Below are 196,713 nucleotides of genomic sequence, written 5' to 3' on the forward strand. Positions count from 1 at the left end.
CGGATGCCGACTCCCTGCTGGTGAACCACTCCGACGCTGAGAAGGCGCTGGATCACGCAGCCTGCATCGGCTGTGGCGCCTGTGTTGCAGCTTGCCCGAACGGCGCAGCTCACCTGTTCACCGGCGCGAAGCTGGTGCACCTGACGCTGTCCCCGCTGGGACGTGAGGAGCGCGGCAAGCGCGCCCGCAAGATGGTTGATGAGGTCGAGGGGACTTTTGGTCCTTGCTCGCTGTACGGCGAGTGCGCTGACGTTTGCCCGGCGGGTATCCCGCTGACGGCTGTGGCAGCTATCACAAAGGAACGCACCCGTGCCGCTTTCCGCGGCAAGGATGACTAAGATCAACTCCAAGACAAGTATCAGAAAGTAGGAGAGAACCATGGCACTCAGTGAGAACCTGCACATGGAGCGTTACTACGTTGATGGCTACCAGCCGTCCAGCTTTGATGCGCCGCACTCTTCGCTGCAGCGCTCCCTCACTTGGATCGGCATGGGCTTCTGGCTGCTGTTGATGCCGGGTTTGGGTACCATCATGTTTGGTCTGGCTACCAACATGTCCGGCACTCAGGAAAACGGCATGACGTACCTGATTATCGGCGTGGTAATGTCCGTTGTTGCTGTTGTTGCTGCCTCTGCGTGCATCCGCGCAGGTCGCAAGAACTACCGCGACTACAAGAAACGTTCCGGTCGCATCATCTAGTTAGCGATTAGCTAAAGTTAGAGCCTGAGCCAAGGCTGAAGCCAGAGCTAAAGCGCCTCCATTTGCGCAGACCGCGCCACCGCTTCCGGTGGCGCGGTTTTGCTTTGTCTGGGAGGTGGGGGTGCCGGAGATTGCTTCTGAAAGGTGGGATGGGCGCAAAGTGTCGGAAAAGTTGCATTTCTTTTTGCTCAACTTTCTGCGGCTGAGGTTGAAAACCTCCTGACCAGTGCTTTTATGTTAGTGAAGGTAATCCCCAATAACATTTTGCATCTTTTCCGACATTTAGCTTCCTGGATAGCTTGTTGGACATAGTGCAACGCTTGCTCAGCCCACAGCCGAGCCCCAGCGAAACCCTCTTAGCACCCCTAGCAGTGCCATAATTGAATAATGACTGCTTCTGACACACCGCTGTCCCAGGCTCCGGCACCGCTGTCCCAGGTGCCCGGGCCCGACCCGGCCACCGAAGCCGCCCGCAGGGCGGAACTGCGCAAACATAAAGCCATCGCCACCGGGCTACTGGTCATCGCGACCCTCATCTATGTGGCTATGCGCTGGCTTGAATACCAGGGCAACCCAGGCGCCTGGATCGGCTACGTCCGCGCAGCTAGCGAAGCCGGCATGGTCGGCGCCCTCGCCGACTGGTTCGCCGTCACTGCCCTGTTCCGCCACCCGCTGCACATCCCCATCCCGCATACGGCCATCATCAAGCGGAAGAAAGACCAGGTCGGCCACGCACTCAGCGAATTCGTTGGAGAAAACTTCCTCAATGCCGCACTCATCAGCGACAAGCTCCGCAAGGCGCGCATCCCGGAGCGCGCCAGCGACTGGGTTGTCAACGACGGCGGCGCCAACCGCGTCTCGCAGGAAGTCGGCAAGATCATCGACCTCACAGTCAACGGCATTAACCCCCAAGAAGCAGAGCATGTCCTCCGCGCCCTGGTCATCGACAAGCTCAGCGAACCCACTTGGGGCCCGCCGCTGGGCCGCGGCCTGGAGCAACTCATCGAGGAAGGCCGCACCGAGCCTGCCGTCGACGCAATCGTCGTCTGGATGGATGACAAGGCCCGCACTTCCGAGGATTTCGTGGTCCGCCTCATCGACGAGCGCACCCCGGCCTGGGCACCTCGATTTGTCCGCGAACTCGTGGGCTCCCGCGTGTATCGGGAACTGGTGGAATTCACCGGCGACGTTCGTCGCGACCCCAACCACGATGCGCGCCGCCAGCTGCGTTCGTTCATCTACCAGCTTTCACAGGACCTCCAGCACGATGAGAAGATGATCGCCCGTGTGGAGGGCTTCAAGAACGACGTCATGACCTCCGGGCCTGTCACCGCGATGCCCGGCCGCTTGTGGGAATCCACCCGCGTAACACTCACCTCTTGGTCCCGCGACCCAGATTCACTGCTGCGCCGACAGATTGCGCAATGGGTGGAGGCGTATGGGCGTCGTATCCAAGAAGAGCCAGACCTGCGCGAAGAGCTTGAACGGCGCATCGTCGGGGCGGCCAGCTACCTTGCCGATAACTATGCGGGCGAGGTTACCGGCATCATCGGCGAGACGGTTGAGCGGTGGGACGCGCAGGAGGCTTCCGACAAGATCGAGCTGATGGTGGGCAAGGACCTGCAGTTCATCCGTGTGAATGGCACGATTGTGGGCGCGTTGGCTGGCCTGGCGATTTACTCCCTGACTGAGCTGATCTTTGCGTTAGGCTGAGTGGCATGCACATGGTTCTAACGGCGTTGTACTACGCATACTCGGGCATTAATCTGGCGCTGGCAGTTGCTATTTTCGTGCTGGCGGCCATCGGCCTGGCGCAGCTGGCTAGCACCCGCGACGATGCCTTTATGGTTATCGACCGCGAGAAGCAGAACTGGTTGATGCTGATGGGCGGTGCGGTGGCGCTGTCTATCCTGAGTTTCTTCATCGCAATCGAGCTGCTGTGGATCATCGCGGCGGTCATCGTCGGTATTTACTGGCAGGACGTGCGCCCCGCGATCCGCGACGTGCTGGATAATGCGGGTGGTTCCTGGTGACTTCTTTCGATCGTTCTAAGGTCTCCCGCGAGGCCGTCGCCGCCATCCTGGATGCCACGCTGCTGAAGCCCGAAGCTTCGCGCGATGACGTGGCGGCCCTGGTCCGCGAGGCCACGGAGTTGGGGTGCGGCGCGGTGTGCGTGTCGCCCTCTATGTTGCCTTTGGGCTCTGTGGTGCCTTCTGATTCTTTGGGTTCTGACGCCACGCTGCGCATCGCTACCGTAGCCGGGTTCCCGAGCGGCAAGCACGCCTCTTTGGTGAAGGCCACCGAGGCGCGTTATGCCGCGCAGTTGGGAGCTGACGAGATCGATGTGGTGATCGACGTGGCGGCGGCCCTGGCGAAGGATCAGAATGCGCTTCTGGCGGAGCTGATCACCGTGCGGGAGGCCGTGCCGCACCCGCTGGTGCTGAAGGTGATCGTGGAGTCCGCACTGCTGGACGAGGAGCAGCTGCGCACGGCCGTGCGCGCATGTGTGCAGGCGGGAGCCGACTACGTAAAAACCTCCACGGGCTTCCACCCGGCGGGTGGAGCGAGCGTGGAGGCTGTGAGCATCATGGCCGACGAGCTGCGCAAGCTGGGGAAGCTGGCGCCGTTCGGCATGGGGGAGGAAGAGCGCATCGCCGCGGGGCTGGTGGGGATCAAGGCCTCGGGTGGCATCCGCGATTGGGATGCGGCCCTGGCAATGATTGAGGCGGGAGCTACCCGCCTGGGGGTTTCCGCGGCAGCGAAGGTGCTGGGCGCCTAGAAGAATCTTGGGGAGCCTAGGGGGCGCTGTTAGGCGGCCATGTCGGAGGAACCGACCGGGCCGTCCTCCTTCCAGGGGCGGGTAAGGTCCGCGTCCTCGGTATTGCCCGAGCCACTGCCGCCGCCGGAACCACCGGATCCGCTGTCACTGTCAGAGCCACTGCCCGAGCCGCTGGTGGCGGAGCCCGTGTCCAGCTCGGCGAAATTCACGTCCGTGCCATGCATGTTTACTTCCAGCCCCTCGTCGGTGACGTTGATGGATTCGAACTCCATGCCGCCCTGGACATCAGCGGGGATGGAGTCCTCCAGCTGCGACTCCATCTCCTGAGTGAAGGACTCAGGAAGATCCATACCCAGCAGGGAGACGTTCTCCATCTCCATCTTCATCTTCCCGTCCTGGATAACTGGCTTGACCTCGAAGGTCGCCAGACCGCCAGTGAGTTCGAAGCTGAGGGTCTGCTTGTCCGGGTTGGGTCGCACGTCAGTGACTTGCAGGAACCCAGCCAGCGGGTTGTCCTCATCCCCACCGCCGTCGCTGGCGCTTTCGGAGGCCTGAGCCAGCAGCATCTCCTTGGTAATGACCGTCCGCAGGCGCAGATCGCCCACCACGGCGTCATCAGGATTGTCAGTATCCATCTTCATGTCCCGCAGCTCCAAGTGAACCGCGGGCTCGCCGGTGACCCTGGGCTTGGACTTATCCTGCCCCTCGTAGGTGATGTCCAGCGTGGAGGGGATATCGACTGTCATCTGTGGGATCTTGCCCTGCACAATTCCCAGCAGCACTGGGGAAGCGCCCAGGGAAATGTCCGGATCCACGGGTTCGGACACGCCGGATTCCTGCTGTTGCTCCCTAAACGCGCTCTGAATCTGGTCCTTCATGAACCAGCGGAGGCCAAACTCGGCGAGAAGCAGCAGCAAAACAATGACAAGCAAGAATCCGATAAGGACCTTCAGCCAAAGCTTGCTCTTCTTTGGCTGCTGCTGGTACATGTTCTGCGGTGGTTGACCGTACGCGCCTGCCTGGCCGTACGCGCCCTGCTGCCCCGGCTGACCGAACTGCAGCTGCTGGTTCGGCTGTCCCGGCTGCCCCTGTGGGCCGCCGTAGCCAGAGCCGTACTGGTTCGGGTTGTTGTTGCCGCTGGTGTTCCAGACAGCCGTCTGGTTTTCGTTGCCGTCGGCATTGGAGGACGGATTCTGTGAAGGGTTTTGTGGGTTAGTCACCCGTATCAGTGTTCCTTATCGTCGGGGCTGTGCCAACCCGTATCTTAGCCACAGCCCACTTTTGAGCCCATAGTTGAGCCAAGAGTTGGCAGCGAACAGATAGCTAACGCACAGGCTCGTAGACCATTGACCATGGCAAGGTAATTGAATTATCCGCCAAGCGGCGGCGCGGGTTGAGCCGCGCCGCGGGAGAGTGGGCGTCACCAAGAGAACCCAAGAACTCCTGCTTCGCCGAGCGCCACCGCACTCGTGGCCCAAAGACGGCCAGGGGTGCGGCGCGTTCCCAGCAGCGGTCGAGTCCCGTGAGGACGTCGTAGATGAGGTGGCCGGGGGTGTTGCGGTGAATCAGGATCTTCGGCAGGCGTTCGGCCAGGTCGGAGGGTCTTTCGATGTCCTGTGGGTCCCATGCGAGGGTCAGGGACTGCGGGCCGGCCTCATCCAGGAGTACCCAGCAGGAGCGGCGGCCGACCTCGTCGCAGGTGCCCTCGATGATCACGCCACCGGGGCGCAGGTTCGCACGCATCGTGTCCCACGCGGCCTGCACCTGGTCCACGTCGTACTGGCGCAGTACGTTAAAAGCGCGCACAATGTCCGCCTGCAACCCCGCTAACTCGAAGCCACCGAGTGCGAAGTGCACGCCCTCGCGGTCGGGGAGCACGCGGGAAGGCTCGATCTCCAGGCCGGTGACCTCCACCGAGGGAGCAATAGTCCGCAGCCACCGAGCCCACTCGCAGGTAGTGGTATGGGAAGCCCCGTAGCCGACGTCGACGGCCACGGGGTTGCGGTGCTCGTGCATTACGGCACTCCGCAGCTGGGCCTGTACCCGCGGCTGCGCCACCAGCCAGCGGTCGGACTTGCGCAGACGGTTGTAGCCAGTCGTTCCGCGGGTAGGGACGCCAACAGGCCCGTCCGTATTCCACGAACGGGCCTTGAGATTGTGGGCGTGGTCAGCCACGCGGGTCAACCGAGCCTTCCAGGTGAGTGAGTTTTTTCGTTAAAGGTCTTTAGGCGTTGTCGCTGATCCACTTCTGGATCAGGGCGGCCTCGCGGGTCAGGAACTCCTCCACCCACTCGGCAACCTTCGGCTCCAGGACGGCGCCCATCATCGGGATCTTCACGTCCACGGCGCAGTCGGCCTTCAGCTCGGTGGAGTCACCGGAGCCGGTCAGGGTGACATCTGCGGAGAAGGAAACCGGTGCGCCCTTGACCTCTGCGTTGACCTTACCAGTGGTGGTGCCGTCAGCCAGCGGGCCGAACTCGACGACGCGCTTGAGCTTCAGGTCCTGGGAAACCATGCCACGCACGGCCTCCGGCAGAGCGGACTTCGGTAGTAGTTCGAAGAGGACGGCCTCGATCGGCTCGGGGGTGAAAGAGTTCACCTCGCCCGGCTCGTCGCCAATGTTCTCGACCTCGTAGGCCCAGTAGTTTGCGGAGGAGAGTGCCTCGTAGACCTTTTCAATGGGGAAGTTAATCGTTGCAGTGTTCTCGCTGTGAGTAGTCATGCCAACAGACTACCTTTAGTGATGTGACTGATTCGACTAATAACGCACATTTCACGTCCGAAGAACGCGCGCACCACCTTCTGGAGCGCCTCAGCGGCACTGGTGCCGACCCAGTTTCCATCCCCGGCACCCGTGTGACCAGCCGTTCCTTCGCCGAAATGACCACCCTGCGCATAGGCGCCGCACCTGCCGGGGTTGTCGAATGCTCTTCAGCGGAGGCTGTTGCCCAGGTCGTTTCTTTTTTGGACGCCCACACGCAGCCACTGCTTGTCGTCGGCGGCGGATCGAACCTCGTGGTGGGCGAGGGGGATGCAGTATCCCAGTTGGTTGTGGTGCTGTTGAGCACGGGCAAAGATGACGTAGGCGATAGCGAAGACGTTGACGGTGACGCGACAGGCGAGACAGGGGTGACGATCGACCGTGAGACCGGCGTGGTGCGAGCCTTTGCGGGAGTTGAATGGGATCAGCTGGTGGCCGCGACGGTCGAGGCTGGGCTCGGCGGGCTGGAATGCCTAAGCGGGATTCCCGGCTCGGTGGGCGCTACGCCGGTGCAAAATGTCGGAGCGTACGGCGCGGAGGTTGCGCAGGTGTTGCGGCGCGTGCAGCTGTATGACCGTACGAGCGGGGAGCTCGAGTGGGTGGAACCTTCCGCCCTGGACCTGGGGTATCGCTACTCGAACCTGAAGTTCACCTCGCGGGCTGTGGTGACGGCCGTGGAGTTCCGGCTGACCACCGACGGGTTGAGCGTGCCGCTGCGCTTCGGGGAGCTGGCGCGGCGCTTAGGCGTGGATGCGGACGAGGCTGCTGCCGGGGAGATCCGACGGCCCGCTGCGGACGTGCGCCAGGCCGTACTGGAACTGCGCGCGGGCAAGGGCATGGTTCTGGATGCCGCGGATCACGATACGTGGTCGGCGGGCTCCTTCTTCACGAATCCGATCGTCACCGGCGAGGAGGCGCGCGACGCGGTGGTGGCCGCCGTGCGGGAGAAGTGCGGCGACGCCGAGGCGGAGTCGATGCCCCTGTATCCGGTAAAGGGTGGCAGTGCGAGTGCTGGCGCTGGAGGCGGCGCGGGTGCAGGCGAGCCGCAGTTCAAGTTTTCGGCGGCGTGGTTGATCGAGCGCGCCGGGTTTGCGAAGGGCTGGCACGTGCCAGGGAACGAGCGGGCTTCCCTGTCCACCAAGCACACTCTGGCCCTGACCAACCGCGGTTCCGCGACCAGTGCGGATGTGGTGGAATTGGCGCGCGCCGTGCGCGCCGGAGTGCTTGACGCCTTCGGAGTAGTGCTGGAGCCGGAGCCGATCTGGGTCGGCGTGAACATCGACTAGTTGAGACTATCTGAGACCAGCCGACTGGCTGAGGCTAGGCGACCGGCTCGAAATCGATCTTGTCGCGGACACCGCAGTCCGGGCAGAACCAATCATCCGGCACTTCGGACCACGAGGTGCCGGGGTCGAAACCTTCGGCGGGATCGCCTACGGCCTCATCGAATCGATAGTCACAGACAGGGCATTGGAAAACGGACATGGGGAGACTCCTTCGCTTGAGCTGAGGTGGTTGGGGCGGAGGCCAGAGGCGTCACTTAGAAGAAGTAGCCTTAGCCGCGCGGTTCTTGTCGGTGAACTTGCGCTGCTTCGGGCGGGGGATTTCGTACGTAGAGGGCTGGCCGGGGCCGCGCCACAAGCCGGCGATCCCGGGGATCAGGAAGAAAAGGCTGATCACCAGTGGCCATGGAACGACGTTGCTTAAAGCGGGAACGCCGAACAAGCCCAAGACCGCGAGGAGCAGGAAGAAAGCGCCAACTGCCGTTCCTGCGCCACTGAGCGCATAGTGGATCGTTGGATTGGGTGGGGTGATGGTGGGTGCGGTCGGAGTGGTCGTGCTCATCGCTGCCACCTCGCAGCCAGCTTTTCTTCCTTGCCAGGCAAAACATTCGCCTTGGAGACGTCGTAGTTGTAGTGCTTCATCAGGCGACCGTCCATGACCTTGAACCACAGCGGCGGAATCGAAGCCATGGCGATCATCGTCGCATAGCCGGCTGGCAGCTCCGGAGCCTTCACGTCCGAGCGCAGCGACTGGTAGCGGCGCGTCGGGTTCGCGTGGTGGTCCGAATGGCGCTGTAGCTGGTAGAGGAAAATATTGGTGGTCAGATTGTCGGAGTTCCAGGAGTGCTCCGGGGTGCAGCGCTCGTAGCGACCATCCGGCTGCTTCTGGCGCAGCAGGCCGTAGTGCTCGAGGTAATTCACGAACTCCAGCAGAGCAATGCCCAGCACGGCCTGGACCAGCATCCACGGCAGAATGTAGATGCCAAAGGCGATGAACAACCCACCCCAGACCAGCACGGTAACCAGCCATGCGTTCAATACCTCATTGCTGAGGTGGAACTGGGACTTGCCCTTGCGCTCCAGGCGCTTCTTCTCGATATTCCAGGCGCGTGGGATCTGGTGAGGGATGGACCGGACCAGGTAGGTGTACACGTTCTCGCCCATGCGGGAGCTCACGGGATCCTCTGGGGTGGCGACCTTCACGTGGTGGCCCTTGTTGTGCTCGATGTAGAAGTGCCCGTAGGCGGGGATGGCCAGGGTGATTTTGCCCATCCAGCGCTCGAAGCTGCCCTTCTTGTGGCCTAGTTCGTGGGCAGCAACGATACCGATGCCGGAGCTCATACCCATCGACCAGGCAAGGCCCAGGCGGTCAACCATCGACAGATCCGAGCTTGTCCACAGATAGCAGCAGGCAATGAGGCTGGCCAGCATGATGGGGAAGTAGAGGTACGTGACTACTCGGTAGTACTTGGTTTCCTCTAGCCAGGGGACGAACTCTTCCGGTACGTTCTCGCCATCGCGACCGAGGATCACGTCCGCCAGCGGGATCAGGATAAACACGGCAATGGGGCCGGCCCACCAGGTGATATGGATCAGCAGGTCGGGGCCGTTGATGGCCTTGAGCCAGGAGGCAACGCCCCACACGATCAGCGAAATGGCCGCCGGGAAGAGGCTGAACGTCCAGGCGTACTTCTTGGAGTCTTTCCAGCCGGGTGGGCGCTTGGCCTGGGGTGCGCCGGGGGAGGCGCTAGCGCCTCCGGCTGGGGTGCCCGCGCCCTTGGCTGTGTGCGCTGGGTTCTGCGTGGTTGTCATCGTCGACTCACCTGCATTCCTGTGTGTATTGATGGCGTTCGGTTTGTACTCGGTTGGTATTCAGGTGGTATTCAGGTGGTATCCAGTTGGTGTTTAGTTGGCGTACGAGTGCCGTACGGGTGGCGCGTGGATGACGAGGCATCCCGATTCGCGCATGTGATACAGGTTACAGTATTGTTTTCACAACAATATCAATTTGGGTAATTCTGGACCCTAAAGGTGGTTTATTGGGGTGCCAAGAAAGCCGAAACCCGAGCCCGGCGTATTCGCCGAACTCGGGAAGAGCTAGAAAAGGGGAAGCGCCGCCCGTGCTGCTGGCCCGGGTGTAAGCACCGTGAGCGCACCGGCCACGCTTAACGCGTCTACCGGGTGCGCCAGCCCTGCCTACAGCATTGTCATGATCAGGTCCTTAACCTCACGGCGGCGGATCTTGCCGATCAGATCAGCCGGCATCTCGTCGACGACGAAGTAGCGGCGCGGCACCTTGTAGCGGGTCAGGCCCTCGCGAGCCCACTCGCGGATGGCGTCCTGGTCGAAGTCGGCCTCGCTCACGCCGTCCTCCAGAACAACTGCGGCGACAACCTCCTCGGAGCCGTCTTCCTGCGGCAGGCCAACCACGCCGGCCTTCTGAATCTGCTCGTGCTCCTCCAGGAACTCCTCCACCTCGGCAGGGTAGACGTTGAACCCACCGGTGATGATCATTTCCTTGATGCGGGAGACGATCTTGATGAAGCCGTCCGGCTCCATCACAGCCATATCGCCAGTGCAGAACCAATCCTCGTGGAACGGCTGATCCTCATCCGGGATGTTGATATATCCGTGGAAGACCTGGCGGCCGCGGGCTAGCAGTTCGCCTGGCTCGCCGTCCGGCATGGTCTTACTGAAGTCGTTCGGGTCGGCCACGCGCATTTCCGTATCCGGGAACGGGATGCCGATGTAGCCCGCGCGGCGCTCCGGGGTGACAGGGTTGGCCACGAGGATCGGGCCCGACTCGGTCAGGCCATAGCCCTCCACGATCTTGCCGCCGGTCTTCTTCTCCCACTCCAGAGTGGTGTGCACCGGCAGTGGCGCCGCTCCGGACAGAGCGTTGGCGATTCCGCGCAGGTCCAGGTTGTGCTCATCCGCGGCAGCCAGGATCTTGTCGTACAGGGTAGGTACACCCGGCATGTAGGTGGGGGTCTCGCGCTTCAGCTGATCCACAATCAGCGGAATCTCCGGCTTCGGCAGTAGTAGCAGCTTGCCGCCGGTGGATACGGCCAGTGCGGCGGTCAGCGTCAGGCCGTAGATGTGGAACAGGGGGAGGGTAGCGAGGAACTTCTCCTGACCACGCTCGCCGATGCCGCTGATCCAGGACTGTCCCTGGATAACGTTGGACATGACGTTGCCGTGCGTCAGCTGCGCGCCCTTTGGCTTACCGGTCGTACCGGAAGTGAAGAGGATGAACGCAGGGGAGTCCTGTGTCGTCTCCGGGCAGTTTTCGATGTCCGATCCGTCGCCACCAAACTTGGCGCTCTGCAGCTGGGAGAACGGAATGGTGCCCGGTGCCTCGCCGTGCAGCTGGTCGCGCTTTTCCTTGATCGACTTGATCGGCAGCTTCAGAGCCAGACGCTTCACCAGCGGCATCGCGTCGATCATGTTCACGCTGACGATCTTCTCCAGCGGTGTGGTGCGTGAAAGCTCCTGGAACATCGGGGCGATCTTGTCCCAGACCACCGCAACCTTCGCGCCGTGGTCCTTGCAGGGGCCTTCCAGTTCGCGGGCGGTGTACAGCGGGTTGTGCTCTGCCACCACGGCGCCCAACTTGTGGACGGCGAAGATCGTAATTAGGTGCTGCGGGCAGTTCGGCAGCGTTACGGCCACGCGGTCGCCCGGGCGCACGCCCAGCTCGCGCAGGCCAGCGGCCACGCTCTTGACCTGCTTAAGGAAATCTCCGTAAGTCATCGTCTGGCCAAAGAAGTCCAGGATGTCGGCGCTCGAGTGTTCGGCGACAGTACGGTCGAGAAGCTTAGCCATGGTGTCGTCTTGGTACTCTAGGCTGTGCGGAGTCCACTCCGCGTAGTACTTCAGGTAAGGCTTGTCCTTCCAGGCCGTTCCCTCTGGGCGCTCGGTGTCAGTCATGTAGATCCCTTAGGTCTTTAGAAACAGTCTTCAAAACGTGATGCACGTTACTTTGGCACCCTATCTAACTTTCTCGTTTTCTTTGGTGGAATTAAGCAAATTTTTGTGGACGCCACCTACCCCCAGCCCCGCTCTAACCTGGCTAAGCTTGGGCGGTATGCGCGTCGCTATGATCTCCATGCACACCTCACCCCTCGAGCAACCCGGCACGGGGGATGCCGGCGGGATGAACGTGTACGTGAAAAACATTGCTGAGCAGCTGGAACGTAAGGGCGTCACCGTCGATGTATTTACCCGAGCGACCCGGCCTTTACAGGGCGAGGTAGTCAACGTCCGCCCGGGGTTAAGGGTGATCAACTGCGTGGCTGGGCCGTACGAGGGGCTGTCGAAGGAGGAGCTGTCCACGCAGCTGGCGGCGTTTACGGGCTCGATCCTGGCCTTTTGCCGCGAGGAGGGGGTGAGCTACGACCTGATCCACTCGCACTATTGGCTCTCTGGGCAGGTCGGGTGGCTGCTGCGCGACCTGTGGCAGGTCCCTTGGGTGCACACGGCGCACACGCTGGCGGCGGTGAAGAACAACTTCCTGGCCGATGGCGATTCGCGCGAGCCGGAATCGCGCCGCATCTGTGAACAGCAGATCGTGGACAATGCAGATCTCCTGATCGTAAACACGGACCAGGAGGTGCAGGATCTTATTGAGGGTTATGACGCCACCACGTGCGCGATCAGAGTTGTCCCACCGGGGGCAGACGTCGATCGCTTCACGCCTGGATCGGATCGTGCGACCGAGCGTTCCCGCCGCGAACTGGGCATTCCCTTCCGGACGAAGGTCATTGGTTTCGTCGGCCGGTTGCAGCGATTGAAGGGGCCGCAGGTGCTGCTGCGAGCAGTGGCGGAGCTTTTGGACCGGCACCCTCAGCAGCAGTTGGCCGTGGTGATCTGCGGTGGATCCTCCGGGGCGGGCGGCAACGAGCTGGAGCGACTGCAGCTGTTGGCCGAGGAGCTAGGGATTAGCCGCTGCGTGCGTTTCCTGGCACCGCGTCCACCCGAGGAGCTGGTGGGCGTGTACCGGGCGGCGGACATCGTGGCGGTGCCCAGTTACAACGAGTCCTTCGGGTTGGTGGCGCTGGAGGCACAGGCGTGTGGCACGCCTGTCGTGGCTACGCGCACCGGCGGCCTGCCGATCGCGGTGGAGGATGAGAAGTCCGGCCTGCTGGTGGACGGCCACGATGCGGGCGACTGGGCCGATGCGCTGGGCAAGCTGGTGTTGGACGACGATCTGCGCATCGCGATGGGGGAGTATGCCCCGAGCCACGCCGCTAGGTTCTCCTGGCAGGCATCTGCGGAAGCTTTGTACAAGCTGTACGAAGAGCTGCCGCCCGCCGGCCACCGTGGGGAGCGCCAGCCTGCCGGGTAGAACCGGGGAAAATCCAAGGTGACTGCGCCGGGGCAGGCGGAAATGTAGTTTGGGGTTATGGATCGCACACGGATTTGTGAACTTCTGGACGAAGCGGAAGTCGAGTACACCCTCCCCGAGGGGCCGGCCGGGCAAGACGGCAACGTCGTAGTCGTGCTGCCGGGCGAAAAGCGCCTGAAGACAAACTGCATCTTCATTCCACAGGACGGCATGTTCCGAGTGGAAGCCTTTGTCTGCCGCGCGGTGGAGGAAGGCCAGGAGGAGGTCTACAAGCTGCTGCTGCACGCCAACCGCCGCAGCTTTGGAGTGCACTACACGCTGGACCGGAACAACGACATCTACCTGGTGGGCCAGTTCTCGGATAACACCAGCAGCGAGGACATTCAGCGGATCCTGGGGCAGGTTCTGGAGCGGGCGGATGCGGACTTCAACCGCATCCTGGAGCGTGGCTTTGCCTCCTCCATTCGCCACGAGTGGGCATGGCGCCTGTCCCGTGGCGAACCTACCGTGAACCTCGCGGCCTTCGCACACCTCAAGCCCTCCGAGCAGGAGGTCCAGCTGCTGGCGCCGCCACCGGGTTCCAAGTTGGCGTCCGAAGCAAAGAGCCCGAGCACCCCCGACCTAGACGGCACCAGCGACGGTACGGAGCGCGGTGGTGCTGACGGCAGTGAGCAAGGCGAAGCGGAAGAAACAGAAACAGACCCGGAAGAATAAACAGAATAGGCGGTACCGCCAAATCCAGGGGCGCGCGGGCGCACATCATGGCAGAATTGGGAGTATGAGCGAGCAAAACAACTCCCACGGAAATCTGATCCTGCTGCGTCACGGCCAGAGTGAATGGAACGCCTCCAACCAGTTCACCGGCTGGGTAGACGTGCGACTGACCGAGAAGGGGCGCGAGGAGGCAGTTCGCGGCGGCGAGATGATCAAGGAAGCTGGCCTGGAGCCGACCATCCTGTACACCTCCCTGCTGCGCCGCGCCATCACCACCGCCAACATCGCCCTCGACGCGGCGGACCGCCACTGGATCCCCGTTGTGCGCGACTGGCGCCTGAACGAGCGCCACTACGGCGCGCTGCAGGGTCTGAACAAGGCAGAGACCAAGGACAAGTACGGCGAAGAGCAGTTCATGGCATGGCGCCGTTCCTACGACACCCCGCCGCCGGCCATCGACGCTGACAACGAGTACGCCCAGACCAACGACCCGCGCTATGCCGACCTGCCCGAGACCCCGGCCACCGAGTGCCTGCTGGACGTCGTAAAGCGTTTCATTCCGTACTACGAGGAAGAGATCGAGCCGCGCGTGAAGAACGGCGAGACCGTCCTGGTTGCCGCACACGGAAACTCCCTGCGTGCGCTGGTTAAGCACCTGGACAAGATCTCCGATGAGGACATCGCGGGCCTGAACATCCCGACCGGCATCCCGCTGGTCTACCGCGTCGACGCGGACGGCAAGGTTCTGAACCCGGGTGGCGACTACCTGGACCCGGAGGCAGCTGCCGCTGGTGCCGCAGCCGTCGCCGCACAGGGCCAGGCTAAGTAAGAGCCGGGCTAAGTTATAGCCTTGGGATTTCTAACCTCAGGGGTTGCCCTTGGGCTGCTCTTAGGGCTGATCGTCGGCGTGTGCCTGGGCGCGCTCGGCATGTGGGGTTACCGCAAGCGAGTGAAGGCTCAGCGCAACACCCACACCCAAAGGGAGCTCGAGGGCAATCGTGTTTCCACGGTGGCGCAGGTTCTGCACTACGCCATCCAGTCTTCGCCCGATGCGGTGGCGGTAGTGGACCGCAAACGCAACGTTGTGCTTTCCAACCCGCGCGCCCACGAGCTGGGGCTGGTCCATGAGCGGAGCCTGAACGCCGAAGCGTGGAAGATGGTGGAGCGGGTCTTCGCCGACCAGGAGCCACGCGAGCTGAACTTCCTGCCCCCACCGCGCCGCAGTAACCGACCTGTCATTGCCGTGGCCGGACAGGTCCAGCTGCTATCCCTCGTGGATGACCGCTTTGCGGTGGTGTACGCCACCGACGATTCCGAATCCGTGCGCATGGAATCCGCCCGCCGCGACTTCGTGGCCAACGTCTCCCACGAACTAAAAACCCCGGTGGGGGCGATCTCGCTGCTGGTAGAGACCCTCATGTCGGTGCGTGACGACGAAGAGGCTGTAGAGTACTTCGGTTCAAAGTTGATCGTCGAAGTGCGTCGCATGAACCAGATGATTACCGAGCTGATCAGCCTGTCGAAGCTGCAGGGTGCGGAATCGTTGCCAGACCTGGAGGTCTTGAGCATCGACAAGGTCATCGAGGACGCGATTGACCGCTGCCGCCTGGCAGCCGAAGCGCGCAACATCGACCTGGTTAAGGACGGGCGCTCCGGGGCGATGGTGAAGGGTGACAAGGGGCTGCTGGTTACCAGCGTGTCCAACCTTCTGACCAACGCCATCAACTATTCACCGGAGGGTTCGCCCGTTTCCATTTCCCGCGAAGCACAGGGTGATACCGTGACCATTCGCGTGACGGACCGGGGCATCGGCATTTCCCAGGACGACCAAAAGCGGGTGTTCGAGAGGTTCTTCCGCGTGGATAAAGCGCGCTCGCGAGACACGGGCGGCACTGGTCTGGGGTTGGCCATCGTGAAGCACGTGATGGCCAACCACGGCGGTAGCGTTTCCCTGTGGTCCCGGCTGGGGACGGGCTCGACGTTTACTTTGGAGCTCCCACGCTTCCAGGAAGGTAAGGCCAAGGAGCTGCCGAGCGGAGAGATTCCGGTCATTCCGGACGCGCGGCGCCTGGACGACGCGAAGGGCACGGGCGCGGATCCAACAACAGAGGACAAAGAATGACCTTCGGGTTATCTTTTGGTGATCCCTTAGTGAACTGGGTGTCTTGAGGGTTGTTACTCCCTAAAGCCTGCGGGCACGTTACGATAGTTACGGATAGTTTCTGTTGCTTTAAGATGTTCTTTTGAAAGGTTATTGAGCGGCTGTGACGAGCGTTTTGATTGTCGAAGACGAAGAGTCTTTGGCGGAACCTCTTGCGTTTCTGCTGAAAAAGGAAGGTTTCGAGGTCTTCATGGCCCCGGACGGTCCCACTGCGCTGGATACCTTCGCTGCGGAAAACATCGACATCATTCTATTGGACCTGATGCTGCCCGGCATGTCCGGCACCGAGGTGTGCCGCCAGCTGCGCCAAACCTCCAGCGTGCCGGTGATTATGGTGACGGCTCGCGACAGTGAGATCGATAAGGTCGTGGGCCTCGAGCTCGGCGCCGACGATTACGTGACCAAGCCCTACTTCGCCCGCGAGCTGATCGCCCGCATCCGCGCTGTTCTGCGCCGCGGCGGTGAGGTGGAGGTCGAGGCTCCCGCCGACGACGGCCTGGTGCTGCAGGAGGATCGCGTGATGATGGACGTGGAGCGCCACATCGTCACCGTCGACGGGCAGAAGGTTCCTATGCCGCTCAAGGAATTCGACCTACTCGAGTACCTCATGCGTAACAGCGGCCGCGTGTTGACCCGTGGCCAGCTGATCGACCGCGTATGGGGCGCCGATTACGTCGGCGATACCAAGACCCTGGACGTGCACATCAAGCGCCTGCGCTCCAAGATCGAGCGCAACCCCTCCCGCCCGGAGATCCTGGTGACCGTCCGCGGCCTGGGCTACAAGTTCGAGGCCTAACTCCGCCTAAATCCCGCGCCGCCGTGCTTCGGCCGTCGCCGGGTGAATCGACAGCAACGGAAAGCCGCTAGGCGATACCTGCGCCAGCTTTTCCCGCTCCTCGCAGTGCGCGGCTAGCACCTCGTAGGCCTCCTTGCCGATCAACTCCGTCAGCTCTTCGCGGCCGGTGCGCCACAATGCCTCGCCACCTGCGTGGCAGTTCGGGTCCGAGGAGCAGTACCAGTCAAAGTCCTCGCCGCCGTCGCCCCATCCGCGGCGGTTGTATTCGGTGACGGTCGTCCGCAGCATCTCCGCCCCGTCGGGCCGGGTTTCCCAGTTCTCGAGTCGCCGTAGTGGCACCTGCCAGCACACTTCGGGCTTCGCCGCGGTCAGCTCGACGTCGTTGCGCAGTGCCCAGGCGTGCAGCGCGCAGCCGCGGCCCGCGGGGAATCCCTCCCGGTTGGCGAAGATGCACGCCCCGTTGGTGGTTATGGTCTTCAACGCGGGCTCCATCTCGCCCTCGTCGTTTTCTAGCTCATCCCATTCGAGCCACGGCTCGATGCCGTCGCCGCTTTGTTCTTGTGGACGCCCCTTCGCCTCCCATTCATCCATCTCCGCGGGGCGGTTCTGCCACTCTTCCGCCGTGAGCTTCTCCGCGACATTCCGCAGGGTCGCGCGGTCGTCTTCGTCGGTGAGAAATGCACCGTGAGTGCAACAGCCGACGTCCGGATTCTCGGCGTCAATACCCAAACAGGCTTCGGTACCAAACCGACAACGGTACGTGGACAGCAACCACGTGAGATCCACCTGGATGATGTGCTCGGAATCGGCGGGGTCGATGAACTCCAGCCATTCGCGAGGGTGTTCAGCGGGCATTTCGTGACCGGCGCGGATAGATAGGTCAGCGGGTGTGCCCTCCGGATAGCCGGTGGCTAGCTCGTTGTTTGAGGTTCCCGATTCGATCTCCGCAGACGTTTCATTCACGCGTTCCACCGTAGACCCATTAGGCTGGGGTGCGTGCGATTAGGTGTGCTTGACGTAGGAAGCAATACGGTTCATCTGGTGGTCGTCGATGCACAGCGCGGCGGACCGCCGACTCCAATGAGCAATTGGAAGACTCCCATGCGCTTGGTGGAATACCTGGATAAGAAGGGTGCCATCAACGAAAAGGGACAGGGGAAGTTGCTCAATGGGGTGGCTCTGGCCAAGGAGATGTCGGAGCAGTTCCGCTGCGAAGGCATGCTTCCTTTTGCTACCTCTGCGCTCCGCTCGGCTGAGAACTCCGAGCAAGTGCTGGACAGGGTAGAGAATGAAACCGGTGTGCGCCTGCGGATCCTGTCGGGGGACGAGGAAGCGCGGCTGACATTCCTGGCAGTAAGGCGCTGGTACGGCTGGTCCGCTGGGCGCATCTGTGACCTGGATATTGGCGGCGGCTCCCTGGAGATGTCTATTGGCATGGACGAGGATCCGGATGTCGCCTGCAGCGTGAACCTGGGTGCGGGGCGCTTGACCCGCGAATGGTTCGATACCGACCCGCCTTCTAGGAAGAAGGTCGCGGAGCTGGGGGAGTTCATCGACGAAGAGTTGAATGATCCGGTGGAAAAGCTGCTGGATTCTGGCGACATTGACTTGGCGGTGGGCACTTCCAAGACCTTTAGGATGCTGGCGCGTCTGACGGGTGCGGCGCCTTCTTCCGCTGGCCCGCGGGTAAAGCGCACCTTGACTCAGGCTGGCCTGCGACAGCTGATCGCCTTTATTTCCCGCATGACTGCCGCCGATCGGGCGGAGTTGGAGGGGGTGAGTGCGGAGCGGTCGCACCAGGTCGTTGCCGGCGCGCTGGTGGCCGAGGCGGCGATGCGCAAGCTGGATATTGAGGTTTTGCACATGTGCCCGTGGGCGCTGCGCGAGGGTGTGATCTTCCGCCAGCTCGACCATAATCCGGATTTGACGTAAGTAACGCCAGTTGCTTCTGCCTATATGTAGGCGAGTAAAGTAGTGTGTTTGAAGACATATGTTTAAAGTGACGCTTGAGGGCAGTTGAGACTGCGTTGCAAGTGATCAAGTGATGGGATCAATGGATGAGTGAGAAGCTGACAGTCGCCGAACTTCTCGCCCGCAACGGGCGCGAAGCAGATCCTGCTGACACTGGTCGGCGTCGACGCCGTCACCGCAACTTGGAAAAGGGCGGCGTTTCCGTTGCCGAGCTGACGGGTTCCATTCCAGTAGTTCAGACCGAGGACGACGCAGCTTCGGATGAGTCCGCGGTCAAGGCTACAGATAAGGCCGCTCCGAAGGCTGCCGCCAAGGACACTGTGGCGGCACAGCCCGAGAAGCAGGAGAAAAAGGAGAAGAAGCTCCAGCCGGATCAGCGTTCCGTAAGCCGCACCCCGGAGCGCCCGGAGGAACAGACCGGCCAGCTTGCTGCTGCCAAGGATGTCGAGGACTCCAAGGATGTTAAGGACGTCAAGGGTGCTGACGCTGAAAAGCCGACCTTCGGCGAGGTCGCGCGCGGCCAGGTGGCTGAAAAGCCGGAAGCCAAGAAGGAGCCGTCGGTAAAGCCAGAGGCGGAGAAGGCTGAAGCCAAGAAGGCCGAGAAGGCTGAGGCCAAGAAGGCAACCAAGGAAGTCAAGCCGATAAAGCCTGCCGAAAAGCCTGGCAAGGCTGAAAAGGCAGCCAAGCCTGGCAGCGCTGAGAAGCCAGGCAAGGCCGGGGTCGCCGCGGCAGCGGCAGCGGGCGGAGCCGGGGCAGCCGGCGCCGCTGGGGTTGCTAAGTCGACTGAGGCGGACGCTGCTGACAAGGTGGGCGTCAAGTCGCGGTCGCAGACTACCAGTGACGAACAGGCACAGTTCGCGCAGCTCGAGGAATCCCTCGAGGACGGCGAAGTTGTCGAGTACGAAGACGACACGATCTCCTGGCCGATGATGATCCTGCAGGCAATCCTGGCGATTGCCGTGGGTGTGGGCGTGTTCTTCGGCTTTAGTTTGATCTGGGCCAAGGCTCCGGCGGTTCTGGCGCTGGTGCTGGCCATCGCCGTGACGCTGCTGTTGGTCGGACTGGTGCACGCGCTGCTGCGCCACCGCGACAAGCTGCTGATGATCCTTGCCGCCATCGTTGGTTTGGTGCTGACGATCGGGCCGCGACTAGTCCAGGGGCTGTAAAAGCCTCCTAAGACGTGGACGGGCGCTGGTTGGAGAGCCAGCGCCCTTTTGGTATTTACGGGGAACCAAAAGGGCGGGGTAGCAGGAAGCCGCCAATCCTGGCACGCTGGTTTATATGACTCAAATTGGAATTATTGGCGGAGGAAACATCGGCGAAGCCCTGCTCGCCGGAATTGTTGCGGACACTGAGGATGCCGCAGACGCAAAGAAGATCATCGTCGCGGATCCGTCGCAGGAGCGGCTGGACGAGCTCAAGGATAAGTACGGCATGGTTACCGCCCGCGAGGGGCGCGAGGCAGCCGAAGGTGCCGATATCCTGTTCATTTGCGTGAAGCCCAACATCGTCCCCATCGTGCTGGACGAAGTGGCCGAGGTGCTCGACAGTAACTCCCAGGACACGATCGTGGTTTCCCTGGCGGCAGGCGTGACTATCAACACCATGGAGTCCGCGCTGCCCGCGGGCGCCACCGTTGTGCGCACTATGCCGAACACCCCGATGCTGGTTGGCAAGGGTGCGATCGGTATCGCCGGTGGCCGCTTTGCCGAAGAGGATCAGCTAAAGACGGTGCAGGACATCATGTCCAAGGTCGGCGAGGCTGTCATTGTTAAGGAAAAGGAGCTGGACGCAGTCACGGCTGTTTCTGGTTCCGGTCCGGCATACATCTTCCTGGTTGTGGAAGCGATGATCGAGTCTGCTGTGCAGCTGGGGCTAGCCCGCCCGCTGGCGGAGAAGCTGGCTATCGCTAACGTGCAGGGTGCCGCCACCATGATGTCCCAAAACCTTGCAGAGGGCGGAGATACGCCTTCTGTGCTGCGCACCAAGGTCACCAGCCCTGGAGGTACCACTGCGGCGGCTCTGCGCGAACTGGAGGAGTCCGGTATCCGCGGAGCATTCTTCCGCGCCATGGAAGCCTGCAAGGACCGCTCTGAGGAGCTGGGGGCGCCGAAGCCGGGTGCGAACGCGGCCAACGGCGATAGTTAAGCGCCCCTGTGGGCAGTGTGTAGGCGTGGGCCCCGCCCAAATGGGGTTAATTTCTCCTTCTCTCCGAGCGATCTCAGTGATCTTTTTAGACACAACGGTTTAACACAGATCACGCCTGTTCAATCCGGTCACGCTCGGTAACAGGCGTGAGCTTATGGTGCCTCGAGTTGCGTAGGCCACAAGGAGCAATCTGCTCTCAATGGTCACCCTTGTTGCACATTATTCACACGTTTCACGTTATGATGGTTCGCGAGCGATCACGTGTGAAGTCCTGCAGGAGGGGAAGCCTGCAGCGCATGAGAGCGCAAAGAAAGTGATGATCTATGGCTAACACCGAAAATGGAACATTTCTGACCGTCGCAGAGGTCGCTGATCTGATGCGCGTGTCGAAGATGACTGTTTACCGTCTCATCCACTCGGAGGAGCTGCCTGCCGTGCAGGTCGGCCGCAACTTCCGCGTTCGTGGATCCGCTGTTGAGGCGTACCTCGGAGCTTCCGAGTACAACCCCGGCCAGACCGGTTAATCAGCGAGACGCAACAGTCCCCCATTTTCGGTGCTAGGTGGCTTTCGCCGCTTGCCCGGTGATGGGGGATTTTTGTTTCTCCAGGGTACTGGGGGCTAAACTGTGGAACATTCGTGTCTACGGGTGTGAAGCAACTCTTGCGCGGCAGCCCATTGTGGCAGCCCCTTGTAGCAGGCAGCGTGCATCCGAGGGCACATCTTCTCTACCGCCGTAAAAGGTCCGGCGGTGGGGGAGCAGACCTTTAACCCGAAGAGATAACTAACCGAGAGAAACGAGGCTTACCCCATGGGTTCTGTCATCAAGAAGCGCCGCAAGCGCATGTCCAAGAAGAAGCACCGCAAGATGCTGCGCCGGACCCGCGTTCAGCGTAGGAAGCTCGGTAAGTAGCCTTTCGCTGCCGCATATAGAAAAACCCACCGCAGGCGCCCTATGAAAGGGACGTGGCCACGGTGGGTTCTTGCGTTTCCGGCGAGCCCTAGCACCGCCTAGCGAACCCTAGCGCCGCTTCCGTGCCCACATGCTCGCGCCACCTGCTAACCCCAGCAGGCCAGCCCCCGCCGCCAGCCGTGCCCCGCCGATGCGCCGAAATGCGCGGCGCATCCGCCGGTAGTCGCGGATCTCCCAGCCGCGTTCAAGTGCCGCCTTGCGCAGTTTGGAATCCGGGTTGATCGCCACGGCAGTGCCGACGGTGGAAAGCATCGGCAGGTCGTTCACGGAATCCGAATACGCGGTGCAGCGCTGCAGATCCAGCCCTTCGTAGTTTGCCAGGGCGATCACGGCGTGCTTCTTTTCCTCACCGTGCAGCATGTGGCCGACCATCCGCCCGGTAAAACGGCCATCCTTCACTTCCGCCACGGTGCCGAGCGCGCCCGTGAACCCCAGCTCCTTGGCGATGATCTGCGCTAGCTGCACCGGCGAGGCAGTCACCAGCCACACCTGCTGACCCGCCTGAATGTGCATGTCGGCCAGTTCCTTGGTGTCCGGGAAGATGCGTTCCGCGATCGTCGCCGCCCAGATCTCTTGGGCCATTTCGGTAACCTCGGACTCCTTGCGCCCCTTCACCAGAGCCAACGCCTGCTCCCGACCGCTGGAAATGTCGTCCGCGCTTTCCTTGCCCAGCATCCGGAACTTCATCTGCACCCAGATAAAGCCCAGCAGCTGTTGGGCGGTAAAGAATCGCCGTTTCGCGAGGCCGCGGGCGAAGAGCAGGATCGAGGCGCCCTTGATCAGCGTATTATCCACGTCGAAGAAGGCGCCGACTCCGGCATCCTGCGGGATCGAGGGGTCGGGGTGGTCCAAGTGCCGCGGCTTTTCCGCCGATAGCCCCGCGCCCTCCAGGTTGGCCAGCCCGGTACGCAGCTGGTCGCCTTTGATCGCGTAGCTGTGCGCCAGCTGGTCCAGCTGGGCCTTGCTGAGCTCCCAGAGCGCTTGTGGGGTGCCGGTGCCGTACCCGACCTGCAGGTTCTGTGTCGTTGTGGTGGGGTGTTCGTGTTTTTTGGGTGGGGACGCCACCTTCTCCGCCGCTAGAAGCTCAGCATCGCTTGAGCGCTTCTCGCGGCGAGGTTTTCCGAAGCGTTCCTCCCGGAACTCGCGGAGGAAGGACTGCACAGTCAGGGACAGTGCGCGCAGGTAGCCCCGCCACTCGCTGCCAATATCGCGCCATTCCGCCAACAGGTCCGCGCGCTCACCCTCGTTCCGGCCAGAGGCCGGGGTGGGGCGATTCGACGGTTGTAGATCAGGCGCTTCATTCACACACATAAAGTTACCCCGAAAGCGCGACCAGGGCGCTGCCGAGAGGTATTAGTCCGGAGCTTTCCGACGGGTAGCATGGGTGCTCGTGAGCTCCGACAGTATCTCCCCAGATCAGCCCCCTGCCCAGGTGTCGGCGCAGCCGTCAGCCCAGCCTGCACGAGTGCAGCTGATCAGCCGCTCGACGTGCGGCTCCTGTGCCCGCGTACATCAGCAAATCCTGCCTATCGCACACCGCTTCGGCACGACGGTGGAAGTGATCGAGCTGGACCGTGGTGGCGTCACTAAAGAAAAAGAGGAATTGGCACAAGAGTTCGGCGACCGCGTGCCCGTAGTGCTCGTCGACGAAGAAGAGGTCGCGTGCTGGGAAATCGACGATGACGAACTGATCGCGGCGCTGGAGCAGGACTAGAGCACTGTATAGCCGCTATATAGCAGCCCCGTTAACTCGTTTTGGCAACGGGGTGGGTTAAGGGCTACCGTAGACACTCGTAACTACTTGGGGGTATAGCCCCGCGCGCGGCCGTTCCCCAAGTGATCCCCGCAGGAGGCATGAAGACGTATGAGTAGTAGCACCCGGACTGGTTCCGCGTCGGTGTTGCTGGTCGGACTGTCTTTTCGTTCGGCTCCGGTGACCATGCTGGAGCAGGCGACGGTCGCCGATGCGGATCTGCCGAAAATGCAGCTATCGCTGGTGGATAGCGACGTGATCTCCGAATCGCTGGTGCTTTCCACCTGCAACCGCATGGAGTTCTACACGGTCGCCAACGCCTTCCACTCCGGCCTGGACCATGTTGTGGACACGATCGCGCAGTTCTCCGGACTGGAGACCACCCAGCTGGAGCCGCACCTGTACGTGCACTACGCGGACTCCGCGGCCGAACACATGCTGAAGGTCGCCTCCGGGTTGGATTCTATGGTCATCGGCGAACAACAGATCATCGGCCAGCTGCGCAGTGCCTACCAGTCCGCCAACGAGACCGGCACGGTGGGGCGCACGCTCCACGACCTAACGCAGCGCGCACTGCGGACGGGCAAGCGCGTGCACTCCGAGACCGCCATCGATTCGGCGGGTGCCTCCATGGTGTCTTTCGCCGTGGATCAGGCGCTGCGCTACATCGAACCCGTGCGTGCTCTTTCTGCTGTTGTTGATGACGCCCCTTCGTCCCAACCCCTCGCCGGCCACCGCGCGCTGATTATCGGTGCGGGGGCTATGGCATCCCTGGCTTCCACCCACCTGGGCAGACTGGGTATCGACCACGTGACCGTGGCCAACCGCACGCTGTCGCGGGCGGAGAACCTGGTGAACCACGCACGTGAGGCCGGGGTGGATTCCTCCGCGGTGCCGCTGGACGGGGTGGCCGACTGCCTGAGCGCGGTGGACATCGTGGTTTCCGCAACGGGCGCGGTGGGCAACGTGGTCACTGAGCGGGACGTGCGCGCGGCCATGGGGGCGGCTGGCGCGAAGGTGCTGGTTGACCTTTCCATGCCTGCGGATATCGAGCGTTCCGTGGCGGACATCGACGGCGTGAAGCTGCTGAATATCGAGGAGCTCACGACGATGGCCGGCGACCGGGTGCAGGACGAAGACCCGGCACGCGCGATCGTGGCCGATGAGCTGCAGAGTTTTTTGGAGCAGCAGCGTGCGCAGTCCGTCGTTCCCACTGTCAAGGCCCTGCGACAGAAGGCCGGGGAGGTCATGGCCGAGGAGCTGATGACGCTGGAGCGCCTGACCCCCGACATGTCGGAGACCGACCGGGCGGCTGTGGTCAAGTCGATGAAGCGCGTGGTGGATAAGCTCCTGCACACCCCAACGGTGCAGGCCAAGAAGCTTTCCGCCGGCGGTCAGCAGGTCAGCTACCCAGATGCATTGGCTGCCTTGTTCAACCTTCCCAACGGGATGGTGGATTCGGTGACCCGGCCGGGGCAGGCCGACTCTAGCGCGGCGCAGACCGCGGGAACCTCTGCCCGTGCCGATCAAATTCCAAGCGTTGCCCGCATTAGCCAGGTAGCGAAGGAGGCTTAAGACTTTCCATGTCCGCAACATCTAATAGCGCTAACGCCGCCAGCACCGCAAGCGCCGCTAACCGAGCGGCCGATGACGGCCGCACGTTCCTGATCGGCACCCGTAGGTCTGCGCTGGCGACAACACAGACCAGCCACGTCCGCGCCGGAATGCAATCCGCTGGCTACGCGGCGGAACTGCACCTGGTGCAGACCCCTGGCGATGCCTCCCAGGCGGCGCAGATCCCAGTCGCGCAGATCGGCGTGGGTGTGTTTACTGAAACGCTGCGCAAGGCTCTGGAAGCCGGCGAGTGCGACGTGGCCGTGCACTCCTTCAAGGATCTGCCGACTGCCCCGGATCCGCGTTTCCGTACTGTCGTTCCGCGCCGGGTGGATCCGCGCGAGGTGCTGGTCAGCCGAAACAACCAGCCCTTGTTGGAGCTTCCGCAGGGCGCCAAGGTGGGCACGTCCGCACCGCGGCGCGTTTCCCAGATTCGCGCCGTGCGTCCGGATCTGGAGCTAATGCCCCTGCGCGGAAACATCGATACCCGCATGGGGCGGACGGAAAAGGACCTGGACGCAGTGGTTTTGGCTCGCGCGGGTCTAGAGCGCGTCGGCCAGCTGGAGCGAGCCGCCGAGTCGATCGACCCGTCCACGATCATGCCCGCGCCCGCGCAGGGTGCGTTGAGCGTGGAGGTCCGCGCGGATGACGAGGCCGCCTGGCAAGCCGTCCGCCATCTGGATCATCTGCCCAGCCACATGGCTGCCGTGGCCGAGCGGGCCGTACTTTCCACTCTGGAGGCCGGCTGCACTGCACCGGTTGCCGCGTACTCCCAGTGGGTGGAGCAGGAAGGCACAGACGGCACAGAAGGCTCTGAGCAACGCTACGTCCTGCGCGTATTCGGCGGCGTGTTCGCAATGGACGGCTCCCGCAAGCTGGTGCGCAGCGGCGAGGCCGCCTTCGACATTCCGGACCCGACTGCAGACGAGGGATTCCCTGCCGCCGTGGAACCCCGCTGGCGCGAGTGCATAGATGCGGCCAGAGCCATAGGCACCGACATAGGTAGAGCGTTACTCGAGGATGGTGCCGCCGAGTTAGTGGCTGAGGCCGAATAGCTTTTCTTTTCTGGACGCCCCCTGCGGCGCCCCACCCCTCAAACTTCACCGGCACCGTACACGTAGCCACCGGGCTACATGCGCACGGCTGCCCCAAGCAGATTTTTCAAGACACAATTACAAACCCGACAAGTTAGAAAGTTCCACTATGACCGATTCCGGAAATGACCAGGTAGGAGGCGCTGATTCCGCCGCAGTGGCGGCAGTCGCCGACCTGGCACCCACTGGATGCGGCCGGATCCTCTTCGTGGGCGCGGGCCCCGGAAACCCGGAGTTGCTGACCATCCGCGCGCGCGACATTCTGGAGACTACCGCCCATGCGTGGGTGGATCCGTCGGTATTGGAATCCGTGCAGAACATCATCGCCACCCGTCTGCCGGTGCCGCAGGAGAAGCTGGATGCTGCCGAGGCGGAGTGGGAGGCGAAGGTAAAAGCCGCCAAGGAGGCCGGTGCGCGCCGCCGCCCGCCACGCCCCGCCCCGCCGACTGCCGCGGAGATTGTACTGGCTGCCCCGGCGGCCACGGACCCTGAGATCGGTACAGAGGCCGGCAAGGAAACCGACACAGTTGACGACACAGATGCCGACGCAGAGACCTACGGCGAACCGGTACCGGATGCCGTCGCGCCGGACGTTTTAGCCGAGCAAATGGTGGCCTGCGCTAAGGCAGGCAACGACGTTGTCCGCCTCGTCGCCGGCAACCCGCTAAGCAACCCGGCGGTCATGCACGAGCTGCAACACGTTGCAGCAAGCCCAGTGGAGTTCCAGGTCATCCCCGGAATGACCGGTTCTGTGGCCGTTCCCGCCTTCACCGGTATTGGCCTTGGCCCGGACATCACCGAGGCCGATGTGCGTGGTGGCGCCGACTGGGATCAGCTGGCTGCCTCCGGGCTGCCGTTGATCCTTACCGCCGCCCCGGGAGACCTGGCAGCCATCGCGCAGGAGCTGAAGACGCGCGGCATCGCCGGGACCACTCCGGCGACCGTTACGCTGCACGGCACCACCCGCCGCCAGCGCAGCTACGATGCGACCCTGGATACGCTGAAGTCCATCACTACCCAGTCCGGCCCTGCCGCTAAGGATGGCGAGCTGCCAGCCGAGCTGATCGTCACGCTGGGTTCCCAGGTGGGCAACCGCTCCAAGTACTCCTGGTGGGAAAACCGCGCCCTGTACGGCTGGACCGTGCTGGTGCCACGCGCCAAGAACCAGGCCGGCCCGATGAGCGCCCGCCTGGCCTCGCACGGCGCTATCCCCGTGGAGGTGCCCACCATCTCCGTCGAGCCACCCCGCAGCCCCGTGCAGATGGAGCGTGCCATCAAGGGCTTGGTCGATGGCCGTTACCACTGGATCGTCTTTACCAGCGTCAACGCGGTGAAGGCCGTGTGGGAGAAGCTGCGCGAGTTCGGTCTCGACGCCCGCGCTCTGGCGGGCGTGCGCGTGGCCGCCGTGGGTCCGAAGACCTCCCAGGCAGTGAAGGATCTGGGAATCACCCCGGAGCTGCTGCCGAAGGACGACGCACGCAACGCCGCGGGTCTGGTGGACGTCTTCCCGCCACACGACCCGGACTTGGATTTGGTCGACCGTGTGCTGCTGCCGCGCGCCGACATCGCCACCGACGTGCTGGTCGACGGCCTGATCGACCTCGGCTGGGACGTGGAGGACGTCGTGGCCTACCGTACCGTGCGCGCCGCCCCGCCCAGCCCGGAGATCCGCGACATGATCAAGACCGGCGGCTTCGATGCAGTGTGCTTCACTAGTTCTTCGACTGTGAAGAACCTGGTGGGCATCGCGGGTAAGCCACACGCGCGCACCATTATTGCCTGCATCGGGCCGATGGCCGCACAGACCGCTCGCGAGCATGGCCTACGCGTCGACGTCATGCCGGAGGCCGCTGGCGTGCCGGAGCTTGTGGACGCCCTCGCTGATCACGTGGCTGACCTGCGCGCTAAGGGACAACTTCCGCCTCCGCGGAAGCGGAGGCGACGTCGTAAAAAGACGAGCGAGAAGAAGGACACCGGGGCCTAACAAGCCCGTTCGGACGCGGGAGTAGCATCGTTGGCATGACTTCGAACTACACCCCGTTCCGCCGCCCCCGCCGACTCCGCACGACCCCGCAGATGCGCAACTTCACTGCGGAGACGGACCTGAACCCCAATCGGCTGGTGCTTCCGATGTTCATCGCCGATGGGCTGGACGCCCCACGGGACATCACCAGCCTGCCCGGCGTGCAGCAGCACACCGAGGATTCGCTGCTGCGCGCGGTGGAAGAAGCCGCGAACGCGGGAGTGGGATCCATCGACCTGTTCGGCGTGCCGCTGGACGAAGACAAGGATGCGACCGGCAGCCAGTCGGTAGCTGAGGACGGCATTCTCAACCGCGGTCTGCGCGCCGTCCGCGAGCGCTTTGGCGACGACATCCTAGTGATGGCCGATACGTGCCTGGATGAGTTCACCGACCACGGCCACTGTGGCGTGCTCTCCACCGACCGTTACGGCCACCAGATCGTGGACAATGACGCAACCCTGCCGCAGTACGCGGAGATGGCGGTTGCGCAGGCCGAGGCTGGCGCGCACATCGTGAGCCCCTCCGGAATGATGGATGGGCAGATCCGGCACATCCGCGAAGCACTGGACGCGGCCGGCCACCAGGACGTATCGATCATGGCCTACTCCGCGAAGTACGCCTCCGCTTTCTTCGGCCCCTTCCGCGAGGCCGTGGGCTCCTCCCTGCAGGGCGACCGCCGCACCTACCAGCAGGATCCCCGCAACCTGCGGGAATCCATCCTGGAAACCCAGCTGGACATCGACGAGGGGGCGGACATGGTGATGGTCAAGCCCGCCATGCCCTACCTGGACGTGCTGCGTGAAGTGGCGAACATGTCCCCAGTGCCCGTGGCGGCCTACCAGGTCTCCGGCGAGTACGCGATGATCTCCGCAGCTGCGCAGAACGGCTGGATCGACGAGGAAGCCGCGATCATGGAATCCATCTACGGCATCCGCCGCGCCGGGGCGGACATTATCCTGACCTACTGGGCAACCCGCGTGGCGCAGATGCTGCAGGGCTAGACGCTTCGCGTTTCATGTGCCCAAAGATGCTTAATCACCCGTAATCACAGTAGGCTAGATGGCTGTATGAACAGCACCGACAGCAGCGCACATATGAGCACACAGCAACACGACCCCCGCCTCCAGGGTGGTTCCCAGGGCGGCCCGCAGCAGGGCTCGCACGGCCAGCAGCCGGGGCCACAGCGGGGCCAGCAGAACCCGCAGGGGCAGCCGGGGCCGCACGGCCCGCAGGGGCCGTATGGTTCACCCGGCCCGCAGCAACCCCTCAAGCCGCCGAAACCTCCGAAGGTGGGACGCAAGGACGGCCTCGCTCCGAACCTCAAGGAAGCGCCGGAAGACGTGCGCTACGGAGTATGGGCCTGGCTGGCAGTAGCCGTGCTGCAGCTGCTGGCCAGCGTGGTGCAGTTCGTGGCCAACATCGTCGACCCACGTGCGCTGACCCAGAGCAGCCAGGGCATCCTCGATAGCCAAAGTGGCCTGTTCGCCAGCGTTTTGGCGGACCAGGATGCCTCCGAGATCGCCATGCAGGTAAACATCAGCTCGCTGATGTGGGGCATCATCGCCTCGGCGGCGTGCGCTTACCTGGCCTGGCGCGCAGGCCGCGGAGCCCCGTACTCCCGCCTGTTCCTGAACGTCGCCTCCGTGTTCATGATCTTCAACGCGGTGCTCATCACGTTCGCCAGCGGGCCGGACTTCATGCCCGTAGGCTTCGTGCTGCTCATCGGCATTCTGACCATCCTGTCCGGCGTATGCGCTGCACTGGGCCTGTGGTTTATGTCTCGCCCGGAGAACCACGACTGGCTGGGCATGCCCAGCGTTAAGGAAATGGAGAAGTACGCCAAGGAGATGGACGAGTACAAGGCGGAAGCGCGGCGTCAAAAAGAAGAGCTAAAAAAACAAAAGAACAGCGATAACAGCAACAATAACGACCATAAGGACCGCACTGACCACACCTGGGGAGGGCGCTGACCATGCCCGCCATGTTTCCCTCGATGGTTCCGAGCGGCCAGGACCCAAACCGCGATGTTAAGTACTGGCAGCCCGGCGACCCTACGCCGCGCCTGGTGATCATCAGCTTTGTCATGCTGGTGGTCCTGGGACTGCTGATGATCTTTTTCGGTGTGCTCTCCCTTACGGCCTCATGGGACCGCGAGCCGATGAACGCAGAGGAAGCCGAACAGATGGACTTCGTGCGTAACAACGTGCGCATCCTCGGTGGCATCAACGTCGTGGTGGGCGCGGTGCTGGTGTACTTCTCCCGCGGTGTGCGCGACGGTTACCGCAGCAAGCGCCGTTTGGTGCTGTGGTTCGGCGCGCTGGGCATCCTATTCATGCTGGCAGGATGGGTTTTCGGCTTCACAGGCCCCGGGCAGGCCATCCTGGCCTTGCTGTTGGCAGTTGCGCTGCTGATGGCCTATCGCCCTGCGGTTAACCCGTTTTTTGACGCCGGGCACCGGCTCGATGGACCACCCATCGAAGGTGACGGCACCCTGCCGGGCGATAGCCTGCGGAGTTAACAGGAATGGCTGAAAACGACTCAAGGATCGTCCCGACCAGCAGCAGAGCTGCTAGGCAAGCCTCCGTGGGGGTCGACGACGTCGACGAAGCGATCCTGCAGGCCCGCGAGGCGGCGGCGAAGGCCGGCTTCGACATGGACCGCACGCCGTCCACTGATGAAGAAGCCGACCGCGCCGCACGCGAACACTGGGGACTCGCCAGTTTCGCCTACCGCCTGGAAGGGCTGGAATCCGCGGTGGCCGCCACCACTGTGGAGGAGGAGCTCAACGACATTCCGGGTGTGCAGGCCGCGGTGGTGTACTCCACCGGCATGGCATGGATCTCCGCTGAAGATCACGTGCTACCTGCCCAGATCCAGGAGGTGCTGGAAAGGCACAACCTGGATAGCTGGCTGACGGATTCCTCCCTGCGCCGCCGGGCCTCGCGGCTGGAGATCGAGGAAACCCGTCGACGCATGCGGCGCCACGCCAGCGACCATCGGAGGGCATGGGCTGCGGCGGAAAGCCGCAAACGGCGCGACAGGAACAAGGTGGAGCTGGATAGGTTTCGCCGTCAGAACCCCTTCGACTCCACAGAGGGGCTGCACACCGCCCGGCAGCTGATTACCCGCATGCGACTGATCGTCGCCGTGGTGTTGGGACTGCCGGTGGTGGTTCTGCAGCTGGTGTCCGCCTGGCAGTTCGACTATTGGCAGTGGGGCTGCTTGGCGCTGGCCACCCCAGTAGTGACGTGGTGCGCCTGGCCTTTCCACCGGGCTTTTTTCGGTGGCTTAAGACGCGGCCAATCCGCCCTGGACGGTGCCAGTTCCGTGGCGATCCTTCTGGCCTACCTGTATTCGGCGTGCACCCTGATTTTCACTTCCGCCGGCAACGTGGGCTGGCAGAGCCACCAGGTGCTGTTCGCCGGAGTGTGGTCCGCGCAGGACATCGAGGGCGCAGTTTTCTTCGACGTCGCCTGCGGCGGCACTATCCTGTTGCTCTTCGGCAGGCTGCTATCCCGGCGCACGGCGCTGCGTTCGAAATCGATCCTTTCTGTGCTGACCGTGCCCGCCGCCAAGGAAGTAACGGTGGTGCGTAAGACTCGTAAGTCGAAGACGGAGAAGAAGGACATTCCGATCGCGGAGATCCGCACGGGCGACGACATCATCATTCAAACCGGAATGATGGTGCCCAGCGACGGCGAGATCATCAGCGGTAAATCCCTGGTGGACATGGGGCCGGTCGGTGGCATGCACCGCACCTTCGAAGTTTCTGTCGGCGACCGCATTTATGCTGGTGCTCGCAACCATGGCGGGACTTTGAAGATGCGTGTGCACGCTACGGGATCCTCTACGCGCTTGGCCGCGATGCACCGTTGGGTGCGCGGGTCGGCGCTGGACGAGACCCGCCTGACGCAACTGACGAACCGCACCGCCAGCCTGCTGGTGCCGTGGGCTTTCGTACTGGCGGCCGTGGACTTTATCGCCTGGCTGGCCATCACTAAGTCCGTCGATGCGGCGATGGCCACCGTCCTGTCCCTACTGGCAGTCGTTGCGCCCGTCGCCTTGGCACTGTCCGCGCCGCTGGCGCTGCGCTTGGGCCTGTGGCGCGCTGCCACCTCGGGCGCCCTGCTACGCGATACGAGCACCATCCACAAGCTCGCTGAGGTGGACGCCATCATCTTCAACCGCGTGGGCACCCTCACCGACGGGCCGATGCACGTCATCGACGTCACGCCTGTCAAGGGGGAGAATCCGGACCTGATCCTCCGTGTGGCCGGCGCTCTTTCCCTGGAATCGAACCACGCCGTCTCCCAAGCACTGGTGCGCGCCGACCGGGAGGCGCGCGATAGCGGTGCAGGCGGGGAGGGGATTCCCAACTGGCTGGACGTAGGCGAGGTGAAGATTACCAAGGACGGCACCTTCGAGGGCATGGTGGAACTGCCGATGGGGGGTGAGATGCGGCACGTCAGGGCGCGCCTGTGGCGCCCGCACGATTTGGGTGAGATTCGCGACCCACGCCTGGCCACGGCCGCTTTGAATGGCGGATCGCCCGTGATCGTCAGCTGGAAAGGCAAGGACCGCGGCGTCATCAACCTGGCCGATAGCTTCAAGGACGATGCCCCGGCCGCGATCGACCGGCTGGAGGACATGCAGCTGGAGACCTACATGCTCTCCCGCGACATCTATCCGGTGGCTCGTCGAACGGCGAACGCACTCGGCATTTCCACCGTGCTGGCCGGTATCGCGCCGAACCGTAAGGAGGCCACGGTGCGCGGCGTGCACGCCATGGGCGTGCGTGTGGCCATGGTGGGCGATAGTGATGTGTTGGGCGCACTGCGGGTCGCGGACGTGGGCATCCTCATGGCCTCTTCCAACCGCATAGACCCTACCGCGGCAGAGGTGGTGGATGTGGTGATGCAGCGCGAGGACGTTGCCGCGCTGCCGGATCTGGTGAATCTGGTCCGCCATGTCCGCAACACCACTGATTGGAACGTGTGGCTGTCCTGGACGTACAACGTAGTCGGCGCGACATTGGCGGTCGTCGGTGTGCTCAATCCCCTATTGGCTACGGTATTTATGCTGCTCAGTTCCACGTTGATCGAAAGCCGGAGCGCCCGCATCTTGCACCGTAACTATGCGCGCGGCACACTGCGCCAGACCCACTCGTGGCAGGGCTGGGTGGAGCGCCGGCGGGAGATCCGCGAGTTGCGCAAGCAGGAGAAGCAGCGCGCCGAGGCGATTTCCCTGGCCCGTGTGGAGGCCGCGGATGAGGAGTATGAGCAGTCCCAGCGTTAGCCGCGCTAGGCTGGTGGGGATTGCAAGCTAACCACTAGTGAAGTGGCAGGAAGGATCCTTTTCGTGTCTGTTAATGCCGACCCTCAGCACTCGAATAGCCCCCAGAGCCAGGCCAGCGAGAAAGCCTTCGATCGGGCTCGCACGCTGATCCCGGGCGGGGTGAACTCGCCGGTTCGCGCGTTCGGATCTGTGGGCGGCACCCCGCCGTTCATCACCTCCGCGCAGGGCTCAACGCTGCACGACGTCGACGGCAACTCCTACGTGGACCTGTTTTGCTCCTGGGGACCGATGATCCACGGGCATGCGCACCCGCAGATCGTGGAGGCAGTTCGGGAGGCTGCGGGCCGCGGTCTTTCCTTCGGCGCGCCGACCACGATGGAGGTTGACCTGGTGGAGGAGATCGTCCGCCGCACTTCCGTTGAGAAGGCCCGCCTGGTGAACTCCGGCACCGAGGCAACGATGTCCGCCATCCGCCTGGCCCGCGGCTACACGGGGCGTGACAAGATCCTGAAGTTCGAGGGCTGCTACCACGGTCACGTCGATTCGCTGCTGGTGGCGGCCGGTTCCGGTGTGGCTACGTTCGGCCTACCGGATTCCCCGGGCATCACCAAGGCCGCCGCGGGCGATACCGTCGTGGTGCCTTACCGTGACGTGCAGGCCGTGGAAGATGCGTTTGCCTCCCACGCGGGCGAAATCGCCGCAATCATCGTGGAGGGTGCCGCCGGCAACATGGGCACCGTTAACCCGCATGGCTTCAACGCGGAGCTGCAGCGCATTGCCCACGAAAATGGTGCCCTGCTGATTGTCGATGAGGTCATGACGGGCTTCCGCGTCAGCGAGTCCGGCTGGTATGGCAAGGATGGCGTGGCCGGCGACCTGACGACGTTCGGCAAGGTCGTCTCCGGTGGACTGCCTGCCGCTGCTTTCGGCGGCAAGGTGGAGATTATGGATCACCTCGCGCCGGTGGGGCCGGTCTATCAGGCCGGTACTCTGTCGGGCAATCCGGTTGCCGTCGCCTCGGGCTTGGCCTCTTTGAAGTTGGCTGACGCCGCCGCGTACCAGAAGCTCGATGCGAATGCCGACGCGCTGGCAGGCATCCTGTCCGAGGCGTTGACTAAGGCCTCCGTGGCCCACCACATCCAGCGAGCGGGCAGCATGGTGAGCGTGCGCTTCGCCGAGGGGGAGGGCGCGAACTTTGCGGATATGAAGGCCGCGGATACCTTCCGCTACCCGGCCTTCTTCCACGCTTTCTTGGACCACGGGGTTTTCGCTCCGCCGAGCGTCTTCGAGACCTGGTTCGTCTCCACGGCACTGACCGATGCCGACTTCGAGAAGATCGCGGCGGCTGCCACGCCGGCCGCGGAAGCTGCGGCAGTGGCCACCCCTGCTGCTTAAGTTTTACGCTGGGATCTAGTTCAAAGAATCTAAAACCCCAGTAAGAAGCACTTAAAGCAGGGTTTGCCTTACTTGGGTTGGGGTGGCGGGCACGCTAAGCTAGGTGACCATGGCAACGATCGTTCACCTTGTACGGCACGGAGAAGTGCACAACCCAGATCGCATTCTCTATGGCCGTTTGCCCGGCTATCACCTCTCTGAGCGGGGGCGGAACATGGCGCATGCCACCGCAGCCGACCTCGCTGACCACGACGTGGTGTACCTGGCGGCGTCCCCGCTGCAGCGGGCGCAGGAAACCGCCCGGCCGTTTTCCGAAAAGCTGGGCCTGGAGGTTTACACGGACGAGCGCATCATCGAGGCAGGTAACGATCTGCAGGGCCTGCATATCAAGGGCGTGCGCAGCGCGCTGTGGAACCCGAAGCGTTGGCCCATGCTGAAGAATCCCACCATCCCCAGCTGGGGCGAGCCCTACCAGGAGATCGCCGACCGGATGTGGGAGGCTGTCAACGCCGCGCGCGAGAAGGCCCGCGGGCACGAGGCCGTGCTGGTCACCCACCAGCTGCCGATCGTGATGATCCAGCGCGACGTGCAGGGCCTGCCCCTGGCACACAACCCGGCGGACCGCCAGTGCGAGTTGGCCTCCGTGACCTCGCTGGTATTCGACGGCGGACAGCTGACAGACATCTTCTATTCCGAGCCAGCGCAGGAGATTTAAGGTGCGTAAAAAGCTAACGGCAGTGCTTGCAGCAACTCTCCTTGCCAGCGGGGCAGCTCTTACTGCCTGCGGAGAGGAAAACACCGCAGGCAAGGACGCGGTGACCAGCGGCGGAACCTTCGAGTTCGTCGCTCCCGGCGGGCAAACCAGCATCCACTACGCACCAGAGGAGCGCAAGGAGGTCGCCGACTTCACTGGCACCAATCTGGACGGCGGCGATGACATCAACCTCTCGGACTTCGAGGGCCAGGTCGTGGTGCTGAACGCCTGGGGTCAGTGGTGCGGACCGTGCCGAAGCGAATCCGACGACCTGCAGCGCGTCCAGGAGAAGCTGGAGAAGCACGGCGGCGGCACCGTCCTGGGCATCAACGTGCGAGACAACGTCAAGGAAAAGCCGCAGGACTTCGTCAAGGACAACGGGATCACCTACCCGTCTATCTACGACCCGCCGTTCAAGACCGCCCTGGCACTGGGTGGCGTGCCGGCCTCCGTTATTCCCACCACCATCGTGTTAGATAAGCAGCACCGTCCGGCCCACATCTTCTTAAAGGAAATCACCGACAAGGAACTGTGGAAGCAGGTCGAGCCACTGCTGGACGAGGAAGCGTAGATGATCCTCGCGGAGTCCATCGGAGAGACCTTCGCGGATACAGCCGCCGCCGGTCCGCTACTGCTCGCGCTGCTGGTATCCGCTGCCGCGGGACTGGTTTCCTTCGCCTCCCCGTGCGTAATTCCGCTGGTACCGGGGTATATTTCCTACCTCGCTGGAGTTGTTGGCGCGGAGACCGAGTACACGGAGCAAGGCACGGTGGTCAAAGCCAGACGCGGCCGGGTAGCCACCGCAGCGCTGCTGTTCGTGCTGGGCTTCACGGTGGTGTTCGTGCTGGCCACAGTCACGGTCTTCGGGGTGATCAGCGCGCTGACGCTGAACCAGGACCTGCTGATGCGCATCGGCGGCGTGGTCACCATCGCTATGGGCGTGGTGTTCATGGGCTTCATTTCCCCTTTGCAACGCGATACGCGCCTCAGCCCGAAGCGCTGGACCACCATCGCCGGTGCGCCACTGCTGGGCGGAGTGTTCGCCCTGGGGTGGACACCCTGCCTGGGGCCCACGTTGGCCTCCATCATTTCGGTTTCCGCAGGCACCCAGGGGATGACGGCCGCCCGCGGTGTGATCTTGATCGTCGCTTATTGTCTGGGCCTCGGGCTACCATTCATTGTCGTGGCGCTGGGGTCCTCGAAGGCGCTGACGGGCGTCGGCTGGCTGCGCAAGCACTCCCGCACCATCCAGATGATCGGCGGCGCGTTTCTGGTCATCGTCGGCCTGTTACTGTTCACCGGGCAGTGGGCGGTGTTCGTGGACTATATCCGGGAGGCATTCATCTCGGATAAAACCCTGCCGATCTAAGGCCGATCTCAAGTCGTCGGCTTAAGGGAAAAGGCCGCGGCTGAGAAGTGGGCGTCAATAATAACGAGAGAGCGAAAGTACGAAAGAGCAACCATGCTGAAGAAGATCCTGAGTTTGCCGAAGAAGGGCTGGCAGTGGCTCACGAAAATGAAGACCGCCCTGGTGCTGCTTTTCCTGCTGGCGCTGGCTGCGATCCCGGGTGCGTTGCTGCCACAGCGGTCGCTCAACGAGGGCAAGGTTGCCGAATATATTGACGCCAACGGGAAGACCGCCGAGGTTTTCGACAAGCTGCAGCTTTTCGACGTCTTCGGGTCCACCTGGTTCGTGGCGATCTACGTACTGCTGTTTATTTCCCTGGTCGGCTGCATCCTGCCGCGCAGCATCGACCACTACAAGGCCCTGCGTTCCTCCCCGCCGCCGGCGCCGAAGCGCCTGGATCGCATGCCCTTCCACTACTCCGGCACTGTCGATGAATCGGTGGAGGACGTGCAGAAATCCCTGCACAAGGAGTTTAAGGGCTGGAACGTTAACGAGGTCGAAAAGGATAACGACCGCGCCGGGGCCTGGTCCATGTCCGCGGAGAAGGGCTACCTGCGCGAGGCCGCGAACCTGGTATTCCACTTGTCGCTGGTGGGCATCCTCATCGCGGTGGCGACGGGCAAGATGCTCTACTACGAAGGCCAGGTCATCGTAGTGGCCGGGACGGATAGCGAGCAGTCGCAGTTCTGCAACTCCGCGGTCTCCAACTTCGATTCCTTCCGCAACGGCCCGGTGTTCGACGGCACGGGGTTGACCCCCTTCTGTGTGAACGTCAAGGACTTCAAGGCCGACTACCTGCAAAACGGCCAGGCAGTGGACTTCGAATCCAACATCGACTACGCCGGCAAGGAAGATGCCTTCAGGTCGACGGATCAGTGGGAGCACGAAACGCTGAAGGTAAACCACCCGCTGCGTATCGAGGGCAACCGCGTGTACCTCCAGGGTCACGGCTACGCCCCGACGTTCACGATTAAGTGGCCGAACGGGGAGAAGCGCACCGAGACCGTGCAGTTCCGCCCGGACGATATGACGTACTTCCTGTCCTCCGGCGCGGTGCGCTGGGATCCGCCCGCGGGCATGTACCCGGATCTGCAGGAGCGCCGGCAGAACCAGATCTCCCTGCAGGGACTGTTCGCGCCATCGGCGGAGTGGACTGGGCCGAACGGCAAGATCCTTTCCTCCAACTTCCCGGCAATGCGCGACCCCGCGGTGGCCGTCGACATTTACCGCGGTGACACCGGCCTGGATGGTGGCCGCAGCCAAAACATCTTCGCGTTAGATTCGGAGGCCCTGCACTCCGGCCAGATGCAGATGCTGGATCGCGTGAACCTGGAGAAGGGCGAATCCGTCACCCTGGACGATGGCACGGAGATCACCTTCGATGGTGCCAAGGAGTTCGTGAACCTGCAGATCTCCAAGGATCCGACGACTACCTGGGTGCTTGTGTTTGCTGTGCTGATGCTGGCCTCGCTGGTCGCTTCCCTGGCCGTGAAACGTCGCCGCTTCTGGGTGCGCATCACCCCGGAGGGCGAGGGCACCCGCATCCAGATCGCCGGCCTTTCCCGCACGGACTCTGCCGGCTGGGGTCGCGAGTTCAACCGCCGCGCCGAGCGCGTGCTGGGACTGGAAGAAGAGGCTCTGGACGAGGAATACGATGTGGATTCCGACGACTGGGAGGACCACATTGACGACCACCTGGCGCCACGGGGTTGATTTACCCCGAACGGGTGATTGTGGAAGCGCGTGAACAGGCGCTAAGCTGATATTTTGTAGCGATTTAAGACTTTCTTTAGAAGGATTTTCGATGCAGATCGATCCGCAGCTATCCGAATTCTCCGACTTGGCTTTCCGCTCCGCGGAATCCCTATACCTGCTGGCGCTCGCCATTTCCCTGGTCTTCTACGGAATGGTTCGTGTGGGCGCAGATCGCCGCCGCCAGCGCGCCGAGGAGCTGGAGAAGCTGCAGGCGGAGCACTCCGCGCGCGCTGCCTCCACCACCAAGGTGACCGTAGGCGCAGGTGCTGCGGGCGATGCGGCCGACTCGGATGTTGCCGATGCCGGGGAGATCACGGGTGAAGACATCGAGCCCGACTTTGCCTCCTTCGAGGCGCAGCTGCCGGAGCGTCTGCGCTCCGAGAGCGTTTCTAAGACCCTGGATCGCGCCGACAAGCTCGGCGGCATCACCCAGTCCCTGGTCTGGTTGGCCATCGCAATCCACGCAGTGTTCGTGATTCTGCGTGGCCTGGCCACTAACCGGTTCCCGTGGGGCAACCTCTTCGAATACGTCGGCGTGGTCACCCTGTTTGCCATGGTCGTTGCTGCGCTCATGATCCGCCGCAAGGCAATGCGCGTCATGTGGCCGTGGGTCCTGACTCCGGTTGTCGGCCTGCTGTTCTACGCAGGCACCAAGCTGTACGCGGAGACCGCCCCGGTTGTGCCGGCGCTGCAGTCCTACTGGCTGGTCATTCACGTTTCGACTGTCGCAATCGGCGCGGGCATCGGCATGATGTCCGGCGTGGCTTCCTTGATGTACCTGCTCCGCCGTAAGTACCCGAAGGGTCAGGAGAAGGGCTGGTTGGGCACCATCGCCGCCCCGCTGCCGGAGGCCACCAAGCTGGATGCGCTGGCTTACCGCACCGCGGTCTGGGCATTGCCGATCTTCGGCCTGGGCATCATCTTCGGCGCCATCTGGGCGGATGCCGCTTGGGGCCGCTTCTGGGGTTGGGATCCGAAGGAGACCGTTTCCTTCATCACCTGGATCCTCTACGCCGCCTACCTGCACGCCCGCGCCACCCCGGGCTGGCGTGGGCGTAAGTCCGCATGGATCAACGTTTTCGCCTTTGCGACGATGGTCTTCAACCTTTTCTTCATCAACATGGTGGTTTCTGGCCTGCACTCCTACGCTGGCCTGAACTAGCCCGGCGCTAGATTCGCCGTTCTGCCTTAATCCAGGAAGGATCTCTCCGTGACCGAGCACAATGCCGCCCAGCACACCTTCATTTCGGACCTCACTGCCCCGAAGGACGCCGAAGGTGGTCGTGCTGTTCCACAGGTCAAGGTTGAAGCCAATGTCGATGGTGCCCGCGTGGTACGTATCTCCTTCCAGCCAGGCGACGTGTTTGCAGACCACAAGGCACCGAAGCCGATTCTGGTGATGGGGCAGCAGGGGCGCATCGAGTTCACCGTCTGGCCTGGTTCTGAAGCTGAAGGTACGCCTGAGATCGTGGAGCTAACCCCAGGTACCGCAATCCATGTACCTGCCCACCAGCTGCACGCTCTGCGTAGCCTCGGCGATGCTCCGGCAATAGCTACGCTGATCCTGCTAACAGGGGAGTAATGTGAGCAGTTTTTCCACCGTCCTCGTTACCGGCGGAGCTGGCTTTATTGGCGCGAACTTCGTTCATCGCACGCTGGAGACCAGGCCGGACGTCAAGGTTCTTATTTTTGACGCCCTCACGTATGCCGCGAACCCACTGAATCTGCGCACTGACGACGGCACCCCGCTGGAGGTTGCCTATCCGGGGCGGGCGGAGTTCATCGAAGGCGACGTGGCGGATGCCGTGGCGTTTCGGGAGGCCCTTGAGCGGGCTATTACGGTAACCGAAGCAGTAGGGGATGCGGGGAACAAAGGCGCTGCCGAGTCCCAGCAGTCTGCCGCCGACCGGGTGGCGATCGTGCACTTCGCGGCGGAGAGCCACAACGATAACTCCCTGGCCACGCCCGCGATCTTCGCCCGCAGCAACGTGGAGGGCACCCTGAACGTCGCTCAGGCCGCCGCGGACCTTGGGGTGCGCCTGCACCACATTTCCACAGACGAGGTCTTCGGTGACCTCGCCCTGGACGATCCGAACCGCTTCACGGTGGATACCCCATACAACCCCTCCTCGCCTTACTCTGCCTCCAAGGCGGCGGCGGATCACTTCGTCCGCGCATTTGTGCGTTCGCGGGGGTTGAAGGCCACTATCTCCAACTGCTCGAACAACTACGGCCCGCGCCAGCACCCGGAGAAGTTCATCCCCCGGCAGATCACTGGCCTGATCGAGGGGCACCGTCCTCGCCTATACGGCACGGGGGAGAACGTCCGCGATTGGATTCACGTGGATGATCACAACGACGCTGTCTGGGCGATCCTGGATTCTGGAAAGCTGGGGGAGACGTACCTCATCGGTGCGGAGGGGGAGCGCTCTAATCTACAGGTCGTGCGCGACCTACTGGAGCTTTTCGATCGCCCGGTGGATGACTTCGTGCACGTCACCGACCGCCCCGGGCATGATCGCCGCTATGCGATTGATCCCAGCAGTATTGCCGAGCTGGGGTGGCGGCCGCGCTTCACGGACTTCGCTTCCGGGCTTGCCGAGACGGCGGAGTGGTACCGCTGCAATGAGAAGTGGTGGGTTGAGTCCAGGGCGGCGTCCGAAAAGAAATACAGCGCCGCCGAACAAGAGATAACCGCAGAAGAGGTCGATCCCGCGTAGCCCTCACCCGCGCGGGGGGTGACCACCCTTTTAAGCAAGGCTTGACTAACTTAGTGGAGCCTATGTAAGGTTCGGCTAACCATATGTTGAGTTAGTTTGAATCTTTTAAGGGAAAATGGCAAAGAATCGCATCAAGCTGCTGGCCGCACTCGTGGCCGCAGGTATGTCCCTGGCCGCCTGTGGCTCCGCCGATGAGAGCACCTCGACCAACCAATCCAGCGGAGATTCGATCTCCATCGAGGACAACAACGGCGAACTGCAGGTTCCGAAGAACCCGAAGTCCGTGGTTGCACTGGATAACCGCAGCTTCGAGATCCTCGACGAGTGGGGAGTGGAGCTTTCTGCAGCGCCGAAGAAGCTGGTTCCGGCGACTGTCACCGACTACAAGGACAACGAGGAGATCAAGGACCTCGGCAACCACAAGGAGCCCGACTTCGAGGCTCTGGTGGCAGCCCAGCCGGACCTGGTGATCAGCGGCCAGCGCTTCAAGGACCGCGACGAGGAGATCAAGGAACTGGTTCCGGACGCGGCCGTCGTGGAGCTGGAGCCCCGCGAGGATAAGCCGATGGACGAGGAGCTGATCCGCCAGATCACCACCCTGGGTGAAATCTTCGACAAGAAGGACGAAGCCGACAAGATGGTGCAGGACTTCAACGATGCGAAGGATCGCGCGAAGAAGGCCTACGACAAGCTAGATGGCGACAAGAAGGTCATGGCCGTCAACGTCTCCGGCGGCGAAATCGGCTACGTTGCGCCGCACGTCGGCCGCGTATGGGGGCCTGTGTTCGACTGGCTGGGCATGGACCCGGCACTGGAGGTCGACAACGCCTCCAGCAACCACGAGGGCGATGACATCTCCGTCGAGGCCATTGCAGACGCCAAGCCGGACTGGATGCTGGTGATGGACCGTGACGGTGCCATCAACGCGGACAAGCCGGATTACTCCCCGGCAGCAGACGTGATCAAGCGCTCCGATGCTCTGAAGGGTGTGCCGGCGCTGAAGGAGGATCACGTGATCGTGTCACCGCAGGATACGTACATCAACGAGTCGATTACGACCTACACCGAGATCCTGAACTCCCTGGCAGACGCCTTCGAAGGGAAGTAATAGCGCGAATACTGCGCGCTGCGGTGCAGCACCGCACATAGCCGCGGTACAGCACCGCACGACGCTATAGAAAGTGAATTGACCAGCTGGAATGACTGCTCAGAGCACTACGTCACCCGAGGTTCGCAACGAACCTCGGGTTGCGCGTACCCGGGGAAATCTCGTCGACTGGAAGTTCCTGGTCGCCGCAGCGGTTGTAGGGGCGCTTCTCGTCGGCAGCCTGTTGATCGGCGAATACGACGTTTTCAATGCGCAAGATGGCATCGACATGTTCTCCATTACCCGCGTCCCGCGCACCATCGCATTGGTGTTGGCGGGCGCGGCGATGGCTATGTGCGGGCTGGTGATGCAGATGCTCACGCAGAACCGCTTTGTCTCACCGACCACCACCGGCACTACCGAGTGGGCAGGTCTGGGGCTGCTTTTCGTGATGGTCGTCTTCCCCGGTGCGTCCGTGATGGGGCGGATGGTCGGCGCCGTCGTGTTTTCCTTTGTCGGCGCGATGGTGTTCTTCTTCTTCCTGCAGCGGGTATCGCTGCGCTCCTCGCTGATCGTGCCGATCGTGGGCATCATGCTGGGTGCGGTCGTCTCTGCGGTTTCCACCTTTGTGGCTTTGCAGACGGACATGCTGCAGCAGCTGGGTGTGTGGTTCGCCGGTAGCTTCACCTCGGTCTACAAGGGCCAGTACGAGGTGCTGTGGGTAGTGCTGCTGGTCGTGGTAGGCGTGTTCCTGCTGGCTGACCGGCTGACCCTGGCTGGCCTGGGCGAGGACTTCGCCACGAGTGTGGGCATGAACTACCGCCGGATCGTGCTGGTCGGCACCATCATGGTCGCCATCGCCGTGGGCGTGGTGACGGTCGTGGTCGGCAACCTGCCTTTCCTGGGGCTGATCGTGCCGAACATCGTCTCGATGATCCGCGGTGATGACCTGCGCAGCAACCTGCCGTGGGTGTGCCTGGTGGGCATCGCAACCGTCGCGGCTTGTGACCTGCTGGCTCGCACGCTGATCTCGCCTTTCGAGATCCCCGTTTCCGTGGTGCTGGGCATCGTCGGCGCTGTGGTCTTTGTTGTGCTGATTGTGAGGAACCGCTAATGACGAATCAAACCCTCGAGCGGCTGGTCCCGCAGCGTTTGCTCTCGAGCACTCCCGGCCGCTCATCAGGCGGGTTCCCCGCGCAGTCGATGGCGGCGAAGTACTGGCTAGCCCTGGGGATCATCGTTGTCCTGGGCGTGGCATCTGCAGTGGGGTTGCTGGCCTATGGCAACCCGATGCCCTTCGGCACGCGCGGTTTCTGGCTGCTGGCGGAGCGCCGCATGAATGCGGTAATCGCCATCGCCATCGTCGCGGTTGCCCAGGCGGTAGCCACGGTGGCCTTCCAAACGGTAACGAATAACCGCATCATCACCCCGTCGATCATGGGGTTCGAGTCGCTGTACGTGGCCATCCACACTTCCACTGTGTTCTTCCTGGGCGGCAGCGGTCTGGTGGAGGCCCGCACCATGACGACCTACATTATCCAGCTGGTACTCATGGTCGGCTTCGCGCTGCTGCTGTATTCCTGGCTGCTCACCGGCAAGAACGCGAATATGCACGCAATGTTGCTGGTCGGCATTGTTATCGGGGCAGGTTTGGGGTCGGTGTCTACCTTCATGCAGCGTCTTTTGACGCCCAGCGACTTCGACCTACTGACCGCTCGTCTGTTCGGATCGGTGAATAACGCGGAGCCGGAGTACTTTCCGATTTCCATCGTGCTGGTTGCCGTGGCCGCGGGCGCGCTACTGCTGATGTCCCGCACTCTTAACGTGCTGGCCTTGGGGCCAGATGCCACAACGAACCTGGGTATTAACCACCGGGGCAAGGCGATCGTGGTGCTCATCCTGGTCGCGGTCCTCATGGCCGTCTCCACCGCGTTGGTTGGCCCGATGGCCTTCCTGGGGTTCTTGGTAGCCACGCTGGCCTATCAGTTCGCGGGCACCTCCGATCACCGCTATGTCTTCCCGATGGCCATCGCCACGGCCTTCCTAGTGCTGGCAGGCGCGTACTTCGTGATGAATCACATCTTCTACGCCCAGGGCGTGGTCTCGATCATCATTGAGCTGGTCGGCGGTACAGTGTTCCTCTACGTCATTCTTAGAAAGGGTCGACTGTGATCAAGCTGTCCGAAGTCGCTAAGAAATATAGTAAATATAGTGACGCCTCCGGTTCCGGAGCCAGCATCGGTCCGGCGAACCTGGAGATCCCCGCCGGGGGAGTGACCTCCCTGGTCGGCCCCAACGGCGCAGGCAAGTCCACCCTGCTCACCATGATGGGCAGGCTGCTGGATCTGGACGAGGGCACCATCGAGGTCGCGGGCTTTGACGTGAGCACCACGAAGTCCAAGGACCTGGCGAAGGTACTGTCCATCCTGCGACAGGAGAATCACTTCGTCACCCGCCTGACGGTCCGCCAACTGGTGGGCTTCGGCCGTTTCCCGTATTCCAAGGGCCGGCTGACGCGGAAGGATGAGGAGATCATCTCCACCTACATCGACTTCTTAAACCTCCGCGAGCTGGAGAATCGCTACCTGGATCAGCTGTCCGGCGGGCAGCGGCAGCGCGCCTACGTGGCAATGGTGCTGTGCCAGGAAACCGACTATGTGCTGCTGGATGAACCGCTGAACAACCTGGACATCGCCCACGCGGTGCAGATGATGAAGCACCTGCGCCGGGCAGCTTCGGAGTTCGGTCGCACTATCATTGTGGTGCTGCACGACATCAACTTCGCGGCGAAGTACTCGGACAACATCTGCGCCGTCAAGGATGGGAAGATCGTGCGCTTCGGCACCCCGGAGGAGCTCATGACCGACGAGATCCTGACCGACATCTTCGACACACCCGTGACCGTCGTCGACGGTCCCGATGGGCCAATGGCCTGCTACTTCTAGGCTCCCTGCATAACCTTGCCGTTGGTTGTCCGGCAGCGCCGCTAAAGTAGAAACTATGAGTGAAACCACCCCGCGCATCGACGAGCTACTGGCAACCGCTGAACCGGGCAGCATTGTGGATCTCCCCATCCCCGGCGCCTGGGCTTATGTGCCCAGGGTGCATGGCGACGAGCGCGGTAGTTTCCACGAAAACTTCAAGGCGGAGGCTTTCGGCGAGAAGCTGGGGTACCCCTTCGAGGTGGCCCAGGGGAACCTCTCGCGTTCCTCCTGCAACGTCGTGCGGGGCATCCACCTGGCGGACGTGCCGCCGGGGCAGGCGAAGTTCGTCAGCTGCCTATCCGGTGCCATCACGGACGTGCTGGTGGATGTGCGCGTGGGCTCGCCGATGTTTGGCCAACACATCACCGTGGAACTATCGGCGGAGAATAATTTCAGCGTCTACGTACCCTTGGGCGTGGGCCACGGATTCCGCGCACACACCGACCAGACGACCGTGAACTACCTGGTTACCGAGGCATACAACCCGGAGAGGGAATACGGTATCGACCCGTTTGATGCGGAACTGGCTGTAGTCTGGGGCGTCACTAAGGAACAAGCCGTACTATCGAACAAGGATGATTCGGCGCCGAGCTTGAGCGAGGTGCGCGACCGCCTGCCCGAATACCGCGAGGTGCGGGCATGGGAGGCACAGCTACGCGCCGACTGGGCCGAGGCGCTGCAGGCCGCCGACGAGTGGGAGCAAGCCGACTGATGAAGGGCATCATTTTGGCCGGGGGAACCGGCTCGCGGCTGTGGCCGATTACGCAGGGCATTTCCAAGCAACTGGTGCCCGTGTACGACAAGCCGATGATCTACTACCCGCTGACGACTCTGATGCTGGCGGGCATCCGCGACATCCTGGTGATCACCACGGGTGCGGACGCGCAACAGTTCCGCGGGCTGCTGGGCGACGGCTCGCAGTTCGGCGTGCAGATCAGCTACGCGGTGCAGGACCAGCCGAATGGCCTGGCGGAGGCCTTCATCGTGGGCGAGGACTTCATCGGCGACGACGCGGTGGCTCTGGTGTTGGGCGACAACATCTTCTACGGCACGGGGCTGGGCACCCAGCTACGGCGCTTCCACAACCCCGACGGCGGGGCGATCTTCGCCTACTGGGTAGCCGAACCCGAGGCATACGGAGTGGTGGAGTTCGACCGCGAAGGTACTGCCCTGAGCTTGGCGGAAAAGCCCGCAGAGCCGAAGTCCAACTATGCGGTTCCCGGACTGTACTTTTACTCCAACGACGTGGTGCGGATCGCCAAGTCGCTGGAACCCAGCGAGCGCGGCGAGCTGGAGATCACGGACATCAACCGCCGCTACCTGGCGGAGGGGCGCCTGCACGTAGAGGTGCTGCCGCGCGGTACCGCCTGGCTGGACACGGGAACGGTGGACGACCTGGCCGCTGCCGGGGATTTCGTCCGCGCCGTCGAGCAGCGGCAGGGCCTGAAGATCAGCTGCCCGGAGGAAGTCGCGTGGCGCCTGGGCTACATTGACGATGCGGAGCTGGGGGAGTCCGCACGCAAGCTGGGCAAGAGCGCCTACGGGCAGTACCTCAGCGGGCTGCTGAAGCGTGGGAAAGAGCGGTAGACAAGTGGCTATTTCGATCGAGAGCATCCCGGAGATGGTGGCGCGCACCTGGCGCGATCTGGAATGGACGGGTCAGCGCGTGCCGAAGCAGGGCATCGACCACGCAGTGGTGATTCTGGACGGACTGCGCTCAAAGGAATTTGAACTCAACGACATGCTTCCCGAGTCCGTCGTGGTGCGCGTGCCCTTCGAGAAGGAATACCGGGAACAGGCGATGCTGGAATCCTCGCTGATCGCGCAGCTCTTCCGCCGCACCAAGGTGCGGGTGCCGGGGACGGTGCGGCAGGCCTACGCGCGGGGGACATTCAACACCGCCGAGCCCGTGATGTTGACCATGCAGACCGAGCTGCTGGGCGAACCGCTGACCGCCGAGCTCTGGAAAAAGCTGTCTACCAGCCAACGCGCGTGGGTGGCCGAGCAACTGGGCAGCCTGCTGGCCACGATGCACGCCTTCGACCCGGACGTGCTGCCGATGAGCCGCGTGGATTCCTGGTGGACCGACGGAGAGGCGACCAGCGAGTTGAATAACGCCCCGCGCACCCTGCCGGGCAAGTTGAAGCTGATGAAGTCCCGCACGGAAACGATTCTGGCCACGCACCTGAGCGCTGAAGAGGCGGAGTTCGTGGAGCGCGTGTTTGCGCAGGTGGACGAGTTGCTTTCCCGGCCGGAGCAGCAGCGCGCCCTGACCCACGGGGAGCTGCACGAGGATCACATGTTGTGGAACGCCGAGGGCGGCGTGGGCGTGATCGACTTTTCCGACATGACCGTTGGCGACCCCGCCTTGGATTATGCACACTTCGCGGGCATCGCACCGGAGCTGCCGAAAATGGTTTACGAACAGGCGATTATCCAGCACGAGCAGCGCCGCCAAGCCCCCGTTGTACCGGGAGTTCCGCAGCCGATGCCGGGTCCGCTGTACCGCGCGCCGGATGGTGGACGGACCTCCGAGAGCGCCGAGGATACGGGTGTGCTGCGCCGCGCGGAGGTCTACAAGGACTGGGACAACATCTTCCTACTGATCGACCACTACCGCACGGGCCGTTCGCCGCGCGTGGAGCTGCTCTAGCTACTCTCCGTCTTTCGGAGCGTCCGAGCCGTCCGCGTTCTCTGGGCCATTCGGCCTCTGCTCGTCGCGGGTGTTCTCGCTACGCTTTTCGCCGCGCGCCTCGCGTTGCTGCTGCTCGCGGAGCTCCTGGCGGCGCTTCCGCTCGGCGTCTTCCGCGTCCTTGGCCTCCTGCGCACGCCGCTTCTTGAAGCGCTCTTTTTCGATGTTCCACAGGAAGTCCGGGTCGTCGTCCGGCCCCTTGTGGCTAAGCCCTTCTTGTTTATTATTGACGCCCCTGCGCCTCAACGGCGACCCATTCCCCCAGGTCTGTGGACCGAATGCCTTCCACAGCAGCACGATGGTGACGATGATCAAGATGAGCAAAACAAGGCGACCCATGGCCTCCAGCATAGAGGATTCACCCGCGCTAACTTCCAGCCGGTGATTACCGGTTATCCAGGGGGTGAACGTAGTGTTGGGGGCGTGGCTAAAGATGATGTGAAGGCAAAGGACACGGCGGGAGACAAGGGCTCTGCGGGCTCTAAGGGCTCGTCGGTCGACAAGGGCAAGGCTGTACGCGATATTGCGCTCTACGGCTTCTTACGCCTGGTTTTGTTCCTGGTGCTGACGTTCGTCATCCACATGGTCGTGGTGTTGTTGGGAATGGCGAACTACTTCCCGCTGCTGATCAGCATGACGTTGGCGCTGATCCTGGCTCTGCCGCTGTCGATGTTCATGTTCAAGGGCCTGCGGCTGCGGGTGACCCGGCAGGTGGCGGCGTGGGATGCCGATAGGCAGGCCCACAAGCAGGAGCTGCGTAACCAATTGCGCGAGCGCCTGGACGACTAAGACGATTAAACTCACTGCCATGTATGGCAGACCCCAAGACGTTGTGGTGTGGGTAAACCCGCGAAAGGGCTGCTCAGGCTAGGCCAGCAGGGCGGCGGCAAACTCCAGCACCGACCACAACAGCATTCCGCGGCCGAGCATGCCCAGCACGGGGATCAGCGCCCTGCCCTGCGCGCCGCCGGTCACCGGGCGGGCTGCCACCACGAACAGCGGAACCGCTAGCAGGGCGATAAGCCCCCACCAGTGGTCGATGCTGATGCCGATGGTGACGATCACGGCCAGGGAAACCAGCCCCACCCACAGGCGGCGGGTGTTCGCGTCCCCCAGGCGAACGGCCAGGGTGATCTTGCCGGTGGCGGCGTCAGTAGGAATGTCCCGCAGGTTGTTGGCTAGGTTCACGGCGCTGGAGAGGCTGCCGACGGCGACGGCCAGCAGCAGGCCGCGCCAGCTCACGCTGCCGGTTTGGGTGAATTCCGTTCCCAGCACCGCGACCAGGCCGAAGAACACGAACACCGCGACCTCCCCCAGCCCTCGGTAGCCGTAGGGGTTCTTGCCGCCGGTGTAGAACCATGCGCCGGCGATGCAGGCCGCGCCGACGAGGACCAGCCACCAGGCGCTCAGCAGGCTCAGCACTATGCCGGCGATCGCTCCCACGCCGAACGAGGCGAACGCCGCGTACTTAACCTTCTTCGGCTCCACGAGCCCACTGCCGGTCAGGCGCAGCGGGCCGGAGCGGTCGTCGTCCGTCCCCTTGATGCCATCTGAGTAGTCGTTGGCGTAGTTCACACCGACAATCATGGCCAGGGCTACAATCCCGGCCAGTACGGCTCGAAGTGGGTTCGCCCCGCCCGCCAGGGTGGCCGCCGCGGTGCCAGCCAGCACCGGGGCAACGGCGTTTGCCCAGGTGTGCGGGCGTGCTCCCTCCAGCCACTGGGCCGGGGTCGCGCCGGGGTACTGCCTGGGTGTGGAAGTCATGGTCCGCCTTTCTTGGGGCTCGCACTGGGGGCGGAACGCCCGTGTGTGGGGCGCCGCAAACTTCTTCAGTCTAGTCCTTAGGTGCTGAAGCCCAAGTCTGTAGGTGCCGGGGCGCGCAAGTGCCCGAGCGTTTACGAGTGCGGCTGCCCGTAGAGCTCGTTCAGCATCGCGGCGGCTTGCTGCCGGTCAGTCTTTCCTGGCCCGGTGGTCGGCATCTCGGGGATTGCCCAGGCGCGCCGGGGCAGAAGGCCTGGCCCCGCCTGCCCGCGCATTGCCTCGCGCACCAGGTCGGTCACTTCGCGAGGGTGCTCGGCCATTTCCTTACTTACCTCGCGCAGCACCACCAGCGCCCCGATCGACTCGCCGAACTCCGCGTACTTGGGATCCTCCACACCTGCCGCAAATGCCGCCTCGGCGCCTGGAACCTGCTGGCAGATGGCCTTTTCCACCTCCTCCGGAAGCACCTTGTAGCCGCCGGTGTTGATGGCCCCGTCGGCGCGCCCGAAAATCCGCAGCGTGCCGCCCGACTCTTCGCCGCCGCCTTCTAGAACGCCGCCGTCCACAACTCCGATGTCGGAAGTCACGAACTCACCTGCCACCGGAAACGCCTCCGCCGAATCGACGTTGCGATACCCGTCCGCCACCATTGGCCCGCTGATCCGCACGCGCCCGGCCCCGCGCTCGTCCGCGCCGTCGATCCGCACTCGCGCGCCCGGCAGGGGTTGGCCGTTGTACACCATCCCGCCCGCCGTCTCGCTGGAGCCGTAGGTCAGCGCGATCTGTGCTCCTTCCTCGGCCATCTTTTTTATGACGCCCTCACGCGCCGCTGCGCCACCCACCAGCACGCAGGCGTAGCGTTTCAGTGCGTTAACGGCGGCGGGGTCTTCAGCGATTCTTTCTAGCTGCGCGGGTACGAGGGAGGTGTAGAGGTCCACGCCCGGGTAGGTTTCCGCCAATGCTTCTGTGTCTGCGATGAAGCCGGTTGCAGTGAAGCGCGCGCCGGCGTGCGGGCGCTGAGCTTGCAGGTGCGCGGCGGCCAGGGGAGTGTAGCCCGCCCGCAGACTGCGTAGCATCACTTGCAGTCCTGCGATGTGATGGGCCGGAAGTGTGAGCAGCCACGCCCCCGGCTGCGCTTGATAATGGCGCTCAATGAAGGAGGCTGTGGCGTCCGCACTAGTGGCGAGCTGCTGCGACCCGAGCACCGCACCCTTCGGTGTTCCTGTGGAACCAGAGGTGCAGGCGATGAGTGTGCCGGGCGCCACCAGGTCTTTCTCCAAAAAACTCCCCGCGCGCATGCGTTCTGGCAGGTCGGGGCAAGTTTGTTCCCAATCTACGGGGAGGGGAAGGATGGAGGTTTCCCCCGCGAGCAGCCGCTCTAGAGCCTCCAGGGAGGCGGCGAAAAGCTCGGGCGAGGCCGCGCTGATGACGGTCGGTTGAAGGGGGACGAGGGAGGAGTTTCCGGTCATGCTGACCAATCTACAATCCGCCCCGGACAGTCTGATCCGGTCATCTCCGGTTCGGGTAGCGAGAGTCAGAGGCTAGCTGGCCTCTAGGCCAAACTCCTGGACTCGTTTCACGGTGGATTCCAGCTCCGCCGGGCCGGGAAGACGCTTGTGTACGGCGAGGAAGCTGGCCTGCACATCCTGGCGGGTGGCGGGAGTCTTTCCGGTGTCGATGAGGTAGGCGATGATATCGAGGTAAGAGGGGCTGCGGGTATCCAAAGCGTTCAAGAAGGGGGTAGGGAGGTCACGGTTGGCTTCGAGGTAGATGCGGTACTCCTCGGGGAGGGGGAACGCATCGGCGACATCGGGGGCATCGGTCGCATCGAGGGGTGCCGGATCAGGTGCCTCGGTGGTGTCGGTAGCCCAGAGCTTTGCTCGGAGCTGACTAAATGGGTTGAACATGATGCGCTCTCTCCTTCCTCAAAATCCGTGGGTTTTCAACATTAAAACATAGGGTAGTCAACAATTGTTGGAAAATGCAAGCATTTTTTCTACCCACCTTATTTGGGTTTAGAGAACTCAAAAACAAAACCCCGCAGGGGAGGGTTTCTGCCCTCCTGCGGGGTAGTTGTGCTGCTCAGTCGCTCAGTTTTAGAGCCCGGGTAACCTGTGGCTTTTAGTCGCCACCGCCACCATCTCCGCCGCCGTCTCCACCACTGGAGCCGCTGTCCGAGCCGGAATCTGAACCGGAGCTGGAGAAGCCGCCAAAGCTGTTGTTGGAGGGGCCACTGCTCTGGTTACTGTTCCACTGGGTAGTAGGAGCATCAGCGTCGCTGCCGTTCGTCATGCCCGCCGCACCGGCGCCACCGGCAACGCCAGCGCCGCCAGTACTGCCAGCGCTGTCCGTGCCACCGATGGTGTAGCCAGCGTAGCCGTCGTTTCCTCGATTGTTCCAGGGCGTATTGTTCTGGGGCTTATTGTTCTGAGGATTATTTCCCTGGTTGTTGCCCCAGAAGTTGGAACCCTGATAATTGGAGCTCTGGAAGTTAGAGCCCTGGTTGGCGGACCCATAGCTGCCGTACGGGCTCTGCCCAGCATTCGGAGCTGCGTTCGGGGCTCCAGCCGCTCCGGCAGGCGCGGCTGCGGGAGCATAACTACCGTTGGCTTCTTGCGCCGCCTTTTCCTCACGTTCCTTGCGGGCACGTACGGGCGTCATAAAAAGATAGTCCAAGCTAAAGCGACCCGAGCCGACCGCCGCCAGGGCGAGGCCCGCCGCCCCCAGAACCCCGACGAGCTCCCAGCCGCCATCGGCAACGAAGACACCCTTGCCCCAGTGCGCGAAGCCAAAAGCGAAGGCCATCTGGATAAACAGCAGCGGGCCGACAACCCGGACAAGCAGGCCGAGAATCAGCAGCACGCCCGCGGCGAGCTCAAAGTAGGTGGCGATCTGCGCGGAAGCGTTCGGCCACGGCACGCTCATGGACTCGAAGGATTGTGCCGTGCCGTCGATAGTCCAAGAATCGTACTTTTGCCAACCGTGGGCGATCAACACGATGCCCACGAGGACGCGGGAAATCGTGATGCAAACATCTTTAAAAATATTCATGTCGCTAACGCTACCAACTTAGAGGGGGCATGGCCGGGCTTGTGGCAGGTCAATCTGCTACAGATAGAGGCCAGAGCCACCATGAATCATTCCGAACCCCAGACCCTGATCGTGAGCGACTCGCAGGCGGATCGCCGCCTGGATAAGTACATCCGCTCGCAGGTCAAGGGCGTACCCGCCACGGTGCTGTTCCGCCTGATGCGCACCAAGCAGATCACCGTCAACGGCGCCAAGTGCAAACCCGACCAGCGCACCGTTGCCGGCGACAAGGTTCGCTTGCCCGCCCTGGAAGTCGCCGCGGAGAAACCGACGCCAACGGGGGATCGCAAGGCGGCGGAACAATTGGCCCGCAGGCTGTCCCGGCATATCGTTTTTGAGGACAGTGATCTGCTCGTGGTGAATAAGCCTGCCAACATCGCCGTGCACGTCGGCAGTGGGGTCAAGGCTGGGGTGATCGAGGCGCTGCGCGTGCTACGGCCGAAGGAAAAGGAAATAGAGCTGGCACACCGGCTTGATAAGGAAACCTCCGGGTTGCTGATAGTGGCCAAGAACTCGAAGATGCTGCGGCATCTTCAGGGGCTCCTGCGTACCGGCGGGGAGGACATCCAGCGCTACTACCTGGCGGTGGTTGCCGGTGAGATGAAAAGGGGCGGCAGGCAGCCGCGACGGATAGATGTGCCACTGCGCAAAACCGGGGCAGCCACGGTGGTGGACCGCCGCGCCGGGCAACGGGCGGAAACGAAGGTGTGGGTGAAGAAACCGTGGGGAACTGCGGGTACCCTCGTGGAGACACAGCTGCTGACAGGCCGGAAGCACCAGATCCGCGTGCACCTGCAGCACCTGGGCCATCCGATCATCGGGGACTCTCGCTACGGGAACCCCGACGCTAACCGGGCGGCCGCGGAAAAGGGGGTGCGGATGCTGATGCTGCACGCCTGCAGGCTGGTGGTGCCGCTGCCGGATGGCGAGGTGCTGGACGTGCACGCCCCGATGCCCCCGGCGTGGAACAAGCTGCGCGGCTAAGGGCACCACTGAGTGGGTCGGAATGGGCCCGAGCGGGCCTGGTCGGCGGGCCTAGTAGTAGTACGGGAAGTCGTCCCAGTTCGGCTCGCGCTTCTCTAAGAAGGCATCCTTTCCTTCCACCGCCTCGTCGGTCATGTAGGCCAGGCGCGTAGCCTCACCTGCGAAAACCTGCTGGCCCATCAACCCATCGTCGGTTAGGTTGAAGGCGAACTTCAGCATGCGCTGCGCTGTGGGGGACTTGGTGTTGATCTTGCGGCCCCATTCGATGGCGGTGTCCTCCAGATCCGCGTGGTCCACCACACGGTTGACGGCTCCCATCTGGTGCATCGTTTCAGCGTCGATGGCCTCGCCGAGGAAGAAGATCTCGCGGGCAAACTTCTGGCCCACCTGCTTGGCCAGGTAGGCGGAGCCATAGCCTGCGTCGAAGGAGCCGACGTCGGCGTCCGTCTGCTTGAACTTAGCGTGCTCGCGGGAGGCCAGGGTCAGGTCGCACACCACGTGCAGGCTGTGCCCGCCGCCAGCGGCCCAGCCGTTGACGAGGCAGATCACAACTTTCGGCATCGTGCGGATCAGGCGCTGCACCTCCAGGATGTGCAGGCGGCCGCCCTCCACCTTCGCGCGGGCCTCGTCCACCCCATCGGCGCCAGCGGCGGTAACGTCCGAATCGTGGCTGGTGGCGTACTGATAACCGGAACGGCCACGGATGCGCTGATCGCCGCCGGAGCAAAACGCCCAGCCGCCGTCCTTCGGGGACGGCCCGTTACCGGTCAGCAAGATCGTGCCAACGTCCGGGGTGCGGCGCGCGTGATCCAGCGCCCGGTACAGCTCGTCGACGGTGTGCGGGCGGAAGGCGTTGCGCACCTCGGGGCGGTCAAATGCGATGCGCACGATGCCGTTGGCGCGGCCTTCGCCAACATGGCGGTGGTAGGTGATGTCCGTGAAGTTGTTTACGCCCGGCGCATCTACCGGGCGCCACAGCTCGGGGTTGAAGGGGTTGTTGCTGGAATCAGTCATGCCCGCCATTCTATCGGCCGGCCGCTTTTGGCAAGGTAGGAAGCATGAACAGTTCCGCCGCATCTTCCCACCTGACTTTTCCGCTGCCGTCGCTCGCCGAGTTACTCGAGCGCGCCGACGTGGTTGCCCTGCCGATGCGGGTGCCCTTCCGTGGCGTGACTGTACGTGAGGCCCTTCTTATTGACGCCCCGTCCCAGTGGGCCGAGTTCGCACCTTTTCCGGAATACGAACCGGCCGAGGCCTCCCAGTGGCTGCGTTCGGCAATCCAGTATGGCTATGGAACTAGCGGTTCAGCCCCCGCCGATGAGTGGGTTGCCGTCAACGCGACCATCCCCGCCGTGGACGTAGACGACCAGCCGGGGATCATCGGCGAGCTCATGGCGCGTTACCCGGGCTGCACCACTGTGAAGGTCAAGGTCGCAGAGAAGAACGCCCTGGCCAACGACCCGGCCGCCAGCATGCGCCAGGATGTTCAGCGCGTCCGTGCAGTTCGGCAGTGGTATGCGGACCAGGGGGTTCGTGCCCCGAGGATCCGCATGGACGCCAACGGTGGCTGGACCGTCCAGCAAGCTCTGGAGGTCGTAGAAACCCTCGCCGCCGACGGTCCGCTGGATTATGTGGAGCAGCCCTGCCGCACCGTCGCCGAGCTGGCGGAGGTGCGCCAGAGCCTCATGCGGCGGGGATTGTTTGTGCGCGTTGCGGCCGACGAGGCCATTCGTAGGAGCGCGGATCCGATCACATCGGTCAAGGAGGTTACCGACGCGGGGGCGTGCGACGTGGCCGTGCTCAAGGTGCCGCCGCTTGGCGGTGTGGATCAGCTCCGGCGGGTGGCCAGCGAGGTCGCACAACGTGGAGTATCCATCACGGTGAGTTCGGCTCTGGATACCGCGGTTGGCCTCGGTGCGGGTTTGCAGGCAGCCGCGAGCCTGGTGCACATCGATGACGATGGCATGGTCGCCGAACCCAACGCCGCCGGGCTGGCCACCGGCACGCTCTTTGAACGCGACCTCGCAGAGCGCCGAATCGTCGATGGTCGCATGCACACCGGCGCTGTAACCCCAGATGCCGATCGGGTGGCGGAGTTCCGCCTCACCGGCGAGCGGCGTGATTGGTGGCTGGACCGCCTGCGTGCGGCTTATAGCTACCTAGCGGGCGGAAGGTAGATTGTGGAACTGTGACTAACGCTGATAGTTCTTCCCAGGATCCGGCTCAGGATCCGACTCAAGGCTCTGGCACACGCTCTGCCGCAGACTCTGCAGCACACTCCGCCGCGCTGACTAGCCCCATTGCAGTGCATGCGGGGTTGGTGCTGGTTGACCAGCTGATTCGCAGCGGTGTGCGCGAGGCAGTGCTGTGCCCCGGCTCGCGGAACTCGCCGCTGAACCTGGCGTTCGTGGAAGCTGAAAGGGTCGGGAGGGTGCGCCTGCACGTCCGCACCGACGAGCGTTCGGCGGCCTTTTTGGCGCTGGGGCTGGCGAAGGTATCGCGCCAGCCGGTGCCGGTCGTCATGACTTCCGGGACGGCCGTGGCCAACTGCCTGCCGGCCATGGTGGAGGCCACGCTTTCCGGCGTGCCGCTGGTTGTGCTCTCGGCGAACCGGCCGCTTTCCATGCTGGGCTCGGGGGCGAACCAGACCATCGACCAGGCGGAGATCTTCGGCACCCATTCCGTATGCACCCTGAACGCGGGCGAGCTGGCGCTGGAAGGCGCCGTTGCCGACGCTGGCACGGGTCAAGCCGCCAAGCGCACCGATGCCGCAGCGGAGCTCCGCGACCTGGTGCGCAAGCTAATTGCTGCAGCAACAGATCCCATCGACGGCGGTGGAGCCCACCTGGACGTGCCGCTGCGGGAACCGCTCGTGCCGCCGACGCTGGACGAGCTATCGCTGTGGGCGGGCGGAATCGCCGCCGCTGAAGACGCTGCTGAAGATGCGGCAACGACCGAGGGTGCGCACGACTCGCACGCGCCAGGTCAGCCCGCCCGTGGCTCCCGGAAGCTGCCCTATGGCCAGGTCGAGGTGGACCTGTCCCGCCGCACGCTCGTCATCGCGGGCTCCGTCAGCGACGTCGCCTGGGCGCGTTCGATCATGGACGAACTAGCGGACGTGCCAACCATCGCGGAACCCGTCGCCCCGGCACCCGACTTCCCCGTGCACAGCGCGGCCGTAGACATGTTCAGTACCCAGGTCGTCAGCGACGGCGCACACTCGGCGGTCACCACCCCGGAACAGATCGTGGTGATCGGTCGGCCAACCCTCCACCGTGGCGTCACAAAGCTTCTGGCCAACAAGGACATCAACGTCATCGCCCTCAGCGACACCCGTAACGTCACCGATGTTTTCAACAATGTTGATGAGGTCGGCAGCACCGTCCGACCGCGCGGCGAGCAGCCGGAAAGTTGGCTGCAGGTCGCCCGCGCCATCAGCGACATGGGCGTGAATCAGGTCCGCGACGGGTTGGCCGAGCGCGAACCGTTCACCGCGGTGCATGCTGTGGCCGTTGTTGCGGACGCCCTGCGCGACGGGGACCTTCTGGTACTAGGGGCGTCTACGGCGGTGCGGGATGCCTCCCGCGCCGGGCTGCCTTTCGACGGCGTGCAGGCGATCGCCAACCGTGGGGCGGCGGGGATCGACGGAACTATCTCCACCGCCGTGGGCGCGGCGATGGCGCACGCCCACGCCGACCCGACCGCGATCCGCGCGCCACGCACCATCGCCGTGATGGGGGATCTGACATTCGCTCACGACCTCGGCGGGCTGAACATCGGGCCGCTCGAACCGCGCCCCGACAACCTGCTGATCGTGCTGACCAACGATAGTGGCGGCGGGATCTTCGAAACCCTCGAGCCCGGTGCCGAGAACTTGCGCACCTTCGCCGACGGCACCGCTGCCTTCGAGCGGGTCTTCGGCACGCCACTGGACCTGGACTTCGCGGAGCTCTGCGCCGGGGTCGGAGTGGAACACAAGCTGGCTACCAGCGTGGAAGAGCTCGCCACAGCTATCGATGAGCACGCCGAAATCGGCGAAAGCGGGATCACGGTGCTGGAAGTAAAGGTGAGCAGGCGTGGGCGTCAAGAAATAGAAAAAAGAATTGCGGGCACACGATGAACCGCACAATAGATCGCGCGAGGAACGACACGCTCACCCCGAAACAAATTCGCACGGCGCGCAGACTGCGGCGCGCGAAGCAAGCCGTTATTGCCCTGGCAGGGCTAGTGATGCTGGTGTGCGGCGGGATGATCGTGACCTCTGCGATGGATGACTTTGCGATCTCGCGGGATAAAGCCGAAGCGACGGCGGAGGTGGTCTCGGTGCAGACGCTGCGGACCACCGTGCGCTTCCGCGACGCAGACGGCAACTTCCAGCAGCCCGAGGAGGGGCTAAAGTACCCTTCTGGCCTGGTGGAGGGGCAGAACGTTCGCGTCGAATACCAAGTCAGCGACCCCGAGAATGTAAAGGTGCAGGGGAGGGGATGGACGTTGGCTTTCCTGCCGGCATTATCGTCCATGGCTGTAGGGCTGGGCGTGTGTGCCATGCTGATGCTGCTGATCCGACGCTGGCAGAAGAAAAACAAACTTTGAGTAGCGAAAGTAACCTTCCGTTTGCCTAGACTTGTTAATGTTTTTACCCAGACGAAACGCGGGTGTGAACTACAAAAGGGAAGCTGAAGGGTATGCGAGTTGCAATTGTTGCCGAGAGCTTTCTGCCGAACGTAAACGGCGTGGTTAATTCCGTGCTTCGAGTGCTAGAGCACCTGCGTGCCAACGGGCATGAAGCGCTAGTAATCGCCCCGGGGGCAACGAATGGGCAGGAGGAAATTGCGACCCACGAGGGCTACCGCATCGCCCGCGTGCCCGCCGTAGACGTGCCGGGCATTAACTCCCTGCCGATCGGCGTGCCGATGCCGAGCGTGTACACGGAGCTGAAGAAGTTCCAGCCAGACGTGGTTCACTTGGCCAGCCCCTTCGTCCTCGGCGGCGCGGGCGCCGTGGCGGCGCGGGCACTGAAGCTGCCTTGCGTGGCAATCTTCCAGACCGACGTGGCGGGCTTCGCCAACAACTACAAAATGAAGTTCCTGTCCAAGATGGCTTGGCGCTGGGTGCGCGTCATGCACAACATGTGCGCCATGACGCTTGCCCCGAGCTCCGTGACGATGCGCGAGCTGGAAGAAAACCGGGTGCGGGGCGTGGCGCACTGGGGTCGCGGCGTGGATACGGGACGCTTCCACCCCTCCAAGCGTTCCGACGAGCTGCGCCGCGAATGGCTGCTAGAGGGCGAGAAGAAGCGCGGCAACGGTGGCGAGGCCGCCGACCTGGAGGGTCGCCGCACCATCGTCGGCTTCGTCGGCCGTCTGGCCGCCGAGAAGTCCGTGGAGCGTATGGCTGCCCTGAACGGCCGGGACGACGTGCAGCTGGTGATCGTCGGCGACGGCCCGGAGATGGATGACCTCAAGTCTCGGATGCCCACCGCAGTGTTCACCGGCGGGCTGTACGGTGAGGACCTGGCTCATGCCTTTGCCAGCCTGGACATCTTCGTGCATACCGGGCAGTACGAGACGTTCTGCCAGGCGATTCAGGAAGCCCAGGCTTCCCGCGTGGCGACCATCGGCCCGGCTGCCGGTGGCCCCATCGACCTGATCACGCCGGGTCACAACGGCTACCTGTTGAACGTCGAGAACTTCGAGACCGAGCTGGTCGAAGCGGTGGACACCATCCTGGCCGGGGACGTGGATACCTACCGCGACAACGCCTTTGAGGGCGTGCAGAACAAGAGCTGGTCCAACCTGTGCGACCAGCTGCTCGGCTACTACCGCCAGGCCATCGCGCAGGGTGGCAAGGCGGCCCCGCGTAAGGGTTCGCAGCGCGACTTCACGGGGGTGCGCGAAGTGCCCCGTCCCGCAGCTGAGGAGACCACCGCCCAGGCCACTGTTGAGACTTCGGCCGAGTCTGCCCCGCAGGTCAGCGCCGAGCCCGCCGCGAAGTAGGCGAAGCGCCCGCGCTAAGATGTGAGTCGTGTCTCGGGCAAGTTTGGAAAAGAAGCCGCATGAAGTCGCGTCGATGTTCGACGCGGTAGGCAAGAACTACGACCTCACCAACACGGTGTTGAGCTTCGGCCAGGATCGCTATTGGCGCATCCGCACCCGCAAGCGCCTCGACTTGAAGCCCGGCGACCTGGTGCTCGATCTCGCCGCAGGCACGGGCGTATCCACCGAAGAGTTCGCCCGCACGGGTGCCACCTGCATCGCCTGCGACTTCTCCTTCGGCATGCTCGCCGCCGGCTCCCACCGCAATGTGCCGATGGTGTGCGCGGACGGAACGAACCTGCCGTTCGCCGACGCGACTTTCGACGCGGTGACGATCAATTATGGTCTGCGCAACATCGTGGATTTCCGTGCCGGCCTGCGCGAAATGGCGCGAGTGACGAAGCCGGGCGGCAAGCTCGCCGTCGCGGAGTTCTCCACCCCCGTCATCCCGATCTTCAAGACGGTCTACAAGGAATACCTGATGCGCGCCCTGCCGAAGGTTGCGAAGGTAGTTAGCTCCAACGCGGATGCCTACGAGTACCTCGCCGAATCTATCCGCGCCTGGCCTGACCAGGAGGAACTCGCCGCGGAGATCCGCGACTGCGGTTGGCGAGAGGTCGGCTGGCAGAACCTCACCGGCGGAATCGTGGCGCTCCATAGCGCGATCCGCGACTAACTGGAACTTATCCGCGCACGGCCAGCAACGGCGGCTATTTCCGCGCCGCGAAGGGCTCGTCAATCGGTGCGAGGTTTACAACCCTTCCTGCACCCCGCCACAGCCTGGCCGCCACGTCGCGGTCGGCTGGACTCACGAGGTTCCCCATCAGGCGTGTCGCCACGCCCATCACGCGGTTCGCCAGCGGCCCACGCATGCCCAACGGCCCGAGCGCGCTCATCAGCCCCGGCATCGTCAAAACCACCGCCAGCCGTCGCGCCAGCCCGAACGCCTCGCCGTAGTGTTTCTGCAGCTGATCTGTCCATTCTGGCTCTATACCGGCGCCGTTGTGGCTCTTTATTTTGGACGCCCACTTCTCCGGCCCGCCCCACTGGTCAACCAACAACCGGACCAGCAACTCGGCGGATTCCAAGGCGTAGTCGATGCCTTCGCCGTTTAGCGGATTGACCAGGGCGGCGGTGTCTCCGATGGCGGCCCAGTTGGGGCCAGCCACGCGGCTGACGGCTCCGCCCATCGGCAGGAGGGCGGAGGTGATGGATTCCGGCTCTCCCTCGATTGACCATTCGCCGCTGACTTGACGCGCGTAGTCGCGCAGCAGTTTCTTGGTGTTCACTCTTGCGGGGCGCTTGGTGGTGGCCAGCACTCCGCAGCCGAGGTTCGCTTTGCCAATGCCTTCAGCCGGGCCGCGATCCGCCCCTTCGGCCGGATTGCCCAGGGGGAACACCCACCCGTAGCCCGGCTGGGCGGTTCCGGAAGCGTCGTTGAGTTCCAAGTGCGAGTGGATCCACGGCTCGTCGCCGAAGGGGGTGCTGATGTAACTGCGGGCCGCAATGCCATGGACCAGCCCCTTATCCCACTGCACGCCTAGTTTGCGGGCGATGCCGCTGCGCACGCCCTCGGCCAGGACGAAGAAACGCGCACGGATCTTCACGGGCGCGGATGAGCCCTGCACGTCCTCACCGGTGCGAGTGCCCGCGACCTCGCTGAGCTGTTGGGTTACTGGGTCCGAGGTGGCGTCATTAATCTTCGCCTGGATAAAACGAGTACCCGCAGCGATAGCGATTCCGGCTAGGGCGGCATCCAGGCGCGTGCGGGGGATGGCCGAGCCGCGTTGCGGGAAGTTTCCTGAAGGCCACGGCGCGGTGATGGAGCCGCCGAAGCCGTGCAGCTTGAGCCCTCGGATGTAGGGGGCGCCGTCGAGGAGGTGCAGCGCGCCCATCGATTCCAGGGAGGCGACGGCACGCGGAGTGAGGCCATCGCCGCAGGTCTTATCGCGGCCGATAGGGAGGGGGCTGGGCGCTGCGCCCGGCACAGCACCCGGCACGTTAGCCATGTCCACCATCACGACGTCCAGACCAGCGCGGGCGGCGTGGAAAGCGGCGGCAGAACCAGCCGGGCCTGCTCCGATGACGGCGAGATCACACTCGATGCCGTGGGAGTCAACGTTGGAAGTTTCAGAAGTGGGGGGATTCATCGACACCCATTGTTCCACGCGGGTGGGGAAGGGCTGGCGGGGAGGTCGAGGCGTAGATCGCATGTGCGTTAAACACCGCCACGTTAATCGACTAAAGTGTCGGTAGACATGTAAAAGACCGCATGTGAAACACCACATGCGCAGTTCAAGAGGAAAAGACGAGGCTGACCACGGACATGCCAAGTGCCACACCCCGTAAACCGGCGCTCCCTGACGTGGGGGACGCGCAACTAAACGAGGCCTTGGGCCAGTCGATGCAGCAGGTTGAACAGCTGCTGAAGGATCGGCTGTCGGTTGGCGAGTCCTTCCTCACCGACAAAATCAGCCATCTTTTTGAGGCGGGCGGCAAGCGCTTCCGCGTGATGTTTGCTCTGCTGGCGGCTCATTACGGTGAGAAGCCGACCGCGCAGGAAGTAAACGAGGCAGCTGCCGTGGTGGAACTGACCCACCTGGCAACTCTGTACCACGACGACGTGATGGACGAATCCGACCAGCGCCGCGGTGCGGAATCCGCGAACAAGCGCTGGAACAACTCCGTGGCCATCCTAGCGGGCGACTACCTATTCGCCGTCGCCAGCGACATCATGGCATCGCTGGGTACTCAGACGGTGCAGCACTTCGCGGAGACTTTCCGGGAGCTGGTGACTGGCCAGATGCGCGAAACCGTCGGCGCCCGCGAGGGAGAGGACGAGATCGAGCACTACCTGACCGTCATTCAGGAGAAGACGGGTGTGCTCATCGCTTCGGCGGGCTGGCTCGGCGCACTGCACAGTGGCGCTTCCGAGGAACACCGCGAGGCGCTGTTCCGCTTCGGCCGCAACGTCGGCCAGATCTTCCAGATCGTCGACGACATCATCGACATTTGGGCTGACCCGGAGGTTTCCGGTAAGCAGCCTGGCACGGACTTGCGCGAGGGCGTGTTCACCCTGCCGGTTCTTTATGCAATGCAGCAGGATGACGCCACAGGGGCGCGACTGCGCGAGATCCTCACCGGACCTGTCACAGAAGACGCCTTGGTGGACGAGGCGCTGGAGCTTATCCGTGGTTCCGAAGGCCGCGAGAAGTCCTTTGAGGTTGTGCGCCGTTACCGCCAGTACGGCGAAGAGGAGCTGGCCAAGCTGCCCGAGAATCAGGTGACTCAGGCACTGCGCCACCTGATGGGCTTTGCCTTGGAGCGCCTGGGGTAGCTGGCAGGGTGACTGCGCGGGCTGCTTGAGCTGGCGATTTGCATAAGTTGGGGCTACTCGTAGTAGAGTTACCAGCGCACCGAATGGTGCATGCCAGATTGCCCGAGCGGCCAAAGGGAGCGGACTGTAAATCCGCCGGCTCTGCCTTCGTTGGTTCGAATCCATCATCTGGCACAGCGCCGAATGGCACAAACAACAACCCGGTGGTTGCTTCCCTGTGTGGGAGCCGGCCACCGGGTTTTGCTATGCCCGGTGGACGGAGGGCTAGACGGGAACAGGGCGTGGATTCTGACCGACGCGGACGTTCTCCGCGGCCGTACCTTGACCTCGTACCCTTCGTTGAAGACTGACCTCCAGAATGCTGGGGCGAAGTGGGTTAATGAGGAGGTCCATGTGGATAACGGGTTGGTTTCTTCCCGTACCCCGGCCGATCTTGACGCGTTTAATACGAAGCTGGTCGAGGAGTTCGCCGAGGGACAGCACTAGAGAAGCCCAGCGCGGAGCCGGGTCCCAGATGGGGCTCGGCTCCTATCTCTTTAGATAAGTGATCTGCCTAAGGGTTAGATGCTTAAAATTGCGTCTGAACAGCAGATTTGTGATTATCATTGAAAACTGGTTATGCTACTTCAGGCTTTGATCAACGGGCCAAAGCGGATAACCCCGCTAGGTTCGATTGATTTAAGTTGTGCCCCCTTAGCTCAGTCGGCAGAGCGTTTCCATGGTAAGGAAAAGGTCGACGGTTCGATTCCGTCAGGGGGCTCTGTCATTTTATGCGCCCCGTCACGCGACGTTAGACACAGACCGTTGGCGGTCCGTAGCAAAGTGGCGACGATGGCGGTGTAGCTCAGCTGGTTAGAGCGCACGACTCATAATCGTGAGGTCGAGGGATCGAGTCCCTCCACCGCTACAAATTAAGACCAAGACCACCCGGTGATGTAAGTCGCCGGGTGGTTTTGCTTTTGCTGTCGCTACGTTCTGTGTCTCGCCTTAAACCGCCTGCCCTAAACCTGCGTGTCCCGACTCCGCAAGCCCCAGCACCCGCGCCCTATTTGGTCGCGCGGTCGTTATCCTGCTATTGTTTTTGAACGTTGCACTGAATGTGTGGCCTGGAAGCTACGAGCCCTGCAAATGGACACTGTGTTTCCTCGCTATCAGGATGTTGCTTCACCTATGTTGATCTGGTCGCGTACACTCGTGAACCAGAACTTCGATTAGGGGCGTGGCTCAATTGGCAGAGCAGCGGTCTCCAAAACCGCAGGTTGCAGGTTCAAGTCCTGTCGCCCCTGCACGATCTTCCTTGCAGGTACCTTTAAGGAGAACTTAGACGTGAGCGACGAGAGCAAAAAGACCGCAGCCGGTAAGTCCGGCAATGGCGGCAGCCTTCGTCCGTCCGGCAAGCGTCAGGTGGCCGGTCAGGCCACCACGTCCCGCGCGGTCGCGAACTCCAACTCCAAGGCTCCGGAAGTGGTAAAGACCCGCAAGAACCCCTTCAGCGCCATCGTGGATTACATCCGCGGCGTGATTGCTGAAATGGGCAAGGTTATCTGGCCCACGGGGCGCGAGATGGTGAACTACACCATCATCGTCTTGCTGTTCCTGATCTTCGTCTGCGCCCTTGTGGCCGGCACCGACTGGGCTGCCAGCTGGGGTCTACGTCAGATCATGCGCTAACTTGTGTTAAGCTAGCGAACATCAACTTATATACCGCCTTCGCCGCCCGGCGATAGGCGGATTTTTAATGATGGAGGGTGCTTCCATGACCGAAGAGAACCAGAACAACAACCAGAACAGCGATGCCGTCAGCGCAGAGAGTTTGGCTGCGGCCGCTCAAGAAGACGTACAGCAGGCTGTTGCTGAGGCACACCAGGACGCTGCGGGTGCTGAGGCTGAGGGCGTCACTAATGAGGACGCCGCAGCACCAACCACCGAAGGGGCCGAAGAAACGGCGAGCGCCGACGGCGCTGAGGCCTCCGAGGCTTCCGCAGCGGCCGAGGGGGGCGAGGGTACAGAAGGTGAGGCCGAGCAGTCCGCAGAGGACGCTGCGATGGCTGCCTACAAGGCTCGCCTGCGCCAGTTCATGCGTGCGCTGAAGAAGCTGCCGGGCGAGTGGTACATCATCCAGTGCTACTCCGGCTACGAGAACAAGGTGAAGACCAACCTGGAGATGCGCGCCCAGACCCTGGGTGTGGACGAGCAGATTCACGAGGTTGTCGTGCCCATCGAGGAGGTTGTGGAGCTGCGCGACGGCAAGCGCAAGCTGGTAAAGCGCAAGCTGCTGCCGGGTTACGTGCTGGTGCGTATGTCTCTGGATGACGCCTCCTGGTCCGTTGTCCGCGATACCCCTAGTGTGACCAGCTTCGTCGGCAACGAGGGCAAGCCCACCGCGGTGAAGATCCGCGAGGTTGCGAAGTTCCTGCTGCCGCCGGAGACCGCGAAGCCGCAGGAATCCGAAGACGGCGAAGAGGCAGCTACCGGCGTGGACGTATCCGCAACGGGTGTGGCCACCCCGCCGAAGCCGGCCAGCGAGCAGGTTGTGGTGGATTACGAGGAGGGCGAGTCCGTCACCATTCTGTCCGGCCCGTTCGCTTCCGTTTCTGCAACCATCAGCGAGATCGATACCGAGAACAACCGCCTGAAGGCCATGGTCTCCATCTTCGGCCGTGAGACCCCGGTTGAGCTGGAATTTGATCAGGTAGAGAAGCTGAACTAAAGTTATGCAGGTTGTCCGTGGGCTTATGTTCACGGCGCGACACGCAAATTTTTTCCATTTCCGGTGGCTGGTGAAATCCCGGCATCCGGTCGATGCGATTATCCGTGCTTACCCGTGCTGCGGGGTCGCGTTGATAACAGAAAGTAGGTTTAAAGATGGCAAAGAAGAAGGTCACTGGCCTTATTAAGCTGCAGATCCAGGCCGGTCAGGCTACCCCGGCACCGCCGGTTGGTCCGGCTCTGGGTGCGCACGGCGTGAACATTGTTGAGTTCACCAAGGCGTACAACGCTGCTACCGAGGCTCAGCGCGGCAACATCGTTCCGGTTGAGATCACCGTCTACGAAGACCGTTCCTTCGACTTCAAGCTGAAGACCCCGCCGGCAGCGAAGCTGCTGCTGAAGGCTGCGGGCATTCAGAAGGGCTCCGGCGTTCCGCACACCGACAAGGTCGGCTCCGTTACTTGGGATCAGTGCAAGGAGATTGCAACCACCAAGAAGGAAGACCTGAACGCCAACGACGTTGAGGCTGGCGCTGCCATCATCGCCGGTACTGCTCGCTCCATGGGCATCACCGTCAAGGACGCTCCGCAGAAGTAATTCCCTAACCGTGGTAAGGCTGCTTGCTTGGCCTGCACCACAACTCCAACGAAGCTAAAGATTGGATTCACTATGAGCAAGACCTCTAAGGCATACCGCGCGGCAGCGGAGAAGATCGACGCTGGCCGCCTGTACACCCCGATGGCAGCTGCTAAGGCTGTCAAGGAGACCTCCTCCAAGAACTTCGACGCTACCGTCGACGTTGCTATCCGCCTGGGCGTTGACCCGCGCAAGGCTGATCAGCTGGTCCGCGGCACCGTTTCCCTGCCGAACGGTACGGGTAAGGAAGTTCGCGTTGTCGTCTTCGCCGAGGGCCCGAACGCTACCGCCGCTGAAGAGGCTGGCGCTGACGTTGTTGGCACCGCCGAGCTGATCGAGAAGATCCAGGGCGGCTGGACCGACTTCGACGCTGCGATCGCTACCCCGGACCAGATGGCCAAGGTTGGTCGTGTGGCTCGCGTCCTGGGCCCCCGTGGCCTGATGCCGAACCCGAAGACCGGCACCGTCACCACCGACGTTGCTAAGGCTGTCTCCGAGATCAAGGGCGGTAAGATCACCTTCCGCGTGGACAAGGCTGCTAACCTGCACGCCATCCTGGGCAAGGCTTCCTTCACCGAGAAGCAGCTGGCTGAGAACTACGGCGCTCTGATCGACGAGCTGCTGCGTCTGAAGCCTTCCTCCTCCAAGGGCCGCTACTTCAAGAAGGTCACCATGTCCTCCACCAACGGCCCCGGCGTTCCGGTGGACAACACCATCGTGAAGGACTTCACTGAAGAGGCTTAAGCCTCGTTTTTCGCACCCTCGTTGCCTTCGGGCGGCGAGGGTGTTTTCTTTTGCCTGAGGATGGTTCAGGCGCCGGTGGGGTAGCGCGGGAGGGAGTTGCCACACCCGTTGTTTGAAAATGGTTACCACTTCACTATAGTCCTAAATGAAAACTAGACCCATTGTGTTTTAAAGGACTTAATCTGGTGCGCACATCACCCCTCGCGGCACTCTCAGTCGCTCTTCTCGCAGGCTTCGCAGCCTTCCTCGGTATTGGTAGCCTCGGCCCGCAGTCCCTACCTGAGGCAAAGGCCGATTCTGTCACTCTGAATCAAGGGCATATTGACGCCTTCCACGTCACCTCCTCAGGCAAAGGCAACCTCAAGCTCGATCTGACCGAGGATGCCACTGGTTCCCACGTGGCCCACGATCCGAACAACGTCACCTTGGAGGTCGGGGCGCACGCCTACGAGCCCCGCACCAAAGATGTGGCAGAGGTCGGGGTGCCGACCTACTTCCTGCCACAGACCCAAGAGCAGGACCGGATCTGGCCGGGCTGGGATACGCAAGGCGTCGCACCGCACTACCAGGGCGTAAAGATCAACTTCAATCGCGTGTGCGGCCCGGGCCGAGTGTTTATGTGGAGCCAGGCGTTCGGCGGCGGCGCCACCCCGCTGCTCTCCGACGGGGTAGAGGTCAAGTCCGGCAACAGCATCGACCAGGCGAACCCAAGCCACGTCCACGCCAATTGGGGCTTCGAGCGCCCAGGCCGCTACTCCATGCAGGTGCAGGCCACCGCTGACGGTGCTGAATCAGAAGTGAAGACCTACACCTGGATCGTCGGTAAGTCCGACCAGGATTCCAACGCCGACGAACCCGCCGAGGGGGCCACCCCGTGCGGAGGCGAGGACACAGACACTGGCGCCGGGGCATCGGACAACTCGAACAGCGGTGGTAACGCCAGCGGCGGCGCTACTGGCGGTGGTTCCGCTGGCGCCGGCACTGGGAACAAGGCCGGTTCTGCGGGCAAGGCTGGCGCCACGGGTAAGTCGAGCCCGGCAGGAAAATCCAGCTCTTCCAGCAGCACTGCCAGTTCCACCGGCTCCGCGGGAACACAAGGCTCGGCCACCTGCAAGAAGGGCGAACCTGCCCTCCGCCCGCAAATTAAGGACGACCGCCAGCAGCCACCGAAGTGGACCAGCCCCAGCGCGCTGAACTTCGGTCTAGGCTCCGCTGCGAAGACGAACCTTCCGCAGCCTCTCGGTCCTGTTGGAGCTGGTACCGCCTGGATGATCGGTGCTACCCAGTCCAACGGAGTGCCGTGGGTGGGCGTCAACACCATGCACCCGGACCTCCTGGCGAATACGCAAGGTGATGTCACCTTCAAGCTGACGTCCTTCAGCGGACCGGGCAGCATGTACGTCTTCGAACAAGGCAACCTGGGCCAGGTTGTGGGCAAGGAATGGTTCAAGGCCAGCGGCGGGAATGCATCCGGCGCTCACGTGGTGCCGCGCAACTCGCACGTGCACCCGAACTGGGTGTTCTCTAAGCCCGGCACGTACAAGGTAGGCATCACGCAGACCGCCACTACGAAGCAGGGCAAGAAGATCAGCGCTCCCGCCACGCTGACCTTCACCGTCGGCGGCAGCGGCAATGCCAACAGCGGCCACTTCGACTTCGGCGCGACCGTCACCACTGACGGCGACTGCGCCTCCGGCGCAGAAGGCGGTTCCGGCGCAGCAGGAGCAGGCGGGGGCGCAGCCGGTGGCGATGCCGGCACTGCATCCGGCGCCGACGGCTCCCTTGCCGATACCGGATCGACCTCCGCGATGTTGGCCCTGGCAATCGCCGGCGCGGGTCTGATCGCTCTCGGCGCAGGCGTGGTCTACATGTTGCGCACGAACTCTCTGTCTGCTGATTCGGTGGCGGCTCTTCGTTCGATGACGCCCCCTCGATCCCCGGGCGCAAAGTCTTAAGGATGGGCCACGCAGCTTCATCGCGGCGGGGGCTTGCCAAGTCTCTGTGCGCGAACGTCACTACGGTGCTGCTCGCAGCGGGCTTAACCGGGTGTGCGGCGGCGGGTGGCGCGAGTTTGCCCAGCAGGGATGATGGCATCACGGATGTCGTAGCCTCCACGCCGATCATCGCCGATATCGCCCGGCACGTTGCGGGCGATGCCGCCCGCGTGACCGCCCTGATCCCGAACACGGCTGATCCACATACCTACGAGCTCACTTTGCGGGATGTGCGAAACCTCGCGAACGCGGACATCGCATTCAACAATGGGCTGCTGCTGGAGCAGCAGTCGGTGCTGCGCACCATGGATAACGGAGTGCTGCCCGGCACGGAGGTCGTGGCTCTGGCCGACGTGGCCGCCAACCAAGGCGCCACTGTCATCCCGTTGGTGGAGAACATGGCGCTCGATACCGTCTGGTTGGGCCTGCGCGCCCAGGGGATCGGCGCCCGGCACGGCGGCTCCGCGCACTCTGAAGTGCACCTCAGCGTGACTGACGTGGAGGGGCCAGGTGATGCGGCGGCATACATCACCGGTACCTTCGGCCAGCCGGAGATCTTCTTTAACTCCCGCGATGGCTTCGATGCTTCCCGCGGGTACGAGGGCGATACGGCTACGCTGCCGGTCGACGCACACACCCACATGAGCTGGTCCTTTTCCAAACCCGGCACGTACACCCTGAACCTGAGCGCATCCTTGGTGCCGGACGAGGGCAAACCGCCAGAGCACATTGCGGACCAGACCGTGCGCTTCAATGTGGGCACGGAAGACGGGGCGTCAAAAAAGATAGACAGTGGGCACTACGACATTGCGGTGAACGCCGACGACAACAGCATCAACCTCGTCGGCGATGGCGGCACCATAGACCCCAAGAACGCCGTGGTTAGCGTGCCTAACCAGACCTTGCAGCCGATCCCGGGCGACCCGAACTTCCGCTTTCTTGGCACGGCGGGCGACGAGACCTACCTGCTGCCCCAAGCGGTGTTGGGAAAGCACGTCCACGGCGAGCTGGATCCGCACCTGTGGCACAACGCGAAGAACGCGATGGCTTACGTGAAGGTCATCCGCGACAAGCTCATCGCGGTAGACCCGGAGCACGCCACTGATTACCAGCAGAACGCGCGAACCTACCTGGACGAGCTCGACCGCCTCGACCGGGGGATCAAGCGCCAGGTCGGCACCATTCCTGAGGCTCGCCGGCACCTGGTGACGGCCCACGACGGATACGCCTATTTTGCGGACGCCTACGGCCTGGATGTCGCAGGCTTCGTCACCCCGAACCCAGAGATCGAGCCGAGTACACGGGATCTTGTGAGCCTGACCCGCACCCTAGAAAACCTGAAGGTTCCGGCGGTGTTTATCGAGCCGACGATGGCGGGGCGTACGCGCGAGTTACAACAGATCGCCGACCGGCTGGGCGTGAGTGTGTGCCAGATACGCAGCGACACCCTCGACGACACTGCGCCGACGTATGTGGACCTGATGCGGACCAATGCGGAATCGATGGCGAACTGCCTGAGTGGCGCATAGACCACTGGCGCGCAGGAACGACAGCGACGTTTCAAGAACAAAGAAGTAAAGAAGAATAAGGATCAAACAGAACATGCGAAACACACGGATCAGGAAGTCTTGTCTAGCTCCCACGGCCGCTGCACTGTTGGCTGGGGGAGTAGTCGTGGCGGGAGTGCCGGTGGCCCCGCCGGTCGCAGTGGCGCAGGCGCAGGGCCAAGCGCAGGACCCGGCGCTGCAGCAGACCGTGACGGATAAGGAAGAGCACGCTCCTGCGGGAACCTCGCACGTGTTTAGCCGCGGCCACGCGGATCTCGGCATGCGCCTGGACGGCGGCAAGCTGGACGTGCAGCTGCGCGACGACGCGGAGGAAAAGCCCATCTGGCGTGTGCTGGACGACGTGGTCTTCGACGTCTCAGACAAGGCCAAGCAGCAACTGCCAGCCGACGGTGGTTACGAGTTCACCGGCGCGCAGCCCGGCCAAGAAGTATGGGTGCTGCCGCAGACTGAGGTGCAGGGCGTGCCGTGGCTGGGCTGGAACACACAGTCCCCGGCACTGATCGCCCAGGCCAATCGCGGTGTGACCATGGAGTACCTGGGCCACCAGGGGCCTGGCCAGATGTGCATGTTCTTGCAGGCCGGCGGCTTTGAACAGCCCCAGGAGCTGTGGAACTCCGCGCAGCCCACCCCGCAGGACCTGTGGGTGGATCTGAACACGCACACGCACGCCAATTGGGTGTTCACCGAGCCTGGCGTGCACCGTGTGGCCATGGGTGTGCGGGTGAAGTTGAAGGATGGCTCCGAGAAGACCACTACGAAGGTGCTGAACTTTGCCGTGGGAGTGGATCCTTCCGAGGCACAGAACTCCAGCTGGGAGGGTGAGCTGCCGAAGGCAGGTGCTGCCGGTTCTTCTGGTGACGCCAACAGTTCCAACCCCAACAATTCCGCCAACGGTACAGATGCGAATGCCGACAACTCCGAGGAAGGCTCCGATGGCGGCAACTCTGCCCTGCCGTGGATCCTGGGCGGCATTGGCGTGGTTGTCGTCGCGCTGCTGGCCTTTGGCTTCCTCTCCCTGCGGAAGGGCGCCAAGGAGCGCAAGCGCGTCGAGGATGAACTGTGGGGTCAGCTGAAGTGACCGCGCTGCAGATCGCGGATCTGAATGTCCGACTAGCTGGGCGGCAGATCCTCACCGACGTAAATCTCGAGGCACACCCCGGCGAGCTAATTGGCTTGCTCGGCCCCAACGGCGCGGGCAAGACCACCCTGATGCGCAGCGTCCTGGGCCTCATTCCGCGTACCAAGGGCAGCATCAAAGCCGCGAGCGTGGGGTATGTTCCTCAGCGCCACGAGTTCGCGTGGGATTATCCCATCGACGTTCGCCACACAGTGCTGAACGGTCGCGCGGGGCTGATCGGCCCGTTCCGTCGGTCGCGCCGGGCAGACTTTGCGGCCACTGCGCATGCGCTGAAGCGCGTGAACTTGCAGCACTTGGCGGACCGCCCTATCGGTCAGCTCTCCGGCGGGCAGCGCCAGCGCGTGCTGGTGGCGCGCGCCCTGGCTGTGGAACCCACGCTGCTGTTGTTGGACGAGCCTTTCACTGGCATGGATTTCCCCAGTATCGAGTCGCTGGTGGAGATCCTGCAGTCCCTGGCCGCCGAGGGTATGAGCATCCTGATGGTGACCCACGATCTGGCGCAGGCGGTGCATGTCTGTGATCGCGTGGTGCTGCTGAACGGTCGTGTGGTGGCCGATGGTGCGCCGGATCAGCTGCAGAGCCCCGAGCCGTGGATGGAGACCTTCGACGTTCGCCCGGATTCGCCACTGTTGCGGGGAGTGGGGTTGGTGCAGTGATCTCCTTCTCCCAGTTCCTCGCTGACCTGACGAATCCCGCCCTGGCCTTCCTGCCGAAGGCGCTGCTGGTGGCGGTTCTCTCCGCGTTGGTCTGCGGTGTGATCGGCACCCACGTGGTATTGCGCGGCATGGCCTTCATCGGCGATGCGGTCGCGCATGCCGTGTTCCCGGGCCTGGCCATCGCCTTCGCCCTGCAGGTCTCGGTAATCGCCGGTGGGGCGGTGGCCGGCGCCGTGGTGGCCCTGCTGATCGCCCTGTTCTCGCAGCGCAGGCGAGTGAAAGAGGACACTATCATCGGTATCTTCTTCGCCGCCGCGTTCGCCTTGGGCTTGGTAGTGATCTCGAAGGTGCAGGGCTATACGGCCAGCCTGAATAGCTTCCTCTTCGGCTCGATCACGGGCGTGTCCAATTCCGACATCATCTTCAGCGCCGTCGTCGGAGCCGTCGTAATTCTGGCCGTGGCGGCGCTGCACAAGGAGATCGTGGCGGTCTCCGTCGACCGCGAAACCGCCGCCGCCATGGGCATCCGCGTGCTGCTGATCGACGTGATCCTCTACCTCGCCGTCACCGCCGCCGTGGTGATGTCTGTTCGCACCGTCGGCAACATTCTCGTGCTCGCGCTGCTGATCACTCCGGCCGCCGCAGCGCGACTCTGGACCGACCGACTGGTCGTGATGATGGCGCTGAGCGCCGTGATCGGCATGGTCGGTTCCTTCCTCGGCGTGTACGTGTCTTGGGCAATCGATGTGCCTACGGGCGCCACGATCGTCCTGGTCCTCACCGTTGTTTTCCTTCTTTCTTTCTTTGTGGCGACGCCCATTCGCGCCGCCCGACAACCCAACAAACCCTCACAGGTGGTAGCTACTGATGCATAAAAAGCATGAACTCTTCCAGCAGCTGGCCGAGCGACAGCGGGCGGAGCTAAGACGCAGTCAGAATAGGGCCGATCGGATGCTGTGGGCAGCCAAGTCCACCCTGGCGGTATTGGGTGTGCTGGTGCTAACGGTGGTGGCCGGCGCCTGGAATGCGGCGTCACCACTTACCAGCGACCACCGCTCCGCCGAGGTGCTGCAGCGGGCGCAAGCAACACCGACAGGACATAAGCCCGGAACGACTAGCGACGGACCGACCGTAGGCAAGGACGTTAAGGATCCGGCAACCGGGAAAGCCCATGTATGCGCGGGCAGAAAACTGCTGTACAAGGCGCATGTGGATGCGGTGTACGGCACTTATAACAAGGGCAAGCCGGATGTGATGGTCGTCGACGGACAGCAGCCCGTGCCCGCCGATGATGTTTGTCTGCGACTGGCGCCCGACGCGATTGATGGCAAAGAGGCTTCCCGCATCAAGGTGCCGAACAAGAAGGCGCTGTCCTTCCTAGGAAAGCCCGGCACGGTGCTGTGGTACGCCCCGCAGAATGCGGACTTCACAAACCAGTGGCGCCCGCTTTGGGCGGGGCTGGGGGCTTTTGACCCGGCGCATGAGCTTAAAGCGCCGACGGACTTTGCGGAGCCGAACCTGCACTTCCATATGAAGAAGTTCGCTGGTCCCGGCGACATGGAGGTCTTTTTCCACAACTCCGGTACACCTACCCCGGAGCGTGTGCTCTCCACCAAGGAAGGCCTGAAGAGTTACGACTACGAAGTCGGCGGGCACGGGCACTTCGGCTGGACGTTCTCTAAGCCCGGGCTGTATCAGCTGACGATGCAGTGGGACGTCAAAAAGAAGGACGGCTCCACCGTAAAATCCGCAGAGCGTACCATCAACTGGCTGGTCGGATCCGACAAGCAGGTCGGTCTGCCCGAGGGGACGACCACGGGGTTGAATGAGATCAAGGAGCCTATCGGGCCGCTGGAGCCGGGTAATCCTGGAGATCAAGATCAGCCTGAAGAGCCCGAGCAGCCCGAAGACCCCGAGCAGCCAGGCGAGGGTGAAACGCCAGGCGAAAATGAGACGCCGGGTGACGAGGAAGATCCGAGCGATGGCACCGACAAGCCCGCACCGACGTGCGAAGCCCCGCAGGAGATCTCCGACGACGAGGTCCGTAGCGAGGTCAACGATGCCTTCGGAGAGGGACAGGAATCCGAGCGAGCCGTCATCCCCAAGGGACACATGGACTTGGGAGTGGGCACGACGGATGAATCGGACGCTGATCCGCACACCTTTCTGAAGGACGGCGCTGATCCCGGGAATGTGCAGGAACGCGAGTCCGGCAGTTTCGTGTTCTTGGTGAACAGTCCGAAGGCGAAAGTAGGAATTCCGGAGGCTTACCGGGAGGAACTAGGGGAGACCGCATACGCACTCCCGCAGGCACAGCAGGAGAACCCGAATGTCCCGTGGCTGGGCTTTTCCACCGAGCATCTGAACTCGGCAAAGAAGGGCGTGGACGTGACCATTAAGGACTTTGAGGGGCCCGGCCGAATGGTGACCCTGTCGGACAATGGGCTGGGTAGTGCGAGCCTGCGCCTGGATTCCGAGCACCGTGAGCACAAGGTCAGCTATGCGGTTGGAGCGCACGATCACCAGCAGTTCCTCTTCACCAAGCCGGGCGCTTACCGCGTAGTTTTCCGCTATCAGGGCACCGCGGTGGACGGCAAGAAGTTTGATAAGGAGCTCGAGACATTCTTCGTCATCAAGGATGCATGTGGCGACAGCGCCGGTGGGCCCGGGGATAGCACTGATCCCGGGGACGGCACTGATCCTGGGGACGGCACTGATCCTGGGGATAGCACTGATCCTGGGGACAGCACTGATCCTTCCGACACCGACACAAGTGGAGAAAAGTCCGGTCTCGAAGAGTTGCAGGAGTTTCAGAAGCACCTGGATAGCGAAAACGCGAAGCTAGGCAAGTACATGGATGAAATCGTCGGTGGCATCGAGGCGCTGCGCGGAAACCGCAAGGCACAGCAGAGTCCTTCCACCGGGGGAGCTGGCGGTGCTGACACTAGTGATTCCTCGACGGCGGGCGCCACTAGCAACAACTCTGCTGGCAAGAGTTCTGGTGGATCCCCCTCCAGCACCAACGCCGCATCGGATAACCACAGCGCTGCTAGTGAGGCCGAATCCGCGGGAGCTAGTTCCAGTGATTCTGCCGGTTCGAGTAGCTCCGGCAGTTCATCTGGGTCTGCCGACGGTGCTGCGGTCGCAAATGGTGGTGCTTCTGCTGGCGCCGCGGATGCAGGTTCTGCTGGCGCCGTGGACGGAGCTTCCGCTGACGCTGCGGCCGCAGAAGGTGGCGAAGTAGACGCCGAGTCTGAGGTTCAGGATGAGGCTGCGGAAGGCGAAGTCGAGGGCGGTGCCGGTGGTATCCACCGCATCAACGCAGCCCAAGGGCAGAAGAATGCCGAAGGGGCCGACAATACGGATGACGCGCAGAACGTGGCAACCGAGAAAACCGCCGTAGAGTCCTTTATGGATTCCCTTACCGGCGGTGGCTGGACGACTGGCTTCCTGCTGGGGCTGGGGCTGATGGGGCTGCTCGGCGGAGCACTCCTGTTCTTCGTAGCGGCCCGCAACATGCAGCGTGCCCACACCCTGCAACTGCTACAGGCCTACCGGGAAATCAGTCGTGACCGTGCGGAACAGGCCTATGCGGAGAGCGCCTACGCAGAAGACCTCCCCGCCGAGGAGGACTAAGGAAGGCTAGAGAAGTTAGCGAGCCCAGTTAGGCTGCCCGTCGCCCCGGCAGCCGGAACTCGCCCATCAGCGGAAGTACCACTCCGCGCTTCAGCGGGTGGGCGGCGCGGTAAGTAGCCGGGCCGTCTTCTCCCGGTTCCAGGGCCTCCAGAATCAGATCGACCACACGCGGCGAGTACAGCATTGCCAAGTGACCCGAAAGATCAAACGGATTGTCGTCCTGCACGCTCAAGTTGCGCACCCGCGCGCCTTCCCCGGCGACCATCACCTGCTTCAAGCGAGGAGTCGCAATACCGTCGTACTTCGCAGTGATCATCGTGTAGTCCACACCCGGCGTAGTATCACCATCGCGGTTCAGGTGCTCGCCAAACTCACTGCCTAGGCGCTGGTCGATTGCCGCGCCGCCCAGGAACTTCTCCAAGAACCCCGCAAGCTTGTTGTTCGGGTCGATCTTGTCTCCCAGGGTCGATATGCCCGACAGGGTAGTGCCGTGGTGCGCAGGTCCCACGCCCACCAGGCGATCCACCTTGTTACGCGCCACATCCGTCCGGTCGGCGCCGCCGGAATCGGAAAGGTATAGCCTCGCCTGCGCCACGCCCTGTGAGTGGCCGACCAGGTTCACTTTCTTCGCGCCCGTGCGCTCGATCACCTCGTCGATGAAGGCCGCCACTTCCTTCTGGGAGGTGCGCAGGAAGTTGTTGGCGTACACGCCCGGGGCTTTGCCCGTAAAGGCAGACCGGTCTTTGCCGTAGTTTACGGCAAACACTGGGTGACCTGCCGCAATGAGGTGCTTGGCCACGTAGTCCCACGTGTTATATGCGTTGAGCCACGTGCCGTGGATCAGCACCGTCGGTGTCTTGCCGTCTAGCGGTGTGTCGAACTTATTGACGCCCTCCGGCAGTGGATTGTCGCGTCGTAGGCTGGATAGGAACTTCGGGATGAATGCGTCCATGAACCCCAAGGCTAATCAAATTCGCAGCCCCAGTTTTGGAAACGAAATAATTTCTCGCGCAGGGTGGCGTCAAAAATAAAGAACAGCGATTTGGGGGAAGAGGGAGCAGGGGTGTAACCTCCTTCGAGGAAGTTTGACTAGATCAACAACGAGATCAGCAACGTCAAGTTTTCACCGAAGACCGTCGGTCATCACCGTCCGCGCGAACCTTAACTGGGGAGAGTGGGCAGGAGATTGAAGGATCATCGTCATAGATGACGGCCCACGCAGGTAACACGATTAGACGTTCGGATCGGATTCCAGCCCTAGAAAGCCGGGGATCCTACGAATGTGCCTTGTGCTTCTTGCGTAAAACGCCGGAAACGCGAGGCGCTTTGTCGTTTATGTACAGTGTTGCCCTTCAACAATGATCGTCGGTGGACGTACTGCAAAAACGTACACCGTAAACATCAGGAAGGAGGCGAGAGTATGGCTAATCCGAAGAACACCGCTTCGCTGGAAGAGCTCAAGGCACGCTTCGAGCAGGCACAGTCCACTCTGTTGACCGAGTACCGTGGCCTGTCCGTGGCTGAGACCACCGAGCTGCGTCGCGCACTGGGTTCGGACGTTACCTACTCCGTCGCCAAGAACACCATGATCAAGCTGGCTGCACGCGAAGCCGGCATTGAGCTTGATGAGTCCCTGCTGACTGGTCCTACCGCAATCGCATTCGTCAACGGCGAAGCCGTGGACGCTGCGAAGGCCATGAAGGACTTCGGCAAGGATCACAAGAACTTCGTGATCAAGGGTGGCTACATGGACGGTGCCACGATTGATGCAGCTCAGGTTGAGGCAATCGCCGAGCTGGACAATCGCGAAACCACGCTGGCCAAGCTGGCCGGTGCCATGCAGGGTTCCTTGGCAAAGGCCGCAGGCCTGTTCAACGCACCAGCATCCCAGGTTGCACGCCTGGCCGCTGCACTGCAGGAGAAGAAGGAACAGTAAGTTCCCTCCGCTCATACATAAGACATAAAACACTTTGCCGGCCGGGTCGCCAACACTTTTCGGCCCACCGGCGCAACTACGAAAGGATGCCATCATGGCTAAGCTCACCAAGGACGAGCTCATCGAGGCTTTCAAGGAAATGACCCTCATCGAACTGTCTGAGTTCGTTAAGGAATTCGAAGAGGTCTTCGACGTCACCGCTGCTGCTCCGGTTGCTGCCGTTGCTGCTGCTCCGGGCGCTGAGGGCGGCGCTGCTGCTGAGGAGAAGGACGAGTTCGACGTCGTTCTGGAGGACGCAGGCGCTAAGAAGATCGGCGTTATCAAGGTTGTCCGCGAGATCGTCTCCGGCCTGGGCCTGAAGGAGGCCAAGGAGCTGGTTGAGGGTGCTCCGAAGGCTATCCTGGAGGGCGCTTCCAAGGATGACGCTGAGGCTGCTAAGACCAAGCTGGAAGAGGCTGGCGCAAAGGTCTCCCTCAAGTAAGCTCGCCTTACTTTCCGCGCTTTGGCCTAGCTCCGAATGCGCAGCCAAATCAAAGCCGCTGGGAATCACGTTCCGTGATTTCCGGCGGTTTTTTGTTGTCTTGCTACGCTTAAATGACAAATATTGAATCGTGTGCCCAGTTCTTCAGGCATGCGGAAAACTAAAAGCTGATCTAATCGCAGATGGTGGCAGAGAAGTGACGAACAAAAAGGGCTCCGGCAAAGGCCTCTATATCCTGGGTGCGCTTGGTGCACTGATTGGCGTAGCGCTGATCACTGTGGGCGTCATGCTCCCAAAGGTTGTATCGAACGACAAGGCCGTGCCTCTAGACTTGGCCGCGACGACGCTTACATTGAACGACCCTGCCGCGGTGATCGGTCCGAACTACCAGGGGCTTGACGGCAAAGAGGACGTGACGGCGCCGGTCAACCGCCAGTTCAAGATCACGCTCGAGGAGCCCGCCACCGACGATGAAGCCAGCGCGCGCGTCGGTGTGACCACCGCTCGCACGGACGTGGAGGACGACCTGGAATCGCTGCTGGACGCACAGGTCTGGAGCTTTACCGTGGATCGCCGAACGGGCGAGGCGAAGGGGGATGCGAAGGTCTCGGACACTCCCGCTACCCCGGCCACCGACGGCGAGATCGCCGGTTATTGGGCCAAGTTCCCGCAGGGTACTGAGCAGCGCTCTTATGACTATTTCGATATGACGCTACGTCGCGCGCTGCCTGCGGAGTTCACCGGTACTCGCAATGTCACCACCGCTGACGGGCGCGAGCACGAGCTGTACGTCTTCCGTCAGGAGATCCCGGCAACCTCCGTGGCCAAGGAGTACGCGGGAGTGCGCAACACCATCACCGTTGAAGGGGAGGATGGCAAGCCACAGCGCGCTCAGTTGTTCCACGAAGGCTGGCGCGAGCTGGCGGTAGAGCCGAAGTCCGGCCTGCTGGTGAGTGTGGAGGAGAACGTGAAGGACACATACCGCGACGACTCCGGTAAGGACGTGCAGAACCTGCTGCAGTTCCACGGCAAGACCCCACAGCGGGTGACGCAGTCCATGCTGGATCAGGCCATGGAGGTCAGTGGACAGCGCCACACCGATAAATGGGGGGTTGCATTGATTGTCGCGGGTGTTATTGTGGCAGCAGCATCCGTGGTGTTGGTTCTGTGGCGGCGCGCCAAGCGTAGGGTTGCGCGTCGGGCGGGGGAAGCCTAGACATTCGCGCAGCCATGCTATAGGATAGTTCGTTGCGCTGGATTTGATTTGTTGAGCTATCGGCTACAACGAAACGACTACAAAGCTACGCAGAAGTGATGTGAAGACATTACGCATGAAGCAGACTTTGCCAAACGAGCCAGAAAGGCCATTTGACAAAGTCGTTTAGTCGTTTCTGCGTGGGGATAGTTTGGCAGGGAAAATCCAACTAAATCGACCATCACGAGACCGTACACACACAATCACGATCGCACACTACAGCTCCACCACGTAGTGTCGACCGATGTTGTGCTGGAAGGACCCATCTTGGCAGTCTCCCGCCAGACCAGCTCAGTGGCCGGAATTCCCGGAGCTCCGCAGCGACACAGCTTTGCGAAGATCGACGCTCCGATCGAGGTTCCAGGCCTTCTTGACCTCCAACGAGAGTCCTTCGCTTGGCTCGTTGGCACGCCTGAGTGGCCTGCCCGCGCCCAAGCAGAGGCAGGGGAGGATGTCCGCATTATGAGCGGACTCGAGGAGATTCTCGAGGAGCTCTCTCCGATCGAGGACTACTCCGAGAACATGTCCCTCACCCTGTCCGAGCCTCGCTTCGATGACGTGAAGTCCACCATCGACGAGGCGAAGGATAAGGACATCAACTACGCGGCACCGCTGTACGTGACCGCGGAATTCACCAACTCCATGTCTGGTGAGATCAAGTCCCAGACGGTCTTCATCGGTGACTTCCCGATGATGACCGACAAGGGCACGTTTATTATCAACGGCACGGAGCGTGTCGTTGTTTCCCAGCTCGTCCGCTCCCCGGGCGTGTACTTCGACGCCTCCATCGACGCCTCTACCGAGCGTCCCCTGCACTCCGTGAAGGTGATCCCTTCCCGCGGTGCGTGGCTCGAGTTCGACGTGGATAAGCGCGACACCGTCGGCGTGCGCATCGACCGCAAACGCCGCCAGCCGGTCACCGTGCTGCTGAAGGCCCTGGGCCTGACCACGCAGGAGATCACCGACCGCTTCGGCTTCTCCGAGCTGATGATGTCCACCCTCGAAAAGGATGGCGTGGACAACACCGACGAGGCTCTGCTGGAGATCTACCGCAAGCAGCGCCCGGGCGAGTCCCCGACGCGCGACTCCGCACAGGCTCTGCTGGAGAACTCTTTCTTCAAGGCGAAGCGCTACGACCTGGCCAAGGTTGGCCGCTACAAGGTCAACCGCAAGCTGGGGCTGGGCGGCGACACTGATGGCGTGATGACCCTCACGGAAGAGGACATCCTGACCACCATCGAGTACCTGGTGCGCCTGCACGCCGGTGAGAAGTCGATGACCTCCCCGGACGGCACCGAGATCCCGATCGATACCGACGACATCGACCACTTCGGCAACCGTCGTCTGCGTACCGTCGGCGAGCTGATCCAGAACCAGGTTCGCGTGGGTCTGTCCCGCATGGAGCGCGTTGTGCGTGAGCGCATGACCACCCAGGATGCGGAGTCCATCACCCCGACCTCCCTGATCAACGTTCGCCCGGTCTCTGCAGCTATCCGCGAGTTCTTCGGCACCTCCCAGCTGTCCCAGTTCCTGGACCAGAACAACTCCCTGTCCGGCCTGACCCACAAGCGCCGCCTGTCTGCGCTGGGTCCGGGCGGCCTGTCCCGTGAGCGCGCTGGCCTGGAGGTCCGCGACGTTCACCCGTCTCACTACGGCCGCATGTGCCCGATCGAGACTCCTGAGGGCCCGAACATTGGTCTGATCGGTTCCCTGTCCTCCTACGCTCGTGTGAACCCGTTCGGCTTCATCGAGACCCCGTACCGCAAGGTTGTGGACGGGCAGATCACCGACGAGGTTTACTACTTCACTGCGGACGAAGAGGACCGCCACGTGATTGCTCAGGCGAACACCCCGTTCGACGAGAATCACCGGTTCACCGAGGAGCGCATTGAGGTTCGCCTGCGCGGCGGCGACGTGGAGGTCGTCCCGTACACCGAGGTGGACTACATGGACGTGTCGCCGCGACAGATGGTTTCCGTGGCAACCGCTATGATTCCGTTCCTCGAGCACGACGATGCTAACCGTGCACTGATGGGTGCCAACATGCAGCGTCAGGCTGTGCCTCTGCTGCGCTCCGAGGCTCCGTTCGTGGGTACCGGTATGGAGCTGCGTGCTGCTTATGACGCCGGCGACATGATCATTGCGCCGAAGGCTGGCGTGGTCGAGTACGTCTCCGCCGACTACATCACCGTCATGGATGACGAGGGTGTGCGCGACACATTTATGCTGCGCAAGTTCGAGCGCACCAACCAGGGCACCTGCTACAACCAGACCCCGCTGGTGGACGAAGGCGACCGCGTTGAGGCTGGCCAGGTTCTCGCCGACGGCCCGGGCACCGACAACGGTGAGATGGCACTGGGTAAGAACCTGCTGGTTGCCTTCATGCCGTGGGAAGGCCACAACTACGAGGACGCCATCATCCTGAACCAGCGCATGGTTGAGGAGGACGTTCTGACCTCGATCCACATCGAGGAGTACGAGATTGACGCCCGCGACACCAAGCTGGGCCCGGAGGAGATCACCCGCGACATTCCTAACGTGGGCGAGGACGTCCTGGCTGACCTGGACGAACGCGGTATCGTCCGCATCGGCGCGGACGTCCGCGCCGGCGACATCCTGGTCGGTAAGGTCACTCCGAAGGGTGAAACCGAGCTGACTCCGGAAGAGCGCCTACTCCGCGCCATCTTTGGCGAGAAGGCCCGCGAGGTCCGCGATACCTCCATGAAGGTGCCGCACGGCGAGACCGGTAAGGTCATCGGCGTTCGCGTGTTCTCCCGTGAGGATGACGACGACCTTGCCGCAGGTGTGAACGAGATGGTTCGCGTCTACGTCGCCCAGAAGCGCAAAATCCAGGACGGCGATAAACTCGCCGGCCGCCACGGCAACAAGGGTGTCGTCGGTAAGATCCTGCCGCAGGAGGACATGCCGTTCCTGCCGGACGGTACTCCGATCGACATCATCCTGAACACCCACGGCGTGCCGCGCCGTATGAACATTGGTCAGGTCCTCGAGGTGCACCTGGGCTGGCTGGCTAAAGCCGGCTGGAAGGTCGACCCGGACTCCCAGGATCCGAAGATCCAGAAGATGCTGGAGACCCTGCCGGAGGAGCTGTACGAGATTCCGGCGGACTCCCTGACCGCCACCCCAGTGTTTGACGGTGCTTCCAACGCGGAGCTGTCCGGCCTGCTGCGTTCCTCGCTGCCGAACCGCGACGGCGAGCGCCAGGTCGACGACTTCGGTAAGTCCAACCTGATTGACGGCCGCTCCGGCGAGCCCTTCCCGTACCCGGTTGCAGTGGGCTACATGTACATGCTGAAGCTGCACCACCTGGTCGACGAGAAGATCCACGCTCGTTCCACTGGTCCTTACTCCATGATTACCCAGCAGCCGCTGGGTGGTAAGGCACAGTTCGGTGGCCAGCGCTTCGGTGAGATGGAGGTGTGGGCAATGCAGGCATACGGTGCTGCCTACACCCTGCAGGAGCTCCTGACCATCAAGTCCGACGACGTGGTTGGTCGTGTGAAGGTGTACGAGGCGATCGTGAAGGGGGAGAATATTCCGGATCCTGGTATCCCGGAGTCCTTCAAGGTCCTTCTGAAGGAGCTGCAGTCGCTGTGCCTGAACGTTGAGGTTCTGGCCGCCGACGGCACCCCGATGGAGTTGTCCTCCGACGATGACGATGAACTGGAGAACGCTAACGCGGCTCTGGGCATCAACCTGTCCCGTGACGAGCGTCCGGATGCTGACATGGATGTCAGCTAGGGCGTTGACGACCCTAAACATCTGACTTTCGTACATTCGCCGTATTTTCGGCGTCTGAGCCCGACAAATGACACAGCTTCAGGCGCCGTAACTACCCAAAGCCCTCCGGAAAGAGGAGGGGAAAGGAAGTCCACGTGCTGGACGTCAACTTTTTCGATGAGCTTCGCATCGGCCTAGCGACTGCGGACGACATTCGTCGCTGGTCCCGTGGCGAGGTCAAGAAGCCTGAAACCATTAACTACCGCACCCTGAAGCCGGAGAAGGACGGCCTGTTCTGCGAGCGCATTTTCGGCCCCACCCGCGACTGGGAGTGTGGCTGTGGCAAGTACAAGCGCGTGCGCTACAAGGGCATCATCTGTGAGCGCTGTGGCGTTGAGGTGACCAAGTCCAAGGTTCGCCGTGAGCGCATGGGCCACATCGAGCTGGCCGCGCCTGTTACCCACATCTGGTACTTCAAGGGCGTACCCTCTCGCCTGGGCTACCTGCTGGACCTGGCTCCGAAGGATCTGGAAAAGATCATCTACTTCGCCGCCAACATCATCACCTCTGTGGATGAGGAGGGTCGCCACAACGACCAGTCCACCCTCGAGGCAGAGATGCTGCTGGAGAAGAAGGAAGTCGAGCAGGAGCGCGACGCGGAGCTGGCTGACCGTGCCAAGACTCTCGAGGACGACCTGGCGGAGCTGGAGGCAGCCGGCGCCAAGAGTGACGCCAAGAAGAAGGTTCAGAACGCAGCCGACCGCGAAATGCGCCACATCCGCGAGCGCGCCGAGCGCGAGATCGACCGCCTGGACGAAATTTGGAACACCTTCGTCAAGCTGGCTCCGAAGCAGATGATTGTGGATGAGAACATCTACAACGAGCTGGTCGACCGTTACGAGGATTACTTCACCGGCGGCATGGGCGCAGAGGCTATCCAGACCCTGATCCGTAGCTTCGACCTCGAGGCCGAGGCCGAGTCCCTGCGCGAGGTCATCCGTGACGGCAAGGGCCAGAAGAAGCTGCGCGCTCTGAAGCGCCTGAAGGTCGTTGCCGCATTCCTGCGTTCCGGCAACGACCCGGCCGGCATGGTTCTGGACTGCATCCCGGTTATCCCGCCGGAGCTGCGTCCGATGGTGCAGCTGGACGGCGGCCGCTTTGCGACCTCCGACCTGAACGACCTGTACCGCCGCGTAATCAACCGCAACAACCGCCTGAAGCGCATGCTGGACCTCGGCGCGCCTGAGATCATCGTGAACAACGAGAAGCGCATGCTGCAGGAGTCCGTCGACGCACTGTTCGACAACGGTCGTCGCGGCCGTCCGGTTACCGGCCCGGGCAACCGTCCGCTGAAGTCCCTGTCCGACCTGCTGAAGGGTAAGCAGGGACGATTCCGCCAGAACCTGCTGGGTAAGCGTGTGGACTACTCCGGCCGTTCCGTGATTATCGTCGGTCCGCAGCTGAAGCTGCACCAGTGTGGTCTGCCGAAGCTGATGGCCCTGGAGCTGTTCAAGCCGTTCGTTATGAAGCGCCTGGTGGAGAAGTCCTACGCGCAGAACATCAAGTCCGCCAAGCGCATGGTGGAGCGTCAGCGCCCCGAGGTGTGGGACGTGCTGGAAGAGGCCATCGCCGAGCACCCGGTGATGCTGAACCGTGCACCTACCCTGCACCGCCTGGGTATTCAGGCCTTCGAGCCGATCCTGGTTGAGGGTAAGGCCATCCAGCTGCACCCGCTGGCCTGTGAGGCCTTCAACGCGGACTTCGACGGTGACCAGATGGCTGTTCACCTACCGCTGTCCGCAGAGGCGCAGGCCGAGGCTCGCATCCTGATGCTGGCTTCCAACAACATTCTGTCCCCGGCATCCGGTAAGCCGCTGGCTATGCCGCGTCTGGACATGGTGACCGGCCTGTACTACCTGACCCTGCTGAAGAAGCCGGAGGAATTTGGTGGCCAGGGCGCCTACGTATCAGCCACCGAGGAAGGCCCGGCACAGGGCGTGTACTCCTCCCTGGCCGAGGCGATCATGGCTTACGACCGTGGCGTGCTGGGCCTGCAGGCTCCGATCCACGTGCGTATCAGCCACCTGCGCCCGACCGCGGAGATCGAGGCCGAGCTGTTCCCGGATGGTTGGCAGCGAGGCCAGACCTGGCTGGCGGAGACCACCCTGGGTCGCGTGCTGTTCAACGAGCTGCTGCCGTGGAACTACCCATACGTAGAGGGCGTCATGGCAAAGAAGCCACAGGCTTCCGTCATTAACGACCTCGCGGCGAAGTACCCGATGATCACCGTGGCGCAGACGGTGGACAAGCTGAAGGATGCCGGCTTCTACTGGGCAACCCGCTCCGGTGTGACCATCACCATGCACGACGTGCTGGTTCTGCCGAACAAGCAGGAAGTCCTGGATAACTACGAGGCCAAGGCCCGCGTTATCGAGAAGAAAATGGCACGCGGCAAGATCAACGAGGCCGAGCGTTACCAGTCCCTGGTTGACCTGTGGAAGGAAGCCACCGACTACGTCGGTCAGTCCGTCGAGGACCTGTACCCGGATGACAACCCGATTCCGATGATCGTGAAGTCGGGTGCTGCCGGTAACATGCGTCAGATCTGGACCCTGGCCGGCATGAAGGGCATGGTTACGAACTCGCGCGGTGAGTACATCACCCGCCCGATTAAGACCTCCTTCCGCGAGGGCCTGTCCGTGCTCGAGTACTTCAACAACTCCCACGGTTCCCGTAAGGGCCTGGCCGATACGGCACTGCGTACCGCCGACTCGGGTTACCTGACCCGTCGTCTGGTGGACGTGGCGCAGGACGTCATCGTGCGCGAGGACGACTGTGGCACCAAGCAGAGCGCTGTCATGCCGGTAGCCGTTCCGGTTCTGGACGCCGAGGGCAAGCCGACCGGTAACTACACCGCTGCGGACTTCGTCGAAACGTCTGTTCTGGGTCGTTACCTAGCTAGTGACGCCACCGCCTCCGACGGCACCGTTATCGTCGCCGAGGGCAATGTCGTTGGCGAGGGCGAGCTGCAGGCTCTCCTCGAGGCCGGCGTGGAGGAAGTAAAGGTCCGCTCCGTGATGACCTGTGCTACCAACACCGGCGTGTGCTCCACCTGCTACGGCCGTTCCATGGCGACTGGCAAGAAGGTGGAGATCGGCGAGGCCGTTGGTATCGTCGCCGCCCAGTCCATTGGTGAGCCGGGTACCCAGCTGACGATGCGTACGTTCCACCTGGGTGGTGTCGGTGGCGACATTACCGGTGGTCTGCCGCGTGTTCAGGAGCTGTTCGAGGCTCGCGTGCCGAAAGCGAAGTCCCCGATTGCATCGGTGGACGGCAAGGTGCGCATTGAGGACGACGACAACTTCTTCACCCTGACCATCGAGCCGGACGACGGCTCCGACGATGTGGTGTACGAGAAGCTGTCCAAGCGCCAGGGCCTGGCGACGCTGGGCACCGGTGGCGTGGAGCGCCCGATCCGCGACGGTGACCACGTGAAGATGGGCCAGCAGCTGCTGAAGGGCGCTGCCGACCCGCACGAGGTTCTGCGCGTGATGGGCCGCCGTGGCGTGCAGCAGCACCTGATCAACGAGGTCCAGAAGGTCTACCGCGATCAGGGTGTGGCCATCCACGACAAGCACATCGAGATCATCGTGCGCCAGATGCTGCGCCGCGTGACCGTCATCGACTCCGGTTCGACCGAGTTCCTGCCGGGCTCCCTGGTGGATCACGGAGACGCCGTGGCTGCTTCCAAGGAAGCCGTCAAGACCGGCGGTCGCCCGGTGGAGGTACGTGCGGAGATCATGGGTATCACGAAGGCTTCCCTGGCTACCGAGTCCTGGCTGTCCGCCGCCTCGTTCCAGGAGACCACCCGTGTGCTCACGGATGCTGCCATCAACAAGCGCTCCGACAAGCTGATCGGCCTGAAGGAGAACGTGATCATCGGTAAGCTGATCCCGGCCGGTACGGGTATTTCCCGCTACCGCAACATCAGCGTGGAGCCGACGGAGGAGGCCCGCGCAGCGGCTTACTCCCTGCCGTCCTCCTTCGGTGATGGCTTCTACGCCGACGACACTTACGGCGAGTTCACCGGCGCTGCCGTGCCGCTGGACGACATCGATCTGATGTAGTTCGGATCTGCTGAGTGGTTGCCCGCCGGTGGAGGGCGGCCAGCAGCCTTCAGCGGGCGCTTCCCCTTGTACCAGTGACTTTGTACTTGGGGAGGCGTCCGCTTTTGCGTGTCTACGGCATGCGGTGCTCTATGATTTGCTGCATGGGTATGATGTTTCGCAACTCCAAGAAGTTCGGTCCGTTCCGCATTAACACCTCTTCCGGTGGCGTAGGTGGATCCACTCGCGTTGGGCCGATGCGCATTACGCAGCGTGCTGATGGCCGCCAGTCCGTGACGATCCGCACCCCGATCCGCGGCCTGAACTTCACCAAGACTTTCGGCAGCAAGCGCCGCTAACTACCTAGCGCCCGCTTCGTCTTCTTCGTTGCCGTTGCCGACCACGGATCCTCGGGCCACGGGTGCTTCGGATAGCGCCCGCGCATGTCCTTACGCACGCCCTGGTAGGGGCCATCCCAGAAGCTCTTCAGATCGTCGGTGACGGCCAGCTCGCGTCCCGCTGGCGATAGTAGGTGGAACAGAACTTTTTGCCCTGCGATGGTGGGGGAGTCCGCCAGGCCAAAGCATTCCTGCAGCTTGACGCGCACAATCGGTCGGCCAGTTTCGTAGTGGATCTTTGGAGCCGAACCGCTGGGGACTTCCAGCCGTTCCGGTGCGAGCTCGTCCATCTGCCCTGCCTCGGGCCACGGCAGTTGCCGCATGATCGCCTGGTAAGCGCCGATGTCGGCGATTTTCTCGCCGGCCACAACCCGTTCGGCCTCGGGCGTGTAGTCGCCTGCCGCCAGGTCCGGCCACGGTTCGCCGAGCTGCGTGCGGAGGTAGTCGACTCTTTCTTTTATTCTTGACGCCCCCTCCGTCATCTGTAGCCACCCGAGCCCCTTGGTAGCCAAGTCCGCGATGGCCTGGGTTCTCTCTTCTGCACCCAGCTGGTTTATGGAGACTGGTGTGCTGGATAGCTCGATGGCTCCGAGGTGGCGGGTGCGCCGCGCACGGAGCTTACCGTCGGCGATGCGCGCAGTGACGTCCTCCCGTACTTGCGCTAGGTCCGGTTGGTCTAGCCGGGCGGCCGCGCGGATCAGGGGAGTTCGGCCCAGCTGGACCTCCGCAACCGCCAGCCATTCGGAGCCGCCGAGCGGGCGGCGTAGCTCCGGCGCGAGGGTGGCGCGGGTGCCGGAGGCCAGCAGATACTCGGCATCCTCGCCGCTACCGCCGCTACCTCTGGCGCTGCCAGCGCTGCGGCTGCCCCTATCCACTAGCTTCGCAACGCGGTCGGGGTACGCGGAGGCTACCACCTCACCAGGGGTGGCCGGGCCTTGGTCGTCCACCATCCGCGCGAAGCGGCGAACCTCTGAGGCCTGCGGCTTCGCCTCGGCGAGATCCCCCTGCAGGCCGGTCGACAGCGCGGCCACAACCTCGGCAGCGCCTGAGCCGTGCGCCAGCAGTGCCGCCCCGAGGCGCGGGTCGGCGGGAATGCGCGCGAGCTTCTGACCTGTCTCGGTAATCGTGCCGTTCCCGTCCAGCGCGCCCAAGGCGTGCAGCTCCCGGTTGGCGTCGGTGAGGGTGGCGGCCGGAGGGGCGTCCAGAAGAGAAATATCGGGCGACCCCCAAGCAGCGAGGGTCAGGGCGGCGGCGACGAGGTCCGACGAGAGGATCGCCGGGGTGATGTCCGGTGCGAAGTGGGAATAGTCGGCTGCGGAGTAGGCGCGATAGACCTGGCCGGGGCCGAGGCGACCGGCACGTCCAGCGCGCTGATCGGCGCTGGCTTTGGAGGTTGAGGTGGTGACCAGACCCGTCATTCCGCGGGCTTGATCACGGCGGGGAGTACGGGAAAGACCAGCGTCGACGACCGCGTGCACGCCGGGGACGGTCAGGGAGGATTCGGCGATGGAGGTGGCGACGACGATGGGGGAGCGGCCGGTCAGGGCGGCATCTTGTTCGCGTGAATCCAGGCCGCCGTGGAGCGGGGCGGAATCGGGCAGGTGCGAGGTCACCCAGTCGATCTCCTTGCGGCCGGGCACGAGCACCAGCGTGCGGTGGTCAGGATGGCCGGAGTCGCGGTGGTGCGAGTGGGCCTGCAGGGCGAGGTCCGCGACGTGGCGGTAGAACACGGGCGAGCCCTGGGCGCGCTCGGGGTGCGGGTGGTATGTGACCTCGAGCGGATGGGTGACCGCTGGGGTGGAGACGACCTGCGCGCCCATATAGTCGGCGAGCTTCTGTGTGTCGACGGTAGCGGACATCGCGCAGAGGTAGAGCTCTCCGGCGGGGTCGCCTTCGCGCAGCAGGGCAACTTCCTGGCACATGGCGAGCACGAGGTCCGAATCCAGTTGGCGCTCATGGACTTCGTCGATGAGGACCGCACCCACGCCTTCGAGTGCGGGGTCGGCCAGGAGGCGGTTGAGAAGCACGCCGGGGGTGACGAATTCCACCAGGGAGCCGGGGTGGTGTTCGCCGCGGATGCTGTAGCCGACGCGGTCGCCTACGCGGGAGCCGTCGAGGTGGGCGAGGCGCCAGGCGGCGGCGCGGACGGCGACACGGCGAGGTGCGGTGACCAGAACTTTCGGCGGGGGTGCCGTGCCTGCTTGGGGTTGTAGAATATTGGACAGCGCGGGTGGGACGAGGGTTGTCTTACCGGTTCCAGGGGGAGCCTCCACCACCAGCGGGCCGCGCTGCGGAATGCGCGACAGCAGTTCGGCGGCGGGGAGGCCCGCGCCGATGGTTGCGAGGTCAAACTGGTGGAAAGGCATCGGGATAATTGTAAGCACGGTGCCGGCCAGGGAGGTGCTGAGGACGCTGTTCAACCGGGAATTTGGTAGCGCAGGCAAGGTGTATTAAGCTTTGCGACGTAGATTGTATTGTCTCCGCTGGTGCAGTGGCGGCCACAAGCTAACCGAGTTAGCGCAGGCCGGTTGTGCAGCTGGGGTGCGATGCAGGGATCTCCACGTTATTGCGTGGGGTGATACACCACGGAAGAGGCCCCGTAAGGAAGAGCCCCTTATTTTTCGTGTGTGCAGATCCTTTTTGAGATCCCCAAGCTACAGATGCTCAACCCGCAGGGCAGCCACTTCTGAAACGGCGGCGCTGCGCAACTGCACCGAAAAGAACCGAAAGAAAGTTCATCTATGCCAACTATTCAGCAGCTGGTCCGCAAGGGCCGCCACAGCAAGAAGTCCGAGGTTGCCACGGCAGCCCTGAAGGGCTCCCCGCAGCGCCGTGGCGTGTGCACCCGCGTGTACACCACCACCCCGAAGAAGCCGAACTCCGCACTGCGTAAGGTTGCCCGTGTTCGCCTGACCTCCGGTATCGAGGTTTCCGCCTACATCCCGGGTGAGGGCCACAACCTGCAGGAGCACTCCATGGTGCTCGTCCGCGGTGGTCGTGTGAAGGACCTCCCGGGTGTTCGTTACAAGATCGTGCGTGGTTCCCTCGACACCCAGGGTGTCAAGGACCGCAAGCAGGCACGTTCCCGCTACGGCGCTAAGAAGGAGAAGTAAACAATGCCACGTAAGGGTCCAGCACCTTCCCGACAGCTAGTCAAGGATCCAGTTTACGGCGACGTTCTCGTCTCCCAGCTGGTGAACAAGGTTCTCCTTGACGGTAAGAAGTCCACCGCAGAGCGCATCGTCTACGACGCACTGGAGCAGTGCCGCGAGAAGACCGGCACCGATCCGATCCTCACCCTGAAGAAGGCTCTCGACAACGTCAAGCCGGCTCTTGAGGTTCGCTCCCGCCGTGTTGGTGGCGCTACCTACCAGGTTCCGGTTGAGGTTCGCCCCGGCCGTTCCACCACTCTGGCACTGCGTTGGCTGGTGACCTTCACCCGTCAGCGTCGTGAGAACACTATGACCGAGCGTCTCGCCAACGAGATCCTGGACGCATCCAACGGCCTGGGTGCATCCGTGAAGCGTCGCGAAGACACTCACAAGATGGCAGAGGCCAACCGCGCCTTCGCCCACTACCGCTGGTAGCAGCGGCTCTATAGCCTCACCGCCCAAACTTCATATCCGGGTAGTGGGGCTATAGTTTTTATTGACCGCGTGAGGGCGTCAAGAACGCCTCGACGCGACGTGACAGCACAAAGCTGGCACAATAGAACGAGTACATAATCGCCTGCGGCTTGCGGGGCTTTTTAAAGCACTTGAAGAACAACAATGTGAACAACATGGAAGTTCCGGCCAAGTCGCTCAACAACGAAATGAGCGGGGTAACCCAGTGGCACTTGAAGCGTTGACCGACCTGAACAAGGTCCGCAACATCGGCATCATGGCGCACATCGATGCTGGTAAGACCACCACCACGGAGCGCATCCTTTTCTACACCGGCATCAACCGTAAGGTCGGTGAGACCCATGATGGCGCCTCCACGATGGACTGGATGGAGCAGGAGAAGGAGCGCGGAATTACCATTACGTCCGCCGCCACCACCTGTTTCTGGGAAGGCAACCAGATCAACATCATCGACACCCCGGGTCACGTGGACTTCACCGTTGAGGTGGAGCGTTCCCTGCGTGTTCTGGACGGTGCCGTCGCTGTGTTCGATGCCAAGGAAGGCGTGGAGCCGCAGTCCGAGCAGGTCTGGCGCCAGGCAACCAAGTACGACGTTCCGCGTATCTGCTTCGTCAACAAGATGGACAAGCTGGGTGCGGACTTCTACTACACCGTGCAGACCATCGTTGACCGCCTGGGCGCAAAGCCGCTGGTGATGGCTCTGCCAATCGGTGCTGAGGACGACTTCGACGGCATCGTCGACCTGCTGAACATGCGCGCCCTGACCTGGCGCGGCAAGGTCGAGATCGGTACCGAGCCGACCTACGAGGAGATCCCGGAGGATCTGAAGGAGAAGGCTGAGGAGTACCGCGAGAAGCTCATCGAGACCGTTGCTGAGTCTGATGAAGAGCTGATGGAGCGCTACTTCGCCGGTGAGGAGATCACCGTCGATGAGCTGAAGGCACAGATCCGCAAGCTGACCGTTAACTCCGAGGTCTACCCGGTCTACTGTGGCTCCGCCTACAAGAACAAGGGCATCCAGCCGATCCTGGATGCTGTCATCGACTTCCTGCCGAACCCGATGGACGTTGGCTCCATCGTCGGCCACGACCCGAAGGATCCGGAGACCGAGAAGCTGCGCAAGCCGTCCAAGGACGAGCCGTTCTCCGCTCTGGCGTTCAAGGTCGCCGTTCACCCGTTCTTCGGCAAGCTGACCTACGTCCGCGTTTACTCCGGTTCCGTGGAGTCCGGTGCACAGGTCACCAACTCCACCAAGGACAAGAAGGAGCGCATCGGTAAGCTGTTCCAGATGCACTCCAACAAGGAGCAGGCTGTGGACCGCGCTTCCGCCGGCCACATCTACGCCTTCATTGGTCTGAAGGACACCACCACGGGCGACACCCTGTGTGACGCTCAGGATCCGGTCATCCTGGAGTCCATGGACTTCCCGGATCCGGTGATCGAGGTGGCTATCGAGCCGAAGACCAAGTCTGACCAGGAGAAGCTGGGTACCGCCATTCAGAAGCTGGCGGAAGAGGACCCGACCTTCACCGTCAAGCTGGACGAGGAGACCGGCCAGACCGTCATCGGCGGTATGGGCGAGCTGCACCTGGACGTTCTGGTTGACCGTATGCGCCGCGAGTTCAAGGTCGAGGCGAACATCGGTAACCCGCAGGTTGCGTACCGCGAGACCATCCGCAAGCCGGTCGAGAAGCTGGAGTACACCCACAAGAAGCAGACTGGTGGTTCCGGTCAGTTCGCGCGCGTCATCATCGCGCTCGAGCCTTACGAGCCGGAAGAGGGCTCCGACCAGACTTACGAGTTCGTCAACGAGGTCACCGGTGGCCGCGTGCCGAAGGAGTACATCCCGTCTGTCGATGCCGGTATCCAGGACGCTATGCAGTACGGCTACCTGGCCGGCTTCCCGCTGGTGAACATCAAGGCCACCTTGATGGATGGTGCTTACCACGAGGTCGACTCCTCCGAGATGGCCTTCAAGCTGGCTGGTTCCCAGGCGCTGAAGGAAGCCGTTGCCAAGGCAAAGCCGGTTCTGCTGGAGCCGCTGATGGCCGTTGAGGTCATCACCCCTGAGGAGTACATGGGCGACGTCATCGGTGACATCAACTCCCGCCGTGGCCAGGTTTCCTCCATGGACGACCGCGCCGGCGCCAAGCTTGTCAAGGCCAAGGTGCCGCTGTCCGAGATGTTTGGCTACATCGGCGACCTGCGTTCCCGCACCGCTGGTCGTGCGAACTTCTCCATGATCTTCGACTCCTACGGCGAGGTTCCGACTAACGTCGCATCTGAGATCATCGCGGAGCGCACTGGCGGCAACGCTTAACCCTTAAAGCAAGACCCCAAGCAAGGTTTCTTTAGCTTTGTGACGCCCCCTCGGGCGCCCACCACCCCGGGCGCCTGTCGCGGGAGCATCACGGGCCCAAGGGCCTTGCAGGGTAGGGGTCAGCACGGCGTAGCCCTGCGTCAATAAATAACAACATAGAAAACTTGATTACCCCAATGTTCGTGGGGTTTTAGGTTTGCTCGTGGGGGCAAATTTTTCTAGATGGCAAAAGTGACGTAGGATGCGGTGTGCTGGCCGTTACCCAGTTCGCGTGTAGCGCGACTGGCCTCGAAGCACAAAGTCGAGGCGAAGATGTTCGTTACACGGATAATCTGATATTCGGCAAGAAGTAAGAAAACCAGCCAGTGGGCGACCCGTAAACTACGGGGAAGCAACTGGTTGGAAATAAAAGTTAATGTGGCTGCGAGAGTCGTAGCCACCGAGCAGTCCAGGAGGACACAAAGTGGCGAAGGCTAAGTTCGAGCGTTCCAAGCCGCACGTAAACATCGGCACCATTGGTCACGTCGACCACGGCAAGACCACCACCACTGCCGCGATCACCAAGGTTCTGGCTGACGCATTCCCCGAGGCCAACAAGTCCTTCGCTTTCGACGCCATCGATAAGGCGCCGGAGGAGAAGGAGCGTGGCATCACGATCAACATCTCCCACGTTGAGTACGAGACCGAGAAGCGCCACTACGCTCACGTTGACGCTCCGGGCCACGCTGACTACATCAAGAACATGATCACCGGTGCTGCTCAGATGGACGGCGCCATCCTGGTTGTTGCTGCAACCGATGGCCCGATGCCGCAGACCCGCGAGCACGTTCTGCTGGCTCGCCAGGTTGGCGTTCCGTACATCCTGGTTGCACTGAACAAGTGCGACATGGTTGACGATGAGGAGCTGCTGGAGCTCGTCGAGATGGAGGTCCGCGAGCTGCTGGCTGAGCAGGACTTCGACGAGGAAGCACCTGTTGTTCACATCTCCGCACTGAAGGCTCTGGAGGGCGACGAGAAGTGGGCTAAGCAGATCCTGGAGCTCATGGAGGCTTGCGACAACTCCATCCCGGATCCGGAGCGCGAGACCGACAAGCCGTTCCTGATGCCGGTTGAGGACATCTTCACCATTACCGGCCGCGGTACCGTTGTTACCGGCCGTGTTGAGCGTGGCGTCCTGAACCTGAACGACGAGGTCGAGATCCTGGGCATCCGTGAGAAGTCCACCAAGACCACCGTTACCTCCATCGAGATGTTCAACAAGCTGCTGGACACCGCAGAGGCTGGCGACAACGCCGCACTGCTGCTGCGTGGCCTGAAGCGCGAAGACGTTGAGCGTGGTCAGATCGTTGCTAAGCCGGGCGCTTACACCCCGCACACCGAGTTCGAGGGCTCCGTCTACGTTCTGTCCAAGGACGAGGGCGGCCGCCACACCCCGTTCTTCGACAACTACCGTCCGCAGTTCTACTTCCGCACCACCGACGTTACCGGTGTCGTGAAGCTGCCGGAGGGCACCGAGATGGTTATGCCGGGCGACAACGTTGACATGTCCGTCACCCTGATCCAGCCGGTTGCTATGGACGAGGGCCTGCGCTTCGCTATCCGTGAGGGTGGCCGCACCGTTGGCGCTGGTCGCGTTACCAAGATCAACAAGTAGTCTTAACTACTCACATGATCACCGCCTAGCGCTGTAGGCGCTAAACGGTTCAAGGCCCCGGGTTCCTTCAAGGAGCCCGGGGCTTTCTGCATGCCCTGGAAATAGCCCCGGAGTTAGCCCTGGAACTAGCCCCAGGGGAAGCGATTCAACGTAGTCCAGCTGAGATCGTTGTTCTTGCCAGATGTGGGCACGGCGATACTGAGGGCGTCCGCAATATAGCGATCCTCACTCATCTCCAACGGCGTGCCCCTCGCATTGCGTGAGAGGCGCCGGTGCACCAGAACCGGATCGCCCGCCTCGAGGGGCAGCCACCGCGCATCGACCTCCCCGGCTTTCGCGGCGGAGAATACGTTGTCGGCGGCGAAGAAATGAATGCCGTGGCGGGCGGACAGCTCGTTGGTCACGGACGGGCAGGTGGGATCCATCGGCTCGACCTTGGTGCCTACCCAGGCGGGGTAGCGGGTGCGCTCTAGCATTATGGGGGATCCGTCGATAGTGCGCACGCGCAGAACCTTCAGAACTTTTTCGCCGGCGGGCACGCGCAGGAGCTCGGCATCCTTTTCAGTCTGCTCCACCCATTCCTGGTGGATGACGTGGCCGCCCGGGGTGCGCCCGCGACCGTAGGCCCACTGCGCGAAACTACGGAATTTCGAGATCTCGGGGAAGCGGGCGGGCATGCGCAGCACGACCTTCCGCGCGCCCCGCTTGGAACTTAAGGTGCCTTCGTCCACCAGTTGATTGAGCGCCTGTCGCATAGTCCCGGGGGCGACGTCAAAGCGGTCGGCCAGGGCTTTCTCGCTGGGGATGGGTTCGCCAACTTGGAAGCGTCCGTTGCGGATGTCCTCGCGCAGTTGCCGGGCGATTTGCTCGTAACGGGTGGACATTTATTTGTCTCCCTCGCGGTATCCGCGCCGGAACTCCTGCGGCAGCTTGTGAAGCAGCGTATTGCGCAGGTTGCCGGCGAGGCGTCCGGCGTTGCGGGCGAAGTTCTCGGCTACTCCCATGGCTTGTTCGGCGACATCCATAGCCTGCTCGGCCTTGTCCTCGGGGATGAAGCTCGGCCGGTGTTCGCGGACTTGGCGGCGCAGGCGTGCGCGCCTGTCCCAGGCCTCGTCTAGGGCGCGCAGAGCGTCGATCAGCTCGGCGTCCGTCCCTCCCGCGTCGGGGTGGTGTTTCCGCACCAGGGCGCGCCGTTGCCGCTGGTATTCGGGGTTGTTGCGGTAGTCGCTCATTGCTGTTCCTTCTTTAGGTGACGCCACCTCAACGCCATTCGCCTACAAATTCCGCTAGAAGGTGATTGTAGTTGCGAAAAGCCCACCTCCTGGCTCCCGTGTTGTAGCCGGGTGAGGAGGTGGGCTTGAAGTGCTTAACTGCGTTGGCGCAGTGGAGCTGCTTTATGCGAACAGCTTGCGGCGTACAGCGAAGGCGCCGGCTGCGATCATTGCAACAACAGCCAGGGCAGCCAGGCCGCGTGCAGCGGTGTTGGAGCCGGTCTGTGCCAGCATGCCGCGGTTGTTAGCAGACTCGTCGGCTGCGCCCTGGTCAGCCAGCTGGCCGCCCTGAGCGATAACCTCGTCCTTGTTCTCGGTCAGCATCTTGTCGGAAGCTGCCTTCTCTTCCTCAGACGGAGCGTCCTTGCTGTTCTCGTCCTGGACGTAGGTGTTGCCGTCGTTAGCCAGGTGCCAGAGGATGCCACCGATGATCAGGGTTGCCGGCAGGGCCAGCCAAGCCAGATTCTTCTTGTCGGAGCCGGGGGTGGTGTCATCGTTGTCGGTTTCATCGAAGACGCACTCAGCGCGCATCTCGTCGGTGATCGGCTCGTTGACCTTGTTGCGATCCTTCACGTACACGGTCGGATCCTGAATGTGCTGGTAGCAGGTGTTGCCGTCCTTGTCGACCTTAGTGGCAGGAGCAGGGATGCCCTCGTTCTGATCGTCCGGGGTCTCCTCGCCGCCTTCACCCGGAGCGGGCTGCTCGTCTGCCTGCTGCTTCTCCCACGCAGCCTGAGCTTGCTCGGCCGTCAGGGTGACGGGGTCACCGTTTTCGGGGTTGGACTTGTAGGAGCCGTCAGCCTGCTGCTGGTACAGAACGCCATCAATGGTCAGTTCTGCGGGTGCCGGAATCTGTGCCTGTGCAACGGTTGCGCCGCCGAGAGCGAGGGCACTGGCCATCGCAACTGCGGTCAGGGACTGTGAGAAACGCTTCATGGTGTCTCCTCTAAAAAGTTGGTGATGAGAACGTGCGATTAGCGTCACACGCAACATGCGTAACATTAGCACCGTGTACCCACATATCGCTACCAAAGGTTATGACTATCGTTCAAGCTACCCTTTTTTTGGGGGTTGGGTGAAACCGCGTTGTAGGCGCGAGGAGGGTGATGATCTTTAAGGATTGCTAGCGGGGGCTTTCCGTTTCGGCCTCGGACGCCGTGTTTGAGGTGCCCTGGAACTGCCAGCCCACAACCGCATTGCGGACCGAAGATTGCAAGGGGTTGGCGGGCTGGATGCAACTAATGGTCAGTAGGCGCCCCGGGGTAGCGCCCTCACCCCACACGCTGGAGTCCTCCGACAATCCCTCCTTGACCGGATCGTGCAGGTCGGTGGCTTGGTAGACCAGCCAGTTATCGCCGGAATCTGCCGTGCGCAGATAGAGTTTGTCGCCGATCTTCACCCGATGGTGGTCGGCGGAGCCGTCGTAGAGTTTGTCAAACACTGCGGGCACTCCCGCGCCGGTATGGCCGGCGATCACCACAATGTCCGGGGAGCTCGTGCCCGGCAGGGAGTAGGGCTTATCGGCGGCGGTGTAGGTACATGCTTTATCCAGGGTTGCCGGGTCGATGGCACCGTCCTTCACCCTGCACGCGCCATCCTCAAAGTCGGCATGCACGTCGATAGTCGGAATGAACATTTCCTCCGCCGCGGAAGGTGCGATCGGCGGCGACTGCTCGGCGATCACCTCGTTGGTCTCCAGCCCCTCCGGCGGCTTGACTGGCGCCTCCCGCTGCCACACCGCCACCACGGCAAGGATGACGACAATACCCACGCCAAGGCTCGCCACAATCCGCCGAGTTCTCGACTGCTGAATGCGATGCTCGCGCCTTGACTTCTGTGCCGGCTGCGTCTTCTGTGTCTTCTGCGCCTTCTGGGGTGCGGGTTTTGCTCTCCGAGGGGTTGGGTCTTCCTTTCGGTGCAACGGGCGACCCTCTGCCCGTGCAGCGACTTCTGCGCGGCGGCGCTGCGCCACCTCGTGCTGAGCGCTTCCTCTTCGTGGCGCGAAAGACGCATCGCGCCCATTGGTTGAGCGAGACGTCTCCTTAGAGGGGAGGATAACCCCGTGGCCGCGCTTGGCGGAGTGGTGAGCCGAGTCGGGGCGTGCACCGTTCGGGGAAACGTTGGGGGAGTCGCTCATAGCTGTCTCTCCTTATTTATGACGCCACCTCAACGCCATGCATGTGAGATCTGAACTTACGTGGCGATTCTAGTGCTCAAAGGGCTACGGAGGTAAAAGGTCACCGGCGCGTAGGGGCGTCAAAATAGAAAAGACAGAAGTGATTTGGTTTCGGCGCGCCCGGTGTGGTTGAATACTTGACGTTGCTTTAACACGGCATATGAGGCCAGCAGCGCAGCAGCGAGGCTGGACCAAGAAGATGTCGATGGTGAAGTGAGCATGATCCATCGTCGGTGAAGAACCTCGCGACAGTGATCCGAAGGGTCACAGCGGGGCTGCTTTGCTGTGCGGTACTTAAAAAGCGGAGAGGCGACACGCCCGACCGCGGGTGCCGGAGGATGGGGCATGGTAAATGAACAGCGGCAGTAAGCGAAGGGATTCCCTTCCGACAAGGCGCGGAACACGTTTCCAAGCTTGTACTCCATATATTTCGTAAATAAGGCCTCGGTAAAACGAATCCGGCCATGGAGCGAGCAAGGGGCGGGAACCGGGTGTTGTTACATCACTTGATAAACCAAGTGCGAATGGCGTGTGTTCATTAAAACCGAATGACCCGCTATCCGTCGATGGCACAAACAAGTAAATGTAAGACACAAGCGACACTGGCGACTGGACCAGGCCCCAAGGCCGGACAGCGTTAAGACTAAGACAGATAAGAAGCGTGACTACCAGCTGTTTTAAATAGCAGGGAAGCGCTTTGAAGGAAGAGGACAAGCGTGGCGGGACAGAAGATCCGCATTAGGCTCAAGGCCTACGATCACGAGGCTATCGACGCTTCTGCCAAGAAGATCGTCGAGACGGTTACCCGTACCGGCGCTCGTGTTGTCGGCCCAGTGCCACTGCCAACTGAAAAGAACGTGTACTGCGTCATCCGCTCTCCGCACAAGTACAAGGACTCGCGCGAGCACTTTGAGATGCGTACGCACAAGCGTCTGATCGACATTCTCGACCCAACCCCGAAGACCGTTGACGCCCTCATGCGCATCGATCTTCCGGCCAGCGTCGACGTCAACATTCAGTAAGCGGCAAACGAGTCTGAACTACTGAAACGGCAGCGGAAGAGAAAATATGAGTGATATTGAGATCAAGGGCATCCTGGGCAAGAAGCTCGGCATGACCCAGATCTTCGACGAGGAAAACCGTGTTGTACCGGTCACCGTCGTCGAGGCTGGGCCCTGTGTCGTAACCCAGGTGCGTTCCAAGGAAACCGACGGCTACGAGGCCGTACAGATCGCCTTCGGCGAGATCGACCCGCGCAAGGTAAACAAGCCTGCAGCTGGTCACTTCAAGAAGGCCGGCGTGACTCCGCGCCGCCACGTTGCTGAGATCCGCGTTGCAGACGCATCCAGCTACGAGGTTGGCCAGGACGTCACCGTAGACATCTTCAACGATGTCAAGTTCGTCGACGTGACGGGCACCACCAAGGGCAAGGGCTACGCCGGCGGCATGAAGCGCCACGGCTTCGCCGGCCAGGGTGCTGCTCACGGTAACCAGGCCGCTCACCGCCGCGTGGGCTCCATCGGACAGGCAGCCACCCCCGGCCGCGTGTTCAAGGGCAAGCGCATGGCAGGCCGCATGGGTAACAACCGCGTTACCCAGCAGAACCTGAAGCTGGCCAAGGTCGACGCAGAGTCCAACCTGCTCCTGATCAAGGGTGCAGTTCCGGGTGTCAACGGCGGTCTCGTCGTTGTCAAGACCGCAGTGAAGGGCGGTGCACACGCATGAGCAATCTAAAGCTTGATGTCCACACCGCTGACGGTAAGACCAACGGCACGGTCGAGCTGCCCGCATCCATCTTCGATGCAGAGGCCAGCGTCGCACTGATGCACCAGGTTGTTACCGCTCAGCTCGCAGCAAAGCGCCAGGGTACCCACGCTACGAAGACTCGTGGCATGGTGTCCGGCGGTGGCCGTAAGCCGTTCCGCCAGAAGGGCACCGGTCGCGCACGTCAGGGCTCCATCCGCGCTCCCCACTTCACCGGTGGTGGCACGGTCCACGGCCCGCAGCCGCGTGATTACTCCCAGCGCACCCCGAAGAAGATGAAGGCCGCCGCTCTGCGCGGCGCCCTGACCGATCGCGTGCGTCACGACCGCATTCACGTGGTTGAGGAGCTGGTCCCGGGCCAGACCCCGTCCACCAAGGCTGCACGCGCCTTCATCGAGCGTCTGACGGACCGCAAGTCCGTGCTGGTCGTCCTGACCCGCGAAGACGTCACCGCATGGAAGTCCGTGAACAACCTGCCGCAGGTGCACACCCTGGTCAACGACCAGCTGAACACCTACGACGTTCTGAACGCGGACGACGTTGTGTTCTCCGTGGAGGCACTGAACGCTTTCATCAACGCCGCTGATAAGACCAAGGAGGAGGCAAAGTGAGCACTGTAGCTGATCCTCGCGATATCATCATCGCCCCGGTCGTATCTGAGAAGTCCTACGGCCTGATGGAGCAGAACGTCTACACGTTCCTGGTTCACCCCAGCTCTAACAAGACCCAAATCAAGATTGCCGTCGAGCAGATCTTTGGTGTGAAGGTCGCCAGCGTTAACACCGTTAACCGTGAGGGCAAGCGTAAGCGCACCCGCACCGGCTACGGCCAGCGTAAGGCAACCAAGCGCGCCATGGTGACCCTGGTCGCCGGCAGCGATCCGATCGACATCTTTGGTGGAGCGACCGCCTAAGGCGGCCGGACACCGAAAGGTAAAGAGGAAGCAAAAGTATGGCTATTCGTAAGTACAAGCCGACTACGCCGGGTCGCCGCCAGAGTTCTGTCTCCGAGTTCGCGGAAATTACCCGTTCGACTCCCGAGAAGTCTCTGCTGCGCCCGCTGTCGAAGACCGGTGGCCGTAACGTTCACGGCCACATCACGACCCGTCACAAGGGTGGTGGCCACAAGCGCCGCTACCGAGTTATCGACTTCCGTCGTAACGACAAGGACGGCGTGATCGCCAAGGTCGCTCACATCGAGTACGACCCGAACCGCACCGCTAACATTGCGCTGCTGCACTACCGCGATGGCGAGAAGCGTTACATCATCGCCCCCCGCGGCCTGAAGCAGGGCACGCTGCTGGAGTCCGGCCCGAACGCCGACATCAAGGTTGGCAACAACCTGCCGCTGCGCAACATCCCGACCGGTACCACCATCCACGCTGTGGAGCTGAAGCCGGGCGGCGGCGCCAAGATGGCTCGTTCCGCTGGTGCCTCCATCCAGCTGCTGGGTAAGGAAGGCAAGTACGCAGTTTTGCGTATGCCGTCTTCCGAGATCCGTCGCGTAGACATTCGCTGCCGCGCCACCATCGGCGAGGTCGGCAACCAGGAGCAGATCAACATCCGCTGGGGCAAGGCCGGCCGTATGCGCTGGAAGGGCGTACGCCCGACCGTCCGCGGTGTTGTTATGAACCCGGTTGACCACCCGCACGGTGGTGGTGAGGGTAAGACCTCCGGTGGTCGTCACCCTGTGTCTCCTTGGGGTCAGCCTGAGGGACGCACCCGCAAGCCGAACCGTCCCAGCGACCGGATGATCGTTCGCCGTCGTCGCTCCAACAAGAACAAGAAGCGCTAAGAGGAGGTAGTAGAGAATGCCACGCAGCCTGAAGAAGGGCCCATTCGTCGACGAACACCTCCTTGCGAAGGTGGACGCTCAGAACGAAAAGGGCAACAAGAACGTCATCAAGACGTGGTCCCGTCGCTCGACCATTCTCCCCGATTTCATCGGCCACACTTTCGCCGTCCACGACGGTCGCAAGCACGTGCCGGTGTTCATCGATGATTCCATGGTCGGTCACAAGCTAGGTGAGTTCGCTCCTACGAAGACCTTCAAGGGTCACGTCAAGGACGACAAGAAGGGTCGTCGATAATCATGTCTGACACCGTAACCACCGCACGCGCAACCGCGCGTTTCGTCCGCGTCACTCCGATGAAGGCACGCCGCGTGATCGACACGATCCGTGGCAAGTCCGTCGAGGACGCACTGGCGATCCTGAAGTACGCTCCGCAGGCCGCTTCCGAGCCGGTCGCGAAGGTCGTTGCTTCGGCCGCCGCCAACGCCGAGAACAACTTCGGCTTGGACCCGCAGACGCTGGTCGTCTCTGAGGCTTACGCCGACGAGGGGCCGACCATGCGCCGTTTCCGCCCCCGCGCCCAGGGTCGTGCATTCCACGTCCGCAAGCGCACCAGCCACATCACTGTGGTCGTCGAGAGCCAGAAGGGAAGTGCTCAGTAGTGGGCCAGAAAATCCACCCCCACGGCCTCCGGCTGGGTATCACTTCCGAGTGGCGCTCCCGCTGGTACGCCGACAAGCAGTACGCTGACTACCTCGCCGAGGACATCAAGATCCGCGACTTCCTGTCCGAGGGTCTTGACCGCGCCGGCATCGCCAACGTTGTCATCGAGCGCACCCACGACCGGGTTCGCGTTGACATCCACACTGCCCGCCCGGGCATTGTCATTGGCCGCCGCGGCTCCGAAGCTGACCGCATCCGCGGCCAGCTGGAGAAGCTCACCGGCAAGCAGGTTCAGCTGAACATCCTCGAAGTTAAGAACATCGATGCCAACGCACAGCTGGTGGCACAGTCCATCGCTGAGCAGCTGACCAACCGCGTTGCCTTCCGTCGCGCTATGCGCAAGGCAATCCAGGGCGCTATGCGTCAGCCGCAGGTCAAGGGCATCAAGGTTGTTTGCTCCGGTCGCCTGGGCGGCGCGGAGATGGGCCGCACCGAGCGCTACCACGAGGGTCGCGTTCCGCTGCACACCCTCCGCGCTGAGATCGACTACGGCACCTACGAGGCCCACACCACCTTCGGACGCATCGGCGTCAAGGTGTGGATCTACAAGGGTGACGTCGTCGGCGGCCGTCGCGAGAGCCTGATGAATGCACGCGACGAGCGCCCGTCCCGCGGTCGTCGTGAGCGTCCACGTCGCGGTGGCGCACGTCGCCAGCGCGCTGAGCAGAAGCAGGAGGGCTAAGACACATGCTTATCCCGAAGCGCGTTAAGTACCGTCGCCAGCACCGCCCGACCCGTCGTGGCGTGTCCAAGGGCGGCAACCGCGTAACGTTCGGCGACTACGGCCTGCAGGCCCTGGAGCCGACCTACATCACCAACCGTCAGATCGAGTCCGCTCGTATCGCCATTAACCGCCACATGAAGCGTGGTGGCAAGGTGTGGATCAACATTTTCCCGGACCGTCCGCTGACCCAGAAGCCGCTCGGCGTGCGTATGGGTTCCGGTAAGGGCCCCGTGGAGAAGTGGGTTGCCAACATCAAGCCGGGTCGTATCCTCTTCGAGGCCTCTTACCCGAACGAAGAGGTCGCCCTGGAGGCACTGCGCCGTGCTGGTAACAAGCTGCCCTGCAAGGTTCGCATCGTGAAGAAGGAGGATCAGTTCTAATGGCTACCGGAACTCCGGCACATGAGCTCCGCGAGCTCAACAACGAAGAGCTGACCACCCGCCTGCGCGAGGCGAAGGAAGAGCTGTTCAACCTTCGCTTCCAGGCTGCGACCGGCCAGCTGACCAACAACCGTCGTCTGGGTGTTGTCAAGCGCGACATCGCCCGCATCTACACCGTCCTGCGCGAGCGCGAGCTCGGGCTGTCTACCAACCCAGGTGGTGACGCAGCATGAGTGAGGCAACCGTGAATGACAACGCAGCTGTGGAGAACGAGAAGGGCGCCCGCAAGGTCCGCTCCGGATACGTTGTTTCCACCAAGATGAACAAGACCATTGTGGTCGAGCTTGAGGACCGCAAGCAGCACGCACTGTACGGCAAGATCATGCGCCGTAACTCCCGCGTGAAGGTCCACGATGAGAACGAGACCGCCGGCGTAGGCGACCGCGTTCGCATCGAGGAGACCCGCCCGCTGTCCAAGGACAAGCACTTCCGCCTGACCGAGATCATCGAGAAGGCTCGCTAGTCCCTGCAGCTCTGAGAGCTCAGCCTGCTATGGCAGCTACGGCTGCTTAGGCGGCTGTAGCGCTAGACCCCCTCCCGCACTTTGCTGTGGTAGGGGGTCTTTTTCGTTTCTTGCTAACGCCCTCGCAGGGGACAAATGCTGTTGGGGTGTAGCGGAGGTAGGTAACTGCCGGCGTGGGGGTCTAACTTCGGGGCGTTTAGGACATTTGTCCCGGATGACCCGTGGAAAGTGCAGCGTTGAGCGTGGAGAGTGGAGGCACGGGTGAGGTTTGGAGGGTGGACCATGGCGAGTGGAGACCCTCACGGTGCGTCCGCGTGTACACGTGACCGAGTCATGCCACACCCACCTGCATCTGTTCGGGTGTCAGCCTGTTGCCCGCCTAGACCCACATCTAGCTTAACTATCCAGCAGTTCGATCCAGGCCGTCAGCCGAGTATCCTCCGCTAAGTCGGCGAAGCTCACATCGTAGCCTTTCTCCTGCAGCCAAGTGAGAACCGTAACTAGCTGCAGAGAGTTCATACCCTGGTCATAGAGTTCCTCGGAAACCTCGATCTCCGCTGGCTCCATCTTCATCGTCTCGGCTACACATCCGCGCAACTGGTCTTCAGTGATTGGTTCCATTAGTTCGCTACCTCAATCTTCCGTTCGGCCGTGCTATCTGCGTTGTTCTGTTGGATTCGTTTATTCACTTTGCCCACCCCGGTGGTGGGGAACTCCTCCACGATGTGCACGTGGTCCGGTACTGCGAACCGCGCGATACCGGCAGCCCGAGCATGCTTCCGGACAGCAAGTGGCGTTAGATCATCCACCCCATCCCTCAGGATCACATAGGCCGTGATGGCTTCGCCCAGATTGTCGTCCGGAGTGCCAACCACCGAAACATCGTGGATATCCGGATGGCTGAGCAACGCGTTTTCGACTGCTTCCGGAGCCACCTTTTCCCCACCGCGGTTGATCTGATCCTTTGCCCGGCCGACAACCGTCAGAGCACTATCGTCGACGGTGACGATGTCGCCAGTAATGTAAAAGCCATCTTCGGTGAATGCCCTAGAGTTGATCTCTTCAGCACGGTGATAGCCCCGGATCGTGTACGGCCCGCGGGTGAGTAGGTGTCCGGGGTGGCCTTCGGGGAGGGGGAGCGTGGCGTCATCAACAATGCAAATCTCATCGTGGCTGCTCATGGGGCGACCCTGTGTATTGATTATTTCCTCGGTCGAGGCGTTTAACGGTGTGAAGTTTACGAGTCCCTCAGCCATGCCGAAAACCTGTTGCAGTTGACAGTCGAGTTCCGGCCGGATGCGGCGGGCCACCTCGGCAGATAGCTTCGCCCCACCCACCCATAGCGTGCGCAGAGTGCGTAGGTCGTGGCGATCGCGAGCCGGTGCGTGGAGAATGCCCAGTACCGCCGGAGGTACCAGGGCGAGGTGAGTCGCACCGTGGCGGTCAATGGCAGGCAGCAGATCGCTGGGCATCGGTGATTTGGCGAAAACGATGTGCGCTCCGCGCAGCAGCGCACCCAGAATTCCCGGCGAGCTGAGAGTGAAGTTATGCGCCGCGGGCAAAGCGACGAGCAGGCAAGATTCCGTCTCCAAGTCACAGGCTTGCAACGCACAACGGATCGAATAGAGATAATCCGCATGGGTTCGCGGGATTAGCTTCGGTAGGCCGGTCGTGCCACCGGAGAGTTGCAGGAACGCAAGCTCGTCTGCTTCTACATCGGCGGTTGGAGGGGCGGGTGACTCTTCGTTTGCAGCCTCCGAGTGCCCCGTTGATTCGGTAGCCCAGGGAGATTCGGCGGTCTCGTCGATGAGGATCGCTCGAACAGTGCGGCCATCGTCCAGCGGCTCTTGTAGCGTGGCGTGGACGCCCGCAAGGTGCCGATCGGGGCGTGACGTGCTGATGTAGAAGCGTGCTGGCGCGTGGCTGGCGAAGTGGCGCACCTCCGTGGAGCCGAGGTCAGGCAAGGCGAAGATGGGAATGGCGCCGAGCTTCCATAATGCCAAGAGAGTTTCGAGGAACACCACACTATTGGGAAGCTGCAGGATGCAGCCATCGCCCCGGCGTACTCCGGCTTGGTGAAGGTAGTGGGCGGCGGTCTCGACGCTGTTGTCTAGTTCGTGCCAGGACAGGCTGCGGTGGCCGTCCGTCGTGGCGGGTCGATTGGGAAAGGTGGCAACCGTTTGCTGGAAGACATCCCAGTGGGTGTGGTGGGTCCATATTCCCTGGCGGTGGTATTCCTGCGCGAGGGTACGGGGCATGTGGTTGGCCAGTACCTCTGGGCCGTGGCTTCCGTTAAGCGGGCTGAGGTGGGGCTCGGGATTGGGCGCTATGTGTGCTGACGGGGGCTGCGCGGTGCCTTCTGTATCTCCCTTTGCGGCCAGTCCCAACAGCGCACGCACCGGACCGAGTTTGAAGTTGGTTTCCTCGATCTCCTGGTCTGGCTGGGATTCGGCAACGATTCCGCCGCCGGCTCGGGCAGACACTTGGGAGCCTTGAACCGTGGCACTTCGGATAGCTACCCGCCACTCGCCATCGCCGTGGGAATCTGCGTATCCGATGGCGCCGCCGTACAGACCCCGCTCCGGCTCCTGCTGGCGCAAAAAGTCCAACGCAGCAGCGGACGGTGCTCCATTGACTGCCGGAGTGGGGTGTAGCAACGCAGCCAACTCCAGAACGGAGGTATCAGGGTTCCGCAACGTGCCTTCGATATGGGTTCCTAGGTGCCAGGTGTGCGACGTGGCGGTCAGCGTGGGTAATTCCGGAACGTGTAGCTGAGTACACAGGGGTTCAAGAACCTTCCGGATGGCCGTGGTCACGAAGCGGTGCTCGGCGATGTCTTTGTGGGAGAGCGTGAGCTCAATTGCCCGCGCCCAGTCCGTCACCGGGTCCTCCGATCGAGCGATAGTTCCGGCCAGCGGGTGGGAAACAATCCGCGCGCCTTCCTTGCGGATCAGTAGCTCCGGGCTAGATCCCACGAAGAAAGCTTCTTCGGGGCCGTTAGTCGTAGCTACCAGGTGCCCGTGCCCCGTGGCGGAGGTTTCCATGAACCCTCGTAGCAGGGCTTCCGGCTCCACAGGGCTAGCCAGCGTGTACTCCTCCTCGCGGGAAAGCACCACCTTTTGAAACTCGCCACGCCCAATCGCCTCCACGGCACGGCTAACCCGCCGGCCATGCTCTTGCAGGCTGGGGCGTTGTGAGATGTCCACCACGTCGGGAACCAATGGAGCCGTCTTCCAACGCGGAGCTCCCGCGTGCCGCTGAAAGCTCTCGGGGGCCAGCAATACCGGTGCTGTGTCTGGATCGAAGGGCAGCGCTCCCACCACGACGTCTTCCCGTCCTGCCTCCGCCGCCCTACGAAGTGCTGCGGCGGCTTGCTCTACCGTGCCATAACGAGTTTTGACGCCGCAGGTTGTCAGAGTCTGGTCGCTGTCGCTCATGACAAAGCTGGGTGGGCCACTAGCCTCCCCACTGGGCGGACCATCGTGCACCTCCAGCTGTTTCAGCGCGCTGGCCGTATCCAGGCTTCTTCCACAGCGCTTGGCTACCCAATCAATCGTTTCCTGGTGGTCCTGTGCCGTGAAATCCGCAATTCCGTCCGTGATCACAAACGGCTGAATGTCCTTCATAAACGCATCCACCGCGGTGACCTTGCAGCCCATGTGGCCATATACCCCGGTGATAATTAGCTGATCCCGCCGAGCGAAAGCCAGCGACTGGTAAAGGTCCGTGCGCTCGAATGCGGAATAGCGCCACTTCGTGAGTATCTGGTGATGCTTGCCTGGCGCCAACTCTTTGATGATCGACGCTTCCTCGGCTGTTTGTAAACCTTGTCCCCACATATCGCTTAAGAGCCCTCGTCGGGTGGGGTGCTGTTGCGGCGGCTGGGCGGAATAGAACACAGGAATACCCAGCTGATCCGCCGTGGTGATGAGGCGCGCAATGTTGGCGAGCGCCGAGTGTAGCGGTTCTTTGTTCCAGTCATAGGCAGCTAGGAAGTACTTCTGCATGTCGTGCACCAGCAGTGCTGCGCGTGCGGGCTCCAGGGCCCAGGATCTCGCCGGACAATCGGCGGGCAGTGTGGTGGATGGAGTGGGGATGGGATAGGGCGAAATGGGTGGAATCGCCATAGAGATAACCTTTCGTTGGGCTGGTGGGGTACAGAGGCTAGGCATCTAGGGTGGCGCCACCATCAACACGGAGGTCGTGCATGGTGATGTGGCAGGCTGCAGGGGAGATAAGAAAGAGGCATGCTGCCGCGATATCTTCTGGCTGCGCGATGCGTTGTAAGGGGATGCCTAACCGGTAGTCCTCCGGTACACCGGCAAGGGTCTGCGCGGCTCGATCCTCGCCGTGCCAGCTGGTGCGTAGCATCGCGGTGTCTGTGGAACCAGGGGATACGCTGTTGCAGCGCACCCCGTGTGGGGCGCACTCTAGCGCCAGAGTTTTCAACCAGGCAGTCGCTGCCGCTTTGGAAGCTCCATAGGAGGCCATGCGTGCCCGGGGCTGTGCTGCTGCATTGGAAGTCACTGCCACAATTGCTCCAGTGCCGCGATCCACCATGTGCTGGGCGATTGCGGAGCATGTGCGGGCTAAGCCGGTGACGTTGACAGCGAAGTTGTTTTCCCAGGCTCCGGTCTCGTCGGGGTCCGTACCGATACCCGAGACTGTGTCAACTGTGTCAACTGCCGTGGGGCCCGTCAGTGCGCTATCTGGGATTAAGGTTCCCGCGCAGTGGATGAGTGCATCAATGTGCCCGTGAGCTGCCAGTGCTTTCGACAGGTGGCTTTCCACGCTGCGTGGGTCAGTCGGGTTTGAAGAGGTGATGTCTACTTCCGGTAGATCCCAGCCGATCACGGTGTGATCGTTCTGTCGTAGCAGGCGCACACACTCGCGGCCGATGCCTCCAGCAGCACCTGTCACGATCACCGTTTGTTGTAGTTGCGCTTGCTCCGGCGGCGACTCGGTTGGCTGCCGTGTAGCTAGGTGCGGAGGAATGTTGAAATCCATAGCGGACACTGTAATCGACTTAGGTTAGGCTAATCAAGGGTGTTATTTTTGGATTTCTTGAGAGGGATGATGAGCGGGTCGCCAGTCTCCGGATCTTCGATCACCCGTGCTCGCAGGTCGAAAGCCCGCTGCAGTAGCTCTGCAGTAATGATCTCCGAAGGCGAACCGGAGGCCATCACCTGGCCTTCATTCATGACCACTAGATAATCGGAATAACGCACCGCAAGATTTAGATCGTGCAGCACCATAACCACGGTGCGGCCAAGCCGTTGGCACAGGTCCTCAACCAGTTCCAAGATGTCCACGGAAGTCGCCAGGTCTAAGTAGGTGGTCGGCTCGTCGAGGAAAAGGATGTCGGTGTTCTGCGTCAACACCATGGAAATCCACACGCGCTGGCGCTGGCCGCCAGAGAGTTCATCCAGCGTGCGGTTAGCAAGATCCTTGGAATCTGTTTGCTCCAGGGCCTCGAGTACCGCCCCTTCGTCCGTGGAAGACCATTGCCGGAACCACGCCTGGTGTGGGTGCCGCCCGCGAGCCACCAGATCGGAGACCAGCAGGCCCTCTGGGGCCACGGGCGATTGGGGAAGTACGCCCAATAGTCGGGCGACCTCCTTGCGTTTCTTGGCCGTGATGTCCTGGTTATTCACACGAACGGTTCCCGTATTGAGGTCAAGTAGGCCGGACATGGCACGCAGCAATGTGGACTTACCGCAGCCGTTGGGCCCCACGATGGTAGTAATCTTGCCCGCCGGGAACGTGGCGCTAAGGTCGCGGATGATGGTGCGCTCGCCGTAGCCCACCGTGATCGAGGACGCAACTACGCCGCTGGTGTCGCTTGGCTGTGCTGTATTTGGTAGTGCCGTGTTGTGCTGTGCTGTATTTGACTGGGGTGTGGAAGAGGTCATGCGTCTGTGCTCCTAGTGCGTTGAACGAGCAGATAGATGAGGAAGATGCCACCTAGGGCGGAGGTCACAATGCCCACCGGAAGTTCCACCGGCAGAATCGCTTGGGTGACGATGTCCGCCCCCAGCAGCAGTACTGCACCGGTGAGCGCCGAAGCCGCAAGCGGTGGGGTGGGTACGCCGCACATTCGAAGGGCCACCTGGGGTGCTACGAAGGCGACGAAGCCGATGGGGCCGGCGGCGGAGACTGCTACCGCAGCTAGGGCCACGGCCAGCGCCAGCATCGCGACCTGTACACCGTTGACCCGCTGGCCGAGTGCCCGAGCCAGATCGGGTCCCAAAGTGGTGGCCAGCGCCTGGTAGCCGATCCAGGCCAGTAGGGGACAGCACGCGATCACCAGAATCACCATCGGGATGGTGGTATTCCAGCCCGCTGTGGCCAAGGAGCCTGTGAGCCAGAACTGCGCTTGGGTAGCATTCCGTAGCTCCGAGCGGATCATAAGGAAATTGATGTAGGAACTGAGCAGCGCGGTGATGATGATGCCAAAGAGCACTAGTCGGTAGGAATCCGCCTGGCGCCGCCACGCCAGTGCCCAGATCGCTGTAGCGCTGAGTATCGCCCCTAGTAGTGCGGCCAGAGGGATTCCGATTCCGGACAGCCAGCTGAGAAATCCGCTGCCACCGCCGAGGACGATGACCGTCACGGCCATGGCTGAGGCGCCCGTGGTGATACCAAGGATATCCGGGCTGGCCAGTGCGTTGCGGGTGACTGTCTGAGTTAGCGCGCCAGAAAGCCCCAAAGCACTGCCGACCGCGATGGCGGTTGCCACACGGGGCATGCGCCAGTCCAGGACCACTAGCCTTTCCACGCGGCTTCCATCCCCGCGGAAGACAACCTCCAGCACTCGGGAAACGGAGATGGGGAAATCACCTAGTCCAATGGAAAATGCTCCCAAGAAAACGATAAGGGCCGCGGCAATGAGGCATACAAGCAGCACTCGTGGGCGCCAAACGAAGGAGATTGGCCCGACCCTGAATGCCGGACGGCCTGGAACCCGCTCGGTAGCGGTGAGCCTATTGCGCGAAGTCTTGTTGAGCCCCATCAGAGCGTCGCCACCTTCTTTCGGTAAATCAAGACGATGAAGAACGGTGCACCCACGAACGCCAGCACAATGCCCACCTGGAGCTCGCCGGGCCGGGCGATGAGGCGCCCCACCACGTCCGCGTAAAGAAGTAGTGCTGCACCGGCTAGCACGGAGTACGGCAGAATCCACTTGTAATCCGGGCCGGTGAGGGCTCGGACGATATGGGGTACCACCAGGCCGATGAAGCCCAGCGGTCCTGCAGCGGCAGTGGCTGCACCTGCCAGCAGTGCGATGATGCCCATGCCACCTAGTCGCGCGGCCGCAGTGTTGATACCTAAGCCAGCAGCCACGTCGTCGCCCAGATTTAGGATGTTCAGCTGCGGGCCCGTGGCAAAGGCCAGGATCAACCCCAGAACCACAAACGGCAAGACGCTGAGCGCGATGTTCATATCCCGGCCCGCTAGGGAACCGACGGTCCAGAAGCGCATCCTATCCAGGTTGTTTTCACTTGTGAGAACGAAGGCGCTCGTGATGGCACTTAGCACTGCCGACAGCGCGGCTCCGCCCAGCACGAGGGTCAGGGGATTTACCGTGGCTCTGCCCGCGGAAGCTAGGCCGAAGACCAGCGCCGTCGCTGCGATTGCACCAAGGAAGGCAACCACCGCAGTCGCCCAAGGCGCGCTGATGCCCAACAGGGCGTAGCTGGCCACCACGCTCAGTGCCGCGCCGGAACTGATTCCCAGTATCCCCGGATCCGCCAGGGGATTGCGGGTATGTCCCTGGATTAGGGCGCCGGCTACGCCTAGTGCCGCGCCCACGATAATGGCCAATATGGTGCGTGGCAGGCGCAGCTCGGCGACCACGCGTTGGTTGACTGGAACCTCCTCCGGGGAGCTACTGGTAGCCGGGAGATCCCGAAGTGCAGTCCACACTTCCTCTGCGGGGATGGAACGGGCGCCGTACAGGAAACTGCAGATCGTGCCACTGACGACCAGTAGGAGTAGTACCCCCAGACCCAGTAGGCGGCTGGTGCGCACACTCATGGCGTGGCCTCCAATCGCTGTTGCGGCTCACGCCCTGCGCTAGGCCGTGTTAAGCCGAACAACCGTACGCGCCGGTCTGCCCGCTGCTGTCGCTCGCCGAAATCTTGGAAACTGGCCTTGGCCAGCGCCCGGTGCGTGCGGGTGTTGCGATAGTCCGGCTCGCCAAGCACCAGCTGGCACTGCGGGTCTTGCTCTAGCAGTGCTGCGGCCAGCTTGCTCAGAAAAGAAGAGAAGATCCCATGGCCAGTCAGTTCTGGCTTGCCGATTGCGATATGGGCTCCCAGGTCGTGGGGTTGAGAGAGATAGCTGCTGCCAATCTCGTCCCGGTGCGGGCGATAGATTTCCACGTACCCCACCGGGGTTGTGGCGTCATTCTCGTCAGACGGTGTAGGAGCTGCGGAGGCATCGCCCCTCGTGGCTTCCTTTGCAGCCCGGATGTGGGGGGAGCGGGGTATCGAATAGGACAGTATTGCGGCGCGAGCGTAGGTGGTGTGAGTTTTTGCGACCCAGTCCTGGCGCCAGCGTTCGGCTGGCCAGGGTTGTTCCCACGTCTCGCGCAAGTGAGGGCGGGACATCCACTCGGCCACCAGATCGGCATCGGAAGATTCGGGATCTGGGTCCGCAGGGCGTAGGGAAAAGGGAGGGTTCATCTGCGGTAACGGTGGCGGGGAAGGGAGGAAATCCGCTGTCGGGATGTCGTGGCGCAACCGGGCCAGTATTTCCTCCGGGCGGGGTTGGGGGCTTCCTGTGAGCAGTGACTCAGGCTGTTGCTGGGGGTCATTGTCAATCATGGGTAAGCATACTACCGTCTATGTGTAAGGTAAGCCTTCACTTGGTAAGGGAATGGTAAGTTGAAATCATTGGCGATCATCGGAGCGGGGCCAAAAGCGCTAGCCGTTCAGGCGAAACTCCACGCTCTGCGCAGCCTGGGCGTTCCAACCCCGGAAGTAACCGTGCTGGATCCGCACGGCATTGGCGGTAATTGGAAGCCTTGCGGTGGGTGGACGGACGGGCGGCAGTTGCTGGGAACCTCGCCCGATAAAGATCTGGGATTTCCCTACCGCACGCGCATCGCGGGCGAGCTCAACGAGGCCGTGGACCGGAGCATGCTGGGGCTTAGCTGGGTGCGCTTCCTTACGGAGTCCGATCGTTATGCCTCTTGGATCGACCGTGGCCACCCCAACCCACCGCACTACCTGTGGGCTAGCTACCTGGAGTGGGCGGCGCAAAAGATGGGAATGCGGGTGGTTCCAGCAACGGTGCGGCTACTCGACGTGACCACTGAAAGTAGTGCCACTAGCCCTACGGGCACGGCCACCGGCACTGCCTCCCAGCCCTGCCGGTGGCGCCTCACTGCCGAGGACACACGTGGCGCCGAGTTCACTCTGGAGGCCGATAGTGTGCTCGTTACCGGCCCTGGCCGTAGCGACGGCAAAATTTCGGATGTTCCGGGTGTGCTCTCTGTGGCAGAATTTTGGGATCTCAAGGCGCGTGGAAGCCTCCCCGAGGTCCCTCGTGTTGTGGTGATCGGTACTGGGGAATCTGCAGCTTCCGTGTTGGACCAGCTAATTCACCTCAATATTGAGGAAGCTCTGGCCGTATCGCCCCTGGCCACGATGTTCAGTCGTGGGGAGAGTCAATTCGAAAACGAGTTGTATACAGATCCGCGCAAATGGGTGACACTCAGCGAAGCAGCGCGTAGAGACTTCATCCGCAGAACTGACCGTGGGGTGCTTTCTGTGCGGGTGCAGCAGGTGTTAGATTCCGATGATCGCGTGGCACATCGCTGTGGCGTTGTCCGCCGTGTGGAGCTGGCGAGCTCGCCGGACGCTGATTTTCGACTGCGGGTGCATATTGATGATGAAGTGTGTGGCTCCTACACCGAGCTGTGCGATCTCGTCATTGACGCTCGCGGTGGTAGGCCCTTGTGGTTCTGTGATGTGATGACGCCACAGGTGCGCCTCCTCCTGGAGCGCGCACTAGGCAACCAGTCCGATGCAGCGCTGAGCTCCGTTCCGGCCTGGGAGGCCAGTATTGGGGCAGATCTGGCAGTGGAGGGATTGGTTCCGCACCTGTTTGTTCCGGCACTGGCAGGTATGCGCCAGGGGCCGGGGTTTGCGAACCTGAGCTGCCTGGGCGAGCTTTCCGATCGGGTAGTAGCTGGGCTCGGTGTAGGGGACGGCCTGGGCGATAATGCCGCCGATGTGCAGGCTGGCATGCGGGCTGGGGTGCAGGCTGGGGTTCGGGCGGAGGTGCGTTCATGAGTGCATTTCCAGCACCGCGGCCTCATGGCCGCCGAGTGAAGCAGCGCTATGCCACGGTGGATGCGATGATTTGTGCGGCAGTCCAGGAGTGTGGGGTAGATAGCCCACGGCTAGCGGTTACGGGGCCTGCTGGGGCCATTACTTGGCCAGAACTGGCTAGAGGTGCCAGGCGAGTGGCCGGCAGTATTAGCAGCCGCGGGCTGGGTAGAGGGGACCGGATCGCGGTACTGGCGCGCCGGGATACTCGGCTACCGGTAATGGTGGCAGGGATTCTTCACTCGGGCGCAGTCTATTGTCCATTGGAGGTGGATTCTCCAACAGAGCGTTTGCGTTGGCAGCTGGAAGATCTTCAGCCGGAGCTGGTGATGTTGCTCGGTGTGGAGCAGTCTGCGGAACAGGAGCTGCGCCGAGTCGTCGCCGAAGCTTGCGTCGCTGAAGTGTGGATTGGTGGCGCAGAGTGTGACCGCGAAAATATAGATGGATCGGGTGGCTCGCTGCAGGTGAGCGGTGCGCTGTTGGAGGTGAACACGGACATTTGCCCGGAGGATCCCTGTTACATCACGTTCACCTCAGGTTCGACCGGGCGGCCGAAGGCGGTGGTGAATACTCACCGTGGCGTAGCCTGCCATTTGGAATGGAGCGCCCGGATCGTGGGGCCTGGCGAGGAACTTCGTGTGCTGCAGAAGGCGCCGGCGGTGTTTGATGTGGGTATCGCGGAGATCCTGAACCCCCTGGCTAATGGTGGAACGGTGGTGATGCCCGATTCACAGTGGTGGATGGGGGATATCGATGGCTTTTTGGATTTGCTGGTGGATTACCAGGTCAGTGTGCTGTCGATGGTGCCGAGTATGCTCGGCACGCTGTTGGATGTCATGGACGACATGGGTGAGCCTCTGGAAAGGTTGGCTGGGCTCAAGCATCTGCTGCTAGGTGGCGAGGCTGTGCCCAGTGCGCTGGCAGAACGGTGCCTGCGACAGATCGGTTGCCGGGTGCATGGACTTTATGGGCCCACGGAGGCCGCGATGGATGTGCTGTGGGTTGAATATACCGAGGAATTGCTGGCTGAGCTGGCGGGATCCAGCGCGGGGGATGGTCGGCAACCGTCGCTGTTGGGTCTGCCTCAAGACAATGTGAGCTGTTATCTGCGCGCTGAGGATGGGAAAGAGGTTACCGATCCTGGCCAGGTGGGTGAGCTCTGCATTGCCGGGGTGCAGGTGGCTACTGGCTATTGGCGCCGCCCGGAGCTAACGGCACAATCTTTTGTGCCCAGTTGGTACCCACAGGTTGATGGCGGCCGAATGTACTGCACCGGAGATCTAGCACGATGGAACCAGGTGGGGTTGCTGGAATTCGTAGGTCGGGTGGGTGACCAGGTGAAGATCCGGGGCAACCGAGTGGAGTTGGGAGAGGTAGATGCGGCGCTGCGACGGGTTCCTGGTGTGCGGCAGGCGGCCAGTCGTGTCGTTGGCGAGGATTCACCAGTGCTGGTGGGCTATGTGGTGTGGGATCAGGAAGCAGTGGTACTACCGCCTACGGAGGTGGCTGCTGTGCTGCGCGAATCAGTACCGGAGTACATGGTTCCCAGCCGTGTAGTGGCTCTGCAGGCATTGCCGCTGAGCAGTAATGGGAAGCTGGATCGTCGTGCCCTCCCCGATCCAAATTAAGTTAAAAAGTCTCAGATTGCCCTTGTTAGCCTACCCTTGGTGATGGTAGCCTTACCTAATCTTGTTCGTTTAGTGAAATGGAAACCCATTCAGAATGAAGAACTCAAACGTTGTCCGTGCGCTCAGCATCGCCGTGCTCTCCACTACCCTGGTGTTGGGAGCCTGCAGCTCCGATGCAGATGACAAGGCGGAAAATACTTCCTCAGGCGCAAACTCCGCAGCGAATTCCGGCGATAATGCCTCCGAAGTCAACATCAAGCACGCCTGGGGGGAAGACACATACCCCGTAAACCCCGAGCGCGTCGTTGCCATTGGTCCAGCCATCGACAACCTGCTGGCTATGGGCATCAAGCCCTCCGCCGTGGTGGTGTCTGCTAAGGACATGAATGCCCCGTGGCGCGACGGCAAGTTGGATGGCGTGGAGATTATCAAGCAGACCGATTTCAAGACTCTGCCGAAGGAAGAGATCGCCGCCGCTGCTCCGGATTTCATCGTCGGGGACTACTGGACGATCTCCGAGGATAACTACACACAGCTCTCCGAGATCGCGCCCACTCTGGGTGGTATTGGCACCGAGGGTGAGGGGATCAGCTGGAAGTCGCAGTTGAAGGAGCTCGGCAAGATCTTCAACAAGGAAGATAAAGCTCAAGAAGTCATCGACCAGGATGAGAAAGTCTTCTCCGATGCGAAGTCCGAGCTGCCGAATATCGAGGGTAAGACCGGTGTGGTCTCCCAGTTCGCTCAGGGATCCTTTGGAGCTGTGGCCGACCCGAAGGATCCAGGAGCCTCCTTTATCTACGACCTGGGTATGAAGTTCCCGGAATCTCTGACCGACGGCTCAATCGAGGTACAGCAGGGGCGCGTGACTCTGTCGCCAGAAAACGTCTCCGCCCTGGCTGCGGACTTCATGGTGATCTATAACCGCACCGGTGACATCGCGGAGGTGGAGAAGATCCCGGGCTACTCAGACCTGCCGCAGGTCAAGTTCGGCGCCACCCTGGCGGGTAACGAGGCTGTGGTTGCTGGCCTGAACACGCCGACCGCCCTGTCCCGTGCATGGGTATTGGAGCAGGTCAAGCCTACCTTGAAAGAGATCTCTTAGTCTCTTTTTCTCCAGCACCCCTCGCGAATGTGTCGCCCGGTGTGGCAGCGTGGGGTGTTTTCTTATGCCCTTTCTTGTTCTCTCACTCGCCTCCCCGCTGCCGCCCGCCGACTCACAAGGAACTTGACTTGTCTTCTACGCTGCCGTTAACGAGCGCTCAATACGGTGTCTGGAACGCCCAAAAACTCAACCCCGAATCGCCCTACTACGTGGTTGGTGAGGTACTGCACCTGGGGCCAGGGCACATCGAGCTGGAAACTCTGCAGCACTCCATCGCACAGCTGCAACAGGAAGCTGAGACATTGCGCGTGCGCGTCACGACGGATGGCCTTACCCCGCAACAATCCGTGGTACAGGAAGGCCCCGGGGTCGACCGCGTGATCGACGTGCGGCACGCCGCGGATCCCCAGCGCAGCGCGGAAGCCTGGGTAGATGCGCTACGCGCCGAATGTGCCGAGACGATGCGCACCATGGTGGATCAACCGTTGTGTCGTTATGTCATTATTCTTCTCGACGTCACCGAGACCTGGGTTGTCCAGCTTTATCATCACCTTATTGTCGATGGCTTCTCGGCTTCCCTGCTCACGCGTCGCCTTAGTCAGATTTATACCGCTCGCGTGGCAGGAAAGCAGGCTCGTCCATTCCGGGCAGCTTCGCTGTCCGAACTGGTGGCGCTGGATCAGGAGTACCGCGAATCCGCGGAGCATACCCGGGATAAACAGTATTGGACGTCCGTACTCGCACAGCTTCCGGAAGTTGCTGAGCGCGCCACGATGAATACGGCCACAAAGGTAGAAGGCACAGGGCAAACCACAATCACCACCACCATGCGCCTGGGGCCGGAGATCATGGAGAAGGCCACGAAAGCCGCTACTGATGAGCAGATTACGTGGGTAGAGCTCATGATCGCACTGTACGGGGCGTTTGTTCACCGTCTGTTGGCTCCACGCTCGACCAGCGAACAATTCCTGGCTGTGCCCGTGATGGCACGCTCGCATACGCGAGAGCTCCGCACGCCTGCAATGGCCGTCAATGTGCTGCCACTGCGAGTCAACGTCGACAATCAACAAACGGTGCAGGAGTATCTACACCATGCGGTGGAGTCGCTGCATGGTCTACTGGCCCACCAGCGACTGCGTGGAGAGAGCCTACCGCAGATCACGGGGGACTCCCGGGTGGCTGACGTGCTACACGGAGTGGGAGTGAATGCTAAGGCCTTCACCACCCGGGCGGATTTCGCGGGGGTTCCGGGGCGGTTGCGCAATGTGGCGGGTGGGCCGCCGGAGGATTTGGGATTGGTGCTCACCCCGGCCGAGGATGGCGGACTGGACATGGCTTTTGAGACGGATCCGGCCCGCGTGAGTGCCGAGCATGCGCGGGCTCGGTTGGAGGCACTGCGGGAGTTCACGTGTCAGGCGCTTGAAGACACATCCCGAAAGATCGGGGAGCTGCCACTGCATAGCCAGAGACGGCGCGTGGAAATGTTAGAGCAGCGGCGCGCCCAAGGTGTCGAAGTGGCCGAAAATAGCCGATCGCAGGACGCTCTGAGCACCGCTTTGTCCACGCTGCGAAACCACACACAGGCACATCTGGTGGTTCACACTGCCGATGGCTGGGATACCGAGCCCGGAACTGAGATGTTGGATCGCGAGATACTGGGCGCTGCAGTGCTGAACAGCAAGGATCTCCACGCTGCAGTACATCGCCTGGCTAGTTACTTTCGCCGTGAGGTTCTGGGAAGCGACAGGTGGCGCCAGGCGGAACAAGTCACCGAGCAAGATAGGGCGCGACCAGTGCTCGCTCTCGAGATGGAGCGGGGGCGCGAATTGGCCCTTGCTGTGCTAGCCGCTTTCGCCGCGGGTGTGCCCTTCGTCTATATCGATCCCACCAGTCCTGCCCAGCGCCGTGAGCAAATCCATGCGAACGCTGAACCGGTAGCTAGTGTGGATGCGGCGGCCATCCGCTACGCCCTAGCCTTGGGCAGTACCACCTCGGAGGAGAACGCCGTAGAACGGTCCGCGGAATCGGCAGCCTGTCCAGACCCGGAGCAATTGGCCTACCTGATCTATACTTCTGGATCCACCGGCAAGCCCAAGGGCGTGGAGGTTCCCCGCCGTGCCATTAGCTCTCTGTTTGCCCAACACCGCAGCGGATTGTACGACAGGCCGCACGCGGTGGTGGCGCATACGGCGTCTTTCAGTTTCGATGCAGCATTCGACCAGTTGCTGTGGCTGCTGGCGGGCCACGACGTGCACCTCTACCCAGAACAGGCCACTGGGGATGCAGACAAGCTGGTGGAACACTTCGCTACACAGCAGATCAATGTGGTGGATACGACTCCCTCCATGATGAAGGCGTTGTTGGCCGCGCAGTTATTGGAGAAAGTACCGAGCCTGCAGTTAGTGGTTTTGGGTGGCGAAGAGCTGCCCGCTGAGCTGTGGGATCACCTGGCGGCCACCGGCCTGGAGGTCGTCAATGCCTATGGCCCCACCGAAAGCACTGTAGATGCCCTTTTGGCCCGAGTGGAGCCGGGCGTGGCACACCTGGGGCGGCCCGTTGCCGGTATGCGTGCCTACCTGGTGGATAACGCCCTGCAGCTGGTAGGAGACCAAGAAGTAGGCGAACTGGTTCTAGCCGGTCCACAGCTGGCACTCGGCTACCGTGGCCTTCCGGAGGCCACCGATGCGGCGTTCAAGGAGGACGTTCGCATCGACCCGCGTCGGGCTCCGGAGCGCATTTACCGCACCGGGGATCGGGCACGATGGATTCCTGGGCGGGGCTACCAGTTTCTGGGGCGTGCCGATGAGCAAGTCGAGATCAATGGGCAGCGCGTGGAGCTGGCCGAAGTGGAAGCTGTACTAGCCAGCGTGAACGGCGTGCGGCACTGCGCCGTGGCACCACTGAATCGCAGTGGGCAGGCCACTGTGTTGGTTGCTGCGGTGGTAGGGGATTGGCCCATGGACGCTTCAGATCTGACCGCTATCCGGCACCAGTTGCAAGCTGCTTTACCCGCCGCGGCGATCCCCCGGCGCATCCATCCAGTGCGAGCGCTGCCCACCACCACCTCCGGCAAGATCGACCGGGAGGCCATCGCCGGATACGGACTGCAGCCGCCGACCGCTGGTGCGAAGGAGGATACCGCAGCTCCCGAGGCGACCGAACCCGTGGAGGTCTCTAGCGCAGGTAACGCAACTACAAGCGGTAAAAACGACCTGCTTGCGCCGCTCGACCCTGCCCACCTCCTGCTGCATCGCACGGTGTGTGATGTTCTCCATCTACCGCCGCAGCAGACTGATCCTGATCAGGACTTCATCAGTTTGGGAGGGGAGAGTATTGCTGCTCTTCATGTGGCCTCTCGCGCACGTCAGCAGGGGCTGCTGTTGCAGCCGAAGGACCTAATGGGCGGCATTGCGTTAGCGCAGATCCCATTAGACTTCCGTCCTCCGCAGAATCCGCAGGCTCCCCAGGTTTCGCAGGCTGCGCGCCCGACCTTCCTTAGTTCTGGTGAAGACCTGGGCAAGGGGGGTAATTCGAGATCCAATAATGGGGACAATCAATGGCTGGATTGGGGTGTATTGCCGTGGAGTCCGGTGGCACGCACGCAGATTGCAGCTGCGCCCACCGTGCATGCGATGCGTCGCCACGTGATGTACCGGTGGCTAGATATGCCACCCGGGTGCGGCCAAGCCGATGTGCTACGCGCGGTGGAGGTGCTTCAGCGCCGGCATGCGAGCCTGCGGATGTTGCTGGACTGGGACAACGTAGTGCAGCTGATCCCGCGTGTGCCACTGGCTAACGCCGAGGAGATTGTGGTGGAGCTTGCGCCGGACGGCCCAGATCCGGTGGAGCAGCTGGCCGCCGGCATAGCCCCCGATGGTGGAGTGATGTGGCAGGTCGGACTGTGCAGGGAAGGCGCGCTGGTGATGGTGCACCACCTGGCGATCGATGCGCTGTCCTGGCCGAACCTGCAGCGCGAGTGGAATGCTGTATTAATTGACGCCAACGTGAAGCTTCCCGCGCTCACCGGCCTCCTGCGCGCCCACGGGATGCAGCGTGCTGTGGAGCACCAGGCCGTGCAGAACGTGCCACCGGGATCGGCGGAGCTGTCGGTCTTGCCGGAGTTGCCGGAGAAACTGCTATGCCCACGGGGGCAGGCCACGATGATGTGGCGAAATATTGCGATGCCGGACGCTGCGGCGATGAGTTCCGAGCTGGCGCAGCGTTTTCGAACAGACCGACAGGTCGTGGTGGTGTCATTGTTAGCGCAAGCGCTACAGGCCGTAGGTTTGACCGAGCTTCAGCTGGTGGTGGAAGGGCACGGCCGCGATGGCGGCACCGGTGCCACTCGTTCTGGTGACTATGGCAGCACCGGTAGCGCGGTGGATTGCATGGAGCTGATCGGTTGGTTCACTACGGAGGAGCGTTGGGCTTTCTCTGCGAGGGCTGACGGTGCCTCCGTTCATTCATCCGCCAATTCTCCGAGGCTTATGGCAGCGTGGGTTCGCGCTGGGCGCGAGGCCGAGTCGCAGGCTCAGCCGTGGGATCCAGCTTCGTGCCCTCCAAACCGTCGTGTGGTGATTAATGTTCTGGATGCACAGCCGGAGGAGAGCTTCGGCGTGTTGGAATCCGACGACCGGCGGATGACGGAGGCTCTGACGATAAATGTCTTCCTCACCTCGGACGGCGCAGACGTGGAATACGTGGCGGACCTGGCAGCACTCAGGGATGCATCCCCGACCGTGCTGGAGAAACTGCACGAACAGCTACAGCGTGCGGCGCGGGACCTGCTGGTCGCGGATCGGTTGGTACTGCGCCAAGCACTGCCTAGCGACTACCGGGCATTCGATACACAGCCGACGAACCCTCGGCTAGGCCACAGCTCAACCAACCAGCCCACACCGACCCTCAGCGTTGCTCATCTGCGCTCCCTGGAAGCCGCCCACGGTCCCCTGGAAGACATTGTCCCGGCTACTGCCTCCCAGCAGGGGCTGCTGTTCCACGGATTGGCCGGAACCGACCGCTACGTCATTGCCGCCGCCGTGGACCTTACTGGTGTGGCCTCCCCAGAGCTTATCCACCAGTCGATGCGGGCAATTCTGCGCCGCCACGCAGCACTGCGCGCCGTGTTCGATTGCAGCGACCTCCCGCTGATGCTGATTCCGGAGCGGCTCGATCTGCCCTGGACAATCCACGACTGCAGAGACTTCTCACCGGCTGCAGCTCATGCGTTCGTGGAACAGCTACGGGAGTTGCGCGGCCACCGCGCCGTGGACCTGGAATCCGGCCCGCTAGTCACCGCAGACCTGGTGCTGTTGCCAGAGAGTAACCGACTAGAAACCAACCGCCCTGCCACACTTGTGCTGGGTAGCCATCACATCCTCACCGATGGCTGGTCCACCGCCGTGATGCTGCAGGATTTGCAGCGACTGCTAAGCGGCGAGGATCTGGACCCCGCGCCCTCCTTCGCGGAATTTGCTCGAAGCCTGTGCCAACGCAGCGTCGAACAACTGGAGCGGGAACACCGCGCCTGGCAACAGATTTTCACCGGCACCGATCAGCCCCATGAGGCCAGCCGCACAGGCGAGCACGGAGGTGTGATTGCGGGCTTGCGGCCGGTGGCGTCAAGTAAAAAGAGCACAACAGAAGCCCCAGAGGTGCCGCACGTACTGCACCGCGACACAGATGGGCGGGTGGCAACCGCCGCGGCGAGCCTAGGAACCACACCCAGTGTACTGGTACAAACCGCATGGTTGCTCACGCTGGCTGCGCTGCATGGTGGGCGCCGAGTGACTACGGGGGTGACTCTTTCCGGCCGGTCCGCGGAGCAGCCGCGAATGGCTAGTGCGGTGGGCATGTTCATCACCACACTCCCGTTGCACGTACAACTCGAACCGGGGCACACGCTGCGCCATACCGTGCGACAGGTGGCAGATACCATGGCGCTGATCAGCGAGAACCAGACCACGCCGCTACAGGAGATCGAGACCCTGGTGGGAAGTGCACCGTTGTTCGACACCGCGGTGGTGTACGACCATCATGCACACTTCGGTGCACCGAGCGGTCCACACACAGTGGAGACCTCCGAGTCGTGCCTGCGCATCCAGGGGCTGCGCACCAGCGGTCGCACGCATTACCCGCTGACTGTCGTGTGCCCGCCCGGGGACGTTTTGGAGATTACGCTGGTGCACCGTCCGGATGTGGTGGAACGCATTCTTCCTGACGCCGCCGCGAGGTGGTTCGGCACATTCCTCAATGCACTGTGCGACGCCGCCACCGGTAGGGATCTCCGGTTGGTGGAGTTGCTTCCGGAGCGCGGCGAGTTTGAGGAGCCAGCGGACGGGCAAATAGAAGTAGATGGGCACAGCGAAGTAGAGGAAGCGGATACGTGCAATACCGGTAACCGGGAGCTTTCTGAGGACAACCCCGTATGCGCCCAGGTGCAGGCCGCCATGGAGAGCTTGCTAGGCAACCCGATCGGCCCCGAAGAGAACTTCTTCACCTCCGGTGGTGACTCCCTGCTGGCCATACGTTTGATGGGTGTGCTGCGCAAGCAGGGCATGCAGTTGAAGATCCAGGACATTGTGGATGCTGGTACTCCGGCAGCCATCGCGGAACGGCTGGGGCAGGGCACTGGTGGAGCTATGAAGGCTAAGCAGCCGCCGAAGCCGCAGCAATCCCAGCGCTTACAGACTGCCGAGCATTCGCAACGCCGCCCGGTGTGGTGCCTCCATCCGATCGGCGGACATGGCTTGGCCTTCGCCCCGCTGGCCAGCCTTCTGGCGGACACTGAGTTCGACACCCGCCTGATCGAACTACCGTCCCCGCTACCCCAGGTGGATACACTGGCCGAGCTAGCGGAGCTCTACACCGAACAGATCCTGGCCGAGCAACAAGAAGGACCCTTCACGTTGGTGGGCTACTCCTTCGGTGGCGTGGTGGCTGAAAACATCGCTGCCGCGTTGCAGCGCCGGGGCTATGAGGTGCGGTTCTTAGGAATTCTTGACGCCTACCCCAGCGGCAGCAGCCCCAGCTCCGGTACGCATTCTTGGCCGCCGGGCACGCCCGATGGCAGGACAGCCTTTGGTGACTACGACGTTCGGGCAATTGCGCGTGCCGATGGGATGTCACACGAATTGGGCACTGTGGGCGTCGATATAGAAAGCAACATCCGTTTCTGCATGCAGATGCTGCACACAGCAGCACCCACCAGCTACGAAGGCCGGGTCGAGCTAGTGGTGGCAACGCAAAACAACAGTGATGTGGCACACGGGCAGTGGGATCCGGCTGCTGCGTGGAGGCGCCGTCCGGGGGCGTATCCGGTGCGGGTGAGCGAGCTTGAACTTACGCACGCGCAGCTGGTGAAAGCCGATGGCTGGAAGAACGTTTTCCAGCAATGGGCACCGCGGCTGCTGAACAAGAGTTCGGCTGACCGGCCAGCACCCGAGGCGACAGGCATCGACCCTGCGCATGCCGCCCCACCGCATGCCGACCCTGCGCACTGACCCGCTACACACCGACTCACCGCACACCGCCAACCCAGAAACGAGAAAGGAATGACCATGGCGAGGAATAGCCGAGACAGGGAAATCTACCCCATTACGATCCGCGAACTGCAGGTCGATGACATCGAGGACATCACACCAGGGATGCGTCGCATTACTCTGACGGGCGAACAACTACGCGCCCATAGTGCGTTCGGCGTAGACGCACCACCGCTAGTCAGCGATGGTTTCGACGACGATATCCGCATCATCTTCCCAGACCCGGCCACCGGGGAGCGCCCTCACCCCATCACACGGGAGGACGCGACGGTGCTATGGCAAGAGGAGGTCAAAGATCTGTTTCGGACATATACCGTCCGTTCATTCGACGCCTCCCAGGGCCGCCTCGTCGTAGACTTCGCGCGGCATGGCCAAGGCCTGGCCGAGGACTGGTCCGTACGAGCTCGACCGGGAGATCCCCTGTATATCGCAGGGCCGAAGTCTTGCGCAGCGCTGCCCACCCACACTCCGTGGCTACTGATGGTGGGCGACGAGACGGCGCTGCCGGCGATTGCTCGCTGTATAGAGTCTTTGCCCGCCGGGTATAGGGCAGTGGCGATTATTGAGGTAGCCACGCGGGCACATGTCCAGCGACTGGAGTTCGAAGCACAGGTGGACATTCACTGGCAGGTGCGAGACGAGGGCGGGGACTTCGTGGCGAAAGCTACCGAGTTGTACGGAGAACACCCAGAGTGGGCGGCCGAGCCCGCCGCGATGCCCTATGTATGGGCTGCGGGAGAGGCCGGGCGATTGAAGGCGATCCGACGCTGGGTTCGAGCTCTGGGGATTCCGCGGGAAAACGTGGAGATTACGGGGTACTGGCGCGCAATGGCACCGGCACAATCGGAAGCAGGGGCGACGGCTACGCAGGGCGACAGTGAGGGGGCGGAGACAGGGGCTGTGACGAGCCACCGTAATGCGGTGATTGAGCTGCATGAACTCACCGAGATGGGGTCGGCGATTCTGGTGCGCCAAGCCGTAGGGTTGGGGATTTTTGGCCTGATTGATGAGGGCGCGGATCGAGTGGATCAACTGGCCGCAGCAACTGGCCTGCAGCAGGAGCTGGCTCTCCGGATTGCGCGTTACTTGGAGGCAGTGGGGTTAGTGACTTTGTCGGCGGATGCAGCACTGGATAGCTCAGCGGAGGATGTGGCGGACCAACGGGCCGTTCGAATCGGCCTCACTGCGCTGGGCAGCGAGTTAGCAAACCCGGATTCTCCAGTAAGGGATTGGATTGCCGGGCCGGCAGCCGCCAAGACCGCAGCACTTGGCCAGCTAGGGCAGGCACTGCAGAATCCGGCTGATACGGGCGAGCACCGCTGGGACTACATTGTGCAAAACCAGCCACAACTGGCCGTGGAGGAACACGAACAGGCGGCCTCCAGCGCTCAGTGGTCGGCCCCGGCCGCAGCGGAGATTCTGAGCAGCAAGCTACTAGCGCGACAGGATGCTGGCTCGCTTCGGTGCGCGGTGGGAGGTCCGGCCGCGGCGGTGTATGCGGATGAGATTCTACGTAAGATACCGCAGGCCAACGCCGTGGTGTTGGGGTCGTTTTCGGAGGCAGAAGATGACGCAAGGATTTCAGTAGGTGCAACAACTGCAGCGATGACGGAGCCTGGGGCCAGCGCAGAGGAGGTTATGCTGCGCGATATTGCTCCACGCCGCCGGGATCGTGCTCGCTATAGTGCACTGCACGCTCCAACGGTTGGGCGTAGCGGTGAGGATGTGCGCCGGGCGGATTGGGCTGGCACAGTGGCTACTTTGTGTGAGCAGGTAGATGCTGTGGTGCTGGTTGATCCGTGGCGGCGTTGGCCAGCTATAGAGCTGCAACAGCTGGTAGCTGCCGTACTACGTTTTGGGGCGCAGCTGTTCCTGGTGACCCCAGTGTTGCAGGAAAGCGGGGCCGAGGATCATGACTACGAGGAAGATTTATCACGCCTCGTTCTGTATGGATCGCAGCTGCCCACGGCCCGTGTGATTGCGAAGCACCTGGCTGCCGTGGGTGCGGTAGCGCGTTCGCAGCAGGCGGTGGGGTGGAGTGCCCAGCTGTTCGAGGTGGGGAGGGGAGGTAGGTAACTGCCGGTGGTCGGGCGAACCTCAGGACATTTGTCTCGGGCGAAGCGTGTGGAGGAGCGGCGGACGTTTGGTGGTTTGCTAAACCGTTTCTAAAGTGCCCCCTGTCGGCTGGCCCCTAGCGGCTGAGCTGCCTCCATATCGGCGGCCACACATCCCCCAAAATAATTAACTTAGGGCAGCCTTTTGTGTGGTTAGCCTAACCTGTGTAAGATGGGCGCGAGTGCTGAATCCACCGTAGCTGAAAGAGGCCATCAGCCCTTTGGGGCTACGGGTACTTTACAGCGCTTCAAAGAGTTCCTTACACGTTAGGCTTTCACATGTTTCGAAACAATTCGCTGACCCGTCGAGCGGCACTGAAGACCGCCGCTGTCTTGGCAGCATCCACTCTTGTTCTGTCTGGTTGCTCCCGAGGCGATGACGCGGCGGCGTCAAAAAATGAGGGTACCGGGGACGAGCGCATCGCCGCAGTTGGCCTGGGCGACAGCGATACCTTGCTCGCTCTAGGCATCCAACCGGTCCTCGTAGCGCCCTGGGGTGCTGAGGGAGATGTTGATTCGTCCGGCGTAGGGCCTTGGGCTACCGAAAAGCTCGGCGACAACAAACCAGAGGTGGTCTACGGTACTGCCAATGGATTCACTGCTGAGATCCTGGAGAAGATCTCCGCCGCTGATCCGGACAAGATTATTGCGGTGAACTCCGCCGTGGATGCGCAGGCGAAGAAGGCGCTCAATGACATTGCCCCTACCACTGTCAAGCCAGACGGTGCGACGGACTGGCAGATCCCATGGCGGGATCAGGTCAACCAGATCGCCGGCGCTGTAGACAAGCAAGAAGAAGGCGACAAGCTTGTCAAGGAAACGCAGAAGGCCTACGATGATTTCCAAAAGCAGCACCCTGAACTCAAGGGCAAGCGTGCGGCTATCGTCATGCCTTATCAGGGAAAGATCGGCCTGTACACCTCCGGTGACGGTCGCGGGCAGTTTATCGAGAGCCTGGGCTTCGAGATCCCGAAGGAGCTCGAAGGTAACGGGGGCGAGTTCTACCGCGACATCGCACCTGAGAACTACAGCGACCTCAACAACGTCGATTACCTCTTCGTCCTTGACTACCAGGGTGCCGCCGATACCCTGAAGAAGGATCCAACATTCAGCAAGCTGGACGTTGTTCGCGAAGGCAAGGTCCGCTGGATGGACGAAAACGTGGGCAATGCAATGAGTATGCCGAACCCATTGACCATCCCCTGGGCGGTCGAGAAATTCTCTGACGCAATTTAATTGAAAGTGTCCGTCTCAAGAACTCGACATTCTTTGGTGTTTTCCCGGCGTTTGCTTACTTCGGCCGCACTCGTTGGTTTGGCATTGCTGCTGGTTGCCTCCCTGTACTTGGGTTCCAAAGATCTTTCCATTGGCGAAGTGACCAATATTCTCATGCATGGCCCGCACCCGTCCGCGCAGTCCGGCATTAATGCTGAACAGTCCGGCATCATTTGGGACTTGCGCGTTCCGCGCACTCTCTTGGCTGTGATCACAGGTGCGGCTCTGGCTATGGCGGGTGCCATTGCTCAGGGTTGGACCCGCAACCCCTTGGCAGATCCCGGCATTATCGGCGTGAACGCCGGAGCAAGTTTCGCAGTCGCCGCGGCACTGACCTTGGGCTGGGCAACGACGGTCGGAGAGCGAACACTTGTGGGGCTCCTCGGAGCTGCCGTCGCCGCCCTAATCGTGCTGTTGATTTCCCGCGTATCCCGTAACCCGCTAACTCTGGTACTGGTGGGCGTGGGAGTTACCTTTGCCCTGCAAGCGGCGACGAACATGCTGAGCCTCTATTCTTCCGACACCCTGGAAGGGCTCCGCCGCTGGACCGTCGGCTCTACGGCTGGGCGGGGTATGGAAGACGTGGCCTTAGCTGCTTTAGGTCTGGCACTAGGTGCTCTATGTGGTGCGCTTGCAGCACGCCCGCTGGATCTACTTGCGATGGGAGAGGACTCCGCCCGTTCCCTTGGCAGCTCACCCACGAGAACCCGCTGGTTGGCTGCCGCAGCGGTGATCATCCTCGCCGGTTCCGCGACTGCCACCGTGGGGCTTGTGACATTCGTGGGCTTCGCCGTGCCGCACCTACTGCGCCCGTTCACTGGCCCGGCGCTTACCCGCCTCTTGCTGCCGACCGGCATTGTTGGTGGCGCGGCTGTACTGCTAGCCGATATTGTGGGCCGCTTCGTCCTGCAGCCCAACGAGCTGGAAATGTCCATTGTCCTAGCTATTGTCGGCGCCCCAGTGATGATTCTGGCGGTACGGCGTAAGAAGAGCCCACCGACCTCGAATGACTCGGAGCTGGCGATATGAGCGATATGACGTCTATCCGTAGTATCAAGCGTTCACGAAGCAGACGCATCCTGGTAGCCACATCGGGGTTCGCCCTCATAGCGGCTCTTTGTTATTGCTTAATCCTGGGGCAAGGTGCGGTGAAGCTCAGTCCGGTGGAAGTCATCGAGGTTCTCACCGGTGGGGGCACACAGCAAGCAATCAACGTGGTGTGGGATCTCCGCCTGCCTGTAGCAATTGCTACGGTTCTGGTCGGCGCGGCGCTGGGGCTGGCCGGCGCGTGGACCCAGACCATGGCCCGCAATCCGCTGGCTAGCCCGGACATCCTCGGTGTTTCCGGTGGCGCGGCGGTTTTGGTTGTGGCGGGCACCGTAGTTACCCGCCCTGCATGGAGTGAGGGGGTGCCGACGTTCTGGTGGCGTGCTGCACTCGCTTTGGTTGGCGCACTAGTGATCGTTGGTTTGCTCGTTCTACTCGGTGGTTTCGGGACGTCGCAGCGCGTAGTGGTCATCGGCCTGGCGCTATCTTTCCTCACGCAATCTTTAGTGCAGTATCTCCTGCTCAGGGCTGACCTAACTCGTGCCACGGATGCCCAAACTTGGCTCGCTGGGTCCACTGGCTTTGTGCGTACGGAAGCTTTGTTGCCTATGGCGTTGGGCTTGTTGCCCTTCGTAGTTTTAGGCCTCTGCGTTACGCGCGATGTCCCTCTTCTTTCTCATGATGACGCCACCGCGTCCACACTTGGAGTAAATGTCACGAGGGTGCGCGCTATTTTGCTCATTGCCGCAACGGGCATTGTCGCGGTGGTGGTTTCCTTTGTCGGCCCAATTGGATTCGTGGCACTGTTGGCTCCTCAGCTGGCCAAGCTGGTGGCCGGAACGCCCACGCCCCATCCGCTGTGCTCTACTTTTGCAGGCGCTGCTCTATTAGCTGCGTGCGCCGTCGTGGCGGGCGCACTGCCATTTACATCCCCTGTGGGTTTGGTTACCGCCATCATCGGTGGCCCCGCGTTGGTGTTGCTTGTCTGGCTGGCGGCCCGTCGCGGAACTCTGAAAGGAATGGTTCAATGAACGTTCGTGTTGATCGGGTCACCGTGGGCTACAACGACGGTCCAAACATTGTTAAGGACGTGTCTTTCACTGCAGAGCCCGGGAAGGTCACCACGCTCTTAGGTCCCAATGGTTGTGGTAAGTCAACGCTGCTCAAGACCCTTTCTCGGCTGCTTGCGCCCACCGAAGGGCAGGTACTTGCCCAGGAGAAAGACGTGCATAGTTTGCGGTCGCGCGAAGCCGCCCAACTAATTGCGCTCCTGCCACAACATCCGCTGTGTCCGTCGGGATTGACCGTTGGAGAACTTGTGGAGCGCGGACGGCACCCTTATCGTCGATCGCTCTGGGGTGGGGGAGCGACGGCGTCAGAAGATAAAGAGAAAGTGCGCGAGGCGCTGAAGAAGACGAAGGTTGACCATCTTGTTGCCCGCGACGTGGCGGAGCTATCCGGCGGCCAGCGGCAGCGCGTCTGGATGGCGATGGTGCTGGCGCAAGATACGCCCATTGTTCTGCTGGATGAACCGACCACCTACCTAGATCCAGCCCATGCGATAGAGATTCTAAGTATCGTGCGAGAGCTTGCTCAAGAGGGAAAGACGGTGATTACCGTGCTGCATGATCTTGGCCTGGCGGGAGCTTTTAGCGACGAGATGATCGTCATGAAGGAAGGGGAAAAGATCGCCGAGGGGTCTCCAAAGGAGGCTCTGACGGTGGATGTGTTGCGCGAGGCATATGGCCTGAATGCCGAGGTATGGGAAGATCCCCGCGGTACAGCTCCGGTGATCGTACCGCGGGGGATCGTTGCAAACCCGCCACAGGGGTCTTGATTCCCGCTGCGTAGATCAGAGAAGAATTCTGGTCGCCGAGGTCGACCATCGTCAGCGGATGAGTTAGGGGCGGGCCCTCCCGAGGAACCAATAGGGGCACCACTGCACGGATTCGCTAGCAAGGCTCCAAGCGTGAATCGCGTAGTGTCGAACTTCCTTGCAAAGCTGTCCTTCACCCGCGACCCAGACGTACTTTGACTGGGTCGCAGGGTGTTCGGCACGGTCCAATTGCTGGAGGTGGGCAATAACTGCCGTGCTGAAGTCCGTTGTCGCGCTAAACAACACTTCAAGGCTGCCAAGCTTGCTCTCCCAGTCAGCGATGAGGGATGGCTCGAGGTCACCGTGGTTCTCGGCGACAACAACGAGGTGCATGTCGCACAATTGTTCCGGAGCGAAGGTATGTGCGTAATCCAAAATGGCACGAACGGAAGGCGCGGCAGATGGGTCTGCGATAAGTGTTTGTGAACTTTGCGCGCGGTGCCAGAGGCCCTGGCATGTCCAGATGCCTACTTGGTCGCCAACACGAGTTGCAAGAGCCCAGGCGAGCCCTGGTCCGACGTGCTCATCCTTTGGATTTCTGACGCCATGTGTCGCCACGTCGAAAGTTATCTGTCCGCACTCGGGATCGAGTGAGCGTACGGTGTACCAACGTAGATTCGGGCGTTGGGTCTCCGGCATGGCTGCAACGCTTGCGCGGATATTGGCGCCACCTCCGTGGAGTGGTAGATGGAGATTCTCGCCGGGCTTAGCGGGCATAAAGAGGCCAAAGAACTCGTCCGGGCCGGAAAGCTGAAAGCCGACTAGCTCGGGGGAGCGGATGACAATCCTCTGCAGGTTCTCTGCCGGGGTACTGACGTCGTAAACGGTGGCGCGGATGATCTGGTGGTCTGGTTCAGCTGGGGCGGTCAGGAGTTGGTGGTCAGAGAAGGCCGCGCGGTACGCGGGAGCGTTCGCTGGGGTACTCAAGATAGACGGAATCACGTTCATAGTGGGGCTTAGCTTACCCTTACCTAAAGCAAAAGTGAAAGGGTGAGGGGCAGAAAAAGCCCCGCGGGGATCCGAGGATGAACTGGCCCCCGAAAGTTGGACTGGTTTAATTCTAGGCGGTTAGGGCTTCAAGGGTCTGATTCCGATATTGCATCGGGGTCAGGCCCTTGAGTCGTTGTTGGACGCGTTCGGTGTTGTACCACCCGATGTACTCGTCGATCGCTTGGTTGAACTCTGCGACCGTGTCGAAGACTTCACCGTGGTACATCTCGGTTTTCAAGTGCCCGAAGAAGTTCTCCATGACCGCGTTGTCGTAACAGTTGGCTTTACGCGACATCGACTGAACACCACCGTTGTCACCGATCAGATCGCGCCAGGAGGCGTGCTGGTACTGGAAGCCTTGGTCAGTGTGCATCATCCACCCGGGTTCAGGCGCACTCGCCGCGATCGCCTTGGACAAAGAATCGGCGGTCAACGCTGTCGACGGTGATGTAGCCACGGTGTGAGCGACGATTGAGCGGTCGAACAGGTCCATCACCGGCGACAAATACACCTTGCGGCCTTGGACCCTGAACTCGGTGACGTCGCTGACAAAGACGGTGTTTGGCTGATCCGGGGTGAACTTGCGGTCAAGCTTGTTGTCAGCGATGTGGCTGATCGTCCCGGTGTAGGAAACATAAGGTCTACGTTGGCGGATCTTGGCTCGAATGCCCATCTCACGCATGAGTTTGTAGACGAGTTTGTGGTTGACCACCCACCCCTGGTTACGCAGGTCAAGTAGCACTCGTCGATAGCCGTAGCGATGCTTGTTACGTTCAAAACTTGCCCGGATCGCGTCTTTGAGCTCGGCGTGCTTATCTGGCTGGCCGAGGCGTTTCTGGTGGTAGAAGAACGTCGACCGTGGGATACCTGCTGCCTCTAGGAGGTACTCCAAGCGGTGGTGCGACTTGAGGATGACAATCGCCTGGACTTTCAGGCGCGTCCCTGATTCCTCAAGTCCCGCAATTTTTTTAGATAAGCGTTTTCCGCTTCCAACCGTGCGATCTGACGGCGCAGCTTGTCTTCTTCTGTAAGCCGCTTCGGTGCAGCCGAGCCTTTGGGTCTGCCCTTCGGCTTCGGTTTTAACGCCTCATCGCCACCGTTACGCCATTGCCGCGACCAATAACTGACCAGCTGATCTGACGACAGGCCAAACTCACGCGCAAGATCCATCTTTGTCTCGCCGGCAAGATAGCGTTGGACAACTTCCTTCTTGACCTCGAACGAGTACTGCTGCTTAATCGGTTTCTCCACAAGACATAGCCTGCCATGCAGCTTAAACCGACGACAGAGCATACGGGCGGCATACTTGGAGACACCAAGGGCATTGGCAGCGGCTGTATAACCCATGCCTTGCTCAAATAGTTCAACCAACTGCTCGCGCTGATGCTCACTTAGCGAACTTCGTGCTCTCAATGAAAACTACTCCCCACTAGTCGGTAACTGATTTCTCAGTCCAACTAATGGGGAGCAGCTCAGGATCGCCGCGGGGCTTGAAACTGTATGGCTGACCTGTCTGCTTAAGAGATCAGCCGGAACCTAGTTCCTAGCGGGAACCGGCTGTATTTACTTGCCCAGCTTGCTCAGCTTCTGGAAGTTGTTGAACAGGGAAACGATGCCGCCAACCAGGGCTGCAACGGTGGTGATCAGAGTGACGACGGTGGTCAGCTTCTTCAGGCCATCGGTGTCCTCGTCCCAGCCGAAGAACTTGTCAGCGGAACCAGCCAGGTCCTTCTTGCCGGGCTCGCCGTCGTTGTTGCTGTCATCCTTGCCCGGCTTGGTTTCGGTCTTGCCGCCGTTGTCGGTGCCGTTCTCGGTGTTGGTAGCAGCGGAGTCTGCGTTCGTGGTGTCGTCAGCAACTGCAGCGGTGGAGCCAGCAACTGCAACGGTAGCGGCGGTGGTCAGAGCCAGCAGGGACTTCTTGAGCTTCATGTGTTTAATCCTCACGTGAAAGATGGTGTGTCGGCCTGAACTGGCCGTGGTACGGGGATCAATTTAACATGGCCGTGCACTTTAAGCACAGCGCAAATTTGCCACCTGCGTGCTGAAAGAGCTTATAAATGATCCTTGATTGCACCTGGGTGCAGTCTGAGAAACTCCTGCCGGGCTGAAGATACGCCCTGTCTCAAGCTTCCACTACGGGCGCCTTAATCCCCTTATGGTGCTGAAGATTCTAGATATAACCGCATGCCACAGTTGTGATCTGACCATTGATTTTGTAGCGCAAAGCACCATGCCGGTTCAGTATTAGCAGACCTGCTGGAATGGCGAGGCAACGGAGCGTGAGGAGTGTCAACAAGAGAGAAAAAGAATCGCGCGGGGGTGGGGTAACATACCCCCGCTACGCGAAATCCGCCGCCACCCCGAAAAACTCTGATACGGCGATTTGGTTGGCCGAATAGGGGTGTGGAAGAATATAGCGGTTGCCAGAAGGCGAACCGAGTTCACGATGAACTGAACGCGCTGGCACAGACCGCGTGCGCGAGGGTCGGAAATCCCACGCACGGCAAGCAAAAATCTAGGTCAAATTAGGAGACTCAAGTGATTCAGCAAGAATCGCGTCTGCGAGTTGCCGACAACACCGGTGCCCGGGAAATCCTGGTCATCCGTCCGCTCGGTGGTTCCGTTCGACGCTCCGCTGGTATCGGTGATGTCGTCGTAGCTACCGTCAAGGAAGCTGCACCCGGCGGCACCGTCAAGGCCGGCGACATCGTCAAGGCTGTCATCGTCCGCGCAAAGAAGGAGACCCGTCGTCCGGACGGCTCCTACATCTCTTTCGACGAGAACGCGGCTGTCATCATCAAGGCAAACGACAACGATCCCCGCGGCACCCGTATCTTCGGCCCGGTCGCACGTGAGCTTCGCGACAAGAAGTTCATGAAGATCGTTTCCCTGGCTCCGGAGGTGCTCTAAATGAAGATCCGTAAGGGCGACACCGTACTGGTAATCTCCGGCCCGGACAAGGGTGCAAAGGGCAAGGTCATCGAGGCCTACCCGCAGCGCGACAAGGTCCTGGTCGAGGGCGTCAACCGAATCAAGAAGCACGTTGCAAACTCCGCTCCAGAGCGCGGCGCTGAGTCCGGCGGCATCGTTACCCAGGAAGCTCCGATCCACGTGTCCAACGTGATGGTCGTTGACTCCGACGGCAACCCGACCCGTATCGGCTACCGCTTCGACGAAGACGGTAAGAAGATCCGCGTGTCCAAGCGCAACGGGAAGGACATCTAACGATGAGCGAAAACTACACCCCACGTTTGAAGACTCGCTACCGTGAGGAAATCCGCGAGAAGCTGAACGGCGAGTTCAGCTACGAGAACGTCATGCAGATCCCGGGCGTCACCAAGGTTGTCGTCAACATGGGTGTCGGCGACGCTGCTCGCGATTCCAAGCTGATCAACGGTGCAATCGAAGACCTGACCAAGATCACCGGTCAGAAGCCGCAGATCCGTACCGCGAAGAAGGCAATCGCTAACTTCAAGCTGCGTGAAGGCATGCCCATCGGCGCCCGCGTTACCCTGCGTGGCGACCGCATGTGGGAGTTCCTGGACCGCCTGCTGACCGTCGCTCTGCCGCGTATTCGTGACTTCCGCGGCCTGAATGACAATCAGTTCGATGGCCACGGCAACTACACCTTCGGCCTGTCCGAGCAGTCCATGTTCTACGAGATCGACGTTGACAAGATCGACCGTCCTCGCGGTATGAACATCACCGTCGTTACCACTGCAACCAACGACGATGAAGGTCGCGCACTGCTGCGCGAGCTGGGCTTCCCCTTCAAGTAGAAGGGCTCCGCTGAGTAAATCAGCGCTGAGACGTTAGCTCCGGCGCCGATGCTGTTGCAGAGGCGCTAACACAAAAAGACCCCCACTTCCCATTCGAGGAAAACTTCGAAGGTAGGGAAGTAGGGGTCCTTTATTAGTTGAGGCGCGCCGCAGTCGGCGCGCGGCTTAGTAGACTCTTAGTTGGAGCCCGGGATGCCAGCGAAGGTCTTCACGATCTTGCCGATGAAGCCGATTACGTCCTTGATCTTGTCCAGGGTGGAGGTGGAGTCGTCCCAGCCGGCCAGCTTGTCGATGGAGCCCTTCAGCTTCTCCTTCTTCTCGCTGTCGATGGAGCCCTCGGTGGAACCTTCGTCCTCAGAGCCCTCGTTCTCGGAGCCCTCGTCGCCAGCCTCGGCCTCGTCGTCTGCCTCCGCCTGGTCTTCGCCCTCGGTAGCGTCCTCGGCGGCAGCCTCGTCGGTAGCCGGCTGGGTTGCGGCATCGGCGGCGACCGGTGCCTCAGCGGCGTCGTCTGCAACTGCAGCCGGAACGCCAGCCAGGGCGACGGAGGATGCTGCGGCCAGGGTGATGAGGGACTTCTTGAACTTCAAAGGAATCTCCTTCCGAGAGGGGTGTATAAAAACTGCAAAGTTGCGGCGGGGTAGTGATCGGTTCTGCGAGTTCCGACCGGGTGCCGCAAGTCTGTACTTCGTGTACGTACAACATGTGTAGTGAATTGTGGCTCACTCTCGCAACAGGTGCAGCAAAAGTGTGAGGCAATTCACGTAACGGCTGAAACGTGCAGGTAGCGGCGCTTAATTCCTCCTGTTCTCCCGCTTATGTAGAACAAATGCTACACATAGTGTCCGCTTATCCGTCACTGCTTGACACGCCACTCTAAACCCGCACGCCACCGCTTAAGTCGCCGCTTAAGCCGCCACCCAAATCCCCGCACGTAGCCACCGTCACGGTCGCCGGCGGTTGTTGAAGGTAGTTGACTCTTTTGTGACGCCCCTTGCCTCCGCCGGCCTTGTCCACCGACCGAAGCGCCAACGCATCCGCGGGTTCAAAGATTGCCGGGATCCCCAGCTCACGGAAGCGGTCGGGTAAGCGCGCGGGCCTTTTGGGTTCGGTCGTGACTGGGGCTGGCCTACTCCTGATCTGCTGGATTTCTGGTCCTAAGGGCGTCAAAAAACCAAAGAAACAGCGATTTGGGGAAACCCGCAGGTGATTGCTAGAGTTATCAGGTCTTGCGTTGCCCCATGCCCAAAACTGGGTTGGCAGCGTGAGCAGTGTAAACATCAATCCACTTTGTTGTAGGCCCCTCGCCCAATAAAGCGGCCGCGCGGACACGGCGGCGAGCACCCCACGTTATTTAGCATGGGGCGCGCTAGTAGCCAGCAAGCGCGCGGTACACGCATCCTGGGTGGGCTGGGAACCGCAATGAGAAAGGCTATGGGTCAAAACTTATGACCATGACTGATCCCATCGCGGACATGCTGTCCCGCGTGCGGAACGCATCCAACGCGTTCCATGAGTCCGTCTCCATGCCTTCCTCCAAGATCAAGGCGAACATCGCCGAGATTCTGAAGGAGGAGGGTTACATCGCTGACTACACCGTCAATGACGCCAAGGTTGGCAAGACACTGGACATCGAGCTGAAGTACGGCCCCTCCCGCGAGCGTTCTATCGCCGGGCTGCGTCGTGTCTCCAAGCCGGGTCTTCGTGTGTACGCAAAGTCCAACGAGCTGCCGCAGGTTCTCGGCGGCCTGGGTGTGGCCATCATTTCCACGTCCCACGGCCTGCTGACCGACCGTGAGGCTCAGAACAAGGGTGTAGGCGGAGAAGTTCTCGCCTACGTCTGGTAACTAGAGGAGGTCCAAACCATGTCTCGTGTTGGCAAGGCACCGGTGGCTGTCCCCTCTGGCGTCACCATCAACATCAACGGCCAGTCTGTCGAGGTCAAGGGTCCGAAGGGCACCCTGAGCCAGGACATTCCGGCTCCGATCACCGTGGCACAGGAAGGCGAGGAGCTCGTCGTTTCCCGCCCGGATGATCACCGCAAGAATCGTTCCCTGCACGGCCTGTCCCGCTCCCTGGTCTTCAACATGATCGAGGGCGTGACCAAGGGCTACACCATCAACATGGAAATCTTCGGTGTTGGCTACCGTGTGCAGCTCAAGGGCAAGAACCTGGAGTTCGCACTGGGCTACTCCCACCCTGTGCTAATTGAGGCACCGGAGGGTATCACCTTCGCCGTGGATGGCAACACCAAGTTCTCCATCGCAGGTATCGACAAGCAGCAGGTCGGACAGATCGCCGCGAACATCCGCCGTCTGCGTAAGGATGATCCTTACAAGGGCAAGGGCATTCGCTACGAGGGCGAGCAGGTCCGTCGCAAGGTCGGAAAGACGGGTAAGTAATGAGCAACACTGCACAAAACGAGAAGCGTCTGCCGGTGGGCAAGGACATTTCCACCCGCCGCCGCACCGCACGCGCACGTCGTCACTTCCGTATCCGCAAGACCCTCTCCGGAACCCCGGAGACCCCGCGTCTGGTAATTCACCGCACCTCTCGCCACATGCACGCACAGGTCATCGACGATGTTGCAGGCCACACCCTGGTCGCAGCATCCACGATGGAAGCCGATGTGCGCGCTATGGAGGGCGACAAGAAGGCTCGCGGTGCGAAGGTTGGCCAGCTGATCGCCGAGCGCGCCAAGGCCGCTGGCATCGAGGCTGTCGTCTTCGACCGTGCGGGCTACAAGTACCACGGCCGCGTCGCCGCTCTGGCTGATGCTGCCCGCGAAGGTGGTCTGAAGTTCTAATGACCAACTCCACGAACAACACCAACGGAAGGAACGCGTGATGTCGGGACGTGAACGTAACGGCGGACGCTCCGCCGAGAACAACGACAAGAACGAGCGCAACGAGCGTAACGGCCGCAACGACCGCGGTGGACGTAACGATCGTCGCAACCAGCAGGATGAGCGCAGCCAGTTCATCGAGCGCGTGGTTACCATCAACCGCGTCTCGAAGGTTGTGAAGGGCGGTCGCCGCTTCAGCTTCACCGCGCTGGTCATCGTCGGCGACGGCCAGGGCATGGTCGGCGTCGGCTACGGCAAGGCCAAGGAAGTCCCTGCCGCCATCCAGAAGGGCGCAGAAGAGGCTCGCAAGAACTTCTTCCGCGTACCGATGATCAACGGCACCATCACCCACCCGGTTCAGGGTGAGGACGCTGCAGGCATCGTCATGATGAAGCCCGCAGCACCCGGTACCGGTGTGATCGCTGGTGGCGCTGTCCGCCCGGTGCTGGAGTGCGCCGGCGTGCAGGACATCCTGTCGAAGTCCCTGGGCTCCGACAACGCCATCAACATTGTCCACGCAACGGTGGCTGGCCTGAAGCAGCTGGTCCGTCCGGAAGAGGTTGCCGCACGCCGTGGCAAGTCCCTGGACGAGGTTGCTCCGGCCGCTATGCTGCGCGCCCGTGCAGCAGGACAGGGGGCATAAGCAATGGCTTTGAAGATCACCCAGGTTAAGGGCTTGGTCGGAACCAAGCCGCAGCAGCGCGATTCCATGCGCTCTCTCGGCCTGAAGCGCATTGGCCAGACGGTCGTCCGCGAGGACAACCCGATCGTCCGCGGCCAGATCAACACTGTGCGCCACATGGTCGAGGTCGAAGAAGTGGCAGGAGAGTAAACATGAGCGATCCAATTAAGCTCCACGACCTCCGCCCCGCTCCGGGGGCCAAGAAGGCCAAGACCCGCGTGGGTCGTGGTGAGGCGTCTAAGGGCAAGACCGCAGGTCGTGGTACCAAGGGCACCAAGGCTCGTAAGCAGGTTCCGGCAGCATTCGAGGGTGGCCAGATGCCACTGCACATGCGCCTGCCTAAGCTGAAGGGCTTCAAGAACCCCGCCAAGGTTACCTACCAGGTAGTTAACGTGTCTGACCTGGAGAAGGCATTCTCCAACGGTGGCGACGTCACCGTTGCAGACATCGTTGCAGCTGGTCTGGCTCGTAAGAACCAGCCGGTGAAGGTTCTGGGTAACGGCGAGATCAGCGTGAAGCTGAACGTCACCGCAAACAAGTTCTCGGGCTCTGCAAAGCAGAAGATCGAGGCTGCCGGTGGTACCGCTACCGAGGCTAAGTAAACAAGACGGCTAGCCCGCTCTAGCCGCGCTTAGCTACAAAGAATCGCCCTGCCAGTGCGTTATTGTGCTGGTAGGGCGATTTCACTATGGCGCTTTAATTGCAGTGCGCTATGGGTGGTACAGTATCTTAAGCATTTGTCCTGTCTGCTAACCTGTACAGGTTGCAATTGGTGTCGCCTCTATGCGGGCGTATCTTGAAGTGCAGGTGCGCTGGCCAGTAGATCCCGCACGAAGGTAAGAAACTACACAGGAGGCAAAGTTTGTCCGCCCTCACCTCGGCGTTCAAGAACGCTGATCTTCGCAAGAAGATCTTGTTCACGCTTGCGATGATCATCCTCTATCGCATTGGCGCCCAGATCCCCACCCCAGGCGTGGATTACGGCTCGATCCAGTCGCAGATCTCCGACCTGACCGACAGCTCGGCCATGTACTCGCTGATCAACCTGTTCTCAGGTGGTGCGTTGCTGCAGCTCTCCGTCTTCGCCGTCGGTATCATGCCGTACATTACGGCCTCGATTATCGTGCAGCTGCTGACTGTGGTGATCCCCAAATTCGAGCAGCTGAAGAAGGAAGGCCAGTCCGGCCAGGCGAAGATGACGGAATACACCCGCTACCTGACCGTGGCTTTGGCACTACTCCAGTCCGCGGGCATTGTGGCGCTGGCGGATCGCCGGCAGCTGCTGGGGCAGGGCGTGCAGGTCCTGAAGGACGGCACGGGTGTGTTCGGCCTGGTAGTTATGGTGCTGGTCATGACCTCCGGTGCGGTGCTGCTGATGTGGATGGGTGAGCTGATCACTGACCGCGGTATCGGCAACGGAATGTCGCTGTTGATCTTCGCGGGTATTGCCACCTCTCTGCCGGCGCAGGGCGCTTCCATCTTCTCTAGCTCCGGTGGCTTTGTCTTCGGCGCAGTGCTGGTTGGAGTGCTGATCCTGGTCGTCGGCGTGGTCTTCATCGAGCAGGGTCAGCGCCGCATCCCGGTTCAGTACGCAAAGCGTATGATTGGCCGCCGCCAGTACGGCGAGACCTCTACGTACCTGCCACTGAAGGTTAACCAGGCCGGCGTTATCCCAGTGATCTTCGCCTCCTCGCTGCTTACCGTTCCGATTCTGATTACTCAGATCATCCAGTCCGGAAACCCGGAGGGTGCTGGCCAGGAGAACTGGTGGAACCAGAACGTCATGTCCGTGCTGACGGACCCGGCTGCCTGGCAGTACATCCTGCTGTACGTGGCACTGATCATCTTCTTCTCCTTCTTCTACGTCTCCGTCCAGTACGATCCTTACGATCAGGCGGATAACATGAAGAAGTACGGTGGCTTCATTCCGGGCATCCGCCCGGGCCGCCCGACCGCGGAGTATCTTGGATATGTGATGAACCGTCTGCTGATCGTCGGTTCCATCTACCTGGCGCTCATCGCCGTTCTGCCTAACATCCTCATCAACATGGGCGTGCAGACGTCGCAGGCCGCAGGCCAGGGCCAGATGCCGTTCGGTGGTACCGCCATCCTGATTCTGGTGTCCGTTGCCCTGACCACGATCAAACAACTCGAATCGCAAGTTATGCAGTCTAACTACGAAGGATTCCTCAAATGAGACTAGTTCTGCTCGGCCCTCCCGGCGCTGGTAAGGGCACCCAAGCATCCCTGCTGTCCGATGCACTGAAGATCCCGCACATCTCCACCGGTGATCTGTTCCGCGCCAACATCTCCCAGGGCACCGAACTGGGCAAGCAGGCGCAGGAGTACATGGACGCTGGCAAGTTGGTCCCGACCTCCGTAACCGCCGACATGGTCCGCGACCGCCTGAACCAGGAAGATGCCGCCGACGGATTCCTGCTGGACGGCTTCCCCCGCACTATCGAGCAGGCAGAGCTGCTGGAGAAGATGCTGCAGGAGGACGGCCACTCCCTGGACGCAGTCATCAACTACGTAGTCTCCGAGGACGTCGTTGTTGATCGCATGCTGGCCCGCGGCCGGAACGACGACAACGAGGACACGATTCGCACCCGCCTGGAGGTCTACCGGGAAGAGACCGCCCCGCTGATCGACCACTACAAGGACGTTCTGCTGAACATCGACGCGGAGGGCACCGTGGAGGACATCTCCTGCACCACGCTGAACGCGCTGGACAAGTAAACCCCGCGCAAGAATCGCTGATCCCGCCAGCCGGCCTCACACGGTCCGACCTGGCGGGATTTGTGGTTATTCGCCCCGCGAAGGGGCGTCACTAAGAAAAAGAGTAAACAAAGGGAGCAGAAGCGAACCCACATGGGCTTTAGGCGAAGGAACAAGAAGATCGCGGCGAAGACCGCCGAGCAGTTGGAAGCGATGCAGGCCGCCGGGGAGATCGTTGGGCTGGCGCTGCAGGAGGTCAAGAAGGTTGCAGCACCGGGCAAGACCACGCTCGACCTGGACCGCGTGGCGGAGGAGGTCATCCGCGACCACGGCGCCACTCCGACTTTCAAGGGCTACGGTGGCTTCCCGGGTTCTATCTGCGCAAGCCCGAACGACATGATCGTCCACGGCATTCCATCTGCAGAAATGGTGCTGAAAGAAGGCGACCTGATTTCCGTCGACTGCGGCGCAACGCTCAATGGATGGGTGGGGGACTCCGCATGGACCTTCGGCATCGGCGAGATCGCCGAGGAACACGACCGCCTGAACCGCGCGACCGAATGGGTGCTGTACGAAGGCCTGAAGGCTATGGTGCCCGGCAACCGGCTGACGGATGTGTCCTGGGCGTTGGAGAAGGCGACCGAAGCCGCCGCGCGGAAGTTCGATGTGGAACTGTGGATCGTCGACGGCTACGGCGGCCACGGCATTGGCCGCACAATGCACGAGGATCCATACCTAGCCAACGAAGGCCGCGGTGGGCGGGGCCCGGAGATCCAGGAAGGCTCCGTGCTGGCTATTGAGCCAATGTTGGCGCTGGGAACGGCGGATTCCTATGTGTTGGACGACGAATGGTCCGTGCTGACCGATGACGGCAGTTTCTCCTCGCACTGGGAGCACACCGTCGCCGCGACCGCCGATGGACCGCGAATCCTCACCCCGCGCGAATAGCTGTCTCTTCTTTGGTGACGCCCCCTGCCGCCTTCCCCGGCAGGCGCGATGTGGGGTGTAGTAGGAGGGCAGAAGGGCAGGTGGCGCAGGGGAGGGGGTTGGTGGGAAAGCAGCGATTATTGGGGAATCGAGTATTGCGAGTAGGCTAAACATAATCGTTTCTTGAGGACCTATAATTATTTAAAAAGGGAAAGCGCCAGCATGAATGGATCCCGATTCTTTAATTCTCTGATTTTCAAGATAATCGTCGCGATCGTCTTGGGTATCGTCTGCAGCCTCTTCTTCCCGGAATGGGCCGGCCGCGTATTTGCGACCTTCAATGGGCTGTTCGCTAACTTCCTGGGATTCTTCGTCCCGGTTCTGATCTTCGCTCTGATCGCCCCGGCTATCGCCAGCTTGGGGCGCGGAGCTGGTAAGTGGCTGGCTGTGACCGCCGGCATCGCCTACGTCTCCACCATCATTTCCGGTCTGATCGCCTACGGCGTGGCGGAAGGGCTCTACCCCTCGCTGCTGGGCAATGAGTCGATGATAGAGGCCAAGGATATTGAAGAGGGTGCGCTGGCGCCGTTCTTCTCCGTAGAGATGGACCCACCGCTGGGCGTGATGTCTGCGCTGCTGCTGGCATTTACCGTGGGTATCGCTATGGCCTCGATGCGCACCGAGGTTTTGTACAAGGGTGCTGAGGAGCTGCGCGAGGTGATCATGAAGGTCATCCAGAGCTTCATCATCCCGCTGCTGCCGTTCTACATCTTCGGCGTGTTCCTGACCATGGGTATGAATGGCAACCTGAAGCTCACGCTGACGCAGTTCGCTAAGGTACTGATCCTCGCCGTACTGATGACATGGGTCATCTTGGCGCTGCAGTACCTGCTGGCTGGGCTCTTTGCACAGCGCAACCCGTTCACGGCGCTGAAGAACATGCTGCCCGCCTACTTCACCGCCCTGGGTACTTCCTCTTCTGCCGCAACCATTCCGGTGACCCTGGAGTGCAGCCGCAAGAACGGGGTATCCCAGTCTGTCGCCGATTTCGTGGTGCCGCTGTGTGCAACGGTGCACCTATCCGGTTCCATGCAGAAAATCGCTCTGTTCGCGTTCTCCATTGTCTACATGACGGGCGTGGACATGACCGCAGGCATGGCCCTGGGCTTCATCTTCTTGCTGGGCGTGATGATGATCGCAGCTCCAGGTGTGCCGGGTGGTGCGATTATGGCGGCCGTGGGTCTGCTGCAGTCCCAGCTGGGCTTCGACGATGGCCAGGTGGCACTAATGATTGCCGCTTACATCGCCATCGACTCCTTCGGTACCGCATGTAACGTCACCGGTGACGGCGCGATTGCGCTGACCGTGAACCGCCTGGCGAAGGGCGAACTGCGCCGCGAGGAGCAGCCCGCTTAGAGGCTCCGCTGTTTGAGTGGACAAACGCTCGCGCTAGCTTTCAAGAGGGCTGGGGCGAGCGTTTTGGCATCTGCGCAGGTCGCGTGTATTGTATGCATTTGGTGCATGAGGCTTTCGCATCGGTAGGTACCCTAGGTGGCTATCGATGCGGGGGTTCTGAGACTGCACCGTATGTAGCAAAACATCACCCATACCAGCTAGTTGAGCTGGGGAAACGTTGGAGGATATGGCAAAAGAAGGCGCCATCGAGGTTGAGGGTCGCATCGTCGAGCCCCTGCCAAATGCGATGTTTCGTGTCGAGCTGGATAACGGCCACAAGGTGTTGGCCCACATTTCCGGCAAGATGCGCCAACACTACATCCGTATTCTCCCCGAGGATCGGGTTGTCGTGGAGCTGTCTCCCTACGACCTGACCCGTGGGCGTATCGTTTACCGCTACAAGTAAATCGTTAAGCCTCCATACATCCAATCTAGGTAGCAGCACCGCCGAGGTTGCAGCTACTTGGTCACTACCTCTGGCCGCGGCGGCCGGAGCCCTCCTTCCAACACCCCAATAGTTGGGGTGTTGGTTTCGCGCATTCAAGGCACTTGGTGCCCGAACGGTCTCTTCCGTGACTGTTGGCGAAATACTCGAAGGATCAAAAGGGACGAGTGTGGAGAAAACCGTCGCTAAACCGGAAGGAAAATGCCCTATGGCACGCCTTGCTGGTGTTGACCTGCCACGCGAGAAGCGCATGGAGGTCGCACTGACCTACATCTTCGGAATTGGCCCTGCCCGTTCCAAGGAGCTGCTGGAAAAGACCGGCATCTCCCCTGATCTTCGCTCCAAGGATCTGACCGACGAGCAGCTGTCCGCTCTGCGTGACGTTATCGAGAACACCTGGAAGGTGGAGGGTGACCTCCGCCGCGAGATCCAGGCCGATATTCGCCGCAAGATCGAGATTGGTTCCTACCAGGGCCTGCGCCACCGCCGTGGCCTGCCGGTCCGCGGTCAGCGCACCAAGACCAATGCTCGTACCCGTAAGGGCCCCAAGAAGACGATCGCAGGAAAGAAGAAGTAACCTATGCCTCCGAAGACTCGTTCCGGCGCGCGCCGCACTGGCCGTCGCGTCGTCAAGAAGAATGTGGCCAACGGCCACGCATACATCAAGTCCACCTTCAACAACACCATCGTGTCCATCACGGACCCGAAGGGCGCTGTGATTTCCTGGGCTTCCTCGGGCCACGTCGGCTTCAAGGGCTCCCGTAAGTCCACCCCCTTCGCCGCTCAGATGGCTGCCGAGTCCGCTGCCCGCAAGGCAATGGATCACGGCATGAAGAAGGTTGACGTTTTCGTGAAGGGTCCGGGCTCCGGCCGCGAGACCGCTATCCGTTCCCTGTCCACCGCGGGCCTTGAGGTTGGCACCATTGCCGACGTCACCCCGCAGCCGCACAACGGCTGCCGCCCGCCGAAGCGTCGTCGCGTCTAAAGAGAAGAAAGGATTAGGGATCAAAAATGGCTCGTTATACCGGCCCCGTAACCCGTAAGTCCCGTCGCCTCCGCGTCGACCTTGTCGGCGGCGACAACTCCTTCGAGCGTCGCCCCTACCCTCCGGGGCAGGCTGGCCGTGCTCGCATCAAGGAGTCCGAGTACCTCCTGCAGCTGCAGGAGAAGCAGAAGGCGAAGTACACCTACGGCGTTCTGGAGAAGCAGTTCCGCCGCTACTACGCAGAGGCCAACCGTCGCCCGGGTAAGACCGGTGACAACCTGGTCATCCTGCTGGAGTCTCGCCTGGACAACGTTGTCTACCGCGCAGGTCTGGCACGCACCCGCCGTCAGGCTCGCCAGCTGGTTTCCCACGGTCACTTCACCGTGAACGGCAAGAAGGTCAACGTTCCTTCCTACAAGGTCTCCCAGTACGACATCATCGACGTGCGTGAGAAGTCTCGCTCGATGCTGTGGTTCGAAGAGGCTCAGGAAGCCCTGGTCGATACGATCGTTCCTGCTTGGCTGCAGGTCGTACCGTCCACTCTGCGCATCCTCGTGCACCAGCTGCCCGAGCGCGCTCAGATCGACATTCCGCTGCAGGAACAGCTGATCGTCGAGCTCTACTCGAAGTAAAACTGACGAACCTATTCGTTAGAATTACTTCGGATAGAACACCAAACGCGGTTTTCTACCGTCCGCACCGTCTACCAAACCTGGTGGCGGTAGTCCCCCTAACGGCGTCATATAGCGGTCGCCGAAAAAGGAGAAGCTTTAACAATGCTCATTTCACAGCGCCCCGCGCTCACGGAAGAGTTCATCGACGATTCCCGCTCCCGGTTCGTCATCGAGCCACTGGAGCCGGGCTTCGGCTACACGCTGGGTAACTCCCTGCGCCGGACCCTGCTGTCGTCCATCCCGGGCGCAGCAGTGACCTCCCTGCGCATCGAGGGTGTGCTCCACGAGTTCACCACCATTCCGGGCGTGAAGGAAGATGTTTCCGACATCATCCTGAACATCAAGTCCCTGGTTCTGTCCAGCGACTCCGACGAGCCCGTCTCGATGTTCATCCGTAAGGAAGGCCCGGGCGAGGTTACCGGCGCCGACGTTGAGGTTCCGGCTGGCGTGGAGGTTCACAACCAGGACCTGCACATCGCCACCCTGAACGAGCAGGGCAAGCTGGAGATCGAGATGACTGTCGAGCGTGGCCGCGGCTACGTTCCGGCTGCTACAGCTTCTTCTGTAATTGGACGCATCCCGGTCGACCAGATTTACTCCCCGGTCCTGAAGGTCAGCTACAAGGTCGAGGCAACTCGTGTGGAACAGCGCACGGACTTCGACAAGCTGGTTCTGGACGTGGAGACGAAGAACTCCATCACCGCCCGTGATGCTATGGCATCCGCAGGTAAGACCCTGGTGGAGCTGTTCGGTCTGGCTCAGGAGCTGAACCACGAAGCAGAAGGCATCGAAATCGGCCCGTCGCCGCAGGAGAGCGAGCACATCGCTGCCTACAGCATGCCGATCGAGGACCTGAACTTCTCCGTCCGTTCCTACAACTGCCTGAAGCGTGAAGAGATTCACACCGTCGGCGAGCTGGCTGCACGCACGGAGTCCGACCTGCTGGACATCCGCAACTTCGGCCAGAAGTCCATCAACGAGGTCAAGGTCAAGCTGGCTGGCTTGGGTCTGGGCCTGAAGGACGCTCCGGAGGGCTTCGATATCACCGATATCGAGGGCTACGACGCAGAGACCGGCGAGTTCATCGACACCGAGGGCGAGGACATCGCGGAATAACCCGGTGGTTAACCGCACGCGCTCACTGATTTAAAGATCCACACGAGGAGAACTAATGCCTACCCCAAAGAAGGGCGCCCGCCTGGGCGGTTCTGCTTCCCACCAGAAGAAGATCCTGTCCAACCTCGCTGCTCAGCTGTTTGAGCACGGCGCCATCAAGACCACGGACGCAAAAGCTAAGCTGCTGCGCCCCTACGTCGAGAAGATCATCACCAAGGCCAAGCGCGGCACCCTGGCGGACCGCCGCAACGTGCTGAAGCTCATCCCGAACAAGGAAGTTGTCGCTTACCTGTTCAACGAGCTGGCTCCGAAGTTCGAAGGCCGTCCGGGTGGCTACACCCGCATCATCAAGCTGGAGAACCGCAAGGGCGACAACGCTCCGATCTCCCAGATTTCCCTGGTGACGGAGCAGCTGGCCTCCACCGAGGCGGAGCGCGCTAACCGCGTTGCCGCTTCCAAGGCCAAGAAGGCTGAGGCCGAGGCTGCAGAGGCTAAGGCAGAAGAGGCTGAGGAGGCTCCGGAGGTTGAGGCTGACACCGCAACCGACAAGGCCGCTGAGGCTGAGGCTGCTGAGGCTGCCGACGAGGCCAAGGCTGAAGAGGCTGCTGAGGACAAGTAAGTCCGGCGCTCTCGCCTAGCTTTAAGGCGGGTCACGGTTACCCAATTGGGTAGCTCGTGGCCCGCCTTTTTGTTGCTTACTTATTGACACCACCCGCGTCCGCTGCGGATCGCCCCAGACGCCTAATCCATTTCGAGCTCTGGCTCCTCCGCGCGAGCCTGCTCAAACACCTCCTTCGCCGCCGAGAGGTTAATCAGACCGATCACCACGCCGACCACTATGTCCGGCCATGCGCTGGCCCAGAAGATCATCACCACACCGGCGCCGAGGATCAACACATTAGCCGCCGCATCATTGCGCGCCGCCAGCCAAGCACCCTGAACCAACGCACTATCCGCCCCGCGCAGTCGTAGCAAAAGCACTGCACAAACCAGGTTAATTATCAGAGCTCCGATGGCCGTCACGCTCAGAGTCACGGGCTCTGGGGGAGTGCCCGTCACCACCTTCCATGCGGCCGTGCCGAAGGCGGCGGGCGCGCCAGTCGAGGGTGGAGGCAGAGAACTCGTTGTCTTGCATGCAGACTAGACTAAGGCGCGCACAGTGAGAATGGCGAATGCAGCAGCCCAGCAGCAGCTCGCCGAACGTACATCCTAAGGAGCCGCCCCGACCATGTCCGACAAATACCCGGCCGACGAGGCTAAGCCGGCCGATCAGCCCAACAAGGCCGGCGAGCTGGTGCGCGTTCGCCTGGATGTTGCCTACGACGGCACGGATTTTCACGGCTGGGCCACTCAGTCCGGCGGGCTACGCACGGTCGCGGGAGTGCTGCAGGGGAAGTTGTCGCTGGTCACTCGCCATCCCATTGAGCTGGTCGTTGCCGGGCGTACAGACGCGGGCGTGCATGCCAGCGGTCAGGTCTGCCATGCGGACATCCCGGTGGAAGCTTTCGAGCAGCGCTCGCTGACCCGCCCGGAGGATCTGGTGCGTCGCCTGTCGCGCATGTTGCCTGCGGACGTGCGGCTGCACGGGGCGAGTGTTGCTCCGCAGGGTTTTGACGCTCGCTTCTCCGCGCTGCGCCGGCACTACATCTATCGCGTGACGACTCACCCGGCCGGGCCTGTGCCGGTGCGGGCGAGGGATACGGCAGCGTGGCGCCACCCGATTGATCTGGGGAAGACTCAGGCGGCCTCCGATGCGCTGATCGGTTTGAACAACTTCGCGGCGTTTTGCAAGGCCCGCGAGGGGGCCACGACAGTTCGCGAGCTGCAGGAGTTCCGCTGGGTGGACGTCTCCACGGAGGCGGAACCGCAGACCTATGAGGCTCACGTGACGGCGGATGCTTTTTGCTGGTCGATGGTGCGATCCCTGGTGGGGGCGGCTCTGACGGTCGGGTCGGGCAAGCGACCGAAGGATTTCACTCCGGGGTTGTTGAAGGAGACGAAGCGCAGCTCGGCCGTGCCGGTCGCGCCGGCGGCCGGTTTGAACCTGGTGCGGGTGGATTATCCGGCCGACGAGGAGCTGGCGGAACGCGCGCTGACGACGCGCGCCAAGCGCTCGCCGGTGGGTAGTGGGAGCGGGTCGGCTCCCGCCGCCGCAGGAGCCACGGAGCCAGACACGGCGCCGGATGCAGAGCCGGACACCGCGCCGTGAGGGAAGCGGTGCTTGTGAGCATGCGACCTCACCCGGCGGTGCCTTGCGCGCCTTGAAGTGGTAGGGGTGGGAGCGGTTGTCGCAGCCACAGCTGCAACCGGCGTATTCTGTGGCGCGGGCTGCGACGCAGTTTTCGGCGCCAGCCTCGGCGCGGGTGCCGTGACGGCGAAGAAGTTAAAGTATTCCCGGTGCTCTCCGTGGGCCAGAACCGTTCCCGTGCCAACCGGTGGAACTGCGATATACACATCCACCGTGGGGTGCCCCAGCAGTTGCAGGCGTTCGCGCCCCTGGGCGAGCACGTCCTCTGCCGCAGCGAAGCCAACACTCCCGCTGCGCGAATTATGCGGGTTGCGCGGGTCGCGAGAAGCTGTGGGGACCTCCACGAACAGCACCTGAGTTTTCGCCCCCTCATCGCCTGTGAGCGCATCCGTCGCACCCAGGGCGTCCGCTACGCCCACCGCACCCGCCCTGCCAGCGTTACCACTGAGCCTGCGCAGCTCGAATAGCTCTTCCGGCCAATTCATTGACCCCTCCAACGCGCGCAGCTGCGCGCTCGTCCCAAACACCGCAAATGTCGCGCTGGGAATGGGATGCACCAGCATGGATTCGCCCGCGTCGGTCAGCCCAATAAACCAGCCCGGCGCAGCCGGAACGCTCAACTGCTCAGCCAGCCCGGCTACCTCCGCGCCCACCGGCGGAGCCTCCGCGGGCAGAGCCCACACCCCGCACCCGCTGGCGGCAAAAGGCATCCGCGCCGCCGCGTGCTCTGGCACACCCACCAGAGTGGCAGAGGAATCTCCCAACCAGCCGCGGCCGATAGGCTTGGAGGGGACGGTTGCGGTGGAGAGGGTGGCGTCCACAAGAGAAAGCCCTAAACCACCGGCCAGCCGGTCGGTAGAAATCCGCCGTGACGACGGCTCGCCCCACAACCTGTCGTGCACGCAGAGCAGACGGAACCAGCGCGTGTCCTGGTCCGTGGTGGCGCGGCTGCGGGCGAAGGCGAACCAGCCCGCCGCGATGCACCCGATCGCCACCAAACCGCATAAAACCCATGCCCACCAGTCCGTATGTCCAACATCGGCAGTATCGGCAGCCAACAGTGCCACTGAACCCATTATTCCCAACCCCCAAAGTAAGAAAATCCCCCGAATGCGAGGTTCGCCTCGCGCAAGTAATTCAACCATGGAATACTTAAGCGCGCTAGCGGGGGCTAGAAACAACAAAACACAATAAAAGGGGGAGCGCAGTAACCATGCGCACAACGGGGATACAAGTATCTGGATTTAATTTTCTGCTGCGCAGGCTCGAGCTCGCGCTGGTTATTGGGGATCCGCGGATGGCCCACGATCCACTCCGCAGCCAACGGCGGGCGCTGGTCGTCGGCGTGCTGCTGAGCCTCCTGATCGCCGGTGGCGCGGTGATGCTGGGGCTGCTACGTCCACAGCCGAGCCTGGACGGAGCCGACCTAGTGGCCGATGAAACCGGCACGCTGCACCTGCGCCTGGAGGATTCCTACCATCCGATCACGAACGTCGCCTCCGCGCGGCTGATTCTGCAGCAGCCCGTAGAGGTACAGAAGACCACCGCCGAGCAGCTGTCCCAAGTTCCGTTGGGGCAGCCGATCGGTATTCCGCAGGTGCCGGCGCTTTCCGCCGCGCCGGCCCGCGAGTGGCTGTACTGCGACCGTTCAGCCGGTGGCGTGGGCACGGTCGTGGCCGTCGAAGACATCAAGGAGCATCGCCACGCTCTGCTGGCTGCGCCTTCGGGTTATTGGCTAATTGACGCCACCACTCGCGTCCGCATAACTCCAGACGCAGCCCGGGCCTTCGGCACGGAGGCGGTGCCCGCCAGCGATGGGCTGGTCCAGCAGTTCCGTCGCAGCCCCGACATCGCCATGCCGGCGGGGAAGACGAAGATGCCCGCGCCTTTCGATGTGGCGGGCAGGGTAATTACGTCTGGCGACCGGGCGTTTCTGGTGGACCGAGTGGGCGTGGGGGAGGTGAAGGGATCGCGGCGCGACTTTGCCCTGGCCAGCAGCCCCGTGCCGCCGGTGGAGGCACCACTTGCGGATGTGATGCGCCAGCCGAGCGTGGACGTGCTGACGGGAATCCCGGAGTTCGACGGCGAGCAGCCCGTGACATGGGCACAGCCGCAGATGGTATGCGCGGGGCCGCAAGGGCTCGCGGAGCCGGAGGATGGTGCTGGTGCTGGTGCTGGTGCGAGTGCCGGTGGCGGGCAGGGCGTGGACTCAGCCGGAATCAGCGCCGTACTGGCCGCCGAAGATCCAACCGCCTTTTACGGCCCGCGGGGCACGTCGGCGCTAAAGACGGAGCGCGGATACGTGCTGGTTAGCGATACAGGAGTGCGCTACTCCGTGGGCAGCCAGGCCGAGTTGCGCGCCCTGGGGTTCACTGCGGAGCACAATGTTCAGTTTGCTCGCGTGGCCTCGCTGCCCGACGGCGGCCTGCTGTCTGCGGAGAATGCCCGGCAGACGACCGTGGCGATGATGCCCAGCGCCAGTACGAGGGAGAGCACAACCGGCACGGAGTAGTCGGCGGCCTCCGGCTGGTGAGGCTGGGTGCTGACAGTCTGCAGCTCGTAGTGGGAGTCAGCCGAGCCATCACTGGCATTGTTGCCATTGTTGCCGTCGCGGGCAGCGTTGGTCTGCGCATCCCGCAGGTCGAGCGCCCTATCCACGGCTGCGGCGGGATTCACAACCAACATCTGCTTTCCTAACCCCGGGCCGCTCGCACCGGGAGAGGCTGTGGAGGTCAGCAGTTCGCGGACCTCCTGCACGCTGAGGTGTGGGACGATCTGCCAGACCAGAGCCGCCGTCCCGGAAACGACCGGGGCGGCGAAACTGGTGCCTTCGAAAGGATCGGGGTTGCCGACGATGGTGTGGGTTTTCCCGTGCACGTCCACCTGCCCTTCGACCGGCCCGCCGGGAGCGAACAAGTCCACCCAGTGCGTCGGCGCACTGTACTGCGCAGGCACGCGTCCCAGGTCGGCGGAGCCCGCCTTCCCGGCATCCGCTCCGGTGCTGGCCCTCGTGGCTGCATCCGGACCAGCCCCGGCACTGGATCCTGCGCCAGCCGCTACCAACTCCTGCGCCCGCGGCGCCACCGCCCCCACGGCCAGCACCGGATCCAAGCTAGAGGGAAACGTCGACGCTCCCTCCGGGCACTGCCCCGTGTTGCCTGTGGAAGCCACCACCAGCACTCCGGCCTTCTCTGCCCGGCCGACAGCCTCCCGTAGTTCCGCCGTATCCTCGCAGGCCACCATTGAAATATTGATGACCTTCACCCGCTTTTTTAGAGCTCGGTCGATCGCGCGAACCAGATTTTCTACCGTGCCCTCAGCCCGGGAGGCAACCGCGTTATGCCTAAACGAATGCACCTTGGCTTCCGGCGCTATTGCCCGCAACACGCTGGTCACCACGGACCCGTGCAACACACAAAAATCGCGGTCTCCCACCACGCCCGGCCCGGCGGAGCCCGTATCAATCACAGCCACGTCCACGTCCCGGCCCCGGGACAGGGCGTGCAGCGCTGGGTACGAGGGGGCGTCAATATCCGGCAAAGGCACGGTACCGGGCGCCGCAACGGTGCCTTCCTGGCAGTTCCCGTGTGGCGAGGAATCCTGGATGATCATCAGCCGATGCCCCGAATCGCCTCGAAGATTCCTGTGGTCTGCAGCGCCAGGGGGATGGCCAGACAGAACGCGACCGCCTCCACTATGTCGATCACCCGCCCCAACATCGGCGACTGCACGCGCACCGCCGGCAGGCCAACCAGCACCAGGCACGCCGCACCCCAGGGTTCGTGCAGCGCCAGCCACAGAATCGTCGCAGCGGAAAGCACCGCCAACGCCACCGAATGCACCGGCCGAGTGCTGCGCGCGCTCACGCCCAGCACGGCCACCAGCACCAACAGCGCTGCACGCCACAGGCTCAGCGGCTCACCCCACGGCGCCAACTGATACACGCACGCACCCAACACCGCCACGATTGCTACCACCAGGGCGGAATGCACCTCCACCACCTGGCCCGCTCGGGTGGTTGTCGGCTGAGTAAACACACCAGTCGCGGGCACCTTTGGCAGCTTGATGCCCGCCAGCCCGATCGCAATCTGCCCCGAGTAAGCCAGCGCGAACATCGCCAGCAGCAGAGTAACCCCCGGCCAGAAGTTCATCGCTGCGAACACCACCCACGTGGCCGTCACGATCCGCGCCGGGCCGCTGCGCCACACCATGAGAGCCGCCACAAAGCACGCGCACAGCACATTCACGTGCAGCCCCAGCCCAAAACCAAGGATTGCGGCGAGGTAGGTGAAGTTGCGGTGGTGCAGCGAAGCCGCCGCCGTGGCCAGTGCTGCCACTGCGGTTGCCACGATCGTTGCGGTGTCTGCCGAATGGTTGAGGTTAAGGACGCCCCCAGCTCCAACCAGCTGATTATCCAAAGGGTGCCACGCGGGAGTGGCTTGAAGGCTGAACAGCGCCACGATGGCCGCGGCGATCCAGGCAGCAGGGCTGGCGGGGATAGGGCCGGAGAGCTCCTCGACAGCCTCGGCCGGCGGGGCGGGAGCGGTGGCGATCTGCAAGGTCAGCGACTCTCCGGGGTGCACCCCAGCCTCCGCCAGAGTGTGCTGGGGCTGAACCTGCCCAACCGCCCGGTGGAGGGTCCAGTGTTCCCCTGGCTCCGCATCCACAAGGTGCGGTATGAGCTCCGCGACAGGCACATGGTCGGCGATTGCAGCGTTGATAGTGGTGCCCTTCGCGGGCACGGAAATGCTGAGAGCTAGCACAGTAAAAATCCCCCTGGTGGTGCACGTTTAGGCCGTGCCCGATTGAATCTGCAGCGAGGATCCCCCCTTTGGACCCCGCCGGTGTTTATTACACGGCACAGATAGTAACCCAGGCGAGGCGAACTCGCTTGCTCTGCGAGTTGTCCGGGGAAGGTTTAGAATCAAAAACCACATCCAGGGGGTTGGATGGGGATTGATTGGGGACTAGCAGGTAACCGGGGGATTTTTAGCATGCAAACACAGGCGCCGCCGACGCTGCCGAAAGACAAACAACCGTTCATCAGGCTGCTCTTGCCTGCCGTCATGCTGATCGCTGTGGTGGGCATGGTGGCTGCCATGGTGCTCTCCGGGTCGGGGCGCAACCCGATCAGCTTTATTTTTCCGCTGATGATGCTGGGCAGCATGGCGATGATGTTCCAGCCGGGGGCGAATGTGGACGAAACGCGGCGTTCGTTCCACCGGCACATCGACGCGCTGAAAGATAGCGTGCAGCGCAGCCACGACGAGCAGCTGCAGGGCATGCTGGCAGCCCACCCGCATCCGCAGGCGCTGTGGACGCACGTGCAGACCGGAACCGACGTGACTTCTGAGCCGGGTGTGGTGCGCATCGGCACCGCGGTGCAGACCCCGGACGATCCGCTGGAAGTGCCGGTGAACGCCCCGCCGGAGGACCTGGAGCCGGTCAGCGCTATGAGCCTGCGGGAGGTCGCGCTGCGCTATGCCACCATCGAAGCCCCGGTGTCTGTGGAGCTGGCCAGCTTCCACTGCATCGTGCTGCTCGGCGACGGGGCGGCTGGCCTAGCACGTGCCATGCAGGCGCAACTGGCGATGCAGGATCCGGACATAATCGGGATCACCGGGCCTTTCGAGGAGTGGTTGCCACACGATGGGCCGCGCAAGGTGCACTTCTGCACGGGTGAGAGCCCTGTGGTCGCCGGCGCGGTGGTTACCGACCCGAGCGAGGAATGGGTGGAAAACGCCAAGGGACACGGCCTGTTGCTGCAGGTGGACGATGTCGCCGGCGGGTGCCTGCTAAGCGCCTGGACCGTCGATGGCTGGGTGCCCTTCGGCGTGGCCGACCAGCTCAGCGAGGTGGAGCTGGCGCAGATTTGCCGCGCCAGGTCCACCGTGAAATCCAGTACCTCGCTGCTGGAACTGCCGGGCGGTGACCTGCGTGCGCCCATCGGCTTTTCTGGCGCGCCGGTGTACCTGGACATCAAGGAATCCGCCCTGGGAGGCATCGGCCCGCATGGTCTGTGCGTGGGTGCGACAGGTAGCGGGAAGTCGGAACTGCTGAAAAGCGTGGTGATCAGCTTCGCCCACCAGCACAGCCCGGAGGAGCTGAACTTTGTGCTCGTGGACTTCAAGGGTGGCGCCAGCTTCCTGGGAATGGACCGGTTGCCCCACACGTCGGCGCTGATTACCAATCTGGCTGAGGAGGCGGGGCTGGTCGACCGAATGCAGGATAGTTTGCTGGGGGAGATGCATCGGCGTCAAGAAAAGCTCCGCGCCGCAGGCCTGACCACGGCGGCGGAATACAACCGCGCCTACCCGGGACAGATGCCGGCGCTGTTTATCGTGGTGGACGAGTTCTCCGAGTTGCTGCATGCCCGGCCCGAGTTCGCCGAGGTATTTGCCGCGATCGGGCGGCTGGGGCGCAGCCTGCGGATGCACCTGCTGCTGGCCACACAGCGCCTGGAGGAAGGGCGCCTACGCGGCTTGGAATCCCACCTGAGCTACCGCATTGCCCTGCGCACATTCTCTGCTTCCGAATCCCGCGCGCTGATCGGCACCACCGAGGCTTACGAGCTGCCTGCCACCCCAGGTGCGGCGATTCTTTCTGCTGGCGATAAGGTGCGCTTCCACTCGGCCTATGTTTCCGGCCCGGAGTTGCCCCGTGACCAGCGGCTGGTGCGGGTGCTGGGCTCCACCGTGGAGGCGGAGACCACCACCATGCAGATGGTGATCGACCGGCTGGAGGGGCCGAATAAGAACCCGGTGTGGCTGCCACCACTGCCCGAACACCTGCCCGCCAGCGAGGTCATGGAGCCCCGCGCGCCGGGCGTGGCCCGCATCGGCCTGGAGGATTTGCCCTTCGAGGGGCTGCAGGTGCCGATGGATGTGGACCTACGCCGCAAGCATTGGGCGTTCGTCGGCCAGCCGCGCACAGGCAAGACCACGGCGGTGCGCAGCCTGGTGCTGGGGTGGGTTCTAAGTTCACCGGGCTGGCCTGTGTACATCTTCGACCCGGGTGGTGGCTTGCGGGATCTCGCGCGTTTGCCGCAGGTGGCGGCGGTGGTGGGACCCGATGGGCTAGCTCGCCTGTTCGACGAGATGGAGCAGACGGAAGGCCAGCGCCTGCTGATCATCGACGGGCTGGACCAGGTGGGGACAGCCAGCGGTGGGACGGGCGAGGAGGAACAGCGCCTCATTCGCCTGGCCACTACCGGGCTGGAGCGCGGCCTGCACGTGGTGGTCACAGCACTGCGGTGGAACTTCCGCCCCTCGCTGCGGGACGTGCTAACCGGCCAGATCGAACTGCGGATGACCCCGCTAGACGCGCATTTCCGCGAAGCGCAGAAATCCCTGCCCGACGTGCCTGGCCGGGGTGTATCGCCCCGCGGAAAGCACGTGCAGTTCGCCAACTCCACCGCGCAGGATGTCGAACATGTGCGGATGGAAAGCGCCCGCCGCGGCGAGCCGGAGGTCGCCATGCGTGTGCTGCCGGAGCGCATCGGTTGGGGGGAGCTGGGCGACCCGCAGGCCTTCGCCATTGGCGGCCCGCGCTTGGATCCGGTCCGCTGGGATCGGGGCACTTTCCCGCACCTGGTGGCCATTGGCCAAGCGGGCAGTGGCGTGACGACTGCCCTGCGCGCGGTGATGCAGTCCGTCGCCGATACTCGCAGCCACACCGGCGAGCCGCCGGAGTTCCTGGTCACGGACACACGCCGCGGGTTGTTGGGGGTTGCGGGTTATCGTGTGCCGGAGGATTTCCGCGCGGACCTTGCCGAGTGGGTTGCCACGCTGCGGGAGCGAATTCCGGGTAGTGACGTGACCCCGCAGCAGCTGCGGGAACGCTCCTGGTGGTCCGGGCCGGAGCTATTCGTGGTGGTCGACGATGCGGACGCCGATCCCGGCCTCGACCAGCTGCTTCCCCTGTTGCCGTACGCCGCAGACATCGGCTTGCACCTGGTGCTTGGCCGCCGTTCGGGGCAGTTCGCCCGCGCGGCCTACCAGCCGCTGACACAGGCTATGCGCGACCAGAGCGCGTGGTTGCTGTTCTCTGCGCCGCGCGAGGACGGGCCGATCGCGGGGGTTCGTTTAGTACGACGCCCACAGGGGCGCGCCGCCTATGTGCACAAAGAAACCTGGACGGTGCACGTGGCCGAGGCGGCGGAACAGAACTGAGAATAAGTGAGTGGGGTGGAGAGAATGAGGGTAGATCAGAGAATTGGGGACGCCCGGGGACTGCTGGCCGAGGCGCTGGCGCTGCAGGAATCGGGTGTGCTGGTCAGCGGCATGACGGTGACGGATCTGGCGACAGGATTCGTGGTGACCGGCGATGCCGAGATGCAACGTCCGGGATATTTGCAGTACGAGAGCTCAGAAAACACAGCGGATGCGTTGGACGACGTGGAGTTCCAGCGTTCCGGGCTGAGCCTAGGCAGGCTCACTGAACTTTTTGAGATGGTCAGCGAGGTGCTGGAGCAGCGGCAGGAGTACCCGGAAGCCGCGGCGGTGAACCCGCCGGAACCTCGCGAGCTGTTTCCCTGGGGCATCGGACTGCGAGAGGTAGACGTACTGGTTACCGGCTCCTTTGCGGTGCAAGTTGTGCACTTTCTGCGGATCATGGGCGTGCGCGCACGGCTGGTGGATAACGACATGGTGCTGCGGGTGGCCAGCGAGCTCGCGCTGGCACAGCAGGAACTGGAACATCTCAACCTCGCTGACCCCGTTCGTCGCGGAGAAGCGGAAACTGCGATGGTAGAGCCCGTAAAGGAAGCGGCGGAGCGGCAGGAGGTGGACGAGGGGGCGTCAACAATAAAGGAAGAAAGAAATGACAACCGCAGACTGCCCGCGGCGTTGGCTGCCTTGGTGCTGTTTATCATCGGAGGGCTGGTGGCGACGTTTACGGTGTTCGACTCGCAGGCAGCAGAGAACACGGCTAGTGCTGAACTCACGGAAAGCACAGAAAGCACAGATGGCGCTGCGAGTGTGGAAGGTGACTCGAGTGTTGAGCCGGAGGATTCCGTCGGAGACGAACCGGCGTCAGAAGAGGTCGACGAGGAGTTGACTGAACCCTTCCCTGAGCCGCACAGACGGGGCGTGACTACGGCCGATCAGAGTTCACGGCGTGCGGATATACCGATCAGCGTGAACGTTGACGGGTGGCACTTAGGCAGTGCAACCCGAGCGCGGGAGGAATACATCGGCGACGACGAGGGGATGCGCGTACTGGTGGCGGCCAAGGAGACTCCGCTGAAAACACAAGAAGAAATGGATGCGGCGATGCTCGGTGCGCTGAACGACGTGAGCAGCGGCGACGATGGGGTGACAGTGGTGTCGACCCAGCCGGTGAGTTACGAGGAGAGCTATCCAAGTTCGACGACCCTGTGGCATGTGCGGCTGGTGGACGGGCACCAGATTTCGGTGGGCTGCCAGTACAGGCAGTGGAACAAACAGCGGGAAAAGGTGTGCCAGGGGTTTGTGGAGACGGCGCGGCCGGAAAAGTAGGAAATACCGTGAACCTTTTCGCAAGGTGGTGAGTATAACCCTTATGATGGCGCCTTCAACAGGGTTTTCAAGGGGATACCCGGCGACATGATCGAAAGATTGCAGAATTTTCAACAGGGGGATTTTAGGGCATGAGCTTTAGAACAGATGTCAGCACGATGAACCAGGCGGCGACCAATGTCGACCGAGTAAAGGACGAGGTTCAGGGTGAGCTCACCCGTCTGCGTGGTGTGGTGGATGACGTTTCGGGCAGTTGGAAGGGGCAGGCGCAGGTCTCTTTCCACTCGCTGATGGAGCGTTGGGACGAGAACGCTCGGAAGCTCAACGAGGCGCTACAGAGCATCGCGGATAACATTCGCGCCAACGCCGGTGACTTCGATACCACTGACGTGGACAACGCGGCAGCGTTCAACGCTTAACCCGGGTCCGCTGGGCGTACCAAGAGATTCATCACAGAATTCATTACAGAAGGGGACAGGAATGATTCAGTACAACTTTGCGCAGATTGCGAATGCTGCGGATGACATCAACCGTGGCAACGGCACCATCAACGGGTTGCTAGGAGACCTTAAGCGCGATCTACAGCCGATGGTTAGCGAGTGGGAGGGCGCGGCCTCCGACAGCTACCAGGCGGCGCAGAAGAAGTGGGACGACTCCGCACAGGAGATTAACGAGGTGCTGGGGCAGATTGCCCGTACCGTCCGCCAGGCAAATGATCGCATGAGCGAAATCAACACCAACGCAGCAAACAGCTGGGCCTAAGCCAGCTAGATAGTCTTTCCCGTCGTATTCTCAGGCTCCCCTTGGGCTGGAAAAGGGGATCCTGAGATTTTCTCTTTAATTGACACCCCGCGTAGTGCAATGAGTACACGGAGCGCGATGCTAGAAAACTTTACCCAATCGTAGTGTGTGTAATGAACTGGGGATATGCTCCGATGAGTCCCGATTCATGTCTATTGGGAATCGTTTTGGTTGAAGCGTTAATACAACCATGCGTAGCGTCTTTTGTGTACGGGAAAGACGAAAACAATCAACAGCTTCACTGCTGTCGTACACCACTACGTAATTCCCCACTGTTGGTACTCACCAAGCAAGACATCAACCCCGTATTGCGTACCAGCATGGTGAAAGGATTTATTAACAAATGAGCAACGACATCAAGGATCTTTTCAAGGCAACCGCATATGACAACGCTGGCGACAAGCTGGGTAGTGTCAAGGAAATCTTCGTTGATGACAAGTCCGGCCAGCCCACCTTCGTTGAGGTTAACCACGGCCTGTTCGGCATGAACTCCAGCCTGGTTCCGATGCGCGGACACAAGTTCGACGGCGAGAACCTGAACCTGGCTTTCGCCAAGGATCGCGTGAAGGACGCACCGGACTTCGATGCCGACCAGGCTCTGACCCCGGAGCAGCAGAACGAGATCTACCGCCACTACGGCCTCGACAACGTTGAGGACACCACCCGTTACGGCGAGGGCGCTGGCAACCAGGATGCAGGCGAGGAGCTCTCCACCCTGGATCGCCACGAGGCTGCCGGCGGTAACACCGCTGCTGGTGCTGGCGTGGGTGCCGCAGGCGCAGGTGTTGGTGCTGCTGGTGCAGGCGCTGGCGTGGCCGGTGCAAACGCCGACCAGGCCGGTGCCACCGAGCGCGAAGTTGCTAACACTGACGCCGCTAACCGCGAGGCTGCCGTGAACAATGAAGGCGAGATCATCCGCTCTGAGGAGCGCCTGAATGTTCAGAAGGACAAGGTGCAGACCGGCGAGGCTCGCCTGCGTAAGTACGTAGTCACCGACACCGAGACCGTAGAGGTTCCGGTCACCCGTGAAGAGGTTCGCGTTGAGCGCACCCCGATCCCCGAGGAAGATGCCGCTAACCTCAGGGGCAACATCGACGAGGCCGGCCAGGAAGCCTCCGTCACCCTGAGCGAAGAGCGTGTCTCTGTGAACAAGGAGACCGTCCCAGTGGAGAAGGTCTCCCTGAACAAGGAGCAAATCACTGAGACCGAGCGTCACACCGAAGAGCTCCGTAAGGAGCAGATCGACTCCGATCTCGACGGCGACGTCCGTAAGTAAGTAGTCATCACGGCGCACGGCTACTAGAACCCCGGCCCGTTTCCTTCAACTCGAGGGGAGCGGGAGCCGGGGTTTTATTCATGTCAGAACAACCTTTTTTGGTCTGCGCGCTAACCTGCACTAAACTCCCAAGGGTTGTGTGCACAGTGCCCGGCCTGTCCGGGCGCATGCATTTCTGCGGGTCCCAACCGGCCGCCGCGGAAGCACTCACGTACTTCACGTTTAAGTGTTCATCTGGCTGGCAGTTCCAAGATCAAGACTTTAAGGAGTCCCCTGTGACTACTTTCCACCCGAAGAGCGGTGACATCACCCGTAAGTGGTACGTCATCGACGCCACCGACGTGGTGCTGGGTCGTCTTGCTGTTACCGCAGCTGACCTGCTGCGCGGCAAGAAGAAGCCCTACTTCGCACCGAACGTTGACTGCGGCGACAACGTCATCATCATCAATGCGGACAAGGTCCACATTTCCTCCAACAAGCGCGAGCGTGAGATGCGCTACCGTCACTCCGGCTACCCGGGTGGTCTGAAGACCATGTCCCTGGGTCGTTCCTTGGAGCTGCACCCGGAGCGCGTCATCGAGGAGGCAGTCAAGGGCATGATGCCGCACAACAAGCTGTCCCGCGCGTCCATCAAGAAGCTTCGCGTCTTCGCTGGCCCGGAGCACACTTTCGAGGCCCAGAAGCCTGAGACCTACGAGATCAAGCAGGTGGCACAGTAATGACTGAGTACAACGAGAACGTAACCGACGAGCAGAACGCTGCTGTCGAGGAGAACTTCGAGGGCGAGTACACCGCTACCGACGCAGTGAACGAAGAGTTCGTTGCCACCATCGGTGACTCCATCGCTTCCGAGGACGAGGCTGAGCAGGTTGAGGCTGAGCCGGTCGTCTTCGAGGGCACCATCCAGACCGTTGGCCGCCGCAAGGAGGCCGTCGTCCGCGTCCGCATGGTTCCGGGCTCCGGCGAGTTCCTGTGCAACGGCCGTTCCCTGGAGGACTACTTCCCGAACAAGCTGCACCAGCAGCTGATCAAGGCTCCGCTGGTCCTGCTGGACCGCGAGAACCAGTTCGACATCCAGGCCAACCTGAACGGTGGCGGCCCCTCCGGCCAGGCTGGTGCTTTCCGCCTGGCTATCGCCCGCGCACTGAACAAGTACAACCCGGCTGAGCGCACCGACCTCAAGCGCGCTGGCTTCCTGACCCGCGACGCTCGCGCCGTGGAGCGCAAGAAGGCCGGCCTGCACAAGGCACGTCGCGCACCGCAGTACTCCAAGCGCTAAATCGCTCCATCTTTTTGGTGGCGACGCCCCACGCCCCAACCGATCAACTTTTCGGTTGGGACGTGGGGGTTTCCCTTTTGTCTAGCTTTCGGATGAATTGCCTTTACACGGGAGTGGCACCCACCCGACCTGCGGGGTGGCCGGGTAAGATCTCGCCCTATGGGTAAATTGTTCGGAACTGATGGTGTGCGCGGCCTTGCGAACAGGAAGCTGACCGCGCCGCTGGCGATGAAGCTGGGTGCCGCCGCCGCGCGCGTGTTGGTATCCAAGGAGGAAGTGGGTGGCCGCCGCCCGACCGCTGTGGTGGGCCGCGATCCGCGCGTATCGGGGGAGATGCTGACGGCTGCACTGTCGGCGGGTATGGCTTCGCAGGGCGTGGATGTGTTGGACGTCGGTGTGATCCCGACGCCCGCCGTGGCCTTCCTCACCGACGACTTCGGCGCCGACATGGGCGTGATGATCTCCGCCTCCCACAATCCCATGCCAGACAATGGCATTAAGTTCTTTGCCGCGGGTGGCCGTAAGCTGCAGGATGACGTGGAGGACGAGATCGAAGCCACCATGCTGGAGCTGCCCGAGACGGGCCCAACCGGCGCGGCGATCGGTCGCATCCTGGATGAATCCTCCGATGCCTTGGAGCGCTACCTGGCCCATGTCGGCACGGCGATTAACCACCCGCTGGATGGTATCCGCGTGGTGGTGGACTGTGCCAACGGTGCGGCCTCTACTGCCGCCCCGGAAGCCTACCGCCAGGCTGGCGCGGACGTCGTGGCGATCCACAGCCGCCCGAATAGCTTCAACATCAACGACGGGGTGGGGTCCACCCATATCGATGTTCTGCAGAAGGCTGTGCTGGAACACCAGGCGGACCTGGGGCTGGCACACGATGGCGATGCGGATCGTTGCCTGGCTGTGGATTCCGAGGGCAATGTCGTAGACGGCGATCAGATCATGGCGATCTTGGCTGTGGCGATGAAGGAGAACGGGGAGCTGAAGCAGAACACCCTGGTGGCCACCGTCATGTCGAACCTCGGCATGAAGCTGGCCATGCGGGCCAACGGCATCAAGGTGCTGGAGACGCAGGTGGGGGACCGATACGTGCTGGCCGAGCTGCTGGCTTCTGATCTCTCGCTGGGAGGCGAGCAGTCCGGCCACGTCATCATTTCCGAGCACGCTACTACCGGCGATGGCACTCTGACGGGACTGACGCTGATGGCGCGCATGGCGCAGACCGGCAAGCCGCTATCCGAACTGGCGCGGGTCATGACGGTTCTGCCGCAGACGCTGATCAACGTGCCGGTGGCGGATAAGTCCGTGATCGCCGACGACGAGCGTGTGGTCGAGGCCATCGCCAAGGCGGAGGAGGATCTGGGAGACGCTGGCCGCGTGCTGCTGCGACCTTCTGGTACCGAGGAGCTGTTCCGCGTGATGGTGGAAGCCGCCGATCCGGGCACGGCCCGTCGCATCGCGGGGAAGCTCGCAGCCGTGGTGGCGGAGGTCTAGGCTCTAGTTCCCACGACGCCCCTTCACGGTGCCGGGAAACTCCGGCGAACCTTTTTAACATCCGCGTAGTCTAACTGTGCGGATGTTTTGTTGTGCAGTGCGAGGTGCTTGTGCGGGGAACTTGTGCGAGCCGTGGGCGCTAAGCACTGCCGGGGAGTTCAAAGGGGGAATAGACCGTGGGGGAGTTGCACATAGATCCGGTACCGGCCGCCGAGCGGGTGGCGGAGTTGCGCGATGCGCAGCTGAACTGGGCAAATCATTTGAATAGTAACCGGCCGAGCGTGCCCGTGGCCGCGTTCGGTTCGGGTCTGCAGGCCAAGGCACAGCAGTTTTTGGATCTGGTTGATCAGGGGCATAACGTGCGTGTGAACCACGCCCACAGGCTGGCTCAGGCAAGCGAGGAACTGACGGGCCTGGTGGATCGCGTAGGCCAGGCCGAGCAGGAAAATTCCGCCAGCTTGAACGCAGGGGGTGGCTGGGCATGACGGGCTCTTTGGATCTTCGGCTGAACGCTGCACTCGCCGTGATGGCCGGCTTTGGTGCTCCCGTGGAGGGTGCGAAGGCTGCGGCGTCATTTACCAACGGCATGAACCCAGAGACGATCCTGACGTCGCTTGGGCCGGCGAGCAACCAGAAACAACAGGCGCCGGAGCTGGCCGCCGAGGCGTGCGTGAAAGAGAGCCTGAAGGGCACGGGCGATGCACAGCCGGGGACGGCGACGGAGAAGGCGGGGAAGGAGCAGCTGAACCACGAACACTGCGTTCAGGATCGTTGTGTGGCGGTGCGGGATACCGCCGAGATCATGGGCACGACCTCGGAGAACTCGGTGAGTTTGATCGAGGATATTGCCGAGAAGTTGGAGCTTTTCGGCATGGCTGCGATTGGCCTGATCAATGGTGGTAAGCCTCTGCTCGATCTGTTGGCGAAGCTGGCGGGGAAGCTTTCAGAGGATATTCTGCGCAGCCGCAATAATTGTCTGGATACAACCATGGATCAGCTGATTCGCGATGCGAAGCCCGCTGCCGAGCCCGGGAATTCGGACAAGCCGGTCTGCCAGGATCCCAAGCCCGCGGAGACCAAGTGCCCGGAGCCTGTTAAGGCCCCGGAAAGTGATTGCCCAGCGCCGAAGAAGGTAGTGACGCCCCCTCCGGCGGCCGAGCAACCGTGTGAGACGGGGGCTGTACAGCACCCCGCACCGCAGGCGGCGGCTCAGGTGGTCACGCAGACGGCTATGGCTCAGGCGCCGCAGCCGGCTCCCGCGCCTGCACCTGTGGCAGACCCAGAGCCGGCGCCAGCACCGGCGCCTATGCCTGCACAGTCCTTGGTGCCGCCGCCTCCGCCACCAGCTCCGCCGGCGCCTCTAGCGCCTCCGCTGGCTGGCTCCCTGCAGATCAACGTCGAGGGTGCGGTGAGGCTGTGGGAGCAGATCGTGCATTGTGCGACGGAGGCCCTGGCTCCACCGGTGGATCAGTGTCCGGTGTCTGCCCCGGAGCCAGCGCCGGAGCCTGAGCCGTGTCCGGAACCGGAACCTGTGCCGGCACCAGCACCAGAACTAGCGCCAGAACCTGAGCCGTGCCCGGAGCCGGAACCGGCGCCGGAGCCAGCCCCGCCAGCCGAACAGGTTGAGCACAAGGAAGAGTGCAAGCCGGAGCCACAGTCGGAACCTAAGCCCGAGCTGCCGCAGAAGTGCGAGGAGCCGAAGCCCGAACCGAAAGCTGAGCCCGAACCGAAAGCTGAGCCCGAACCGAAAGCTGAGCCCGAACCGGAATCACCGCAGCAATGCGAGGAACCCAAGCCGGAGCACAAGGCGCCAACACCGCCATCAAGCGACACGAAGGGTGAACCGATCACGCCCGCAGCACCCAGCCCGGAATCTGCACCGGAACGAAACGCGGAGAATCATCCAAAGCCGGAACCGGTGCCCTCCAAGCAGTGGACTCCGGACGTGTGGGTATCGGCAGCGGGAGCTGCATCCATTGAAATGACAGGCACCTCTGTGGAATTGGCTGGTGCGGGGGCTGCGGCAGTGGGCGTCAATATCGAAAGGAGCGGTGAGTGGTGACCGGCAGGGAAGAACTTACAGAGCGCTACCAGCGCATCGTCGACGATTACATGGCTGAGGTCGAAGAATCGGTGCGGGAGTTCGAGGAGACGCTCAAGGAATGCACGCGCCAACTCGAGGAGGCCAAGAAGGCGCAGGGGGAGAAGGCAAACAAGACGGTCGGAGGCGCGAACGTGAATGTCGCTGCAACCAACGGCGCCCGCGGGATGCGCGGGCGGATCTTCGACTAAACCCAAAAGTTCGAAGTCAAAGGGGCTGAGACCTAGAAGATTTCCGCCAGGCGCTCGTCCAGGTCCACGTTCTCGGGCAGGTTCTTGTACAGCTCGTGCTGAGTGGCGGTGCGGGTCTTCTTCAACTCGGCGTGGCTATCGCGGAAGGAGGCGTACTTCTTCTCATCCTCGGCCAGAACGAAGCCAGTCATCAGGCCGCGCGCCAGCTCCTGCTGGCTGAACTGCGGCAGTCCGGCGCCCAGGGCAAAGTTGCGACCGTACTTTTCGTGGAAGCCGCTGGAAGAAGCGCCCAGCAGCTCGCGGTAGACAACGTCCCCGCCCCAGTGGGCGGCCATGCGCTTGGCGTTACCCATCGGGGTCTCGCCCAAACGGCCAGCTTCCAGAACCAGGCCCGGAGCCTTCACATACTTCGCGGCCTCCGTCGCATCCGGGGAAGTATCCGCCGGATACACGGCCATCACGCCATTGATGGTGGGCTCGGTTTCATAGCCCTTTAGCTCGCTACGGTGGCGGCGCCCCGTAGCCGCCAGCACGGCGGCCGAAGCGCCCATGCCGTGGCCGGCCAGATAAAGCTCGTTCGGCTGTACTGTGACGTTACCGTTGCCCAAGCGCACACCAGCCAGGATCTGCAGCGCGGTCTCCAGGTCAGCGGCGAAACCCCGGTGGTTCGGGGAGAGCCCCTTTTCCGTATCCGGTGCCGCCACTGCGAACCCCCAGCTGGCCAGGTGGCGCAGCGCCGCGTGGTACGCATCCACGCCGACACGCCAGTCGTGTCCGAAAGCGATGCCGGGGATGCCATTGCCTTCCGCCGGGGTGTAAACGCGCCCTGGAATTCCAGCGAAGTTCAGGTCACCGACCATCACGCGGTGCGGGCCACGCTTGCCCAAACGAGTAATTAGGTTCTTCATCTTATCTGCCACAGCCCCACAGCTTACCGAAACGGACAAGCCATTGTGTATCGTCAGAGGCATGTGTGCAATTGTTGGCTACGTAGGTGACTCCGAGGCCCTCCAAATCGGGTTGGATGCGCTGGAGCGAATGGAATACCGCGGATACGATTCCGCAGGCATCGCAGTTGTCGAGCAGGGCTCCCTGCACCTCGAAAAAAAGGAAGGCAAACTGCAAAACCTCATCGACCGCATCGATGAGGTCGGTCGAGATTCCTTCCACGGCTCTACCTGCATCGGCCACACCCGCTGGGCGACCCACGGCCGCCCGAACGACGTAAACGCACACCCGCACCGTTCCTTCGACGGCAAGGCCGCCATCGTCCACAACGGCATTATCGAAAACTTCTCCACTCTGCGCGCGGAGATCGAGGCCGCCGGCATTGAGCTGGAATCTGAGACCGACTCCGAGGTCGCCGCACACCTGCTGGCGCTCGCCTACAACGAAGGCGAGACCGCCGGAGACTTCCAGGCCTCCGCGCTGAAGGTTCTCTCCCGCCTGGACGGCGCCTTCACTGTACTGTTCGTCCACGATGACCACCCGGGCACCATCGTCGCCGGCCGCCGCTCTACCCCGCTGATCGTCGGTGTGGGCGAGGGCGAAATGTTCCTCGGCTCTGACGTGGCGGCCTTCATCGACCGCACTAAGAACGCCGTGGAGCTGGGCCAGGACAACGCGGTAGTCATCACCGCCGATTCCTACGACATCTACGACTTCGACGGCAACCCGGTGGAGGGCAAGCCCTTCACCATCGACTGGGACCTGGATGCCGCGCAGAAAGACGGCTTCGACTCCTTCATGATGAAGGAAATCCACGAGCAGCCGGCCGCAGTCCGCGACACCCTGGCTGGCCACTTCGACGGCCGTCGCATCGTGCTGGACGAGCAGCGCCTGTCCGACGAGGACCTGCGCGGAGTGGAAAAGGTCTTCGTCGTCGCCTGTGGTTCGGCCTACCACTCCGGCCTGCTGGCCAAGTACGCCATCGAGCACTGGGTCCGCCTGCCCGTAGAGATCGAGGTCGCCAGCGAGTTCCGCTACCGCGACCCGGTGCTGGATCAGCGCACCCTTGTGGTGGCCGTGTCCCAGTCCGGCGAGACCGCCGACACACTGGAGGCCGTGCGCCACGCGAAGATGCAGGGCGCCCGCGTGCTGGCCGTCTGCAACACCAACGGTTCGCAGATCCCGCGCGAGTCCGATGCCGTGCTGTACACCCACGCTGGCCCCGAGATCGGCGTGGCCTCCACGAAGGCTTTCCTGGCACAGGTCGCCGCCAACTACCTGGTGGGCCTGGCCCTGGCTCAGGCTCGTGGCACCAAGTACGCCGATGAGATCGCGGAGATCTACTATGCGCTGGAGGCGCTGCCGGAGAAGATCGAGAAGACCCTCGACCTGCGCGAGCAGATCCTGCAGCTGGCCGAGGAGCTCGGCCCGGTGAAGACCATGCTGTTCCTGGGCCGTCACGTGGGCTTCCCAGTTGCCCTCGAGGGTGCGCTGAAGCTGAAGGAGCTGGCTTACATCCACGCGGAGGGCTTCGCCGCCGGCGAGCTCAAGCACGGTCCGATCGCCCTGATCGAGGACGACTTGCCCGTCGTTGTTGTGGTGCCTAGCCCGAACGGCCGCCCGGTGCTGCACTCCAAGATCGTGTCCAACATCCAGGAGATCCGTGCCCGTGGTGCGAAGACAATCGTCATCGCGGAAGAGGGCGACGAGGCCGTGCGCCCGTATGCCAACTGGCTGCTGGAGATCCCGGGCACCACGTCGCTGATGCAGCCGCTGCTGTCCACGGTGCCGCTGCAGTTCCTGGCCGCTGACATCGCGCGCCAGTGTGGCAACCAGGACATCGACAAGCCGCGTAACCTGGCCAAGTCCGTCACCGTCGAATAGTTCGGGGTTCTTTCCTATTGACGCCCCCTGCCGTGCCCCTTTCCTGGAATCCCAGGAGGGGTGGCTAAGGTTATGAACATGTCGGATCGTCACCTTGCGGAACTAGTCGTTGACCTGGATGCCATCGCGCACAATGTGCGTGTGTTCCGGGAGGCTGCGGCTCCCGCCGGGGTGCTGGCCGTTGTGAAGGCCGATGCGTACAACCACGGGGTGGACGTGGTGGCTCCCGCAATGCTGGACGCGGGCGTGGAACAGCTGGGCGTGGCCACACTGGGGGAGGCCCTGCACCTGCGCGAGATTCTTGGGGGACTAGGGGAGCGCTACGCTTCCGCGCCGATCACTGCCTGGATGTGGACACCCGATGAAGACCTGACGGAGGTAATCGCCGCGGACATTAACGTTGGCGTGCCCTCGCTGGCTCACGCACGTTCCCTCGTGGAGCAGGCCGAGAAGGCGCAGCGGGAGGCGCAGGTCAGCGCTCCCGTGCGGGTGACGCTCATGGTGGATACTGGCCTTTCCCGCTCCGGGGTGAGCCCCGCCGAGTGGCAGGAAACGGTCGAGCTGCTGGCATCCAATACCGAGCTGGTGGAAGTCACCGGCGTGATGACCCACATGGCCAGCGCCGACGCCCCCAAGTCGGCAGCGAACGACCTGCAGGCCGCCCGCTTCGCAGAAGCTATCGAGTTTTGCCGATCCCGTGGGCTACAGGTGCCCCGCAATCACATTGCAAACACACCGGCTACGCTGCACCGCCCTGATCTCGCCTATGAGCTGGTACGACCGGGCGTCGGACTATACGGCATCGACCCAATCGGCGTGGGCGTTGAACTAAAGGCAGCGATGACGCTGCGGGCCCGCGTGACCACAACCCGCGTGGTGCCGAAGGGTGAGGGCGTAAGTTACAGCCACACCTGGCGGGCGCAGCGCGATACCCGCACCGCCGTGGTGGCGCTTGGTTATGCCGACGGGCTGCCGCGCAGTGTTTCCGGCAAGATGCTGGTGACGATCAACGGGAAGACATATTCGCAGATCGGGCGGGTGTGCATGGATCAGATTGTTGTGGAGTTAGGGCCGGCCGACAATGCTGCGGACGTGAATCCAGGGGATTGGGCGGTGATTTTCGGCCAAGGTGGCACCAGCGCGGACGAGTTCGCGGAGCTGGCGGGCACGATCAGCTACGAGGTGCTGACGATGCCGCGGGGTCCGAGGGTCAAGCGGGTATTCAAGGGCGGCCGCCCGGATTTCTCCACCGACGGTTCCTGCGCTGCCGCGACTGCCGATGACATGTGGGCTCTCGGCGAGCAGCTGGGCAAGCAGCTGGAAGCCGGGACCGTGGTGGTGCTCTCCGGGCCGCTGGGTGCGGGCAAGACGACCTTGACCCAGGGGCTGGCCGCTGGCCTGGGAGTGAAGGGGCGCGTGCAGTCGCCGACGTTCACCATCGTGCGGACTCACCGCGCCGGGCAGCGTGGGGTGGGGCTGCTGCACATGGATGCTTACCGGCTGCTGGGTGCGGACGTGGAGGAAGGCATCGAGCCGGGTCGCTACATTGACCGCAACGAGGTGCTCGACGCGCTGGAAAGCCTGGACATAGATGCGGATATCGACAACGTGGTCGTGGTGGCCGAATGGGGTCGCGGAGTGGTGGAGCCCCTAAGCGATAAGGTGCTTGACGTGCAGATCGACCGGAGTAGCGTGGGCAGCCCCGCCGACCTGGCCGATTCGGAAGCCCCTGCTGCGGACGCGGACTCGCGCACCGTCACATGGCGCTGGGTCTAGCTCGACTGGGAGCGGCTGGACACTTCCTGGCAAATTCTTAGGAAAAACTGGGGAACCTCTCGGACGGGGTTGCTTTGAGGAGCTTGGCCGTGCAATGATAGTTGACGAATCACCGTGAGGGGTGTTTCACAAGACGCTGGCATTTACGGGCCTGATCAACCCGCCAGTCGTATACCGTCCCTGAGAGGTTTACTGCGAGAGCCTCTCGGGGACTTCTTGTTTTCCCCACCGCTTCCATCCGCCATAGAATAAATCCTATGATTTACGCCTTGGCCGTCGATACCTCCACCAATTATGTCACCTGCGGTATTGCCCAGATCGCCGCGAACGGTCAGGTAAGCGTGCTCGCCGAGCGCCTGGTGGATAACGTTCGCGGCCACATGGAGCTGCTCACCCCGAACATCCAGGCGTGCCTCGCCGAGGCGGAGCTTTCCCCTCGAGACCTGCACGCGGTCGTCGCCGGCACTGGCCCGGGGCCGTTTACTGGGCTGCGGGTTGGTATGGCTACCGCTGCTGCTTTTGGTGACGCCCTCTCGATCCCAGTCCACGGCATTCCCAGCGCGGCCGCCACGGCGTGGGAGCATGCAACCTCCCAGGTTGGGTCTAAAGCCTTCGGCGACTACCTGATCGTCTCAGATGCCCGCCGCCGGGAGTTCTACCACTCGCGTATGAGTTTCTTTCCCGGGCTGGCAGGGCGGCTGTGCTCTGAAGTGCAGGTTCCGGCTTCGGTCCACGCGCCAGATGTGGTGCGGGATATCCAGAGCGAGTTCGACCGCTGGCCGTTGCGGGTGCTTAGCGCTTCCGCGGTCGCAGAACAGGCGGAAGAGCTTTTTGGCTCCCAAGAGGGTTGCCAGATCGAAAGCGTGGATGCCCATCCCACGCCTCGGGGATTAGTTCTTGCAGCGCTGGAGTTTCTCGGTTCGGTTCCGGGGTTGTTGGCCGATGCGCCCGCACTCCGCGCACTCTACTTGCGTCGGCCCGATGCGAAGGAGCCGAAGGCGAAGGCAATTTCGAAGGCGCTGGACTTTTCCCGCGTGCAAGAGGTGGGTGTGCAGGCCGAAGTCGCAGGCAGCGAGGGCGATGCTGCCGGGGGAGATCCGCATACAGGCTCTCGGTCCGCCCGCGTGCGCCTGCTCACTACCGCCGATGCACCCGCCTGCGCGGAGATCGAGCAGATCCTCTTCCCTGAAGATTCCCCCTGGTCCGCGGAAGCCTTCGCCAGCGAAATCTTCGCGCCGCACACCCACTGCCTCGCTTTGGAGACAACGGACCCCGCGCGCGAACCTCAGTTGATCGGCTACGCAATCTTGGCTGTCGGAGGCCCGGCTAACGACCCGGAAGCGGAGATCCACACCATCGGCATCCTTCCCGAATGGCAGGGGAAGGGTCTGTCCAAGCTGCTCATGGATCCACTCGTAACCGTCGCGGACCGCCTGCGTGCGCCCATTTTCCTCGAGGTTCGCACCGATAACCGCCCCGCCGTGGGGCTGTATGAGCGCTACGGCTTCGCCATCGAGGGCACCCGCCGTGCCTACTACCAGCCCTCGGGTGCCGATGCTTTCACCATGGTGCGCCCTGCTTTTCTTTCTGACGCCACCCCGGCCCCAGATTCCGGCACTTCAAACCGGCCTTCCTACATCATGGGCATTGAAAGCTCCTGCGACGAGACCGGCGTGGGGATCGTAGCCAGCACAGTATCCGCTGATGGCGACGCAGCAGCTGTCGGTGAGGCAGCGGCGCAGCTGGAGATCGTGGCGAATAAGGTGGCTTCCTCCATGGAGCAGCACGCCCGCTTCGGAGGCGTGGTCCCGGAGATCGCCTCCCGGGCCCACCTGGAGGCCATGCAGCCGACGATGCGCGCCGCCCTGGCAGAAGCGCGCGAGAATGCCCCCGGTTTCCGCACTCCAGACGTTGTGGCCGCCACTGTTGGCCCCGGCCTGGCCGGAGCCCTGCTGGTCGGCGCTGCGGCCGCGAAGGCCTACGCCCTGGCGTGGCAGGTGCCCTTCTATGGAGTGAACCACCTGGGTGGACACGTGGCCGTTGGGACCCTCGACGAGGGAGCTGACGAGGGGGTGGCGGGAAGCGCCACCAAGGAGGCTGGCGCCGACAGTGACCTCGGCAACGCCATCGCGCTGCTGGTCAGCGGCGGACACACACAGATTTTGCACGTCACCGGCGTGGGCGCCCCGATGGAAGAGCTCGGTAGCACCCTGGACGATGCTGCGGGCGAGGCCTACGACAAGGTCGCGCGCTTGCTGGGCCTGGGCTATCCAGGTGGTCCGGTGATCGACCGGCTGGCTGCGCAGGGGAACCCGCAGGCCATCGCTTTCCCACGCGGCATGATGCGCCAGCAGGACTCGCGCTACGACTTCTCCTTTTCCGGGCTGAAGACCGCTGTCGCCCGCTACGTGGAACAGGCGGAAAAGGACGGCGCGCGCCTGCCCATTGAAGATGTGTGCGCTTCCTTCCAAGAGGCAGTGGTGGACGTCCTCATTACCAAGGCTCTGCGCGCCTGCGAAGATAAGGGCGCCGGCGTGATGCTACTCGGCGGAGGTGTTTCCGCGAACAGGCGCCTGCGGGAAGTGGCGGCCGAAAGGTGCGGAGAAGTGGGCGTCGAACTAAAAATCCCGCAGGCAAAGCTCTGCACCGACAACGGCGTGATGATGGCGGCACTCGCGGCGCGCCTCGTTGCGGCGGGGGAGGAGCCGAGCGGTTTGGCGACGCCTACCGATCCCTCGCTGGACGTGGAAGAGCCTGTCCTGCGCAATTGCTAGTTTGCTGGCAAGATGTTCTGTGACTGTCTAAAAACTCACAACTCTTTCATCACACAACAAGCTAGGAGCTCAATATGCCACGCAGCATGCTGGTAACGCCGGACCTGCAGACGAAGGAAATGGACATTGATCTGTCGGAGGCTGCCGACGTTCTGGGCGGAAGCGAGCAGGACCGCCTGCACGTGGTTTTCGTGGAAAGTGGTCTGACCGTCGCTGCCATTTATTCCTCCGATGCACGCAAGGCGGAGAACCCGGAGCCGAACCCGCTCGCTTCCATGGGGCGCAAGGAGCAGGAGACCGGCGATTCCAGCTTCATCTCTGACCCGGCTCGCGCGATCCTCGGCCCCGTGCTGTTCGTCGGCGACGAGGGTGCAGGGCTGACCGACGAGGACGTCGAGTCCATCCACGACGGCATCCGCGCAGTTGAGAACTACAAGGTAGACAACGCCAAGGATTACGAGCTGTGGTACAACGCGGTGGTTAACCTGACCAAAGGGATCTAGCGCCGGGGATCTAGCACCGGGGCTGGTTGAGCGTTAGCACTTGCGAGGGTAGAGTGCCAGATAGGTTGTTTGACTCACAGTTGTTCACCCGCGACGACGGCTGTATCTGGAAAACCAACCGGCACAACAGTTCACAAGAGTGAAACCTACAGCTCGAATACACGGAGGTATTCAATCGTGGCTAACGTCAACATCAAGCCCCTTGAGGACCGCGTCCTCGTCCAGATCGTCGAGGCGGAGACCACTACCGCATCCGGCCTAGTCATCCCGGACTCCGCTAAGGAGAAGCCGCAGGAGGCCACCGTCATCGCAGTCGGCCCCGGCCGCTGGGCAGATGACGACGACCGCATCCCGATGGATGTGAAGGAGGGCGACACCGTTATCTTCTCCAAGTACGGAGGCACCGAGCTGAAGTACGACGGCGAAGAGTACCTGCTGCTGACCCAGCGCGACATCCTCGCTGTCATCGAAAAGTAAGCGGGTAGCTGCATGTCAAAACTCATCGCATTTGATCAAGAGGCTCGCGAGGGCCTGCAGAAGGGCGTGGACGCCCTGGCGGACGCGGTGAAGGTGACCCTAGGCCCGCGCGGCCGCAACGTCGTGCTGGACAAGGCCTTCGGTGGCCCAACCGTAACCAACGATGGCGTGACCATTGCTCGCGACATCGACCTGGAGGACCCCTTCGAGAACCTAGGTGCCCAGCTGGTTAAGTCCGTAGCCATCAAGACCAACGACATCGCCGGCGACGGCACCACTACCGCTACGCTGCTGGCTCAGGCCCTGATCAATGAGGGTCTGCGCACCGTGGCAGCCGGCGCCAACCCGATCGCCGTGAACCGCGGCATCGCCCAGGGCACCGAGCGCGTTGTGGAACTGCTGCGCGAGCTGGCGCAGCCAGTGGCGGACAACGCCGCCATCGCCAACGTCGCCACCGTTTCTTCCCGCGACGAGAAGATCGGCGCCATGGTTGCCGACGCTTTCGACAAGGTGGGCAAGGACGGCGTGGTGACCGTCGAGGAATCCCAGTCCATCGAGGACGAGTCGATCGTCACCGAGGGTGTTTCCTTCGACAAGGGCTACCTGTCCCCGTACTTCGTTACGGATCAGGAGACCGGCCACGCAGAGCTGGAAAACCCGCTGATCCTGCTGGTGCGCGAGAAGATCTCCTCCCTACCGGACTTCCTGCCGGTACTGGAGAAGGTTGCTAACTCCGGCAAGCCGCTGCTGATCGTCGCCGAGGACATCGAGGGCGAGCCGCTGCAGATGCTGGTGCTGAACGCCATCCGCAAGTCCCTGAAGGTTGCAGCTGTGAAGTCCCCGTACTTCGGCGACCGTCGCTCTGCGTTCATGGACGACCTGGCTATCGTCACCGGCGGTACCGTCATCGACAGCGAGCTGGGCCACAAGCTCTCCGAGACCACTCTGGAGCAGCTGGGTTCTGCCCGTCGCGTGAACATCACCAAGGAAGATACCGTGCTGGTCGACGGTGCTGGTTCCGCCGAGGCTGTCGAGGAGCGCCGTAACCAGATCCGCAACGACATCGAGCGCACCGACTCCTCCTGGGACAAGGAGAAGTTCGAGGAGCGTCTGGCGAAGTTGTCCGGCGGCGTGGCCGTCATCCGCGCCGGTGGCGCTACTGAGACCGAGGTCAACGAACGCAAGCTGCGCATCGAGGATGCGATCAACGCAGCACGTGCCGCTAGCCAGGAAGGTGTAATTGCAGGCGGTGGCTCCGTACTGGTGCAGATTGCAGCTGAGATCGAGGAGCTGTCCCGCCAAGTAGAAGGCGACGAGAGTATCGGTCTGCGCTCTCTGGCGCGCGCTCTGCGCCGCCCGGCATACTGGATTGCCGACAACGCTGGCCTGGACGGCGCCGTCGTGGTCTCCAAGATCGCTGAGCAGTCCAACGGCTCGGGCTTCAACGCCGCCGCCCTGGAGTACGGCAACCTGCTGGAGCAGGGCATCATCGATCCGGTGAAGGTAACCCACTCCGCTGTGGTTAACGCCACCTCCGTCGCCCGTATGGTGCTGACGACTGAGACCGCCGTGGTGGACAAGCCTGCCGCTCCGGCTCCCCAGGCAGGAGCACACGCTGGCCACGCCCACTAGTGGGATAGCTGCCGTAGCCCGCTGCTAGGCAGTGATAAAAGGGAGAGGGATAATCCCTCTCCCTTTCTTTTGTGTTCGCTGCCTCGTGTGGGATGAGCGGGCCTGCCTTGGTGGGCTTTATGTGCCCAGCCAGCGGCTAGGAGGCTATGCGGCCCGCTAGGAGGCTACGCGGCGATTGCGGTTGCGGGAAGTGGGGCGCAGGATAGCGTCGCGCTCGGACTCGCTAAGGCCACCCCAGATGCCGTAGGGTTCGCCCACGCTGAGTGCGTGGTTGCGGCACTGCTCAATCACCGGGCACTCACGGCAGATGGCCTTGGCGCGGTGCTCGCGCATGGCACGGGCACGGCCACGCTCGCCATCCGGGTGGAAGAAGACAGAAGAATCAGCCCCGCGGCATGCGCCATGAAGTTGCCATTCCCAAGTCGAAGAAACGGGTCCCGGAAGCTGGCTGGGCTGTGGCATTAGGTGGTTACTCCTCGTGAAAAGTCAGATGCTCACTTGTAGTGACGTTTGAGAGGTTCCAATCCTTAAATGAACTCTAAGTAACGAACGAGTGCCTTTTGGGTATCCAAAACCTGTTGTGACATAGCTATTTCGCATAGCTGTAGCTACCTACCTGCGAGAACGTGGCTAGTTGAACAATGGATTAACTTGTTTCTACGCCACGCCTAGATTCCCCCCAAAGGGGGTTAATAAATTCTCTGCCTGCTGCATTCTTCCCGCGATCTTGCTGGGAGATCGCCAGATATGGCTGTCAGGAGGGTTGGCGTTAGCTGAAAAACCAGAGCAAAAGTGGGAACATGTTTCAGGTTTGTTCAATTGCATTCGCGTGAGGAGAAATCGAACAGTCCCCTTTTAGTCGATCCGGGGCTGTCGGCGCGGTGTGATAGTTTCAATCCACATTGATGAAGACGCTGATAAAAACGCGCGAGCATTTGACGGAGTAGAGGCGATGGCTGCAGACCAGGCAACCGACGAGGAGATTCGAGATCTCCTCCCGGCGGCCATTGACCAAGACTGTCGCGCAGTTAATCGTCTTATTCAGCTGATCCACCCGAAGGTGGTTCTCTTTTGTCGCGGTAAGCTGAGCATGAACGGCTACCCTACGCCTGATGACGTCGCGCAGGACGTCTGTATTGCGGTGGCCAAGGCGCTTCCCGGGTATGAGGATCGTGGGGCACCGTTTATGGCCTTCGTCTACCAGGTGGCGCGAAACAAGATTACTGACGCCTACCGTTTTCAAACCCGGGATATGTCTGATCCGACAGAGGAGCTACCGGAGGAAGAGAGTTTCCAGGATTCACCTGAAGAGGTGTACTTAAGCCAAGATTCATGTAACGATTTAGCTAGGAAGCTCGATATTCTCAGTGAGAAATCACGAGAAATTCTTCTTCTTCGAGTTATTCACGGCTACTCCGCAGAGGAGACCGCGGAGCTCGTGGGCTCGAAGCCAACAGCCGTTCGCGTTGCTCAGCACCGCGCGGTTATGAAGCTAAAGAAGCACGGAATTATTCAAAAGTAAGTGGCTACCCTCGGGTAGTTCAGGAAAGAAAAGAGCTCAGCAGCCATGGCGCAGAATGACGGCTTCCGGGAGGGCGAGGAGAACTTCGCTTCCATCCTGGATGTAGATCGCATCCTTGATGCGATCGGCCGCGGCGAGGCGATTCCGGAAACGGAAAACTTTGATTCCAACGACCCTGCTTTTGCGGATCTAGTTGCCCGCCGTGAGGAGCTTTACCAGGATATTCCGCCTGCGCCGGACGTAAGCTTCCTGTTTGCGGAAGACAGTGGCGAAGAATCTGAAACTGAAGTGGCTGAAGCAGCAGGGGGTGCGGGCAACGGTTCGCGCCTGCTGCGCACTAGCGCCAAGGCAGCCGCTGCCGGGGGAGTTTCCCTGACTAGCATGCTGATCGCCGGCGGAGTGGCCGCAGCCATCGCCGTGGGCGGTCTGGGGTACGCTGCCTACTCCAGCTCGCAGGGCGCACACGTGAAGCGCGATACCGTGGCCGAGCGGGAAGCCGTGGAAGCAGAGGGCTCCAACGGTCTTGCTGAGAGCTCCGCTAGTGGGCAAGGTGGCGTCCTCGGCGAAGAGAACGTTGCAGACAAGCAGGGGCGCAGCGAAAAGAGCGACCGCAAGTCCAACGACGAGAGGCGCCAGAAGGAAGAGGGTAAGTCGAGCAAGCCCGCAACAAAGAGCTCCAAGGCGCCCGAGGCAACAGCTGTAGACGAAATCCCGACGACTACCATTCTGCTCGGTGGGACGGATACCCCTGAGCAGCCGGGGCCGGCTATGCCGATGGGTGCGCCGTCGCCGACGAACCCCACCGAGACGACTTCGAAAACGAAGAAGCCAAACGAGCCTACGGCAACCCGTCAGGATCAGCCGACTCCAACCACGGGCGGGCCACGTAACCCAGAGCCGCTGCCGGTGCTCACCGACTACAACTCCCCCCGCGCGGACAACAGCGGTGCAGAACCCGCAGGTGGAAGCAGCTAGTTACTTCCCCCAGAGGAATGGCGGGCGCAGACCGTGGAACGCGAAATCGATCGCGTCCGCATAACCCAGGCAATAATCCCAGGTCACGTAATTATTCGGGTTTGGCTGCGCAGAAGGCTCGTGTACTGGCACAAGCTCGTTGTTCATCATCGTGCGAATATTCGACTCGATGATGTCCCAGTCATAGAAATGACTGTCCTCGCAATCCTCACACAGCATGGTGATACCCCGAACCCCACGCGGCTCCAACAGTTTGCGGAAATCCCGGACGTTCTGCAGATCCTCCCGCAGAGCCTGAACCTCATCGGGAGACAACGGCGGAACGGCCTCATTAAACTCGTCGGGATCCAGGAACGACGCAGGGTCGTTCGGATCATCGGCGAAAGGGTCCGGCGGCATCTGATCGTGGTTAAAGCTCACACCAACACCGTACCCTGTGGCCCGTAATGCAAGGCAAAAGCATCGCCTCACTACAAATTAGGGAATGGATCGTCTACAAACTGAGGGATGAGAACGAAGTGCGCGCCCCGCCGCCGCTACCTAACCCCGGCACACAAAAACGTGCTGCAAAGGGTTATTCTGTAGTACATCGGCGAAAAGATGGCGAGAACTCCCAGGCACCCAAGCCCTGGTGGGGCAGCGCCGCAGAATTTTCTAGAGGAAGGTCGGGCAACCTGTGACGAACCCAGAGATGAACGCGAAGATTTACCCAGTTTCTACCGGCGGCGACGACCCTAACAAGGTTGCACTGGTAGGACTGACTTTCGATGACGTCCTGCTGCTGCCCGCCGCCTCTGAGGTAATCCCCTCCGGCGTGGACACCTCCACCCAGTTCACCCGCAACATCAACCTGAACATCCCGGTGGCCTCCGCTGCCATGGATACCGTCACCGAGGCTCGCATGGCTGTCGCCATGGCTCGCCACGGCGGTATCGGCGTGCTGCACCGCAACCTGTCCATCGAGGATCAGGCGCAGCAGGTAGAGATCGTCAAGCGTTCCGAGGCCGGCATGATCACCGACCCGGTTACCGCCTCTCCGGACATGACCATCCAGGAGGTAGACGACCTGTGTGCCCGCTACCGCATCTCCGGACTGCCGGTTGTGGATGACGAAGGCGTGCTGGTTGGCATTCTCACCAACCGCGACATGCGCTTCGAAAGCGACTTCAGCCGCAAGGTCTCCGAGGCCATGACCCCCATGCCACTGGTCGTCGCTCAGGAAGGCGTGTCCGCCGAAGCAGCCCTGAGCCTGCTTTCCGAGAACAAGGTAGAAAAGCTGCCGATCGTCGACGGCGCCGGCAAGCTGACCGGCCTGATCACCGTCAAGGACTTCGCCAAGCGCGAGCAGTACCCACTAGCTGCGAAGGACTCCTCCGGCCGCCTGCTGGCCGCCGCTGGTATCGGCACCGGCGAGGACGCCTGGACCCGCGCAGGCAACCTGGTGGATGCTGGTGTGGACGTGCTGATCGTCGATACCGCCCACGCCCACAACCGCGGCGTGCTGGACATGGTTTCCCGCGTGAAGAAGGAGTTTGGCGACCGCGTAGATGTCGTCGGCGGGAACCTCGCCACCCGCGAGGCAGCGCAGGCCATGATCGAAGCCGGAGCAGACGGCATCAAGGTCGGTATCGGCCCGGGCTCCATCTGCACCACCCGCGTCGTCGCGGGCGTTGGTGCCCCGCAGATCACAGCCATCATGGAAGCGGCCGTCCCAGCCAAGAAGGCGGGCGTGCCGATCATCGCTGATGGAGGCATGCAGTTCTCCGGCGACATCGCTAAGGCACTGGCGGCTGGGGCGTCCACAGTAATGCTGGGCTCCATGCTCGCCGGATCGGCCGAGACTCCCGGCGAGATCGTGACTATCAACGGCAAGCAGTACAAGCGCTACCGCGGCATGGGCTCCATGGGCGCCATGCAGGGGCGTGGTCTGACCGGCGAGAAGCGCTCCTACTCCAAGGACCGTTACTTCCAGGCCGACGTGCAGTCCGAGGAGAAGCTGGTGCCGGAAGGCATCGAGGGCCGTGTGCCGTTCCGCGGCTCGATCGGCTCGATCCTGCACCAGCAGGTCGGTGGCCTGCGCGCTGCCATGGGTTACACCGGCGCAGCGACGATCTCCGAGCTGCACAACGCACGCTTCGTGCGTATCACCGGTGCGGGGCTGCGCGAATCGCACCCACACGATGTGCAGGGCATTATGGAAGCGCCGAACTACAACCCGAACCGCTAGAGCCAGGAAGAGCAAGCTAGATCTAGCCAGCTAAAGCACGCCTTTAAGGAGCAATCCAGCCATGCAGGAATACGTTGACATCGGACGTTCGCGCGCTGCCCGCCGGGTGTACGGTCTGAACCAGATTGACATTGTGCCGTCCCGGCGCACCCGCAGCTCGCACGATGTGGATACGTCGTGGAAGATTGACGCTTATTCCTTCGACATCCCGGTGATGACACACCCGACCGATTCGATCGTCACGCCCGAGTTCGCTATCGAGTTTGGCCAGCTCGGTGGCCTTCCGGTGATCAACGCCGAAGGCCTCTGGGGGCGCGTGGATGACCTGGATGCCGCCCTGCGCGGGGTTGTTGAAGCTGCTCGCAAGGCAGAGTCCGCGCTGTTTGATGATGATGACGCCGCCTCGGACTCCGATATCTTCGGCGCCAACGCGGAGCTGCAGCGTCTCCACTCCCTGGACCTGAACGTCGATCTGCTGCAGGAACGGCTGAACCAGGTACGGGAATCGGGTATCCGCTTCGCCGTCCGTGTGTCCCCGCAGAACGCTCGCGAGCTCGCGCCGGCACTGATCAAGTCCGGCATGGACCTGCTGGTGGTTCAGGGCACCCTGGTCTCCGCAGAACACGTGCATCGCGACGGCGAGCCGTTGAACCTGAAGGAGTTCATCGGCAGCCTGGACATCCCGGTGATCGCTGGTGGCGTGGTGGATTACACCACCGCCATGCACCTGATGCGCACCGGCGCGGCGGGTGTGATCATCGGCTCTGGCCACACCACCAACAACGATTCGTTGGGCATCGACGTGCCAATGGCCACTGCTATCGCCGATGCGGCCGCTGCACGCCGCGACTACCTGGACGAAACGGGCGGCCGCTACGTTCACATCATCGCCGACTCCTCGCTGCGCAATTCCGGTGACGTAGCCAAGGCCATCGCCTGCGGCGCAGATGCCGTATCTCTGGGGCTTCCCTTGGCCACCGCTGCTTCCGCGGGTGCTCCGAACTGGTACTGGCCGTCCACGGCAGGCCACCCGAAGCTGCCGCGCGGCCTGGTGGAAGAGGTAGGCCTGGGCGACGAGCCGCTGCCGTTGAAGGAGCTGCTGTTCGGCCCAACTGCCAACCCGGTTGGTGGAGAGAACATTATTGGCGCCCTGCGCCGCTCGATGGCTAAGTGTGGATACACGGATATTAAGAGCTTCCAGAAGGTCGATCTGGTCGTCCGCTAGTACTTGGTCGCCCGTTAATACAGAAAGACACAACTGATCTGAATGAAGATTTCCCAGTGGTGGCAGCGCACAACTGACCGGTTGCCGATGCAGCTAGCGGTGCTGTCGTGGGCGTCAATAATAATCGGCGTGATTGGCATCATCGCCACGATCGTGCTCTACCTCGGCTACCAGCCGCAGCATGGCGACGAAACCGTGAAGATGAACGTCGGCGCGACCGGCGTGATGGTGGGGCTGTACTTCTTCGCCTTCGCGCTGTTCGGAGCGATGATTATTCAGGGGCGTACGTGGGGTGTGTCCGGGCTGGTGCTGACCCACATCACACTGGTGCTGATTACGATTACGGTGATCCAGTCGGGTGTGATCTGGCTGGCCACAATTCTCGGCGTGGTGGCAGTGGTATCGCTGGGGCTGATTTTCTCCCCGCCGTCGATGGATTGGTACAAGCAGCGCTTCACGGACGGTCGTGGCTAGCTAGCGACCGGTGTGCCCCGTGGCGCGCAGGTGCGTTAGAGTTAGGGACGTGAATCAACAAGACTCAGCTGCCGCCGCTCCACGGCCCGTACTTGTCGTGGATTTCGGTGCGCAATACGCACAGCTCATTGCCCGCCGGGTGCGCGAGGTGAACCTGTACTCTGAGGTGATCCCGCACACCATGCCTGCCGACGAGGTTGCCGCGAAGAACCCTGCGGCCTTGATCCTTTCCGGTGGACCTTCTTCTGTTTATGCAGATGACGCCCCCTCGCTCCAACCCGGACTGCTGGAGCTGGGGGTGCCGGTATTCGGCATCTGCTATGGCTTCCAAGCGATGACCAAGGCCATGGGTGGCACCGTGGCGAAGACCGGCCTGCGCGAGTACGGCCGGACCGAGCTGCAGATCCAGCCCGAGGCTGGCGTGCTGCACGGGGACATGGGGGAGAACCAGCAGGTGTGGATGAGCCACGGCGACTCCGTCTCTGAAGCGCCGAAGGGCTTCACCGTGACCGCCCGCACCGAGGGTGCGCCGGTGGCTGCTTTTGAGTGCCCGGAGAAGCGCATGGCGGGCGTGCAGTACCACCCTGAGGTGCTGCATTCCCCGAAGGGCCAGGAGGTGCTGCGCCGCTTCCTGCTGGAAACCGCTGGACTAGAGCCTACGTGGACTGCCGGTAACATTGCCGAGCAGCTGATTGAGCAGGTGCGCGAGCAGATCGGCGACGAAGGGCGCGCTATCTGCGCCCTGTCCGGTGGCGTGGATTCCGCCGTGGCGGCCGCGCTGGTGCAGCGCGCGATCGGCGACCGTCTGACCTGTGTGTTCGTCGACCACGGTCTGCTGCGCGCCGGTGAGCGCGAGCAGGTGGAGAAGGACTTTGTGGCCGCCACAGGCGCGAAGCTGGTGACGGTGGACGAGCGCGAGGCGTTCCTGCAGAAGCTGGCCGGCGTGACTGAGCCCGAGGCTAAGCGCAAGGCCATCGGCGCGGAGTTCATCCGCTCCTTCGAGCGCGCCGTTGCGGGCGTGCTGGCCGATGCCCCGGAGGGATCCAGCGTGGACTTCCTGGTACAGGGCACGCTGTACCCGGACGTCGTGGAATCCGGTGGCGGCGCCGGCACCGCGAACATCAAGAGCCACCACAACGTCGGCGGCCTGCCGGACGACGTGGAGTTCAAGCTGGTGGAGCCGCTGCGCCTGCTGTTCAAGGACGAGGTGCGCGCCGTGGGTCGCGAGCTGGGTCTGCCGGAGGAAATCGTGGCGCGCCAGCCGTTCCCAGGGCCGGGCCTGGGCATCCGTATCATCGGCGAGGTGACGGAGGAGCGCCTGGAGACGCTGCGTGCTGCCGACGCTATCGCCCGTGCTGAGCTGACCGCCGCGGGCTTGGACGACGTGATCTGGCAGTGCCCGGTGGTGCTGCTGGCGGACGTGCGTTCCGTGGGTGTGCAGGGCGATGGCCGTACCTATGGTCACCCGATTGTGCTGCGCCCGGTATCCAGTGAGGATGCGATGACGGCCGACTGGACCCGTATTCCTTTCGACGTGCTGGAGAAGATCTCCACGCGCATCACCAACGAGGTGGAGGAAGTGAACCGCGTGGTGCTGGACGTCACCAGCAAGCCGCCGGGAACTATCGAGTGGGAGTAAGGGCGGCTTTTTGCCCGGCTTAGAAATTTTTTAGAGGAAACTTTCGAAATACTGATTTCTCTTCCCTAACTAGGTTATGCTTTAGCGCGAAGTTGTTTGCAGGCTCATGCAAAACTGATCAAAAGGTATTCCTCTATGGCTTCTAAGTTTGTTCGTAGCGCAACCGCTATTGCCGCAGCATCTGCACTGGCTTTCGGTGGCGTGAGTGTTGCATCCGCCGCGCCGGCTGGTTCCCTGGGTGGCCTGACTGGCTCCCTAGGTGGCAAGAAGGATCTGGACGTCCCGCAGGGTGACAAGATTAAGTTGGGTAATGTCGGTGGCCCGGCCTGGATTGTTGACGTGTACAAGCAGGTTCATGGTGCAACCACCGTTGCTCCGGGCGCTATTGTGAAGACCCGTGTTTTGATTCAGGGTGTGAAGGGTAAGACCCGCATCGACGAGATCCTTGAGTGGATGCCAAAGGGCTTCAAGCTGGTCAAGGTTGAGCGCATTAAGGGTGGTCTGCTGGGCGACGGTGTCCATGAGCTGGGTCAGTCCGAGTACGCGGTTACTCAGAACAAGGATCGGACTGAGGTTCGCGTTTCTTGGGAGGAGGGTCTGCTGATTAAGCAGAAGCCCACCGTCGATACCGCCACTCCGCTGCTGCTGGACTTCACCTGGAAGGCTCCGGAGAAGGAGGGTACCTACAAGAATGGTGCTGGTGCGAAGGTTGGCGCTGTTGTGAATAACAACAAGGTCTTCGACAACGGCACCCCGATCGTAGTGAAGAAGGGTGCAGCTCCGGCTGGCTCCGGTGCTTCCGGCAGTCTGTCCGGTGGTCTCTCCGGCTCCTAATAGAAGCTGAAATAGTTTTTCGGCTCGCACTCCCCGGCACTTGGGGAGTGCGAGCCGTTTTTGTTTTCGTGCGATGCTCTTTGAGTGCTACTTCTTCTTGGTTGTGTTCTTGGTTTTGTCGATCGGCTTGATGTGCGCGGTGCCGTCGATGTGTGGGTAGATGAACCAGGTGTACGCGCTGGCGATGACCCACGCGATGGCCATGAGTACCCACGAGCGCGTATTTAGCAGCGGAAGAGCCATCAGTGCGATCCATAGTGGGAACAGGGGTGCGACCTGCGCTGCGCTGGTGCGGTAGCGTTCGCCACGCTTTTCCACCTCTGCACGCACCTGCCGGCGGTATGGGTGGCTAAACGTCAGGAGTAGCGCCGCGCCGACGTTGAGAATCAGCACGATCACTTGAAAGCCGGGTGCGAGTGGCGCGACCATAATGCCCACTGCCAGGCCGAAGAGTACCGAGGCGGCGGCACGCACGGGCGTGGGTGGGGCGATGACGGGCTCGTTGCGGTTTGTTGGGCTCATGGTTGCCCATTTTAGGTGACGCCCCCTTTTCCGCCCCCTTCAACCTGCGCCTTTGTTGCCGCGTTTGACGCTGCGGCGCGGGGAGGGATATATTCGACCCCATCGAGTTAGAACACGTGTTCTAATATGTGTTGTGTGCGGAGTAGTCCTGTACATGGACGCTGATAGAACATGCGGTGTCGAAAAAAGGGAAGGGAGGTGGCAACCATGGCGCAGTCTGCAGGAGAATCTGCGGCGCAGGCGACGATTGCCAGCTTGCGGCGCAAGATGCAGCAGATCGAATCCGGGGGAGCCCCGATGGCCAGCGCTTCGAGTGCTGCGGTACTGGAATCGGCACCGGCGGGGAAGGGGGCGTCACAAAGAAAAGAAGCACAAAGAAGAGACAGCGTGCGTGTCGCACCGGTCCCGGCGTGGCTGGCCGAGCACCTGCCGGGTGGCGGGGTGGCACGTGGACAGGCGACGCAAATTTCGGATTGTCCGGCAGTGCTGGTGGATGTGCTGGCGCACCTGACGGCGCAGGGGATGTGTGTGGCGGTGGTCGATTATCCGCGGCTGGCGATCGCGGCGGTGGCGGCTGCTGGCGGCAACGTGGAGCGGCTGGTGCTGGTGCCGGATTCCACCCCGCACACGGCGGCGGTGCTGGGCACGCTGGTGGAAGGGATGGATGTGGTGCTGTTTGCGGCGGGTGGGCAGCTCGGCAAACAGGGCGGACAGAGTGGGCAGAGTGGACGGAGCAGTGGCGGTTCCGTGAGCCCGACCTTCGCGCGCCCCGTGGAGGCGCGGTTGTGGAAGAGCGAATGTGCCTTGCTGGTGTGTGGAAAGGCGTGGCCGCAGGCCAGGATGCACGTGGAGCTGCAGGTATGCGGTGTGCTGGGGCTGAGGCGCGGGAGTGGGCGCATCCGCGCTGTGGAGGTCGCGGGGCGCGTGTGGGGTAAGGCTCAGCCGCCGAGTGCGGTGCGGGCGACGATTGGTGCAGAGGATGTGATTGGTGCAGAGAGCGTAGCGGACACAGCGGACACAGCGGGCACAGAGGATACGGCACATGCGTACTCCGGATAGCGCGGTGCGGGAGGCACCTGCGACCCACAACAGGCGGGTGGCGGTGCTGTGGTTCCCGGATTGGCCGGTGTACGTCCAGGCACAATCGCGCGGGTGGGATGTGCTGGCGCCCGCCGCGGTGATCGCCGATTACCGGGTGCTGGCCTGCAATGCGGCCGCACGCACCCAGGGAATCAGGATCGGAATGAAACAGCGGCATGCCCTGGCGGCGTACCCACAGCTGAACGTCGCGGCGGACGATCCCACCCGACAGGCCTCAGTACACGAGGACGTGCTGGCCGCGCTGCAGGACGTCAGCGCAGTCGTGGAGACGCTACGCCCCGGACTGCTTGCCTTCCCGGTGGACGCGCTAGCCAGGTACTACGGCGACGAGGCCAACGCGGTGGAGAAACTGCTGGATGCCGCCGCGCGGATACACGCCGACTGCCTGGCCGGCGTGGCCGATGACTTGGTCTCGGCGGTATGGGCGGCCCGGCTGGGCAAGAGTATCCCCGTGGGCGGCAGTGCGGAGTTCATTGCGGGGTTGCCGATCAGTGTACTGAGCATCGAACCGGAGCTGCGCGCCCCGGCACACCTCAGCGCCACACTGCAGCAGCTAGGGCTACGTACGATGCGTGACTTTGCTGAACTGCCACGCGCAGACGTGGCCGCGCGCTTCGGGCAGGAGGCCGTGGAGTGGCACCGCATCGCCAGCGGGCACATCGACCGGGATGTGGCACCCCGGCGGCAACGGGAAGACCTAGAGCTGCGCTATGAGGCCGATGAGCCCATCGCACGTACCGAAACCGCCGCATTCATTGCCCGGCACGTGGCCACTGCGCTGCACAACAAGCTCTTCGCCGCCGGCGAGGCCTGCCTGCGTCTGGCCGTGCGGGCCTACCTGGAACCCCCGGTGGGATACACCGGACCAACCGTCATCGAGAGACTGTGGCGCTGCCGCGAACCACTCTCGGAGCAAGACACCGCTCAGCGGGTGCGCTGGCAGCTCGACGGTTGGCTTACCCGGCTGCGCGCCGGTCCGGGGAACGCTGGCGGAGCGGGGGTGCACGGCGACGGGCTAGACGGAGTCGACGGAGAGATCGTCGAGGCCGACTGGGCGGACAACACCGTCGGGGTGACGTGTATCGAACTCGTACCTGTGGAGACCATCCCGGCGGGCAGCCTGGCCGCGCCATTGTGGGGCGGGCCGGATGAAGGCATCCGTGCCGCCCGCGCCGCCGCCGGGCGGGCGCAAGCACTGATCGGTATGAACCGCGTGCTCCGTCCCATCCACCGAGGCGGCCGTGCCGTAGCCCGACGTATCGCCACCGTGCCCTATGGCGAGGACGACCCGGAGGCAGTGACCGCCCTGCCGACCCGCCAATGGGAAGGGCAGCTATTGCCCCCTCTGCCAGGGCTGATCGGCTCGCCGACCAGTGATGATGGCACCCCCGGTGCTAGCGGTCACAACTCCGGCGGCCGTGGCCCCAGCGAACGCAACCCCAGCGCCGCGCACCCCGCAGCACGCCTGGCGCTGCTGGACCGCCACGGCGATGCCGTGTACGTCACCGGCCGTGGCCTGATGAGTTCCCCGCCGGAAACCCTGCGCTGGGGTGCCCGGCGGCTCCGCATCACCGGGTGGGCCGGCCCCTGGCCGGTCGACGAGCACTGGTGGGCCGAGGGGAAGCGCTACGCACGGCTGCAGATCGCAGCCCGCGAGGAAACCCACAGCGGATACCACAAAGGCGCCCCCAAAGACCACGCATTCCTGCTGGTATGCAAGGGGAAGCAGTGGCGGATCGAAGCGACTTATTAGCCCGCCTGCAGCTTCCAACTTGGTACTGTTGTAGGCATGCCTACAACTAGAAACGCGCAGGCCGGACAGCCCGAAACCGGACAGCCCACCACTACTCAGGTCTCCGGCGGAATCTACGCGGACATGTGCTCCCAGCAGACCGACGAGGCTCTTCCCGGCACCGCCAAGCCGGGCAAGATCATCCTCGCACTCGAGTTCGTCACCAACTGGGGTCACGACATTCTCGACGGCACCGCGCTAGGGGAGGAGCTCACCGAAAAGGTCGAGAAGTTCCTCAAGGACAACGGTGCCCAGCTGCAGTTCATCCGCCGCCCCGGTCGCGAAGGCCAGCAGCGCGCAGCCAGCTCCACCCGGCAGCTCTACATCAGCTGGGCCGAAGGCTACGACGACGACCCCACGCCCATCCTCGAAAGCCTTCAAGTCTCTGGCCCCGAAGCGCTTCTGGACCTCGACCTTAGCGCCCCCGGCGCCGCCGGTGGCCAGCGCATCGACGGTCCACTGCTGCTGGTGTGCACCCACGGCAAGCGCGACAAGTGCTGCGCGGTTTTCGGCCGCCCGGTAGCCGACGAGCTCACCGCCAAGTACGGCCAGATGGTCTGGGAATCCTCCCACACCAAGGGTCACCGCTTCGCCCCCTCCATGATCTTGCTGCCCCACAACTACTCCTACGGCCAGCTCGGCACCACGGGTGCCAGCAGCATGCTGGAGCGCGCCAAGCAAGGCGAGCTGTGGCTGGAGGGCTGCCGCGGACGCGGGGTCTGGGATCCGGTCGGCCAGGCCGCGGAGCTGGCCGTGGCGGAGAAGCTGGCCAGCGAAGGCCGCCCCGTCAAGCTCGCCAGCATGCACGTGACCAAGCCGGAAGCGGCCAGAGACACAGACTCCGCCACCGAGGTGCGCGTCGTGACCGTTGCGGCGGAAGTGAACCCAGAAGCTGGCCCAGAAACGGGCACAGAACAAGAAATCACGGTCCGCCTGAGCGCGCACCCAGGTGGAACCTCCGTTCCCTCTTGCGGCAAGGGCCCCAAGCAGACCGTGACGTGGGTCGCGGAATTCTAAACGCACAACAAAACCCCGGGGGCAGTTCATTCTGAACTAGCACCCGGGGTTTCGTGCTCTCTAGCAGCGCGTGCTGACTAGCGGCGCATGATCTTCTTCGACAGCCAGTTTCCGCCCAGCTGCGCGATCTGCACGATCACGATGATCACTGCAACGGTCGTCCACGTGACGGCGTCATTAAACGAGCGGTAACCGTAGACAATCGCGAAGTCACCCAGACCACCTGCACCGATGTAACCGGCCATGGCGGACATATCCACGATGGCGATGAACATGAAGGTGAAGCCCAGGATCAGCGGGCCCAGCGCCTCGGGGATAATCACGGTGAAAATGATCTTCAGCGGCGAGGCACCCATCGCCTTGGCGGCCTCGATCACGCCCGGGTCGATCGCCACCAGGTTCTGCTCGAAAATACGCGCAGCGCCGAAGGTGGCGGCTACGACCATGCCGACGATGGCCGCTTCCGTACCGATACGGCTCTGCACGACCAGGTCCGTCAGCGGGCCGATTGCCGTCAGCAAGATGATGAACGGGATCGGGCGGATGAAGTTCACCAGGAAGTTCGTGATCCAGTAGACCACCCGGTTCTGCAGAATGCCGCCCTTGCGGGTGGTGTACAGCAGCAGGCCGATGATCAGGCCCAGTACCGAGGAGATCAGCAGCGTGATCGAGACCATGTACAGCGTCTCGAAGATCGCCTTCTGGAAAGTATTGCCGTAGCGGTCCCAATCCATTTGCGCGAGGGTCATCGTGTTCATCGGATCTCCTCAATCTCGGTGGAATCCTGCATGTGGCCGTGGAATTCCTCGATCGCCTTCTCGCCGTCGGCATTGTGGGGCGTCAGGCGCAGGGTAAGGCGGCCGAAGCTGTGGTTCTGGAGGGTGGTGACGCCACCGTGGACGATGTTTACCGTCACCCCTGCAGCGGACAGCTTCGAGATGGCATCGAAAAACCCGATTCCCTCGGCCATGGTCACAGTGAAGAGTCGGCCGTTTTCGGACTGCAGTGCCTCCGCCTCGACCATGTCGGGGGTGTTGCGCAGCGAGGTGGCCACGAAGTTGGCGGCAGTCTTCGTCTGCGGGTTGGAAAATACCTCGTAGACGCTGCCCTGCTCCACGATGCGGCCGTTCTCCATCACGATCACGGAGTCGGCGATGGAACGCACAACCTCCATCTCGTGGGTGATCACCACGATGGTGATGCCGAGCTCGCGGTTCACTTTACGCAGCAGCTCCAGCACGTCGCGGGTGGTGGAGGGATCCAGCGCACTGGTGGCCTCGTCGGCCAGCAGCAGGCTGGGGTTGGTGGCCAGCGCGCGGGCGATGCCGACGCGCTGCTTCTGGCCACCGGACAGCTGCTCCGGGTAGGCATTGCCCTTGTCTGACAGGCCGACGAACTCCAGCAGCTCCTTGACGCGCTCTTCCCGCTGCTGCTTGGGCATGCCTTGCAGGCGCAGTGGGTAGGCGACGTTGCCTGCCACGTTGCGGGAGGAGAACAGGTTGAACTGTTGGAAGATCATGCCGATGTCGCTGCGCAGCTTGCGCATCTGCGATTCTGGCAGGGGAACGATGTCCTGGCCATCCAGCAGGATCTGCCCGCTGGTGGGGCGATCCAGGCCGTTGATCTGCCGGACAAGGGTGGACTTGCCGGCGCCGGAGTAGCCGATGATGCCGACGATGGAGCCCGCCGCGATCTGCGTGTTGATGTCCTGCAGGGCGTGAATTTCCTTCTTGCCCTGCTTGAAGACCTTGGTCACGTCGCGGAAGACGATCTCCGTGCCGGTATTGCCAGTGCTGTCGGCGCTGGGCTGGTCGACGCTAGGTTGTGCGTCTGTCGCCATAGGGAACCTCTTTTGAGAGTTGGGGTTAGTAGTGCCGATTGGGCCTACTTCTTGATCTGGTCCTCGGTGTCCTTCAGAACCTTAGCCAGCTCCTCCGGACCCATCTGAACCTGGACGGAGGTGCCCTTGGACTGCTCGTTCAGTGCATCCTGAACGTCCTTGGAGTGCCAGACCTCGACGAGCTTCTTCAGATCCTCGTCGTCCTTGTTCTCCTCGGTGGTGACGAAGGCGTTGATGAACGGCTTTGCAGCCTCTGCCTTCGGATCATCCTCGACGATGGCGGACTTCGGGTCGATGTTGCCGCGCTCCAGGAAGGAGTTGTTGATGACGGCCGGGGTGCCATCCTTGTAGGCGGTCACGGTCTGGGCTGCGTCCACCGGGGTGACCTTGACCTTGGACTTACCCTCGTCGACGTCGGCCGGGGTCGGGGAGAGGATCTTGTTGTCCTTCAGCTTCACCAGACCAGCGGATGCCAGCACGTGCAGAGCGCGACCCTGGTTAGTCGGGTCGTTCGGGATGGCAACCTCGCCGGCTTCCTCGATGTCCTTGACCTCGCTGTGGTCCTGGTAGTACACGCCCAGCGGGATGATCTCGGTAGCGCCGATCGGCACCAGGTTGGAGTCGTTGTTGACGTTGTAGTCAGCCAGGAACATCAGGTGCTGGAAGTTGTTGACGTCGATCTCGCCGTCGGCCAGTGCACGGTTCGGCAGGCTGTAGTCGCCGAACGGAACCAGCTCCACGTTCAGGCCTTCTTCCTGGGCCTTTTCCTCAAACACCTGCCACTGCTTCTGGCCCTGGTCGGTGGTGCCGACCTTGATCGTGTCGTCGTCACCGCCGCAGGCGGTTAAGCTGAAGGCCATAACTGCTGCAGCTACACCGGCTGCTACTTTACGGCGAAGGGACATGGGATCCTCCTGGATAATCATGGAGCCCGGTGCTCTGTCGAATGTCCGGGCTGAACTGTGCGATTAAAGTAGCACTCTAATCCAAAATGAACAACTTGGTCTAGTCTCAGTTTCGACTGTTTTCGAAGAGTTTGTTCGCTCTAGCGAGTAATAGAATGTGTGTTCTATAATTTCTTTGTGTCTGTTGAACCTCATGACCCCGCCAGCGAATCGAACCCTGCACCCCGCCGCTCGCTGCGCAAGCCGCAATCCAGGAGCTTTTCCCTGGCTCAGCCGCTTAGCTGGGCGCAGCTTGAAAGCGTGTTATCCGGCAGAGGAGCCGGGCTACAGAACCTCCGCGCGGTCGGAGTGGGGGAAGGTCAACGGCGCCCCACGCCGCTTGCCCCTGCGGAGGCGGAAGGCACTGGGGCCGAGGGGGCGTCACAAAAAGAAACAACAACCCCCTTTGCAGAGCTCCATGCCTGCAGCGCCTACAACTTTCTGCGTGGCGCGAGTCAGCCCGAACAAATGGTTGAGGCGGCCCGTGACCTCGGGTTAAGCGCGCTTGCATGCCTGGACCGCGACGGTTTCTACGGGGCGGCGCGCTTCGCTACGGCAGTGGCGGAGAGCAAAGCGGACCTCGCCACGGTATTCGGCGCGGAGCTGAGCCTCGACATGCCGCTCACGGTGCTGTGCAAGGGGCGCGAAGGCTACACGCGGCTCAGCCGGGTTATTTCGGACGCCCGCATGGCTGATCCGGACAAAGACTCCGTCCGGTACCCTAGCCTTCCCCAGCTGGCAGAGGCAGCCGGCGGCCACTGGCTGGTATTGCTGGATTGGCGCAGGACGGACGCGCAGCTCGTGGATCTCTTCGGCGCGGACAACGTCGTAGTGGAGCTGCAGCACACGATGAACCCCGCCGACGCCGACCGCAACGAGCGTCTCCACGCCCTGGCAGTGCGCCACGGCCTACGCGAGATCGTCAGCAGCGCCCCGACGTGCGCCACCCCTCAGTACTCCCGGCTGGCCGGGGCGAAGGCCGCACTGCGCGAGCGGAAAGATATGGCCGCCGCGGAGCCGACCACCCACCCGGTCGGCGGCTCGTGGCTGCGCTCGGGCGAGGAGATGCTGCAGCTTGCGGGCGATTGCGAGTGGCTGGCGTGCGCCGTGGAGACCTCCGTGCAGGTTGCCGAAGAATGCGCCTTCACGCTAGATCTCGTAGCGCCGAACCTGCCGCACTTCCCCGTGCCGGAGGGGTACACGGAAATGACCTGGCTGCGCGCCATCACCGAACGCGGCGGGGAGCAGCGCTACGGCCAGCGCGGTTCCTCCGCCGCTGCCAACCAGGCCTGGGCCACCATCGACCGCGAGCTGGAAACCATCGAGCAGCTGGGGTTTCCCGGCTACTTCCTGATCGTCCACGACATCGTCTCCTTCTGCCACGAGAACAACATCTTCTGTCAGGGGCGAGGATCCGCGGCGAACTCCGCGGTGTGTTTTGCGCTGGGGGTCACGACGGTGGACGCTGTGGCCTCCGGCCTGCTCTTCGAACGTTTCCTTTCCCCCGAGCGCGACGGGCCACCAGACATCGACCTCGACATCGAATCCGGGCGGCGCGAGGAGGCGATCCAGTACGTGTACTCCCGCTATGGCCGCGAAAACGCTGCGCAGGTGGCGAACGTGATCACCTACCGCCGCCGCGGCGCCACCCGCGATGCCGGGCGCTCCCTCGGCTACGCGCCGGGCCAGATCGATGCTTGGACCCGCCACCCGGAGAAAACCCCCGGCGTAGTACGAAACCTGGCCGAGCAGATGCTGAACCACCCTCGCCACCTGGGTATTCACTCCGGTGGCATGGTGATCTGCGACCGCCCGATCGCACAGGTCGTGCCGACGGAATGGGCGCGGATGGAAGGCCGTTCGGTGGTGCAATGGGACAAGGACGATTGCGCGGCTGTGGGGCTGGTGAAGTTCGACCTGCTGGGGCTCGGCATGCTGGAGGCGCTACACCACGCGGTGGACCAGGTGCGCGCCCACCGGGGCCGGGAGGTCGAGCTGTGGCGGCTGGACCCCACGGAGCCGGAGGTCTACGCGATGCTCGCCCGCGCGGACGCGGTGGGGGTGTTCCAGGTGGAATCCCGCGCGCAGATGTCCACCCTGCCGCGCCTGAAGCCGCGCACCTTCTACGACCTGGTGGTGGAGGTCGCGCTGATCCGCCCCGGGCCCATCCAGGGCGGCTCCGTGCACCCCTATATTCGCCGCCGCAATGGCCTGGAGCCCGTGACCTTCGACCACCCGTGCCTGGAGCCCGCCCTGACGAAAACCCTGGGCATCCCGCTGTTCCAGGAGCAGCTGATGCAGATGGCCGTGGACGCCGCGGGCTTTAGCGGCGCCGAGGCCGATACCCTGCGTCGGGCGATGGGATCCAAGCGCTCGCCGCAGAAGATGGAGCGGGTGAAGAAGCGCTTCTACCAGGGGTTGGAGGCGAAGAACGGAATCCGCGGTGCGGTGGCCGACCGCCTATGGGACAAGATCGTGGCCTTCGCCAGCTACGGCTTCCCGGAATCACACTCGCAGTCTTTCGCCTCCCTGGTCTACTACTCCGCGTGGTTCAAGTACCACTATCCGGCGGAGTTCTGCGTGGCCCTGCTGCGCGCCCAGCCGATGGGGTTCTACTCGCCGCAGTCCCTGCTGGCCGACGCGCGTCGGCACGGCGTGGAGGTCCTTCCCGTGGACGTGAACGCTTCGGACGTGCAGGTGGATACGGTTGTTTCCTTAAAGACGCCCCCAGGCACCAACCGGCCCACGGGAGTTCACGGGCTAGGCCGGGGGACCGGCGAGCCGGTGGGGCAAATCCGGCTTGGGCTCAGCGGGGC

Annotated in this window: 179 protein-coding genes, 4 tRNA genes and 2 pseudogenes (1 of these 185 cut by a window edge); 141 read left to right on the top strand and 44 right to left on the bottom strand. The window is 62.3% G+C overall.

Annotated features, from left to right (window positions below; genetic code table 11):
- From MHX63_RS03265 to deoC, 5 genes are all read left to right on the top strand, one after another.
- On the top strand, positions 1 to 338 hold the end of the coding sequence (locus MHX63_RS03265; protein WP_239387232.1) for a succinate dehydrogenase/fumarate reductase iron-sulfur subunit. It extends 412 nt beyond the left edge of the window; 338 of the gene's 750 nt are visible here — the last part of the coding sequence; its start codon lies beyond the left edge, outside the window; the stop codon is at positions 336 to 338.
- Positions 339 to 378: 40 nt separating this feature from the next.
- Positions 379 to 699 carry a hypothetical protein gene (locus MHX63_RS03270; RefSeq protein ID WP_239387233.1) on the top strand — a complete coding sequence of 107 codons (321 nt, stop codon included), beginning with the start codon at positions 379 to 381 and terminating at the stop codon, positions 697 to 699.
- A gap of 387 nt (positions 700 to 1,086) precedes the next feature.
- The gene (locus MHX63_RS03275; protein ID WP_239387234.1) at positions 1,087 to 2,412 is read left to right on the top strand and encodes a DUF445 domain-containing protein; all 1,326 of its coding nucleotides are present in this window, start codon (positions 1,087 to 1,089) and stop codon (positions 2,410 to 2,412) included.
- A gap of 5 nt (positions 2,413 to 2,417) precedes the next feature.
- Positions 2,418 to 2,732 carry a DUF2516 family protein gene (locus tag MHX63_RS03280; RefSeq protein WP_034985216.1) on the top strand — a complete coding sequence of 105 codons (315 nt, stop codon included), beginning with the start codon at positions 2,418 to 2,420 and terminating at the stop codon, positions 2,730 to 2,732.
- Entirely contained in the window at positions 2,729 to 3,478 is a 750-nt protein-coding gene (gene deoC / locus MHX63_RS03285; RefSeq protein ID WP_239387235.1) for a deoxyribose-phosphate aldolase, read from the top strand. The genes MHX63_RS03280 and deoC overlap by 4 nt, the downstream gene beginning before the upstream one ends.
- A 29-nt stretch (positions 3,479 to 3,507) precedes the next feature.
- On the opposite strand, the gene MHX63_RS03290 is transcribed toward deoC, so the two are convergent.
- From MHX63_RS03290 to MHX63_RS03300, 3 genes are all read right to left on the bottom strand, one after another.
- Complete coding sequence (locus MHX63_RS03290) at positions 3,508 to 4,698, bottom strand: DUF2993 domain-containing protein (protein WP_239387236.1); 1,191 nt, start codon at positions 4,696 to 4,698, stop codon at positions 3,508 to 3,510.
- A 103-nt stretch (positions 4,699 to 4,801) separates the two neighbouring features.
- Positions 4,802 to 5,653 carry a class I SAM-dependent methyltransferase gene (locus tag MHX63_RS03295; RefSeq protein WP_239387237.1) on the bottom strand — a complete coding sequence of 284 codons (852 nt, stop codon included), beginning with the start codon at positions 5,651 to 5,653 and terminating at the stop codon, positions 4,802 to 4,804.
- A 49-nt stretch (positions 5,654 to 5,702) separates the two neighbouring features.
- Positions 5,703 to 6,200, bottom strand: coding sequence for a DUF2505 domain-containing protein (locus MHX63_RS03300; protein WP_034985223.1), 498 nt, complete (start codon positions 6,198 to 6,200; stop codon positions 5,703 to 5,705).
- 23 nt (positions 6,201 to 6,223) lie between these two features.
- Here MHX63_RS03300 and MHX63_RS03305 point away from each other — a divergent pair, with 23 nt between their 5' ends.
- Complete coding sequence (locus MHX63_RS03305) at positions 6,224 to 7,525, top strand: UDP-N-acetylmuramate dehydrogenase (RefSeq protein WP_239387238.1); 1,302 nt, start codon at positions 6,224 to 6,226, stop codon at positions 7,523 to 7,525.
- Between the two features lie 34 nt (positions 7,526 to 7,559).
- On the opposite strand, the gene MHX63_RS03310 is transcribed toward MHX63_RS03305, so the two are convergent.
- The 4 genes from MHX63_RS03310 to MHX63_RS03325 all read right to left on the bottom strand — a co-directional run bounded on the left by MHX63_RS03310 (position 7,560) and on the right by MHX63_RS03325 (position 11,452).
- Positions 7,560 to 7,724: a rubredoxin gene (locus MHX63_RS03310; protein ID WP_239387239.1), complete on the bottom strand. Its 165-nt coding sequence runs from the start codon at positions 7,722 to 7,724 to the stop codon at positions 7,560 to 7,562.
- A gap of 51 nt (positions 7,725 to 7,775) precedes the next feature.
- The gene (locus MHX63_RS03315) at positions 7,776 to 8,084 is read right to left on the bottom strand and encodes a hypothetical protein (protein WP_239387240.1); all 309 of its coding nucleotides are present in this window, start codon (positions 8,082 to 8,084) and stop codon (positions 7,776 to 7,778) included.
- On the bottom strand, positions 8,081 to 9,334 hold the full coding sequence (locus tag MHX63_RS03320) for an alkane 1-monooxygenase (RefSeq protein ID WP_239387241.1): 1,254 nt from the start codon (positions 9,332 to 9,334) through the stop codon (positions 8,081 to 8,083). Before MHX63_RS03320 ends, MHX63_RS03315 begins: the two co-directional genes overlap by 4 nt.
- Positions 9,335 to 9,718: 384 nt before the next feature.
- Positions 9,719 to 11,452, bottom strand: a complete 1,734-nt coding sequence (locus MHX63_RS03325; RefSeq protein WP_239387242.1) for a long-chain-fatty-acid--CoA ligase — start codon at positions 11,450 to 11,452, stop codon at positions 9,719 to 9,721.
- A 157-nt stretch (positions 11,453 to 11,609) separates the two neighbouring features.
- Between MHX63_RS03325 and mshA the strand changes: the two genes are divergently transcribed.
- The 5 genes from mshA to MHX63_RS03350 all read left to right on the top strand — a co-directional run bounded on the left by mshA (position 11,610) and on the right by MHX63_RS03350 (position 16,540).
- Positions 11,610 to 12,869, top strand: a complete 1,260-nt coding sequence (mshA, locus tag MHX63_RS03330) for a D-inositol-3-phosphate glycosyltransferase (RefSeq protein WP_239387243.1) — start codon at positions 11,610 to 11,612, stop codon at positions 12,867 to 12,869.
- 57 nt (positions 12,870 to 12,926) lie between these two features.
- Positions 12,927 to 13,583, top strand: a complete 657-nt coding sequence (locus tag MHX63_RS03335) for a YbjN domain-containing protein (protein WP_239387244.1) — start codon at positions 12,927 to 12,929, stop codon at positions 13,581 to 13,583.
- 64 nt (positions 13,584 to 13,647) lie between these two features.
- Complete coding sequence (locus MHX63_RS03340) at positions 13,648 to 14,412, top strand: phosphoglyceromutase (RefSeq protein ID WP_239387245.1); 765 nt, start codon at positions 13,648 to 13,650, stop codon at positions 14,410 to 14,412.
- A 21-nt stretch (positions 14,413 to 14,433) separates the two neighbouring features.
- Positions 14,434 to 15,705, top strand: coding sequence for a cell wall metabolism sensor histidine kinase WalK (locus tag MHX63_RS03345; RefSeq protein WP_304504255.1), 1,272 nt, complete (start codon positions 14,434 to 14,436; stop codon positions 15,703 to 15,705).
- Positions 15,706 to 15,847: 142 nt separating this feature from the next.
- Positions 15,848 to 16,540 carry a response regulator transcription factor gene (locus tag MHX63_RS03350; RefSeq protein ID WP_034985238.1) on the top strand — a complete coding sequence of 231 codons (693 nt, stop codon included), beginning with the start codon at positions 15,848 to 15,850 and terminating at the stop codon, positions 16,538 to 16,540.
- Between the two features lie 6 nt (positions 16,541 to 16,546).
- Here the strand turns inward: MHX63_RS03350 and MHX63_RS03355 are convergent, their stop codons facing one another.
- A complete protein-coding gene (locus MHX63_RS03355) occupies positions 16,547 to 17,503 on the bottom strand; it encodes a hypothetical protein (RefSeq protein WP_239387246.1) in 957 nt (318 codons plus the stop codon).
- A gap of 33 nt (positions 17,504 to 17,536) precedes the next feature.
- Here MHX63_RS03355 and MHX63_RS03360 point away from each other — a divergent pair, with 33 nt between their 5' ends.
- From MHX63_RS03360 to MHX63_RS03380, 5 genes are all read left to right on the top strand, one after another.
- Entirely contained in the window at positions 17,537 to 18,472 is a 936-nt protein-coding gene (locus tag MHX63_RS03360; RefSeq protein WP_239387247.1) for a Ppx/GppA phosphatase family protein, read from the top strand.
- Positions 18,473 to 18,597: 125 nt separating this feature from the next.
- Complete coding sequence (locus tag MHX63_RS03365; RefSeq protein ID WP_239387248.1) at positions 18,598 to 19,677, top strand: DUF2157 domain-containing protein; 1,080 nt, start codon at positions 18,598 to 18,600, stop codon at positions 19,675 to 19,677.
- A 115-nt stretch (positions 19,678 to 19,792) separates the two neighbouring features.
- On the top strand, positions 19,793 to 20,659 hold the full coding sequence (gene proC, locus MHX63_RS03370; RefSeq protein WP_239387249.1) for a pyrroline-5-carboxylate reductase: 867 nt from the start codon (positions 19,793 to 19,795) through the stop codon (positions 20,657 to 20,659).
- 323 nt (positions 20,660 to 20,982) lie between these two features.
- Entirely contained in the window at positions 20,983 to 21,183 is a 201-nt protein-coding gene (locus MHX63_RS03375) for a helix-turn-helix domain-containing protein (RefSeq protein WP_005292138.1), read from the top strand.
- A gap of 285 nt (positions 21,184 to 21,468) precedes the next feature.
- Complete coding sequence (locus MHX63_RS03380) at positions 21,469 to 21,570, top strand: 30S ribosomal protein bS22 (protein ID WP_003855542.1); 102 nt, start codon at positions 21,469 to 21,471, stop codon at positions 21,568 to 21,570.
- A 108-nt stretch (positions 21,571 to 21,678) separates the two neighbouring features.
- On the opposite strand, the gene MHX63_RS03385 is transcribed toward MHX63_RS03380, so the two are convergent.
- Positions 21,679 to 22,935 carry an HAD-IB family hydrolase gene (locus MHX63_RS03385; RefSeq protein ID WP_239387250.1) on the bottom strand — a complete coding sequence of 419 codons (1,257 nt, stop codon included), beginning with the start codon at positions 22,933 to 22,935 and terminating at the stop codon, positions 21,679 to 21,681.
- 85 nt (positions 22,936 to 23,020) lie between these two features.
- Here MHX63_RS03385 and MHX63_RS03390 point away from each other — a divergent pair, with 85 nt between their 5' ends.
- The 23 genes from MHX63_RS03390 to MHX63_RS03500 all read left to right on the top strand — a co-directional run bounded on the left by MHX63_RS03390 (position 23,021) and on the right by MHX63_RS03500 (position 48,165).
- Positions 23,021 to 23,344 carry a glutaredoxin family protein gene (locus MHX63_RS03390; RefSeq protein WP_370643995.1) on the top strand — a complete coding sequence of 108 codons (324 nt, stop codon included), beginning with the start codon at positions 23,021 to 23,023 and terminating at the stop codon, positions 23,342 to 23,344.
- A 150-nt stretch (positions 23,345 to 23,494) separates the two neighbouring features.
- Positions 23,495 to 24,958 carry a glutamyl-tRNA reductase gene (locus MHX63_RS03395; protein WP_239387251.1) on the top strand — a complete coding sequence of 488 codons (1,464 nt, stop codon included), beginning with the start codon at positions 23,495 to 23,497 and terminating at the stop codon, positions 24,956 to 24,958.
- Between the two features lie 8 nt (positions 24,959 to 24,966).
- Entirely contained in the window at positions 24,967 to 26,052 is a 1,086-nt protein-coding gene (gene hemC / locus MHX63_RS03400; RefSeq protein WP_239387252.1) for a hydroxymethylbilane synthase, read from the top strand.
- Between the two features lie 148 nt (positions 26,053 to 26,200).
- Positions 26,201 to 28,075 carry a uroporphyrinogen-III synthase gene (locus tag MHX63_RS03405; protein WP_239387253.1) on the top strand — a complete coding sequence of 625 codons (1,875 nt, stop codon included), beginning with the start codon at positions 26,201 to 26,203 and terminating at the stop codon, positions 28,073 to 28,075.
- A 35-nt stretch (positions 28,076 to 28,110) separates the two neighbouring features.
- The gene (gene hemB, locus MHX63_RS03410; RefSeq protein WP_239387254.1) at positions 28,111 to 29,115 is read left to right on the top strand and encodes a porphobilinogen synthase; all 1,005 of its coding nucleotides are present in this window, start codon (positions 28,111 to 28,113) and stop codon (positions 29,113 to 29,115) included.
- A 93-nt stretch (positions 29,116 to 29,208) separates the two neighbouring features.
- The gene (locus MHX63_RS03415; protein WP_239387255.1) at positions 29,209 to 30,084 is read left to right on the top strand and encodes a hypothetical protein; all 876 of its coding nucleotides are present in this window, start codon (positions 29,209 to 29,211) and stop codon (positions 30,082 to 30,084) included.
- 2 nt (positions 30,085 to 30,086) lie between these two features.
- A complete protein-coding gene (locus MHX63_RS03420; protein ID WP_239387256.1) occupies positions 30,087 to 30,632 on the top strand; it encodes a hypothetical protein in 546 nt (181 codons plus the stop codon).
- Between the two features lie 5 nt (positions 30,633 to 30,637).
- Positions 30,638 to 33,409, top strand: coding sequence for a cation-translocating P-type ATPase (locus MHX63_RS03425; RefSeq protein ID WP_239387257.1), 2,772 nt, complete (start codon positions 30,638 to 30,640; stop codon positions 33,407 to 33,409).
- Between the two features lie 63 nt (positions 33,410 to 33,472).
- Positions 33,473 to 34,804, top strand: a complete 1,332-nt coding sequence (gene hemL, locus MHX63_RS03430; protein WP_239387258.1) for a glutamate-1-semialdehyde 2,1-aminomutase — start codon at positions 33,473 to 33,475, stop codon at positions 34,802 to 34,804.
- Positions 34,805 to 34,913: 109 nt separating this feature from the next.
- Positions 34,914 to 35,519: a histidine phosphatase family protein gene (locus MHX63_RS03435; RefSeq protein ID WP_239387259.1), complete on the top strand. Its 606-nt coding sequence runs from the start codon at positions 34,914 to 34,916 to the stop codon at positions 35,517 to 35,519.
- 1 nt (position 35,520) lies between these two features.
- Positions 35,521 to 36,129 carry a TlpA disulfide reductase family protein gene (locus tag MHX63_RS03440; protein ID WP_239387260.1) on the top strand — a complete coding sequence of 203 codons (609 nt, stop codon included), beginning with the start codon at positions 35,521 to 35,523 and terminating at the stop codon, positions 36,127 to 36,129.
- The gene (locus MHX63_RS03445; RefSeq protein WP_239387261.1) at positions 36,130 to 36,927 is read left to right on the top strand and encodes a cytochrome c biogenesis CcdA family protein; all 798 of its coding nucleotides are present in this window, start codon (positions 36,130 to 36,132) and stop codon (positions 36,925 to 36,927) included.
- Positions 36,928 to 37,020: 93 nt separating this feature from the next.
- On the top strand, positions 37,021 to 38,679 hold the full coding sequence (locus MHX63_RS03450) for a cytochrome c biogenesis protein ResB (protein ID WP_239387262.1): 1,659 nt from the start codon (positions 37,021 to 37,023) through the stop codon (positions 38,677 to 38,679).
- A 91-nt stretch (positions 38,680 to 38,770) separates the two neighbouring features.
- A complete protein-coding gene (ccsB, locus tag MHX63_RS03455; RefSeq protein WP_239387263.1) occupies positions 38,771 to 39,883 on the top strand; it encodes a c-type cytochrome biogenesis protein CcsB in 1,113 nt (370 codons plus the stop codon).
- A 48-nt stretch (positions 39,884 to 39,931) separates the two neighbouring features.
- The gene (locus MHX63_RS03460; protein WP_239387264.1) at positions 39,932 to 40,303 is read left to right on the top strand and encodes a hypothetical protein; all 372 of its coding nucleotides are present in this window, start codon (positions 39,932 to 39,934) and stop codon (positions 40,301 to 40,303) included.
- A 1-nt stretch (position 40,304) separates the two neighbouring features.
- Positions 40,305 to 41,441: a dTDP-glucose 4,6-dehydratase gene (gene rfbB, locus MHX63_RS03465; protein WP_239387265.1), complete on the top strand. Its 1,137-nt coding sequence runs from the start codon at positions 40,305 to 40,307 to the stop codon at positions 41,439 to 41,441.
- 115 nt (positions 41,442 to 41,556) lie between these two features.
- Positions 41,557 to 42,549 carry a siderophore ABC transporter substrate-binding protein gene (locus tag MHX63_RS03470; protein ID WP_239387266.1) on the top strand — a complete coding sequence of 331 codons (993 nt, stop codon included), beginning with the start codon at positions 41,557 to 41,559 and terminating at the stop codon, positions 42,547 to 42,549.
- Positions 42,550 to 42,640: 91 nt separating this feature from the next.
- On the top strand, positions 42,641 to 43,642 hold the full coding sequence (locus MHX63_RS03475) for an ABC transporter permease (RefSeq protein WP_239387267.1): 1,002 nt from the start codon (positions 42,641 to 42,643) through the stop codon (positions 43,640 to 43,642).
- A complete protein-coding gene (locus MHX63_RS03480) occupies positions 43,642 to 44,700 on the top strand; it encodes an iron chelate uptake ABC transporter family permease subunit (RefSeq protein ID WP_370643997.1) in 1,059 nt (352 codons plus the stop codon). The genes MHX63_RS03475 and MHX63_RS03480 overlap by 1 nt, the downstream gene beginning before the upstream one ends.
- Positions 44,697 to 45,473, top strand: a complete 777-nt coding sequence (locus MHX63_RS03485) for an ABC transporter ATP-binding protein (protein ID WP_370643998.1) — start codon at positions 44,697 to 44,699, stop codon at positions 45,471 to 45,473. The genes MHX63_RS03480 and MHX63_RS03485 overlap by 4 nt, the downstream gene beginning before the upstream one ends.
- A 55-nt stretch (positions 45,474 to 45,528) precedes the next feature.
- Entirely contained in the window at positions 45,529 to 46,224 is a 696-nt protein-coding gene (locus MHX63_RS03490; RefSeq protein WP_239387268.1) for a dTDP-4-dehydrorhamnose 3,5-epimerase family protein, read from the top strand.
- Positions 46,224 to 47,099: a glucose-1-phosphate thymidylyltransferase RfbA gene (rfbA, locus tag MHX63_RS03495; protein WP_239387269.1), complete on the top strand. Its 876-nt coding sequence runs from the start codon at positions 46,224 to 46,226 to the stop codon at positions 47,097 to 47,099. The genes MHX63_RS03490 and rfbA overlap by 1 nt, the downstream gene beginning before the upstream one ends.
- 4 nt (positions 47,100 to 47,103) lie before the next feature.
- Entirely contained in the window at positions 47,104 to 48,165 is a 1,062-nt protein-coding gene (locus tag MHX63_RS03500; protein ID WP_239387270.1) for an aminoglycoside phosphotransferase family protein, read from the top strand.
- Here MHX63_RS03500 and MHX63_RS03505 read toward each other — a convergent pair whose 3' ends face one another.
- Positions 48,166 to 48,543, bottom strand: coding sequence for a hypothetical protein (locus tag MHX63_RS03505; protein WP_239387271.1), 378 nt, complete (start codon positions 48,541 to 48,543; stop codon positions 48,166 to 48,168).
- A gap of 84 nt (positions 48,544 to 48,627) precedes the next feature.
- Between MHX63_RS03505 and MHX63_RS03510 the strand changes: the two genes are divergently transcribed.
- Positions 48,628 to 48,993, top strand: coding sequence for a DUF4229 domain-containing protein (locus tag MHX63_RS03510; RefSeq protein ID WP_239387272.1), 366 nt, complete (start codon positions 48,628 to 48,630; stop codon positions 48,991 to 48,993).
- A gap of 78 nt (positions 48,994 to 49,071) precedes the next feature.
- Here MHX63_RS03510 and MHX63_RS03515 read toward each other — a convergent pair whose 3' ends face one another.
- From MHX63_RS03515 to MHX63_RS03530, 4 genes are all read right to left on the bottom strand, one after another.
- On the bottom strand, positions 49,072 to 49,968 hold the full coding sequence (locus tag MHX63_RS03515) for a 1,4-dihydroxy-2-naphthoate polyprenyltransferase (RefSeq protein ID WP_239387273.1): 897 nt from the start codon (positions 49,966 to 49,968) through the stop codon (positions 49,072 to 49,074).
- A 131-nt stretch (positions 49,969 to 50,099) separates the two neighbouring features.
- Entirely contained in the window at positions 50,100 to 51,434 is a 1,335-nt protein-coding gene (locus tag MHX63_RS03520; protein ID WP_239387274.1) for an AMP-binding protein, read from the bottom strand.
- Positions 51,435 to 51,506: 72 nt separating this feature from the next.
- Positions 51,507 to 51,872 (bottom strand): hypothetical protein, encoded by a 366-nt coding sequence (locus tag MHX63_RS03525; RefSeq protein WP_239387275.1) that lies wholly within the window; start codon positions 51,870 to 51,872, stop codon positions 51,507 to 51,509.
- Between the two features lie 214 nt (positions 51,873 to 52,086).
- On the bottom strand, positions 52,087 to 53,016 hold the full coding sequence (locus MHX63_RS03530) for a DoxX family protein (protein ID WP_239387276.1): 930 nt from the start codon (positions 53,014 to 53,016) through the stop codon (positions 52,087 to 52,089).
- 81 nt (positions 53,017 to 53,097) lie between these two features.
- On the opposite strand from MHX63_RS03530, the gene MHX63_RS03535 reads away from it, so the two are divergent.
- Positions 53,098 to 54,039: an RluA family pseudouridine synthase gene (locus MHX63_RS03535; RefSeq protein ID WP_239387277.1), complete on the top strand. Its 942-nt coding sequence runs from the start codon at positions 53,098 to 53,100 to the stop codon at positions 54,037 to 54,039.
- Positions 54,040 to 54,090: 51 nt separating this feature from the next.
- Here MHX63_RS03535 and MHX63_RS03540 read toward each other — a convergent pair whose 3' ends face one another.
- Entirely contained in the window at positions 54,091 to 55,053 is a 963-nt protein-coding gene (locus MHX63_RS03540; protein ID WP_239387278.1) for a 1,4-dihydroxy-2-naphthoyl-CoA synthase, read from the bottom strand.
- Positions 55,054 to 55,097: 44 nt separating this feature from the next.
- Between MHX63_RS03540 and MHX63_RS03545 the strand changes: the two genes are divergently transcribed.
- From MHX63_RS03545 to MHX63_RS03565, 5 genes are all read left to right on the top strand, one after another.
- A complete protein-coding gene (locus MHX63_RS03545; protein WP_239387279.1) occupies positions 55,098 to 56,216 on the top strand; it encodes an o-succinylbenzoate synthase in 1,119 nt (372 codons plus the stop codon).
- A gap of 11 nt (positions 56,217 to 56,227) precedes the next feature.
- Complete coding sequence (gene menD, locus MHX63_RS03550) at positions 56,228 to 58,159, top strand: 2-succinyl-5-enolpyruvyl-6-hydroxy-3-cyclohexene-1-carboxylic-acid synthase (RefSeq protein ID WP_239387280.1); 1,932 nt, start codon at positions 56,228 to 56,230, stop codon at positions 58,157 to 58,159.
- On the top strand, positions 58,156 to 58,632 hold the full coding sequence (locus MHX63_RS03555; RefSeq protein WP_005292061.1) for a DUF3592 domain-containing protein: 477 nt from the start codon (positions 58,156 to 58,158) through the stop codon (positions 58,630 to 58,632). Before menD ends, MHX63_RS03555 begins: the two co-directional genes overlap by 4 nt.
- 92 nt (positions 58,633 to 58,724) lie before the next feature.
- Entirely contained in the window at positions 58,725 to 60,035 is a 1,311-nt protein-coding gene (locus MHX63_RS03560) for a glycosyltransferase family 1 protein (RefSeq protein ID WP_239387281.1), read from the top strand.
- A 28-nt stretch (positions 60,036 to 60,063) separates the two neighbouring features.
- A complete protein-coding gene (locus MHX63_RS03565; RefSeq protein ID WP_070488079.1) occupies positions 60,064 to 60,750 on the top strand; it encodes a demethylmenaquinone methyltransferase in 687 nt (228 codons plus the stop codon).
- A gap of 34 nt (positions 60,751 to 60,784) precedes the next feature.
- Here MHX63_RS03565 and MHX63_RS03570 read toward each other — a convergent pair whose 3' ends face one another.
- Positions 60,785 to 62,224, bottom strand: a complete 1,440-nt coding sequence (locus tag MHX63_RS03570; RefSeq protein WP_239387282.1) for a geranylgeranyl reductase family protein — start codon at positions 62,222 to 62,224, stop codon at positions 60,785 to 60,787.
- 176 nt (positions 62,225 to 62,400) lie between these two features.
- Between MHX63_RS03570 and MHX63_RS03575 the strand changes: the two genes are divergently transcribed.
- From MHX63_RS03575 to MHX63_RS03650, 16 genes and pseudogenes are all read left to right on the top strand, one after another.
- A complete protein-coding gene (locus MHX63_RS03575; RefSeq protein ID WP_239387283.1) occupies positions 62,401 to 63,411 on the top strand; it encodes a polyprenyl synthetase family protein in 1,011 nt (336 codons plus the stop codon).
- 92 nt (positions 63,412 to 63,503) lie between these two features.
- A tRNA-Tyr gene (locus MHX63_RS03580) sits at positions 63,504 to 63,585 on the top strand.
- A gap of 108 nt (positions 63,586 to 63,693) precedes the next feature.
- Positions 63,694 to 63,897, top strand: a pseudogene (locus MHX63_RS03585) (DJ-1/PfpI family protein); the annotation flags it as partial.
- 201 nt (positions 63,898 to 64,098) lie between these two features.
- A tRNA-Thr gene (locus MHX63_RS03590) sits at positions 64,099 to 64,171 on the top strand.
- 73 nt (positions 64,172 to 64,244) lie between these two features.
- Positions 64,245 to 64,318, top strand: a tRNA-Met gene (locus tag MHX63_RS03595).
- Positions 64,319 to 64,624: 306 nt separating this feature from the next.
- Positions 64,625 to 64,697 (top strand) — tRNA-Trp (locus MHX63_RS03600).
- Between the two features lie 40 nt (positions 64,698 to 64,737).
- On the top strand, positions 64,738 to 65,082 hold the full coding sequence (secE, locus tag MHX63_RS03605) for a preprotein translocase subunit SecE (protein ID WP_034986243.1): 345 nt from the start codon (positions 64,738 to 64,740) through the stop codon (positions 65,080 to 65,082).
- Between the two features lie 85 nt (positions 65,083 to 65,167).
- Positions 65,168 to 66,121 (top strand): transcription termination/antitermination protein NusG, encoded by a 954-nt coding sequence (gene nusG / locus MHX63_RS03610; RefSeq protein WP_239387284.1) that lies wholly within the window; start codon positions 65,168 to 65,170, stop codon positions 66,119 to 66,121.
- Positions 66,122 to 66,276: 155 nt separating this feature from the next.
- A complete protein-coding gene (gene rplK / locus MHX63_RS03615) occupies positions 66,277 to 66,717 on the top strand; it encodes a 50S ribosomal protein L11 (RefSeq protein WP_034986238.1) in 441 nt (146 codons plus the stop codon).
- 72 nt (positions 66,718 to 66,789) lie between these two features.
- Positions 66,790 to 67,500, top strand: a complete 711-nt coding sequence (gene rplA, locus MHX63_RS03620) for a 50S ribosomal protein L1 (RefSeq protein WP_239387285.1) — start codon at positions 66,790 to 66,792, stop codon at positions 67,498 to 67,500.
- Positions 67,501 to 67,685: 185 nt separating this feature from the next.
- Entirely contained in the window at positions 67,686 to 69,455 is a 1,770-nt protein-coding gene (locus tag MHX63_RS03625; RefSeq protein WP_239387286.1) for a TIGR03773 family transporter-associated surface protein, read from the top strand.
- A 116-nt stretch (positions 69,456 to 69,571) separates the two neighbouring features.
- On the top strand, positions 69,572 to 71,023 hold the full coding sequence (locus MHX63_RS03630) for an anchored repeat ABC transporter, substrate-binding protein (protein WP_239387287.1): 1,452 nt from the start codon (positions 69,572 to 69,574) through the stop codon (positions 71,021 to 71,023).
- Positions 71,024 to 71,096: 73 nt separating this feature from the next.
- Positions 71,097 to 72,140, top strand: coding sequence for a choice-of-anchor M domain-containing protein (locus MHX63_RS03635; protein ID WP_239387288.1), 1,044 nt, complete (start codon positions 71,097 to 71,099; stop codon positions 72,138 to 72,140).
- Positions 72,137 to 72,856: an anchored repeat-type ABC transporter ATP-binding subunit gene (locus tag MHX63_RS03640; protein ID WP_239387368.1), complete on the top strand. Its 720-nt coding sequence runs from the start codon at positions 72,137 to 72,139 to the stop codon at positions 72,854 to 72,856. Before MHX63_RS03635 ends, MHX63_RS03640 begins: the two co-directional genes overlap by 4 nt.
- Positions 72,853 to 73,731 carry an anchored repeat-type ABC transporter permease subunit gene (locus MHX63_RS03645; RefSeq protein ID WP_239387289.1) on the top strand — a complete coding sequence of 293 codons (879 nt, stop codon included), beginning with the start codon at positions 72,853 to 72,855 and terminating at the stop codon, positions 73,729 to 73,731. Before MHX63_RS03640 ends, MHX63_RS03645 begins: the two co-directional genes overlap by 4 nt.
- Complete coding sequence (locus MHX63_RS03650) at positions 73,724 to 76,492, top strand: choice-of-anchor M domain-containing protein (protein ID WP_239387290.1); 2,769 nt, start codon at positions 73,724 to 73,726, stop codon at positions 76,490 to 76,492. Before MHX63_RS03645 ends, MHX63_RS03650 begins: the two co-directional genes overlap by 8 nt.
- 28 nt (positions 76,493 to 76,520) lie before the next feature.
- Here MHX63_RS03650 and MHX63_RS03655 read toward each other — a convergent pair whose 3' ends face one another.
- Positions 76,521 to 77,444, bottom strand: a complete 924-nt coding sequence (locus tag MHX63_RS03655) for a triacylglycerol lipase (protein ID WP_239387291.1) — start codon at positions 77,442 to 77,444, stop codon at positions 76,521 to 76,523.
- A gap of 468 nt (positions 77,445 to 77,912) precedes the next feature.
- Between MHX63_RS03655 and rplJ the strand changes: the two genes are divergently transcribed.
- From rplJ to MHX63_RS03685, 6 genes are all read left to right on the top strand, one after another.
- Positions 77,913 to 78,428, top strand: coding sequence for a 50S ribosomal protein L10 (gene rplJ / locus MHX63_RS03660; protein WP_005292022.1), 516 nt, complete (start codon positions 77,913 to 77,915; stop codon positions 78,426 to 78,428).
- 94 nt (positions 78,429 to 78,522) lie between these two features.
- On the top strand, positions 78,523 to 78,909 hold the full coding sequence (rplL, locus tag MHX63_RS03665) for a 50S ribosomal protein L7/L12 (RefSeq protein ID WP_011274179.1): 387 nt from the start codon (positions 78,523 to 78,525) through the stop codon (positions 78,907 to 78,909).
- Between the two features lie 196 nt (positions 78,910 to 79,105).
- A complete protein-coding gene (locus MHX63_RS03670; protein ID WP_239387292.1) occupies positions 79,106 to 80,125 on the top strand; it encodes a DUF3068 domain-containing protein in 1,020 nt (339 codons plus the stop codon).
- Positions 80,126 to 80,413: 288 nt separating this feature from the next.
- The gene (locus MHX63_RS03675) at positions 80,414 to 83,926 is read left to right on the top strand and encodes a DNA-directed RNA polymerase subunit beta (protein WP_239387369.1); all 3,513 of its coding nucleotides are present in this window, start codon (positions 80,414 to 80,416) and stop codon (positions 83,924 to 83,926) included.
- A 134-nt stretch (positions 83,927 to 84,060) separates the two neighbouring features.
- Positions 84,061 to 88,032 (top strand): DNA-directed RNA polymerase subunit beta', encoded by a 3,972-nt coding sequence (locus MHX63_RS03680; RefSeq protein WP_239387293.1) that lies wholly within the window; start codon positions 84,061 to 84,063, stop codon positions 88,030 to 88,032.
- Between the two features lie 143 nt (positions 88,033 to 88,175).
- A complete protein-coding gene (locus MHX63_RS03685) occupies positions 88,176 to 88,370 on the top strand; it encodes a DUF4236 domain-containing protein (RefSeq protein ID WP_239387294.1) in 195 nt (64 codons plus the stop codon).
- On the opposite strand, the gene MHX63_RS03690 is transcribed toward MHX63_RS03685, so the two are convergent.
- Positions 88,367 to 90,775: an ATP-dependent RNA helicase gene (locus tag MHX63_RS03690; RefSeq protein ID WP_239387295.1), complete on the bottom strand. Its 2,409-nt coding sequence runs from the start codon at positions 90,773 to 90,775 to the stop codon at positions 88,367 to 88,369. The two genes, MHX63_RS03685 and MHX63_RS03690, sit on opposite strands and share 4 nt — an antisense overlap.
- 375 nt (positions 90,776 to 91,150) lie before the next feature.
- Here MHX63_RS03690 and rpsL point away from each other — a divergent pair, with 375 nt between their 5' ends.
- The 4 genes from rpsL to tuf all read left to right on the top strand — a co-directional run bounded on the left by rpsL (position 91,151) and on the right by tuf (position 96,009).
- Complete coding sequence (gene rpsL / locus MHX63_RS03695) at positions 91,151 to 91,522, top strand: 30S ribosomal protein S12 (protein ID WP_034986217.1); 372 nt, start codon at positions 91,151 to 91,153, stop codon at positions 91,520 to 91,522.
- 3 nt (positions 91,523 to 91,525) lie between these two features.
- Complete coding sequence (gene rpsG / locus MHX63_RS03700; RefSeq protein WP_239387296.1) at positions 91,526 to 91,996, top strand: 30S ribosomal protein S7; 471 nt, start codon at positions 91,526 to 91,528, stop codon at positions 91,994 to 91,996.
- 244 nt (positions 91,997 to 92,240) lie between these two features.
- Entirely contained in the window at positions 92,241 to 94,355 is a 2,115-nt protein-coding gene (gene fusA, locus MHX63_RS03705; protein WP_239387297.1) for an elongation factor G, read from the top strand.
- Positions 94,356 to 94,818: 463 nt separating this feature from the next.
- Positions 94,819 to 96,009 carry an elongation factor Tu gene (gene tuf, locus MHX63_RS03710; RefSeq protein ID WP_035003019.1) on the top strand — a complete coding sequence of 397 codons (1,191 nt, stop codon included), beginning with the start codon at positions 94,819 to 94,821 and terminating at the stop codon, positions 96,007 to 96,009.
- 125 nt (positions 96,010 to 96,134) lie between these two features.
- On the opposite strand, the gene MHX63_RS03715 is transcribed toward tuf, so the two are convergent.
- The 4 genes from MHX63_RS03715 to MHX63_RS03730 form a co-directional block, all read right to left on the bottom strand.
- Complete coding sequence (locus tag MHX63_RS03715) at positions 96,135 to 96,893, bottom strand: GntR family transcriptional regulator (protein WP_239387298.1); 759 nt, start codon at positions 96,891 to 96,893, stop codon at positions 96,135 to 96,137.
- A complete protein-coding gene (locus MHX63_RS03720; RefSeq protein ID WP_239387299.1) occupies positions 96,894 to 97,241 on the bottom strand; it encodes a hypothetical protein in 348 nt (115 codons plus the stop codon).
- 162 nt (positions 97,242 to 97,403) lie between these two features.
- Entirely contained in the window at positions 97,404 to 98,216 is an 813-nt protein-coding gene (locus MHX63_RS03725; RefSeq protein WP_239387300.1) for a hypothetical protein, read from the bottom strand.
- A gap of 187 nt (positions 98,217 to 98,403) precedes the next feature.
- Entirely contained in the window at positions 98,404 to 99,417 is a 1,014-nt protein-coding gene (locus MHX63_RS03730; protein WP_239387301.1) for a sortase, read from the bottom strand.
- A 755-nt stretch (positions 99,418 to 100,172) separates the two neighbouring features.
- On the opposite strand from MHX63_RS03730, the gene rpsJ reads away from it, so the two are divergent.
- From rpsJ to rpsQ, 11 genes are read left to right on the top strand one after another with little or no spacing between them, the layout of a single operon-like run.
- Positions 100,173 to 100,478, top strand: coding sequence for a 30S ribosomal protein S10 (gene rpsJ, locus MHX63_RS03735; protein ID WP_010120790.1), 306 nt, complete (start codon positions 100,173 to 100,175; stop codon positions 100,476 to 100,478).
- A gap of 46 nt (positions 100,479 to 100,524) precedes the next feature.
- The gene (gene rplC / locus MHX63_RS03740) at positions 100,525 to 101,181 is read left to right on the top strand and encodes a 50S ribosomal protein L3 (protein ID WP_034986206.1); all 657 of its coding nucleotides are present in this window, start codon (positions 100,525 to 100,527) and stop codon (positions 101,179 to 101,181) included.
- Positions 101,178 to 101,831, top strand: coding sequence for a 50S ribosomal protein L4 (rplD, locus tag MHX63_RS03745; RefSeq protein ID WP_011274166.1), 654 nt, complete (start codon positions 101,178 to 101,180; stop codon positions 101,829 to 101,831). Before rplC ends, rplD begins: the two co-directional genes overlap by 4 nt.
- Positions 101,828 to 102,133: a 50S ribosomal protein L23 gene (rplW, locus tag MHX63_RS03750; protein WP_011274165.1), complete on the top strand. Its 306-nt coding sequence runs from the start codon at positions 101,828 to 101,830 to the stop codon at positions 102,131 to 102,133. The genes rplD and rplW overlap by 4 nt, the downstream gene beginning before the upstream one ends.
- Before the next feature lie 38 nt (positions 102,134 to 102,171).
- Positions 102,172 to 103,014: a 50S ribosomal protein L2 gene (gene rplB, locus MHX63_RS03755; RefSeq protein ID WP_034986205.1), complete on the top strand. Its 843-nt coding sequence runs from the start codon at positions 102,172 to 102,174 to the stop codon at positions 103,012 to 103,014.
- A 16-nt stretch (positions 103,015 to 103,030) separates the two neighbouring features.
- Positions 103,031 to 103,309, top strand: a complete 279-nt coding sequence (gene rpsS / locus MHX63_RS03760) for a 30S ribosomal protein S19 (RefSeq protein ID WP_005291963.1) — start codon at positions 103,031 to 103,033, stop codon at positions 103,307 to 103,309.
- A gap of 2 nt (positions 103,310 to 103,311) precedes the next feature.
- On the top strand, positions 103,312 to 103,674 hold the full coding sequence (gene rplV, locus MHX63_RS03765; protein WP_005291960.1) for a 50S ribosomal protein L22: 363 nt from the start codon (positions 103,312 to 103,314) through the stop codon (positions 103,672 to 103,674).
- On the top strand, positions 103,674 to 104,417 hold the full coding sequence (gene rpsC / locus MHX63_RS03770; protein WP_005291959.1) for a 30S ribosomal protein S3: 744 nt from the start codon (positions 103,674 to 103,676) through the stop codon (positions 104,415 to 104,417). The genes rplV and rpsC overlap by 1 nt, the downstream gene beginning before the upstream one ends.
- Before the next feature lie 5 nt (positions 104,418 to 104,422).
- Positions 104,423 to 104,839 (top strand): 50S ribosomal protein L16, encoded by a 417-nt coding sequence (gene rplP, locus MHX63_RS03775; RefSeq protein ID WP_005291957.1) that lies wholly within the window; start codon positions 104,423 to 104,425, stop codon positions 104,837 to 104,839.
- Positions 104,839 to 105,072, top strand: a complete 234-nt coding sequence (gene rpmC / locus MHX63_RS03780; RefSeq protein ID WP_005291954.1) for a 50S ribosomal protein L29 — start codon at positions 104,839 to 104,841, stop codon at positions 105,070 to 105,072. Before rplP ends, rpmC begins: the two co-directional genes overlap by 1 nt.
- Positions 105,069 to 105,362 (top strand): 30S ribosomal protein S17, encoded by a 294-nt coding sequence (gene rpsQ, locus MHX63_RS03785; RefSeq protein ID WP_005291953.1) that lies wholly within the window; start codon positions 105,069 to 105,071, stop codon positions 105,360 to 105,362. The genes rpmC and rpsQ overlap by 4 nt, the downstream gene beginning before the upstream one ends.
- 396 nt (positions 105,363 to 105,758) lie before the next feature.
- On the opposite strand, the gene MHX63_RS03790 is transcribed toward rpsQ, so the two are convergent.
- Genes MHX63_RS03790 through MHX63_RS03820 form a run of 7 tightly spaced genes read right to left on the bottom strand, consistent with a single transcriptional unit; the run spans position 105,759 to position 114,049 of the window.
- Entirely contained in the window at positions 105,759 to 105,983 is a 225-nt protein-coding gene (locus tag MHX63_RS03790; RefSeq protein WP_034984987.1) for a phosphopantetheine-binding protein, read from the bottom strand.
- A complete protein-coding gene (locus tag MHX63_RS03795) occupies positions 105,983 to 109,489 on the bottom strand; it encodes an isochorismate synthase (protein ID WP_239387302.1) in 3,507 nt (1,168 codons plus the stop codon). Before MHX63_RS03795 ends, MHX63_RS03790 begins: the two co-directional genes overlap by 1 nt.
- Positions 109,490 to 109,526: 37 nt before the next feature.
- Positions 109,527 to 110,369, bottom strand: coding sequence for a 2,3-dihydro-2,3-dihydroxybenzoate dehydrogenase (locus MHX63_RS03800; RefSeq protein ID WP_049780521.1), 843 nt, complete (start codon positions 110,367 to 110,369; stop codon positions 109,527 to 109,529).
- A gap of 29 nt (positions 110,370 to 110,398) precedes the next feature.
- The gene (locus MHX63_RS03805) at positions 110,399 to 111,274 is read right to left on the bottom strand and encodes an ABC transporter ATP-binding protein (protein ID WP_239387303.1); all 876 of its coding nucleotides are present in this window, start codon (positions 111,272 to 111,274) and stop codon (positions 110,399 to 110,401) included.
- Complete coding sequence (locus MHX63_RS03810) at positions 111,271 to 112,374, bottom strand: iron chelate uptake ABC transporter family permease subunit (protein WP_239387304.1); 1,104 nt, start codon at positions 112,372 to 112,374, stop codon at positions 111,271 to 111,273. Before MHX63_RS03810 ends, MHX63_RS03805 begins: the two co-directional genes overlap by 4 nt.
- Complete coding sequence (locus tag MHX63_RS03815) at positions 112,374 to 113,399, bottom strand: iron ABC transporter permease (RefSeq protein WP_239387305.1); 1,026 nt, start codon at positions 113,397 to 113,399, stop codon at positions 112,374 to 112,376. Before MHX63_RS03815 ends, MHX63_RS03810 begins: the two co-directional genes overlap by 1 nt.
- Positions 113,396 to 114,049, bottom strand: coding sequence for a GNAT family N-acetyltransferase (locus tag MHX63_RS03820; RefSeq protein ID WP_230580592.1), 654 nt, complete (start codon positions 114,047 to 114,049; stop codon positions 113,396 to 113,398). Before MHX63_RS03820 ends, MHX63_RS03815 begins: the two co-directional genes overlap by 4 nt.
- 201 nt (positions 114,050 to 114,250) lie before the next feature.
- On the opposite strand from MHX63_RS03820, the gene MHX63_RS03825 reads away from it, so the two are divergent.
- The 9 genes from MHX63_RS03825 (at position 114,251) to MHX63_RS03865 (ending at position 132,243) form a co-directional block, all read left to right on the top strand.
- Positions 114,251 to 115,663, top strand: a complete 1,413-nt coding sequence (locus tag MHX63_RS03825; RefSeq protein WP_239387306.1) for a SidA/IucD/PvdA family monooxygenase — start codon at positions 114,251 to 114,253, stop codon at positions 115,661 to 115,663.
- On the top strand, positions 115,660 to 117,327 hold the full coding sequence (locus MHX63_RS03830; protein ID WP_239387307.1) for an amino acid adenylation domain-containing protein: 1,668 nt from the start codon (positions 115,660 to 115,662) through the stop codon (positions 117,325 to 117,327). Before MHX63_RS03825 ends, MHX63_RS03830 begins: the two co-directional genes overlap by 4 nt.
- A gap of 94 nt (positions 117,328 to 117,421) precedes the next feature.
- Entirely contained in the window at positions 117,422 to 118,429 is a 1,008-nt protein-coding gene (locus tag MHX63_RS03835) for an ABC transporter substrate-binding protein (protein ID WP_239387308.1), read from the top strand.
- Positions 118,430 to 118,557: 128 nt separating this feature from the next.
- Entirely contained in the window at positions 118,558 to 125,931 is a 7,374-nt protein-coding gene (locus MHX63_RS03840; RefSeq protein WP_239387309.1) for a condensation domain-containing protein, read from the top strand.
- A gap of 57 nt (positions 125,932 to 125,988) precedes the next feature.
- On the top strand, positions 125,989 to 128,046 hold the full coding sequence (locus MHX63_RS03845; protein ID WP_239387310.1) for a siderophore-interacting protein: 2,058 nt from the start codon (positions 125,989 to 125,991) through the stop codon (positions 128,044 to 128,046).
- A 317-nt stretch (positions 128,047 to 128,363) separates the two neighbouring features.
- Positions 128,364 to 129,320 (top strand): iron-siderophore ABC transporter substrate-binding protein, encoded by a 957-nt coding sequence (locus MHX63_RS03850; RefSeq protein ID WP_239387311.1) that lies wholly within the window; start codon positions 128,364 to 128,366, stop codon positions 129,318 to 129,320.
- A 51-nt stretch (positions 129,321 to 129,371) separates the two neighbouring features.
- Positions 129,372 to 130,388, top strand: a complete 1,017-nt coding sequence (locus MHX63_RS03855) for an iron ABC transporter permease (RefSeq protein WP_239387312.1) — start codon at positions 129,372 to 129,374, stop codon at positions 130,386 to 130,388.
- Positions 130,385 to 131,437: a FecCD family ABC transporter permease gene (locus tag MHX63_RS03860; protein ID WP_370644001.1), complete on the top strand. Its 1,053-nt coding sequence runs from the start codon at positions 130,385 to 130,387 to the stop codon at positions 131,435 to 131,437. The genes MHX63_RS03855 and MHX63_RS03860 overlap by 4 nt, the downstream gene beginning before the upstream one ends.
- Complete coding sequence (locus MHX63_RS03865; RefSeq protein ID WP_239387313.1) at positions 131,434 to 132,243, top strand: ABC transporter ATP-binding protein; 810 nt, start codon at positions 131,434 to 131,436, stop codon at positions 132,241 to 132,243. Before MHX63_RS03860 ends, MHX63_RS03865 begins: the two co-directional genes overlap by 4 nt.
- A 63-nt stretch (positions 132,244 to 132,306) precedes the next feature.
- Here the strand turns inward: MHX63_RS03865 and MHX63_RS03870 are convergent, their stop codons facing one another.
- From MHX63_RS03870 to MHX63_RS03880, 3 genes are all read right to left on the bottom strand, one after another.
- Positions 132,307 to 133,209, bottom strand: a complete 903-nt coding sequence (locus MHX63_RS03870) for a siderophore-interacting protein (protein ID WP_239387314.1) — start codon at positions 133,207 to 133,209, stop codon at positions 132,307 to 132,309.
- Positions 133,210 to 133,342: 133 nt separating this feature from the next.
- Positions 133,343 to 134,685, bottom strand: a protein-coding gene (locus tag MHX63_RS03875; RefSeq protein WP_370644003.1) for an IS3 family transposase whose coding sequence is annotated in 2 segments (ribosomal slippage) — positions 133,343 to 134,244 and positions 134,244 to 134,685 — 1,344 coding nt in all. Because the reading frame shifts where the segments join, the coding sequence is not laid out codon by codon here.
- Positions 134,686 to 134,835: 150 nt separating this feature from the next.
- Entirely contained in the window at positions 134,836 to 135,201 is a 366-nt protein-coding gene (locus tag MHX63_RS03880; RefSeq protein WP_239387315.1) for a hypothetical protein, read from the bottom strand.
- Between the two features lie 609 nt (positions 135,202 to 135,810).
- On the opposite strand from MHX63_RS03880, the gene rplN reads away from it, so the two are divergent.
- The 3 genes from rplN to rplE are packed head-to-tail and all read left to right on the top strand — an operon-like array spanning position 135,811 to position 137,051.
- Positions 135,811 to 136,182 carry a 50S ribosomal protein L14 gene (gene rplN, locus MHX63_RS03885; protein ID WP_034984969.1) on the top strand — a complete coding sequence of 124 codons (372 nt, stop codon included), beginning with the start codon at positions 135,811 to 135,813 and terminating at the stop codon, positions 136,180 to 136,182.
- On the top strand, positions 136,183 to 136,497 hold the full coding sequence (gene rplX, locus MHX63_RS03890; RefSeq protein WP_005291939.1) for a 50S ribosomal protein L24: 315 nt from the start codon (positions 136,183 to 136,185) through the stop codon (positions 136,495 to 136,497). It begins immediately after the preceding gene.
- 2 nt (positions 136,498 to 136,499) lie between these two features.
- On the top strand, positions 136,500 to 137,051 hold the full coding sequence (gene rplE / locus MHX63_RS03895) for a 50S ribosomal protein L5 (RefSeq protein ID WP_239387316.1): 552 nt from the start codon (positions 136,500 to 136,502) through the stop codon (positions 137,049 to 137,051).
- A gap of 176 nt (positions 137,052 to 137,227) precedes the next feature.
- Here the strand turns inward: rplE and MHX63_RS03900 are convergent, their stop codons facing one another.
- Entirely contained in the window at positions 137,228 to 137,638 is a 411-nt protein-coding gene (locus MHX63_RS03900; RefSeq protein WP_239387317.1) for a hypothetical protein, read from the bottom strand.
- A gap of 858 nt (positions 137,639 to 138,496) precedes the next feature.
- Here MHX63_RS03900 and rpsH point away from each other — a divergent pair.
- From rpsH to rplQ, 16 genes are all read left to right on the top strand, one after another.
- The gene (rpsH, locus tag MHX63_RS03905; protein ID WP_239387318.1) at positions 138,497 to 138,895 is read left to right on the top strand and encodes a 30S ribosomal protein S8; all 399 of its coding nucleotides are present in this window, start codon (positions 138,497 to 138,499) and stop codon (positions 138,893 to 138,895) included.
- 18 nt (positions 138,896 to 138,913) lie between these two features.
- The gene (gene rplF / locus MHX63_RS03910) at positions 138,914 to 139,450 is read left to right on the top strand and encodes a 50S ribosomal protein L6 (RefSeq protein WP_011274136.1); all 537 of its coding nucleotides are present in this window, start codon (positions 138,914 to 138,916) and stop codon (positions 139,448 to 139,450) included.
- The gene (gene rplR, locus MHX63_RS03915; RefSeq protein ID WP_011274135.1) at positions 139,450 to 139,854 is read left to right on the top strand and encodes a 50S ribosomal protein L18; all 405 of its coding nucleotides are present in this window, start codon (positions 139,450 to 139,452) and stop codon (positions 139,852 to 139,854) included. The genes rplF and rplR overlap by 1 nt, the downstream gene beginning before the upstream one ends.
- Positions 139,855 to 139,894: 40 nt before the next feature.
- Positions 139,895 to 140,536 (top strand): 30S ribosomal protein S5, encoded by a 642-nt coding sequence (gene rpsE / locus MHX63_RS03920; RefSeq protein ID WP_035003035.1) that lies wholly within the window; start codon positions 139,895 to 139,897, stop codon positions 140,534 to 140,536.
- A 3-nt stretch (positions 140,537 to 140,539) separates the two neighbouring features.
- Entirely contained in the window at positions 140,540 to 140,725 is a 186-nt protein-coding gene (gene rpmD / locus MHX63_RS03925) for a 50S ribosomal protein L30 (RefSeq protein WP_239387319.1), read from the top strand.
- A 2-nt stretch (positions 140,726 to 140,727) separates the two neighbouring features.
- A complete protein-coding gene (gene rplO, locus MHX63_RS03930) occupies positions 140,728 to 141,177 on the top strand; it encodes a 50S ribosomal protein L15 (RefSeq protein ID WP_239387320.1) in 450 nt (149 codons plus the stop codon).
- A 260-nt stretch (positions 141,178 to 141,437) separates the two neighbouring features.
- On the top strand, positions 141,438 to 142,772 hold the full coding sequence (gene secY, locus MHX63_RS03935; RefSeq protein ID WP_239387321.1) for a preprotein translocase subunit SecY: 1,335 nt from the start codon (positions 141,438 to 141,440) through the stop codon (positions 142,770 to 142,772).
- A complete protein-coding gene (locus MHX63_RS03940) occupies positions 142,769 to 143,314 on the top strand; it encodes an adenylate kinase (RefSeq protein ID WP_239387322.1) in 546 nt (181 codons plus the stop codon). Before secY ends, MHX63_RS03940 begins: the two co-directional genes overlap by 4 nt.
- Before the next feature lie 132 nt (positions 143,315 to 143,446).
- Positions 143,447 to 144,241 carry a type I methionyl aminopeptidase gene (gene map / locus MHX63_RS03945; protein ID WP_239387323.1) on the top strand — a complete coding sequence of 265 codons (795 nt, stop codon included), beginning with the start codon at positions 143,447 to 143,449 and terminating at the stop codon, positions 144,239 to 144,241.
- A 201-nt stretch (positions 144,242 to 144,442) separates the two neighbouring features.
- Entirely contained in the window at positions 144,443 to 145,636 is a 1,194-nt protein-coding gene (locus MHX63_RS03950; protein ID WP_239387324.1) for a dicarboxylate/amino acid:cation symporter, read from the top strand.
- A 226-nt stretch (positions 145,637 to 145,862) separates the two neighbouring features.
- Positions 145,863 to 146,081, top strand: coding sequence for a translation initiation factor IF-1 (gene infA / locus MHX63_RS03955; protein WP_003854422.1), 219 nt, complete (start codon positions 145,863 to 145,865; stop codon positions 146,079 to 146,081).
- Positions 146,082 to 146,328: 247 nt separating this feature from the next.
- Positions 146,329 to 146,697, top strand: coding sequence for a 30S ribosomal protein S13 (rpsM, locus tag MHX63_RS03960; RefSeq protein ID WP_005291872.1), 369 nt, complete (start codon positions 146,329 to 146,331; stop codon positions 146,695 to 146,697).
- Positions 146,698 to 146,700: 3 nt separating this feature from the next.
- Positions 146,701 to 147,105, top strand: a complete 405-nt coding sequence (gene rpsK, locus MHX63_RS03965) for a 30S ribosomal protein S11 (protein WP_005291870.1) — start codon at positions 146,701 to 146,703, stop codon at positions 147,103 to 147,105.
- A 26-nt stretch (positions 147,106 to 147,131) separates the two neighbouring features.
- Positions 147,132 to 147,737 carry a 30S ribosomal protein S4 gene (gene rpsD, locus MHX63_RS03970; protein ID WP_034984961.1) on the top strand — a complete coding sequence of 202 codons (606 nt, stop codon included), beginning with the start codon at positions 147,132 to 147,134 and terminating at the stop codon, positions 147,735 to 147,737.
- A 144-nt stretch (positions 147,738 to 147,881) separates the two neighbouring features.
- Positions 147,882 to 148,895 carry a DNA-directed RNA polymerase subunit alpha gene (locus tag MHX63_RS03975; protein ID WP_239387325.1) on the top strand — a complete coding sequence of 338 codons (1,014 nt, stop codon included), beginning with the start codon at positions 147,882 to 147,884 and terminating at the stop codon, positions 148,893 to 148,895.
- Positions 148,896 to 148,950: 55 nt separating this feature from the next.
- Positions 148,951 to 149,514, top strand: coding sequence for a 50S ribosomal protein L17 (rplQ, locus tag MHX63_RS03980; protein ID WP_034984958.1), 564 nt, complete (start codon positions 148,951 to 148,953; stop codon positions 149,512 to 149,514).
- 122 nt (positions 149,515 to 149,636) lie between these two features.
- On the opposite strand, the gene MHX63_RS03985 is transcribed toward rplQ, so the two are convergent.
- Positions 149,637 to 149,957 (bottom strand): cation transporter, encoded by a 321-nt coding sequence (locus MHX63_RS03985; RefSeq protein ID WP_370644006.1) that lies wholly within the window; start codon positions 149,955 to 149,957, stop codon positions 149,637 to 149,639.
- Positions 149,890 to 150,030: a hypothetical protein gene (locus MHX63_RS03990; protein WP_239387327.1), complete on the bottom strand. Its 141-nt coding sequence runs from the start codon at positions 150,028 to 150,030 to the stop codon at positions 149,890 to 149,892. Before MHX63_RS03990 ends, MHX63_RS03985 begins: the two co-directional genes overlap by 68 nt.
- Before the next feature lie 93 nt (positions 150,031 to 150,123).
- On the opposite strand from MHX63_RS03990, the gene MHX63_RS03995 reads away from it, so the two are divergent.
- Positions 150,124 to 151,104: a tRNA pseudouridine(38-40) synthase TruA gene (locus tag MHX63_RS03995; RefSeq protein ID WP_239387328.1), complete on the top strand. Its 981-nt coding sequence runs from the start codon at positions 150,124 to 150,126 to the stop codon at positions 151,102 to 151,104.
- Positions 151,105 to 152,356: 1,252 nt separating this feature from the next.
- Positions 152,357 to 153,655 (top strand): type VII secretion protein EccB, encoded by a 1,299-nt coding sequence (gene eccB, locus MHX63_RS04000; protein WP_239387329.1) that lies wholly within the window; start codon positions 152,357 to 152,359, stop codon positions 153,653 to 153,655.
- 206 nt (positions 153,656 to 153,861) lie between these two features.
- On the opposite strand, the pseudogene MHX63_RS04005 reads toward eccB, so the two are convergent.
- Together MHX63_RS04005 and MHX63_RS04010 are read right to left on the bottom strand one after the other, a co-directional pair.
- Positions 153,862 to 154,755: pseudogene (locus tag MHX63_RS04005) on the bottom strand (S8 family serine peptidase); the annotation flags it as partial.
- Positions 154,755 to 155,906 (bottom strand): EsaB/YukD family protein, encoded by a 1,152-nt coding sequence (locus tag MHX63_RS04010; RefSeq protein WP_239387330.1) that lies wholly within the window; start codon positions 155,904 to 155,906, stop codon positions 154,755 to 154,757. The gene MHX63_RS04010 and the pseudogene MHX63_RS04005, both read right to left, overlap by 1 nt.
- A 231-nt stretch (positions 155,907 to 156,137) precedes the next feature.
- On the opposite strand from MHX63_RS04010, the gene MHX63_RS04015 reads away from it, so the two are divergent.
- The 11 genes from MHX63_RS04015 (at position 156,138) to MHX63_RS04065 (ending at position 167,791) form a co-directional block, all read left to right on the top strand.
- The gene (locus MHX63_RS04015) at positions 156,138 to 159,314 is read left to right on the top strand and encodes an FtsK/SpoIIIE domain-containing protein (protein WP_239387331.1); all 3,177 of its coding nucleotides are present in this window, start codon (positions 156,138 to 156,140) and stop codon (positions 159,312 to 159,314) included.
- Positions 159,315 to 159,338: 24 nt separating this feature from the next.
- Positions 159,339 to 160,640: a type VII secretion-associated protein gene (locus MHX63_RS04020; protein ID WP_239387332.1), complete on the top strand. Its 1,302-nt coding sequence runs from the start codon at positions 159,339 to 159,341 to the stop codon at positions 160,638 to 160,640.
- 131 nt (positions 160,641 to 160,771) lie between these two features.
- Positions 160,772 to 161,059 carry a WXG100 family type VII secretion target gene (locus MHX63_RS04025; protein WP_239387333.1) on the top strand — a complete coding sequence of 96 codons (288 nt, stop codon included), beginning with the start codon at positions 160,772 to 160,774 and terminating at the stop codon, positions 161,057 to 161,059.
- A 61-nt stretch (positions 161,060 to 161,120) separates the two neighbouring features.
- The gene (locus tag MHX63_RS04030) at positions 161,121 to 161,402 is read left to right on the top strand and encodes a WXG100 family type VII secretion target (protein ID WP_034984950.1); all 282 of its coding nucleotides are present in this window, start codon (positions 161,121 to 161,123) and stop codon (positions 161,400 to 161,402) included.
- A gap of 382 nt (positions 161,403 to 161,784) precedes the next feature.
- On the top strand, positions 161,785 to 162,717 hold the full coding sequence (locus MHX63_RS04035; protein WP_239387334.1) for a PRC and DUF2382 domain-containing protein: 933 nt from the start codon (positions 161,785 to 161,787) through the stop codon (positions 162,715 to 162,717).
- Positions 162,718 to 162,992: 275 nt separating this feature from the next.
- Positions 162,993 to 163,436 carry a 50S ribosomal protein L13 gene (rplM, locus tag MHX63_RS04040; RefSeq protein WP_034984948.1) on the top strand — a complete coding sequence of 148 codons (444 nt, stop codon included), beginning with the start codon at positions 162,993 to 162,995 and terminating at the stop codon, positions 163,434 to 163,436.
- The gene (gene rpsI / locus MHX63_RS04045; RefSeq protein WP_005291842.1) at positions 163,436 to 163,996 is read left to right on the top strand and encodes a 30S ribosomal protein S9; all 561 of its coding nucleotides are present in this window, start codon (positions 163,436 to 163,438) and stop codon (positions 163,994 to 163,996) included. Before rplM ends, rpsI begins: the two co-directional genes overlap by 1 nt.
- 159 nt (positions 163,997 to 164,155) lie before the next feature.
- Complete coding sequence (gene glmM / locus MHX63_RS04050; protein WP_239387335.1) at positions 164,156 to 165,499, top strand: phosphoglucosamine mutase; 1,344 nt, start codon at positions 164,156 to 164,158, stop codon at positions 165,497 to 165,499.
- Positions 165,500 to 165,675: 176 nt separating this feature from the next.
- Positions 165,676 to 165,984: a hypothetical protein gene (locus MHX63_RS04055; RefSeq protein ID WP_239387336.1), complete on the top strand. Its 309-nt coding sequence runs from the start codon at positions 165,676 to 165,678 to the stop codon at positions 165,982 to 165,984.
- Positions 165,981 to 167,561, top strand: a complete 1,581-nt coding sequence (locus MHX63_RS04060) for a hypothetical protein (protein ID WP_239387337.1) — start codon at positions 165,981 to 165,983, stop codon at positions 167,559 to 167,561. Before MHX63_RS04055 ends, MHX63_RS04060 begins: the two co-directional genes overlap by 4 nt.
- Positions 167,558 to 167,791 (top strand): hypothetical protein, encoded by a 234-nt coding sequence (locus MHX63_RS04065; RefSeq protein ID WP_239387338.1) that lies wholly within the window; start codon positions 167,558 to 167,560, stop codon positions 167,789 to 167,791. The genes MHX63_RS04060 and MHX63_RS04065 overlap by 4 nt, the downstream gene beginning before the upstream one ends.
- 32 nt (positions 167,792 to 167,823) lie before the next feature.
- On the opposite strand, the gene MHX63_RS04070 is transcribed toward MHX63_RS04065, so the two are convergent.
- The gene (locus tag MHX63_RS04070; protein WP_239387371.1) at positions 167,824 to 168,699 is read right to left on the bottom strand and encodes a dienelactone hydrolase family protein; all 876 of its coding nucleotides are present in this window, start codon (positions 168,697 to 168,699) and stop codon (positions 167,824 to 167,826) included.
- A gap of 61 nt (positions 168,700 to 168,760) precedes the next feature.
- On the opposite strand from MHX63_RS04070, the gene glmS reads away from it, so the two are divergent.
- The 6 genes from glmS (at position 168,761) to groL (ending at position 177,785) form a co-directional block, all read left to right on the top strand.
- Positions 168,761 to 170,623: a glutamine--fructose-6-phosphate transaminase (isomerizing) gene (gene glmS / locus MHX63_RS04075; protein ID WP_239387339.1), complete on the top strand. Its 1,863-nt coding sequence runs from the start codon at positions 168,761 to 168,763 to the stop codon at positions 170,621 to 170,623.
- 78 nt (positions 170,624 to 170,701) lie between these two features.
- Positions 170,702 to 172,399 (top strand): alanine racemase, encoded by a 1,698-nt coding sequence (alr, locus tag MHX63_RS04080; protein ID WP_239387340.1) that lies wholly within the window; start codon positions 170,702 to 170,704, stop codon positions 172,397 to 172,399.
- A 257-nt stretch (positions 172,400 to 172,656) separates the two neighbouring features.
- Positions 172,657 to 175,173 (top strand): tRNA (adenosine(37)-N6)-threonylcarbamoyltransferase complex transferase subunit TsaD, encoded by a 2,517-nt coding sequence (gene tsaD / locus MHX63_RS04085; protein WP_239387341.1) that lies wholly within the window; start codon positions 172,657 to 172,659, stop codon positions 175,171 to 175,173.
- Between the two features lie 74 nt (positions 175,174 to 175,247).
- The gene (locus tag MHX63_RS04090) at positions 175,248 to 175,676 is read left to right on the top strand and encodes a hypothetical protein (protein WP_239387342.1); all 429 of its coding nucleotides are present in this window, start codon (positions 175,248 to 175,250) and stop codon (positions 175,674 to 175,676) included.
- A gap of 177 nt (positions 175,677 to 175,853) precedes the next feature.
- Complete coding sequence (groES, locus tag MHX63_RS04095) at positions 175,854 to 176,153, top strand: co-chaperone GroES (protein WP_035009982.1); 300 nt, start codon at positions 175,854 to 175,856, stop codon at positions 176,151 to 176,153.
- A 12-nt stretch (positions 176,154 to 176,165) separates the two neighbouring features.
- A complete protein-coding gene (groL, locus tag MHX63_RS04100; protein WP_239387343.1) occupies positions 176,166 to 177,785 on the top strand; it encodes a chaperonin GroEL in 1,620 nt (539 codons plus the stop codon).
- Positions 177,786 to 177,941: 156 nt separating this feature from the next.
- Here groL and MHX63_RS04105 read toward each other — a convergent pair whose 3' ends face one another.
- Complete coding sequence (locus MHX63_RS04105) at positions 177,942 to 178,247, bottom strand: WhiB family transcriptional regulator (protein ID WP_239387344.1); 306 nt, start codon at positions 178,245 to 178,247, stop codon at positions 177,942 to 177,944.
- A gap of 490 nt (positions 178,248 to 178,737) precedes the next feature.
- Between MHX63_RS04105 and MHX63_RS04110 the strand changes: the two genes are divergently transcribed.
- On the top strand, positions 178,738 to 179,307 hold the full coding sequence (locus tag MHX63_RS04110; protein ID WP_239387345.1) for a sigma-70 family RNA polymerase sigma factor: 570 nt from the start codon (positions 178,738 to 178,740) through the stop codon (positions 179,305 to 179,307).
- 45 nt (positions 179,308 to 179,352) lie between these two features.
- Entirely contained in the window at positions 179,353 to 180,282 is a 930-nt protein-coding gene (locus MHX63_RS04115; protein ID WP_239387346.1) for a hypothetical protein, read from the top strand.
- On the opposite strand, the gene MHX63_RS04120 is transcribed toward MHX63_RS04115, so the two are convergent.
- Positions 180,283 to 180,681 carry a DUF5319 domain-containing protein gene (locus tag MHX63_RS04120; protein ID WP_239387372.1) on the bottom strand — a complete coding sequence of 133 codons (399 nt, stop codon included), beginning with the start codon at positions 180,679 to 180,681 and terminating at the stop codon, positions 180,283 to 180,285.
- Between the two features lie 292 nt (positions 180,682 to 180,973).
- Here MHX63_RS04120 and guaB point away from each other — a divergent pair, with 292 nt between their 5' ends.
- The 5 genes from guaB to MHX63_RS04145 all read left to right on the top strand — a co-directional run bounded on the left by guaB (position 180,974) and on the right by MHX63_RS04145 (position 186,681).
- On the top strand, positions 180,974 to 182,509 hold the full coding sequence (gene guaB, locus MHX63_RS04125; RefSeq protein ID WP_239387373.1) for an IMP dehydrogenase: 1,536 nt from the start codon (positions 180,974 to 180,976) through the stop codon (positions 182,507 to 182,509).
- A 61-nt stretch (positions 182,510 to 182,570) separates the two neighbouring features.
- Positions 182,571 to 183,734 carry a GuaB3 family IMP dehydrogenase-related protein gene (locus tag MHX63_RS04130; RefSeq protein ID WP_239387347.1) on the top strand — a complete coding sequence of 388 codons (1,164 nt, stop codon included), beginning with the start codon at positions 182,571 to 182,573 and terminating at the stop codon, positions 183,732 to 183,734.
- Between the two features lie 42 nt (positions 183,735 to 183,776).
- Positions 183,777 to 184,208 (top strand): hypothetical protein, encoded by a 432-nt coding sequence (locus MHX63_RS04135; protein ID WP_239387348.1) that lies wholly within the window; start codon positions 183,777 to 183,779, stop codon positions 184,206 to 184,208.
- A gap of 49 nt (positions 184,209 to 184,257) precedes the next feature.
- A complete protein-coding gene (gene guaA / locus MHX63_RS04140; RefSeq protein WP_239387349.1) occupies positions 184,258 to 185,847 on the top strand; it encodes a glutamine-hydrolyzing GMP synthase in 1,590 nt (529 codons plus the stop codon).
- Between the two features lie 135 nt (positions 185,848 to 185,982).
- Complete coding sequence (locus tag MHX63_RS04145; RefSeq protein ID WP_239387350.1) at positions 185,983 to 186,681, top strand: hypothetical protein; 699 nt, start codon at positions 185,983 to 185,985, stop codon at positions 186,679 to 186,681.
- Between the two features lie 87 nt (positions 186,682 to 186,768).
- Here the strand turns inward: MHX63_RS04145 and MHX63_RS04150 are convergent, their stop codons facing one another.
- Positions 186,769 to 187,203, bottom strand: a complete 435-nt coding sequence (locus MHX63_RS04150) for a hypothetical protein (RefSeq protein ID WP_239387351.1) — start codon at positions 187,201 to 187,203, stop codon at positions 186,769 to 186,771.
- A gap of 207 nt (positions 187,204 to 187,410) precedes the next feature.
- Here MHX63_RS04150 and MHX63_RS04155 point away from each other — a divergent pair, with 207 nt between their 5' ends.
- Genes MHX63_RS04155 through MHX63_RS04165 form a run of 3 tightly spaced genes read left to right on the top strand, consistent with a single transcriptional unit; the run spans position 187,411 to position 191,113 of the window.
- Entirely contained in the window at positions 187,411 to 188,262 is an 852-nt protein-coding gene (locus MHX63_RS04155; RefSeq protein ID WP_239387352.1) for a hypothetical protein, read from the top strand.
- A complete protein-coding gene (locus MHX63_RS04160) occupies positions 188,246 to 190,057 on the top strand; it encodes a DNA polymerase Y family protein (RefSeq protein ID WP_239387353.1) in 1,812 nt (603 codons plus the stop codon). The genes MHX63_RS04155 and MHX63_RS04160 overlap by 17 nt, the downstream gene beginning before the upstream one ends.
- Positions 190,058 to 190,093: 36 nt before the next feature.
- Positions 190,094 to 191,113, top strand: coding sequence for a sucrase ferredoxin (locus tag MHX63_RS04165; RefSeq protein ID WP_239387354.1), 1,020 nt, complete (start codon positions 190,094 to 190,096; stop codon positions 191,111 to 191,113).
- Positions 191,114 to 191,190: 77 nt separating this feature from the next.
- Here MHX63_RS04165 and MHX63_RS04170 read toward each other — a convergent pair whose 3' ends face one another.
- The 3 genes from MHX63_RS04170 to MHX63_RS04180 are packed head-to-tail and all read right to left on the bottom strand — an operon-like array spanning position 191,191 to position 193,858.
- Positions 191,191 to 191,871 (bottom strand): methionine ABC transporter permease, encoded by a 681-nt coding sequence (locus MHX63_RS04170; RefSeq protein WP_034984925.1) that lies wholly within the window; start codon positions 191,869 to 191,871, stop codon positions 191,191 to 191,193.
- Positions 191,868 to 192,953, bottom strand: a complete 1,086-nt coding sequence (locus MHX63_RS04175; RefSeq protein ID WP_239387355.1) for a methionine ABC transporter ATP-binding protein — start codon at positions 192,951 to 192,953, stop codon at positions 191,868 to 191,870. The genes MHX63_RS04170 and MHX63_RS04175 overlap by 4 nt, the downstream gene beginning before the upstream one ends.
- A 44-nt stretch (positions 192,954 to 192,997) precedes the next feature.
- Positions 192,998 to 193,858, bottom strand: coding sequence for a MetQ/NlpA family ABC transporter substrate-binding protein (locus MHX63_RS04180; protein WP_239387356.1), 861 nt, complete (start codon positions 193,856 to 193,858; stop codon positions 192,998 to 193,000).
- Between the two features lie 234 nt (positions 193,859 to 194,092).
- Here MHX63_RS04180 and MHX63_RS04185 point away from each other — a divergent pair.
- Positions 194,093 to 196,713: error-prone DNA polymerase (locus MHX63_RS04185; protein ID WP_304504257.1), on the top strand; the 2,621-nt coding region annotated here is incomplete at its 3' end.

The organism is Corynebacterium sp. ACRQK, from assembly GCF_022345965.1.
Lineage (GTDB): Bacteria > Actinomycetota > Actinomycetes > Mycobacteriales > Mycobacteriaceae > Corynebacterium.

What these genes read in the sequence shown, in the direction of transcription:
- MHX63_RS03650 (WP_239387290.1), top strand. Translation starts at nt 73,724, where the DNA reads ATGCATAAAAAGCATGAACTCTTCCAGCAGCTGGCCGAGCGACAGCGG.
- MHX63_RS03635 (WP_239387288.1), top strand. Translation starts at nt 71,097, where the DNA reads ATGCGAAACACACGGATCAGGAAGTCTTGTCTAGCTCCCACGGCCGCT.
- MHX63_RS04155 (WP_239387352.1), top strand. Translation starts at nt 187,411, where the DNA reads ATGGCGCAGTCTGCAGGAGAATCTGCGGCGCAGGCGACGATTGCCAGC.
- MHX63_RS04175 (WP_239387355.1), bottom strand. Translation starts at nt 192,953, where the DNA reads ATGGCGACAGACGCACAACCTAGCGTCGACCAGCCCAGCGCCGACAGC.
- rplV (WP_005291960.1), top strand. Translation starts at nt 103,312, where the DNA reads ATGTCTGACACCGTAACCACCGCACGCGCAACCGCGCGTTTCGTCCGC.
- MHX63_RS03505 (WP_239387271.1), bottom strand. Translation starts at nt 48,543, where the DNA reads ATGGGTCGCCTTGTTTTGCTCATCTTGATCATCGTCACCATCGTGCTG.
- MHX63_RS03340 (WP_239387245.1), top strand. Translation starts at nt 13,648, where the DNA reads ATGAGCGAGCAAAACAACTCCCACGGAAATCTGATCCTGCTGCGTCAC.
- MHX63_RS03450 (WP_239387262.1), top strand. Translation starts at nt 37,021, where the DNA reads ATGCTGAAGAAGATCCTGAGTTTGCCGAAGAAGGGCTGGCAGTGGCTC.
- rpsI (WP_005291842.1), top strand. Translation starts at nt 163,436, where the DNA reads ATGACTGAGTACAACGAGAACGTAACCGACGAGCAGAACGCTGCTGTC.
- MHX63_RS03480 (WP_370643997.1), top strand. Translation starts at nt 43,642, where the DNA reads ATGACGAATCAAACCCTCGAGCGGCTGGTCCCGCAGCGTTTGCTCTCG.
- rpsK (WP_005291870.1), top strand. Translation starts at nt 146,701, where the DNA reads ATGCCTCCGAAGACTCGTTCCGGCGCGCGCCGCACTGGCCGTCGCGTC.
- eccB (WP_239387329.1), top strand. Translation starts at nt 152,357, where the DNA reads ATGCGCACAACGGGGATACAAGTATCTGGATTTAATTTTCTGCTGCGC.
- rplE (WP_239387316.1), top strand. Translation starts at nt 136,500, where the DNA reads ATGAGCGAAAACTACACCCCACGTTTGAAGACTCGCTACCGTGAGGAA.
- MHX63_RS04090 (WP_239387342.1), top strand. Translation starts at nt 175,248, where the DNA reads ATGCCACGCAGCATGCTGGTAACGCCGGACCTGCAGACGAAGGAAATG.
- MHX63_RS04180 (WP_239387356.1), bottom strand. Translation starts at nt 193,858, where the DNA reads ATGTCCCTTCGCCGTAAAGTAGCAGCCGGTGTAGCTGCAGCAGTTATG.
- MHX63_RS04105 (WP_239387344.1), bottom strand. Translation starts at nt 178,247, where the DNA reads ATGCCACAGCCCAGCCAGCTTCCGGGACCCGTTTCTTCGACTTGGGAA.
- rplD (WP_011274166.1), top strand. Translation starts at nt 101,178, where the DNA reads ATGAGCAATCTAAAGCTTGATGTCCACACCGCTGACGGTAAGACCAAC.
- MHX63_RS04070 (WP_239387371.1), bottom strand. Translation starts at nt 168,699, where the DNA reads ATGAAGAACCTAATTACTCGTTTGGGCAAGCGTGGCCCGCACCGCGTG.
- rplK (WP_034986238.1), top strand. Translation starts at nt 66,277, where the DNA reads ATGGCAAAGAAGAAGGTCACTGGCCTTATTAAGCTGCAGATCCAGGCC.
- MHX63_RS03835 (WP_239387308.1), top strand. Translation starts at nt 117,422, where the DNA reads ATGAAGAACTCAAACGTTGTCCGTGCGCTCAGCATCGCCGTGCTCTCC.
- MHX63_RS03690 (WP_239387295.1), bottom strand. Translation starts at nt 90,775, where the DNA reads ATGCCTTTCCACCAGTTTGACCTCGCAACCATCGGCGCGGGCCTCCCC.
- MHX63_RS04020 (WP_239387332.1), top strand. Translation starts at nt 159,339, where the DNA reads ATGAGGGTAGATCAGAGAATTGGGGACGCCCGGGGACTGCTGGCCGAG.
- MHX63_RS03715 (WP_239387298.1), bottom strand. Translation starts at nt 96,893, where the DNA reads ATGTCCACCCGTTACGAGCAAATCGCCCGGCAACTGCGCGAGGACATC.
- MHX63_RS03445 (WP_239387261.1), top strand. Translation starts at nt 36,130, where the DNA reads ATGATCCTCGCGGAGTCCATCGGAGAGACCTTCGCGGATACAGCCGCC.
- MHX63_RS03950 (WP_239387324.1), top strand. Translation starts at nt 144,443, where the DNA reads ATGAATGGATCCCGATTCTTTAATTCTCTGATTTTCAAGATAATCGTC.
- tsaD (WP_239387341.1), top strand. Translation starts at nt 172,657, where the DNA reads ATGATTTACGCCTTGGCCGTCGATACCTCCACCAATTATGTCACCTGC.
- MHX63_RS03425 (WP_239387257.1), top strand. Translation starts at nt 30,638, where the DNA reads ATGGCTGAAAACGACTCAAGGATCGTCCCGACCAGCAGCAGAGCTGCT.
- nusG (WP_239387284.1), top strand. Translation starts at nt 65,168, where the DNA reads ATGACCGAAGAGAACCAGAACAACAACCAGAACAGCGATGCCGTCAGC.
- MHX63_RS03300 (WP_034985223.1), bottom strand. Translation starts at nt 6,200, where the DNA reads ATGACTACTCACAGCGAGAACACTGCAACGATTAACTTCCCCATTGAA.
- MHX63_RS03280 (WP_034985216.1), top strand. Translation starts at nt 2,418, where the DNA reads ATGCACATGGTTCTAACGGCGTTGTACTACGCATACTCGGGCATTAAT.
- MHX63_RS03860 (WP_370644001.1), top strand. Translation starts at nt 130,385, where the DNA reads ATGAGCGATATGACGTCTATCCGTAGTATCAAGCGTTCACGAAGCAGA.
- MHX63_RS04130 (WP_239387347.1), top strand. Translation starts at nt 182,571, where the DNA reads ATGCAGGAATACGTTGACATCGGACGTTCGCGCGCTGCCCGCCGGGTG.
- MHX63_RS03275 (WP_239387234.1), top strand. Translation starts at nt 1,087, where the DNA reads ATGACTGCTTCTGACACACCGCTGTCCCAGGCTCCGGCACCGCTGTCC.
- MHX63_RS03490 (WP_239387268.1), top strand. Translation starts at nt 45,529, where the DNA reads ATGAGTGAAACCACCCCGCGCATCGACGAGCTACTGGCAACCGCTGAA.
- rplO (WP_239387320.1), top strand. Translation starts at nt 140,728, where the DNA reads ATGAGCGATCCAATTAAGCTCCACGACCTCCGCCCCGCTCCGGGGGCC.
- MHX63_RS03470 (WP_239387266.1), top strand. Translation starts at nt 41,557, where the DNA reads ATGGCAAAGAATCGCATCAAGCTGCTGGCCGCACTCGTGGCCGCAGGT.
- glmS (WP_239387339.1), top strand. Translation starts at nt 168,761, where the DNA reads ATGTGTGCAATTGTTGGCTACGTAGGTGACTCCGAGGCCCTCCAAATC.
- MHX63_RS03570 (WP_239387282.1), bottom strand. Translation starts at nt 62,224, where the DNA reads ATGAATCCCCCCACTTCTGAAACTTCCAACGTTGACTCCCACGGCATC.
- MHX63_RS03420 (WP_239387256.1), top strand. Translation starts at nt 30,087, where the DNA reads ATGCCCGCCATGTTTCCCTCGATGGTTCCGAGCGGCCAGGACCCAAAC.
- hemB (WP_239387254.1), top strand. Translation starts at nt 28,111, where the DNA reads ATGACTTCGAACTACACCCCGTTCCGCCGCCCCCGCCGACTCCGCACG.
- MHX63_RS03795 (WP_239387302.1), bottom strand. Translation starts at nt 109,489, where the DNA reads ATGGCGATTCCACCCATTTCGCCCTATCCCATCCCCACTCCATCCACC.
- rpmC (WP_005291954.1), top strand. Translation starts at nt 104,839, where the DNA reads ATGGCTACCGGAACTCCGGCACATGAGCTCCGCGAGCTCAACAACGAA.
- MHX63_RS03375 (WP_005292138.1), top strand. Translation starts at nt 20,983, where the DNA reads ATGGCTAACACCGAAAATGGAACATTTCTGACCGTCGCAGAGGTCGCT.
- rplQ (WP_034984958.1), top strand. Translation starts at nt 148,951, where the DNA reads ATGCCTACCCCAAAGAAGGGCGCCCGCCTGGGCGGTTCTGCTTCCCAC.
- MHX63_RS03820 (WP_230580592.1), bottom strand. Translation starts at nt 114,049, where the DNA reads ATGAACCCTCCCTTTTCCCTACGCCCTGCGGACCCAGATCCCGAATCT.
- MHX63_RS03320 (WP_239387241.1), bottom strand. Translation starts at nt 9,334, where the DNA reads ATGACAACCACGCAGAACCCAGCGCACACAGCCAAGGGCGCGGGCACC.
- MHX63_RS03655 (WP_239387291.1), bottom strand. Translation starts at nt 77,444, where the DNA reads ATGGACGCATTCATCCCGAAGTTCCTATCCAGCCTACGACGCGACAAT.
- MHX63_RS03435 (WP_239387259.1), top strand. Translation starts at nt 34,914, where the DNA reads ATGGCAACGATCGTTCACCTTGTACGGCACGGAGAAGTGCACAACCCA.
- rpsS (WP_005291963.1), top strand. Translation starts at nt 103,031, where the DNA reads ATGCCACGCAGCCTGAAGAAGGGCCCATTCGTCGACGAACACCTCCTT.
- rpmD (WP_239387319.1), top strand. Translation starts at nt 140,540, where the DNA reads ATGGCTTTGAAGATCACCCAGGTTAAGGGCTTGGTCGGAACCAAGCCG.
- MHX63_RS03800 (WP_049780521.1), bottom strand. Translation starts at nt 110,369, where the DNA reads ATGGATTTCAACATTCCTCCGCACCTAGCTACACGGCAGCCAACCGAG.
- MHX63_RS04030 (WP_034984950.1), top strand. Translation starts at nt 161,121, where the DNA reads ATGATTCAGTACAACTTTGCGCAGATTGCGAATGCTGCGGATGACATC.
- rpsD (WP_034984961.1), top strand. Translation starts at nt 147,132, where the DNA reads ATGGCTCGTTATACCGGCCCCGTAACCCGTAAGTCCCGTCGCCTCCGC.
- MHX63_RS03865 (WP_239387313.1), top strand. Translation starts at nt 131,434, where the DNA reads ATGAACGTTCGTGTTGATCGGGTCACCGTGGGCTACAACGACGGTCCA.
- MHX63_RS03525 (WP_239387275.1), bottom strand. Translation starts at nt 51,872, where the DNA reads ATGTTCAACCCATTTAGTCAGCTCCGAGCAAAGCTCTGGGCTACCGAC.
- MHX63_RS03325 (WP_239387242.1), bottom strand. Translation starts at nt 11,452, where the DNA reads ATGACTGACACCGAGCGCCCAGAGGGAACGGCCTGGAAGGACAAGCCT.
- MHX63_RS03415 (WP_239387255.1), top strand. Translation starts at nt 29,209, where the DNA reads ATGAGCACACAGCAACACGACCCCCGCCTCCAGGGTGGTTCCCAGGGC.
- MHX63_RS03560 (WP_239387281.1), top strand. Translation starts at nt 58,725, where the DNA reads ATGCGAGTTGCAATTGTTGCCGAGAGCTTTCTGCCGAACGTAAACGGC.
- ccsB (WP_239387263.1), top strand. Translation starts at nt 38,771, where the DNA reads ATGCAGATCGATCCGCAGCTATCCGAATTCTCCGACTTGGCTTTCCGC.
- MHX63_RS03545 (WP_239387279.1), top strand. Translation starts at nt 55,098, where the DNA reads ATGAACAGTTCCGCCGCATCTTCCCACCTGACTTTTCCGCTGCCGTCG.
- MHX63_RS03315 (WP_239387240.1), bottom strand. Translation starts at nt 8,084, where the DNA reads ATGAGCACGACCACTCCGACCGCACCCACCATCACCCCACCCAATCCA.
- MHX63_RS03845 (WP_239387310.1), top strand. Translation starts at nt 125,989, where the DNA reads ATGGCGAGGAATAGCCGAGACAGGGAAATCTACCCCATTACGATCCGC.
- MHX63_RS04060 (WP_239387337.1), top strand. Translation starts at nt 165,981, where the DNA reads ATGACGGGCTCTTTGGATCTTCGGCTGAACGCTGCACTCGCCGTGATG.
- infA (WP_003854422.1), top strand. Translation starts at nt 145,863, where the DNA reads ATGGCAAAAGAAGGCGCCATCGAGGTTGAGGGTCGCATCGTCGAGCCC.
- MHX63_RS04015 (WP_239387331.1), top strand. Translation starts at nt 156,138, where the DNA reads ATGCAAACACAGGCGCCGCCGACGCTGCCGAAAGACAAACAACCGTTC.
- MHX63_RS03940 (WP_239387322.1), top strand. Translation starts at nt 142,769, where the DNA reads ATGAGACTAGTTCTGCTCGGCCCTCCCGGCGCTGGTAAGGGCACCCAA.
- rpsQ (WP_005291953.1), top strand. Translation starts at nt 105,069, where the DNA reads ATGAGTGAGGCAACCGTGAATGACAACGCAGCTGTGGAGAACGAGAAG.
- rpsG (WP_239387296.1), top strand. Translation starts at nt 91,526, where the DNA reads ATGCCACGTAAGGGTCCAGCACCTTCCCGACAGCTAGTCAAGGATCCA.
- MHX63_RS03540 (WP_239387278.1), bottom strand. Translation starts at nt 55,053, where the DNA reads ATGACTGATTCCAGCAACAACCCCTTCAACCCCGAGCTGTGGCGCCCG.
- MHX63_RS04115 (WP_239387346.1), top strand. Translation starts at nt 179,353, where the DNA reads ATGGCGCAGAATGACGGCTTCCGGGAGGGCGAGGAGAACTTCGCTTCC.
- guaB (WP_239387373.1), top strand. Translation starts at nt 180,974, where the DNA reads ATGAACGCGAAGATTTACCCAGTTTCTACCGGCGGCGACGACCCTAAC.
- MHX63_RS04120 (WP_239387372.1), bottom strand. Translation starts at nt 180,681, where the DNA reads ATGCCGCCGGACCCTTTCGCCGATGATCCGAACGACCCTGCGTCGTTC.
- proC (WP_239387249.1), top strand. Translation starts at nt 19,793, where the DNA reads ATGACTCAAATTGGAATTATTGGCGGAGGAAACATCGGCGAAGCCCTG.
- MHX63_RS03535 (WP_239387277.1), top strand. Translation starts at nt 53,098, where the DNA reads ATGAATCATTCCGAACCCCAGACCCTGATCGTGAGCGACTCGCAGGCG.
- rplA (WP_239387285.1), top strand. Translation starts at nt 66,790, where the DNA reads ATGAGCAAGACCTCTAAGGCATACCGCGCGGCAGCGGAGAAGATCGAC.
- MHX63_RS04160 (WP_239387353.1), top strand. Translation starts at nt 188,246, where the DNA reads ATGCGTACTCCGGATAGCGCGGTGCGGGAGGCACCTGCGACCCACAAC.
- MHX63_RS03365 (WP_239387248.1), top strand. Translation starts at nt 18,598, where the DNA reads ATGAGTGAGAAGCTGACAGTCGCCGAACTTCTCGCCCGCAACGGGCGC.
- MHX63_RS03810 (WP_239387304.1), bottom strand. Translation starts at nt 112,374, where the DNA reads ATGGGGCTCAACAAGACTTCGCGCAATAGGCTCACCGCTACCGAGCGG.
- hemC (WP_239387252.1), top strand. Translation starts at nt 24,967, where the DNA reads ATGTCCGCAACATCTAATAGCGCTAACGCCGCCAGCACCGCAAGCGCC.
- rpsM (WP_005291872.1), top strand. Translation starts at nt 146,329, where the DNA reads ATGGCACGCCTTGCTGGTGTTGACCTGCCACGCGAGAAGCGCATGGAG.
- MHX63_RS04165 (WP_239387354.1), top strand. Translation starts at nt 190,094, where the DNA reads ATGCCTACAACTAGAAACGCGCAGGCCGGACAGCCCGAAACCGGACAG.
- rfbA (WP_239387269.1), top strand. Translation starts at nt 46,224, where the DNA reads ATGAAGGGCATCATTTTGGCCGGGGGAACCGGCTCGCGGCTGTGGCCG.
- MHX63_RS03520 (WP_239387274.1), bottom strand. Translation starts at nt 51,434, where the DNA reads ATGACCGGAAACTCCTCCCTCGTCCCCCTTCAACCGACCGTCATCAGC.
- MHX63_RS03805 (WP_239387303.1), bottom strand. Translation starts at nt 111,274, where the DNA reads ATGACCTCTTCCACACCCCAGTCAAATACAGCACAGCACAACACGGCA.
- rplB (WP_034986205.1), top strand. Translation starts at nt 102,172, where the DNA reads ATGGCTATTCGTAAGTACAAGCCGACTACGCCGGGTCGCCGCCAGAGT.
- MHX63_RS03730 (WP_239387301.1), bottom strand. Translation starts at nt 99,417, where the DNA reads ATGAGCGACTCCCCCAACGTTTCCCCGAACGGTGCACGCCCCGACTCG.
- MHX63_RS03850 (WP_239387311.1), top strand. Translation starts at nt 128,364, where the DNA reads ATGTTTCGAAACAATTCGCTGACCCGTCGAGCGGCACTGAAGACCGCC.
- MHX63_RS04145 (WP_239387350.1), top strand. Translation starts at nt 185,983, where the DNA reads ATGGCTTCTAAGTTTGTTCGTAGCGCAACCGCTATTGCCGCAGCATCT.
- MHX63_RS03725 (WP_239387300.1), bottom strand. Translation starts at nt 98,216, where the DNA reads ATGAAGCGTTTCTCACAGTCCCTGACCGCAGTTGCGATGGCCAGTGCC.
- rplL (WP_011274179.1), top strand. Translation starts at nt 78,523, where the DNA reads ATGGCTAAGCTCACCAAGGACGAGCTCATCGAGGCTTTCAAGGAAATG.
- MHX63_RS03335 (WP_239387244.1), top strand. Translation starts at nt 12,927, where the DNA reads ATGGATCGCACACGGATTTGTGAACTTCTGGACGAAGCGGAAGTCGAG.
- MHX63_RS03530 (WP_239387276.1), bottom strand. Translation starts at nt 53,016, where the DNA reads ATGAATATTTTTAAAGATGTTTGCATCACGATTTCCCGCGTCCTCGTG.
- MHX63_RS03575 (WP_239387283.1), top strand. Translation starts at nt 62,401, where the DNA reads ATGCCAAGTGCCACACCCCGTAAACCGGCGCTCCCTGACGTGGGGGAC.
- rplF (WP_011274136.1), top strand. Translation starts at nt 138,914, where the DNA reads ATGTCTCGTGTTGGCAAGGCACCGGTGGCTGTCCCCTCTGGCGTCACC.
- MHX63_RS03830 (WP_239387307.1), top strand. Translation starts at nt 115,660, where the DNA reads ATGAGTGCATTTCCAGCACCGCGGCCTCATGGCCGCCGAGTGAAGCAG.
- MHX63_RS03790 (WP_034984987.1), bottom strand. Translation starts at nt 105,983, where the DNA reads ATGGAACCAATCACTGAAGACCAGTTGCGCGGATGTGTAGCCGAGACG.
- rpsL (WP_034986217.1), top strand. Translation starts at nt 91,151, where the DNA reads ATGCCAACTATTCAGCAGCTGGTCCGCAAGGGCCGCCACAGCAAGAAG.
- MHX63_RS03815 (WP_239387305.1), bottom strand. Translation starts at nt 113,399, where the DNA reads ATGAGTGTGCGCACCAGCCGCCTACTGGGTCTGGGGGTACTACTCCTA.
- rplP (WP_005291957.1), top strand. Translation starts at nt 104,423, where the DNA reads ATGCTTATCCCGAAGCGCGTTAAGTACCGTCGCCAGCACCGCCCGACC.
- MHX63_RS03270 (WP_239387233.1), top strand. Translation starts at nt 379, where the DNA reads ATGGCACTCAGTGAGAACCTGCACATGGAGCGTTACTACGTTGATGGC.
- MHX63_RS04025 (WP_239387333.1), top strand. Translation starts at nt 160,772, where the DNA reads ATGAGCTTTAGAACAGATGTCAGCACGATGAACCAGGCGGCGACCAAT.
- rplR (WP_011274135.1), top strand. Translation starts at nt 139,450, where the DNA reads ATGAGCAACACTGCACAAAACGAGAAGCGTCTGCCGGTGGGCAAGGAC.
- MHX63_RS03555 (WP_005292061.1), top strand. Translation starts at nt 58,156, where the DNA reads ATGAACCGCACAATAGATCGCGCGAGGAACGACACGCTCACCCCGAAA.
- MHX63_RS04150 (WP_239387351.1), bottom strand. Translation starts at nt 187,203, where the DNA reads ATGAGCCCAACAAACCGCAACGAGCCCGTCATCGCCCCACCCACGCCC.
- MHX63_RS03720 (WP_239387299.1), bottom strand. Translation starts at nt 97,241, where the DNA reads ATGAGCGACTACCGCAACAACCCCGAATACCAGCGGCAACGGCGCGCC.
- MHX63_RS04135 (WP_239387348.1), top strand. Translation starts at nt 183,777, where the DNA reads ATGAAGATTTCCCAGTGGTGGCAGCGCACAACTGACCGGTTGCCGATG.
- MHX63_RS03990 (WP_239387327.1), bottom strand. Translation starts at nt 150,030, where the DNA reads ATGCAAGACAACGAGTTCTCTGCCTCCACCCTCGACTGGCGCGCCCGC.
- groL (WP_239387343.1), top strand. Translation starts at nt 176,166, where the DNA reads ATGTCAAAACTCATCGCATTTGATCAAGAGGCTCGCGAGGGCCTGCAG.
- MHX63_RS03515 (WP_239387273.1), bottom strand. Translation starts at nt 49,968, where the DNA reads ATGACTTCCACACCCAGGCAGTACCCCGGCGCGACCCCGGCCCAGTGG.
- MHX63_RS04110 (WP_239387345.1), top strand. Translation starts at nt 178,738, where the DNA reads ATGGCTGCAGACCAGGCAACCGACGAGGAGATTCGAGATCTCCTCCCG.
- MHX63_RS03405 (WP_239387253.1), top strand. Translation starts at nt 26,201, where the DNA reads ATGACCGATTCCGGAAATGACCAGGTAGGAGGCGCTGATTCCGCCGCA.
- MHX63_RS03880 (WP_239387315.1), bottom strand. Translation starts at nt 135,201, where the DNA reads ATGAAGCTCAAGAAGTCCCTGCTGGCTCTGACCACCGCCGCTACCGTT.
- rpsE (WP_035003035.1), top strand. Translation starts at nt 139,895, where the DNA reads ATGTCGGGACGTGAACGTAACGGCGGACGCTCCGCCGAGAACAACGAC.
- MHX63_RS03685 (WP_239387294.1), top strand. Translation starts at nt 88,176, where the DNA reads ATGGGTATGATGTTTCGCAACTCCAAGAAGTTCGGTCCGTTCCGCATT.
- rplC (WP_034986206.1), top strand. Translation starts at nt 100,525, where the DNA reads ATGAGTGATATTGAGATCAAGGGCATCCTGGGCAAGAAGCTCGGCATG.
- glmM (WP_239387335.1), top strand. Translation starts at nt 164,156, where the DNA reads ATGGGTAAATTGTTCGGAACTGATGGTGTGCGCGGCCTTGCGAACAGG.
- MHX63_RS04035 (WP_239387334.1), top strand. Translation starts at nt 161,785, where the DNA reads ATGAGCAACGACATCAAGGATCTTTTCAAGGCAACCGCATATGACAAC.
- MHX63_RS04170 (WP_034984925.1), bottom strand. Translation starts at nt 191,871, where the DNA reads ATGAACACGATGACCCTCGCGCAAATGGATTGGGACCGCTACGGCAAT.
- MHX63_RS03975 (WP_239387325.1), top strand. Translation starts at nt 147,882, where the DNA reads ATGCTCATTTCACAGCGCCCCGCGCTCACGGAAGAGTTCATCGACGAT.
- rpsH (WP_239387318.1), top strand. Translation starts at nt 138,497, where the DNA reads ATGACCATGACTGATCCCATCGCGGACATGCTGTCCCGCGTGCGGAAC.
- mshA (WP_239387243.1), top strand. Translation starts at nt 11,610, where the DNA reads ATGCGCGTCGCTATGATCTCCATGCACACCTCACCCCTCGAGCAACCC.
- MHX63_RS03475 (WP_239387267.1), top strand. Translation starts at nt 42,641, where the DNA reads ATGACTGCTCAGAGCACTACGTCACCCGAGGTTCGCAACGAACCTCGG.
- MHX63_RS03310 (WP_239387239.1), bottom strand. Translation starts at nt 7,724, where the DNA reads ATGTCCGTTTTCCAATGCCCTGTCTGTGACTATCGATTCGATGAGGCC.
- MHX63_RS03995 (WP_239387328.1), top strand. Translation starts at nt 150,124, where the DNA reads ATGTCCGACAAATACCCGGCCGACGAGGCTAAGCCGGCCGATCAGCCC.
- rplX (WP_005291939.1), top strand. Translation starts at nt 136,183, where the DNA reads ATGAAGATCCGTAAGGGCGACACCGTACTGGTAATCTCCGGCCCGGAC.
- MHX63_RS03380 (WP_003855542.1), top strand. Translation starts at nt 21,469, where the DNA reads ATGGGTTCTGTCATCAAGAAGCGCCGCAAGCGCATGTCCAAGAAGAAG.
- MHX63_RS03395 (WP_239387251.1), top strand. Translation starts at nt 23,495, where the DNA reads ATGAGTAGTAGCACCCGGACTGGTTCCGCGTCGGTGTTGCTGGTCGGA.
- map (WP_239387323.1), top strand. Translation starts at nt 143,447, where the DNA reads ATGGGCTTTAGGCGAAGGAACAAGAAGATCGCGGCGAAGACCGCCGAG.
- rplJ (WP_005292022.1), top strand. Translation starts at nt 77,913, where the DNA reads ATGGCTAATCCGAAGAACACCGCTTCGCTGGAAGAGCTCAAGGCACGC.
- alr (WP_239387340.1), top strand. Translation starts at nt 170,702, where the DNA reads ATGTCGGATCGTCACCTTGCGGAACTAGTCGTTGACCTGGATGCCATC.